The 230686-nt window shown below is 47.0% G+C and carries 224 protein-coding genes, 3 tRNA genes and 5 pseudogenes (2 of these 232 cut by a window edge); 161 read left to right on the plus strand and 71 right to left on the minus strand.

The window, feature by feature from the left end:
- Nucleotides 1-687: the final stretch of a tRNA uracil 4-sulfurtransferase ThiI gene (gene thiI / locus AC6I8U_RS03650; protein ID WP_394150736.1), read on the plus strand. The gene continues 762 nt to the left of window position 1, outside the view; only the last 687 of its 1449 coding nucleotides appear in the window; its start codon lies off the left edge, out of view; it ends in the stop codon at nt 685-687.
- 137 nt (nt 688-824) lie between these two features.
- Here thiI and AC6I8U_RS03655 read toward each other — a convergent pair whose 3' ends face one another.
- Both AC6I8U_RS03655 and gloB read right to left on the minus strand, forming a co-directional pair.
- Nucleotides 825-2396 carry a LysM peptidoglycan-binding domain-containing protein gene (locus AC6I8U_RS03655; protein WP_498017775.1) on the minus strand — a complete coding sequence of 524 codons (1572 nt, stop codon included), beginning with the start codon at nt 2394-2396 and terminating at the stop codon, nt 825-827.
- A gap of 76 nt (nt 2397-2472) precedes the next feature.
- Nucleotides 2473-3231: a hydroxyacylglutathione hydrolase gene (gene gloB, locus AC6I8U_RS03660; RefSeq protein WP_252012222.1), complete on the minus strand. Its 759-nt coding sequence runs from the start codon at nt 3229-3231 to the stop codon at nt 2473-2475.
- Nucleotides 3232-3269: 38 nt separating this feature from the next.
- On the opposite strand from gloB, the gene AC6I8U_RS03665 reads away from it, so the two are divergent.
- Nucleotides 3270-4010, plus strand: coding sequence for a methyltransferase domain-containing protein (locus AC6I8U_RS03665; RefSeq protein WP_498017776.1), 741 nt, complete (start codon nt 3270-3272; stop codon nt 4008-4010).
- Here AC6I8U_RS03665 and rnhA read toward each other — a convergent pair.
- Complete coding sequence (gene rnhA / locus AC6I8U_RS03670; protein WP_042473763.1) at nt 4007-4471, minus strand: ribonuclease HI; 465 nt, start codon at nt 4469-4471, stop codon at nt 4007-4009. The two genes, AC6I8U_RS03665 and rnhA, sit on opposite strands and share 4 nt — an antisense overlap.
- Before the next feature lie 57 nt (nt 4472-4528).
- Here rnhA and dnaQ point away from each other — a divergent pair, with 57 nt between their 5' ends.
- From dnaQ to AC6I8U_RS03685, 3 genes are all read left to right on the plus strand, one after another.
- A complete protein-coding gene (gene dnaQ / locus AC6I8U_RS03675; protein WP_252012218.1) occupies nt 4529-5272 on the plus strand; it encodes a DNA polymerase III subunit epsilon in 744 nt (247 codons plus the stop codon).
- A 9-nt stretch (nt 5273-5281) separates the two neighbouring features.
- Nucleotides 5282-6526: a TIGR03503 family protein gene (locus tag AC6I8U_RS03680; RefSeq protein WP_498017777.1), complete on the plus strand. Its 1245-nt coding sequence runs from the start codon at nt 5282-5284 to the stop codon at nt 6524-6526.
- A gap of 178 nt (nt 6527-6704) precedes the next feature.
- Nucleotides 6705-7739, plus strand: a complete 1035-nt coding sequence (locus AC6I8U_RS03685) for an IS110 family RNA-guided transposase (protein ID WP_498017721.1) — start codon at nt 6705-6707, stop codon at nt 7737-7739.
- A gap of 430 nt (nt 7740-8169) precedes the next feature.
- On the opposite strand, the gene AC6I8U_RS03690 is transcribed toward AC6I8U_RS03685, so the two are convergent.
- On the minus strand, nt 8170-9183 hold the full coding sequence (locus tag AC6I8U_RS03690) for an IS110 family RNA-guided transposase (RefSeq protein WP_498017778.1): 1014 nt from the start codon (nt 9181-9183) through the stop codon (nt 8170-8172).
- A gap of 120 nt (nt 9184-9303) precedes the next feature.
- Nucleotides 9304-11748, minus strand: a complete 2445-nt coding sequence (gene fadE, locus AC6I8U_RS03695) for an acyl-CoA dehydrogenase FadE (RefSeq protein ID WP_394150733.1) — start codon at nt 11746-11748, stop codon at nt 9304-9306.
- 332 nt (nt 11749-12080) lie between these two features.
- On the opposite strand from fadE, the gene lpcA reads away from it, so the two are divergent.
- Nucleotides 12081-12656, plus strand: a complete 576-nt coding sequence (gene lpcA / locus AC6I8U_RS03700; RefSeq protein ID WP_128648969.1) for a D-sedoheptulose 7-phosphate isomerase — start codon at nt 12081-12083, stop codon at nt 12654-12656.
- A 48-nt stretch (nt 12657-12704) separates the two neighbouring features.
- A complete protein-coding gene (locus AC6I8U_RS03705; RefSeq protein WP_498017779.1) occupies nt 12705-13547 on the plus strand; it encodes a class II glutamine amidotransferase in 843 nt (280 codons plus the stop codon).
- A 59-nt stretch (nt 13548-13606) separates the two neighbouring features.
- Here the strand turns inward: AC6I8U_RS03705 and purN are convergent, their stop codons facing one another.
- Together purN and purM are read right to left on the minus strand one after the other, a co-directional pair.
- On the minus strand, nt 13607-14245 hold the full coding sequence (purN, locus tag AC6I8U_RS03710) for a phosphoribosylglycinamide formyltransferase (protein WP_042473772.1): 639 nt from the start codon (nt 14243-14245) through the stop codon (nt 13607-13609).
- 4 nt (nt 14246-14249) lie between these two features.
- Nucleotides 14250-15290, minus strand: a complete 1041-nt coding sequence (purM, locus tag AC6I8U_RS03715) for a phosphoribosylformylglycinamidine cyclo-ligase (protein ID WP_234495327.1) — start codon at nt 15288-15290, stop codon at nt 14250-14252.
- Nucleotides 15291-15535: 245 nt separating this feature from the next.
- On the opposite strand from purM, the gene upp reads away from it, so the two are divergent.
- Complete coding sequence (upp, locus tag AC6I8U_RS03720) at nt 15536-16162, plus strand: uracil phosphoribosyltransferase (RefSeq protein WP_252012210.1); 627 nt, start codon at nt 15536-15538, stop codon at nt 16160-16162.
- 80 nt (nt 16163-16242) lie between these two features.
- Here upp and AC6I8U_RS03725 read toward each other — a convergent pair whose 3' ends face one another.
- Nucleotides 16243-17484 (minus strand): uracil-xanthine permease family protein, encoded by a 1242-nt coding sequence (locus AC6I8U_RS03725; RefSeq protein ID WP_234495329.1) that lies wholly within the window; start codon nt 17482-17484, stop codon nt 16243-16245.
- 259 nt (nt 17485-17743) lie between these two features.
- Here AC6I8U_RS03725 and AC6I8U_RS03730 point away from each other — a divergent pair, with 259 nt between their 5' ends.
- Nucleotides 17744-18931 carry a DUF8605 domain-containing protein gene (locus AC6I8U_RS03730; protein ID WP_498017780.1) on the plus strand — a complete coding sequence of 396 codons (1188 nt, stop codon included), beginning with the start codon at nt 17744-17746 and terminating at the stop codon, nt 18929-18931.
- A 54-nt stretch (nt 18932-18985) separates the two neighbouring features.
- Here the strand turns inward: AC6I8U_RS03730 and AC6I8U_RS03735 are convergent, their stop codons facing one another.
- Genes AC6I8U_RS03735 through bepA form a run of 4 tightly spaced genes read right to left on the minus strand, consistent with a single transcriptional unit; the run spans nt 18986 to nt 21827 of the window.
- Complete coding sequence (locus tag AC6I8U_RS03735) at nt 18986-19411, minus strand: DUF2069 domain-containing protein (RefSeq protein WP_128650393.1); 426 nt, start codon at nt 19409-19411, stop codon at nt 18986-18988.
- A gap of 22 nt (nt 19412-19433) precedes the next feature.
- Nucleotides 19434-20006: an NAD(P)H:quinone oxidoreductase gene (gene wrbA / locus AC6I8U_RS03740; RefSeq protein ID WP_498017781.1), complete on the minus strand. Its 573-nt coding sequence runs from the start codon at nt 20004-20006 to the stop codon at nt 19434-19436.
- A complete protein-coding gene (gene arsC, locus AC6I8U_RS03745; RefSeq protein WP_042473781.1) occupies nt 20006-20356 on the minus strand; it encodes an arsenate reductase (glutaredoxin) in 351 nt (116 codons plus the stop codon). The genes wrbA and arsC overlap by 1 nt, the downstream gene beginning before the upstream one ends.
- A gap of 19 nt (nt 20357-20375) precedes the next feature.
- Complete coding sequence (gene bepA, locus AC6I8U_RS03750; protein WP_252012198.1) at nt 20376-21827, minus strand: beta-barrel assembly-enhancing protease; 1452 nt, start codon at nt 21825-21827, stop codon at nt 20376-20378.
- A gap of 287 nt (nt 21828-22114) precedes the next feature.
- Here bepA and AC6I8U_RS03755 point away from each other — a divergent pair, with 287 nt between their 5' ends.
- Together AC6I8U_RS03755 and AC6I8U_RS03760 are read left to right on the plus strand one after the other, a co-directional pair.
- Nucleotides 22115-22351 (plus strand): sulfurtransferase TusA family protein, encoded by a 237-nt coding sequence (locus AC6I8U_RS03755; protein WP_128650399.1) that lies wholly within the window; start codon nt 22115-22117, stop codon nt 22349-22351.
- Nucleotides 22345-23415 carry an AI-2E family transporter gene (locus tag AC6I8U_RS03760; protein ID WP_234495332.1) on the plus strand — a complete coding sequence of 357 codons (1071 nt, stop codon included), beginning with the start codon at nt 22345-22347 and terminating at the stop codon, nt 23413-23415. The genes AC6I8U_RS03755 and AC6I8U_RS03760 overlap by 7 nt, the downstream gene beginning before the upstream one ends.
- An 80-nt stretch (nt 23416-23495) precedes the next feature.
- On the opposite strand, the gene bcp is transcribed toward AC6I8U_RS03760, so the two are convergent.
- Both bcp and AC6I8U_RS03770 read right to left on the minus strand, forming a co-directional pair.
- Entirely contained in the window at nt 23496-23966 is a 471-nt protein-coding gene (gene bcp / locus AC6I8U_RS03765; RefSeq protein ID WP_394150727.1) for a thioredoxin-dependent thiol peroxidase, read from the minus strand.
- A 31-nt stretch (nt 23967-23997) separates the two neighbouring features.
- A complete protein-coding gene (locus AC6I8U_RS03770; protein WP_042473808.1) occupies nt 23998-24540 on the minus strand; it encodes a glycine cleavage system transcriptional repressor in 543 nt (180 codons plus the stop codon).
- 287 nt (nt 24541-24827) lie between these two features.
- Here AC6I8U_RS03770 and dapA point away from each other — a divergent pair, with 287 nt between their 5' ends.
- A complete protein-coding gene (dapA, locus tag AC6I8U_RS03775) occupies nt 24828-25706 on the plus strand; it encodes a 4-hydroxy-tetrahydrodipicolinate synthase (RefSeq protein ID WP_128650396.1) in 879 nt (292 codons plus the stop codon).
- Between the two features lie 49 nt (nt 25707-25755).
- Entirely contained in the window at nt 25756-26778 is a 1023-nt protein-coding gene (gene bamC, locus AC6I8U_RS03780; protein ID WP_498017782.1) for an outer membrane protein assembly factor BamC, read from the plus strand.
- Between the two features lie 93 nt (nt 26779-26871).
- Here bamC and AC6I8U_RS03785 read toward each other — a convergent pair whose 3' ends face one another.
- The 4 genes from AC6I8U_RS03785 to AC6I8U_RS03800 are packed head-to-tail and all read right to left on the minus strand — an operon-like array spanning nt 26872 to nt 29321.
- Nucleotides 26872-27078 carry a DUF2897 family protein gene (locus AC6I8U_RS03785; RefSeq protein WP_498017783.1) on the minus strand — a complete coding sequence of 69 codons (207 nt, stop codon included), beginning with the start codon at nt 27076-27078 and terminating at the stop codon, nt 26872-26874.
- A 9-nt stretch (nt 27079-27087) separates the two neighbouring features.
- The gene (locus AC6I8U_RS03790) at nt 27088-27762 is read right to left on the minus strand and encodes a M15 family metallopeptidase (RefSeq protein WP_498017784.1); all 675 of its coding nucleotides are present in this window, start codon (nt 27760-27762) and stop codon (nt 27088-27090) included.
- Between the two features lie 13 nt (nt 27763-27775).
- Nucleotides 27776-28915, minus strand: a complete 1140-nt coding sequence (gene dapE, locus AC6I8U_RS03795) for a succinyl-diaminopimelate desuccinylase (RefSeq protein ID WP_498017785.1) — start codon at nt 28913-28915, stop codon at nt 27776-27778.
- A gap of 55 nt (nt 28916-28970) precedes the next feature.
- Entirely contained in the window at nt 28971-29321 is a 351-nt protein-coding gene (locus AC6I8U_RS03800; protein WP_498017786.1) for an ArsC family reductase, read from the minus strand.
- A gap of 273 nt (nt 29322-29594) precedes the next feature.
- On the opposite strand from AC6I8U_RS03800, the gene AC6I8U_RS03805 reads away from it, so the two are divergent.
- Entirely contained in the window at nt 29595-29876 is a 282-nt protein-coding gene (locus AC6I8U_RS03805) for a winged helix-turn-helix domain-containing protein (protein WP_042473827.1), read from the plus strand.
- Between the two features lie 78 nt (nt 29877-29954).
- On the opposite strand, the gene AC6I8U_RS03810 is transcribed toward AC6I8U_RS03805, so the two are convergent.
- Together AC6I8U_RS03810 and AC6I8U_RS03815 are read right to left on the minus strand one after the other, a co-directional pair.
- Entirely contained in the window at nt 29955-30320 is a 366-nt protein-coding gene (locus AC6I8U_RS03810) for a DUF4156 domain-containing protein (RefSeq protein ID WP_498017787.1), read from the minus strand.
- Complete coding sequence (locus tag AC6I8U_RS03815) at nt 30307-30648, minus strand: DUF2956 domain-containing protein (RefSeq protein WP_498017788.1); 342 nt, start codon at nt 30646-30648, stop codon at nt 30307-30309. The genes AC6I8U_RS03810 and AC6I8U_RS03815 overlap by 14 nt, the downstream gene beginning before the upstream one ends.
- Before the next feature lie 113 nt (nt 30649-30761).
- Between AC6I8U_RS03815 and AC6I8U_RS03820 the strand changes: the two genes are divergently transcribed.
- The 4 genes from AC6I8U_RS03820 (at nt 30762) to AC6I8U_RS03835 (ending at nt 34886) form a co-directional block, all read left to right on the plus strand.
- Entirely contained in the window at nt 30762-31223 is a 462-nt protein-coding gene (locus AC6I8U_RS03820; protein WP_042473835.1) for a DUF2919 domain-containing protein, read from the plus strand.
- Nucleotides 31224-31293: 70 nt separating this feature from the next.
- Nucleotides 31294-32199: a Dyp-type peroxidase gene (locus tag AC6I8U_RS03825; RefSeq protein WP_234495346.1), complete on the plus strand. Its 906-nt coding sequence runs from the start codon at nt 31294-31296 to the stop codon at nt 32197-32199.
- 114 nt (nt 32200-32313) lie between these two features.
- Nucleotides 32314-33450, plus strand: coding sequence for a flagellin (locus tag AC6I8U_RS03830; RefSeq protein WP_498017789.1), 1137 nt, complete (start codon nt 32314-32316; stop codon nt 33448-33450).
- Between the two features lie 302 nt (nt 33451-33752).
- The gene (locus AC6I8U_RS03835; RefSeq protein WP_234495348.1) at nt 33753-34886 is read left to right on the plus strand and encodes a flagellin; all 1134 of its coding nucleotides are present in this window, start codon (nt 33753-33755) and stop codon (nt 34884-34886) included.
- Nucleotides 34887-34967: 81 nt separating this feature from the next.
- Here the strand turns inward: AC6I8U_RS03835 and AC6I8U_RS03840 are convergent, their stop codons facing one another.
- The 3 genes from AC6I8U_RS03840 to AC6I8U_RS03850 form a co-directional block, all read right to left on the minus strand.
- The gene (locus AC6I8U_RS03840) at nt 34968-35261 is read right to left on the minus strand and encodes an Rdx family protein (RefSeq protein ID WP_498017790.1); all 294 of its coding nucleotides are present in this window, start codon (nt 35259-35261) and stop codon (nt 34968-34970) included.
- 76 nt (nt 35262-35337) lie between these two features.
- Entirely contained in the window at nt 35338-35856 is a 519-nt protein-coding gene (locus tag AC6I8U_RS03845; RefSeq protein WP_128650183.1) for a regulatory protein ToxS, read from the minus strand.
- 13 nt (nt 35857-35869) lie between these two features.
- The gene (locus AC6I8U_RS03850) at nt 35870-36703 is read right to left on the minus strand and encodes a winged helix-turn-helix domain-containing protein (protein ID WP_498017791.1); all 834 of its coding nucleotides are present in this window, start codon (nt 36701-36703) and stop codon (nt 35870-35872) included.
- Nucleotides 36704-36965: 262 nt separating this feature from the next.
- On the opposite strand from AC6I8U_RS03850, the gene htpG reads away from it, so the two are divergent.
- The 3 genes from htpG (at nt 36966) to hemH (ending at nt 40885) form a co-directional block, all read left to right on the plus strand.
- Complete coding sequence (gene htpG / locus AC6I8U_RS03855) at nt 36966-38870, plus strand: molecular chaperone HtpG (protein ID WP_252012176.1); 1905 nt, start codon at nt 36966-36968, stop codon at nt 38868-38870.
- 291 nt (nt 38871-39161) lie between these two features.
- Nucleotides 39162-39806 (plus strand): adenylate kinase, encoded by a 645-nt coding sequence (gene adk, locus AC6I8U_RS03860; RefSeq protein ID WP_042477529.1) that lies wholly within the window; start codon nt 39162-39164, stop codon nt 39804-39806.
- A gap of 119 nt (nt 39807-39925) precedes the next feature.
- On the plus strand, nt 39926-40885 hold the full coding sequence (gene hemH / locus AC6I8U_RS03865) for a ferrochelatase (RefSeq protein WP_498017792.1): 960 nt from the start codon (nt 39926-39928) through the stop codon (nt 40883-40885).
- A 69-nt stretch (nt 40886-40954) separates the two neighbouring features.
- Here hemH and AC6I8U_RS03870 read toward each other — a convergent pair whose 3' ends face one another.
- Nucleotides 40955-42340 carry a peptide MFS transporter gene (locus AC6I8U_RS03870; protein WP_498017793.1) on the minus strand — a complete coding sequence of 462 codons (1386 nt, stop codon included), beginning with the start codon at nt 42338-42340 and terminating at the stop codon, nt 40955-40957.
- Nucleotides 42341-42642: 302 nt separating this feature from the next.
- On the opposite strand from AC6I8U_RS03870, the gene rfaH reads away from it, so the two are divergent.
- A complete protein-coding gene (gene rfaH, locus AC6I8U_RS03875; RefSeq protein WP_498017794.1) occupies nt 42643-43137 on the plus strand; it encodes a transcription/translation regulatory transformer protein RfaH in 495 nt (164 codons plus the stop codon).
- A gap of 73 nt (nt 43138-43210) precedes the next feature.
- On the opposite strand, the gene dapD is transcribed toward rfaH, so the two are convergent.
- From dapD to AC6I8U_RS03895, 4 genes are all read right to left on the minus strand, one after another.
- Nucleotides 43211-44242 carry a 2,3,4,5-tetrahydropyridine-2,6-dicarboxylate N-succinyltransferase gene (dapD, locus tag AC6I8U_RS03880; RefSeq protein ID WP_234495354.1) on the minus strand — a complete coding sequence of 344 codons (1032 nt, stop codon included), beginning with the start codon at nt 44240-44242 and terminating at the stop codon, nt 43211-43213.
- A gap of 211 nt (nt 44243-44453) precedes the next feature.
- On the minus strand, nt 44454-45101 hold the full coding sequence (locus AC6I8U_RS03885; RefSeq protein WP_128650179.1) for a MarC family protein: 648 nt from the start codon (nt 45099-45101) through the stop codon (nt 44454-44456).
- Between the two features lie 121 nt (nt 45102-45222).
- The gene (locus tag AC6I8U_RS03890) at nt 45223-45522 is read right to left on the minus strand and encodes a YebG family protein (RefSeq protein ID WP_498017795.1); all 300 of its coding nucleotides are present in this window, start codon (nt 45520-45522) and stop codon (nt 45223-45225) included.
- Between the two features lie 106 nt (nt 45523-45628).
- Nucleotides 45629-46537, minus strand: coding sequence for a LysR family transcriptional regulator (locus AC6I8U_RS03895; RefSeq protein WP_498017796.1), 909 nt, complete (start codon nt 46535-46537; stop codon nt 45629-45631).
- 96 nt (nt 46538-46633) lie between these two features.
- Between AC6I8U_RS03895 and AC6I8U_RS03900 the strand changes: the two genes are divergently transcribed.
- From AC6I8U_RS03900 to recD, 4 genes and pseudogenes are all read left to right on the plus strand, one after another.
- Complete coding sequence (locus AC6I8U_RS03900) at nt 46634-47608, plus strand: TDT family transporter (protein ID WP_394150713.1); 975 nt, start codon at nt 46634-46636, stop codon at nt 47606-47608.
- 89 nt (nt 47609-47697) lie between these two features.
- Nucleotides 47698-51192, plus strand: a complete 3495-nt coding sequence (gene recC, locus AC6I8U_RS03905; RefSeq protein WP_498017797.1) for an exodeoxyribonuclease V subunit gamma — start codon at nt 47698-47700, stop codon at nt 51190-51192.
- A 212-nt stretch (nt 51193-51404) separates the two neighbouring features.
- Nucleotides 51405-55074: pseudogene (gene recB / locus AC6I8U_RS03910) on the plus strand (exodeoxyribonuclease V subunit beta).
- The gene (recD, locus tag AC6I8U_RS03915; protein WP_498017798.1) at nt 55074-57236 is read left to right on the plus strand and encodes an exodeoxyribonuclease V subunit alpha; all 2163 of its coding nucleotides are present in this window, start codon (nt 55074-55076) and stop codon (nt 57234-57236) included. The pseudogene recB and the gene recD overlap by 1 nt, the downstream one beginning before the upstream one ends.
- Before the next feature lie 54 nt (nt 57237-57290).
- On the opposite strand, the gene AC6I8U_RS03920 is transcribed toward recD, so the two are convergent.
- The gene (locus AC6I8U_RS03920; RefSeq protein WP_042477542.1) at nt 57291-57470 is read right to left on the minus strand and encodes a hypothetical protein; all 180 of its coding nucleotides are present in this window, start codon (nt 57468-57470) and stop codon (nt 57291-57293) included.
- Nucleotides 57471-57683: 213 nt separating this feature from the next.
- Nucleotides 57684-59021 carry an amino-acid N-acetyltransferase gene (gene argA, locus AC6I8U_RS03925; RefSeq protein ID WP_498017799.1) on the minus strand — a complete coding sequence of 446 codons (1338 nt, stop codon included), beginning with the start codon at nt 59019-59021 and terminating at the stop codon, nt 57684-57686.
- 145 nt (nt 59022-59166) lie between these two features.
- On the opposite strand from argA, the gene AC6I8U_RS03930 reads away from it, so the two are divergent.
- The 4 genes from AC6I8U_RS03930 (at nt 59167) to csdE (ending at nt 62158) form a co-directional block, all read left to right on the plus strand.
- On the plus strand, nt 59167-59622 hold the full coding sequence (locus AC6I8U_RS03930; protein WP_498017800.1) for a DUF2850 domain-containing protein: 456 nt from the start codon (nt 59167-59169) through the stop codon (nt 59620-59622).
- Nucleotides 59623-59692: 70 nt separating this feature from the next.
- Entirely contained in the window at nt 59693-60817 is a 1125-nt protein-coding gene (mltA, locus tag AC6I8U_RS03935) for a murein transglycosylase A (RefSeq protein ID WP_498017801.1), read from the plus strand.
- A 90-nt stretch (nt 60818-60907) separates the two neighbouring features.
- The gene (gene tcdA / locus AC6I8U_RS03940) at nt 60908-61720 is read left to right on the plus strand and encodes a tRNA cyclic N6-threonylcarbamoyladenosine(37) synthase TcdA (RefSeq protein ID WP_498017802.1); all 813 of its coding nucleotides are present in this window, start codon (nt 60908-60910) and stop codon (nt 61718-61720) included.
- 9 nt (nt 61721-61729) lie between these two features.
- Nucleotides 61730-62158 (plus strand): cysteine desulfurase sulfur acceptor subunit CsdE, encoded by a 429-nt coding sequence (gene csdE, locus AC6I8U_RS03945; protein WP_498017803.1) that lies wholly within the window; start codon nt 61730-61732, stop codon nt 62156-62158.
- A 75-nt stretch (nt 62159-62233) separates the two neighbouring features.
- Here csdE and csdA read toward each other — a convergent pair whose 3' ends face one another.
- The 4 genes from csdA to AC6I8U_RS03965 form a co-directional block, all read right to left on the minus strand.
- Nucleotides 62234-63433 carry a cysteine desulfurase CsdA gene (gene csdA, locus AC6I8U_RS03950; protein ID WP_498017804.1) on the minus strand — a complete coding sequence of 400 codons (1200 nt, stop codon included), beginning with the start codon at nt 63431-63433 and terminating at the stop codon, nt 62234-62236.
- Nucleotides 63426-64031, minus strand: coding sequence for a DJ-1 family glyoxalase III (locus AC6I8U_RS03955; protein WP_128649992.1), 606 nt, complete (start codon nt 64029-64031; stop codon nt 63426-63428). Before AC6I8U_RS03955 ends, csdA begins: the two co-directional genes overlap by 8 nt.
- Nucleotides 64024-64917, minus strand: a complete 894-nt coding sequence (locus AC6I8U_RS03960; protein WP_498017805.1) for a 2-dehydropantoate 2-reductase — start codon at nt 64915-64917, stop codon at nt 64024-64026. The genes AC6I8U_RS03955 and AC6I8U_RS03960 overlap by 8 nt, the downstream gene beginning before the upstream one ends.
- A 135-nt stretch (nt 64918-65052) precedes the next feature.
- The gene (locus AC6I8U_RS03965) at nt 65053-65850 is read right to left on the minus strand and encodes an outer membrane protein OmpK (protein ID WP_498017806.1); all 798 of its coding nucleotides are present in this window, start codon (nt 65848-65850) and stop codon (nt 65053-65055) included.
- A 302-nt stretch (nt 65851-66152) separates the two neighbouring features.
- Here AC6I8U_RS03965 and AC6I8U_RS03970 point away from each other — a divergent pair, with 302 nt between their 5' ends.
- The 3 genes from AC6I8U_RS03970 (at nt 66153) to AC6I8U_RS03980 (ending at nt 68099) form a co-directional block, all read left to right on the plus strand.
- On the plus strand, nt 66153-66749 hold the full coding sequence (locus AC6I8U_RS03970) for an LON peptidase substrate-binding domain-containing protein (protein WP_252012151.1): 597 nt from the start codon (nt 66153-66155) through the stop codon (nt 66747-66749).
- 89 nt (nt 66750-66838) lie between these two features.
- The gene (locus AC6I8U_RS03975; protein WP_498017807.1) at nt 66839-67417 is read left to right on the plus strand and encodes an RNA polymerase sigma factor; all 579 of its coding nucleotides are present in this window, start codon (nt 66839-66841) and stop codon (nt 67415-67417) included.
- A 1-nt stretch (nt 67418) separates the two neighbouring features.
- Nucleotides 67419-68099 carry a ChrR family anti-sigma-E factor gene (locus AC6I8U_RS03980; protein WP_498017808.1) on the plus strand — a complete coding sequence of 227 codons (681 nt, stop codon included), beginning with the start codon at nt 67419-67421 and terminating at the stop codon, nt 68097-68099.
- A gap of 39 nt (nt 68100-68138) precedes the next feature.
- On the opposite strand, the gene AC6I8U_RS03985 is transcribed toward AC6I8U_RS03980, so the two are convergent.
- From AC6I8U_RS03985 to AC6I8U_RS04000, 4 genes are all read right to left on the minus strand, one after another.
- Nucleotides 68139-69512 carry an AmpG family muropeptide MFS transporter gene (locus AC6I8U_RS03985; protein WP_498018312.1) on the minus strand — a complete coding sequence of 458 codons (1374 nt, stop codon included), beginning with the start codon at nt 69510-69512 and terminating at the stop codon, nt 68139-68141.
- A gap of 96 nt (nt 69513-69608) precedes the next feature.
- The gene (locus tag AC6I8U_RS03990; RefSeq protein ID WP_128649990.1) at nt 69609-70157 is read right to left on the minus strand and encodes a peptidylprolyl isomerase; all 549 of its coding nucleotides are present in this window, start codon (nt 70155-70157) and stop codon (nt 69609-69611) included.
- Nucleotides 70157-70726 carry a YajG family lipoprotein gene (locus AC6I8U_RS03995; protein WP_498017809.1) on the minus strand — a complete coding sequence of 190 codons (570 nt, stop codon included), beginning with the start codon at nt 70724-70726 and terminating at the stop codon, nt 70157-70159. The genes AC6I8U_RS03990 and AC6I8U_RS03995 overlap by 1 nt, the downstream gene beginning before the upstream one ends.
- A 135-nt stretch (nt 70727-70861) precedes the next feature.
- The gene (locus AC6I8U_RS04000) at nt 70862-71995 is read right to left on the minus strand and encodes a methyltransferase (RefSeq protein ID WP_498017810.1); all 1134 of its coding nucleotides are present in this window, start codon (nt 71993-71995) and stop codon (nt 70862-70864) included.
- Between the two features lie 154 nt (nt 71996-72149).
- Between AC6I8U_RS04000 and bolA the strand changes: the two genes are divergently transcribed.
- The 13 genes and pseudogenes from bolA to AC6I8U_RS04065 all read left to right on the plus strand — a co-directional run bounded on the left by bolA (nt 72150) and on the right by AC6I8U_RS04065 (nt 84539).
- Nucleotides 72150-72458: a transcriptional regulator BolA gene (gene bolA, locus AC6I8U_RS04005; RefSeq protein ID WP_042477569.1), complete on the plus strand. Its 309-nt coding sequence runs from the start codon at nt 72150-72152 to the stop codon at nt 72456-72458.
- Nucleotides 72459-72960: 502 nt separating this feature from the next.
- A pseudogene (locus tag AC6I8U_RS04010) lies at nt 72961-74300 on the plus strand (Na(+)-translocating NADH-quinone reductase subunit A).
- Between the two features lie 4 nt (nt 74301-74304).
- Nucleotides 74305-75546: an NADH:ubiquinone reductase (Na(+)-transporting) subunit B gene (locus AC6I8U_RS04015; protein ID WP_498017811.1), complete on the plus strand. Its 1242-nt coding sequence runs from the start codon at nt 74305-74307 to the stop codon at nt 75544-75546.
- On the plus strand, nt 75536-76318 hold the full coding sequence (locus tag AC6I8U_RS04020) for a Na(+)-translocating NADH-quinone reductase subunit C (protein ID WP_112478265.1): 783 nt from the start codon (nt 75536-75538) through the stop codon (nt 76316-76318). Before AC6I8U_RS04015 ends, AC6I8U_RS04020 begins: the two co-directional genes overlap by 11 nt.
- The gene (locus tag AC6I8U_RS04025) at nt 76318-76950 is read left to right on the plus strand and encodes an NADH:ubiquinone reductase (Na(+)-transporting) subunit D (RefSeq protein WP_128649987.1); all 633 of its coding nucleotides are present in this window, start codon (nt 76318-76320) and stop codon (nt 76948-76950) included. The genes AC6I8U_RS04020 and AC6I8U_RS04025 overlap by 1 nt, the downstream gene beginning before the upstream one ends.
- 7 nt (nt 76951-76957) lie before the next feature.
- On the plus strand, nt 76958-77554 hold the full coding sequence (nqrE, locus tag AC6I8U_RS04030; RefSeq protein ID WP_042477581.1) for an NADH:ubiquinone reductase (Na(+)-transporting) subunit E: 597 nt from the start codon (nt 76958-76960) through the stop codon (nt 77552-77554).
- 17 nt (nt 77555-77571) lie between these two features.
- The gene (gene nqrF, locus AC6I8U_RS04035; RefSeq protein WP_112478264.1) at nt 77572-78795 is read left to right on the plus strand and encodes an NADH:ubiquinone reductase (Na(+)-transporting) subunit F; all 1224 of its coding nucleotides are present in this window, start codon (nt 77572-77574) and stop codon (nt 78793-78795) included.
- 151 nt (nt 78796-78946) lie between these two features.
- The gene (locus AC6I8U_RS04040; RefSeq protein ID WP_128649986.1) at nt 78947-79972 is read left to right on the plus strand and encodes an FAD:protein FMN transferase; all 1026 of its coding nucleotides are present in this window, start codon (nt 78947-78949) and stop codon (nt 79970-79972) included.
- A gap of 12 nt (nt 79973-79984) precedes the next feature.
- Entirely contained in the window at nt 79985-80218 is a 234-nt protein-coding gene (gene nqrM / locus AC6I8U_RS04045; protein WP_042477741.1) for a (Na+)-NQR maturation NqrM, read from the plus strand.
- 118 nt (nt 80219-80336) lie between these two features.
- Nucleotides 80337-81405 (plus strand): annotated as a pseudogene (gene dinB, locus AC6I8U_RS04050) (DNA polymerase IV).
- 95 nt (nt 81406-81500) lie between these two features.
- A complete protein-coding gene (locus AC6I8U_RS04055) occupies nt 81501-81977 on the plus strand; it encodes a GreA/GreB family elongation factor (RefSeq protein ID WP_498017812.1) in 477 nt (158 codons plus the stop codon).
- A 17-nt stretch (nt 81978-81994) separates the two neighbouring features.
- Complete coding sequence (locus AC6I8U_RS04060; RefSeq protein ID WP_498017813.1) at nt 81995-82759, plus strand: YggN family protein; 765 nt, start codon at nt 81995-81997, stop codon at nt 82757-82759.
- A 418-nt stretch (nt 82760-83177) separates the two neighbouring features.
- Nucleotides 83178-84539: a sodium-dependent transporter gene (locus AC6I8U_RS04065; protein WP_498018313.1), complete on the plus strand. Its 1362-nt coding sequence runs from the start codon at nt 83178-83180 to the stop codon at nt 84537-84539.
- Nucleotides 84540-84617: 78 nt separating this feature from the next.
- Here the strand turns inward: AC6I8U_RS04065 and AC6I8U_RS04070 are convergent, their stop codons facing one another.
- From AC6I8U_RS04070 to AC6I8U_RS04080, 3 genes are all read right to left on the minus strand, one after another.
- Nucleotides 84618-84809 carry a DUF4250 domain-containing protein gene (locus tag AC6I8U_RS04070; protein WP_042477590.1) on the minus strand — a complete coding sequence of 64 codons (192 nt, stop codon included), beginning with the start codon at nt 84807-84809 and terminating at the stop codon, nt 84618-84620.
- Nucleotides 84810-84819: 10 nt separating this feature from the next.
- Nucleotides 84820-85026 carry a YaeP family protein gene (locus AC6I8U_RS04075; RefSeq protein WP_042477592.1) on the minus strand — a complete coding sequence of 69 codons (207 nt, stop codon included), beginning with the start codon at nt 85024-85026 and terminating at the stop codon, nt 84820-84822.
- A gap of 137 nt (nt 85027-85163) precedes the next feature.
- Complete coding sequence (locus AC6I8U_RS04080) at nt 85164-86633, minus strand: aminoacyl-histidine dipeptidase (RefSeq protein ID WP_498017814.1); 1470 nt, start codon at nt 86631-86633, stop codon at nt 85164-85166.
- A gap of 892 nt (nt 86634-87525) precedes the next feature.
- On the opposite strand from AC6I8U_RS04080, the gene AC6I8U_RS04085 reads away from it, so the two are divergent.
- The 6 genes from AC6I8U_RS04085 (at nt 87526) to AC6I8U_RS04110 (ending at nt 93863) form a co-directional block, all read left to right on the plus strand.
- Nucleotides 87526-88818, plus strand: a complete 1293-nt coding sequence (locus AC6I8U_RS04085; protein ID WP_042477594.1) for an NCS2 family permease — start codon at nt 87526-87528, stop codon at nt 88816-88818.
- Nucleotides 88819-88849: 31 nt separating this feature from the next.
- On the plus strand, nt 88850-89314 hold the full coding sequence (gpt, locus tag AC6I8U_RS04090) for a xanthine phosphoribosyltransferase (protein ID WP_042477599.1): 465 nt from the start codon (nt 88850-88852) through the stop codon (nt 89312-89314).
- A 226-nt stretch (nt 89315-89540) separates the two neighbouring features.
- Entirely contained in the window at nt 89541-90788 is a 1248-nt protein-coding gene (gene frsA / locus AC6I8U_RS04095) for an esterase FrsA (RefSeq protein ID WP_498017815.1), read from the plus strand.
- A gap of 129 nt (nt 90789-90917) precedes the next feature.
- Entirely contained in the window at nt 90918-91307 is a 390-nt protein-coding gene (crl, locus tag AC6I8U_RS04100) for a sigma factor-binding protein Crl (protein WP_498017816.1), read from the plus strand.
- A 151-nt stretch (nt 91308-91458) separates the two neighbouring features.
- On the plus strand, nt 91459-92595 hold the full coding sequence (gene proB, locus AC6I8U_RS04105; RefSeq protein WP_042477608.1) for a glutamate 5-kinase: 1137 nt from the start codon (nt 91459-91461) through the stop codon (nt 92593-92595).
- Nucleotides 92596-92612: 17 nt separating this feature from the next.
- Complete coding sequence (locus tag AC6I8U_RS04110) at nt 92613-93863, plus strand: glutamate-5-semialdehyde dehydrogenase (protein ID WP_498017817.1); 1251 nt, start codon at nt 92613-92615, stop codon at nt 93861-93863.
- Between the two features lie 80 nt (nt 93864-93943).
- On the opposite strand, the gene AC6I8U_RS04115 is transcribed toward AC6I8U_RS04110, so the two are convergent.
- Both AC6I8U_RS04115 and AC6I8U_RS04120 read right to left on the minus strand, forming a co-directional pair.
- Nucleotides 93944-94417 carry a YaiI/YqxD family protein gene (locus AC6I8U_RS04115; RefSeq protein ID WP_498017818.1) on the minus strand — a complete coding sequence of 158 codons (474 nt, stop codon included), beginning with the start codon at nt 94415-94417 and terminating at the stop codon, nt 93944-93946.
- Nucleotides 94410-94697: a hypothetical protein gene (locus AC6I8U_RS04120; protein ID WP_128649377.1), complete on the minus strand. Its 288-nt coding sequence runs from the start codon at nt 94695-94697 to the stop codon at nt 94410-94412. Before AC6I8U_RS04120 ends, AC6I8U_RS04115 begins: the two co-directional genes overlap by 8 nt.
- An 828-nt stretch (nt 94698-95525) precedes the next feature.
- Here AC6I8U_RS04120 and AC6I8U_RS04125 point away from each other — a divergent pair.
- Nucleotides 95526-96104 carry a GNAT family N-acetyltransferase gene (locus AC6I8U_RS04125; RefSeq protein ID WP_498017819.1) on the plus strand — a complete coding sequence of 193 codons (579 nt, stop codon included), beginning with the start codon at nt 95526-95528 and terminating at the stop codon, nt 96102-96104.
- On the opposite strand, the gene AC6I8U_RS04130 is transcribed toward AC6I8U_RS04125, so the two are convergent.
- Together AC6I8U_RS04130 and AC6I8U_RS04135 are read right to left on the minus strand one after the other, a co-directional pair.
- Nucleotides 95995-96294, minus strand: a complete 300-nt coding sequence (locus AC6I8U_RS04130; protein ID WP_112462101.1) for a DUF3301 domain-containing protein — start codon at nt 96292-96294, stop codon at nt 95995-95997. The genes AC6I8U_RS04125 and AC6I8U_RS04130 overlap by 110 nt on opposite strands.
- Nucleotides 96295-96303: 9 nt before the next feature.
- On the minus strand, nt 96304-97353 hold the full coding sequence (locus tag AC6I8U_RS04135; RefSeq protein WP_498017820.1) for a DUF3549 family protein: 1050 nt from the start codon (nt 97351-97353) through the stop codon (nt 96304-96306).
- A 134-nt stretch (nt 97354-97487) separates the two neighbouring features.
- Between AC6I8U_RS04135 and AC6I8U_RS04140 the strand changes: the two genes are divergently transcribed.
- The 12 genes and pseudogenes from AC6I8U_RS04140 to AC6I8U_RS04195 form a co-directional block, all read left to right on the plus strand.
- Nucleotides 97488-97784: a YqcC family protein gene (locus AC6I8U_RS04140; protein ID WP_446567965.1), complete on the plus strand. Its 297-nt coding sequence runs from the start codon at nt 97488-97490 to the stop codon at nt 97782-97784.
- Nucleotides 97781-98566, plus strand: coding sequence for a tRNA pseudouridine(65) synthase TruC (gene truC, locus AC6I8U_RS04145; protein WP_498017821.1), 786 nt, complete (start codon nt 97781-97783; stop codon nt 98564-98566). Before AC6I8U_RS04140 ends, truC begins: the two co-directional genes overlap by 4 nt.
- Before the next feature lie 82 nt (nt 98567-98648).
- Nucleotides 98649-99098, plus strand: a complete 450-nt coding sequence (gene nrdR / locus AC6I8U_RS04150) for a transcriptional regulator NrdR (protein WP_128649373.1) — start codon at nt 98649-98651, stop codon at nt 99096-99098.
- A gap of 35 nt (nt 99099-99133) precedes the next feature.
- Nucleotides 99134-100243: a bifunctional diaminohydroxyphosphoribosylaminopyrimidine deaminase/5-amino-6-(5-phosphoribosylamino)uracil reductase RibD gene (ribD, locus tag AC6I8U_RS04155; protein ID WP_498017822.1), complete on the plus strand. Its 1110-nt coding sequence runs from the start codon at nt 99134-99136 to the stop codon at nt 100241-100243.
- A 3-nt stretch (nt 100244-100246) separates the two neighbouring features.
- Entirely contained in the window at nt 100247-100900 is a 654-nt protein-coding gene (locus AC6I8U_RS04160; RefSeq protein WP_128649372.1) for a riboflavin synthase, read from the plus strand.
- A 46-nt stretch (nt 100901-100946) separates the two neighbouring features.
- Nucleotides 100947-102056: a bifunctional 3,4-dihydroxy-2-butanone-4-phosphate synthase/GTP cyclohydrolase II gene (ribBA, locus tag AC6I8U_RS04165; protein WP_498017823.1), complete on the plus strand. Its 1110-nt coding sequence runs from the start codon at nt 100947-100949 to the stop codon at nt 102054-102056.
- 175 nt (nt 102057-102231) lie between these two features.
- Nucleotides 102232-102702 carry a 6,7-dimethyl-8-ribityllumazine synthase gene (gene ribH / locus AC6I8U_RS04170; protein ID WP_004415274.1) on the plus strand — a complete coding sequence of 157 codons (471 nt, stop codon included), beginning with the start codon at nt 102232-102234 and terminating at the stop codon, nt 102700-102702.
- Nucleotides 102702-103169, plus strand: coding sequence for a transcription antitermination factor NusB (nusB, locus tag AC6I8U_RS04175; RefSeq protein WP_006069876.1), 468 nt, complete (start codon nt 102702-102704; stop codon nt 103167-103169). The genes ribH and nusB overlap by 1 nt, the downstream gene beginning before the upstream one ends.
- Nucleotides 103170-103260: 91 nt before the next feature.
- The gene (gene thiL / locus AC6I8U_RS04180; RefSeq protein WP_498017824.1) at nt 103261-104232 is read left to right on the plus strand and encodes a thiamine-phosphate kinase; all 972 of its coding nucleotides are present in this window, start codon (nt 103261-103263) and stop codon (nt 104230-104232) included.
- Nucleotides 104229-104732 carry a phosphatidylglycerophosphatase A gene (gene pgpA / locus AC6I8U_RS04185; RefSeq protein WP_498017825.1) on the plus strand — a complete coding sequence of 168 codons (504 nt, stop codon included), beginning with the start codon at nt 104229-104231 and terminating at the stop codon, nt 104730-104732. The genes thiL and pgpA overlap by 4 nt, the downstream gene beginning before the upstream one ends.
- A gap of 128 nt (nt 104733-104860) precedes the next feature.
- Nucleotides 104861-105745 carry a 1-acylglycerol-3-phosphate O-acyltransferase, YihG family gene (gene yihG / locus AC6I8U_RS04190; RefSeq protein ID WP_234495390.1) on the plus strand — a complete coding sequence of 295 codons (885 nt, stop codon included), beginning with the start codon at nt 104861-104863 and terminating at the stop codon, nt 105743-105745.
- Nucleotides 105746-105913: 168 nt separating this feature from the next.
- A pseudogene (locus AC6I8U_RS04195) lies at nt 105914-106099 on the plus strand (transposase domain-containing protein); the annotation flags it as partial.
- Nucleotides 106100-106118: 19 nt separating this feature from the next.
- Here AC6I8U_RS04195 and AC6I8U_RS04200 read toward each other — a convergent pair.
- Complete coding sequence (locus AC6I8U_RS04200; protein ID WP_498016648.1) at nt 106119-107732, minus strand: IS1634 family transposase; 1614 nt, start codon at nt 107730-107732, stop codon at nt 106119-106121.
- Nucleotides 107733-107863: 131 nt separating this feature from the next.
- Here AC6I8U_RS04200 and AC6I8U_RS04205 point away from each other — a divergent pair.
- A pseudogene (locus tag AC6I8U_RS04205) lies at nt 107864-108997 on the plus strand (IS4 family transposase); the annotation flags it as partial.
- A gap of 102 nt (nt 108998-109099) precedes the next feature.
- On the opposite strand, the gene AC6I8U_RS04210 reads toward AC6I8U_RS04205, so the two are convergent.
- Nucleotides 109100-109339, minus strand: coding sequence for a hypothetical protein (locus tag AC6I8U_RS04210; RefSeq protein ID WP_042477637.1), 240 nt, complete (start codon nt 109337-109339; stop codon nt 109100-109102).
- Between the two features lie 210 nt (nt 109340-109549).
- Complete coding sequence (locus AC6I8U_RS04215) at nt 109550-109870, minus strand: hypothetical protein (protein ID WP_498017826.1); 321 nt, start codon at nt 109868-109870, stop codon at nt 109550-109552.
- 292 nt (nt 109871-110162) lie between these two features.
- On the opposite strand from AC6I8U_RS04215, the gene AC6I8U_RS04220 reads away from it, so the two are divergent.
- A complete protein-coding gene (locus AC6I8U_RS04220; protein WP_498017827.1) occupies nt 110163-110969 on the plus strand; it encodes a crotonase/enoyl-CoA hydratase family protein in 807 nt (268 codons plus the stop codon).
- 10 nt (nt 110970-110979) lie between these two features.
- Here AC6I8U_RS04220 and AC6I8U_RS04225 read toward each other — a convergent pair whose 3' ends face one another.
- Complete coding sequence (locus AC6I8U_RS04225; protein ID WP_498017828.1) at nt 110980-111102, minus strand: hypothetical protein; 123 nt, start codon at nt 111100-111102, stop codon at nt 110980-110982.
- Between the two features lie 230 nt (nt 111103-111332).
- On the opposite strand from AC6I8U_RS04225, the gene AC6I8U_RS04230 reads away from it, so the two are divergent.
- The 3 genes from AC6I8U_RS04230 (at nt 111333) to AC6I8U_RS04240 (ending at nt 115311) form a co-directional block, all read left to right on the plus strand.
- Nucleotides 111333-113015 (plus strand): amidohydrolase, encoded by a 1683-nt coding sequence (locus AC6I8U_RS04230; protein ID WP_498017829.1) that lies wholly within the window; start codon nt 111333-111335, stop codon nt 113013-113015.
- A 124-nt stretch (nt 113016-113139) separates the two neighbouring features.
- Nucleotides 113140-114486, plus strand: coding sequence for a magnesium transporter (locus AC6I8U_RS04235; RefSeq protein WP_498017830.1), 1347 nt, complete (start codon nt 113140-113142; stop codon nt 114484-114486).
- A gap of 324 nt (nt 114487-114810) precedes the next feature.
- A complete protein-coding gene (locus AC6I8U_RS04240; protein ID WP_042477647.1) occupies nt 114811-115311 on the plus strand; it encodes a DUF3332 family protein in 501 nt (166 codons plus the stop codon).
- A gap of 199 nt (nt 115312-115510) precedes the next feature.
- Here AC6I8U_RS04240 and AC6I8U_RS04245 read toward each other — a convergent pair whose 3' ends face one another.
- The 4 genes from AC6I8U_RS04245 to AC6I8U_RS04260 all read right to left on the minus strand — a co-directional run bounded on the left by AC6I8U_RS04245 (nt 115511) and on the right by AC6I8U_RS04260 (nt 118341).
- Entirely contained in the window at nt 115511-115852 is a 342-nt protein-coding gene (locus tag AC6I8U_RS04245; RefSeq protein WP_128649367.1) for a hypothetical protein, read from the minus strand.
- A gap of 191 nt (nt 115853-116043) precedes the next feature.
- Nucleotides 116044-116883, minus strand: a complete 840-nt coding sequence (locus AC6I8U_RS04250) for a transposase (RefSeq protein WP_498017831.1) — start codon at nt 116881-116883, stop codon at nt 116044-116046.
- A gap of 269 nt (nt 116884-117152) precedes the next feature.
- Nucleotides 117153-117554, minus strand: coding sequence for a DUF2061 domain-containing protein (locus tag AC6I8U_RS04255; RefSeq protein WP_498017832.1), 402 nt, complete (start codon nt 117552-117554; stop codon nt 117153-117155).
- Nucleotides 117555-117798: 244 nt separating this feature from the next.
- Nucleotides 117799-118341, minus strand: a complete 543-nt coding sequence (locus AC6I8U_RS04260; protein ID WP_498017833.1) for a nuclear transport factor 2 family protein — start codon at nt 118339-118341, stop codon at nt 117799-117801.
- A 161-nt stretch (nt 118342-118502) separates the two neighbouring features.
- Between AC6I8U_RS04260 and AC6I8U_RS04265 the strand changes: the two genes are divergently transcribed.
- The 6 genes from AC6I8U_RS04265 (at nt 118503) to rodA (ending at nt 122678) form a co-directional block, all read left to right on the plus strand.
- The gene (locus tag AC6I8U_RS04265) at nt 118503-118871 is read left to right on the plus strand and encodes a winged helix-turn-helix transcriptional regulator (RefSeq protein WP_128649366.1); all 369 of its coding nucleotides are present in this window, start codon (nt 118503-118505) and stop codon (nt 118869-118871) included.
- A gap of 96 nt (nt 118872-118967) precedes the next feature.
- Nucleotides 118968-119891 carry a CDF family Co(II)/Ni(II) efflux transporter DmeF gene (gene dmeF / locus AC6I8U_RS04270; RefSeq protein ID WP_498017834.1) on the plus strand — a complete coding sequence of 308 codons (924 nt, stop codon included), beginning with the start codon at nt 118968-118970 and terminating at the stop codon, nt 119889-119891.
- On the plus strand, nt 119891-120307 hold the full coding sequence (locus tag AC6I8U_RS04275; RefSeq protein WP_498017835.1) for a MarR family winged helix-turn-helix transcriptional regulator: 417 nt from the start codon (nt 119891-119893) through the stop codon (nt 120305-120307). Before dmeF ends, AC6I8U_RS04275 begins: the two co-directional genes overlap by 1 nt.
- A gap of 84 nt (nt 120308-120391) precedes the next feature.
- Nucleotides 120392-120766: a hypothetical protein gene (locus AC6I8U_RS04280; protein ID WP_498017836.1), complete on the plus strand. Its 375-nt coding sequence runs from the start codon at nt 120392-120394 to the stop codon at nt 120764-120766.
- A 66-nt stretch (nt 120767-120832) separates the two neighbouring features.
- On the plus strand, nt 120833-121510 hold the full coding sequence (locus AC6I8U_RS04285) for a DedA family protein (RefSeq protein WP_498017837.1): 678 nt from the start codon (nt 120833-120835) through the stop codon (nt 121508-121510).
- A gap of 82 nt (nt 121511-121592) precedes the next feature.
- Nucleotides 121593-122678 (plus strand): rod shape-determining protein RodA, encoded by a 1086-nt coding sequence (gene rodA / locus AC6I8U_RS04290; protein WP_498017838.1) that lies wholly within the window; start codon nt 121593-121595, stop codon nt 122676-122678.
- Nucleotides 122679-122683: 5 nt separating this feature from the next.
- Here rodA and AC6I8U_RS04295 read toward each other — a convergent pair whose 3' ends face one another.
- On the minus strand, nt 122684-123064 hold the full coding sequence (locus tag AC6I8U_RS04295; RefSeq protein ID WP_042477663.1) for a hypothetical protein: 381 nt from the start codon (nt 123062-123064) through the stop codon (nt 122684-122686).
- 229 nt (nt 123065-123293) lie between these two features.
- On the opposite strand from AC6I8U_RS04295, the gene AC6I8U_RS04300 reads away from it, so the two are divergent.
- From AC6I8U_RS04300 to AC6I8U_RS04310, 3 genes are all read left to right on the plus strand, one after another.
- A complete protein-coding gene (locus tag AC6I8U_RS04300) occupies nt 123294-124475 on the plus strand; it encodes a C45 family autoproteolytic acyltransferase/hydrolase (RefSeq protein ID WP_498017839.1) in 1182 nt (393 codons plus the stop codon).
- Nucleotides 124476-124759: 284 nt separating this feature from the next.
- Nucleotides 124760-126016: a D-amino acid dehydrogenase gene (locus AC6I8U_RS04305; protein ID WP_498017840.1), complete on the plus strand. Its 1257-nt coding sequence runs from the start codon at nt 124760-124762 to the stop codon at nt 126014-126016.
- A gap of 126 nt (nt 126017-126142) precedes the next feature.
- Nucleotides 126143-126649, plus strand: coding sequence for a DUF3087 domain-containing protein (locus AC6I8U_RS04310; RefSeq protein WP_498017841.1), 507 nt, complete (start codon nt 126143-126145; stop codon nt 126647-126649).
- Nucleotides 126650-126741: 92 nt separating this feature from the next.
- On the opposite strand, the gene AC6I8U_RS04315 is transcribed toward AC6I8U_RS04310, so the two are convergent.
- Complete coding sequence (locus tag AC6I8U_RS04315; RefSeq protein ID WP_498017842.1) at nt 126742-127911, minus strand: MFS transporter; 1170 nt, start codon at nt 127909-127911, stop codon at nt 126742-126744.
- A gap of 320 nt (nt 127912-128231) precedes the next feature.
- Here AC6I8U_RS04315 and AC6I8U_RS04320 point away from each other — a divergent pair, with 320 nt between their 5' ends.
- Nucleotides 128232-131108 carry a UvrD-helicase domain-containing protein gene (locus AC6I8U_RS04320; protein WP_498017843.1) on the plus strand — a complete coding sequence of 959 codons (2877 nt, stop codon included), beginning with the start codon at nt 128232-128234 and terminating at the stop codon, nt 131106-131108.
- A 91-nt stretch (nt 131109-131199) separates the two neighbouring features.
- On the opposite strand, the gene AC6I8U_RS04325 is transcribed toward AC6I8U_RS04320, so the two are convergent.
- Together AC6I8U_RS04325 and AC6I8U_RS04330 are read right to left on the minus strand one after the other, a co-directional pair.
- Nucleotides 131200-131276: transfer RNA gene (locus AC6I8U_RS04325), tRNA-Arg, on the minus strand.
- A gap of 53 nt (nt 131277-131329) precedes the next feature.
- Nucleotides 131330-132427, minus strand: a complete 1098-nt coding sequence (locus tag AC6I8U_RS04330; protein WP_498017844.1) for a flagellar assembly protein FlgT — start codon at nt 132425-132427, stop codon at nt 131330-131332.
- 198 nt (nt 132428-132625) lie between these two features.
- Here AC6I8U_RS04330 and AC6I8U_RS04335 point away from each other — a divergent pair, with 198 nt between their 5' ends.
- On the plus strand, nt 132626-133261 hold the full coding sequence (locus AC6I8U_RS04335) for a FlgO family outer membrane protein (protein WP_042477693.1): 636 nt from the start codon (nt 132626-132628) through the stop codon (nt 133259-133261).
- A gap of 9 nt (nt 133262-133270) precedes the next feature.
- A complete protein-coding gene (locus tag AC6I8U_RS04340; RefSeq protein ID WP_042477696.1) occupies nt 133271-133699 on the plus strand; it encodes an LPP20 family lipoprotein in 429 nt (142 codons plus the stop codon).
- 74 nt (nt 133700-133773) lie between these two features.
- Here the strand turns inward: AC6I8U_RS04340 and AC6I8U_RS04345 are convergent, their stop codons facing one another.
- The 3 genes from AC6I8U_RS04345 to flgA form a co-directional block, all read right to left on the minus strand.
- A complete protein-coding gene (locus AC6I8U_RS04345) occupies nt 133774-134199 on the minus strand; it encodes a flagella synthesis protein FlgN (protein ID WP_394150608.1) in 426 nt (141 codons plus the stop codon).
- Between the two features lie 30 nt (nt 134200-134229).
- Nucleotides 134230-134547, minus strand: a complete 318-nt coding sequence (gene flgM, locus AC6I8U_RS04350) for a flagellar biosynthesis anti-sigma factor FlgM (RefSeq protein ID WP_042477702.1) — start codon at nt 134545-134547, stop codon at nt 134230-134232.
- A 123-nt stretch (nt 134548-134670) separates the two neighbouring features.
- Nucleotides 134671-135417, minus strand: coding sequence for a flagellar basal body P-ring formation chaperone FlgA (flgA, locus tag AC6I8U_RS04355; protein WP_042477704.1), 747 nt, complete (start codon nt 135415-135417; stop codon nt 134671-134673).
- A gap of 76 nt (nt 135418-135493) precedes the next feature.
- On the opposite strand from flgA, the gene AC6I8U_RS04360 reads away from it, so the two are divergent.
- The 60 genes from AC6I8U_RS04360 to AC6I8U_RS04655 all read left to right on the plus strand — a co-directional run bounded on the left by AC6I8U_RS04360 (nt 135494) and on the right by AC6I8U_RS04655 (nt 195483).
- Nucleotides 135494-136429, plus strand: a complete 936-nt coding sequence (locus AC6I8U_RS04360; RefSeq protein WP_234495416.1) for a chemotaxis protein CheV — start codon at nt 135494-135496, stop codon at nt 136427-136429.
- A gap of 78 nt (nt 136430-136507) precedes the next feature.
- The gene (locus AC6I8U_RS04365; protein WP_498017845.1) at nt 136508-137338 is read left to right on the plus strand and encodes a protein-glutamate O-methyltransferase; all 831 of its coding nucleotides are present in this window, start codon (nt 136508-136510) and stop codon (nt 137336-137338) included.
- Between the two features lie 304 nt (nt 137339-137642).
- The gene (gene flgB, locus AC6I8U_RS04370; protein WP_042477711.1) at nt 137643-138038 is read left to right on the plus strand and encodes a flagellar basal body rod protein FlgB; all 396 of its coding nucleotides are present in this window, start codon (nt 137643-137645) and stop codon (nt 138036-138038) included.
- A 5-nt stretch (nt 138039-138043) separates the two neighbouring features.
- On the plus strand, nt 138044-138460 hold the full coding sequence (flgC, locus tag AC6I8U_RS04375) for a flagellar basal body rod protein FlgC (protein ID WP_042477714.1): 417 nt from the start codon (nt 138044-138046) through the stop codon (nt 138458-138460).
- A 16-nt stretch (nt 138461-138476) separates the two neighbouring features.
- Complete coding sequence (gene flgD, locus AC6I8U_RS04380; protein ID WP_234495418.1) at nt 138477-139184, plus strand: flagellar hook assembly protein FlgD; 708 nt, start codon at nt 138477-138479, stop codon at nt 139182-139184.
- A 26-nt stretch (nt 139185-139210) separates the two neighbouring features.
- Nucleotides 139211-140509: a flagellar hook protein FlgE gene (gene flgE / locus AC6I8U_RS04385; protein ID WP_042477717.1), complete on the plus strand. Its 1299-nt coding sequence runs from the start codon at nt 139211-139213 to the stop codon at nt 140507-140509.
- A 257-nt stretch (nt 140510-140766) separates the two neighbouring features.
- On the plus strand, nt 140767-141516 hold the full coding sequence (flgF, locus tag AC6I8U_RS04390) for a flagellar basal-body rod protein FlgF (RefSeq protein WP_128650732.1): 750 nt from the start codon (nt 140767-140769) through the stop codon (nt 141514-141516).
- A 20-nt stretch (nt 141517-141536) separates the two neighbouring features.
- The gene (gene flgG, locus AC6I8U_RS04395; protein ID WP_128650731.1) at nt 141537-142325 is read left to right on the plus strand and encodes a flagellar basal-body rod protein FlgG; all 789 of its coding nucleotides are present in this window, start codon (nt 141537-141539) and stop codon (nt 142323-142325) included.
- A gap of 15 nt (nt 142326-142340) precedes the next feature.
- On the plus strand, nt 142341-143114 hold the full coding sequence (flgH, locus tag AC6I8U_RS04400; protein ID WP_234495419.1) for a flagellar basal body L-ring protein FlgH: 774 nt from the start codon (nt 142341-142343) through the stop codon (nt 143112-143114).
- A 70-nt stretch (nt 143115-143184) separates the two neighbouring features.
- A complete protein-coding gene (locus AC6I8U_RS04405) occupies nt 143185-144276 on the plus strand; it encodes a flagellar basal body P-ring protein FlgI (protein ID WP_234495420.1) in 1092 nt (363 codons plus the stop codon).
- Nucleotides 144277-144288: 12 nt separating this feature from the next.
- Nucleotides 144289-145230, plus strand: a complete 942-nt coding sequence (gene flgJ / locus AC6I8U_RS04410; RefSeq protein ID WP_394150602.1) for a flagellar assembly peptidoglycan hydrolase FlgJ — start codon at nt 144289-144291, stop codon at nt 145228-145230.
- 223 nt (nt 145231-145453) lie between these two features.
- Entirely contained in the window at nt 145454-147334 is a 1881-nt protein-coding gene (gene flgK / locus AC6I8U_RS04415) for a flagellar hook-associated protein FlgK (RefSeq protein ID WP_498017846.1), read from the plus strand.
- A 13-nt stretch (nt 147335-147347) separates the two neighbouring features.
- Complete coding sequence (flgL, locus tag AC6I8U_RS04420) at nt 147348-148541, plus strand: flagellar hook-associated protein FlgL (protein ID WP_128650685.1); 1194 nt, start codon at nt 147348-147350, stop codon at nt 148539-148541.
- A 437-nt stretch (nt 148542-148978) separates the two neighbouring features.
- A complete protein-coding gene (locus AC6I8U_RS04425) occupies nt 148979-150115 on the plus strand; it encodes a flagellin (RefSeq protein WP_498017847.1) in 1137 nt (378 codons plus the stop codon).
- A 510-nt stretch (nt 150116-150625) separates the two neighbouring features.
- Nucleotides 150626-151759: a flagellin gene (locus AC6I8U_RS04430; RefSeq protein WP_234495348.1), complete on the plus strand. Its 1134-nt coding sequence runs from the start codon at nt 150626-150628 to the stop codon at nt 151757-151759.
- A 297-nt stretch (nt 151760-152056) separates the two neighbouring features.
- Complete coding sequence (locus tag AC6I8U_RS04435; RefSeq protein WP_042478446.1) at nt 152057-153187, plus strand: flagellin; 1131 nt, start codon at nt 152057-152059, stop codon at nt 153185-153187.
- A gap of 137 nt (nt 153188-153324) precedes the next feature.
- Nucleotides 153325-153774, plus strand: a complete 450-nt coding sequence (locus AC6I8U_RS04440) for a flagellar protein FlaG (RefSeq protein WP_042478449.1) — start codon at nt 153325-153327, stop codon at nt 153772-153774.
- Nucleotides 153775-153827: 53 nt separating this feature from the next.
- A complete protein-coding gene (fliD, locus tag AC6I8U_RS04445) occupies nt 153828-155780 on the plus strand; it encodes a flagellar filament capping protein FliD (RefSeq protein ID WP_498017848.1) in 1953 nt (650 codons plus the stop codon).
- Nucleotides 155781-155803: 23 nt separating this feature from the next.
- Nucleotides 155804-156106: a flagellar protein FliT gene (locus AC6I8U_RS04450; RefSeq protein ID WP_042478451.1), complete on the plus strand. Its 303-nt coding sequence runs from the start codon at nt 155804-155806 to the stop codon at nt 156104-156106.
- A 10-nt stretch (nt 156107-156116) separates the two neighbouring features.
- Complete coding sequence (fliS, locus tag AC6I8U_RS04455; protein ID WP_042478453.1) at nt 156117-156527, plus strand: flagellar export chaperone FliS; 411 nt, start codon at nt 156117-156119, stop codon at nt 156525-156527.
- Between the two features lie 216 nt (nt 156528-156743).
- Nucleotides 156744-158207, plus strand: a complete 1464-nt coding sequence (locus tag AC6I8U_RS04460; protein ID WP_498017849.1) for a sigma-54 dependent transcriptional regulator — start codon at nt 156744-156746, stop codon at nt 158205-158207.
- A 193-nt stretch (nt 158208-158400) separates the two neighbouring features.
- Nucleotides 158401-159471, plus strand: a complete 1071-nt coding sequence (locus tag AC6I8U_RS04465; protein WP_234496052.1) for a sensor histidine kinase — start codon at nt 158401-158403, stop codon at nt 159469-159471.
- Nucleotides 159471-160886, plus strand: a complete 1416-nt coding sequence (locus AC6I8U_RS04470; RefSeq protein WP_234495424.1) for a sigma-54-dependent transcriptional regulator — start codon at nt 159471-159473, stop codon at nt 160884-160886. The genes AC6I8U_RS04465 and AC6I8U_RS04470 overlap by 1 nt, the downstream gene beginning before the upstream one ends.
- A gap of 139 nt (nt 160887-161025) precedes the next feature.
- The gene (gene fliE / locus AC6I8U_RS04475; RefSeq protein WP_042478457.1) at nt 161026-161337 is read left to right on the plus strand and encodes a flagellar hook-basal body complex protein FliE; all 312 of its coding nucleotides are present in this window, start codon (nt 161026-161028) and stop codon (nt 161335-161337) included.
- A 51-nt stretch (nt 161338-161388) separates the two neighbouring features.
- Complete coding sequence (gene fliF, locus AC6I8U_RS04480; RefSeq protein WP_394150927.1) at nt 161389-163101, plus strand: flagellar basal-body MS-ring/collar protein FliF; 1713 nt, start codon at nt 161389-161391, stop codon at nt 163099-163101.
- A complete protein-coding gene (fliG, locus tag AC6I8U_RS04485; RefSeq protein ID WP_042478459.1) occupies nt 163101-164153 on the plus strand; it encodes a flagellar motor switch protein FliG in 1053 nt (350 codons plus the stop codon). The genes fliF and fliG overlap by 1 nt, the downstream gene beginning before the upstream one ends.
- A 26-nt stretch (nt 164154-164179) precedes the next feature.
- A complete protein-coding gene (gene fliH / locus AC6I8U_RS04490) occupies nt 164180-164980 on the plus strand; it encodes a flagellar assembly protein FliH (RefSeq protein WP_042478461.1) in 801 nt (266 codons plus the stop codon).
- Entirely contained in the window at nt 164980-166305 is a 1326-nt protein-coding gene (gene fliI, locus AC6I8U_RS04495; RefSeq protein ID WP_498017850.1) for a flagellar protein export ATPase FliI, read from the plus strand. Before fliH ends, fliI begins: the two co-directional genes overlap by 1 nt.
- A gap of 4 nt (nt 166306-166309) precedes the next feature.
- Nucleotides 166310-166753: a flagellar export protein FliJ gene (gene fliJ / locus AC6I8U_RS04500; protein ID WP_042478466.1), complete on the plus strand. Its 444-nt coding sequence runs from the start codon at nt 166310-166312 to the stop codon at nt 166751-166753.
- Nucleotides 166754-166871: 118 nt separating this feature from the next.
- The gene (locus AC6I8U_RS04505) at nt 166872-168698 is read left to right on the plus strand and encodes a flagellar hook-length control protein FliK (RefSeq protein ID WP_498017851.1); all 1827 of its coding nucleotides are present in this window, start codon (nt 166872-166874) and stop codon (nt 168696-168698) included.
- Between the two features lie 28 nt (nt 168699-168726).
- Complete coding sequence (gene fliL, locus AC6I8U_RS04510; protein WP_234495429.1) at nt 168727-169230, plus strand: flagellar basal body-associated protein FliL; 504 nt, start codon at nt 168727-168729, stop codon at nt 169228-169230.
- A gap of 7 nt (nt 169231-169237) precedes the next feature.
- Complete coding sequence (gene fliM / locus AC6I8U_RS04515) at nt 169238-170287, plus strand: flagellar motor switch protein FliM (RefSeq protein ID WP_234495430.1); 1050 nt, start codon at nt 169238-169240, stop codon at nt 170285-170287.
- An 18-nt stretch (nt 170288-170305) separates the two neighbouring features.
- Complete coding sequence (gene fliN / locus AC6I8U_RS04520; RefSeq protein WP_128650255.1) at nt 170306-170716, plus strand: flagellar motor switch protein FliN; 411 nt, start codon at nt 170306-170308, stop codon at nt 170714-170716.
- 12 nt (nt 170717-170728) lie between these two features.
- Nucleotides 170729-171151, plus strand: a complete 423-nt coding sequence (gene fliO, locus AC6I8U_RS04525) for a flagellar biosynthetic protein FliO (protein ID WP_498017852.1) — start codon at nt 170729-170731, stop codon at nt 171149-171151.
- A 31-nt stretch (nt 171152-171182) separates the two neighbouring features.
- Nucleotides 171183-172007 carry a flagellar type III secretion system pore protein FliP gene (gene fliP, locus AC6I8U_RS04530; RefSeq protein ID WP_498018314.1) on the plus strand — a complete coding sequence of 275 codons (825 nt, stop codon included), beginning with the start codon at nt 171183-171185 and terminating at the stop codon, nt 172005-172007.
- A gap of 13 nt (nt 172008-172020) precedes the next feature.
- On the plus strand, nt 172021-172290 hold the full coding sequence (gene fliQ / locus AC6I8U_RS04535; RefSeq protein WP_042478472.1) for a flagellar biosynthesis protein FliQ: 270 nt from the start codon (nt 172021-172023) through the stop codon (nt 172288-172290).
- Nucleotides 172291-172295: 5 nt separating this feature from the next.
- Nucleotides 172296-173078: a flagellar biosynthetic protein FliR gene (gene fliR / locus AC6I8U_RS04540; protein WP_234495433.1), complete on the plus strand. Its 783-nt coding sequence runs from the start codon at nt 172296-172298 to the stop codon at nt 173076-173078.
- 13 nt (nt 173079-173091) lie between these two features.
- Nucleotides 173092-174222, plus strand: a complete 1131-nt coding sequence (gene flhB, locus AC6I8U_RS04545) for a flagellar biosynthesis protein FlhB (RefSeq protein ID WP_042478473.1) — start codon at nt 173092-173094, stop codon at nt 174220-174222.
- A 112-nt stretch (nt 174223-174334) separates the two neighbouring features.
- Entirely contained in the window at nt 174335-176440 is a 2106-nt protein-coding gene (gene flhA, locus AC6I8U_RS04550; protein WP_234495434.1) for a flagellar biosynthesis protein FlhA, read from the plus strand.
- Between the two features lie 78 nt (nt 176441-176518).
- Nucleotides 176519-177994, plus strand: a complete 1476-nt coding sequence (gene flhF, locus AC6I8U_RS04555; RefSeq protein WP_498018315.1) for a flagellar biosynthesis GTPase FlhF — start codon at nt 176519-176521, stop codon at nt 177992-177994.
- 12 nt (nt 177995-178006) lie between these two features.
- Nucleotides 178007-178894 carry a MinD/ParA family protein gene (locus AC6I8U_RS04560; protein WP_234496053.1) on the plus strand — a complete coding sequence of 296 codons (888 nt, stop codon included), beginning with the start codon at nt 178007-178009 and terminating at the stop codon, nt 178892-178894.
- A complete protein-coding gene (locus tag AC6I8U_RS04565) occupies nt 178887-179618 on the plus strand; it encodes an RNA polymerase sigma factor FliA (RefSeq protein WP_042478478.1) in 732 nt (243 codons plus the stop codon). The genes AC6I8U_RS04560 and AC6I8U_RS04565 overlap by 8 nt, the downstream gene beginning before the upstream one ends.
- Before the next feature lie 45 nt (nt 179619-179663).
- On the plus strand, nt 179664-180032 hold the full coding sequence (gene cheY, locus AC6I8U_RS04570; RefSeq protein ID WP_006069980.1) for a chemotaxis response regulator CheY: 369 nt from the start codon (nt 179664-179666) through the stop codon (nt 180030-180032).
- A 31-nt stretch (nt 180033-180063) separates the two neighbouring features.
- Nucleotides 180064-180780, plus strand: coding sequence for a protein phosphatase CheZ (locus tag AC6I8U_RS04575; RefSeq protein ID WP_042478481.1), 717 nt, complete (start codon nt 180064-180066; stop codon nt 180778-180780).
- Nucleotides 180781-180788: 8 nt separating this feature from the next.
- Nucleotides 180789-183050 carry a chemotaxis protein CheA gene (locus AC6I8U_RS04580; RefSeq protein WP_498017853.1) on the plus strand — a complete coding sequence of 754 codons (2262 nt, stop codon included), beginning with the start codon at nt 180789-180791 and terminating at the stop codon, nt 183048-183050.
- A gap of 11 nt (nt 183051-183061) precedes the next feature.
- Complete coding sequence (locus tag AC6I8U_RS04585) at nt 183062-184180, plus strand: protein-glutamate methylesterase/protein-glutamine glutaminase (protein ID WP_394150574.1); 1119 nt, start codon at nt 183062-183064, stop codon at nt 184178-184180.
- Nucleotide 184181: 1 nt separating this feature from the next.
- A complete protein-coding gene (locus tag AC6I8U_RS04590) occupies nt 184182-184961 on the plus strand; it encodes a ParA family protein (RefSeq protein WP_234495438.1) in 780 nt (259 codons plus the stop codon).
- A complete protein-coding gene (locus tag AC6I8U_RS04595; protein ID WP_498017854.1) occupies nt 184951-186006 on the plus strand; it encodes a chemotaxis protein CheW in 1056 nt (351 codons plus the stop codon). The genes AC6I8U_RS04590 and AC6I8U_RS04595 overlap by 11 nt, the downstream gene beginning before the upstream one ends.
- 70 nt (nt 186007-186076) lie before the next feature.
- Nucleotides 186077-186571 (plus strand): chemotaxis protein CheW, encoded by a 495-nt coding sequence (locus AC6I8U_RS04600; RefSeq protein ID WP_042478487.1) that lies wholly within the window; start codon nt 186077-186079, stop codon nt 186569-186571.
- A complete protein-coding gene (locus AC6I8U_RS04605) occupies nt 186571-187074 on the plus strand; it encodes a DUF2802 domain-containing protein (protein ID WP_394150569.1) in 504 nt (167 codons plus the stop codon). Before AC6I8U_RS04600 ends, AC6I8U_RS04605 begins: the two co-directional genes overlap by 1 nt.
- Before the next feature lie 288 nt (nt 187075-187362).
- Nucleotides 187363-187980: a cytochrome c biogenesis heme-transporting ATPase CcmA gene (gene ccmA, locus AC6I8U_RS04610; RefSeq protein WP_394150567.1), complete on the plus strand. Its 618-nt coding sequence runs from the start codon at nt 187363-187365 to the stop codon at nt 187978-187980.
- 6 nt (nt 187981-187986) lie between these two features.
- Nucleotides 187987-188655 carry a heme exporter protein CcmB gene (ccmB, locus tag AC6I8U_RS04615; RefSeq protein ID WP_042478552.1) on the plus strand — a complete coding sequence of 223 codons (669 nt, stop codon included), beginning with the start codon at nt 187987-187989 and terminating at the stop codon, nt 188653-188655.
- A 66-nt stretch (nt 188656-188721) separates the two neighbouring features.
- Nucleotides 188722-189471: a heme ABC transporter permease gene (locus AC6I8U_RS04620; protein ID WP_234495441.1), complete on the plus strand. Its 750-nt coding sequence runs from the start codon at nt 188722-188724 to the stop codon at nt 189469-189471.
- A 5-nt stretch (nt 189472-189476) separates the two neighbouring features.
- The gene (gene ccmD / locus AC6I8U_RS04625) at nt 189477-189683 is read left to right on the plus strand and encodes a heme exporter protein CcmD (protein WP_042478492.1); all 207 of its coding nucleotides are present in this window, start codon (nt 189477-189479) and stop codon (nt 189681-189683) included.
- The gene (ccmE, locus tag AC6I8U_RS04630; protein ID WP_394150565.1) at nt 189680-190165 is read left to right on the plus strand and encodes a cytochrome c maturation protein CcmE; all 486 of its coding nucleotides are present in this window, start codon (nt 189680-189682) and stop codon (nt 190163-190165) included. Before ccmD ends, ccmE begins: the two co-directional genes overlap by 4 nt.
- Nucleotides 190162-192123 (plus strand): heme lyase CcmF/NrfE family subunit, encoded by a 1962-nt coding sequence (locus AC6I8U_RS04635; RefSeq protein ID WP_252011590.1) that lies wholly within the window; start codon nt 190162-190164, stop codon nt 192121-192123. Before ccmE ends, AC6I8U_RS04635 begins: the two co-directional genes overlap by 4 nt.
- A complete protein-coding gene (locus AC6I8U_RS04640) occupies nt 192123-192677 on the plus strand; it encodes a DsbE family thiol:disulfide interchange protein (protein ID WP_394150562.1) in 555 nt (184 codons plus the stop codon). The genes AC6I8U_RS04635 and AC6I8U_RS04640 overlap by 1 nt, the downstream gene beginning before the upstream one ends.
- Nucleotides 192674-193159 carry a cytochrome c-type biogenesis protein gene (locus tag AC6I8U_RS04645; RefSeq protein ID WP_394150560.1) on the plus strand — a complete coding sequence of 162 codons (486 nt, stop codon included), beginning with the start codon at nt 192674-192676 and terminating at the stop codon, nt 193157-193159. The genes AC6I8U_RS04640 and AC6I8U_RS04645 overlap by 4 nt, the downstream gene beginning before the upstream one ends.
- Entirely contained in the window at nt 193159-194373 is a 1215-nt protein-coding gene (gene ccmI / locus AC6I8U_RS04650; protein WP_394150558.1) for a c-type cytochrome biogenesis protein CcmI, read from the plus strand. Before AC6I8U_RS04645 ends, ccmI begins: the two co-directional genes overlap by 1 nt.
- 189 nt (nt 194374-194562) lie before the next feature.
- Complete coding sequence (locus AC6I8U_RS04655; RefSeq protein ID WP_394150556.1) at nt 194563-195483, plus strand: MlaA family lipoprotein; 921 nt, start codon at nt 194563-194565, stop codon at nt 195481-195483.
- 183 nt (nt 195484-195666) lie between these two features.
- Here AC6I8U_RS04655 and AC6I8U_RS04660 read toward each other — a convergent pair whose 3' ends face one another.
- From AC6I8U_RS04660 to AC6I8U_RS04675, 4 genes are all read right to left on the minus strand, one after another.
- Complete coding sequence (locus AC6I8U_RS04660; protein ID WP_498018316.1) at nt 195667-196941, minus strand: outer membrane protein transport protein; 1275 nt, start codon at nt 196939-196941, stop codon at nt 195667-195669.
- A gap of 274 nt (nt 196942-197215) precedes the next feature.
- The gene (locus AC6I8U_RS04665) at nt 197216-198487 is read right to left on the minus strand and encodes an outer membrane protein transport protein (RefSeq protein ID WP_498017855.1); all 1272 of its coding nucleotides are present in this window, start codon (nt 198485-198487) and stop codon (nt 197216-197218) included.
- Nucleotides 198488-198756: 269 nt separating this feature from the next.
- Nucleotides 198757-199476, minus strand: a complete 720-nt coding sequence (locus AC6I8U_RS04670; protein WP_498017856.1) for a DUF3379 family protein — start codon at nt 199474-199476, stop codon at nt 198757-198759.
- Nucleotides 199469-199975 carry a sigma-70 family RNA polymerase sigma factor gene (locus AC6I8U_RS04675; RefSeq protein ID WP_234495448.1) on the minus strand — a complete coding sequence of 169 codons (507 nt, stop codon included), beginning with the start codon at nt 199973-199975 and terminating at the stop codon, nt 199469-199471. The genes AC6I8U_RS04670 and AC6I8U_RS04675 overlap by 8 nt, the downstream gene beginning before the upstream one ends.
- Before the next feature lie 530 nt (nt 199976-200505).
- Between AC6I8U_RS04675 and fadI the strand changes: the two genes are divergently transcribed.
- Together fadI and fadJ are read left to right on the plus strand one after the other, a co-directional pair.
- The gene (gene fadI / locus AC6I8U_RS04680) at nt 200506-201828 is read left to right on the plus strand and encodes an acetyl-CoA C-acyltransferase FadI (protein ID WP_498017857.1); all 1323 of its coding nucleotides are present in this window, start codon (nt 200506-200508) and stop codon (nt 201826-201828) included.
- On the plus strand, nt 201828-203945 hold the full coding sequence (gene fadJ / locus AC6I8U_RS04685) for a fatty acid oxidation complex subunit alpha FadJ (RefSeq protein WP_498017858.1): 2118 nt from the start codon (nt 201828-201830) through the stop codon (nt 203943-203945). The genes fadI and fadJ overlap by 1 nt, the downstream gene beginning before the upstream one ends.
- Before the next feature lie 57 nt (nt 203946-204002).
- Here fadJ and AC6I8U_RS04690 read toward each other — a convergent pair whose 3' ends face one another.
- Entirely contained in the window at nt 204003-206786 is a 2784-nt protein-coding gene (locus AC6I8U_RS04690) for an insulinase family protein (protein ID WP_498017859.1), read from the minus strand.
- Nucleotides 206787-207153: 367 nt separating this feature from the next.
- Between AC6I8U_RS04690 and sixA the strand changes: the two genes are divergently transcribed.
- A complete protein-coding gene (sixA, locus tag AC6I8U_RS04695) occupies nt 207154-207618 on the plus strand; it encodes a phosphohistidine phosphatase SixA (protein WP_498017860.1) in 465 nt (154 codons plus the stop codon).
- Nucleotides 207619-207698: 80 nt separating this feature from the next.
- Here the strand turns inward: sixA and smrB are convergent, their stop codons facing one another.
- Nucleotides 207699-208229, minus strand: a complete 531-nt coding sequence (gene smrB / locus AC6I8U_RS04700) for an endonuclease SmrB (RefSeq protein WP_042478558.1) — start codon at nt 208227-208229, stop codon at nt 207699-207701.
- Between the two features lie 62 nt (nt 208230-208291).
- On the opposite strand from smrB, the gene prmB reads away from it, so the two are divergent.
- The 4 genes from prmB to fusA all read left to right on the plus strand — a co-directional run bounded on the left by prmB (nt 208292) and on the right by fusA (nt 214522).
- On the plus strand, nt 208292-209224 hold the full coding sequence (gene prmB / locus AC6I8U_RS04705; protein WP_498017861.1) for a 50S ribosomal protein L3 N(5)-glutamine methyltransferase: 933 nt from the start codon (nt 208292-208294) through the stop codon (nt 209222-209224).
- 216 nt (nt 209225-209440) lie between these two features.
- Complete coding sequence (gene aroC, locus AC6I8U_RS04710; protein ID WP_042478517.1) at nt 209441-210526, plus strand: chorismate synthase; 1086 nt, start codon at nt 209441-209443, stop codon at nt 210524-210526.
- A 286-nt stretch (nt 210527-210812) separates the two neighbouring features.
- On the plus strand, nt 210813-211946 hold the full coding sequence (locus AC6I8U_RS04715; protein WP_394151372.1) for an integrase core domain-containing protein: 1134 nt from the start codon (nt 210813-210815) through the stop codon (nt 211944-211946).
- 560 nt (nt 211947-212506) lie between these two features.
- Nucleotides 212507-214522 carry an elongation factor G gene (gene fusA / locus AC6I8U_RS04720; protein ID WP_498017862.1) on the plus strand — a complete coding sequence of 672 codons (2016 nt, stop codon included), beginning with the start codon at nt 212507-212509 and terminating at the stop codon, nt 214520-214522.
- A 74-nt stretch (nt 214523-214596) separates the two neighbouring features.
- On the opposite strand, the gene AC6I8U_RS04725 is transcribed toward fusA, so the two are convergent.
- Together AC6I8U_RS04725 and AC6I8U_RS04730 are read right to left on the minus strand one after the other, a co-directional pair.
- Nucleotides 214597-215037, minus strand: a complete 441-nt coding sequence (locus AC6I8U_RS04725) for a glycine zipper family protein (RefSeq protein WP_498018317.1) — start codon at nt 215035-215037, stop codon at nt 214597-214599.
- Nucleotides 215038-215244: 207 nt separating this feature from the next.
- Complete coding sequence (locus tag AC6I8U_RS04730) at nt 215245-215868, minus strand: trimeric intracellular cation channel family protein (protein WP_128649468.1); 624 nt, start codon at nt 215866-215868, stop codon at nt 215245-215247.
- Between the two features lie 234 nt (nt 215869-216102).
- Between AC6I8U_RS04730 and AC6I8U_RS04735 the strand changes: the two genes are divergently transcribed.
- The 4 genes from AC6I8U_RS04735 (at nt 216103) to AC6I8U_RS04750 (ending at nt 218757) form a co-directional block, all read left to right on the plus strand.
- Nucleotides 216103-216633, plus strand: a complete 531-nt coding sequence (locus AC6I8U_RS04735) for an elongation factor P hydroxylase (RefSeq protein WP_498017863.1) — start codon at nt 216103-216105, stop codon at nt 216631-216633.
- Between the two features lie 41 nt (nt 216634-216674).
- A complete protein-coding gene (locus AC6I8U_RS04740; protein WP_234495455.1) occupies nt 216675-216938 on the plus strand; it encodes a YfcL family protein in 264 nt (87 codons plus the stop codon).
- A 146-nt stretch (nt 216939-217084) separates the two neighbouring features.
- Entirely contained in the window at nt 217085-217606 is a 522-nt protein-coding gene (locus AC6I8U_RS04745; protein ID WP_252011601.1) for an NADPH-dependent FMN reductase, read from the plus strand.
- 170 nt (nt 217607-217776) lie between these two features.
- Entirely contained in the window at nt 217777-218757 is a 981-nt protein-coding gene (locus AC6I8U_RS04750) for a Gfo/Idh/MocA family protein (RefSeq protein ID WP_498017864.1), read from the plus strand.
- Nucleotides 218758-218811: 54 nt separating this feature from the next.
- On the opposite strand, the gene AC6I8U_RS04755 is transcribed toward AC6I8U_RS04750, so the two are convergent.
- Nucleotides 218812-220038 (minus strand): MFS transporter, encoded by a 1227-nt coding sequence (locus AC6I8U_RS04755; protein WP_498017865.1) that lies wholly within the window; start codon nt 220036-220038, stop codon nt 218812-218814.
- A 458-nt stretch (nt 220039-220496) separates the two neighbouring features.
- On the opposite strand from AC6I8U_RS04755, the gene AC6I8U_RS04760 reads away from it, so the two are divergent.
- The 7 genes from AC6I8U_RS04760 (at nt 220497) to AC6I8U_RS04790 (ending at nt 228774) form a co-directional block, all read left to right on the plus strand.
- A complete protein-coding gene (locus AC6I8U_RS04760) occupies nt 220497-221351 on the plus strand; it encodes a helix-turn-helix transcriptional regulator (protein WP_234495459.1) in 855 nt (284 codons plus the stop codon).
- A gap of 647 nt (nt 221352-221998) precedes the next feature.
- A complete protein-coding gene (locus AC6I8U_RS04765) occupies nt 221999-223630 on the plus strand; it encodes an ABC transporter substrate-binding protein (protein WP_252011604.1) in 1632 nt (543 codons plus the stop codon).
- Between the two features lie 98 nt (nt 223631-223728).
- Nucleotides 223729-224649 carry an oligopeptide ABC transporter permease OppB gene (gene oppB / locus AC6I8U_RS04770; protein WP_042478541.1) on the plus strand — a complete coding sequence of 307 codons (921 nt, stop codon included), beginning with the start codon at nt 223729-223731 and terminating at the stop codon, nt 224647-224649.
- Nucleotides 224650-224664: 15 nt separating this feature from the next.
- Complete coding sequence (gene oppC, locus AC6I8U_RS04775) at nt 224665-225567, plus strand: oligopeptide ABC transporter permease OppC (RefSeq protein ID WP_498018318.1); 903 nt, start codon at nt 224665-224667, stop codon at nt 225565-225567.
- A gap of 19 nt (nt 225568-225586) precedes the next feature.
- Entirely contained in the window at nt 225587-226558 is a 972-nt protein-coding gene (locus tag AC6I8U_RS04780; protein ID WP_128649477.1) for an ABC transporter ATP-binding protein, read from the plus strand.
- A 5-nt stretch (nt 226559-226563) separates the two neighbouring features.
- The gene (gene oppF / locus AC6I8U_RS04785; protein WP_042478566.1) at nt 226564-227556 is read left to right on the plus strand and encodes a murein tripeptide/oligopeptide ABC transporter ATP binding protein OppF; all 993 of its coding nucleotides are present in this window, start codon (nt 226564-226566) and stop codon (nt 227554-227556) included.
- Between the two features lie 267 nt (nt 227557-227823).
- Nucleotides 227824-228774, plus strand: a complete 951-nt coding sequence (locus tag AC6I8U_RS04790; protein WP_234495461.1) for a glutathione S-transferase family protein — start codon at nt 227824-227826, stop codon at nt 228772-228774.
- 97 nt (nt 228775-228871) lie between these two features.
- Here the strand turns inward: AC6I8U_RS04790 and AC6I8U_RS04795 are convergent.
- Nucleotides 228872-228956: transfer RNA gene (locus AC6I8U_RS04795), tRNA-Tyr, on the minus strand.
- A 567-nt stretch (nt 228957-229523) separates the two neighbouring features.
- Nucleotides 229524-229607, minus strand: a tRNA-Tyr gene (locus tag AC6I8U_RS04800).
- Between the two features lie 320 nt (nt 229608-229927).
- Here AC6I8U_RS04800 and AC6I8U_RS04805 point away from each other — a divergent pair.
- Nucleotides 229928-230686: the 5' portion of an efflux RND transporter periplasmic adaptor subunit gene (locus tag AC6I8U_RS04805; RefSeq protein WP_498017866.1), read on the plus strand. The gene runs 333 nt beyond the window's last position; 759 of the gene's 1092 nt are visible here — the first part of the coding sequence; its start codon is at nt 229928-229930; its stop codon lies off the right edge, out of view.

A 230686-nucleotide genomic window follows, 5' to 3' on the forward strand; every position in this document is an offset into this window, starting at 1 on the left:
GTAGAAGACGGCCAAATGGGCGTCATCCTCAAGCGTATGTTTATGCGTGCTGGTGGTATGCTTGCTGAGAAATTTGGTATTGAAGCACTCGTGACAGGTGAAGCACTGGGTCAGGTATCTAGTCAAACACTGACTAACCTGCGCCATATCGATGGCGTAACAGATACTCTGATTCTTCGTCCTCTTATCAACTGGGATAAAGAAGACATCATCGACCTAGCGCGTGAAATCGGCACCGAAGATTTTGCTAAAACTATGCCAGAATACTGTGGCGTGATTTCTCGCAAGCCGACGGTTAAAGCGGTGAAATCTAAGTTAGAAGCGGAAGAAGAGAAATTTGATTTCTCTGTGCTTGAACAAGTGGTGCGTGACGCTCGTATGATCGATATCCGTGATATCGAGAAAGAGAGCCAAGAGCAGGCACCGGAGGTAGAGCAAGTGGAAGCAGTTGAAAATGATGCTATCGTACTCGACATTCGCAGCGCGGAAGAAGAAGACGAAAACCCATTGGAGTTGGATGGCGTTGAAGTTAAACACCTGCCATTCTTCAAGCTTGGCACTAAGTTTGGTGATCTTGACCAGTCTAAGACTTACCTACTTTATTGTGACCGCGGTGTGATGAGTCGACTGCAAGCGCTTTATCTTCAAGAGCAAGGCTACAGCAACGTTAAGGTTTACCGCCCGTAACGTAACATACTTAGAGAAACGCCAAGCTTTAATGCTTGGCGTTTTTTATTGTCTGCCCGATGGGAATTGTTATCGGTGCTAGATTCCAGCGATAACAAAAACAGTCTCAAGACTGGTTTTTATTACTGTGAAAGTCACTATGCACTGGTCTTAGTGACATCCACATACAACTTCAACTTCTGACCCGGCTTCAGATACTTGCTCTTCTGCAGGCTATTCCACTTCACGACGTCGTTAGTACGAACCTTGAACTTCTGTGCGATACCACTAATGGTGTCGCCACTGCGAACCGAATAGAAAACCGTGCGAATGATCTGTCCGTCGCTGGCATTCTTCCAAATGACCAACTCTTGCCCCACACGCAAGGTATCGCGAGGACCCATACCGTTCCATTTCGCTAGTGACTGATGAGAGACCTTGTTCGCTTTCGCGATAGACCACAGGCTGTCACCACTTTTCACCTGATGAGTGACTTTGTAGTTACCACGAGATGTTGACTGCGTTTTCGCTAAACGGTTTGAGGCGCTTAAGCTATAGGTTGAGTCATCTTTTGTCGAGGTAGGTACAAGCAGGTACTGACCAGCACGGATGTTGTTGTTCTTCAGGCCGTTCGCATTGCGAACTACGTTTGTCGTGGTTTGGTGGCGCTGCGCGATGACACTCAGTGAATCGCCTGACTTGACCTTATAGCGCACTAAACGCATGCCCTTACCACGGTTTTTCTCAAGTTCAGTATTAAACTGCTCGACGCTATCGATTGGTAGCAACAGAGTTTGAGGACCGTCAGGCGCAGTTGCCCATTGGTTGTAAGCTGGGTTATAGCTTTGTAGTTCCTTGACCGAGATACCCGCGTATTTCGCTGCGATCGCAAGATCAAGTTGCTCGTTCGGGTCGATCAGCTCCAACACTGGCTTGTTCGGAATAGGTGGGATCTCTACGCCGTACTTCTCAGCATTCGCTAGAATGTCGGCGAGCGCTAGCAGTTTTGGTACGTAGCCACTGGTCTCTTTTGGAAGATCCAATGAGAAGAAGTCGATCGGTTTGCCAGCATTGCGGTTTTTACGGATAGCACTAGAAACACGGCCGCCGCCACTGTTATAAGCAGCGATAGCATGGTTCCAGTTACCATCAAAGCGATTGTTTAGCTGGGTTAAGTAATCGAGCGCCGCGTTGGTCGATAGAGTCACGTCACGGCGTCCGTCAAACCAATAAGTTTGGTCCAAACCAAACGCTTTGCCGGTTGCAGGCACAAATTGCCATAAACCAGCGGCACTGCCGTGCGAGTAGGCAAAGGCATCAAATGAGCTTTCTACAATCGGAAGCAGCGCAAGCTCGAGCGGTAGATCGCGAGCCTCGATTTCTTCCGTGATCAGATATAAAAACGGCTGTGCACGTTGCGACACCGTCTTTAAATGATTTGGATGTTTGATGTACCACTTGCGATAGTAGTCGACTTTCGCATTGTTTGGGATCTCCATCTCCAGCTGCATCGCGATACGCTTCCATACATCCTCTTGTTGTTGAGGCGTCAGCGCTTTCGGTGCTTGTTTTACATCTGGAGTGGTTACTGAAACGGGCTTTGTTGTTGTAGTTGTCGCTGTTTCTGCAGGAGAGTTGGTAGGCTCTGTTGTGGTACTGCTTGAATCTGGCTGAGTCATTTGACAACCAGCCAGCAACAGGGCGAATGCCCAACTGTATTTCTTATGCATTGTGTTTGCTACAACCTCTTACTTGAACGGTTGAGCATAATACTAATAGGCGTTGGGTCAAACAAGCAGCAAAACGTTAAAATTCGTTCTTCCACTCACGAAGCGCGGTAAAAGTGGCGAGTGGATCATTATTCACACTGCGATTTGCAACCGAGCTCACAACTTCAGTTTGGGTTGTTCTTAGGAAAGGGTTGATCCTTTTCTCTACGGCGATTGAGGTAGGTAGCGTAGGAATTCCCTGTGCTCGTTTTTGGTTGGCTTGATCGCGATACTGATGCAAAAACTCATTATGTGGCTCGACGGCGAGGGCGAATGCCAGATTGCTGAGTGTGTATTCGTGGGTGCAGTACACTTCCGTTTCTTCGGGAAGCAGGGTGAGTTTTTGTAGCGAGTTGTACATTTGCTCTGGTGTGCCTTCAAAGATGCGTCCGCAACCTGCTGAAAAGAGCACGTCACCACAAAAAAGCTTACCATCACCGACATAGCCAATGTGGTCGAGCGTGTGCCCTGGTAAATTTAGAACCAAAAACTCTTCTTGGAACAGGTTGATGCGATGGCCTTCCGATACTCGGTGAGTCAGATGTTCGGTTGAAGAATGTTCAGGACCAATAACACTGATCGAAGGATACTTCTCTACTAACTTCTCAATTCCGCCCGTATGGTCCCAGTGGTGATGAGTCACGAGGATAGTGACCAGCTCAAGATCGTGGCGTTCTAGATAGTCGATAACTGGCTCTGCATCCCCTGGATCGACGACAGCACACAAGTTTTGGTTATTTTGAATAAGCCAGATGTAATTGTCATTAAATGCAGGTATGCTTTTGATATGTAACATTGTTGTTTCTCCAGTTCGGTTTGGGAGATCGCCCGAATATGAAGCCAGCTCGCAGCAAGAAAAAAGTCGACCATCCTCATTCATGGGATGAACTCGCTAATGGGCAATGGGTATCCGAGTCGATTCAAACTCGCCTCGATGAATGGTGCCCTAAGCTATTTGGCTACCACCTACTAAAGCTTGGTGGATTGAGCTGCGAGTTAACGAGCTGCAATTGCAATATTCAGCATCAAGTCAATCTTGATGTTAAAAACCCTCTTCACAATGTTATCGCTGACCGCTACGAATTGCCATTTTTAGAAAAGAGTTTTGATGCGATTATCCTTTCTCATCAGCTAGAGTATGCCGAAGACCCTCATCGAATGCTGCGCGAAGTCGATCGCGTAATGATGGACGATGGTTACTTAGTTCTTACCGGCTTTAATCCCATGAGTTTTACTGGCTTAGCGAGTCTGATGCCTTGGCGAAAAAATAACTTTCCGTGGAGCGGGCGAATGTTTACCCCTGGTCGTATTAAAGACTGGCTAGGGGTACTTAACTATCAGGTGGTTTACGCGGATACCTACGCGCTGTTTCCGATGAAGCGCTACAGGACGATGTGGACCTGGCTTGAGAGCAGTATTGGTGATTGGGCATCACCGATGGGGAGCTTGTACTTTATTGTTGCTAGAAAGCGTACCTATCCGCTAAAACCAATTAAGCCGCACTGGCGTCTTAAAAAGAAACTGACGCCCGCAAGCGTCAGTTATCGAACGGCGGATAAAAAACAGTCGAGCTAGCTCGGCTGGTAACCCGTATCTTCTTCGGTCGGATTTTCTGCGGCTGCACGTGCGAGTTCATCACACATCTCATTCTCGCGGTGCCCTGCGTGACCTTTTACCCAGCGCCAATCAATAGAGTGTCTTGCTGTTTCTGCATCAAGCGCTTTCCATAGGTCGGCGTTTTTTACTGGCTTCTTGTCAGCTGTTTTCCAGCCACGTTTTTTCCAGTTATGGATCCATTGTGTGATGCCTTGGCGAACGTATTGGCTATCTGTGGTCAATATGACCTCACAAGGCTCTTTAAGTGCCTGAAGCGCAACGATAGTAGCCAACATCTCCATTCGATTGTTGGTGGTTAGCGTGTAGCCCTTTGCTAGGGTCTTTTCGTTTTGCTTATAACGCAGAACGATACCGTAGCCACCAGGGCCTGGGTTTCCTAAACAGGAACCATCAGTGAAAATTTCAACCTGCTTCGTCATGATTTGATACTATAGAGTCTTGAGAGTTTATCTTTATAGTCTGACATACAAAACGCCATGAATACCAGTCACAATCCAGAACAGCGCCGAATCGTCGTACTCGATACCGAAACAACCGGTATGAACCGAGAAGGTGGTCCGCATTACCAAGGGCATCGAATCATTGAAATCGGTGCGGTTGAGATCATTAACCGAAAACTGACTGGTCGACATTTCCATGTCTATATCAAACCGGACATGGCGATCCAGCCTGACGCGATTGACGTTCACGGTATTACTGATGAGTTCTTGTTAGATAAGCCACTCTACAAACAGATACATGAAGAGTTCCTCGAGTTTATCAAAGGTGCCGAGCTGGTTGCCCATAACGCGCCCTTCGACGTGGGCTTTATGGACCACGAGTTTGGTATGCTGGATGCGTCGATAGGTAAGACCGAGCAGTACTGCAAGATCACCGATACCCTAGCCATGGCAAAACGCATGGCGAACATGCCGGCTAGGAAAAACCTAGACTCGTTGGCGAAACACTACACTATCGATACCTCTGCTCGTATTCTCCACGGGGCATTGCTCGATGCGGAGATCTTGGCCGATGTTTACCTAGCAATGACTGGTGGACAGACGTCGATGCAGTTCAACGCTGGTCAATCTGATGGCGATGCTGGTGGCGAATCCATTAAGCGTCTTACATCCTCGCGAAAATCATTAAAGGTTTTGGTCGCTTCTGCCGATGAAATAGATGCGCATAATGCGCGTTTAGATATCGTTGAAAAAGGCGGCAGTTGTCTCTGGCGTCAGTAGGAGAGAAACATGCAGAGGATAATGCTAGCGATAGCGGTGTGGCTATCGCTGACGGTCGGTGCAATCGCGAGTGAGTCCTCTATGCCATTTCTCGATAATCGGTTTCGTGTGGATGAAACCGTCGACCGAATTACCTTTTTGGTTTATCGAGAAGACCGTTCTAAGCCAGTAACCTTAGTCAGACCTGACGGCAAAAAATATTACGCGTGGCGCCACCCATCGCATGTTCATTGGATAGAAGAACCGACGGTAGACGTGATTACCATCGAGCGCCCTATGCCAGGACCCTGGCAAGCAATTGGCAAGGTGACGCCAAAGAATAATATTCAGATTATCTCCCAGTTGACGTTACAAGCAGAAACCCTACCGCAGCGCATTTATCAGGGTGAGAAGCTAAAGTTTACCGCTCGCTTGATGACGGATAATGAACCACTCATCGTTGAAAATATCCTAGACCGAGTGAACCTTCGCGTTGTTATGACTCGCTATCTAGAGGAGCAAGCGCAAGCAACGGCGAAAGTCGCGCCAGTTCCTATTGTTATTGGTGAGTTCCTCGATAATGGCGAGGGTCTGGATGAGCGTGCAGGAGATGGCATCTTCACGGTTGAGCTGCCGATAACTATCGAACCTGGTAAGTACAATGTTCGAATTACCACCGGAAACGGGGTTTTCTTGCGAGCACTTGAGCAAGAAGTGTTTGTTTATCCCACTCCGTTCGTCACTCGTTTTTTACAAGGTGAGGGTGATGTCCCGCACCGCGTGCAGGTGAGAGGGGAAGCGGCCACCATTGAAACTGGGTCACTTGCTGCCTCGATTGAGCTTCAAGAGCCAGATGAAACAGAGAGCATCGTTCAGCACCAAGCAGGTCGTGATGAAAACGAGATGCTGATTCAGTTTAACGATCGCCATCAGATCGGCACGTATCATTGGTCAGGGCATGTCTACGCAAATGAAGCCGCATCTGGAAGAGCCCTAGTGTTTGATTTGCCAGATAGAACTTTCAGTGTGGTTGGGGCCATTGATCTGGCAAAGGCGGAGCAGATGCAGCAAGCCGCGCGAGAAGCTCGTAAGAAGGCTGAGCAGGAAGCACAAATACTGGCGCATAGGCAAGAAGTACGTAAGAAGGCGATAATTGCGATTGCTGCTGGTAACCTCATACTCTTGATTATCGGTGGTCTCACCTGGTGGCTATTGAGGCGTCGAAAGGCAGTGAAAGCCTCGTTACCTGAGATGCAATTAAAAATGCCCGGTTAATTAAGTTCATATCTTATTAAGCACAAAAATGTATGGTCCGCCCCGTTATTGCAACTACAATTTAGTAATAACGGAGTTGGTTTGCGCTAATGATGAAATGGTCTCCCCCTCCCACTAACGGCGTCATATTGCGCCAAAATAGAACTAGTTCTATTTTATCAGAAATAAGGGGAAGACCATGATTAAGCGTAAAACAATAGGCCTCGATTTAGCAAAAAATAGTTTCTTCTTTGTGGTTTTGAACGAGCATGGAAAGCGGGTAACCCGAAAGAAGTTAAGCAGAAACCAGGTACTACCATACTTGGCAAACCTAGATCTGTCAGTCGTTGCTATGGAAGCTTGCTCCTCAGCCCATTACTGGGGGCGTGAGATTAGAAAACTTGGTCATGATGTTCAACTTTTGCCGCCTCAGCATGTTAAAGGTTATTTACGTGGTCAAAAAAATGATTACAACGATGCTCAAGCGATAGCTGAAGCCTCGCAACACGGAGCTATGCGAACGGTCGCGATAAAATCAATTGAACAACAGGATCAGCAAAGCATCCTTCATATGCGCCGACTTTTAAATGTCGAACGAACCAGGCTAATTAACCATATCCGTGGGCTTTTGAGTGAATACGGTATCGTCATAGCCCAGCGAGCCTCTACGGTTAAAAAAGAAGTCCCCAGAATACTAGAAGATGCTGAAAATGAGTTGACTAATGTGTTTCGCCAATTTCTTAACCGTCAATATTTGCGATTGCTTGATATCGAGAAAGAACTGAGTGCGTATCAGGATTATATAGAAGCCACTGTTAAATCGAATGATACTTGTCAGCGTTTAATTACAATGCCTGGTGTCGGTTCTATCGTAAGTATTTCCTTAACCTCTTGGATGGGAGATGGGTATCAGTTTAAGCGCGGCAGAGATGCTGCGGCAGCTTTAGGATTAATCCCCCGTCAAAACAGCACTGGAGGAAAAAATGTCTTACTGGGTATTAGTAAAAGGGGTGACTCCCACCTCCGCTCTTTAGTTGTTAACGGTGCAAGAGCTGTAGTTGCTCATGCTAAGAAGAAGACCGATAAGCTTAGTATCTGGATTAACCGCTTGGTTGAGCAAAGAGGCTTTAATCGAGCTGTTATTGCGTTCGCGAACAAAATGTTACGGATGGCGTGGGTAATTGTGACTAAGAAACAGGAGTATAAACCAATCGAAAAGTTAGCAGGTTGCTAACTCTTTAATCTGAAATTTTTAATATCACCAAATTTGTGTGATTAGCATTTAAGATGAGACACAGGTCAAACCGACGTACCCAAAACCTGACGAATACATCGGATATTAAGTCCGAGCTAATGATTAGTAGGATGGTACGTGCGAATGATTCATCAAGGTCCGAAGTTATAGCTTCAATATGAGAGACCGAATATATGACCGCTAACCTGTCCCTATCATCGAAATGCTGCTTGCGCAAATGGGGGAGACCATATATGTATTCGGAGTCCACGTTGGGAACACTAACTTCCCCGCTCCACGATGATATCCGCGCCAGATTATCCTTAAAAAAGCCGAAAGCATTAAATGCTATTTTTTGTGACAGGTTACTAATCTGGCCGATTGACCGTTTTTGTCATCACGTTCATTGGCGTTGCAAACTTGGTTATGGCTATGCAGCCTGAAAAGCTTGGCGGTGATACAACACCGCCCAAGCTATTCTCGCCAGCTTGTTGGCAAGTGCTACTAAAACCACATTAAAAGGTTTCGTTGCTCGAAGATTCACTAACCAATCTCCAAACACCTTTCCTGTTGTTTCTATCCTAGAAAGTACGGCCCGAGCGCCATGAATAAATAGAGTCCTTAGGTGTTTATTCCCTCGTTTACTCATGCCTAACAGCTTAGACTTTCCCCCTGTTGAGAATTGTCTAGGAACTAACCCAAGCCATGCTGCCATCTCTCGCCCTCCATCGAAATTAGAAGCGGAACTGATGTTCGCTACGCACAACGTTGCCGTTAAATCACCGACCCCTGGGATGGTCTTCAGCAACTCTGCGCTTTCATTACTTATAGCGATGCTTTTCAACTTTTGGTCTTGCTCAGAGACTCGGTCATTTAAGTACTTGTAGTGTTCATGAATCGAGAGAAGTTCAGCAATAAGACTTTGTGGCAATTCAACATCTTGTTCCGCTAACCATTGAAACAGTGTTTTCATCTTCGCATGCCCTCTAGGGAAGCTGAGTCCAAATTCGAGTAGCAATGCACCAATACGACTCATACATGCGGTTCGTTCTTTCACATAGCCTTCTCGTACACGATGAATAGCAGAAATAACTTGAGCTTCTTCTGATTTAACCGAGACAAATCTCATGGTTGGTCGACTGGCGGCTTCGGCTATCGCAGCTGCGTCGATGAAGTCATTCTTATTGCCTTTGACGTAAGGCTTTACATATTGAGGTGGGATGAGACGAACTCGATGCCCAAAGGCTTGGCACTTTCTTGCGAGCCAGTGAGCACCACCGCAGGCTTCGAAAGCAATCGTTGTGTGTTCGAGTGAGGATAAGAAACGCAGGAGTTGGCTTCGATTAAACTTACGGCGAATAACTTCCTTGCCAGAATAATTATTACCTACTGCATGAAAGCAGTGCTTACCTAAATCGATACCTAAAATGTGGATGGTAGACATATGGTTCACCTCGTTCTGAGAGCCTACTCTAAGCGTAGGGGCTTAAGAGTGAGGCGGACCATATAATTAAGCCAGCAAGATGAACTCTTGCTGGCTTTTTGCATTAATGGTTTGAAGGTGTTAAGCCACTTCTTCCATCGCAGGGTAAACTGGCTTTGCGGCGAGTTCCTCAGGAGAGAAGTCATCCACATTAATCGTGTACAGACGATGCGCCTCTGCCGTAGTGAGTAAGTTTGCCTCTTCTTGAGTAATGATGCCTTTCTCTAGACCTAACGTGGCGACTTTGTCCAATTGAGTGAAAGGACGACGCTGTTCTAGTGCTTTACATACCTTAGTAAAGACTGGCTCAGCGCGAAGAATGATATCAAGCGCTTGTTCGATTCGTCCTACAGCGTTGTGCTCAGTTGGCTCGAGGTATTGACCATAGCCAAGGCGAGTTCGAGCTGCACTCGGCGTTTGTAGGATGCGAGCGACTTGGCTATCTAACTTGTCTGAAGGGGCTTTACGCACCGTGCCAAATGGCAGAACAATGAATCGCATCAAGCGACCAATCGCTTTGTTTGGGAAGTTCGCCAAGAAGTCATCAAGAGCCTGCTCCGTTTGTAGCAAGCTATCTTGCATACCCCAATGCAGTAGTGGTAAATCTTCGCTGTTGCGTCCTTCTGCATCATAGCGTTTTAGCGTTGCGCTGCTCAGGTATAGCTGACTTAGGATATCACCAAGACGTGCCGACAGACGCTCTTTACGCTTCAGTGACCCACCTAGAACGGCCATGGATACATCAGAAAGAAGAGCTAAGTTAGCGCTGTAGCGGTTAAGCTGCTGGTAATAACGCGTTGTTGCATCTTTATGTGGCGCTGCTGAGCCGCGACCATCAGTGAGTCCAAGCCAAAAACTGCGAACCAAGTTACTGATAGTAAAGGCAACGTGACCTGCTAATGCCTTATCAAACTTGTCCACCGCATCTGAAGCAGATGAGTGAGCAGCTTCCATCTCATCAAGGACGTATGGATGGCAACGAATCGCCCCTTGTCCATAGATGATCATGGAACGAGTCAAAATGTTTGCGCCTTCTACGGTAATCGCAACCGGCGCACCTTGATAGCCACGACCTAGGAAGTTCGATGGACCCAAGCAGATACCTTTACCACCAACAATATCCATCGCATCAATGACGCTGCGTTGGCCACGGTGTGTACAGTGGTACTTAACAATTGCCGAGATAACCGATGGCTTCTCACCCAAATCAATACCAGTTACGGTTAGGCGGCTCGCGGCATCCATTACATAAGCGTTACCGCCAAGGCGCGCTAATGGCTCCTCGATGCCTTCCATGTGGCCGATGGGTTGTTTAAATTGACGGCGGATACGAGCGTATGCGCCAGTCGCCAGAGCGGCTGTCTTGATGCCACCCGTTGAGCTTGAAGGCAAGGTAATACCACGACCTACTGACAAACACTCAACGAGCATGCGCCACCCTTGGCCAGCCATCTTTTGCCCACCGATGATGAAATCAATCGGGACAAACAGCTCGTTTGCTCGGGTAGGACCATTTTGGAACGGTACATTAAGTGGGAAGTGACGGTTACCAATCTCAACGCCTTTAAGATGAGTTGGAATAAGTGCACAGGTAATGCCAAGATCTTCAACATCGCCTAATAGACCGTCGGGATCTCTCAGTTTGAAAGCAAGACCAAGCACAGTCGCGACAGGTGCAAGCGTGATATAACGCTTGTTCCAAGTCAGCTTCATGCCCAATACTTCTTTACCTTCCCATTGGCCCTTGCAGACGATGCCAAAATCAGGAATGGAGCCTGCATCTGAGCCAGCCTCAGGGCTTGTTAGTGCGAAACATGGGATCTCTTTGCCTACCGCAAGTCTCGGTAAATAGTAATCTTTTTGCTCTTCGGTACCATAATGCTGCAGCAGCTCACCTGGACCAAGGGAGTTCGGTACACCCACCGTTGAAGACAAGACTGTTGAGACCGCGCAAAGTTTTTGCAGTACACAAGACTGAGCGTACGCAGAGAACTCAAGCCCGCCATACTGCTTCTTGATGATCATGGCGAAGAATTTGTTGTCTTTTAGATACTGCCAAATTTCAGGTGGTAAATCGGCAAGCTCATGGGTGATCTGGAAGTCATTGACCATTGCACACACTTCGTTGACTGGACCATCTAGAAACGCTTGCTCTTCTTCTGTCAGCTTTGAAGGCGTGATGTTTTGCAGCTTCTGCCAGTCGGGTTTGCCTTTAAATAGCTCTGCTTCCCACCATACGGTGCCGGCATCCAATGCCTCTTTTTCCGTCTGAGACATAGCAGGAAGCACTTTTCTAAATAGTGTTAGTGCTTTTGCTGACACCAGTGATTGTCGGATTGCAGGGACACACAACATAGCAATAGTTGCGACATATAACGCCCACATAATCGCACCAAACACGCCTAGTAGCGTGCCTAGCACCATAGCTGCGGTGATAAACAGAAGGGATTTTGCCAATGACGCTCGTTGATAAAAACTAATACCAATAGCGCCAAGTAAGGCGACGAGTGAGAGCAAGATGTCCATGATGGTTCCTTTATCTGGGTACTTATTGTTGTTTTACGCAATGGTTGTTTTGGTTCGACTCATATTGTTGTATGTAAGGTAAGAGGTCGTACCAGTGATAATTGTAACTCAAATATTGCACAAATGTAAAATCTGAAAAGTAATTACTCTAATTGGTGCTAAATTGAGCAAGCGGAAACGCAGTCCATGTGCATATTTGTGCGTTGATTGACAATATTTCTCAATTCGATGAACAGGTAGGGTTACGTCTATCGACAGAGTTACGGGTTTATAGGTAAACTCAAAGAGAACAGACATCAGGTGTATGTCGCAAAAACAAAGAGAATAAACCTATGTACCAAGACTTGATTAGAAATGAGCTTAACGAAGCTGCTGAAGTACTAAACAAATTCCTTAGTGACGATCACAACATCGCTCAGATTGAAGCTGCAGCAAAGATGATTGCTGACTCGTTTAAACAAGAAGGTAAAGTATTGTCTTGTGGTAACGGCGGCTCTCACTGTGATGCTATGCACTTTGCAGAAGAGTTAACTGGCCGTTATCGTGAAAACCGTCCAGGTTACGCAGGTATCGCAATTTCTGATCCTAGCCACCTTTCTTGTGTGAGTAACGACTTCGGTTACGACTTTGTGTTCTCTCGCTACGTAGAAGCCGTAGGGCGCTCAGGTGACGTGCTATTTGGCTTGTCAACATCGGGCAACTCAGGGAATATCCTTAAAGCGATTGAAGCTGCTCAAGCGAAAGGCATGAAAACCATCGCTCTAACGGGTAAAGATGGTGGTAAAATGGCGGGTGCAGCTGACATTGAAATTCGTGTACCGCACTTTGGCTACGCAGATCGTATCCAAGAAGTACACATTAAAATCATCCACATCATTATTCAGCTTGTTGAAAAAGAAATGGAATAACAACGCACTGTTATTCTCAATGATCGGAACCAAAGAGTAGGAAACTCAATGTGTGAATTGCTTGGCATGAGCGCCAATGTGCCAACAGATATTTGTTTTAGCTTTACTGGCTTGATTCAGCGTGGGGGCAATACGGGTCCGCACAAGGATGGCTGGGGCATAACGTTTTATGAAGGTAAAGGTTTTCGCACCTTTAAAGATCCACAACCAAGCTGTGATTCCGAGATTGCAGAGTTGGTACAAAACTATCCCATTAAAAGTAAGGCGGTAGTGAGTCATATTCGCCAAGCGAATCGTGGCAAAGTGAATCTTGAAAATACCCATCCCTTCACGCGCGAGTTGTGGGGGCGTTATTGGACCTTCGCACATAATGGCCAGCTAAGTGATTATCAGCACCTCGAAACGGGTCATTTTCGCCCAGTCGGGGAGACGGACAGCGAGCTGTCGTTTTGTTGGTTGTTAAAAAAGCTGGAGCAACGCTTCCCAGAGCCACCTCAAGATCTGATGGCAATGTTTGCCTATGTGGCCGAGTGTTGTGACGAGTTGAGAGAGCTGGGCGTGTACAACATGCTGCTGAGTGATGGTGAGTTTGTTATGACTTACTGTACCAACCATCTCTACTGGATTACGCGCAAAGCGCCTTTCGGCAAAGCGACCTTGTTAGACGAAGATGTCACAATCAACTTTCAAGAAGAGACGACGCCAAATGATGTTGTATCGGTCGTCGCGACTCAGCCACTAACCGGCAATGAGACGTGGCATCGCATGAAACCAGGAGAGTACAACTTGTTCCACTTTGGTGAGCTGGTTGCATCGAATGTCGATGATCTGGTCGATGTTCCATTTGCCGAGGCGAAACCGAAAAGCCAGGCACCGACTGAGCCTCTCTAAAACAGAAAAAGCGAGTGACAAGTCACTCGCTTTTTTAATTCATTCACAGGTCAATGCGCTTACTTGTCAGCGTAACCTTGTGGTCCAAGGGCAATGCCGTCAAGTAGGGCTCTACTGCCATCCATTTGCAAACGATCTTCTACAAACCATTTAACGACAAGAGGGTAGATCTTATGCTCTTGGCTCTGAACACGTTGCTCTAGTGTTTCAACGGTATCGTCATCGAATACAGGTACTTTCGCCTGAAGCACGATAGGACCACCGTCAAGTTTCTCAGTCACAAAGTGAATGCTGGTGCCGTGGTGCTCATCGCAGTTCTCGATAGCACGTTGGTGCGTATTCAGACCAGGGTACTTAGGCAGTAGCGAAGGGTGAATGTTAATCATTCGACCCATGTAGTGACGAACGAACTCACCACTCAAGATTCGCATGTAGCCAGCCAGCACCAAAAGATCTGGATTGTGTACATCAATACGGCGCATCAACTCAGCATCAAATGCCTCGCGTGTTTCACTTAGCTTAGGGTCAAGGAACTCTGCCTCGGCGCCAGCTTTGCGAGCACGTTCTAGTGCAAATGCGGATTCTTTATTAGAGAAAACAGCACGGACTTTAGCATTTGTGATAGTCGACTCGCAGGCATCAATAATTGCCTGCAAGTTAGTACCATTCCCTGAAACTAAAACAACGATATTCTTCATGAAATTAATTGATCTCTACTTGCTCTTCACCAGCTTCTGCAGTCGCGATCTCACCAATTACCCAAGCGTTCTCGCCTTCAGCTTTTAGAAGCTCAACCGCTGCGTCAGCTTGCGCTTTAGGTAGAGCAACGATTAGACCTACACCACAGTTGAAAGTACGGTACATTTCGAATGTATCAACGTTGCCTTTCTCTTGTAGCCAGTTGAAGATAGCAGGCCATTCCCAGCTGTTACCGTCGATAACTGCTTTTGTGCCCTCTGGCAGTACGCGTGGGATGTTTTCCCAGAAACCGCCGCCAGTGATGTGAGAGATAGCGTGGATATCGTGCTCAGCGATCATTTTCAGAGCTGATTTGATATAAATTTTTGTTGGTTCTAGTAGGTGTTCACCGATGGTGCGCTCACCTAGCTTTTCGTTCTTATCTGCGCCAGAAACTTCAAGAATCTTACGGATAAGCGAGTAGCCGTTTGAGTGTGGACCGCTTGAGCCAACAGCGATAAGTGCATCACCTGCGGCTACTTTTGTGCCATCGATAACTTCAGATTTCTCAACGACACCAACACAGAAGCCAGCGACGTCGTAATCTTCGCCTTCGTACATGCCTGGCATTTCTGCTGTTTCGCCACCAATTAGTGAACAACCAGCTTGTACACAGCCTTCAGCAATACCAGAAACTACGTCTGCAGCGGTATCAACATCTAGTTTGCCAGTTGCGTAGTAATCTAGGAAAAATAGTGGCTCTGCACCTTGAACGATAAGATCGTTCACACACATAGCAACAAGGTCGATACCGATAGTGTCGTGCTTGTTCATGTCTAGTGCTAGGCGTAGTTTTGTGCCAACACCGTCTGTACCAGAAACAAGTACCGGCTCTTTGTATTTTGTTGGCAACTCACATAAAGCACCAAATCCACCGATGCCTCCCATTACTTCAGGGCGACGAGTGCGCTTAACCGCGCCTTTAATACGGTCAACTAATGCGTTACCTGCATCAATATCTACACCAGCGTCTTTATAGCTTAGGGAAGTGTTGTTTCCGCTCACGGGACAGTCCTCGATAAATAAATGGATGTGAAAAGCGGCGCTATTCTAACAGGGGTTTAAACAAAAAGGAAAACGTTTGCGTAAGAAAATACAAACTATTTTCCGAGAAAGCTAATCTATTGATTTGACGTTGCTAGATCGACTTTTAGTGCTAACAAAGGGCATTTTAGCCACATTGCTGACTGAAATAGTGAAAGAAACCATGTATAATTTGCAGGTTTTGTAAAATTTAGCCGGAGTTGGACATGAAAGTTGTTGAAGTTAAACACCCTCTAGTAAAACACAAATTGGGTTTGATGCGTGAAGGGGACATCAGCACAAAGCGTTTCCGTGAACTAGCCACTGAAGTTGGTAGCCTGTTGACGTATGAAGCGACTGCAGACTTTGAAACTGAGAAAGTGACGATCGAAGGTTGGAATGGTCCTGTAGAAATTGACCAAATCAAAGGTAAGAAAGTGACTGTAGTGCCAATCCTACGTGCTGGTCTTGGCATGATGGACGGTGTACTTGAGCACATGCCAAGCGCGCGTATCAGTGTGGTTGGTATCTACCGTGATGAGGAAACACTTGAGCCTGTGCCTTACTTCAACAAGCTAGCGTCTAACATCGACGAGCGTATTGCTCTAGTTGTTGACCCTATGCTGGCAACAGGTGGTTCAATGATTGCAACGATTGACCTACTAAAAGAAAAAGGCTGTAAGCACATTAAAGTATTGGTTCTTGTTGCTGCGCCAGAGGGTATCGAAGCGCTTGAGAAGGCACACCCAGACGTTGAGATGTACACAGCAGCTATCGATGAGTGCCTAAACGACAAAGGCTACATCGTACCTGGTCTAGGTGATGCAGGCGATAAGATCTTCGGTACTCAATAATTACCGATTAGCTAGCGCATATAGACTAGCGCATATAGAAAAGGCTGACAGTGTGTCAGCCTTTTTTTGTGCACGAGGAATTAATCTTCCATCTGCGCATTATCCACCACTTTGTTCTCACCTAGGTCATCTGGCAAGATTTGGTTAAGAATAATTGCCACAATACCACATAGGCTCACACCTTGAAGGCTGAAGTCACCGATGCCAAATGCCATGCCGCCGATACCAAATACAAGCGTGATAGCAACAATCACTAGATTACGCGACTTGTGAAGATCGACGTTGTTCTTGATAAGTGTGTTAAGACCGACTGTCGCGATAGAACCAAACAGCAGAATCATGATGCCGCCCATCACCGGGACAGGGATCGTCTGCAAAATAGCACCTAGCTTGCCAACAAGTGCCAGTACGATTGCCGTCACCGCTGCCCAAGTCATGATCACTGGGTTAAAGGCTTTAGTCAGCATAACAGCGCCGGTTACCTCACTGTACGTAGTATTCGGCGGCGCGCCAACCATTGATGCTGCGATCGTTGCCACACCGTCACCTGTAATCGTGCGGTGAAGGCCAGGCTTCTTCAAGTAGTCTTTGCCCGTTACGTTTGAGATGGCGAGCATATCACCCACGTGCTCAACCGCAGGAGCGATAGCCACAGGAAGCATAAACAGAATCGCATTGATATTAAATTCTGGTGCAGTGAAGTTGGGTAGTGATAGCCAAGACGCTTGAACGACAGGTGTAAAGTCTACAACACCAAAGAACAAGCTTGTCACGTAACCAGCCAAGATACCACTTACGATAGGTAGTAGCTTGAGGAAGCCTTTGGCGAACACACTCACACTGATAGTGACCAGAAGTGAAATCGCAGAGATCCAAAGCGCGGCATTACCATCGATAAGTTGTACTGCACCATCGCCTGTTTTACCTAGCGCCATGTTTACCGCAACAGGTGCAAGACCCAAACCGATAACCATAATCACAGGGCCAACAACAACAGGTGGCAGCAATTTGTGAATAACTTCAACGCCTTTCGCTTTGATCACAGCGCCCATGAGTACATAGACGATACCAGCAGCCATCAAGCCACCCATGGTCGCGCCGACACCCCAAGTTTGCACACCAAACATAATAGGTGCAATGAAGGCGAACGAAGACGCTAGGAAGATAGGCACACTGCGACGAGTCACCAATTGGAACAATAGCGTGCCGACACCGGCACCAAACAGTGCAACGTTAGGATCAAGTCCAGTTAGAAGAGGTACGAGTACCAAGGAGCCAAATGCGACGAACAGCATTTGCGAGCCTTGTAAGATCGTTTTCATAATGTTTTTCCAAGCAAGTCAAAAAAGAGTAAGCAAAACGTGCAGGATTCTAACACTTCGCAATCGTTTACTTAATGATCTATTTAAATATTGCTGGATTTTTGTTGGATAAATCTCAATAGCTTGGCGCTATTAGTATTGGATCCGCCAATGGTTTTGAGTAAAAACACATATTGACCAAACCTTGAAGCAGTGAGCTTGCTCCAAATCCCATACTTGCTTATCATTTCGGCTTATCTGTTTGTAATTTAGGATGCTTATGCGTTATTTAGCTTTGTTGTTGGCTGCTGCGTGTGCTTTGCCAGCGTATGCGTTGACAAAAGTCGATATCTATTCGACCGAGGTCGTTGTGGACTCAGAGCAGCCGAATGCTGATGAACTCGCTCGCCAGCAAGGTATGTTGGATGTGTTGGTGAAAGCAAGCGGTGACTCAAGTGCGGCAACAAACCCAGTAGTCAAGAAGGCACTAGGCAAAAGCTCACAATACATTACTCAACTTGGCTATACCCAGGTTGATGGGCAGCAAGCAATGCGCCTGACCTTTAATAGTCAGCAAATCAATACACTGCTCACTCAGGCTGATTTGTCATCGTGGCCGGTAGAGCGTAAAAACGTGATGGTATGGCTTGTAGAAGATAACGGTTATGACCGCTCTATCGTATGGGAGCACACCAACTCCGCGAACGCCAATCAGCTGAAAAAGGAAGCCAACCGCCGTGGTTTACCACTGACTTTTCCAATCGGTGACTTCGACGACATTACTGGCGTTCAAACGACCGACCTTTGGGGCGGCTTTGTAGAACCTATTGCACAGGCTAGTTTACGTTATCCTGTTGATGCAGTTGCCGTGATTCGTCTTCAGGGCAACAGCCTTCGTTATACTCTGTATGACCAAACGCCGGATAAATTGGGTAAAAACACCTTGGCACCAATTACTGGTTCAAGCTCTGGCGAGCTGGCTGTTGCGACAGCAATAGACGAAATCAGTGACTACTACGCAGCTCAAAACGCGTCAACCGTGTTGGGCGAAAGTGCTGGTATGGTTACCGTGTCTTTCTCGCGTATTAGCAGCGCCGATGCTTTCTTTACGCTGGAACGTGCACTAGGTCGTTTAGCGTCTACAGCTAAAGTTGATATTGCTGAGATCAATGGTGATGAAGTAACAGTACGAGTATCTTTGCTTGGCTCGCTTGAGTCGTTTGAGGAAGAGGTACTCAGATTGGGTTTAGTGAAGAAATCAGAACAAATCGAGATTGAAGATAACCAAGCTGTAGCACCAGAAACAGAGGTGATTGAGACCCCGAATGGTTCACTGCCACAAGATTATGCGCTAGATGCGAGCGGTGAGGTGAGTACTGAGACCCCTGTATCTGAAAGCGTGCAAGCACCTTCAGTTGACGTTGCTCAGCCTGTGGGTCCAGCATTACGATTTGAATGGTTGTACTAGAAATACCTAGCAAAAAGGAGGCGTCAGCCTCCTTTTTTAATCTCAAATTTTCGCTTATTTGCCAAACCGTTCGCGCTCTTTCTTTTCCACGGAAGAGAGCCTTGGCAACTTGAGACCCATCTCCTTACCTTTGAGGCGCGCGTAGACGGTATTACCGACAAATGCCAAGCTGGTCAATACAAGTTCAACGGCTGCTAACCAACGTTCCCCTTCGTCTGCATAGAGCAAAGTCAGTGCGTGCAAAAAGTAGAGCATTAAAACAAAATTAGCCCAAGCATGAGTGTATGGCTTACCCGCCAAAATACCAGGCAGTGGTAGTAATAGCGGAATCATCCAAGCTACGGTGAGAGCAATAGGGTTGATGTGTGGGTGTGGCGACAAAAAGCCATGCCAAAGCCCAACCCAACATAACAAGGCAAAGTTTGCCGACAGGGCGAAAGCGCGCATGTTAGCGGTGTTGATTAAAGTATTGCTGGTCATTGTTGTACCTAATCCCTGATACCTAGTTGTGCTTGAGCTTGTATGCTGTAGAAGCTAATCGTTGCCCTAGCGCAGAGGCGAGTGCAAGTTCATCATCACTGAGCTGAACACTTGAGTTGGCAACATGAGATGCACCATAGGGGGTGCCTCCTGTTGTGGTCGAGTGCAACTGTGGTTCACTGTATGGGATACCCATAATCATCATACCGTGATGAAGCAGCGGTAACATCATGCTCATTGCCGTACTTTCTTGTCCACCATGCATTGATGAGGAAGAAGTAAATACGCAAGCTGGCTTATCAATAAGATCGCCACTTAACCACAAGCTGGTGGTTTGATCCCAAAAGTGTTTGAGAGGTGCTGCCATGTTGCCAAACCATACAGGGCTGCCCATGGCGAGACCATCACATGCTTTAAGCTCGGAGATAGTGACATTGATATCGCCCGACTCTTCTCGGCTAGTGTCAAGCTCGGGTACTGTACGCAGGATAGCTTCACAGCCATCAACAGACTCAACGCCACGAGCGATGGCTCTAGCCAAACGCTGAGTGCTGCCATGACGGCTGTAGTACAACACCAGAATCTGGCAAGCCATTACAGGATCTCTAGCACTTGCTCTGGTGGGCGGCCATGGCGGGCTTTGCCGTTACTGATCACGATAGGGCGCTCAATCAGCTTTGGATTCTCAAACATAGCTTGGAATAGTTGATCGTCTGTAAGCGCTGGGTCGGCTAGGTTAAGCTGCTTATAGATATCTTCCTTGGTGCGCATCATAGCTCGTACGCTTTCTAGTTCGAGCTGCTCAAAAATCTCTTTGAGCTTCTCAACCGTCGGTGGTGTATCGAGGTATTTCACAACGTCAGGTTGAACACCTTTTTCCTCTAGTAGAGAGAGAGTTTGTCGGCTTTTTGAGCAACGTGGATTGTGAAAGATGGTGACTGACATATCGTTTCCTTTGTGTTTTTTATTGTAGAGCCATGAAGCGCTCTCGTTGAACCAATAATTGGTCAATACGAGCGTCATAGCGCGCTTGTTTTAAGCTTCCAAGTTCCGCAAGCTGACTCGCTTGTGAGTACATCTGAATCGACTTATCCCACTGAGCGTTTAATGCCATGATCTCAGCGCGCGCTGCTAAGTCTTCAGCGCTGTTGCCTTTTTTGATATTCGCATCGGACAGCAAGTGCCAACCATTGGTGTCATTCGGTCTGTCGTGAGTATATCGCTGTAGTACTTTGATCGCTTCGTCAAGCTTGTCGCTTTCTATCAGTGCATTGGCGTAGTTGATGGAAATCACCGCATTGTTGGGTTTCACTAGCAGTGCACTTTTCATCATTTCGGCTGCTTTTTCAGGTTGCTTCTTGGCGATATACAGATCCGATGCGGCATCTAAATAGAAATTGTTGTTTGGGTCATAGTCGAGCAACTTAGTCAGTATCTCTTCGGCCTTGTCGAGCTTATTGGTATCGAGATACACCAAGGCTTTACCGTACTCAAATGAGTTTTGTATTTTTGGCGATGCTTTTCGCGCTGTGCGCTCAAACCAATCCAAAGCGGCATCGGATTTAATACCAGCCTGGCGTGCTACGATGCGCGCTCTAGCCAAATGGTAATTGATCGATGGTTGTACGCGCAGCGGCGGATAGGCCTGTGCACGTTCGCGAGTATCGGTAATACGGTCTTCTGGTAATGGGTGAGTCAGCAGCATTGGTGGTGGCTTGCTGGCGTATCGATACTCATCGGCGAGTCGACCGAAAAAGCGTGGCATGTCATTGACATCAAATTGAGCGCGCGCCAGTGTTGCGATACCAAAGCGATCGGCTTCTTTCTCGTTACTACGTGTGTAGTTGATGGATGCCTGCATTGAGCCTGCTGTTGTTGCCGTCAACGCAGCCATACCTGCTTGCGGTGCAGCGATAGCGAGTAGCAATGAGCCTACTAGAGCGGCAACCGTGGCAGGAGAGCGACGAGCTTCATCTTCCATGCGACGTGCGAGATGTCGCTGGGTGACGTGTGCGATTTCGTGCGCCATTACCGAAGCGAGTTCACTTTCTGTATGAGCATGTAGGAATAGACCTGAGTGCAGTGCGACGTAGCCACCGAAGAAGGCAAACGCGTTAATATTGCGGTCGCGAATCATGAAGAATGTGAATGGCGTTTTCACGTCATTCGCACTGGATACCAAGCGATGACCAACTGAGTCAATGTACTCGTTCAACACAGGGTCGTTGACGATGGGTGAGCTTGCTCTGATCATCCTCATGTAGGCATCACCATAGATAAGTTCTTGATCTATGGTTAGCGTGGCGCCAGCAGCAGTGCCAATGTCAGGTAAGTCCATTTCGGCGTATGAGACTTGGGGTGTCGATATCGCGGCAGCAATACATAAGCAAACCAACGAGCGGGTACGTTTCAACATGCTAGTGAGGTAACTCCTTTGTAGTTGGTAGTTTGGACCACGAAACTGTCCTTCGGTTTCCTACCATAGCCTCTAACGCAACATTTTTGCATACGGACTCAGGTTAGGAAAGGACTAATAGTGTATTAAGATAACAGCAGGTTATCGTTTTTAGTGACACATTGTTGTGGTAATTGGTGATCTGTAACACATACGGGTTGGGGATACCTCAAAAAGCCTTTACAATAGATCCATTGAAGGTGAACCATGCACTCTTGGCTGCGATAATCGTGAGCGAAAACATAGTGATGACAGATATCCAATTAGATCTGGAAAACGAACGCTGCCCCATGTCGCTGCTGCTGGTAAAGCGCGCATACAAGCAACTTGAAACCCAACAAGTGCTGCGTGTCCGTATAGTGGATACGCAATCTATTCGAGACTGTCGACACTACCTCATTAAGCAAAATGCGATGATCGATTGTACCCAAGAGCATCATGTCACCGTGATGACCATATCAAAAAGGAAGGATAGCGAATGCTAGACATGGTTCGTCGCTGGTATAAGCGACGTTTTTCAGACCCAGACGCAGTAAGTCTGGTGGTAATTTTGCTATTTGGTTTTATTACCATCTACTTCTTTGGCAACCTGATCGCCCCATTGTTGGTGGCGATTGTATTAGCCTACCTTCTTGAATGGCCAGTGAGCAAATTGCACTCGCTTGGACTTCCTCGAACGTTTGCTGTTATGACGGTCATCTTAGTCTTCATTGGGCTGATGCTCATGGCCATCTTTGGCTTAGTACCAACGATTTGGAATCAGGTTGGTAATCTGCTCAATGATATTCCTAATATGTACACTGGATTGCAGCAATTCGTGGCCTCTCTTCCTGAGCGCTACCCAGACCTTGCAGAAGTACATCTAGTCGAATCCATCATTATCAATATGAGAGATAAGGTTCTCGTATTGGGTGAGAACGTGGTCAAAGGCTCACTTGCATCGCTTGTCAGTCTGGCTGCACTCGCCGTCTATCTGATTTTGGTCCCGCTATTAGTGTTCTTCTTGCTAAAAGACAAAGAAGAAATGGTTGGCATGGCTAGTGGTGTACTACCGCAAAACCGCCGCCTAGCGAACAAAGTCTGGGTTGAGATGAACCAACAGATTTCTAATTATATTCGCGGTAAGGTACTGGAAATTCTAATCGTTGGTACGGTGAGTTACATTACATTTGCGGTACTGGATCTTCGCTATTCTGTACTTCTTGCAGTACTTGTCGGTTTCTCCGTACTGATTCCTTACATTGGTGCTGCCGCCGTGACTGTGCCGGTTGCCATTGTTGGTTTGTTCCAGTGGGGGCTAACGCCTCAGTTCTATTGGCTTCTGTTAGCTTACGGCATCATTCAAGCGCTTGATGGTAACGTATTAGTGCCAATCCTATTCTCAGAAGCTGTAAACCTGCACCCAGTGGCGATAATTGTTGCGGTGTTAGTATTCGGTGGTTTGTGGGGATTTTGGGGCGTCTTCTTCGCGATACCGCTCGCAACCCTAGTGAAAGCCGTATGGAATGCGCTGCCTAGTAACGATGAACCCATACAACCCGCCACATAAATATTAAAAAAGCCTCGCTAAGCGAGGCTTTTTTAATATCCGTTGGTTGCCTGTCGATGAGCCTACAGGCTGCCAAGTTATTAGTCGTTACCGTTTAGGTAATCAAGCACCACTTCATGGTGAGTCTTGGTTTTAAACTTATTAAACACGTGCTCGATAACACCTTCTTCGTTTATCAGAAAGCTAATACGGTGCAGGCCGTCGTATACTTTGCCCATGAACTTCTTCTCGCCCCAAACGCCAAACTGGTCGGCAACCGCGTGGTCTTCGTCTGATAGAAGGGTGAAGTTTAGAGAGTCGCGTTCAATGAACTTACCAAGGCGCTTAACAGGATCGATGCTAACGCCTAATACCACAACGTTGTGCGCGTCGAGTTCTGCTTTGGTGTCACGTAAACCTTGTGCTTGAACCGTACAACCTGGTGTCATCGCTTTAGGGTAGAAGTAGAACAGTACCTTCTTGCCTTTAAAGTCTTGCAGCGTCACCGTGTTGCCATCTTGGTCGAGCAGTGAGAAATTTGGGGCTGGAGTACCCGCCGTCAATGTGTTCATTGAGATTCCTTTGAAGTCTATATTTTTATTATTAATGGGTTCCGCTAATGAAGTTTAGCGACCCTTTTACTGAAAGCTGGTTGCACAGGGCATCGAACTCTTCTTGAAGTTGCATCAGATTGCAATCCTCGTCGACATTGGCACTGAGTGCGATCTGAAACTGGTCAGTATCGGTACCTGCTCGCTCTTTCACTATGGTCTGTGCGCTTAATGACGCCAGTCCAATGTGCTTGTCGGCGAAGAATTGAGTGAATTCTTCAGTGAGTCCCACACGGTCTTCAGACTCGATGAATACCTCAACCGTATATTGGTTGGGAATGGAGTCGTGCTTGGAGGTACGTTTCATCATGGTGATCAGATCATGTTCTTGACCCAATAGTGGCAGAGTGGTCTCAACGCGAGTGATGTAACTAGGCGTGCCAGAAATTAACATGATGAGGGTGAATTCATTGCCGAACATGGCAATGCGACTGTCAATGATGTTGCAGCCCGCATTGGCGACGAGATGAACAACTTCATTGCATATCCCTGGTCGGTCTGTGCCAACTGCGGTAATCACTAAATACTGATTCATAGTGTCACTCTAAATTCCTTGTTGGCTATATGTTAGCATAGCTAGGCCCAAAGCTCTTGTGATAGATGTAACCGATTATCGACAAAGTGCCGTTGAGTGGTCGCGGATTGAGCATAGAATTAACTCCAGATTGACACCTGTTTTACAGAAAAGCGCATCTTATACGTGCCTCATATCCGAAATCTGAAATTATTCATTCACTTCTTGGTGGGATCTGTTTTTAAGCTCTTGTGTTTATCAATAGCATTACAGTACCATGCAGTAAGTATCAATTTAGGGAGATCACCATGTTTTCAGGAAGTATTGTTGCGCTATTAACCCCACTCACCACAGACGGCGAAGTTGATTTTGTTAGTCTACGAAAACTGGTTGAGCATCACATCGAAGCCGGTACCGATGGTATCGTTGCGGTAGGTACGACAGGGGAGTCTGCAACTCTAACCGTTGAAGAACATGTCAAAGTTGTCGCCAAAACGGTAGAGTTTGCCGATGGCCGTTTGCCTATCATCGCGGGCACAGGTGCTAATGCAACACACGAAGCGATCACGTTTAGCCGTTTGTTCAACAATGTGGGCATTGCAGGTTGCTTGAGTGTGACTCCTTACTACAACAAGCCTACTCAAGAAGGCATGTACCAACACTACAAAGCGATCTCTGAGGAAACTGATATCCCACAGATCCTTTACAACGTTCCTGGCCGCACAGGTGTTGACCTAAAACCAGAAACGGTTGCTCGTCTAGCAGAGCTTCCAAACATCGTTGCACTTAAAGATGCGACGGGTGATTTGTCTCGAGTGCAAACTCACCGTGAACTTTGTGGCGAAGATTTTATCTTACTAAGTGGAGATGACGCGACTGGCCTTGATTTCATCAAGGAAGGCGGTAAAGGCGTTATCTCTGTGACCAACAACATCGCGGCTGCAGACATGGCGAAAATGATGCATCTAGCGCTGGAAGGTAAGTTTGAAGAAGCTGAGATCATCAACCAACGTTTGATGACTCTGCATAAAAACTTGTTTGTTGAGTCGAGCCCAATTCCTGTTAAATGGGCTGCGCACAGAATGGGTCTTATCGCGAACGGCGATCTAAGACTGCCGCTCACTGAACTATCAGAAGAAGCGAAACCGATTGTTGCTCAAGCTCTAACAGAAGCCTGCATTTACTAATTAGAACGGTAAGAGGAGCGCCAAGCTCCTCTTATATAAGGGAGTATCAATGAAATTTTCACGTCAGCTAGCGGTTTCTACGTTAGCTGTTATTGTTTTAGCCGCGTGCTCAAGTGACCCTAAGACGCGTCGCGAGGCGAAAGATGACTTCAACTACCTCGAAGCGCCAGGGCTAAAAGAGTGGACCTTACCAGAAGGTGCCACCCCTCAGTTTTATCCAAATTATGAAATTCCTACGGGTGACTTCTCTGGTGGCATCGGTCGTGAGGTCGATATTCGTCCACCGCAGCAAGTGTTAGAGCTTATTCCAGGCGCTCGTGTAGAGCGACAAGGCTCAGAAGTAACACTTTGGCTGCTTCAAGAAGAAGAGATGGACAAGGTATGGGCGACGGTGAAAACGATGCTCTCCGAGATCGGCGTTGAGTCTGTGAATGAAACAGACGACATGATCGAAACGGGCTGGGTGACTTGGGTCTCGGAAGATGAAGACGTAGAGATTGGTAGCCGCTACGAGATCACGCGTTACGAAGCAAACAATCGCCACGGCTTTAAGATGAAGCTTATCGATTGGCGTGAAGGTGGAACGGTAAAACCGGTTACTCGTGTTAATGAAGAGCGCTACAACACGCTGATGACTAACCTAGTGACAGCGCGTTATGACCGTGATCTTCGTGAAGAAGCGGCGCTTCGTGCTCAAGAGCTAGTGAAGTCTATTCCAATTAGTATGGGGACTGACCGTAGTGGTCTGCCAGTCATCATTGCGCGTACTCCTTACAACGTGTTGTGGCAAGAACTGCCTGAGCTGCTGCCTAAGATGGGCTTTACGATTGAAGAGCGTAACCAGTCTCAAGGTACTGCTAAAGCCAAGTATGCCAGCCCAGATGATGAGTTCTGGAATCAAGTGGGCCTTAAGCCGATTGATCTAGAGCCAGGTGATTACACCTTCTTGTTCGGTGATCTGGGTAACCGTACCTCTATCAACGTGACGGATAAAGATGGTAAACCGGTATCTGAGAATCTACTACGCTCGCTAGAACCATTGATTGCGACTGTGATTAAGAAAGAGCAGTAATAGCAATAATTTAGTCATTAAAAAGGACCCAATCGGGTCCTTTTTTCTATCCGTAGGCTCTGCACGCTGAGTGCCTGTCTTAATGTGTGGCGGCTATTTTTCTGAATCGTCGTTCGCCTTGTCACCGTACTTCTGTTTATCCAACTCATTGAGTCTATCTAGCTGCTGTTTACGCGACATGACTTTATCACTTTGCTGGAACTTCATATTAGCCGTGTACTTCAAAGCCGCGATGTTGCCGATGACAACCGCGAGTACCACGAGAATGATTACCCAAGGGTTAAACAGCCACTCAATCATAGTCTACTCTCAGCGATTAATGTTGGTTACATACTGATTGTAGATGGAATCGAGTTTAGAAAGTATCGGCTCTTGTCCCAAAATGTCTGATTGCTTCAAAACTTTACCAAGTTTTTCACATGAAAAACTGTCTAAACAGTCACTTGCACTCGCTCGGTGGCTAATGTGCCACGGTTCCATGGCGACCCCACCATTATCTTTCGCATAAGGAAAGAAAAAGCCATAGCTGTCCGCATGTTGTTTGAGCCAGTGATAGAAAGGGTGCTGATGCCCATCAAGGTACTCCCATGGCTCGAGCTGAAGGGTTGTGTCAGCAGGGAGTAGATTACCCGCATAGACATCAAAGTCAGTGCCCCAATGGTGACGACTTGCGCCTGGGAGTGCGCTCCATTTGAGGATGGCCGTCACTTTTTCTGCTTCGCTTAACGAGTCGACATCCATTGGAACACTATCGGCATCCAAAATGGGTTTTGCTCCCGACATTTTGGCATTCCAAATGGCAAGCTGACGCTCAAAAGAGCGATAGCCACTGGCAAGATAGAGATCAAAGCCCGCCGATTTCGCCGCGTTAACTAGCTCACCGAGATCGCGACTTGCGTCAGGATGAACGAGAAACGTGCGATTACCGATCGTGATATCGACCAGTGAGTCAGAAGACTGTCCTACTAGATGAGCTATCTCCATCTTGCGCCTCACGTTATTTTTGAGCGAATAAGTTCACCAAGGTGTTTTCGTACATATCCGTCAGTTTTTCTAAGTCTGCAACATTCACGCACTCATTTACTTTGTGAATCGTGGCGTTGACTGGACCCAACTCTACGACCTGAGCACCCATGCGAGCGATGAAGCGTCCGTCTGAGGTTCCACCTGTGGTCAGAAGCTCAGGACGAGTGTGATTGACTTCTTCCACTGCGCTGACAACGGCATCAAGTAGGCTGCCTTTATCAGTAAGGAATGGGTGTCCGCTGAGTGTCCATTTCAGGTCGTAGTCAAGACCATGCAAATCAAGCGTTGAGTGGACGCGACTCTTGATGGTTTCATCGGTCAGTTCAGTACTGAAACGGAAGTTAAACTGTACGTTAAACTCGCCTGGGATGACATTGCTTGCGCCAGTACCTGCTTCAAGGTTCGGGATCTGGAAGCTGGTTGGTGGGAAGTAGTCGTTACCTTCATCCCATTTAGTTGCAGCAAGCTCCGCTAGAGCTGGGAGCGCTTGATGCACCGGGTTATTTGCTAGGTGGGGGTAGGCAACGTGACCTTGTGTCCCTTTGACCTTAAGGTCTCCAGTGATGGAGCCGCGGCGGCCGTTTTTAATAACATCACCAACAGTGTTAGTACTCGATGGTTCGCCAACAATGCACATGTCGATGTTCTCATCACGAGCCATAAGCGTATCGACAACACGTGTCGTACCGTTGATGAACGGACCCTCTTCATCAGAGGTGATAAGAAACGCAATTGAGCCTGTGTGGTCTGGGTGTTTCTCGATAAATCGCTCCACCGCAACAATCATACACGCCAGTGAGCCCTTCATATCTGCCGCACCGCGTCCATGAAGGTGACCATCGATGATGGTTGGTTCAAATGGTGGTGTATGCCATTGGTCTAGGTTGCCAGCTGGGACTACGTCGGTGTGACCAGCAAAAGCAAACAGTGGTGCCTGTGTGCCGCGTCGCGCCCAAAAGTTAGTTGTATCCTCAAATACCATGACTTCGATTTCAAAGCCGAGCTTCTCTAGTCTTTCGATCATGACTTTTTGGCAGTCGGCGTCTTCTGGTGTCACTGATTGGCGGCTGATTAGGTCTTTTGCGAGTGCCAAAACGGGGCTGTCGTTCATCCTTGAGGATCCTTGTTCTTGTCGTGTTCTAATGTTGTGTTTGCGTATCTGGCTATTATGCGCCAAACAGTTGTTGATATTGTTCAGCTTTAAAGCCCACGTATTGTTTACCGTCTAAGTCGATAATTGGGCGCTTGATCATGGCAGAGTGCTCGACGAGTAATGCAATGACATTCTCTTCATTTAGGCTGTCTTTTTGCTCTTGCGTCAGTTGGCGGTACGTTGTGCCACGTTTATTGATGACTTGCTCCCAACCGAGCTGCTCGCAAAAAGCGCGGACCATCTCTTCATTGATACCGTCTTTGCGATAGTTATGGAATGAATAGTCGAGCTCGTTTGCTTCCAACCATTTCTTAGCTTTTTTGATGGTGTCACAGTTGGGAATTCCAAACATTGTAATAGCCATGATGACTTCCTTATGGGCGTTAAATTCTGACTTTTGTTTATTCTGCTCTGAATCGTCGGACGCAAAGCATTTCATTGTGTTTAGCATCCTATCAAGAAGTGTCGCGTTAAACAAAAGGTTGTAAGCGATCACAGTTTTCTGCCCCGTTTTCGGCATCAACAGTTACAAAATCTCAAATTTCGAAATCACAGCGATCAGCGAGAAATTGATCAAGCGCAACACGGGCGCTCGTAAATGCAATATATTGGAAATGCACATAAATAGGAGGTGTCAATGGAACTGAGTCCTGTTTTTGCACGTCGTCTCTATCTCGCGTTGCTCGTTGAAAGCATCGAAAGACCGAATGTGCCAAAACTAATCGAGAAAACGGGTTGGCCTCGCCGAACCATTCAAGATGTCATCAAAGCGCTACCGGGAATCGGCATTGAGTTGATGTTTGTTCAAGATGGGCGTAGACACAACGATGGTTATTACCAGTTGTCAGACTGGGGACCTTTTGACAGTCAATGGGTGATTGATCGCCAAGGTGATATCGAAACGACATTGGGTGTATAGCTTAGGTGCTGCAAAAGGGTTTGAGTGACCGTCGCGTGCATTGGAATGAAAAAATAAAGCCGAAGCTAAGCTTCGGCTTTATTTTTTACAGCGATAGGCGGTGCCAAATAGGGTCACAGACGTCTCAAAATCAACAGGTGTGAGCAGCAGTACGGTGTCGCCACCCAACGCCGCCGTTTGATTTTTTATCTCGTTGACAGCCCCTTCCGTAAGCGAAGCGTTACTGAAGAATAGATAGGTGTACCAATGACCTTCAGAGCCTCTTACATCCCCTTTCCATTGGCATTGAGACACATCCATATTGGCATCGGCTCGCACCTCAACGATCTGCGCTTGCTCAGATTGCAGTTGATTAAAAGGCTGCGAGCAACCGGCTAGCAAAATGGTGCTCACCAACGCCACTCCAAATGCTACTTTTTCTGTGGTGCGCTTAAATCGTGACATAGCTGATAAATCCGATCCAACTTACGATAAGCAGCGCCCATGGCAGCATATCTTGACGTGGTTTGCTTTCTTCTGTCGAGGTAGTCTGCTGATCGACAGCGGTTTCTTGCTGTGCTTGTTGTTTGGTCCGCTTTTGTTTCTTCAGCGCTTTATCAGCTTGACGCTTTCGCTCTTTTTGCTGCTTCTTATACTGAGCAATGCCTTTTTCGATGCCTTGAGCGATTAATTTGGTCTGCTCTTTGGTTTGCCCCGGCTTTTGCGTGGCTTTGGCAATTTTCATTGCTTCTTGCTGTGTTTCCACTGAAGGGGTAATTTTGTCGTTCTTCATGCTAATTCCGCGTGAGAGTTTTCGAGCATCTTAGCACAATGATGGTGTGGATCTTGAATGATTCGAGGGTTAGCACCATATACTTTGATATGAGTTAAAAATAGAGACGTACAATGCGCTATGGCATCGAACAATATGATCAGCACGGTCTGTTGAAAACACCAGTTTTACTCTGGGTGGGGTGGGCGTTCCTGATCCGTGCGTGGGTGGTGTTTGTCGTCGCAGGGGCGAGTCGTCAAGAGGGTAGTACGATATTACAGTATGTTTACCCAAACCATACTATGCTGTATCTCGGACTCGCGATGGGCTTGCCTATTGTTGTGGGAATGTGGCTGGTTGGACTAAGAAAAAGCGACTCAACCAAAACCAACTTCATTGTTAGCCAGCTAAAACCCGTCACCTTACTCATTGTGATACTTCAGCTTGCCCATACTGTTTATTTGGTTGATTTGCAGCACTGGCAATTTACCTGGACCAATGCCGTGACTTTGGTGTCATTGATTTGGTTTGCTATTTATTTGCTGAACAGCCGCCGCGTAGCCGATAGCTTAGCGCTTCCAGCGAAAATCACCTAAGTTCCTGATCAAGGTCATACAATCAACAACTGTTAAAAAATACACTGAGCGAAAAAACAGAGGAAAGATAATGTCATTACCACAAAGTGCGATTACGCCAGAGGCAGAGCCTTTTGCGCTATATACCCAATTAAAAGTCAATCAGAATGCTCAACAGGTACTAGAAGCCCTTCAAAAGCTACCTGCGCTGGTGGAAGAGCTAAATGAAACTCAACCAGGTGCTCAGTTGACGCTCTCTGTGGCTTTCTCTCACGCTTTTTGGTCTCAGCTAGAACAATCTATGCCATCTGAGCTAAAGCCATTCCCAGAGCTTGGTGAGGGCGATATTTTCGCACCATCATCAGATGTTGATGTATTGGTTCACTGTCACTCGAATCGCCACGACTTGCATTTCTATTTGCTGCGCAAGCTGATGGGGCAGATTGCTGAAGATGTCACCATCGTGGATGAGACACAGGGCTTCCGCTTTATGGACTCTCGCGATATGACGGATTTCGTCGATGGCACTGAAAACCCGAAAGGTGAGCAGCGTGCAGAGGTGGCATTGGTTGCTGATGGTGAGTTCGCCGGTGGCAGTTATGTGATGGTTCAGCGCTTTGAACACAACCTTCCAGCGTGGAATCGTCTGAATGTGTCCGCTCAGGAAAAAGTGGTAGGTCGTACTAAGCCAGACAGTATTGAGCTTGAGGATGTGCCGGCTGCGTCTCACGTTGGTCGTGTAGACATTAAAGAGGAAGGCAAAGGGCTAAAAATCGTTCGTCACAGCTTGCCTTATGGCACAGTAAGTGGCCCTCATGGTTTGCTGTTTATCGCATACTGTCATACGGTACATAACTTCGACGCGATGCTTGAAAGCATGTATGGCGTTACCGATGGCAAAACCGATCAACTATTGCGCTTCACTAAAGCCGTCACTGGTGGTTACTTCTTTGCGCCTTCGCAGGCAATGTTTGCGACCCTAAACGTCAAAGCTTAATTGCCTCTCAGTTCCTAGGGGATAACACCTCCCCTAGGTGCTTACCATATTTTCCTCAAGTTTCCTTTCTAATGGACGATATCTAGGCTATTCATCACGCCTTTTGGAAGCCAAATGTCGATCACCGTCAATACCAATGTCAGTGCTATGGTTGCTCAAAATCACCTGGGTAGTGCAAGTAAAGCACTGAGCCAGTCGTTGGAGCGCCTGTCATCAGGGCATCGCATCAATAGTGCCAAGGACGACGCGGCAGGCTTGCGGATCTCGAATCGCCTCAATGCTCAAATAAGTGGCTTAGGTGTCGCTCAGCGCAATGCCAATGATGGCATCTCGATTATGCAGACGGCGGAGGGGGCGATGAATGAGGCGACTCACATCCTACAACGCATGCGCGATTTGTCCCTGCAAAGCTCTAACGGTTCTAATTCGGCTCAAGATAGACAAGCATTAGAAGAAGAGTTTGTTGCCTTGAATGATGAGCTGAATCGAATTGCTGAAACCACAAGTTTTGGTGGACGAATACTTCTCAATGGCACCTTCGGGACGTCATCGTTCCAGATAGGGGCTCAATCTGGCGAAGCCTTGCAAGTGGGACTTGGTAACTTGCGTACTGATCAACTTTCTATGGGGGGCGCTGTATATCAGGCGAGTCGAGCGGCTACGCCGAATTGGCAAGTCACAGACAGTAATCGTGAGCTGACATTCAGTTACCTTGATGCTGCTGGCGAAAGTCAAACCAAGACGATAGAACTTAAAGCTGGCGATGACATTGAACAGGTCGCGACCTATATCAATGGTCAAACGGATATCCTGTCGGCGTCGGTGGATGAAAACGGTCAGTTGCAGGTTTTTGCGGACTCCGAGAAAGTAAAAGGGGCTGCCGACTTTTCTGGCAGCTTTGCGAGTGAGGTTGGGCTGCAAAACGGTGAAATTGTCACGGTAAATGACCTGTCTATTCGCTCAGTTGGAGGCGCTCAGCTCTCTGTTTCTGTATTAGATAAAGCGATGCAGTTTGTGGATAGTCATCGAGCGGCTCTGGGGGCGAACCAGAACCGCCTCAATCACACCATTAATAATCTTGCCAACATGGAAGAGAATCTATCCGCATCGCAAAGCCGTATTCGCGATACTGATTATGCAAAAGAAACCACGGAGATGCTCAAGCAGCAGATTTTGCAGCAAGTGAGCACCTCGATATTGGCGCAAGCTAAGCAAACGCCAAACCTCGCTCTGACCTTATTGCAAGGCTAGCGCTAGCCCAAATCCAAGCATAAGCAGAGTTGTCTAAGTGTACTTGTCTATTAGCACTTGTTTATGAGCAACAGCACCCTTCGACATCTTGTTCATCAACTTTAGTCTTTTTTTGATAAAACTTTTCTTTTTACCATTCTTGTCACAACTTCCTACGCTAACAGCCAAAATACTCAATTTAATTTCATTTTTTTCTCAAGTCTTTGGTTTCGAAGACGATAAAGAAAGTAACTTTGAGAGAACTACTTGGTTTTCCGAGACGTCGGAAACCGCTACACCGGAAAATCAATTGGAGAAACAACATGGCAGTGAATGTAAACACAAACGTATCAGCGATGACTGCGCAGCGTTACCTAAACAACGCGAACCAGGCTCAACAAACGTCAATGGAGCGTTTGTCTTCTGGTCATAAAATTAACAGCGCAAAAGACGACGCAGCGGGTCTTCAAATCTCTAACCGTTTGAACGTACAAAGCCGTGGTCTAGACGTCGCAGTACGTAATGCCAACGACGGTATCTCAATCGCACAGACAGCAGAAGGTGCGATGAACGAGACAACAAACATCCTACAACGTATGCGTGACCTATCGCTTCAATCCGCGAACGGCTCAAACTCAAAAGCAGAGCGTGTAGCGATTCAAGAAGAAGTGACGGCACTGAACAACGAACTAAACCGTATTGCAGAAACCACATCATTTGGTGGTAACCGTCTTCTAAACGGCACGTACGGCACTCAGTCATTCCAAATTGGTGCTGACAACGGTGAAGCTGTGATGCTAAGCCTACGCGACATGCGTTCAGACAACGAGATGATGGGTGGTTCAAGCTACCAAGCAGCAAACGCGAAAGACAAAGACTGGAGCGTAGCGGCGGATGCAAACGAGCTAACCATCACGCTAAAAGACAGCTTTGGTCAAGACCAAGCACTGACCATCAATGCGAAAGCAGGCGATGACATCGAGCAGCTAGCGACATACATCAATGGTCAAACAGACCTAGTAAAAGCGTCAGTAAACGAAGACGGTCAGCTACAAGTATTTGCAGGTAACAACAAAGTAGACGGTGACGTGAGCTTTGGTGGCAGCCTAGCGGGTGAGCTTGGTATGCAAGACGCGCAAGCAGTTACGGTTGATACTATCGATGTCACCACAGTAGGCGGCGCTCAAGAGTCAGTCGCGATTCTCGATTCAGCGTTGAAGTATGTAGACAGCCACCGTGCGGAGCTGGGTGCATTCCAAAACCGTTTCAACCACGCAATCAACAACTTGGATAACATCAACGAGAACGTGAATGCGTCGAAGAGCCGTATCAAAGATACCGATTTTGCGAAAGAGACGACAGCGATGACGAAGAACCAAATCCTATCGCAAGCATCAAGCTCAATCTTGGCACAAGCGAAACAAGCGCCAAACGCGGCACTAAGCCTACTAGGCTAATCGCCCACGTTGATTTAAGCGTTCAAAACGACAAAACCAGAGCCTCGGCTCTGGTTTTTTGTATTTAGCAGTTTTGTGACTTTATTGAGCTTTATTATTCACACTATCAACATGTCCTAAATCCCTATCGGGGGCGATAATATCGCGAACGCGCTGTTTTAATATCTTGGCTTCAGGGAAGCCTCCGTCTTTCTTACGTTCCCAGATCAGTACACCATTGCAATGTATTTCAAATCGACCCCCCGTATCTGGGTGTAAGCTAATGACTTCCACCTCTTCGCTGAAGGTGTGCAGCAGTTCTTGAGTCATCCAGGTTGCACGTAGCATCCAGTTGCATTGGCGACAGTAGTAGATGTCTATCTTGGCTTTAATCATGGTCATCCTTGTGCGGGTAGGTGGCAGACAAAAAAGGGAAGCTTTCGCCTCCCTTTTAAATAAACAGTGCGTTCAATTAGTTTGAAAACAGGATAGAAGAGCCTTGATTCAAACTGGTTAGTAGCAGCGTTTTTTCGTTTACGATGTCGATACGACGACTTTGCTGAGCTTCCATTTTTAGAAACTGTTTGATCATCGCAAGCTGCTCATGAGTGAACTCGTCAGATTGTGCTGTTGCTGTGTCTTTAAACTCACGTGGCGAAATCAACAAGTAGTTGTCGCTAATGGTCCAAGTGCCCATCTCCGAAATTTTAATCAGAGTGTGGGTTTCAGGGTCATCACCAAATAAACGCATTGATGATTCACGGATGTATTCACCACCTGGTAGATACTTGACGTTGGCAGACATTTCAAGTCGGCTCAAAGGACCAATGTCTGTATCCGGGTAATCTCGCGCTGCGATAATGCCAACCATGTTCGATTGCCACTCTTTCGCTGTCAAAACTTGCTCAAGTTTGAGGTCGCTGCCCCAATAAAGCCAGGCACTAAGCGCCGTAGATAGCGCAAGAAGAATAGCGGCGTATTTCATTTTCATTATTCAATACTCCTTACTGGCAAACTTTATCTAGGTCAGATTGCTCAGTGAAAATGCGCATTGTGCTGTTTTCGCCTGAGTGCTCTACGGTGTGCACGAAGTTAAGTGCAATCTGATCGCTTTGGTCACCAGTAACAATAACCTCAACCGGTAGCATGTCACCAGTATGCGTCTCTACATATTTCGCGACACACTGTTCAATCTTTGGCTGCCAGCTGGAGACATCAGGGTGGCTTTCCGGTGTGACGATTTTGACGTTTTCAACAACACTTAGCTCTCTAAACGTAGACTGAGCTGGATTGGTGACCATCAACACTAAAATCGGCAGCAAAATAGCCGCAACAACCATTGCCCAAACGGCCGGAGGCGTTTTTTCTTTAGGAGCGGCAACAGGTGCTGGAGCTGGTTGAGCGGCTGCAGGCGCAGTGGCTGCAGCTTCGAGCTTGTCGGCAGGTAGTTCTGCAACCGGCGCTTCGTTGATGGCTTCTGAAGATGCCATCGGTACTGAGCGTTCAACCGTTGAGATCAATTGATAACCGCGTTTCGGCACCGTTTTCACAAACTGGGGTGATTTCGTTGGGTCTTTCAGCATTTTACGCAAGGTAGAGATAGCTTGCGTCAAGCTTGAATCATCAACCTCAAAGCCTTGATCACGCCATACAAACTCATGCAGTTCATTACGAGTGACAACTTCATTAGGTCTTTCAGCAAGCAGAAGTAGGATGCGACTTTCATTACTACCGAGACGTACTACTTCATCGTTATTAGTTTGATCGACCAACGAATTGCTGTTTGGGTCAAAAATGTACTTCTGGCCGAGTATAAACTTAGTGCCTATGTTACTCATTGCATTCTTCTTTTTAGTGCCGCAACGCGACGGGAACTGGTATTTTGGCGCTGAATGGATGCAGAGCCAATTATAGGATTTTAGGATTTTTTTATAGTCAGGGGCAGTAGGATAATAAAAACAAATCAAAAAAACAGCATTTTTATTTTTTTTGACCTTGAATTTACAATGTTCAGCCTCATTTCTTTAGTCGATGAATCATAGCGATACCGAGTGCAAATTTATGTCGAAACTCGGTATTAAACGTGTAAATGGAGATAGCATGAGCACCGTTGAAACTAAGAACAAAGAAACCCGTGGCTTCCAGTCTGAAGTAAAACAACTGCTTCACCTTATGATCCACTCTCTGTATTCAAACAAAGAAATATTTCTAAGAGAGTTGATTTCAAACGCGTCTGACGCAGCTGACAAACTGCGTTTTCAAGCCCTATCTAACTCAGAGCTTTATCAAGGCGATGCTGACCTAGGCGTAAAGCTGTCATTTGACGAGAAGAACAACACATTAACGGTATCAGATAATGGTATCGGTATGACTCGTGATGACGTGATTGAACATCTTGGCACCATTGCCAAGTCTGGTACAAAAGAATTCTTTGCCAAACTATCTGAAGAACAGAGCAAAGATTCACAACTTATCGGTCAATTTGGTGTTGGTTTCTACTCTGCGTTTATCGTCGCTGATGCCGTGACAGTGCGCACTCGAGCGGCAGGTGTGGCTTCTGACCAAGCTGTACAGTGGCACTCTGCAGGTGAGGGTGATTACACCATTGAAGACATCACTAAGGAAACGCGTGGTACTGATATCGTGCTTCACATGCGTGAAGAGGGTAAAGAGTTTTTATCTGAGTGGCGCTTGCGTGATGTGATCAGCAAGTACTCTGATCACATTGGTATTCCGGTTTCTATCTGGACACTTGAGCGTGACGAGGAAGGCAAAGAAACGGACCAAGGTAAATGGGAGCAAATCAACAAGGCTCAAGCCCTTTGGACCCGTAACAAGTCAGATATCAAAGACGAAGAATATCAAGAGTTCTACAAGCATGTTTCTCACGATTTCGCCGATCCACTGGTTTGGAGTCATAACCGTGTAGAAGGCAAAAACGACTACACCAGTCTTTTGTACATCCCAGCAAAAGCCCCGTGGGATATGATGAACCGCGACCATAAGAGTGGTCTAAAACTGTATGTTCAGCGCGTATTCATCATGGATGACGCTGAGCAGTTTATGCCTTCTTACCTGCGTTTTGTGCGTGGCTTGATAGATTCAAATGACCTTCCGCTAAACGTATCGCGTGAAATCCTTCAAGACAACAAGGTAACGCAATCACTTCGCGGCGCGTGTACTAAGCGTGTACTTACTATGCTAGAGCGCATGGCGAAAAATGACGAAGAGAAATACCAATCGTTCTGGAAAGAGTTTGGTCTTGTGTTGAAAGAAGGCCCTGCTGAGGATATGTCGAACAAAGAGAAGGTGGCCGGGCTACTGCGCTTTGCTTCGACAGAAGTTGATTCTTCAGAGCAGACGATTTCATTGGCGTCTTATGTCGAGCGCATGAAAGAAGGTCAAGATAAGATCTACTACCTAACCGCAGACAGCTACGCAGCCGCGAAGAACAGCCCACACCTAGAGCAGTTCAAAGCCAAGGGTATTGAAGTTGTCTTGATGTATGACCGCATCGACGAATGGCTAATGAATTACCTAACAGAATTTGATGGTAAGCAGTTCCAGTCAATCACTAAAGCGGGGCTGGATCTGAGCAAGTTTGAAGGCGAAGAAGAGAAAGAGAAGCAAAAAGAGACGGAAGAAGAGTTCAAGTCAGTGGTCGAGCGCACGCAAACCTACCTAGGTGATCGCGTTAAAGAAGTTCGCACCACGTTCAAACTCGCAAACACCCCTGCGGTTGTTGTGACTGATGACTTCGAAATGGGTACCCAAATGGCGAAGCTTCTGGAAGCGGCAGGTCAGGAAGTACCAGAAGTGAAGTACATCTTCGAGATTAACCCAGAGCACGAACTGGTTAAACGCATGGCTGATGAAGCTGACGAGCAAGCCTTTGGCCGTTGGGTTGAGGTACTTCTTGGTCAAGCAATGCTCGCCGAGCGTGGCTCGATGACCGATCCTTCTCAATTCTTGGGTGCGATCAACAAGCTTTTGGCTAAAGTCTAATTCCCTTGCGGACTTTGACACCCTAGTCTAATTCAAGAGCTCGATGTTTCGAGCTCTTGTTTTCTCAGGGGTAAACGCACACTTTTAGGTAACTTTAGAGTGCATTGAAGCATCTTTAGACACTTTTGGCGTCAAGCAAGCGATTTCTATGATAGAATGCGCGCCAAGTTAAAGATTCAACTATTTTTGAATAAACCGTTTATACCGAAACGTATCGCAGCAAGCATGCCTTAATGGCATTAAAAGTAGTGGGCTTCGGTATAAATCTTTTTTTATATAAGAGGACAAGTCATGCGCATCATTCTTTTAGGTGCTCCAGGTGCAGGTAAAGGCACACAAGCTCAATTCATCATGGAAAAATACGGTATTCCACAAATTTCTACTGGTGACATGCTACGTGCAGCAATCAAAGCAGGCACAGAGCTTGGTAAGAAAGCGAAAGCAGTTATCGATGCAGGTCAACTTGTATCTGACGACATCATTCTTGGTCTGATCAAAGAGCGTATCGCTCAAGACGACTGTGAGAAAGGTTTCCTACTAGACGGTTTCCCACGCACTATCCCTCAGGCTGATGGCCTAAAAGAGATGGGCGTAGAAGTTGATTACGTAATCGAGTTCGACGTAGCTGATGACGTTATCGTTGAGCGTATGGCAGGTCGTCGTGCTCACCTAGCTTCTGGTCGTACTTACCACGTTGTTTACAACCCACCTAAAGTGGAAGGTAAAGATGACGTGACTGGTGAAGACCTAGTAGTTCGTGATGACGACAAAGAAGAGACAGTACGTGCACGTCTAGGCGTATACCACGACCAAACTGCACCTCTGATTGCTTACTACGGTAAGGAAGCAGAAGCTGGCAACACTAAGTACCTAAAATTCGATGGTACTAAGCAAGTTGCAGACGTAAGTGCTGATATCGAAAAAGCACTGTCTTAATTCACTTTTGTGAATCTGTTAAAAGAAAACGACCTTTATAGGTCGTTTTTTTTGATCCAAGGAAAGCGAGCATCGGTATATAATCCGCTTAGCAATTATATGAAAAACAAAGGAAGTCTATGAGCGAATCGTCAAAAACAGGTGTGCTACTGGTCAATCTCGGTACTCCTGACGAGCCGACAGCGAAAGGCGTGAAACGCTTTCTAGAGGAGTTTTTGCATGACCATCGTGTCGTTGATATGACCCGTTGGATTTGGTGTCCTGTGTTACATGGCATCATTCTTCCAGTTCGCTCGCCTAAGGTAGCGAAAGCTTATCAGTCCGTGTGGATGGATGAAGGCTCTCCGCTAATGGTTTACTCAAAGCGTCAGGCTGCGAAGCTGGAGCAAGAGCTTGGACTTCCGGTTGCGCTTGGTATGAGTTATGGCAACCCGTCGCTTAAAGCCGGTATTGAGCAACTTCTCGAACAAGGTGTTGAGAAAGTCGTGGTGCTGCCTTTGTACCCGCAATACTCAGGTACGACTACCGCTGCCGCGTTCGACGGTATTGCCAAAGCATGCAAGTCTATTTCTACTATCCCAGCGATGACTTTGATACGTGATTATCATGATCACCCTTTGTATATCAAAGCGCTTGCTGACAACGTGCGAGCACATTGGGAGAAAAATGGCCGTGCAGACTATCTGTTATGCTCTTACCATGGCATACCAAAGCGTTACGCGGATAACGGCGATGTGTATCCGCAGCACTGCCAAGCCACGACAGAGTTGCTAAGAGCAGAGTTAGGGCTTGATGAGTCACAGATGGGAATGAGCTACCAGTCTATTTTTGGTCGTGAGGAGTGGCTTAAGCCATACACCGACAAAACCTTAGAGCACATGCCAAGTCAGGGTATCAAGTCGATTGATGTTATGACCCCTGCCTTTTCAGTGGACTGCCTAGAAACGCTGGAAGAGATAGCGATTGAAGCGAAAGAGACGTTTCTAGAAGCTGGGGGCGAGCAGTATCGTTATATCCCATGTCTGAACGATTCAGATGAGCATATCGCGATGATGGCTCAATTGATTCAAAGCGCCTAGTCAATCTATACCGATACAAAAAGGCCCGTCACTTAAGTGACGGGCCTTTCCATTTAACTCAATCAAAGCTTAGACAAGCTGAGCTTGCTGCTCTTCTACTTGCTCGGCGTTACTAGGCGCGCCTTGCTCAGCACCGTGCATCCACTTAACGAGCGTGTTCGCAAACATCAGCAGGATAACACCACAGATGACAGCCGTTACTGCGATGCCACCAAAGATAGCCATAGCACCTAGTTCACCAACGTGAGAACCAATTAGACCTGCAACATAGTTTGCGATTGCATTGAAACCAAACCATGCACCCATCATGAGAGAGGCTAAGCGTAGTGGGGCAAGTTTAGTCACCAAAGATAGACCAATTGGCGATAGACAAAGTTCACCTAACGTATGGAAGAAAAACGCACCGACAAGCCATAGCATTGACGTTTTAACGCTGGTATCGCCACCTTGCTCTAGTACTGCACCAACCATGCATAGGAAACCTGCTGCTAGGAAAAATAGCGCTAGCGCGAATTTCACAGGCGAGTTTGGTTCACGTTTGCCAAGCTTCACCCAAATAGCCGCTAGCACAGGTGCTAGGGTAATGATGAAGAATGGGTTCAGTGACTGGAACCAAGCTGCAGGAACTTCAAAGTCACCAATCATACGGTCGGTATACTGCTGGGTATAGATGTTCATCAGGCCACCCGCTTGCTCAAAGCCAGCCCAGAAAACGATAACAAACAGACCCATGATAAGGATGACCTTCAGGCGGTCGATCTCTTCACGAGTAAGAGGGGCTTTGGTCTCAGATTTATTCAGTGCTTTTGCGCGTGCAGCTGCTGGCACGTTACCAATTTCACCTAACCAAGAGTTTGCCATGGTCAACTGCATGATAAGGCTAAATACCATACCAACGCCGGCAACGACGAAACCTGCAGACCAGCCAAATGAGTCTGTCGCAGAACCTACGACGATACCCGCTAGCAGTGCACCAAGGTTGATGCCCATGTAGAAAATAGTGAACGCGCCATCACGACGGTTATCGCCTTCTTCGTAAAGATCGCCAACCATAGTTGAGATGTTTGGCTTAAACATACCGTTACCGGCAATTAGTAGCGCCAGACCACCGTAGAACAGATGTGCACTTGGCTCACCAGATGCCGCTGCAGCTAGGGTAAACTGACCTGCGGCCATAAGGACGCCACCGATAATGATAGACTTACGCTGACCCAAGTAGTTATCGGCAATGTAACCGCCAATAAGTGGCGTAATGTAAACTAGTCCAGTATAGATACCATAGAGATCTAGAGCATCTTTAGTCGACCAGCCCATACCACCGTTGATTGTTGTATCGGTCAGGAAAAGAACCAGAATTGCGCGCATGGCGTAATAGGAGAAGCGCTCCCACAGTTCGGTTCCGAACAGTAGAAACAGGCCGCGAGGGTGACCTAAGATGTTGCGTTGTGCTGTCATAAGTTTTACTAATTTTAGTTATCAAAGAATATAATGTGCTAACTGGTATACATGACAAAATTAATTACTGCAATGATGTAAAAATATAGATTTTGTGAATAAAATGTTTAACGGGATGAAATGTAAGGAAATTTTTCAGGGTGGGTACGTAAAAGATGTGCTGCAAACTAATATTTCATTTTTATTTTACCGTCATCCATTAGGAAATTTCATCGGTAAGGTCGCAGACCTCTATAGGTTAGTCGCGCATACGGTTCTGTTTAGTGGTAGGATGCAAAAAACAAAATTTTCGAATAGCTAAAATGAAACGTTGGTATTTGCTTTATTGCAAGCGCGGTGAACAAGCCCGCGCGAAAATGCATCTCGAGAATCAAGGCTTAGAGTGCTATTACCCTGAAGTGGAAATAGAGAAGATTCTTCGAGGAAAGAGACAGAAGGTAAAAGAGCCTCTTTTCCCTTCTTATGTGTTTGTTCACTTTGATTATGAACAAGGGCCTTCTTTTACTACCGTCCGCTCGACTCGTGGTGTTGTGGACTTCATTCGCTTTGGTGCTCACCCTCAAGAGGTTGATCCGGCTTTAATCGACGAGCTTGAGAAGTTGGCGACACGTCCAGAAGAACCAGAAACGGATGCGCTGCCTAAACAAGGTGAAGCAATTCGAGTGACGGGTGGCCAGTTCGCGGGCATCGACGCTATCTTCCAAGAGGCGGATGGTGAAGCTCGTTCCATCATGTTGGTGAAGATGATTAATCGACCGGTGCAGGTGAGTATCGACAACAAAGATCTCGATATTTAATCTTCTGAACGCGAAAAACAAAAAACCTCAGCGGTATTGGCTGAGGTTTTTTTGTTTTAATCAAGCTAGCTGATTAGTTGTTGCTGTGTAGTTCGCTGTTTAGCTCTACTGCTGTCTTGTTGGTTAGGCACTCAATCTGACCTGTTACCGAGTTACGACGGAACAGTAGATCTGGCTTACCTGCAAGATCACGGGCTTTAACAATTTCAACTTCAGCGCCAGATGCATCAAGCATACGTACCTTTGAACCAGCCGTTACATACAGACCAGATTCAACCGTACAACGGTCACCTAGAGGGAAGCCTAGACCTGCGTTCGCGCCTAGTAGTGAGTTCTCACCGATAGATACAACCACTGTACCACCGCCAGATAGCGTACCCATGATAGAAGCACCACCACCGATGTCAGAACCATTACCCACAACAACACCGGCAGAAATACGACCTTCAACCATGCTTACGCCCGTTGTACCTGCGTTGAAGTTAATGAAGCCTTCATGCATAACGGTTGTGCCTTCGCCAACGTGAGCACCAAGACGTACACGAGAGGTATCAGCAATACGAACGCCTGTTGGTACCACGTAATCAACCATTTTAGGGAACTTATCGACACAATCGACCGTCAGCGTTTCGCCTGCTAGACGTGCTTCGATTTGACGCTCTGCCAGTTCTGGTAGGTCGATTGGACCTTGGCTAGTCCAAGCGATGTTGTGCAGTAGGCCAAAGATGCCATCCAGTACCGTACCATGAGGCTGAACTAGGCGGTTTGAGATAAGCTGCAGCTTAAGGAAGCCTTCGGCAACAGATTGTGGTTTCTCATCAGTCGCCAGAACGACAAGAACCAGTGGCTGTGAAGAGCTTGCTGCTTTTTCAGCAAATGCTGCATTTTCTGCATCACCGTTTGCTGAGAATGCACCCGCTAGAGCTGCACTTTGTGCTGGAGTAATTTCGATAGCTTGGTTGCCTTCCGCATAACCTGAAACCTCAGCAACAGCTGCGATTAGGGCGTCAGATGGGTTTAGACGTGGGTTTGGAAAGAACGCTTCGATGATTTTACCGTCGCGGTTTTTGGTTGCAGTACCAAAAGCAATTGAGAACGCTGCCATGACTCTATTTCTCCATGTATAGATTTGTCTTAAAGCCGCCGCGATTGGCAGCGACTTTAGGTAATTTGTTGGTAATCATCTTAAAGAGTGGTTTCGGCAGATGAAAGGGCAAAAGCGACAAAAGTCTGTAAAACGATACCCTTTGTCTTTTTAGCGATGTTTTTTCCTATTAAGAAATTGAGTGGACGCTATGCGCTAACAATTAAACGCATTATGTCACTTTTCCCAAGATAGAAATCGCCTCATGAATGCCCTCAATGAGCATCTGTGTGCCAATCACAGCAAGAATGAGCCCCATCATTTTGGTGATAACAGACAACACACTAGGGCCGAGTGCCTTCACGAGTCGCTCACCTGAAATAAATAAGAAATAGGTAATGGCACAAAGCACACCGAAACTGATAATGGTGATAATCACCTCTGAGATACCGCCCGTTGTAGCGAAGTTCATGGCGGTGGCGATAGTGCCTGGCCCAGCTAAAATTGGCATAGCCAGTGGGGAGACCGCAATACTCAATGAGGCGTTTTGTTGAGCATCAGAAGTGGCGGCTTTTTTAGTGGAGTCATGATTGTTCGAGCCTTGCAACATGTTGAAGCCTATCAGGAACACTAGGATACCGCCCGTGATTCTCAACGCGTATAAGGTGATACCAAACAGGTCAAAGATAAGCTTCCCGCTGACGGCAAAAATCGTAATAAGTAAGAATGCCAGCGAGACTGAGCGTAGTGCGATTGCTTTGGTGGTGGCTCGATCTTCGTCACCGGTAAGGCCCAAGAAAATAGGCGTATTAGCGATAGGGTTCATGATGGCAAAAAAGCCCATAAACACGGTGACAATATGAATAATCAGCTCTTTCATATAATTGAAATTCCTAGAGTTGCTATGCCAAGCGAGACAGTTCAATCATAGGAGCTTAAAACAAAATAGCCAGTAAAAAACCTTGCGGCTTACTGGCTATTTTTATAATCATCTTAGGTGCTTAAGCAGCGTCTTCTTCGTCGCTTGGCTCGTCGACAGCTTTAACCACTTTTGGCTTTTTGGGTGTCGGTTTGCGTTTCGCACCTAGTGCATACAGCACTTCTTCTTTACGCTGTGCAAGATACAAAGAAAGCTCTTCTTGTTTTTCTTCGTCTTCGATAAGGTTGCTTTCACCTAGCAGAGAAAACAGCTCATCCGCCATATCCAACATTTTGTCATAAGCGTCAGCTTCTGCTTTAGAGGTAAAAGTCATCTTTTCTTCTCCGTTGCGTTCCACCACGTACTTGACGATTACAGCCATGGTTAATCCTCTAGATAGTTCAATTTTGAAAAGTATAATACTGTCTGTTTATACAGATACCAGATCCTAATGTCCAGTCGCGGGCGCAAAAGTGAGACCTGTTTGCCTAAATCCTATCCGAGTTGTTGTCGTCCCAACCTTGGCAGAAATCAATAAAACGTTTAAGGAGTGGGCTCTGGTACTTTTCTTTGTGAACCAATAGCCAAAAACGGCGCTTCATATCCAATGAAATAGGCACCTCATGAAGTCTTCCATCGTCGATAGCGGTTTGCGCCGCAAGTTTCGACAAGCAAGCTAAGCCTAGGTTAGCGGACACGCTGTTGATAATGGCTTCAGTGGTGTTGAGTTCGAAGGCTTCATGCCAGACTTCGATCCTTGGCGCGACGGTACGTAGGAAAAATTCGCGAGTACCGGAACCTGGCTCACGCAGAATCCAATCACTGTTCTCAAGGTCACTCAAAGTAACTTGTTGCTGCTGGGCAAGGGGGTGCTTTGGTGATGTCACGATGCACATTTCATCTTCACTGAACGGGCGGCTATCTAGCTCTGGGTGCAACGTTTTCCCCTCGACTAGACCAATATCCAACTCATAATCGATAAGCTTTTGGCAAATCAACGCCGTATTTGAGATGAACAGCTGCTGAGATTTGTGATGATGAGCTTCGCGAAAGTCACTCAAAAGGAAGGGCGCCATTTGGTTGCCAACCGTATCACTGGCTCCGATGCGAAGTATGCCTCGATGACTTTGCTCATCACTGTAAAGCGACTCAATATCGCGACTGCGGCATAAAAGCTCGTCGGCGAGAGGCAGAAGTTTCTGCCCTTCTTGATTGATAACCAAGCGGTTGTTAACGCGGTCAAACAGGGCATGACCTATCTGTTTTTCTAGCTCACTCAAGGACATACTGACGGCTGCTTTCGACAGAAACAGGGTCTCGGAGGCAGCGGTGAGAGTCTGGTGTTGAGTGACAGCCACAAAGACTTTGAGCTGCTTTAAGGAGATATGCGGCTTCATGTTCAGTTTAACTTAACGTTCGCTTTGAATAATTAGATGTATATAAACATAAGCTGGGTTTACACTTAGCGCAACTGATTATTTGAGGTGATTAAAATGATTGCTACCGTAAGAAGAGCACACAACAAAGTGAAGGGCGCGCCTACTCCAATGGCAGGTCTAGCTCTTGGTATCGCAAGTTTAGGATGGTGTTGGGAGAATGCATTGCCATTCCACCACATTGCTCAATGGACGGGGGCTGCAATTGCGACAGTGCTGTTAAGTATCCTTGCGTACAAGTATTTGTTCCACAATCACTTGCTACGCCAAGATCTTGCTCATCCAGTTGTAGGAAGCGTGGCGCCAACTTTTGCGATGGGAACAATGGTAGTCTCTAATTCGGTTGTTCAATTCTTTCCACTTCTAGGTGATGGCATCTGGCTAGGTGCTGTGGGGCTGCACATTGTGTTCTTAGCAAGCTTTGTCTATCACAGAGTCCGTAACTTTGAGCTCCACCACATGGTACCAAGCTGGTTTGTCCCACCAGTGGGTCTTGTGGTCGCGGACGTATCTTTTTCTGGTAACCCAAGTCTTCAGTGGGTCGCCGATGCAACTCTTTATTTTGGCTTGGCAACCTACGCTGTGATGCTTCCAACGATGATTTATCGTTTGATTTTCACTCATGAGATCCCGGATGCAGCGAAACCAACGATTGCTATCATGGCAGCGCCAGCAAGTCTTTCTCTTGCAGGCTATTTAACGGTGGCTGCAGAGCCTTCACCAGTGATCATTGCACTATTATTTGGTATTGGTGTGTTGATGACCATGATTATCTATTTAGCGTTTGTAAAACTGCTTCGCCTGCCATTTAGCCCAGGCTATGCCGCATTCACATTCCCTACGGTTATTAGTGCAACGGCGCAATACAAATTGGCGGCGTGGATGGGGACACAAGGAGCAGCTGCAGAGATGATTAACCAGGTGAGAACCATTGCGAACATCGAACTTGGTATCGCGACTGTCGTGGTCAGTTATGTTGCGCTTCGCTACCTTGGCGCTTATTTACCCAAAGGGGTAAGTAACCCAGCGTAAAGTAGTAAATAAGGCGTCTAAATGGACATGAATTCACAGGGACTGTGTTAATCTTGTGGTAAGGCAATTAGCGAAAGGCGCGACGTCAGGTGTTCACCGTTTACCACTCAAATCAAATAGATGTGCTCAAGTCTTTATTGGTTCAGCTCATCAAGTTGGACCCACTTCAAAACCCATTTGAGAAAGAACAGATTCTGGTACAAAGCCCAGGCATGTCTCAGTGGCTTAAAATGGCGCTGGCACAAGAGTTTGGTATTGCTGCCAACATTGACTTCCCATTACCCGCGACTTTTATTTGGGATAGGTTTGTTCAAGTGCTCGATGATGTGCCGAAGCGCAGCGCCTTTAATAAAGAGGCGATGACGTGGAAGATCATGCATCTATTGCCAAAGCATCTCGATGACCCAGATTTCGCACCGCTAGCCCAATATCTCAGTGATGATAGTGACGCCTCCAAACGCTATCAGCTTGCTGAAAAAATCGCCGATATTTATGATGGTTATCTGGTGTATCGCCCAGAGTGGATTGCGACTTGGGAAGCAGGACAAAGTGTTGTTGAGCTAGAGGGCGAGCAGCCTTGGCAACCCAAACTGTGGCAAGCCCTTTATGACCATACCGTGGCACTCGAGCAATCGCCTTATCATCGCGCCAACCTTTATGAACATTTCATTGATGAGCTAGAAAGCAATAAAGACGTCAAGACGCATGGTTTAAGCCAGTTGCCCAAACGACTTTTTGTGTTCGGCATCTCCTCGCTGCCACCCCGTTACCTTGATGCGTTAAAAGCGCTAGGGGAACACATCGATGTTCACCTAATGTTTACTAACCCTTGTCGTTTCTATTGGGGAGAAGTTCGCGACCGAAAATACCTTGCTCGATTAGCCGCGGCGAAACGCAAGCAACTGAGCGACCTCGATAGCTTTGCCTCTAGCCAAGACTGGCAAGAGGGGGATTGGGCGTTTGCGCAGCAGCTCAAAGGTGACATCGAGGCGAACGTTGACGATGAGTTGCACCTGTCTGAGGTCGGCAATAGTTTGCTGGCATCGATGGGTAAGTTAGGTCGCGATAATTTATATCTATTGTCTCAGCTTGAATCGAATGAGATAGAAGCGTTTGTAGAAGTTGAGCGCAATACTCTACTGCAAAATATTCAAGCGGATATTCTTAACCTCGACGAGCATCAAGATGACACCTTGCTGTTGTCTTCTGAGCATAAACCCTGCATCGAAGCATCGGACAACTCGCTCTCTGTGCATGTCTGCCACAGCCCAATGCGTGAAGTGGAGGTGCTCCACGATAATCTGCTCGCGATGTTTGACCGTAATCCTGAGCTAAAACCGCGCGACATTATTGTGATGGTGGCGGATATTAACGCCTACAGTCCGGCTATCCAGGCGGTATTTGGTAATGCATCCGGTGAGCGTTATATTCCGTTTTCGATCTCTGACCGTACGGCGGATAAAGAAAGTCCGTTGCTGAATGCGTTCAATCAACTTTTGCAGTTGCCAGAGCTGCGCTGCACCAGCAGTGAAGTGTTGGAACTGCTTGAAGTGCCGGCCATTATGGCTCGTTTCGATATTAATGAGCATGAATTTTCAACCTTGCGCGCGTGGGTCGAAGAGGCTCAAATCCGTTGGGGGATCGATGCTCATACTGCCAGTGAGTTTGACCTGCCAGAATTTGGGCAAAACTCGTGGATGTTTGGTATCTCACGCATGCTAGCTGGCTATGCAATCAGCGAGCAAGCAGGACTCTTAATGGTGGGCGGTGAAGGTATTTCACCTTATGAGCAGACTCAAGGCATGCAGGCGGAAACCGCAGGCAAACTGGCGCAGTTCATTGACAAGTTGGCACACTATCGCAGCGCACTCACTCAAACTATGTCGATATCAAGCTGGCAGCAACACATTAATCAGCTGGTGGATGACTTTTTTGCCGTCGATATTGAAGGCGAGGTCGTCGTGAAGTCGATTCGCGATACCCTGTCTGGGCTCAGTGAGCAGCTTGCAGACGCCCGCTATGATGAGCCGCTATCGCCGAGGATTATTCGCCAGTATTTTCTAGATAAGCTCTCGGGCTCTCGAGTCAGTCAACGATTCTTGGCGGGGCAGGTAAACTTCTGCACACTCATGCCAATGCGCTCGATTCCGTTTAACACGGTATGCCTGTTAGGTATGAATGATGGCGTTTATCCGAGAAGTGTACCGCCAGAGAGTTTTGACTTAATGACGGGACGCACCAAGCCAGGTGACCGTTCTAGACGCGATGACGACCGATACCTCTTTTTAGAGGCGATGTTGTCCGCTCAGCAAACCCTATATATCAGCTATGTAGGACGCTCAATTCAAGACAATACCGAACGTGTTCCCTCTGTTTTGGTCTCAGAGTTATTAGAATACTGCGAGCAAAACTATTGTTTGGTGGGTGATGAGGCGCTTGATGTGGATACATCAGGAGCAAAACTCACTAAGTCACTTTGTCATGAATACCCTATGGTGCCCTTTAGTGCTGCACACTTTGATTCTACGTACGGTATTCAAAGCTACGCAGCGGAGTGGCTGCCTTCGGCATGGCAAACCACACAAGTCGCTGCACAACAAACCAGTGTGCCATTCCATCTAGATCCTATTGATCGGGTTGAAGGTGAGAGAATCGAACTCGATCTCTCTGAGTTGCAGCGTTTTTGGCGTTTGCCCGTGCAGTATCTGTTCAACCGACGCCTACAGGTCAATTTTGATGAAAGCTTACTGGGTATCGAAGATGAAGAGCCGTTTGCATTAAATGGACTAGAGAGCTTTGGCTTACGCAAATCGCTGCTGGATGTCTTGATTGAGCCGGAAGATCAAGCGAACAAGCTGGCTCAATTCAAAGCGCAGCAGAAAGCACAGGGCTACCTACCTGTGAACCAGTTCGGAGAGCTTGAGTTTGCCTCCAACGTGGCTCAGACCCAAGATCTTGCTGAGGCGATAGTTCCGTTAACAGCCAATGAACTCGACGGTATCGAAATCGATATCTCAATTCCTTTGAAAAAAGTGTCAGTGACCCTACAAGGTTGGGTGACCAACTGCTATCAGAGCGGACTGGTGCGCTATCGAAGCGGAAGATTGCGCGCCAGTGACTACCTGGCAGCCTGGATCGATCATCTGCTGGTCTCGGTATCCGGTCACCAGACGCGTACCCACATGCTGGCATACGACAAAAAAGAGGGCGTGGTGCACCGCATCTACCCTGTTATGTCCGCAGATGAAGCGATGAACTACTTAACACAGTTAGTCAGCCTGTTTGTTGATGGTTTAGATAGCCCGTTGAGCTATTTCCCAGAAACCGCATTAGCAGGTATCGAAGCCAACTACAGTCGCGGTCAATGGAGCCCTAGCGATGACAAAATGCTCAGCAAGATGCAGGCGCGTTTTGTAGGGGGCTACATGCAGACAGGTGAAGGGGAAAATGCGTACATTTCTCGCGTATGGAGTGAGTGGAGCGATGCGCTAGCGAACGATGCCAAGCAGTTGGCCCATTTGGTGTTAGAGGCGCCGAGAACAAAGAGTGTGAGTGCTGAAGAATATTACTCGCAGAGTACCTGACAAAGAGGGAGTGGCCGCCAGTCTTTATAATAGTGTGTAGGGAGAGTGCTGGGCGGCCGATGAGGGTCAGAGGGACCCGTATTTCTGCGAAGAATAGTAGGCGTAGCGGGTGATTAAATCCGTGAATAAGATCGCAACTTACATACTAATTAATTATATCTATTTGTTTTGAATTGGATTTTAAGCGTTGGATCACACAGTTGAGTTTGAACATGCAGCCAGAGAATAAAAAGCCAACAGCCCTAGACACCATGACCTTTCCTTTGCATGGTGCTCGTTTGATTGAAGCATCAGCGGGAACAGGCAAAACCTTCACCATAGCGGGTCTTTACTTGAGGCTGCTACTTGGTCACGGTAATGATGGCAGTCAGCATCGTCAGCCACTCACGGTCGATCAGATTCTCGTGGTGACCTTTACTGAGGCGGCGACTGCTGAACTTCGTGATCGCATTCGTGCACGCATACATCAAGCACGTATTGCCTTTGCCCGTGGAGAAAGCAGTGATCCTGTCATCCAGCCGCTGCTGCAAGAGGTGACTGACCACAGATACGCCACTGAGACCTTGCTTCAAGCCGAGAGGCAAATGGATGAAGCCGCGGTGTATACGATTCACGGCTTTTGTCAGCGAATGTTGACACAAAACGCCTTTGAGTCCGGTGCTCGATTCAATAATGAGTTTGTGACAGACGAAAGCCGGCTAAAAGCTCAAGTGGCTGCCGATTTTTGGCGAAGTCAGTTTTATCCATTGAACCTAGAGATGGCATCAGAGGTTCGCAAACTGTGGGCGACACCGAGTGCACTGCTTAGTGATATTAGCCGTTACTTAACTGGTCCTGCGATTACCATGCAGGGCGTTGAGGGTAGCGTCGATATTGCCGCTTTGCACCAAGCCAATCTAGACCGAATCAAGACGTTAAAAGCGAACTGGTTGGCGGTATCCGATGATGTCGTGCCTTGTATCTCGCAATCCGATGTGAATAAACGCAGCTACACCAAAAAATCGCTTCCTAGTTGGGTTGAAGGTATTACTCATTGGGCTCAGCAAGAGACTCTCGATTATGGTTTGCCAAGTGCATTAGAGAAGTTTTCTCAATCGGTACTGATTGAAAAGACACCAAAAAGGTGAAGCGCCTTCGATGAGCGTTTTTGCAGAGATAGAAGCGTTCTTGGCAGCGCCTCCTGAGCTAAAAACACCTCTGTTGGCAATGGCGATCCATCAGTGCCGAACGCGTCTTGCGCTGGCGAAAGAGCAGAAGCAATGGCTGTCGTTTGATGACCTACTGACTCAGCTTTCAGCCGCGCTGGATCTGGAGTCTGGTGACATGCTAGCTGAGAAAATTCGCACTCAATTTCCAGTTGCGATGATTGATGAGTTTCAAGATACCGACCCGCTTCAGTATCAGATTTTTAGCTCAGTCTACTTAAGCCATCCAGAGTGTGGTTGGTTTATGATCGGTGACCCAAAGCAGGCGATTTATGGCTTCCGTGGGGCGGATATTTTCACCTATATTCAAGCCAGAAATCAGGTGGTTGATCACTACACTTTAGGGACCAACTGGCGCTCCAGTGAGCGTATGGTTAATAGCGTTAATACGCTTTTTGATCGCGCGGATTCGCCGTTCCTTTATGACAGCGATATCCCATTTTATCCTGTGAATGCGAGCCCGAAAGCGGGTGGTCGCCAATGGCAAAAAAGTGGCGAAGCGCAGCCAGCACTGCAGTTTTGGCTCCAAGAAGCGGAAGCGCCACTACCAAAAGGTGACTACCAGCAGCACATGGCTGCTGCAACAGCGCAACACATCAAAATGGTGCTTACCGAATCGCAAACCAGCGATGTGGTGTTGGCGGATGGCGATAAGCAGCATCCAGTCGAGGCGGGTGATATTGCCGTGCTGGTAAGAACTGGTAGCGAAGGGCAACTTATCAAACAAGCTCTGGCGGAGCGAGGCATTGCCAGCGTCTATTTATCCAATCGCGATAGTGTGTTTAGCAGCTCAGTTGCTGAAGATATGCTGCGCTTAATGCAGGCGATATGGTATCAAGACGATGAGCGCCTGTTAAAAGGGGCATTAGCATCTGAGCTATTTGCTTTGCCCGCAAATGAGCTAGACGGCCTCAACAATGATGAAAACCTGTGGGAGCAGGTTGTTGGCGAATTTCGCGATTACCGACAGCTGTGGCAATTGAGGGGCGTATTGCCGATGCTGCGCTCAGTGCTGTTTAAGCGTGAGATGTCGAATCGATTATTGTCCACGGTGGGGGGCGAGCGCCTACTGACCGACTATTTGCACCTCGGTGAGCTGCTGCAAGCGGCGCGACAAGATGTAGAGAGTGATACAGCCTTGCTGCGTTGGTTCGCTCAATCCATTGAAGATGCCAAGCAAGGGCTTGGTGGGGGCGATGACCACATTCAGCGCCTCGAGTCAGAGCGAAATCTCGTTCAAATCATCACCATACATAAATCTAAAGGGTTGGAATACGACCTCGTCTATTTGCCGTTTGCTGTCAGTTATCGTGAGGCGATGGAGGCGAAGTACTATGATGAGCAGGCTAAGCAATCCATTCTCGATCTAAGAAAGTCAAAAGAGGCACTGGCTCAGGCAGACAAAGAGCGCTTAGCGGAAGACCTACGACTCATCTATGTGGCCCTTACCCGCGCCGTTTACGCTTGCTTTATCGGTATCGCACCGCTTAGAAATGGACGTTCAACCAAAGAGCCAACCGGCGTTCATCACAGTGCGCTGGGTTATCTGGTTCAAAATGGTCAAGAGCTCGGTGTCAGTGAGCTAGGCGCCATGCTTGCTGAGCTGGCGAACCATTCCGGTGATATTGCGGTGACAGCGCCGCCAGAGCCTGATGACTCACGCTATCAAGCGCCTCAAGCTGAGCTTTCAGAGCTAAGCGCGAAAGAGCAAACGCAAGACATTGACCGCGATTGGCGTCTCACCAGTTACTCGGCCCTAGTGAAGCAGAGCAGTCACGGCAGTAGCGATGAAGTCTTTATAGAAGAGTCGGGCTTGGATATTGACTCTTCCGATGATGAGCAGCTTGACCCACTGCTAGAGCCAGAGAAAACCATCTTCCATTTCCCGAAGGGAGCGAGGCCCGGTACCTTCCTCCACACGGTGTTTGAAGAGATTGAGTTTACTGAACCTGCTGGCTCTGAAGGCAACTCGCAAATCATGGCTGAGCTACTTGAAAAAGAACAGTATGACCCTGAGTGGCTGCCTGTACTGATTGAGCTGGTGGATCAAGTGATGAACACGGCCTTGGATGGTGATGCACTGTTTTTAAGAGATAAGGGCATTGATAAGCGTTTGGTTGAGATGGAGTTTTTGCTGCCCATTGATGTTTTGGATGCGCCATCCCTCAACCGAGTCATCCAAAGGCATGATAGCCTGTCAGCAAGAGCTCATGAGCTTGGCTTCTACACCGTAAAAGGCATGCTTAAAGGCTTTATCGATTTGGTGTTTGAGCATCAAGGTAAGTACTTTGTACTCGATTGGAAGTCGAACTATCTGGGCGATGATGTGAGCTGTTATCAACGCTCACAGCTTGAGCATGCCATGGTCGATCATCGCTACGACTTACAGTATCAAATTTACGCTTTAGCTCTGCATCGCTTTTTGAAAACACGTATTCCAAATTATGACTACGACACGCATGTTGGCGGGGTTTATTATCTATTCTTGCGAGGTATCGAGCCTAATTCAGATTCGGGGATATTCAGTGCTCGCCCAACAAAAGCCATGATTGAGGCGTTAGATGGTTTGTTTTTCGGAGCACAACCCTCTCACAATCAAGGTATTGAATGCGCAGAGAGTAATGAAACTGATGCTACTACCGATGGAGAAAATCAACAAATGGGGCTTGGATTTTGATGACGACTAGCCGAACGTTCGCACAGTGGATTGAGGGTTTAGTTGCGAAGAAGTGCCTAAGACCACTCGATTATCAATTTGCAAAGTTTGTTGCCTCGATAGAGACCCAATACCCTGATGAAGTCATGTGGTTGGCAGCATTGGTGAGCGCTCAATTAGGTCAGGGCCACATATGTGTCAATTTAGACAGTGACCTCACTGAGCAGGCGTTGATGCCTTCACCGGATTTGATAGGTCTCTACGGCGCGGCGGCAGCCCCTCTAGAGGATAAAGTTGCCAAGGTTGATTGGTCAGCAGTCATTGATAAGGCATCAACCATTAGCCTGCTTGAGGCAGAGAATGCACAATTGGCGACAGTGACGCCTTTAGTTTGGCAGCATCATCGTCTTTATTTGCAGCGCTATTTTGCCTACGAACAGACCATTGCCGAGCGTTTGCTCGCCATGGCCACCCCTATTGAGCTTTCAGCTTCGCAGATTCAATCTGCGGCGACCATGCTTGATCAGCTATTCGCGCGCGAGTATCACTACCTTTATTCTGCGCTAGCCAATCAATCGAAAGGGTCGAGTAATCAGGTCTCACGCCAGCAGATCGTGTGTGACTTTCTCGATGTGATAGATGAGCAAGCAATAGATTGGGAGCGAGTAGAAAGTACTTTAAGTGATGCGCGCTCCGCATCCGACTTACAGCCTCTAGACAACGTGATACCTCTAACGGCTTGCCTCAACTGGCAGAAAGTGGCAGCGGCCGTGGCTCTGACTAGGCGCTTTGCGGTGATTTCTGGTGGGCCTGGAACGGGTAAAACCACTACAGTCACCAAATTGCTTGCCGCTATGGTCAATCAGGAGAATCAACAGGGAGAGTCACCGACGATTAAGCTGGTGGCGCCAACGGGTAAGGCAGCCGCGCGATTGACGGAGTCCATTGGTAAGGCCGTTGACTTATTGGCTTTAGACCCTAATCTCAAGGCGAGTATTCCGACCGAATCAAGTACGCTGCATCGCTTATTAGGTGCTATCCCTGGGCGAGTTGAATTTAGACACAATCAATCCAATCCACTGCATTTAGATGTGTTGGTACTCGATGAAGCCTCCATGGTCGATCTGCCGATGATGCATCGACTGCTGGATGCTCTGCCTGCTCATGCGCGGCTGATCTTGCTAGGTGACAAAGATCAGCTCGCGTCAGTAGAGGCTGGGGCCGTGCTGTCTGATATTTGTGATTTTTCATCGCATGGCTACAGTGCAAAACAGAATGAGCGTATCCGTGCCCTTACTCAGTTTGACTGTCAGCGTGGCGAGGTGGAAAAAACGTCGGTTTCGCCATTGGCAGATAGCTTATGTGTGCTGCAAAAAAGCTATCGCTTCGATGCGCGCTCTGGCATTGGACAACTTGCTAAGCAGGTGAATGCTGCGAGCAGCAGAGGCTTTGAGCAAGTCTGGCAAAAAGGGTTCGATGATATTGAGTGGATGGCGCTAAGCGGAGATAGTTATCAAAAGCTCATCGATCGTTTGGTGCGCGCCTACCAGCCTTACTTGATGGATGCGAGAAATGCTTCGCCCGCGAGTGAGTCATTAGAGAGCCACGAGGCGTTAGTGAATTGGCAGCAATCATTGGCTCGTTCGGTTTTGGATGCCTTTGCAAAAGCCAGATTGCTCTGCGCGGTTCGTGATGGTGATTTTGGGGTGACAGGACTAAACCAGCGCACCGAATCTCGCTTGAAACAGCGCGGATTGATCCCCCGCGGTGAGGAACTTTGGTATGTTGGCCGACCACTAATGGTGACAAAAAACGACCATGGTCTTGGGCTTTATAACGGTGATATTGGTATTTGTTTATGGGACTTTAGTGCTGATACACCAAGGCTTAAAGTGTTCTTTGAACTGTCTGATGGAAGTATCAAGTCAGTACTGCCAAGCCGAATGCCAGAGCACGAAACGGCCTATGCAATGACCATCCATAAATCTCAGGGCAGTGAGTTTGCCCATACCTTTATGATTTTGCCGGCTGATTTTAGTCCGTTGTTGACCAAAGAGCTGATTTATACTGGTATTACGAGGGCTAAATCGCGTTTTACCTTAGTCGCAGATGGCAAAGTCGTTGGTAAAGGTATTCGTCATAAGACGTTAAGGCACAGTGGGTTAGCGCTGAGGTTGGGGTAGTTTAGGTAAGGCGAGAAACAATGCCTACCTTCCATGGCAGTGCATTCTCGATGTCTAGTTAAAGACTTCGGAATAGGTGATGTCGTTGATCCGATACTGCTCTTGGTAAACCTTCATTAGTGATTTGACCTTTTCGGATACAGGGAAGACACAATGGACATTGTGTCCTTCTAGGAAGTGGTTTTCTGCCATGTCCCAGAAGCTTTGAATAGAATTGCAAATAACTGTTCGCATAGATGTCACTCTTAGGGTTTTGGTGTTCACCTAGCAATCCTTGCACTGCCCGCCAGCTTGTTGCTTTTTGGGAGTCCTGTCACACTTACTGCTGTAACTTGGGCGAATTTTAGACAGTTATTGGCGAGTTGTAAAACAATTTGTGCCAATTAATGACGGCAATCGATTTCATACAACCAATTGTCGTCATCAATGGAATCTGAGCGCAATTTACTAGACGGTGACGGAGAGTATTTTCGAACGACGCTGTAAATTGTATAAGTCCTGTTTGGCCATCGGCAGCGACTCCACACCCACTTCAAAGAAGCCTTGTTCCCTAAACCAGTGCAGACTATGGGTGGTGAGCACGAAGATATGCTCTATCCCCTTCATTTTTGACTGCTGCTTCATATGATTAAGTAATAATACGCCTCGGTTACCATCACGATAGTCGGGGTGAATGGCAACGCAGGCCATCTCTGCCATTTTCTCTTGCAGATAAGGGTAGAGGGCGGCGCAGCCAATCACTAAGCCATCTTTTTCTATGATGGTGAATTGGTGTATCTCTTGCTCGAGTTGTTCTCTAGAGCGGCGGACCAGTATCCCTTTTTCCTCGAGCGGCCTAATGAGTTCAAAGATGCCGCCGATATCATCAATATCGGCTTGTCTGACTTGCTCAGCGCTCGCCATGACGATTTGAGTACCGATACCATCGATAGAGAACAGTTCTTGGATAAGGGCACCGTCAATTTTGTAACTGATCAGGTGGCAACGTGGAATACCCGCTCGGCACGCAGACTGCGCACCGCGCAGAAAGCGCAGCGTGCCACTGCTTTGACCTTCGTCAGCAAGTTCATTGGCTTCAAATTTCTCAATAAGCTCATTGACTTCGCTTGGAAACAGCTCAGCAATGGCATTGCCTGCTTCATCAAGTACACCTTGCTCAGAGCAAAAGCCAATCAGTTTATCGGCATTTAATTTGATCGCGACTTGGGTCGCCACTTCTTCAGAGAGAAGGTTAAAGGTTTCTCCGGTCACGGAGCCAGCCACAGGCCCTAGCAGCACAATAGAGCCCTGGTCGAGAACTTGGTTAATGCCTTGAATATCGATACGGCGAACACGACCGCTGTGGCAATAGTCGATGCCGTCATCTACGCCCAGCGGTTGAGCAATAACGAAGTTGCCGCTGACCACATTAAGTTGGTTGCCCGCCATTGGGGTGTTATTGAGGCTCATAGAGAGGCGTGCGGTGATATCAAGTTGAAGACGCCCCGTGGCCTGCATAACGTAGTCGAGACACTTCTCCGTCGTGACTCGAACCCCTTTGTGATAAGGGCAATGACAATCGTTATTCTCGAGTAGCTGATTAATTTGAGGGCGAGCGCCGTGGACCAATATCAGTTTGACACCAAGGCTGTGCAGCAATGCAATATCGCTCACAATATTCGTGAAGTTTTTGTCAGTGAATGCTTCACCGCCCAGCATGATAACCATGGTTTTGTTGCGGTGTGCATTAACGTATGGAGTGGACTGCCGAAATCCTTTTACTAAGGCGGTACTACGGATCTTCACAATAATTACTCTGAGATTATTTATGTTGAAATAATGACTTTTTATTCAAGGGCGCGCAAGGAAAATTTTGATTAAGCGTTGAGATGAGGTTGCTCATGCAAACCATAGGTGACAATATGAGTAAGGAAGCACAAAAAGGCAGATTATGAGTGACGGCAAAGAGAGTAGTATTGTCAGCGGCGTGAGCGTGAATGTGGCTCAAAAGAGCGCGGTCAAACCTAATAAATGGCTGGAGCGAACATTAATCTTGCTCGCGCTGGTGGGCACCTTTGCGGTGGTTGGTCTGTATCAGGATCTATTTGGTCGCGTTCATCAACAGATTAACCCTAAAGCGGCGGTGTATGGCTTGTGGCAGGAGAAAGATGTCGCTCCGTTTGCCAGAGAGTCGTTTGAGCTCGGAGAAAACCGGGTAGTGATCAATAACAGAGTTGTGGCGACGTCATTTGAGATGTCTTCATCAGAACTTTGGTTTAACGTTGGCGTCACTGAATATCGTTATCAGTTTCTTGATAGAAACAAGACAGAAATTCGCCAGCTGTCACCAGCGCACTACAAGCCCACGTTCGTTTTGTCAGGAAAACACAAAAAAGACCTGAGATAACCCTCGGTTTTATTGCGATTTATTATAGAGTTTGCCATTCTGAAAGCACGATACATAAGGAATGACTAACTTGATCAAACGTATTTTGCCTCTAGCTTCCGTTTTACTGGTTTTTGGTTGTGCGCAAACAGAACGAGCGCAGCAATATCAGGACGGAGAGTTCACTAGCCTTCTCAATAAAACCGAGCAGATTGAATCCAACAAGCCTCGTAGTTTTCAAACCTTTGCTGCGCAAGCCGATGAGGTGGTCAAAGCCTCTCCTTCGATGGCGGAAACCTATCAGACACTCTATGAACAGCTTGAAGCCTGGGCGGTTCAAAGCGGCGATCCCAAGCAACTTGCTAACTATGGTGTACAAGCTGCTCAATTAGGCGGTGGTGATAATAAAGGCAATGTGCTGTTTACCGGTTATTTTTCACCGGTTATGGAGCTTAGACACAAACCTGATGAAACCTTCAAGTACCCAGTTTATTCACTTCCAGATTGCCAACAAGAGTGTCCAACGCGCGCTGAAATCTATGGTGGTGCGCTCAATGGCCAAGGGCTAGAACTTGGCTATGCAGACAATCTTATCGACCCTTTCATTATGGAGGTGCAAGGGAGTGGCTTTGTACACTTCGGTGATGACGACACGCTGGAGTATTTCGCTTACGCAGGTAAGAACAATAAAGCTTATGTGAGCATTGGCCGAGTACTTATCGAACGTGGAGAAGTGCCAAGAGAGCAGATGTCACTCAAAGCGATCAAAGATTGGGTGATGAAGCAAGATGAAAAAACGGTACAAGCACTACTAGAAGAAAACTCGTCGTTTGTGTTCTTTAAGTCATTAGACGCAGCCCCAGTGCGCGGTACTGCAGGCATTCCTTTATTGCCGATGGCGTCGGTCGCGGGCGATCGCTCTGCGTTCCCAATGGGGACGCCAATCCTAGCTGAGGTTCCTCTGTTAAATGCAGATGGAACATGGAGCGGTGCACATGAACTGAGGTTGCTGATTGTTCTCGATACCGGTGGTGCCGTTAAAGGCAATCACTTTGACCTTTACCACGGTATAGGCGATTTTGCTGGTACTCAGGCGGGACACTACAAACACTTTGGCAGAGTATGGAAGTTAGGGCTTGAGAACTCAGCAACGGAAAATCCGTGGGGCGAGTCAGAAGAAACCCAAACACCACAGGCTGACCCTGCGACGAATTAGCGCTTGGAGTCTCTGCCGTAGTTGATCTTTTCTAAAAGAGTGCGTATAAATCGCACTCTTCTTTTTTACTCGGAAAATGCAAGGTAACCCATGCGCGAACTGAACCAACCAGCCTCTGATAGCTATAACCAACGCTTTGGTGGCACTCGTCGACTTTATGGTCACAGCGAGGTCGATATCTTACGAGCGGCACATGTCTGTGTTGTCGGTATTGGCGGGGTTGGATCGTGGGCGGTAGAAGCATTGGCGCGCACGGGGATTGGAGAGCTAACACTCATCGATATGGATGACGTTTGCGTCACCAATATTAACCGTCAGATCCATGCGATGTCGGGTACGGTGGGTCAAAGCAAGATTGAAGTGATGGCTGAGCGAGTCAAACTTATCAATTCTGAATGCAAAGTGAATCTGATCGATGACTTTATCACGCCGGATAACGTTGCTGAGTATATCTCTAAAGATTTCGACTATGTGTTGGATGCGATTGACAGCATCAAACCCAAGGCGGCTTTGCTGGCGTACTGCCGCAGTAATAAGATCAAGGTGATCACCACAGGTGGTGCTGGTGGACAGGTTGATCCGACTCAGATCATGGTCGCGGATTTAACCAAGACGATTCAAGACCCATTAGCGAAAAAGCTCAAAGATACCCTGCGACGTCATCATAATTTCAGCAAGAACCCCGCTCGAAAGTTTGGCATTGATTGCGTATTTTCAACTGAGCAGCTGAAATACCCACAAGCGGATGGCAGCGTGTGTGGCGTGAAATCAACCGCTGAAGGACCTAAGCGTATGGATTGTGCGAGTGGGTTCGGTGCGGCAACCGTTGTAACGGCGACCTTTGGCTTTGTCGCGGTATCTCGCATCGTAGAAAAAATTCTTCAAAAATACGCAGCGAAGTAGGGGCTGATTATGGCAAGCAATCCGTTTGGTACTGAAATTCACGCAGAAGATGTTGTTGCTGTAATGGCAGAGCTGAAAGGCTGGGAAGATCGCTATCGTCAGGTTATCCAGTGGGGTAAGAAGCTTCCTGTGATGGAAGAGGCTTTAAAGCAAGAAAAGGTGCTGGTATCGGGGTGTGAAAGCTCAGTATGGTTGGTGCTTAACTGTGACAATGGGCACTGGGACATTCAAGCAGACTCTGACGCGCGTATCGTTCGTGGTTTGATTGCGATTGTACTTGCCGCCTTTAATGGTAAAACGTCACAGCAAATTACCGAATTTGATTTGCCACACTACTTCGAGCAGCTAAACCTTATCAATCATCTCAGCCCATCTCGAGGCAATGGTCTGCAAGCCATCGTGGCAACCATTCGCGAGCGAGCAATGAGCGAACTCTAGCGCATACAATACCAATAAAAAAACGGTGAACGCCTCGAGTGCTCACCGTTTTTTATGTCCCGCTAAGTGATATATCTAGAGCATATCGACGGCTTTCTTTACTGCCGCGATAAATCTTTCAACGTCTTCCACCGAGTTGTAGATAGCAAAGGAGGCGCGAACGGTACCTTTTACCCCAAGCGCATCCATCAACGGGTGGGCACAGTGGTGACCTGCGCGCACGGCAATGTTTTGTTGATCCAATAGCGTCGCCAAGTCTTGGTGATGAACACCATCCATGACAAAGGTGATGACACTCGCACCGGGTTGAAAACCGATGATCTCTATGTCGTCGAGTTGACTTAATCCATCGAAGGCAAGCTGTTGAAGGTGATGAATGTGCTGCTCGAGCTCACTATTAGAATATTGACCAAGCCATTCTATGGAACAAGCCAGCGCTAGTGCTCCGGCAACATTTGGTGTGCCCGCTTCAAACTTCCCAGGTAGTTGACTGAATGTTGTGCCTTCAAACGAGACTTTTTCAACCATCTTGCCGCCGCCATGCCAGGGCGGCATCGCTTCGAGGATGGCGAGTTTTCCGTAAAGGACGCCAATACCCGCAGGTGCGTAGAGCTTGTGTCCGGAGAAAACGTAAAAATCCGCATCGAGATCTTGAACATCTGTTGGCTGGTGGACAATACCTTGAGCGCCATCGACGATCACAATCGCTTCACTCTTTGCACGCGTTATGGCGACGATATCTTTGATTGGCAGAGCAGTACCGGTTACGTTGGTCACCTGTGCGACAGCGACAATTTTGGTATTGCTATTGATAAGCGAGTCAAATGCGGTTAAGTCAAACTGGCACTGCTCGCCGATAGGCACTTTTACTACTTTCGCACCTGTCTGCTCAGCCACAATCTGCCAAGGGACGATGTTCGCGTGATGCTCCATTTCAGACACCAGAATCTCATCACCCGGCTTTAGTGTGCTGCGCGCATACGTTTGAGCGATGAGGTTCAGGGCTTCGGTTGCGCCACGCGTCCAGATGATCTCTTTAGCACTGTCAGCGTTGATAAAGCGAGCCACTGCCTCGCGAGCATTCTCAAATCGTGTTGTCGCCATCGCTGTTAGTGAGTGAGAGCCTCGATGGACATTGGCATTTTGATTGCGATAGTAGTCAGTGATGCAATCAATGACTACTTGTGGCTTTTGAGTGGTGGCTGCGCTATCTAGATAGACAGTTTCTCCGTCGATAGCCGGAAACTGAGCGCGGATAGACTGCATATCAAGCATCGTTTTTTCCCATCTTGTGGTAATGCAGGGTTGGGTTAGTCACCATAGGCTCAGCCACTTCCCAGGCTTTTTCTTTGCCGCAAAGGGCGATAATGATTTCGACGGCGAACTCAAGTGCCGTACCCGGACCCTGACTGGTAATCAGGTTGTGATTGATGTCCATGGTGACGCGCTTGTCACGCCAACGGTTTTCAGGGACATGGGATTTGAAACTTGGGTGGCAAGTCATCAAGGCATCTGGGTAAAGCTTATGGTGCTGCAGAACCAGAGCAGGCGCGGCGCAAATAGCCGCCATGAGCTTGCCATCGTACTTGTGCTGGCGAACCATCTCGACCAGTAGTGTGCTGTCACGAAACACTTCAGAACCGCCGACGCCGCCAGGCAATGCGATAACGTCGAACTCGTCGTCGGCCACATCAACTAATTTACAGTCAGCAGTGAGGGTCACTCCTCGAGAGGCTTTCATCGTTAATGCGCCATCAAAGTCGGCGCTAGCTACGGTAACCTCAAAACCAGCGCGCACCATAATATCGATAATGGTAATGGCTTCCATTTCTTCTGTGCCTGGGGCGATAGGGACAAGTACCTTTTTAGTCATGATGACTCCAGCTCGCTTCTATTTGCTTAATTTTTTGATACAGAGATAAGTTATTCGGTACATCGATTTTGTTTTTTGCAGCAATATTGACCACATAACCGTTGATAAAATCGATTTCACTTTGTCTTTTATTATAAATGTCTTGGTGCATCGACGAGTAGTTTTGTGCCGTAGATTGTGCCACATTCACAACGGTGTCGAGCATCGTAGATGCCTCTAACTTGACCCCATCAAAGTTCGCGCAAAAAACGGCTTCTTCAACGATACCAGCTAGCTGCGCTCGATACTTTTCGTTTGTTAGTTGGCCATTGCGACAGTCAAGTATTGCGGTCAATGGATTGATGGCACAGTTGATGACCAGTTTAGTCCATAGCGCTTGCTGGATATTGCTATGCCAATGCGTCGGTGCAAAAGCGTGGTCAAATACCTCAGCGACAAACTGGCACTGCTGACCCTTTTCGTTCCAAGCGCCAATGAGTGTTTGCCCGCTTCCTGTGTGGTGAACGGTATTAGCATTCACCTTGAGCGAACCGTGTGTACTGGTAGCCAGTAGTACAGGCCGTTCGGTCAGTTCATCTGCTAGTGTATCGACAGTACCCATTCCATTGTGCAAAAACAGGATAATGGCGTCATTATCGAGATGAGTCAGTAACGGCAGTAGCGCGCTTTGTACCTGCCAAGCTTTTAAGGTAACAATCAAAAGATCACAGTGTTTTAGATCTTCAAGGCTCTGATTATTGAACGCTATGTTTTCCCCATCATCGAGAGTTATATCGATTTTTCGAGACGGTGTCCGTCCCCACAGAGAAACAGCATGGCCAGCGAGATGAAGTTTGTACGCGTACAAGGAACCAACGGCACCAGGACCTAGAATGGTAATGTTCACAATTATCTACGGGTAATGAGTGAAGCGAGAAGGATAGCAAAGTTAGCTAGGTTGGTCGAAAGCTTAGTAGGTGATTTTTAGGTACAAAAAATGGCGCCTGAGCGCCATTTTTTCGAACATCTAATACGAAGAGAATTAGAAGTTGTATTGTAGACGGTAGATGATTGCATCACCGTAGTGCTGTTCGTAACCAGTAGACCCGTAAACGCCTAGCTTGTTTTGGAAGTAACGGTATTGAATAGCAGCAGTTAGGTGCTCAGTCGCGTGCCAGTTGAATAGCAATGCACCGTTAAGACCGGTTTTGCCACCTTGCGCACGAGCATATTCATCATTGCGGTCGAACTCGATTTCGTTCCAGTTTACAAACGAGAAGTTTTGACCAAATGCTTCGAAACCATAACGTGCAGTCCAACCAGCCATGTAGCCATTGCGACCGTTGATGTTTTGGCTCATGCCATCATCTACGTTGTTGAATGAGTCCCAAGATGTGATGTCGTGAACACCAATCCAAGGCTTGAAGAACCAGTTGTCGCCTGAAAGCGCAGTGTAACCAAGACCTAGAACGCGGTTAGTTTCACTCTGGAATGGGTTGTCGTGGTGGTAAACCTGGCCGTATAGAGAAACGCCAGTGTCACCTAGATAAACGTGAGCAGAACCTTTAAAAGAGTTCTTCTGCTCAGAAGAGTTTTTCTCTACGCTCTCACGATCGTAAAAACCGTATAGCTCACCCCAAGTGAAACCTGCACCACCTTCGATACCTAGAACGAATTGGTTACGACCTTTACCGTCTTGGCCATCTTGGATAGCGTTAGGACCGTGGTTCCAGCTCTGGTGATCAAGATAAACACCACCAAAACCGTATAGATATTCTGCTGAAGCTGGCACTGCAGATACTGCTGCAACAACGCCAAGAGCTAAAAGTGATTTGCGCATAGTGAGAACTACTCTTCAAGTTGTACTGTAAATTGATCGCTTTCCGTGCGAATTCATCCGATGGGTGGGCATGATAGCGATTTGTGTCGCAAAGTAAATGTGCAACATCGCAAACGTTTACTAAAGTTTGTGACTGGCATCACAAATAAGGAAGGTTCAAGGGAACTTCTATAAAACGTACACAAAACAGTCAATTTTATATTGTGAATGGTTAACAACTGATCTATCTAGTTAACAAAGTCCTGCTGATCGGTTTGTTTTCGATGGGCGTAGAAGCATCTGTAGTTAAAAAGGGAATGAAAATGAAACAGATAATGCTTTTTCCACTGCGTTCGGTGGTGCTGCCAGAAGGGAAGATGCGTTTGAGGATATTCGAGCCACGCTACAAACGCATGGTCACTGAATGTCTGAAACGAGAATCTGGGTTTGGTGTCTGTCTAATCAGTAGCGATGCAGGGGCGGTGCCTAAAAACGTGTCCGCTGTCGGAACGTTCGTGAGTATCGTCGATTTCGAGACCTTAGATGACGGCATGTTGGGAATAACCGTTTCAGGCATCAAGAAGTTTCGAGTAAAGCACGTTGAAGCCGATGACGATGGGTTGAGGCAAGCGACGGTAGATTGGTTAGAAGGTTGGGATACTGCAGAGCTTAGTGATGAAAATCAGTTCCTAGGTGAGCGTTTGCAAGATGTCTACAAGAAATTTCCGCAGATTGGTGAGCTTTACCTACATCGCTTTTTCGACGACGCAGCTTGGGTCAGTCAACGCTGGCTAGAGGTGCTACCTTTAGATTGTAACCACTTTGAGCACTTAGTGACACAACCTGACTGCTCTGTAGCGGTCGATTTTTTGACTCAAGCGTTTAAAGCAGGTGACATTGAAGAAGAAACGCGACACTAAGCGCAATGAGCGGTGATCGCTAACCAACTTTATGGCGTAGAATGGAAGGTTATGGAGCAATACGGCATATCAACCCAAGGGACGTAAGCATGATAGTAGAGAGTCCAGAAGCGCTCACCAAACAAGAGTGGGCAGAGTGTATGGAGAAGATAAAGCAGCGTGACAAACGCGCCTTCGCCACTGTGTTCAGTTACTTTTCCCCTAGGTTAAAGCAATTCACTTTTAAGCACATGGGGAATGAGCAAGTCGCCATCGAGATGGTTCAAGAGACCATGGCGACGGTTTGGCAAAAAGCGCATTTGTTCGACGGGTCAAAGAGCTCTCTTTCGACTTGGATTTACACAGTCGCTAGGAACCTCTGTTTTGATATGCTCAGAAAGCAAAAAGGTAAAGAGTTGCACGTACACGCCGACGATATCTGGCCAACAGATTATTGTCCGCCTGATTTTGTCGAGCATTACTCTCCAGAGACTGATCGACTCAAGGAGCAGATATTGAAGTTCATGGAAGAGTTACCCAAGGCGCAGCGGGAAGTCGTACGGGCTGTCTATTTAGAAGAGCTACCGCATCAGCAGGTCGCCGACATGTTCGATATACCACTGGGGACCGTGAAGTCCCGTCTCAGACTCGCAGTAGAAAAATTAAGACATTCAATGGAGGCGGAATAGTATGAGCTACCACCCAGAACAAGACTTACTCAAGCGATTTGCAACCGGTGATATAGATTCAGCTCACGCTACCGCCGTTGCGACGCATTTAGAGACATGCTCTCACTGCCGTCAACTTGTGGCCAAGTTTGAGGAAGAGGCTGCCGAAGATTTGGTTGCTACCGGTACTGAGGGCGCCATTTCCGACAATGAGCTAGCTCTGGTGTTCGAGAATATGATGAACGACATCACAACGCTCGATGCGGATTACAGCCAACCGAGAGCGCGTACCGCCGCTTCGATTGAGGTGAACGGCAAGACATTCAAAGTGCCCGCAACACTCAAACCCTTCGTGGAGCGAATGGGCGAGTGGAAGAGTTACGGCGGCAAAGTGTTTACATCCAATATAGACCTGGATGAAGACTGCAAGGTGAGCCTACTTTATATCAGTGAGGGCGTACAGGTGCCTCAACATACTCACAAAGGTCTTGAATCGACTCTTGTCCTTCATGGCAGCTTTAGCGATGAAAATGGCTTTTACGCAGCGGGTGATTTCATTCGAGAAGACGGCGAGACGAAGCATGCGCCGCAAACATCGGCTTCACAAGATTGCTTGTGTTTATCGATTCTGACCGAGCCAATGATATTCACCCAGGGTGTGGCACGTATCTTTAACCGATTCGGTAAAGGTATGTACCCGTAAGGTTCGCAGTTTAGAAAAGGCCGCAGTTGCGGGCTTTTCTTAGTTGGAGCTTTCCGTTTTAGTTTCTGGTGCTACAGATTCGTCGCTGTGTTTAGCTTTGTCGAGTAGGTCGCTGAAATAGTGACGCAGTGAGTAGAGCATAAGTAAGCTTGGTATCACCATCAGAGATGTGATGATGAAGAACAAACTCCAATCATTGAGCGCGTCCACCATTTCTCCACTAAATGACGCTAGGGTTGTCCGACCGAAGTTACCCAAGGAAGCCAATAACGCATACTGAGTGGCAGAGAAGGCTTGCCCCGTCAAAACAGTGAGGAAGGAAACAAATGCCACAGTTGAGAATGCGGTTGTGAAGTTATCAACGATGATAGTTGCTAAGAACAATTGCTCACTCGGGCCGACTTTCGCGATCCAAGCAAACATAAGGTTACTCGCACTCATCGCGATACCACCTATCATTAAGCCCTTAACGATACCGAACCTGACGTTAACCATACTACCCAGGAGTGTGAAGGCGATGGTCGCACCCCAACCGATGAGTTTGGAGTAGTAGCCAATCTGCTCGTTACTGAAACCGATCTCTTTGTAGAAGGTAATCGACATGCGCCCAAGAAAGGCTTCGCCAATCTTAAACAAGAAAACAAATAACAATAACGTGATTGCGACTTGTACACCGTTGCGGCGGAAGAAGTCCAAGAAAGGCTCCACGACGGTTACTGATAACCAGCTCGTCACTCGATTTGACACCACTTTGCTGTGGCGCGCTTCTGCGGCAGCTTGCAGAGCTTCACGATCAGTTTTTGGCTCGCCCACGAGCAGAGTGAACAGCATCAAAATGACGACGATACCCGCCATACCATAGTAAACGCCATTCCAACCCATTGAGTCCGCGTTGATAAACGCTAAGTAGCCGGGCAGCGAATAACCAGTCCACCATCCAATCACTGCCATTGCAGAGGCTTGAGGTAGTTTGTTTGACTCTGATTTTGGGAAGGTATCAATACGAAATGCGTCAATCGCGATGTCTTGCGTAGCGGAAGAAATCGCAATACATAACGCCAGCATCGATGTGAACATCAAATTTTCGGCTGGGTTGACGCCAGCAATAAACAGAGTGCCAAGTAAAATAAAGCTTTGGCATAAGAATATCCAACTTCTGCGCTGTCCAAGAGAGCGGTGAAGTAGCGGAAGTTTAACCCTGTCGACTAAGGGAGCCCAAAGGAAGTTAATTGCGTAGACCGCAAATACGGAGCCAAAATAGCCGATAGCTGCACGAGTGAGCCCAGCGTCTTTGAGCCAGCCAGACATGTTGGAGCCAATCAGCACCCATGGGAAGCCGCTTGAGCAGCCCATCATAAAGACCCAAAGCAGTCTTTTGTCCCAGTAGCTTTTGACTGTGTCCAGCCAGGTCATTTTTTGTTCCACGTACGGGCTCCTTGTGAGTTTGGCAGGTGGGGAAAGCAGGTAAGAAACAAACGAGAGAGGCATGCCTCTCTCGTTTGTTAGGGATTAATCTGCTAGTCGTTCTACTTTAGTGATAATGATAGGGTCCAAAGGGACATCGCTCATGCCACGCGTGCTGCGAGTTGGTTTTTGTCCCATTTTCTGAACCACATCGAACCCTTCAACAACCTTACCAAACACCGCGTATCCTGGGTTGGTCACGCTGTAGTTAAGAAAGTCGTTATCGACAAAGTTGATAAAGAACTGGCGAGTAGCCGAGTTTGGATCGCGTGTGCGTGCCATTGCAATTGTTGCCGTGTCGTTATCTAGGCCATTTGAAGCTTCATTCTCAATTGGTGAGTAAGTTGGTAGGCGCTTGAACTCTTTGTCAAAGCCACCGCCTTGTGCCATAAAGCCCGGAATAACTCGGTGAAATTGGCTGTTCACGTAGCTGCCATCATCCACGTACTTCAAAAAGTTCTCAACACTAATCGGTGCTTGCTCTTGATTGAGTTCGATAACAAAGCTACCAAGGTTGGTTTCGACTTCGACCTTAGGTCCAGCAAACACGCTGGTGGCGACTAGAGCTAGGGTTGCGACAATAGATCTCAGCATTAGAAACGCTCCTTCATGTAATCTTGAAGTTCTTTATCATTGGCAATCTCTTTGAGTACCAAGTTGACGGTGTCGTTCAGTACCGTTTCGATGTCATCATTAGATGCGCTCATCAAACCAGAACGACTCGCTGTTCCAGTATAGGTCTTCACTAACTTACCTTTTGCATTTTCTGCCGTCAGTTCCAGAACAACGTTCGCGGTCATGTCATTTTCCATAACGGTGTGCTTTACAGACACCAGCGCTTCTTGCACTTCTACGTTCAGTGCGTTTTCACTGTTGACAGTCACTTGGAAACCTTGAGATGAGAATTGATTCACGAGCGCATTCTCAATACCGATACGAAGATTTTGACGAGTGTGGACTGGTGTGATGTTAGAGCGACCGTTATCAAGTAGAGCAACATATTGCGCTGTACGGACATCTTTGCTCGATAAAGACATCGACTTGTTTTCTACGACCTTAGCGGCGCTTGTTGTCGCTTTTGGAGCAAAATTCACTTGTTCTTGTTGAGGGCTTGCACATGCGGCAAGCAAAACGACGGAAGCCGCTAAAACGAGCTTTTTCATTAATGATTCCTTTTCACACTCTAAATTTTCTTAAGCTTTTATCTTTGCTGCGGTCGACGCGAAACGTGCCTGCACCGCATCATATCTAATTCTTATTTCGTGCACGATTTGTATAAGGCAACTATGACCCAAACTTTACTTAGTTGCCTGTAAAATAACAAATTTGGCGTTGGAAGCTACACGCTTGACGTTATGCTTGCCAAATAGACGTGCCAATTTTTTATCGTAGCCCAGGTGGCGATTACCGATAACCATTAATTCCCCTTGAGAGCGAAGAACATGCTTTGCATCACAGAACATCTGCCAAGCGATATGGTCGGTTACCGCTTGCTGCTGATGAAAAGGAGGGTTGCAGACTACGAGGTCTTGAGATTCAGCATCGAACCCATCAAGGCAGTTGTTGGTGACAAATTGGCAATCAGAATCTGGCAGCTGGTTGATCTCAAAATTGTTTTTCGCTGAAGCCGTTGCCATGTAGCTTTCATCTACAGCGGTGATTCGTGCTTGCGGAAACGTCTTCTTTAACTTCAAAGAAAGCACGCCATTACCACAGCCAAGGTCGACAACATCCTTGTCATTAGCGTCGAGCGCAGAGAGATGCTCTAGGATAAAGCGAGCGCCCAAGTCGAGACTTTCTCCAGAATAGACATTAGGTAGGTTGGCTAGGGTTAACCCATGTTCGGGTACTTGCCAACTTGTATATTCGTCTACAGCACTTTCACTTTTTTTAGATAGCGCAGTAAACACTAGACGATGCTTTTTCCATGCCAGCGATGTCGTGGTGGTGCCACCAAACTTTTCGAATAGCTTAAGTGTCGAGGTATGGATCTCTTTTGCTTTGTTGACTGCGATGAGCTGACAACGGTCTCCGTACGTTAGTGCTAACTGGTTTAGCTGCCATGTGAGATAGCGGTTGTTGCGAGGTATCTGCATCAAAACAATATTGATGTCTTCCGGTAAGGCATCGGTAGAGCGTAATAGCTTTACACCATCAACTTGGTTATTCGCGAGGTTACTTAGGATTCCTTGTGTAGAGATAAAGGAGTCGGTCACCGTTGTCACATTGTGTTTATCAGAAAGCCAGCAACTTAAGGCTCCAAAACTGTCATTGAGGATCAATATGTTGGATGAGCTAGGTAACGCGAGGTCTTCGACGTGCTGAATTAAGTATTCGTCGCCAGCGTCCCACGCTTGCAGTTGCTCATTAGCAAGCTTTGGGTAGCGAAAAAGTGAGTAGCTGCGTTCCAAGAGGTTAAGTTCTGTTTTCATAATTTCTTGATTTGGTGACAATGGTTGTATTTTGACAAAATCCCAGTGGTTCCGCCAAGCAGAAAGTCATTTAAGGGGAGATTATTGATTAAGTAAAGTATATACTTTACCGACTATATAAAAATAAAAGTCGGTAAATACCCAAGGAAGTAAGATGATTCAACAAGCCATCGAGCAAAAGCTCCATCAAGCTTTCCATCCAACACATCTTGATGTTCGCAATGAAAGTAATATGCATAACGTACCACCGGGCTCAGAGAGTCACTTTAAGGTGATTGTCGTCAGTGACGTATTTGCTAATGAGCGTCTGATATCGCGACATCGTAAGGTCAATACGGTTCTAGCCGACGAGCTAGCAGGACCTGTTCATGCGTTAGCGATCCACACCTATACACCCGAAGAGTGGACACAAGAAAATCAATTAGCACCAGCCAGCCCGAATTGCGCTGGTGGTGGCAAGTAACAAAGAAACAGTTTTACGAGTGCGGCTAACACACCTTTGAGTAACAAAGTCAGGAAAGACTGATAAACGCTGTCTATCCTTGTAGGAATGGCTAATAAATGCATACCTCTTTAGGGGTAAATTATTAACAGCGTGTCAACATATAATGTTATGTGTTTTTGTTAACAGAGAATGTGTCAGGATGTGAATGAGCTAATCGCTTATTTTTAATAGCGTTAATAGTGCTTTGTGCGATCGGTCAAAGTTATACATATTCACAACCCCAGATGTAGCAAAAGTTTCGAAATAATGACGCTATAGCTGGGATTCGTCATGGCATCCCCTTTGTAAAAGATGCTAAACTACCGCACCAGAAAAATCTCGCATCGATTCTATGACGAGATTGTTAAAGTGATGTTGCTGCTTTGGTCTCTGAAAAGCCAAAGCCAGACACTCAATGTCGTGTCTAAATGTTACGCAAATTAAAAGAATCTTTTTCCCGATAAAAGTAGTGCAAGTGCGTATGATTACAATAAAGAAGGGCTTGGATCTTCCTATCGCAGGAACTCCTTCCCAGGTGATTAATGATGGTAAGTCCATCACTAAAGTCGCCTTGCTTGGCGAAGAGTACGTGGGTATGCGTCCAACAATGCATGTTCGCGTGGGTGATGAAGTGAAAAAGGTCAGGTTGTTTTTGAAGACAAAAAGAACCCTGGCGTTAAGTTTACTTCTCCAGCAAGCGGTAAGGTTATTGAAGTTAACCGTGGCGCGAAGCGTGTCCTACAATCCGTTGTGATTGAAGTGGCAGGCGACGAGCAAGTTACTTTCGATAGCTACACAGCTGACCAACTAGCGGGTCTTGATCGCGATGTGATCAAAACTCAACTGGTTGAGTCTGGTATGTGGACTGCATTGCGTACTCGTCCGTTCAGCAAGGTTCCGGCGATCGATTCTACGACTCAAGCGATTTTCGTGAATGCTATGGATACTAATCCACTAGCAGCAGAGCCTGAATTGATTATCAACGAGCAAAAAGACGCGTTTGTTGCAGGTCTTGACCTACTGTCGAAACTGACAGACGGTAAAGTGTATGTCTGCAAAACAGGCACTAGTCTTCCTCGCTCAACTCAATCCAATGTCGAAGAGCATGTCTTCAACGGTCCGCACCCAGCGGGTCTTGTGGGCACTCACATGCATTTCCTATATCCAGTTAACGCGAACAGCGTTGCTTGGAGCATCAATTATCAAGATGTGATTGCATTCGGTAAGCTTTTCACCACGGGTGAATTGTACACGGATCGTGTTGTGTCTCTTGCAGGCCCAGTTGTGAATAACCCTCGCTTGGTTAGAACACAGCTTGGCGCTAGCCTAGAAGACGTAACGGATAACGAGTTGATGCCTGGTGAAGTTCGAATCATTTCTGGTTCTGTTCTTTCTGGTACACATGCTACTGGTCCACACGCCTACCTAGGTCGTTATCACCAGCAAGTTTCTGTACTTCGTGAAGGTCGTGACAAAGAGCTGTTTGGCTGGGCGATGCCTGGTAAGAACAAGTTCTCAATCACTAAATCATTCCTTGGTCACCTATTCAAAGGTCAGTTGTTCAACATGACAACCACAACCAATGGTAGTGATCGTGCAATGGTTCCAATCGGCAACTACGAAAAAGTAATGCCACTTGATATGGAGCCAACGCTATTACTTCGTGATCTATGTGCAGGCGATCAAGACAGCGCTCAGCGTCTTGGTGCTCTTGAGCTAGATGAAGAAGACTTGGCGCTATGCACCTTTGTTTGTCCAGGTAAGTACGAATACGGTCAACTCCTACGTGAGTGCCTAGACAAGATTGAGAAGGAAGGGTAATCCCATGCTTAAGAAATTCATTGAGGATATCGAGCATCATTTCGAGCCAGGCGGCAAACATGAAAGATGGTTTGCACTGTACGAAGCAGCGGCAACGCTATTCTACACGCCAGGTCTTGTAACGAAGCGTAGCTCGCATGTCCGTGATAGCGTTGACCTAAAACGCATCATGATCATGGTTTGGTTCGCAGTATTCCCAGCAATGTTCTGGGGTATGTACAACGCGGGTAACCAAGCGGTTATGGCACTTAACCATCTTTACACTGGCGCAGAGCTAGCGGGTGTTATCGATGGCAACTGGCACTACTGGCTAACTCAGGGTCTTGGCGGCACGCTAGGCACCGACGCGGGTTGGGGCAGTAAGATGATCTTGGGTGCAACTTACTTCCTACCTATCTACGCAACAGTGTTTATTGTTGGTGGTTTCTGGGAAGTGTTGTTCTGTATGGTGCGTAAGCACGAAGTTAACGAAGGTTTCTTTGTTACTTCTATTCTTTTCGCATTGATCGTTCCGCCAACACTTCCACTTTGGCAAGCAGCACTAGGTATTACCTTTGGTGTTGTTGTTGCTAAAGAAATCTTTGGTGGTACTGGTCGTAACTTCCTTAACCCAGCGCTTGCTGGCCGTGCTTTCCTATTCTTCGCTTACCCAGCGCAAATCTCGGGTGACTTAGTATGGGTTGCAGCTGACGGCTACTCAGGTGCTACGGCTCTTAGCCAATGGGCGCAAGGTGGCGAAGGCGCACTAATCAACAACATCACTGGCCAAACGATCTCTTGGATGGACGCATTCATCGGTAACATCCCTGGTTCGATTGGTGAAGTTTCAACGCTAGCACTTATGATTGGTGCGGCAATGATCGTTTACATGGGTATTGCGTCTTGGCGCATCATCGCCGGTGTAATGATCGGCATGGTTGCAGTAGCAACTCTGTTTAATGTTGTTGGTTCTGACACAAATGCTCTGTTTGCTATGCCTTGGCACTGGCACCTAGTACTAGGTGGTTTTGCATTCGGTATGTTCTTTATGGCAACAGACCCAGTATCGGCATCGTTTACTAATAATGGTAAATGGGCATACGGCATTTTGATTGGCGCAATGTGTGTCATGATCCGTGTAGTCAACCCGGCTTACCCAGAGGGTATGATGCTAGCAATTCTATTTGCTAACCTGTTCGCACCTCTATTCGACCACTTCGTGATCGAGAAGAACATCAAACGGAGAGAAGCTCGCTATGGCAAGTAATAACGATAGCATTAAAAAGACGCTGTTTGTTGTTATCGCGTTGAGCTTAGTGTGCTCAATCGTTGTATCGCTTGCAGCAGTAGGTCTGCGTGACAAGCAACGCGCGAACGCGGTTCTAGATAAACAGTCGAAAATCATTGAAGTAGCGGGTATTGAAGCCGAAGGCACAGTTGCTGAGCTTTACAGCCAGTACATTGAGCCTCGTCTTGTTGACTTCAACACCGGTGAGTTTGTTGATACGGCTCCAGATGGCAGCGACGCAAACAGCTACGATCAACGTAAAGCGGCAAAAGACCCATCTGAGTCTATCCGTCTTACAGCTGACCAAGATTTTGCTAAGATTCTTCGTCGTGCAAACGTAGGTACTGTGTACCTAGTTAAGCAAGACGGTGAAGTGAGCAGCATTATCCTACCAGTACACGGTACAGGTCTATGGTCTATGATGTACGCGTTTGTTGCAGTTCAAACAGACGGTAATACTGTGAACGGTATTACATACTACGAGCAAGGTGAAACTCCTGGATTGGGTGGCGAAATCGAAAACCCATCTTGGCGTGCACAGTTTGTTGGCAAGAAACTGTTTGATGAAAACTTCAAGCCAGCGATTGCAATCGTGAAAGGTGGCGCACCTGAAGGTTCTGAGCACGGTGTTGACGGTCTATCTGGTGCAACACTGACAGGTAACGGCGTTCAAGGTACGTTTGACTTCTGGTTGGGTGACATGGGCTTTGGTCCATTCCTGGCTAAAGTTCGTGACGGAGGTCTGAACTAATGGCTGATGCTAAAGAAATGAAGAAGAGCCTGATGGCACCGGTGTTGGATAACAACCCGATCGCTCTTCAAGTTCTTGGTGTGTGTTCTGCTCTTGCGGTAACCACAAAACTAGAGACAGCATTTGTTATGACGCTGGCGGTAATTTTCGTTACTGCACTGTCTAACTTCTTCGTATCTCTAATTCGTAACCATATCCCAAATAGCGTTCGTATCATCGTACAGATGGCGATCATTGCATCTTTGGTAATCGTGGTAGACCAAATCCTGAAAGCGTATCTTTACGATATCTCTAAGCAGCTTTCGGTATTCGTTGGTCTGATCATTACTAACTGTATCGTAATGGGTCGTGCTGAAGCATTCGCTATGAAGTCTGCGCCACTACCATCGCTAATCGACGGTATTGGTAACGGTCTAGGTTATGGCTTCGTTCTTATTACTGTTGGCTTCTTCCGTGAACTGTTTGGTTCAGGCAAGCTATTCGGTCTGGAAGTACTTCCGCTAGTAAGTAACGGTGGTTGGTATCAGCCAAACGGCATGATGCTGCTAGCGCCTTCTGCGTTCTTCCTAATCGGCTTCCTGATCTGGGCAATTCGTACAATTAGGCCAGAACAAGTAGAAGCGAAGGAGTAAGGCTGTCATGGAACATTATATTAGCTTAATGGTTAAGTCGATTTTCATCGAAAACCTTGCGCTTTCTTTCTTCCTAGGTATGTGTACATTCCTAGCGGTATCGAAAAAGGTTAAGACCTCTTTCGGTCTAGGTGTTGCGGTTATCGTTGTACTGACAGTGGCAGTACCGGTGAATAACCTGCTTTACAACCTAGTTCTTAAAGAAAATGCATTGGTGGCAGGTGTCGACCTTAGCTTTCTAAACTTTATTACCTTTATCGGTGTAATCGCAGCACTAGTACAGATCCTTGAGATGGTACTAGACCGCTTCTTCCCACCTTTGTATAACGCACTGGGTATCTTCCTACCGCTAATCACGGTGAACTGTGCGATCTTTGGTGGCGTATCATTCATGGTACAGCGTGATTACAACTTTGCAGAATCTGTCGTATACGGCTTTGGTTCTGGTGTGGGTTGGATGCTAGCTATCGTTGCGCTAGCAGGTATCCGTGAGAAGATGAAGTACTCTGACGTTCCTCCTGGTCTTCGTGGTCTTGGTATCACGTTCATCACGGTAGGTCTGATGGCACTGGGCTTCATGTCATTCTCTGGTGTTCAACTGTAAGGTATAAGGAATAGTCAATGGACATTATTCTAGGTGTAGTGATGTTTACGCTGATTGTTCTAGCCCTAGTTTTGGTGATTTTATTCGCCAAATCTAAGCTAGTACCAACAGGCGACATCACGATCTCTGTAAACGAAAACCCTGATCTCGCGATCACCACACAACCAGGTGGTAAACTGTTGAATGCACTAGCTGGCGCTGGCGTATTCGTATCATCTGCTTGTGGTGGCGGTGGCTCTTGTGGTCAGTGTCGAGTAAAAGTGAAATCTGGCGGTGGTGACATTCTACCAACCGAGCTTGACCATATCTCTAAAGGTGAAGCACGTGAAGGTGAGCGTCTAGCGTGTCAGGTAGCAATGAAGACTGACATGGACATCGAGCTTCCAGAAGAGATCTTCGGCGTTAAGAAGTGGGAATGTACCGTTATCTCTAACGATAACAAAGCGACATTCATCAAAGAGCTTAAGCTACAAATCCCAGATGGCGAATCAGTACCTTTCCGTGCTGGTGGTTACATCCAGATTGAAGCACCAGCTCACCACGTTAAATACTCTGACTTCGACGTACCAGAAGAGTACCGTGAAGATTGGGACAAGTTTAACCTGTTCCGCTACGAGTCTGTCGTTAACGAAGAGTGCATTCGTGCATACTCAATGGCTAACTACCCAGAAGAAGAAGGCATTATTATGCTGAACGTGCGTATCGCTACGCCGCCGCCTAATAATCCTGATGTACCACCTGGTATCATGTCTTCGTTCATCTGGTCACTGAAAGAAGGTGACAAGTGTACGATCTCTGGTCCATTTGGTGAGTTCTTCGCGAAAGATACTGACAACGAGATGGTCTTCATCGGTGGTGGTGCTGGTATGGCACCAATGCGTTCGCACATCTTTGACCAACTTAAGCGTCTGAAGTCTAAGCGTAAGATGTCATTCTGGTATGGTGCTCGTTCTCGTCGCGAAATGTTCTACGTGGAAGATTTCGATGGCCTACAAGCAGAAAACGATAACTTCCAGTGGCACGTTGCACTGTCTGACCCAATGCCAGAAGATAACTGGGATGGTTACACAGGCTTCATCCATAACGTAATCTATGAGAACTACCTCAAAGATCACGAAGCGCCAGAAGATTGTGAATACTACATGTGTGGTCCACCAATGATGAACGCGGCTGTCATCGGCATGCTGAAAGATCTTGGTGTAGAGGATGAAAACATCCTTCTAGATGACTTCGGTGGTTAATCTTCCTTGAAGTAATGAACATGGCTGGCTCATGTGAGCTGGCCATTTGTTTTTAGAAATTGAGCAAAATAAAGAGTGCTTTCTTTTACAGGAACATCATTCAAGATGTTGTAAACGTGAGTATTTTTAAATTCATTAGGTGAGTAAAGGCATGTTTCATCTAACCAAACAGTTAAAGGTTATCGTTGTCAGCTTGTTCGCAGCTTTTGTGCTGACGGCTTGCGGCAACAGTCGTGAACAAGTGCACTTGAGCGGCCCGACGATGGGCACCATATACAACGTGAAGTACATTACGGTTGATAATGGTCCAAAACCTGAGAAAATTCAGGCGGAAATTAATCGCTTGCTTGAACAAGTCAATGACCAGATGTCGACCTATCGACAAGATTCAGAGCTGAGCCGCTTTAACCGCTTTTTCGGCACAGAATCGTTTCCTGTGTCTAAGCAAACGGCGATTGTGGTAAAAGAAGCCATCAGACTGAATGAAGTGACGTTAGGCGCGCTCGATGTGACGGTTGGTCCTTTGGTCAACTTATGGGGTTTTGGCCCTGAAGCTCGCCCCGAAGTCGTGCCTTCTGACGAGGAATTAGCCAAGCGTAAAGCGCAGACAGGTATTCAACACCTATCAGCGACGGACACAACATTGAAGAAAGATCTGCATGGTCTTTATGTTGATTTGTCGACGATTGCGAAAGGCTGGGGTGTGGATGTTCTCGCTGATTACCTTGATCGCGTAGGTATTGAAGATTACATGGTTGAGGTAGGCGGTGAGATGCGCCTTAAAGGCCTCAATCGTGAAGGTGTAAAATGGCGTATCGCCATTGAGAAACCATCTATCGACGAGCGCAGTGTTCAAGAAATCATTGAGCCTGGCGATATGGCGATTGCCACATCAGGTGATTATCGCAATTACTTCGAAAAAGAAGGTGTGCGCTACTCACACATCATCGATCCTTCAACGGGTAAGCCAATCAATAATAAGGTGGTTTCAGTCACGGTATTGGATAAGTCGTCAATGACGGCAGACGGTCTCGCGACGGGTTTGATGGTGTTGGGTGAAGAGAAAGCATTGCAAGTTGCAGAGCAACATAGCATTCCTGCACTTATTATTGTAAAAACAGAAGATGGCTTTAACGAGATTGCTTCAGAAGCATTTAAGCCTTACCTAAACAAATAACGGGTGACCAATATGAGTACATTTCTAATTACCTTCGGAATTTTTCTAGCCGTTATTGTTGCAATGTCGGTTGGCTACATCTTCCAAAAGAAAGTCGTAAAAGGCAGCTGTGGTGGCCTAGGTGCGCTAAGCATCGATAAAGTGTGTAACTGCCCAGAGCCGTGTGATGCACGTAAAAAGCGTGAAGCGCGTGAGCAAGCTCGTGCCGAGAAGCTTGCTGCTTGGGAAAAAGATCGCATCGCGTAATCCCGCTTTCAGCATAGAATTAATAGCAAAGACCAGAGTAACCCTCTGGTCTTTTTTGTTGGTCTGATGAACAAAACGGCGTATACTTTAACTGTATAAATAAACAGTTCAATAAGCCGTGTCCGACTCCATTCGAAAATTTATTCATGTAGATATGGATTGCTTTTACGCAGCCGTAGAGATGCGTGACAATCCACATTATCGTGGCAAACCACTGGCTGTAGGCGGCAGTGAGCGCCAGCGAGGCGTGATCAGTACCTGCAATTACGAAGCGCGTAAATTTGGCGTTCGCTCTGCGATGCCGACAGCGCAAGCACTCAAATTGTGTCCGAACTTGCTGTTGGTGCCAGGAAGAATGGAGGTTTACAAAGAGACCTCTAAACACATTCGAGAGATCTTCTCTCGTTATACTTCGCTTATTGAACCGCTTTCCCTTGATGAAGCCTACTTGGATGTCACCGAGTCTCCACACTGCCAAAATTCAGCAACACGTATCGCACAGAGTATTCGCAATGATATTTGGAATGAACTCCAGCTAACAGCTTCGGCGGGTGTAGCACCGCTTAAGTTTCTCGCCAAAATCGCATCGGATATGAATAAGCCAAATGGTCAGTGCGTTATTCCTCCAGACAAGGTACAAGAGGTCGTCGATAGTCTTGATCTCGGCAAGATACCTGGTGTGGGAAAAGTGAGCCTAGAGAAGCTTAATAACGCTGGGCTTTTTACCTGCCACGATGTACGTACCAGTGATTATCGAGAGTTAATCATGAAGTTTGGTCGTATGGGGGCCTCGCTGTGGAAAAAAAGCCACGGAATAGATGAGCGCGAGGTTGTAGTAGAACGAGAGCGTAAATCGATAGGTGTCGAAAGAACCTTTTCTCAAAACATCAGCCAGTACGATGAGTGCTGGCAAGTGATTGAAAATAAGCTTTTCCCAGAGTTAAAACAGCGTCTAGAGAGAGCACAGCCGAAACGTAACGTAATTAAACAAGGCATCAAAGTGAAGTTCGCTGACTTCAAACTGACCACTATTGAGCATGTCCATAATCAGCTCGATCTCGAGTACTTTAAAGATCTGTTACGTGAAGTTCTTGAACGGCAAAATGGGCGTGAAATTCGCCTTTTTGGGGTTAAGCGTCATGTTAGAGCCTCTCGAAAATGCGCGACAGTTGACGATGTTTGAGTAATTGCCAGTGACTAACCATCGATTGTTTGCGTGGCAACCCACGGATCGATATAGTGAGCGAGTTCAATTTGTCTCGATATGCCGAGTAGGAGAAACATGAACAAGAGGGTACTCATTGATGAACTCATTGCACAGCTCGAGCAGCAAATCACGACCTTAAACTCTGCGATGGAGCAGACAGTAGATGCGGCGACGAACGAAGAAACGGTGCCTGAGCATAAATACGACACGCTGGCATTGGAGGCGTCTTATCTTGCCCACGGACAGGCGATGCGACTAGAAGAAATTAGGCGTGACATCTCAACGCTAAAGGCGTTTTCGCTGAATGATTTTGCCAGTGATAGTTCAATATCCTTGGGGGCATTGGTCGAGTTAGAAGACGTCAATGAAGAACACAGCTACTATTTTCTGTTGCCTACAGCAGGTGGCGCTAAGCTAGCTAACGAAAGCGTGGTGGTAGTGACTCCGCACTCACCTCTGGGTAAAGCACTTAAAGGCGGTGTTTTAGACGATGAGGTTAGTGTCCTCATCGGAGACCAGCGCCGCGTCTATGATATTATCTCAATTTGCTAGTAGGGAAGGGACATCAAATGAACATTAAAACCCGTTTTGCTATTGTTGCTACGAGCCTATTTTTCACCGTTCCCAATGCCTATGCGTTAGGGCAGTGTGGAGTCGATATAAAGAATGAAGTTCATTTAAATGGTGAACAAGTCGAAGTGGTTAACGATGCTGCCTCGTCTCGCGTGCTGATTGATGAAAACAACAACCTGTTTATCAATGGTGAGCAAGTTACCCTAGATTCAGCTCAGCAAAAAGCGCTCGATAGCTATCGAGAGAACATGAATACCTATGTACCTAAAGCAAAAGAGCTAGCGGCAAGTGGTTTAGCCATTACCAACGATCTTATCGATGATGTTGCCGCAAGTTTTGATGACTCCGAAGCGTTCAATAATGTTAAGACCGCACTCGCTGAGTTTTTTGCCGATGTTCAATCTCGTTACCAGCAAGGTGATGAGTTTGTTTTACAGTCAGATGCGTTTAGCTCGTTTATGGACAATTGGGAGCAGGACCTAGCGAAAGCAAAAGAAGTGTTTAACAAAGAATTTATGAGTAGCGCATTCACTGCACTTCAAGAAAAGATGCAGCAAGAAGGTAGCCTAAATCTGACAGAGCTATCCAAGCAGTACAGTGAACTCAAAGAACGTATGTCAGGCACGCTTGAGCAGCAATCAGAGTCACTTCAAAAACAAGCTAAGGACTATTGCGACTCACTTAATGATGTTGCTGAGGAAGAGCAACAGCTTCACAAAAAGATTCCTGAGTTGAAGGATTATCAGGTTTTTACTATATAGCCTTGAAGTCTGTACCACGCCTCGAGTAGATTCCTGCCTGCGCAGGAATGACGAATTTCTAGAATGAATGCACTCAAAATGGCCGTCACTCCAAAAACTGCCGTCACCCCTGCGCAGGCAGGGGTCTTCTCAACGCGATCTCCAAGTCTCAAATAGATTCCTGTCTGCACAGGAATGACACGAGCTGTCCACTGATGGTCACATAGGTAACACTTTAAACCGAGCACATAGGTAACAGTGTGACCCAAAAAATAGCGATAAAAAGTGAATCTAACTAATCCTACCCAGTGCTCGTAAATTAATACTTACGGTCGCCAATGTCTTTAAAAGTGGTTTATCCAACCAAATAAATTGCCATACCCCGACTTTTATCTTATCGTACCAGTAAACTAGTACGTAAGAATAAATTGCAGTGGATATTTCAAACTCAACGACAGCTCCAAGAGAGCATTTTGGATCTCGACTAGGCTTTATTCTGGCTGCTGCGGGTGCAGCGGTTGGTTTGGGGAATATTTGGGGATTTCCTACCCAGGCAGCGAGCAATGGCGGCGGCGCATTCCTGCTTGTCTATTTAGTCATGATATTGGTGGTTGCATTTCCGATGCTGGTGGTCGAAATGGCGATAGGTCGTCATGGTCAAGCGAACCCAGTAGACAGTATGAAATCACTGACTAATCATCCGCTAGGCAAACGACTGGGCGGTTTAGTCGGTTGGATTGGCTTGATGGTGCCTTGCGCGGTATTAGCATTCTATTCAATCGTTGGCGGTTGGTTAATTTGCTTTCTTTTTGGTGCGCTGGCTGAGATCGTTGGTGCCAATGGACTTGCGGATTGGTTCAAAGGCTTTAGCGTCGAGCGTAATGTATTTGGTACTGTCCTTTTCTATCTTCTGACGGTATTGATTGTCCAAGGTGGCGTGAAAAAGGGCATTGAAAAGTGGTCGACTCGCTTAATGCCATCGCTATTCATTCTTTTCGCTTTGCTGTTCGTCTACATCATGATGCAGCAAGGTGCGATGGAAGGTTTGAAGCACTACCTTATCCCTGATTTTGAGAAGGTATGGGATAGAAAGCTAATCCTTGCAGCGATGGGGCAGGGTTTCTTTTCACTGACAATCGGTGGCTGCTCGATGCTTATCTACGGGTCTTACTTATCTAAGAAAGAGAATCTTCCGAAGATGGCGATGAATGTGACCCTAGTAGATACCTCTGTCGCCTTTATTGCCGGACTTGTCGTTATGCCTGCGATGTTTGTGGCGATGCAAAAAGGCGTTCAGATTTATGCTGAAGATGGTGCTTTACTGAGCTCAAATACGCTCGTGTTTACGGTATTGCCTCGAATGTTTGAGTCCTTAGGCCTGCTTGGTCTTGTATTCTCAGTTGTGTTTTTCCTTCTTCTAACGATCGCAGCACTTACGTCTTCTATCTCTATGCTTGAGTGCCCAGTAGCACTGGTGGATGAGCGTTTTAACACAGGACGTAAGAAGACCAGTTGGGTGTTAGGCGCTGCTATTGCGTTGTTTAGTATCTATATCGTGTTGAACTTCGGTGACCTATTTGGTTTGGTTGCAATGATTGCGACACAGTACCTGCAGCCGATAGCGGCATTGTTGTTCTGCTTATTTGGCGGCTGGGTTTGGAGCCGAGCTGGCAAAGTCAAAGAGCTAGAGCAAGGTTGTCCAGACTTTCAGTTAGGTTGGTTTGGAAAGGTTTGGCCTTTCTACGTAAAATTTATCTGTCCGGTATTAGTGGTAACCGTTATTTGGGCATCGTTTGGCTAGACGCTAATGAACCCTTAGACCAAAAGAAAAACCGCCAAGCATAACTTGGCGGTTTTTGTATTCTATGAATTAGGAGCTCTAGCGGAACTGACCCGCTTCAGGTAAGAAATCAAAACCAGCGCTTGCCAGTTTCTCTACCAAGGCTGATTTACTGATATCGAAGTAATTCACCAGTTTATCTAAATCGCCACCAAAGTCGTCTCTCAACTTCATGTTGACAATGCTCATCAGCATAACCGGATCCATCGTTTCAAAATTGGCTAGATTCATGGTGAGTTCTCTATTTGTCTTCGAAGTCTGAAATCAGAAGGTTAGCGGCAGCAAAGGCGGCTTTTTCACGAACGTCTTTCGGTAGATTTTCATCTGCTGCAACATCATTAAGCGCACGAACCGCACAAGAGATCGCTTGAGGGATGTAAGCCTGATCGCCACTGCCAATCTGAGCATAAATTTCACGAACCAATTCGCAACAACCGTAAACTTGCATAGTGTCTTTCTCTATAAATGATAACTGGTCTCAATATACACAGGCTGTATTCGAAACACAAAACTGGCGTTTGATATGAAACAAAAAAGCCGATGTTTTGGTTAAACATCGGCTTTATATTGGCTTAACTGATTGGATTACGCTTTTGCTGGAATCGCTTCAAGCAGTGCAACCATTTGGTTCCAGAACAGCTCAACCGTATCGATCTTCACCTTCTCGTCAGGAGAGTGTGGGAACTTGATAGTTGGACCGAAAGATACCATGTCCATGTTTGGATAAGGTTCTTTAAACAGACCACATTCTAGACCAGCGTGGATCACCATGATGTTTGGTTTATGACCGTAGATACCTTCGTACATATCGCGGAAGATAGCCATGATCTCTGACTCAGGATCGGGTTTCCAACCTGGGTAAGCTCCAGAGCACTCAATCGTTGCGCCTGCAAGCTCAGCGACAGACGCCAGCATGCCTTCAACTTGAGAGCGACCAGAGTCGATAAGTGAACGGATCAAGCAAAGCACTTCAACTTTGTCTGTTTGGGTCGTGATGACACCAACATTAAGAGATGTTTCTGCAACACCTTCGATGTCATCGCTCATGCGGATAACGCCATTTGGACATGCGTTAAGTGCTGCGATGAAGCGCGTTTGAGATTCAGAGGCAAACACATCAGCGAGATCCGCAGCTTCGTTGAATGACACGATGTCAGTCTCAATAGCACCAAGCTCAGATTTTAATAGCTCAGTGTAGAAGCTGTATAGTTCATCTAGCTTAGCTAGGTTCTCTTCTGGTAGCGCCAGAGTAACGAAACCTTCGCGTGGGATTGCGTTGCGAAGGCTGCCGCCGCGGAACTCGATAAGACGAGCGTCAAGCTCTTTCGCATGACCCGCTAGGAAGCGACCTAGTAGTTTGTTTGCGTTACCGCGACCGGTGTGGATATCACAGCCAGAGTGACCGCCTTTTAGGCCTTTTAGTGTTAGTTGGCGAGCAACATAACCTTGCGGTGCAGATTCACGTGCGATGTCAAAGGTAAGCGCTGCGTCGATACCACCAGCACAGCCCATGTAGACTTCGCCTTCTTGCTCTGAGTCAGTGTTTAAAAGGATATCGCCTTCAAGCCAACCCGCCTCAAGACCAAACGCACCCGTCATGCCTGCTTCTTCGTCGATGGTTAGTAGCACTTCCAGTGGGCCGTGTTTGATATCGTTAGACGCAAGAACAGCTAGGCATGTAGCCATACCGATACCGTTATCAGCACCCAAAGTCGTGCCCTTTGCCGTTACCCACTCGCCATCAATGTATGGCTGGATAGCATCAACAGTGAAGTCGTGATCGGTATCTTCGTTTTTCTGAGGAACCATATCGATGTGGGCTTGTAGAACCACACCTTTCTTGTTTTCCATACCAGCTGTTGCTGGCTTTTTGATGAATACGTTACCCGTTGTGTCACGCTTAACATCAAGACCTTGCTCTTTTGCCCAGCCAATAATGTACTGTGCTAGTGCTTCTTCATGTTTTGATGGATGAGGGATTGAGCAGATTTTGTCGAAAAATTGCCATACTGGGGCTGGTGACAACTTACTGATTTCAGAGTGGAATTCAGACACAGAACTCTCCTTTATTCGGGCTTTGCTAGGTTGTTCTTCGTCAGATGTTTAAATTCACGGTGTGAACATCTGGATTTCTAGCTTATTAAAGACAAAGCAAAGGATACCACTAGTTGTAAACATCTAGTAGTGAAACCGAAGAGATAATGTAATGGGTCATGTCAATTTTCGTGACTAGCATAGTGTGCGCCAATGCATACTAATGATATTAATATCCGTAATAAAATTACAGAAATTGCAGTTTTTGGTAGGTTAAAAGAAATATTTGTGACTTTGATCGTCTTTATTGTTGTAATTTTAATCCGATATGGTATTCTTTTCACCAGTTGAAAGAATCAACACAATGCTCACGGACAGAGCCCGATTTATCGCCTCCAAGGAACCGAGACTCAAAGCAACGTTTTTCCACTATTTGTTTTGTTAGAAGGTGATGTTATGAAAGGTTTAGCAAGCGCGATGTTTTGGACGAATCAAAACGTATATACAAAAGACTTCGCGTACAACGTCTACTACGGTAGATAAGCGATACGTTTTCCCCCTATTTTGAAGAATTTATAGTTGGTTACATACCCCAATTGATGACCAAATTATTCTACCGCCACTCATATGAGTGGCGTTTTTTTTGCCTTTTTTCCGTGAAATGCCGTCTTTATCTCAAAAAGTGTGGCTACTTTTTGCGCAGTTGTCTTGGTTAGTCGCTATGATGGAAAGGGGCGCTTTCTCGGTAACTATTTCAAATTGTTAGTGATCGTTACCATATAAGTTTCATATCAAGAGGATAATTCGCTGTTTAGAGTGAAAATTCTAGCTGGAATTTGCGTTTTGATAACCTTATAATTCGCGCCAATCGTTTACGCAACCGTTTACTTTTTACACTTTTAGGGATTCGATTATGCTCGAAAGGCTGTTCAAGCTCAGTGAAAACGGCACAACAGTGCGCACTGAGATTATCGCAGGTATCACTACGTTCCTGACGATGGCTTACATTATTTTTGTTAACCCAGCAATTCTTGCTGACGCAGGCATGGATCGCGGCGCAGTATTTGTTGCAACCTGTTTGGCAGCTGCTATCGGCTGTTTCATTATGGGTTTTGTAGCAAACTACCCAATCGCACAAGCACCAGGCATGGGCCTGAATGCTTTCTTTACCTACGCAGTAGTACTGGGTATGGGTTACACATGGCAAGTGGCACTGGCAGCAGTATTCTGCTCTGGTATCTTGTTCATTCTTTTGAGCGTGTTTAAGATCCGTGAGTGGATCATTAACTCGATTCCAATGTCGCTTCGAACGGGTATCTCAGCAGGTATCGGTTTGTTCCTAGCGCTTATCGCGCTGAAAAACGCCGGTATTGTGGTTGATAACCCAGCGACACTTGTGTCTCTAGGTCACATCACTTCTCTTCCTGCAACACTAGCGGCTGTTGGCTTCTTCATTACTATTGCTCTTGTTCACCGTGGCGTGAAAGGTGCGGTAATGATTGCGATTCTAGCAGTAACGGGTCTTGGTCTGATTTTTGGTGACGTTCAGTGGGGCGGCATCATGTCTACACCACCAAGCATCGCGCCAACGTTCATGCAGCTTGATTTCTCGGCAGTGTTCGAGATCGGTATGATTTCTGTTGTGTTTGCTTTCCTGTTTGTTGACTTGTTCGACACGGCGGGCACGCTAGTTGGTGTAGCGCAAAAAGCTGACCTTATCGGTAAAGATGGCAAAATTCCACGTCTAAATAAAGCACTACTGGCTGACTCAACAGCAACATCAGTAGGTGCGCTACTAGGTACATCAAACACTACTTCTTATGTAGAAAGTACTGCTGGTGTTGCAGCAGGTGGTCGTACTGGTCTGACTGCAGTCGTTGTTGGCATTTTGTTTGTACTTGCATTATTCTTCTCGCCTTTGGCGGGTATGATCCCAGCTTACGCAACTGCGGGTGCGCTATTCTATGTAGCAATTCTAATGATGTCAGGTCTAGTCGGTATTGACTGGAGAGACATTACTGAAGCGGCGCCGGTTGTTGTGACTTGTTTGCTGATGCCTTTCACATTCTCAATTGCAGAAGGTATCTCACTTGGCTTCATCGCTTATGCTGCTATTAAAGCACTGAGTGGTAAAGGTCGCGACGTATCCATGAGTGTTTGGGTAATGTCTGCAATCTTTGTCATCAAGTACATTGTGGCTGCTTAAGTCTCGAATACGGTTTAATTAGGTTATTATTATGGCTAACAAATTCATCATCACTTGGGACAATATGCACGCATATTGCCGTCAACTCGCTGAGCGTCAAATGCCAGCGGAACAGTGGAAAGGCATTATCGGTGTAAGTCGTGGCGGTCTAGTGCCAGCAGCGATTCTAGCTCGTGAGCTAGGTATTCGTTATGTAGATACAGTATGTATCTCAAGTTACGACCACGATCACCAACGTGATATGACTGTACTTAAAGCTCCAGAGCACGACGGTGAAGGTTACCTAATCGTTGATGATCTTGTGGACAGCGGCGACACAGCACGTAAAATTCGTGAAATGTACCCGAAAGCTAAGCTAGTAACCGTGTGCGCTAAGCCAGCTGGTGTAGAGCTAGTTGACGAGTACATTGTTGATATCGACCAAGATTGTTGGATCGAGCAGCCATGGGATATGGCGCTGTCTTACGTTGAGCCAATTAACCGTAAGCAAAAGTAAACAGTGATGTTTAAAAAAACCGCAACTTTTCCAAGTTGCGGTTTTTTTTGCTCGAAATCCAGCATATTTGCAATCAACCGTCGTCAACCCTGAAACATGGATTTCAGATATTTAACAAACCAAGTCACTAACAGCGATAGAACCACGTTAAAATGTCGATAAAACCCCTGAATAATGATGATTATTCGATTATATTGATGCTGTAATCGTAATAGTTGGTGCGCGTATGTCTGAAGAAGTCAGTAAAAATATCTCCGAAACCTTGTTTGAAAAGAACAAACAAGCAAAGGAAACCTCCCATCTCATTCGATATATGCCAAGTAGCATGGAAATTCTTGAGCGCCGCCGCGCTGAGAACCCGAGTTCTTGGTACCGAAACCTGTTGCGTCTGCAATGGGCATGGCAAGGTATTGACCCTATCGAGTTGGAAGAGACACTTGCCAAAATTGCGTCTTCTGATCACTCAAGAACGATAGATGAGTGGCTCGATACGGTTATGGGCTACCACCGCGGTAACTGGAACTATGAGTGGACCAAGCTTGGGATGCTTCACCAGAAGCGAGCCAATGACCTTACAGGTGATGCTGCAGCAGAGGAGCTATTTAAGGCCTCATTGAGCTTTAGTATTGCTGGCTACCCACACCTCAAAAATGACAACCTAGCCTTGCAGGCTCAAGTGTTGGCGAATAACGCTTACAACGAAGCGGCCAAACACACCAGTCATATTATCAAGCAGGTAGAGATACCATACAAAAACAAGCGGATTACCGCCAACCTCCACTTGGTGAGCACTGAAAAACCCCAACCTGTTGTGATCGTGAGCGCAGGCCTTGATTCTCTGCAAACAGATATGTGGCGTTTGTTCCGAGATTATCTTGCGCCGGCGGGTATCGCTATGCTGACTGTCGATATGCCATCAATAGGGCACAGCTCTCATTGGCCGCTGACCGAGGATACGTCATGTCTGCACCAGGCTGTGTTAAATGAGCTTCCTAATATTCCTTGGGTCGACCATTTTAAAGTCGGGGTGCTGGGTTTTCGATTCGGTGGTAATGCGATGGCTCGTCTCTCATTTCTAGAGCCAGAAAAAATCAAAGCCTGCGTCACACTGGGAGCGCCAATCCATCACTGTTTGGCTTCTCCGCAAATCATCCAATCTATGCCAAAGATGTACCTAGATATGCTGGCATCTCGCATTGGTAAAGATGCTGTGGATATTAATAGTCTGGCAGGGCAACTCACGGCGTGGTCACTGAAAGTGCAAGGGTTCTTGTCGTCACGTCGCACTAAAGTTCCTATCTTGGCGATGAGTATGGAAGGCGATATTGTCTCGCCGATATCAGACAACCGCCTGCTTGCTATGTTTAGCCAGTATGGAAAGTCGAAACAGATTCCGTCGAAGGGCATTGCAAAAGGGTATGCGCAATCCCTCGAAATGGCGATTAAGTGGTTGGAGGACGAACTTTTAAGGTGACATTTGTGTGGAATTAGTTAAATATGAAATCAGTATGTAATCAAGCATATGATAAAACTATAATTATCCTATAAGAATTATCGCTATTTCATCTTTACAACTATTTTCATATAGAAACGGAGTTTCACTATGTCAGAAGCGGCGAAAACCCCTACACACTATCGCTTAGTTGCAGCCTTAAAGGCTATTGGCCCTTACTTGAGAGAAACCTTATGCAAGGACGGCGCGTATCACTTTGACTGCCTGTCTGTGTGCGTTGATGACACCAAGTCTCCAGAAGATCGAGAGTTTTGGGGTTGGTGGTTAGACTTAACCTTAGTTGAAGACCAGTTTGAAGCTACGTACCAGATCGGTCGTTATAATCAGACGGGTGAATGGGTTTTAGAATCTGCACCAAAATCGGCAGTTAGTGAGATAAATCGAACGCAAGAAGTGTTTCATGAAAAATTGGTGAAGACACTCAGTGAGAAGTTCGAGCTTAGTGTGTCAATTCACGATGATTCAGTAGAGTTCGTCTAGTACTAGAAATCCGGTCTCAATGCTTATCAAATCAGCATTGAGACCTTTTTTGCGCCTCTTTTCCCTTCCTACCGCTTTTTTACTTGTACAAATGATGTTTGATTGCTAAAACATCACTCCCTATTAAACTTTTCACGTCAAACAAGCAGAGATGACAACGGATAATACTCGTCAATCTACCGACAAAAAAACGGTAGTGGTGAAGTTAGGTACCAGTGTCCTAACAGGTGGTTCCCTAGCGCTTAACAAAGCGCATATGGTTGAACTCGTCAGACAATGTGCTGAGCTTAAAAAGCTTGGCCACTCAGTAGTGATGGTATCGTCAGGTGCTATTGCGGCTGGTCGCGAGCACCTAGGCTACCCCGAACTTCCCAAAACGATGGCGAGCAAACAGCTATTAGCAGCCGTTGGTCAAAGCCAACTTATTCAGGTTTGGGAGTCTTTGTTTGCTATCTACGGGCTTAAAATCGGACAAATGCTGCTAACGCGCGCCGATCTTGAGGACCGTGAACGCTTTCTCAATGCACGCGATACGATCAACGCTTTGGTTGAAAATGACATCATCCCTGTCGTCAACGAAAACGACGCGGTAGCGACCAGTGAGATCAAGGTTGGCGATAACGATAATCTATCGGCATTGGTCGGCATCTTGTGTGGCGCAGATAAGCTGTTGTTGCTTACTGACCAGCGTGGTTTGTTTACTGCCGATCCTCGCAAAGACCCAAATGCAGAACTGATTCGCGAAGTGACGACCATTGATGAGACGCTTCGCAAAATAGCGGGCGGCAGCGGTACGACGCTTGGTACAGGTGGTATGGCAACGAAGCTGCAAGCAGCAGATATTGCGCGTCGAGCGGGTATCGAAGTTATCATTGCAGCAGGTAGCGCAGAAAACGTGGTATTTGATTCGTTATCTAATGAACCTCAAGGTACTCGTTTCTTACCCTTGCCAGAGGCATTAGAAAATCGTAAGCGTTGGATACTCGCAGGTCCTGCCGCAACCGGTAACATTGTTATCGACTCAGGTGCGGTGAATGCAGTGATTGGCAAAGGCAGCAGCTTACTTGCCAAAGGGGTAATAAAAGTTTCAGGCCGCTTCGCTCGTGGAGAAGTGGTACGTGTGACGACTAATGACGGGGCTTTAGTGGCAAAAGGAATTTGTGGCTACTCCGACGCAGACTTGTCCAAAATAGCGGGCAAGCACAGTAAAGAAATCGCGGATACGCTCGGCTATGATTATGGTGCAGAAGTGATTCATCGCGACGATATGGTCGTCATTCAAGATTAAGAATAAAGGGAACCGTTATGGATATGATTAAACTAGGCCAAAATGCGAAGCAAGCTAGCTTTGCTCTGGCGACTGCGTCAACGGCGCAAAAGAATCGCGCACTGCAAATCATCGCCGATGAACTTGAAGCGAACGCAGACGTCATTTTGGCAGCTAACGCGAAAGATATCGACCTAGGCCGTGAAGCCGGTCTGACAGAAGCACTACTTGATCGCCTACTGCTGAACGAACAGCGATTGAAAGGTATCGCGGATGACGTTCGTAACGTTATCACCCTGTCTGATCCAGTAGGCAGTGAGATTGACAGTAAAGTGCTTGAGAATGGCATGAGCCTGTCGCGTCGCCGTGTACCACTCGGTGTGGTTGGCGTGATTTACGAAGCGCGTCCAAACGTGACTATCGACATTGCAGCACTATGTTTGAAGACGGGTAATGCTAGCATCCTACGTGGTGGCAAAGAGACTTTCTTCTCTAACATGGAACTGGTTAAAGTGATTCAGTCTGCGCTTGATAAAGCGGGTCTACCTGCAGCATCAGTACAGTACATCGAAAAACCGGATCGTGAACTTGTCTCGCAGCTGCTTAAACTGGATGACTACGTGGATATGATCATCCCGCGTGGTGGTGCGGGTCTACACAAAATGTGTAAAGAGAACAGCAACATCCCAGTTATCATCGGTGGCTTTGGCATCAGTCATATCTTCGTGGATGACAGCGCTGACCTCGCTCGCTCGTTGGATGTGGTTGAGAACTCAAAAGTACAGCGTCCATCGGCATGTAACTCTTTAGACACCCTTTTGGTTCACGAGAAGGTCGCAGGTGAGTTCTTACCTATGATCGCTGAGCGTCTTAAAGGCAAGGTATCTTTAGTGGCAGAGCCAAAGGCGAAAGCGCTCTTGGCAGGCACTGAAGATCTGCGCGATGCGGGCGAAGGTGACTTCGATACCGAATGGCTAAGTTTCACTTTAGGCGTGAAAGTCGTAGCAGATGTTGAAGAAGCCATTGATCACATGCGCGTTCATAACGCTAGCCACTCAGACGCTATCATGACCAACAGCCTGGTGAACTCAGAGAAGTTCATTAATTCTGTTGGTTCAGCCGCTGTGTACGTGAATGCCTCTACACGCTTTACTGATGGTGCTCAATTTGGTCTTGGTGCCGAAGTTGCGGTATCGACGCAAAAACTGCATGCTCGCGGCCCTATGGGGCTTGAAGAGCTAACCAGCTACAAGTGGGTGGGTAAAGCGGATTACTTGCCGCGTCCATAAGGCTTGAATATGTCCAAATATAAAAAGAGTCAGTCGAATATCGACTGACTCTTTTTTTGTCTGGAGATAGTAAACTCAACCTAGCGAGTAGCTCTTGCCAGAAACCTATCCAAATGATTAGCAAACTCGCGGCGCTCTGTTTGCCCAAGTGGCGCAGGACCGCCAGTTTGAACGCCACTAGAGCGCATGGTATCCATAAAGTCACGGATATTGAGGCGGGCCTTGATCGTATCTTTGGTGTAAAGCTCACCGCGTGGGCTGAGCGCCACGGCGTTTTTGGTGATGACTTCATCTGCCAAAGGAATATCAGAGGTAATAACTAAATCACCGGCGTTGACTCTTTTCACGATTTCATTGTCCGCGATGTCAAAGCCAGTCGGTACGGTCAGCGAGTGGATGTTGTCTCGCTTCGGTACGGGCACGTTATGGTTAGCGACAAAGGTGCAGGTTAAGCCAGTACGCTCTGCTGCGCGGCACAGTGTTTCTCGAATCACTTTTGGGCAAGCATCAGCATCGACCCAGATCTTAACGGCTTGTTTTAACGGTTCAGTCACGAGATTGCTCCAATGTAGCTAATCGCTGAGTCAGCGCGGCAACTTGCTGTTCTAACTCTTTCACTCTTAGCTCGAGAGGTTGCTCGGCCTTTTCAGCCGCGATTTCTACTTTAGGTACGTGCTGACTGCTCTTCCAAGATTTGATCACGGTGATCAGCGCAGGCATTGGTACTTTGGTCTTCAATCGCGCCTTTACGAGTGCAACGGTTGGCTCTTTTCCCTCGGCGTGCAATGAGCTGATTGCAGCTTCAATCTCAGCGGAGACGTCTTTGGTAATCATGGTGGTCATTCCATTAAATAGGCTTTCCATTAATAGTACCTTCGAATCTAATGGAGGTACAGGCGGAGCTTATGTGACGGGCATCACCAGTGACTTTAAGCGAGTAAACCTAAGACATTAGCCAATTTGGAAACGCACTGTGCGAGATCTCTCACACGAGCTGTGAGATAAAGAGAAAAGATCGCCAGAAATTTGGAAGAAAAAATACTTAAGCATATGTTTAATATGGTAATTAACCTTATTTTAACAGTGTCAATGCAAAAAAAATTGTATTGGGTAGATTGTCCAGAATCGCCATTAGGGTAAATTAGAACCTGTCGGAAGGATGCTGACACGGAACAGGAATGACATTGGAAGGTCATCTTCAGGAAGAAGATTTGGTTACCAAGGGAAACGTAACCAGCAAGGAAGTTAGGATAGCGCGGGAAGCGAACAATCATCAGGACGGTGATTTTTAAGGAAATGGACCCGCTCAGGAAGAGTGCAGGAACCCCATCAGGATGATGGTCAAGGACACCGCTCAAGGAACAAGTGAAGCGAGCTGACTGGGATGGTTAGCGTCATTGGATGAGATGGACACCGCTAGGACGGCGACGAATGGATATAGCTGAAGGATTCAGCCACTATTACGGATGATGCATGGAGCATTTTTAGTAGCCGGACTGCTGCGAGTAAGACTATAGCCCCAATACGCAAGTGTTGGGGCTTTTCTTATTTATAAACCCTAACTTTCATACTTCTCATGCAAGTGTCGCACTTAATCTAAAGAACACAGAGTCTAAAGCCTATATCAGGTTACTTGGGTATTTAGTTACGAAAAGGAAGTCAATGACAATAGTTACTCGCAGAACCATTCTCGTCCCCTATACCGACTATTTAGAGTCGGATTTTCTGATGCTTAACGTGTGCGCGAAAAATCGTAAACACATGAATGGTCCTCATACCCTAGCCACTGCGCGCCGATTGTTTCAATCCATACTGAGCGATTCAAAGTTCTATGCGATGGCGGCACTGGATCTGCGTACGCGCGATTATATGGGGCATATTTTCATTGAGCGTGGAGCAGAAGGTGAAGGAGAGATAGGGTATATCTTTGATAAGCAATACTGGAACAAAGGGATTGCAACAGAGGTATTAAGAGCGTTTATTCCCGATGCTGTTCATACATTAGGACTTAAGAAGCTTGAAGCGAACGTCGATACTGACCACGCTTCTTCGATTCGATTGCTGAGTAAACTCGGGTTTGAGCAGTACGGACAAGCGGAAGATGAGCATGGTCCGTACTATCAGTTCCAATCTACATTCGGTGTGCCGGAAAGTGAAAATTCAGCACATGGAAGCCTTTCATCACCAGCTTACCTTGATAATAGTCATCACCAAGCGCTGAAAACTCAAACTCATAAATAGTATGCCAACCGAATCGGCCGTTGGCATCTCTTAGCCTGTGCGCGCCAAACGAGACGCTCAACATTTGCAGATCTAACTCTTTACAGCGACGTGTTACCGCTGCTTTAGCAATCTCAGATTGACGCCGCTGCTGCCAAAATACAAAGCAGAACATGCTCAGCGCCAATATCATCAAAAGATTATCTATCATTTCACCTTCCTAGTGAGTTTTTCCTTGTGTTGCCGCTTGTTGCAGTGCGACCAATGCGCTGGCGAGCTCTGGTGATGGGCTAGAGTGCAGCAATGGCAAAAGCACCAAACGCAGGCTCGGCATCATCACGAGGTCGGCGAATAACTGATTAAACAAGCCTTGGTTACCCGTTTGTGCTAGACGTACCAAGAACTTCTCGGCTAAGGCTGGAGTAGTCAGAGGCTGCCACGCACGACCTGCAATGGCTATCAGCACTTCTTGATGACTCAAACGCGCACTTGCCAAAATTTCTGACACCAAAGACTCTAGCTGTTCAGGCTTGCCTCCCGAAAGCGCGCGGGCATAGGCCGCTAATAAGAACAGATCTGGTTCATCGGACTCACATTCAAATTGAGCAAGTTCGCGCAGCGTTGTAGAGAGCTTTTCTGGCAACGCCACATGTTCAAGTGCGCCAAGTAGAGCATAGCGGGGCTCGCTTGCAAGGTGACGTAAACTAGTGCGGATCAAGCGGCCATTTTCTTCTTGCCCAAGCCTCGCTGCCATATCCGTGATGCCTTGCAGTCCAACCGTTTGCCAGTTATCCCAGCCAAGGTCGCCACGGAAGTAGTCACGTGCATGCTGATAGTATTGGCTGGTGGTCAGCTCCAATTCTGCTCTCAATAGGCTATGGAAGACAGCTAACTTGTCGTCTGTTGGCTTAAACGTAAATGGGTTGTTTGAGAGCTTTTGTTGTTGCTCTTCGCTCATCTCTTTACCAAGACGCGTCCCCATTGCTTCCAGAACGTATTTTAGAAACTGGCCGACATCGCCTTGGCTTAGCAAACCACGTTCATCAAGTTGGAATTTAAGGAACCAAATCCAAGGCTGTTTCTCTTCATTCCAGTAAGCGATAGCAAACTGAGCTTGCCTTTGAATCGGATACGGGTAGGGCTGACTGGCACGCTCAACGGCGGCGAACTGTTCATTATCAATCAGTTGTACGCGTCGAGAGATATCGTAAATATGATATTGGCAGCCACTGTTGACCAACAGATCCGTCAAAGTATGAATGGTTTCCATGGAGGGGTTCCTAGTACGGTTTGGGTATAGAACAATAAATGGTATTCTATCGCCAATTTTCAAGTCATTAACGAGCATTTTCAATATCGATGAGTGAAAGTCGTGAATCTGTTCGTCTCGATCCCCATAGAATTATGAAGTTATTACTTATTGAGTTGAAACAGCTGCTTAAAAAGCACTCACTGTGGCAACAGCAATCCCCAGATGTGACAGCACTGAGCAGCCAGCAACCGTTTGCTGTAGACACATTGGAGCCTCACGAGTGGCTGCAATGGATTTTTATTGAACGAATGGAAGTGCTGCTCCAATCGGGAAGTGACTTGCCCAAGGGTTTTGAGATAACCCCTTATTTTGAAGAAGTTTGGAAGCAGCGCAGTGAACTGAATGAGATCTTATTGGTGTTAAAGCAGATAGATGAGGCAGCAAAATGAGTGAATCCATTGAATCGGTTCAAGAAGAAACTCAAATCGAGCCTCTTGAAATCGTGTATCGCGATGACTATCTGATTGCCGTCAATAAGCCTGCTGGTATGTTAGTGCATCGCTCATGGCTAGATAAAAATGAAACTCGATTTGTGATGCAGACCTTACGCGATCAGATAGGGCAGCACGTTTTTCCTTTGCACCGTTTAGATAGGCCAACGTCAGGCGTGTTGCTGTTCGCTTTATCGAGTGAAATCGCCTCAAAGGCAATGCCAATGTTCGCTGAGCACAATATTCAGAAGACCTATCATGCGATTGTCCGTGGCTGGATTGAGGAAGGGGATGTATTGGATTACGCACTCAAGGTTGAGCTGGATAAGATCGCCGATAAATTTGCTGATAAAGACAAAGAAGCACAGCCAGCCGTTACCGCTTATGAGCCACTTGCCAAGGTTGAGGTTCCTCACTCAACAGGGCGCTTCCCAACCAGTCGCTACTGTCTGATGGAGATGAAGCCAAAAACAGGTCGAAAGCACCAGTTGCGTCGCCATATGCACCACTTGAGTCATCCTATTATCGGTGACACTACTCATGGTGATGGCAGACACAATCGTTTGTTCCGCGACCACTATGACGCGCGTCGATTGCTCTTGCATGCTTCTTGCCTTGAGTTCGAACACCCAATTACCCAGGAGTCAGTAGTCATCAAAGCGAGTTTCGATTCCGTGTGGCGCAGCTTGGTTCACGAATTTGATTGGCAAGAGTGTGACGCCATCCAAGATTACACCTAATTGCGTTACTTGACTGGTCAAATAGTAGATTTCTTAATAGGTTAAATTTCGCTAAACTGTGGTCTAAACCATAGGAGGTGTTATGCATTGTCCATTTTGTTCTGAAAATGACACAAAGGTCATCGATTCCAGACTGGTCGCTGATGGCCATCAGGTGCGTCGTCGCCGCCAGTGCTTGGCGTGTAATGAACGTTTCACCACCTTTGAGAGTGCTGAACTCGTGATGCCAAAAGTGATCAAATCCAATGGTAACCGAGAGCCTTTTAACAAAGATAAAATGGTAGGTGGCATTCAGCGTGCTCTAGAGAAACGCCCCGTGAGTGCAGACTCTATTGAACTGGCCATCAGCCACATTGAATCTCAGCTTCGTGCCACGGGTGAGCGTGAAGTGCCGAGTGAGATGATTGGTAACTTAGTGATGACTCAACTGAAAGAGTTAGACAAGGTCGCCTATATTCGCTTTGCATCCGTATACCGTAGTTTTGAAGACATTCGCGAGTTCGGTGAAGAGATCGCTCGCTTAGAAGATTAACGGTTTACACCACTCAACGATAGGTATGGATCACTATGAGTCAGTTTAGCGCTATCGACCATCAAATGATGAGTTTAGCGATAGACCTTGCGAGAAAAGGACGCTTTACCACAGCGCCAAATCCTAACGTGGGCTGCGTGATTACGCTCGGCGATGAGATTGTCGGTCACGGCTACCATAAAAAAGCCGGTGAGCCACATGCCGAAGTGCATGCGATGCGTATGGCTGGTGACAAAGCCAAAGGTGCAACGGCCTACGTGACCTTAGAGCCTTGCTCACACTATGGTCGCACACCACCTTGTGCCGAAGGTTTGATTAAAGCGGGCGTCGCGAAAGTGGTGTGCGCGATGTCTGATCCTAACCCACAAGTTGCGGGTCGCGGTTTTGCCATGCTTGAAGAGGCAGGTATTGAGGTGCACGTTGGCTTGCTTGAGCAAGATGCTCGTGCGCTCAACCCGGGTTTTCTCAAGAAGATGGAAACCCAGCGTCCCTTCGTTCAGCTAAAAATGGCAGCCAGCCTCGATGGTCAGACTGCACTTGCGAATGGCAAAAGTCAGTGGATTACAGGGCCAGAAGCAAGAAAAGATGTGCAAGCGTATCGAGCGCAAGCTGGCGCTATCCTATCAACGAGCAAAACCGTCATTGACGATAATGCGTCGCTAAACGTTCGCTGGGATGAACTACCAAGTCAGGTACAAGAGACTATAGAGCGAGAGGAGCTTCGCCAACCAACTCGCGTGATTCTGGATCGACATCATCAGCTCACCGAAGATCTGAAACTGTTTCAATCGCCAGGTCCTATCATCCGAGTCGCCAACAAGGAGGGGGAGCTTGATATCCCACTGACTAGCGATGAGCAGCTTGATCTCGCTAAAACGCTAGACGCCTTGGCAGCGGAGCATCAGATTAATCATGTTTGGGTCGAAGCTGGTGCAACGCTTGCTAGCTCAATGATGCAAGCGCAACTTGTCGACGAGCTTATTGTTTATTTAGCGCCTAAGCTTATGGGTGCAGATGGTCGAGGACTGATCGGTGCGCTCGGGCTTGAAGAGATGCAAGACGTTATCGACCTCAATATTAAAGATATTCGTATGGTGGGCAAGGATATCCGTATCGTTGCTACGCCACAGCAAACAAAGAATTAGAAGATGTTTACAGGAATTATAGAAGCCGTTGGCACGTTAAAAGCCATTACACCGAAAGGTGAAGATATCAGCGTGACTGTCGAAGTCGGCAAGCTGGACATGGGCGATGTAAAGCTCGGTGATAGTATTGCCACCAATGGCGTTTGTCTAACGGTTACCGATTACTCAGAGACGAGCTATCAAGCTGATTTGTCGGTAGAAACACTCAATAAAACCGGTTTTGCTGACTATCGCGTAGGCGATAAAGTAAACCTTGAGAAGGCGATGCTACCAACAACTCGATTTGGTGGTCATATTGTATCGGGACACGTCGATGGTGTCGGTGAGATTGTTGACCGACAACACGTGGGTCGAGCTATTGAGTTTTGGGTTCAAATGCCTTCTGAGCTGAGTAAATATGTTGCGGAAAAAGGCTCCATTACTGTCGATGGTATTAGCCTGACCGTGAACGATTTGCGCAAAGATGCTTTTAAGCTCACCATAGTGCCGCACACCACTGAAGAGACGACGATCGACCACTTCCAGGTAGGAAGAAAAGTCAATCTAGAGGTCGACGTTCTAGCGCGCTATATGGAGCGTTTACTCAATGCTCAGGCGCAAAGTGAGCCTGAATCTCGACTCACTATGGAATTCTTACAACAAAACGGTTTTGCGTAATATTGCCAAACCAATATAACAACGAGCGCAACAACAGGAACGTGAAATGCCAATTAGTACGCCGCAAGAAATCATCGAAGATATTCGTTTAGGAAAAATGGTCATCCTTATGGATGATGAAGACCGTGAAAACGAAGGCGACCTTATTATGGCCGCTGAGCAGATTACCCCTGAAGCCATTAACTTTATGGCGACACACGGTCGTGGTCTCATCTGTTTAACTATGACCAAAGCGCGTTGTGAATCACTTAGTCTGCCACCTATGGTGCAAGACAACAACGCTCAATACACTACTAACTTCACTGTGTCTATTGAGGCAGCCGAGGGCGTGACGACAGGTATCTCTGCCGCGGACCGTGCTCGCACTGTGCAAGCTGCTGTTGCTAAAGATGCAAAGGCCGCAGACCTTGTTCAGCCAGGTCATATCTTCCCACTTGCTGCGCAAGATGGTGGCGTTCTGACTCGTGCAGGTCACACTGAAGCGGGTTGTGACCTTGCGAAGCTTGCGGGCTTTGAACCAGCATCGGTGATCGTTGAGATCCTAAATGATGATGGCACCATGGCACGTCGCCCGGACCTTGAAGTGTTTGCTGAAAAACATGACATCAAGCTTGGCACGATTGCGGATCTAATCGAATACCGTAACAACAACGAGACCACCATTGAACGCGTTGCAGCATGTCATTTACCAACAGAGTTTGGTGAGTTCGAGCTTGTTACTTATCGTGATACGATCGATAACCAAATCCACTATGCGATGTGTGCAGGAGATTTGACAGCGAAAACGCCGTTAGTACGTGTTCACTTGCAAGACACATTTACTGATATTCTGCGTTCAAACCGTAACTCCGACCGCAGCTGGACGCTAGATAAAGCGATGAAGCGTATTGGTGATGAAGGTGGTGTGCTGGTTATTCTTGGTAACGAAGAGAGTACTGATCTCCTGGTTCATAAAATCAAGATGTTTGAGCAGCAAGACAGTGGCACTGCGCCAACGATGGCGAAAAAGCAGGGCACATCACGTCGCGTAGGGGTTGGTTCGCAAATTCTGGCTGATCTCGGCGTCCACGAAATGAAGCTATTGTCATCGGCTGATAAAAAATACCACGCATTGGGTGGCTTCGGTCTGACAGTAACGGAATACGTAACCGAGTAATTTATTAAGCCTTTGCTTCTGATAAGCAAAGGCTTTTTCTCATTGAGTCCGCGCCTCGTTTTTAAACGCTTTGCTAAAGCCTTGTTTGAGCAAAGTTAGCGGTAGATATTAATAAATGACTTGTGCTAGAATCCGTCGATTCTCGCGCGATGAACATAGTTTATAAGGAAAGCATATGAAAGTTATCGAGGGTGGCTTCCCAGCACCGAACGCAAAGATTGCTATTGTTATTTCTCGTTTCAATAGTTTTATCAATGAAAGCCTATTATCTGGTGCTATCGATACTTTGAAACGTCACGGTCAAGTGAGCGAAGACAACATCACGGTTGTACGCTGCCCAGGTGCAGTTGAGCTACCTCTTGTTGCTCAACGTGTTGCAAAAACTGGCAAGTTTGATGCAATCGTATCGCTAGGTACAGTCATTCGTGGCGGTACACCACATTTCGACTATGTTTGTAGTGAGTGTAATAAAGGTCTTGCACAAGTGTCTCTGGAATATAGCCTACCAGTAGCATTTGGTGTATTGACTGTTGATACCATCGATCAAGCTATCGAGCGTGCAGGAACCAAGGCTGGTAATAAAGGTGCAGAGGCTGCACTAAGCGCGCTTGAAATGATCAACGTTCTTTCTGAAATCGATTCCTAATGGGGGCCAGTGTGAAACCAGCCGCACGTCGTAATGCACGTCAATTTGCTCTGCAAGCAATTTATTCTTGGCAAATTACTAAAGAAAATGTTGCCACTGTTGAAGAACAGTTCTTATCAGGTGGTAAGTATGATGAAGAAGAGCATCATGCTGCTGAGCCTGCATTGACTGCGCCAGAGACTGACGTTGTATATTTCCGTGACCTACTCACGGGTGTCGCGTTGAATCACACGGAACTAGACAGCAAGCTACGTCCATTTGTTTCTCGTCCAATGCAAGATCTAGATATGATGGAACTTGCGCTACTTCGCCTAGCGATGTACGAGATGACAAGCCGTGAAGACGTACCTTACAAAGTGGTTATTAACGAAGCCATCGAACTTGCAAAAGTATTCGCAGCTGAAGACAGCCACAAATTCGTTAACGGTGTGCTAGATAAAGCCGCACCGCACGTTCGTAAGAAGTAACGAAACAAAGTTTGTCTATTCGTAAAAAGGTCAGCAATTTGCTGGCCTTTTTTATATACTCTTTCCACCTTTTTAGTACGAAATCGACACGATGTCTGGTGAATTTAGCTTAATCGACAAGTACTTTGCTCATAAGCAGCAAAGCCGAAAGGACGTTGTCCTGGCTCAAGGCGACGACTGCGCCATCGTTGCACCCTCAAACGGCTCCCACATTGCCATTAGCACTGATACTCTAGTTTCGGGTACTCACTTTCTAGCTGATGCGGATCCGGCACATATCGCCCATAAAGCGCTCGCTTCTAATATTAGCGACCTCGTCGCAATGGGCGCTTCTCCGGCTTGGGTATCCATGGGCATCTCGCTTCCTGAGATGAACGCGTCTTGGCTAGAGCGTTTCTCTTCTGCCTTCTTCAAGCTTGCGGATTACTACGGAATTCAATTAATCGGCGGGGATACCACGAGAGGACCATTGACGATTACACTGACAGTCCAAGGGTTATTGCCAGAAGGTAAAGCACTAACGAGGCACGGTGCCGAGTCTGGTGATTGGATATACGTAACCGGAAAGCTTGGCGATGCGAAAGCGGGTCTGGATGTGATTCTAGAGAAGAACATCAGCGGTGACCGAGAGCTTAATAGCGAACTGCAAAGACGCCATTTTGAAGCGACCCCTCGTGTGCTCGCGGGTCTAGCGCTGCGCGATATTGCCTCATCCGCTATCGACATTTCAGATGGCCTTGTTTCTGACTTGGGGCATATCCTTAAGCGTTCAAACGTCGGTGCAAGATTGAATGTTGCTGAATTGCCGTTCTCAGATGAATTGGTGCGATTCGTCGGTGGAACGGAAGAGGCACAGCAATACGCATTAACCAGCGGTGAAGAGTACGAGCTATGCTTTACAGTGCCTGAGGCAAACCGTGGGCAGTTAGAAGTCGCGCTGAGTACCACGCCATTCACCTGTATTGGGCAGGTCACAGGGACTGGTCAGTTAGAGCTGCATAATAATGACGCGCCAGTGAGCTGGCAACTTGATGGCTTCGATCATTTTAAGGGAAATCAATGAGCAATCCTCTCGACCTAATCTCACTTAAAAATCCATGGCACTTGCTGGCAACTGGCTTTGGCAGTGGTTTGTCACCAATTATTCCAGGCACCATGGGAACCCTTGCCGCGATTCCGCTGTATTTGCTGCTAGTTCAACTGCCTCTTAGTGTTTATCTCATTGCGGTCGTACTGTCATGCATCATAGGTATCAAGATCTGCGATGTGACATCTCAAGATATGGGCGTGCATGATCACGGCTCCATCGTGTGGGATGAGTTTGCTGGCTTTTGGATTACCATGGCAATCGTCCCTGCGCTAAAGCTGCCCGTCGACGATTGGAAATGGCTGGTTACTGGCTTCGTATTATTCCGCTTTTTTGACATGGTAAAACCGTGGCCGATAGGGTGGTTAGATAAGCGCGTGCATGGTGGTCTCGGCATTATGATCGATGACATTGTGGCGGGTGTAATGGCTGCAGTTGCGCTCTACCTGGTCGGACATCTCGCGGGATGGTTTTAGTAACTTACTGTTATAAAATGAATTATTCGTGGAGCTTGTCCAAGCTCCACGCAAGTGACAAAGCATTACTATACGTTTGACAAAAAGTTGCTATTATTGCCCTTCCTTTTTCAGATGTAACTAAATGTATGCTTGGTAATCTACGACTGGTCATTTCCTCTCTTTTGGTAATCCTCAACACAGCGGTGACTGCGGTTGTTGTGTGTACATTTTCCATTATCAAACTTGTCTTACCTTTGAAGCCGATCCAAACCTTGATGACGAGTTTGTCAAACAAACAGATGTGGTTATGGGCGACGCTCAACCTTTGGCTTCTCAACATCAACAATAATATTGATTGGCAAGTTGAGGGTGGGGAAGAGTTATCTCCAGAGCAGTGGTATATGCTGCTGTCTAATCATTTGAGCTGGACGGACATCGTGATCATTACCTCGGTGATGAAAAACAAAATCCCGATGTGTAAGTTTCTTTTGAAGCAAAGCCTGCTTTACGTACCGTTTGTAGGGTTAGCGTGCTGGGGGCTAGATATGCCGTTTATGAAGCGTCATTCTCAAGCCTATTTGGTCAAACACCCTGAGCGTCGTAATGATGACTTCAACGCCATACGTAAAGCGTGCCGAAAGTTTGAACACGTCCCAACCACAATGATCAGCTTTGTTGAGGGTACTCGTGCAAACGCAGACAAGCTAGCGACTGTAAAGACGCCTTATCGCCATCTCCTTAAGCCGAAAACAGGCGGTGTAGCCTTTACGCTGAATGCGATGAATCACTTGCTCGACGGTGTTGTTGACATCACTTTGGCGTACCCAGAAAACCGTGAAAAGCCGTTTGAAGATATGCTAAAAGGAAAACTCACCAAAGTAGTGGTGAAGATAGACGTGTATGAAATGGATGAGAACCTGACCGGCGACTATTTCAATGACAAAGTATTTAAGCGCCGTTTCCATCACTGGCTAAACGATGTATGGAAGCGCAAAGACGAAACGCTCGAAGGTATCTATTCACAAGGCTAGCGAGTTGTCACAAGGCTAGCTATTTGTGAGATTAGGTCGTCACGTCGAAAGACACAAAAAAAGGTCTACCCTAGGGTTAATGCCGATCAGTTAACAACTAAATGATCGGTTGAACGATCCATTCAAAGTGTCAAAATCCGAGTGTATTCAATGCACTCGGATTTTTTTATGTTTTTAAGACAGGCTCTTAACCAAGTTCATCAATTCTCTGCAGAGCAACTTTCGGGTTTATCTGATCTGCTTTCGCCAGAACTCATTTCCCAATGTTTGGAAGATACAGGGATTACGACTATTCGTAGACGAAGATTGCCAATGGAAATGATGGTTTGGAGTGTTGTTGGGATGTCTTTGTATCCGATATTCCGCAGCCAATTTAGGAATAAACCGCTTCATACAGTGCGCCAAGAAGCTTGAGCAGCCGAATCTGATGCTCTTGAATGCCCGTGATGAAGTTTTGACCGCCAAACTCGAGTGTGTCGATACCTTCGAATTTTAAGAATACCCAACGAGCCGTCGGTTTGGTTGTCGTTTTGTTCTTCACCATGCTAGGAAAGAACTCTTCGGTCTTAGTGAGACTCTCTCGGATTTTGTGCTCTAAGCTTGCGTAAACGAGTAGGCTAAGCGTCATGATCATCAACAGTGCCTCAATTCGCTGAGGTTTCTTCAGGAAAATTGATGATGTTAGGAACTCAGGGCTTTTCAAGAAGCGAAATCCGCGCTCTACCTTTTGCTGTGACTTGTAATGCTCAAGCAACTCAGCCATTGTTAGATCGGCGCAGTCAGTATCGTTGGTTGCGAGAATAAACATACCTGCTTTAAGCTTGGCCAGCTTCACTCTTTCTAGATCGGTATAAGGCGTAGCATCTATAACATAATGGTAACCCGCTGGCTTTGCGCCTTTCTTCGGCCGACCGCGACCTGAATAGATTGGCTCTTTAACGATGGTTGGTTGCGCAAAGCCAAGCAAATGACACTGGCTGACGAAGTCGCTCATTGCTTGCTCGGCATCCACTGCGCAAGCAAACTTCTTTTTCATTAGTTGTCCCAGTACTTTCAGCTCTTTGGTGATATTTTTATCTAAGTTCTTATAGAACGTTGCCTCTTCTCGTTTGGTTGCTTGTTCACTATGAACCAACAGCCATTTCTGAGATACTGAGCCATAGTCAGCGTCAATCCAACAACCCGAGTAACCATTACCGATAGGACTCAACTGCTTTAGTTCAAGGTTCATTAAGGCTTCTTTGGCCGACTTAATGGTCATTGGAACACGCGTAATAAACTTCTGTTGTTGCTCATCCAGTGAACGAATGCTTTCCTCGGTGTATAGAGCGGCATCGGCGATGAAGTAGCGACTGTTTTGAGCAGCCTTAAGGCAATGAATATGCCGTTTAGTGACCTCTGAAAATGCCTTAGCGTCATTGGTGTTGCCACTGAGCGCTTGCATGTAAACAGGTAGGCCTGCTTGATTTTCACAAATCAGTTCAAGAACCACTTGATTTAGCTCTGGACGGTGGTCTCGGCTGTAGCCTTTTACCAGTTTGATGGCATTAAGATCTTCGTTTTGGGCGTATTCACCATCGACATGAAAACTCGTGATATCGAGGTGGACAGAGTCTGTTTTAAGTCCAAGCTTATCAACGACATGCTCTGCAATCGCTTGATAAACTGCGGACACATCTGCTTCATATAAAGCATCTAACGTGCGTCCGAGTACATCGTCAGTTAAATGGTGCGCTTCAATGTCTTTAGCGAGTAACTTGGCAACAGGCTTCGTCTCGAAGAAGTCAGAGAACATATGCAGCGTTCTACTGTGAAAGCCAAGACCATTCAGAATCATAGCTAAGACTGCATCGCCATGTGAGACGTTGTGATCCGAGTACTTGGGAATGATGCGATCAATAATGCCTGGTAAACCGACTTCATGACAGAAAGCAGCGATTAGCCCTAAGTGGTCCAGGCGTTTAATGACAGGTTGAACAGCAGACATAATAAGTGACCGTTAAATAACAGTAATAGATCAAAACTGGGGATCGCGGTCAAGAGGCCTATCGCACTAACCGTTGTAAATGATCACTGGATCACATTATTTTAATTCTGAAATTGGCTGCGGAATGACGGTTGTATCGCCATTTGTCCATGGAGAAAGTCGTCTCGAAGCTGGATATTCTTCTCCCAGGTAAGAAGCCATTTGTTGCTCCGAGTGCAGTAATCCAAGCAAGACAAAGGCTGGGCTCCGATGTCATGAAATCGGTTTTTACTCAAACGCAGAAGCTCTGGAATGACAAAACGCCCCATCCAGACTGGCATGGTTTAACACTGCATGCGGTCGACGGTGTAGTCTGGCGAACTCCTGATACTAAAGACAATGACGAACGCTTCAGTCGAACTCGGAATCAAAAATGCTCGTCCGAATACCCTCAGGTTCGAATGGTCTGCCATATGGAACTGACAAGTCATCTTCTGAATAGTGCATCTTTCGACTCCACATCAAAGAGCGAAGTGGACTTAACTACGGAGCTCATCGATCACTCTCCCGACCATAGCCTAACTATCTTCGATAGAGGTTTTTATGCTCTAGGTCTATTACACCGCTGGCAAACAACAGGGGTAGACAGACATTGGCTTATTCCAATGCGTAAAGGGGCCCAATACACAATGCTCCGCAAATTAGGGCGTGGGCAAGAGTTGGTCGAATTAAAGCTATCCCCTCAAGCTAGGAAAAAGTGGCACGACGCACCGGAAACACTGGAAGCTCGATTGATAACTAAGACTATTAAGGGTAAAGAGGTACGGTTGTTGACCTCGATGACTGACCCTTTACGCTACCCAGGAAAAGACATCTCGGAGCTATATAGCCATCGATGGGAGATAGAGTTGGGCTATCGAGAAATGAAACAATATATGCTCCAAAACAACCTGACCCTAAGAAGTAAAAAGCCCGAGTTAATAGAACAAGAACTGTGGGGTATGCTGTTGGCCTATAACCTACTGCGGTTCTTGATGTGCCAAATGGCCTACGACCAAAATAAGGTAATGCCTTACCAGATAGGCTTTAAACAAGCCTCGTTGTTCTTAATAGGACAGTTACAACTCCTTCCTGCCGTCGCACCCGGAAGAATCCCGGAGGTGATGAACTATATCCTAGATATGGCTGAGAGTTTTACGTTGCCAGAAAGGCGGGATAGAAGCTATCCAAGAGCAGTAAAAAGAAGGCCCAGTCGCTATGCGACTAGACCTTCTAAAAGGTGTTAGATGCTTCTTAACTTACAAGCATTATACCCTAGGGTAGACCTTTTTAATGAGACTAAGACAGTTGTTGATACAAACTGAAAACTATAAGCAAACTAAAAGCTATTAGGCTAACTGTCTTGGTATGACTCTGCAGCACTTTTCTGCTTCGTTAATAAGCACGGATACTGCATGAGTATGGTAATCATCGCCGCTCTTCCAAACGGTTTCTCCGAATATCTGACACAACTCAAAATCAGAAATAGTTCCCTTCATTTCCTTGTAGGCGACGGCTGAGATGATCTTTTGCTCTAAAGCTTCAGGACAAGATTCAACACGCCAACGACTCACTTGAATATTCGGCAAAGCACACTCCTTGTGGTCACATTTTCGTCATCCAAACCACGATAACACTATGAAAATGTACGATCAAGGTGATCTCACTCACGTTTTTAGTGGGGAAAAAGTGTGCTAGAGCTAACTGTCTGTAAATCAATAAAGTTCTGAAGTGAAGCTAGAAAAATAAAGTTTTACCGACAAGCGTCTTGCTGATGCCTATAAATGATCACTCAACGGCTACGCTGGTGTCACTTTAGTTTGACGAAGCTGTTTTAGTTTGTTGAATATTGTAGGCGTAAACCATATCAACGAGATGGGTATAGCCAACCGGCTGATCGAGTCGATTAGCGCTAATGTGTCACGGTCACCACCGGCTAATTGAGTCGGTAAAACGAAGACCAGCAGCAGGTAGGTAAACGTGGCCATAATCGCATTAAACCACCAAGGCTCCTGAGGTTTATATTCGATGACATGTATTGAATCGGCACTCTGATGGGCATTAGGTGCGGGTTGAGTGTCATTGTTTGACACTTGCGAGTTTTGATTTTCCGTAATCATGGATTGTACTTCCTATTCATCCAATGGAGCACCTCCATTCAAGCACTCAAATGATATAAAACAAGCACTATAACTTTAGAACGTAACCGACCTCTTAAAATTAGTAGTGAAGTCGCTACTTGATCAGCAGTATCTCACACAATGCGTAACCCTGCTGTAAATAGGTGAGATCTCTCATTATTGAGTAAATATTCTAACGTCGACGCGAACCCTCACTAAACTGATTAAAAAGTCAGCATGTAACTTCAGAAAATAACTACATCCAGAAAACAGCTATAGGGAAATCACAAAGATGACATATCAAAGGATTGAAGTAAGTCGTTCAGACGATATTGTGACCGTAACACTCAATCGACCAGACAAACTTAATGGCGTCGATATGGCCATGTTTGATGAGTTAATTGATGTCAGTCGTTTGCTCAGAAGAGATCGTCAACTACGAGCGGTGATTTTGACAGGATCTGGAGGCAACTTTAGTTCGGGTTTAGATTTCAAATCTATGATGACGCAAAAGAGCAATGCCGTGAGGCTGCTTTTCAAATGGCTTCCCGGCCAATCTAATCGTGCGCAACAAGTCAGTAGTAATTGGCGCAAACTCTCTGTTCCTGTGATTGCAGCGATTGATGGTTATTGCTGGGGAGCGGGCATGCAGATCGCGCTAGGTGCCGACTTTCGTATTTGCTCACCAGAAGCCAACTTGTCGATCATGGAATCTAAGATGGGGTTAACTTCGGATATGGCAGGCTCGATAGCGCTTAGAGAAGTGATGCCAAAAGACAAAGCCTTGTTGATCTCTATCTGTGGGACTGAGCTTACTGCGCAACAAGCGCTTGAGTATGGACTAGTGACAAAGGTGTGTGAGCAACCATTAGAGGAAGCGTTATCACTCGCTTCCGAAATCACGAAAATGTCGCCTGATGTGAATGCTGCCATGAAGCATATGTACACCAGATACTGGACTGCACCAGCGTGGAAGCTACTCGCCTATGAAACCTACAGTCAAATACGCATTATGCTGGGTCGAAACTTCGGTCGAATGCAAAGTGCATTAAGAAAAAAAACGCCACCTAAGTTTCAACCTAGGCAGCGTTATTGGTAAATCAGTATCGTTAGCGAACGATGGTTTTATCTCCACACTCTCGGCATCGATAAACCTCTTTGATGCCAGAGAGTTTCTGCCAGACGCTGCGTCGGACTCTAACTAGTGATACTGCTTGTTTACACTTGCACATGAATGATTCCCAAACGTTGTTATTTTGTGATATTGGTTCAGTTTTTATAAGCCGGTACATATCATTACACTCATATACATAGAAGTGAATAGTCTTATGTACTTTTATTAATATCAATTTGGTGGATATAACCAATTGATTTAAAAAGTTAATATCGCATTTATATTCCATACACCTAGCTGATGGATTTTGAGGCTTTTATCAAAATGGTGACCCATATATTTCCGGCTATGCTAAAAAAATCGATGCGTTTTGCGATGGTTATGTCAGGCCTTTTTAGCCCTTTAATAGCTTTTGCCGCACCAGATATCGTTTTAGTCAATGGCTCGATCTATAACAATCAAGACGCACGTGCGCTGGCCATTCAAAACGGTGTAATAACCGCGATTGGCGGGTCAGAGGAGCTGCTTGCATCGATTGATGATAAGACACGAGTGATAGACCTGAATGGACAGTTGTTGATGCCGGGCTTTATTGACAACCATAACCATGTGTTCGAAGCGGCATCTGAGGCGGGAGGTAACTGTGAGTTAAGCGCTTCAGCGACGCTACAGAAACTAAAGCCTTATCTTGAGTATTGCCAACAGCAATCACAATCGAAAGCTTGGTTAATGGGCTATGGCTTTTCACTTGAGATGCTTTTAGCGCATGACACTGACCAGTCACCGCTCGATATGTTGGACAGCATATTCCCTGATCGTCCTGTGATCTTAATGGAGCAAACTTCTCATTCCATGTGGGTGAACTCAACTGCCCTAGAGTTAGCTCAGATCTCTGAAGACACACCTAACCCTCAAGGCGGCGTCATTCTGCGTGATGAAGCCTCTGGCAAGCTTAATGGCATATTGCTAGATAGTGCTGGGGATGCGGTTATGGAGGTTGCTTGGAATAGTCTGAATAATCAATTTGAACAGAGTTATCAGGGCTTGCTTGTAGGGCTTGAAACAGCAGCAGAGCACGGTATTACAACCATTGGTGATGGACGGCTGTATTGGAAGCGAGGCTGGTATGAGGTATGGCGTCATGCTGAGGATCAGCAGACCTTAACCGCGCGCGTCGCGCTGCGACCTTGGGTATACCCCAACGAAGAAATGACGGCGCAGCTTAAGTACCTTGAATCTATCTATTCCACCGATCCGACGATGAGCGATCGCCTAATTATCAACCAAGTGAAGATGTACAGTGACGGTATTATCATTAATGGTACGGCGAAGCTGTTGGCTCCCTATCTCGATACTTACTTAGTGAACAAGCCCTATGGCATCAACTATATTCCGCCCCAAAAGATGACCAACTGGCTCAAGGCATTGAATGATATCGGCTATAGTGCTCACATACACGCTATCGGTGATGGTGCTGTTCGAGAATCTTTGGATGCTATTGAGCAGGTGCGCCAGCAAGGAAGTAACAAGCCGTATACCCTGACCCATGTTGAGCTCGTCGATAAAAACGATGAGTCTCGGTTCAACAAGCTCGGCGTCAGCGCAGACTTCCAAGTGGGTTCAGACTACGTTGCCTATAACGATCATGCATGGGCAGAAGCCTTTATAGGAGCAATGCGAGCTCACCGATTGATGAACCTTAAGGCGATATTTGATACGGGTGCTAATGTCACGTTAAGCAGCGATTGGAATGTGCATGACATCAATCCGCTAGTAGGTATCAGCAACAGCTTGATAATGGAACGCAGCGGATTACCAACATTGGAAGCTGCGATTGATTCTTACACCGTCAATGCTGCTAAAAGCCTAGGTATCGACCACTTAACAGGCTCCATCGCGATAGGGAAATCAGCTGACTTGGTCTTGCTAGATAAAGATATCCGTGAACTTGATCCGGAAGACATCGCGAAAGCTCGTGTGGTAATGACCATGCTCCAAGGAGAGATCGTGTTTAGTCATGGGGAAAATTAAAGTCGAAGTGACGCTAAACGATTAAGATTTATTCAGCTTTATCAATATTCTGAATGTGGCTTGGTGACCTATTCGCTATGATAGAAGGTATTCTAATTACGCGCACGGTTACAGGGAGCCCGCAGTGAGCGAATTCCAAGATCTGTCAGTTCAAATTGAGCAAATCTCACAGGCAGAAGAGGCACAGCAGCCGCACATTCTCAATCGCTTTATAGAACAAGGTCTCGACGCATCGTCGATCGCTCTGATCCTTGAGGCCTTCCCAATTGAACAAAGGGTGCGGTTATGGCGTGAACTGCCTCTTGAGAGTCATATCGAGGTATTGACCGAGTCGCGCGGCGAAGTAAGGGTGTCGATTCTTGATGCTTTGTCAGAGACAGAGCTAAGACTCACGCTCGCAAAGCTGGATAACCTATCGCTTATAGAATGGGCAGACTCTCTACCAGAAGATATCATTGAAGAAGCGATATCGCTGCTTGAACCAGGTGAACTCGAGCTTTATGACCAAGCCAATGAATACGAAGAAGAAGAGCTAGGTCGCTGGGCGGAGCGTAAGGTTATCGCTATCCCATTCAACATATCCGTAGAGCGTGCTCGAGTTTTAGTTGCTAAATACAATGTCGAATCGGCAAGCCACATCTATCTTATCGACAAGCAGCAACGCTTTCGAGGCATGGTGGACTACATCGATTTACTAAGCGCTGACCCAAAAGCGCGTATCAAACAGTTAGTGCTTGAGCATGTGAACACTCTAAGTGCCAATATGGCGTTAACCGAAGCGGTAGACGCAATGGAACGCTCAGCGTTTGCCGCGTTGCCAGTACTCGATGAGCGCAAACGTCTGGTCGGAGAAATCGATTGGAAGTTTGCATTAAGTACCCAGCGGGAAATCTATGAAACGCGCCTTATGGCTGGTACGGGTATGGATGAGGGCGATGATCTATTTGCTCCGATTCTTAAAAGCTCGCAAAAGCGTGGTGTGTGGTTGGGTATTAATCTGTTAACTGCCATTCTTGCTTCAGTGACGATTGGTTTGTTTGAAGATGTCATCGCCCAAGTTGTCGCACTCGCAGTTCTCATGCCGATCGTGGCTTCTATGGGGGGAATTGCTGGTAGCCAAACCCTAACGCTGATGGTTCGCTCTATGGCTTTAAACCAGATCACCTCAGGTAACCGATTTGCCTTGATCAAAAATGAGCTGGGGATCGGTGCCATCAATGGTTTGCTATGGGCGGCTATCATTGGCGCAGTTGCCGGGCTGTGGTTCCAGTCTCCTTTACTTGGCGGCACCATCGCATTGGCGATCATTGTTAATATCATTACCGCGGCATTGTTTGGGGTACTTATCCCATTAATACTCGATAAGCTAAAGCTTGATCCTGCACTTGCTGGTTCGGTTATCTTGACCACAGTGACAGACGTGGTGGGTTTCTTCGCCTTCTTGGGAACGGCAAGTTTGGTGCTGTTGTAGGACATGACTGTCACAGGTTGAAATTTTGTGATTTTTTCGTGGCGATGTGAACAGATGAATGATAAAGAAACCAAGTATAACGTTATGAATTAAAACACTTTAATTGCTTTGTTGTGAGTAGTTATTGAGAAAGTGGATCTTGGATGTTAATACGCAGATAGCGCAGCAAAAATGCGCCTAGAACCGATTTTGATTGGAGTTATAATCCCGCGCCCTTTATTGGTGGCGGGAATGAAAAACCAGCACTGATTGCTGGCTTTTTCTAATAATTTCAATCAACTTGCTTGCGCTGTGTTGGCAGTGTGAGTGAGAGGTTTTTAAGCAATGAAACTGATCAAAACAACGATTACTGCAGCACTAATGTCGACAATGTTGACTGGCTGTATCGGTCAAATGGCAACAACGGGTGCACTTATGTATGAAGTAAACCTAAAAGGGGTCGACAACCGTTACGCCCGTGCTGGTCTTTATACTCTAATGTCACCGGTTTACGCGATCACGGCTGCGGCTGACTTGTTTGTGGTTAACTCGATCGAGTTTTGGACGGGCACGAACCCTATTACTAAGAAAAAGGCCGTGGCAGATACGCCAGCTGAGGCGTACATCAAAGTAAACCACAAAGTTGGTAAGCAGTTCTCTACCGCACCAGTGAAGCTTTCAAAGCTTGATAACAACACCATGCAAATGGAGTTTATCGACGAGGAAGGTAAAGCTCGTACCTTAGTAGGCGTAAGTGGTGAAGAGTCAGTTGATTTCTATCTAGATGGTCAGTACATCACGACCGCAACGCATCAAGAATTGGAGCAGTACGCCGCTGCATCGTAATCGCTTGTCTGCCTTAGCAACAAACAAGGCCTACTGGGTGCTGATACCGGTAGGCCTTATTACCAATAAATAGGATGTAAAAAAGGAGATTATTGGATTGAGATGATCCTACCACGCATCAACAGAAGCGCTATGACTAGAGCGTGGCAAAATGTAAAAATCGGTATGCAATCTTCTCGATTGAAATACACTGAGACGATTAAGAAGTACGAATCCGCTTTGCCGTTACAATAAGGCCTTGTGTATAGCTAAAACCATAGCCATAACCGTATCCACCATAGCCATTCTCACCACGACCACCTGCCTCTAATAACGCCTTGTAGTCATAGTCACCACTTGTAATGGGCGTGATAGCCACGACCTCATAGCCATCGTGGTTGAGTGTTTCCACGGCTTTTTGCAGATCTTCTGCCAAACGGACACTATCAACTACGGATTTCGAATACCCTGTTTTTCGCCAAACGGGAGAATCACTATAGTCGACAGTCTCATGCTTGCCCACCTCGCAAAACTGAGCGGGAACATGAACAATTCGATTCATCTGATTACCTTACTGCTATTGTTACTCTGATATGCCACATTTGGGTTAGTCTTTGCGCTAACACTCTTAATAGTGGATTGGCGATTCTACCGCACTCTTTTATAAAGTCGTAACAAAATGTCTAATCATTCATAGAGTTAAAAGCAGTAAGTGAGTGATAACGCACAGTTGACGATTAACACAGCTCTCAGTTAGAGCGTCGATTTAGAAACAATACGACTAACTCGTGAGTAATGCAGACCAAAATGTGCACCAATTTGCTTTTGCGTGTAACCGCCACTTCGAAATGCCAAACAAATCGCTTCGTCGCGGCTTTGTGCTTGCTGTTCGTATGCCTCTAGCGTCAAAGGAGCTGAGCGTCGCTGCGCCGTGGGGATTTCACTGAGCTCAATATCGTTACCATCTAGGTTAGAAAGATGACGCTGGATGAACGCTTCATCGCCTAAGAAAATCTGTCGTTTCACGTTTTGCCATGGATTTTCATCTTTGCCATCCAAGACAAACTGTTTGTATTTCTTTAGCGCGGTGGATGGACTGCTGTCGAATGACTCTAACGTAGTTTTACTATCAAACCAGGTTGGTGATGGTTTGCTACCGTTTAGATAACACCAACTGCTCCATGGGTAACTTTCTGGATCGACGACCATTTTTGCGTGTACTGGGTTTAACAAAATATCTCGGCTAACAGATAAGAAGTAAGGTTCTCGGTCGATCAAGATCGATTTAAAACGACCTTGGAATAGGTGTCCGCTGCGACCACGTTTGTGATTAAACCTCTGCGTGTACACACCATTTAGCTGGCGCATACCAATACTCAGATTGCCATCCGGCGTTTCTAACATCACATGATATTGATTCGACATTAAGCAGTAGCTATGGACCTGCCAGTTGTATCGCACGGCAGCATGCTCGAGTACCTGTAAGAACAGTTCGAAATCGCCTCTATCTTGGAAAATAGGTTGTCCGTCGTTGCCTTTACAAGTGACATAATACAAGGCGCCAGGGTATTCGATTCGTAGTGGTCTGCTCATTGCGGTATCGGTCATCGTCATGGTTGGAGGTAGGTCTTACTATAGAGGAATCAGATAGAAAGGCAAAAGGCAAAACTTGGCCCCTATTAGGTTTTTGATGTGATTCATTGACTAATATGTCAGCACTATTCATAGGAGGTTGTTAGCTATTACTATTTCCGAGTTAGAATTTACTGCCCGCCTAATGGATAGATGTAAAAAGGGGCATGTCGATGACATGCCCCTGGGTTTTCGAATAGATTATTCTGAATGTATTGCGCTGGTGGTCGTTACGCGGCAACCGATTTGTTGAAGTTAACATCGATGCTCTCGCGAGATTTGCGCTGCCATACTTTCTCGTGGAAGAAGTAGGCGACTGAGTTAATGGCTGGTTCGATTGTTGCCATCAAGCCACCGATAAATGCATCCCCAGTTAGCAAGTAAGTCACAGTGAAGGCAACGCTAAAGTGAATAACGGCAAAGCTAGCGGTTTTCACTTGAGTCAAAGACTGTCGACGTTTTAAAAAGGCGACTTTTTGCCACGCTTTTTCGTGAAGGTAGAAAGCACCCGTGTTGATGGTTGGTTCAATCATGGCGACAAGACTACCTAACAAAAAGTCACCAGTAAGAGCAAAAGCTACCATGGTTGCAATCGTGAAGTGGATGCCTGCAAAAGTTATAGTCTTGATCATGACGTTACCCTCATTGAACGCTAATCTGTGTTGATGTGAATATTATTGATAATTATTCTCAGTAACAGAAGTAATTTACCCCTATTATTTTGATAGTTAATTTCTATCAATATTGAGTTATGAATAGTTTTGAGGATGATGCGTAGAGTGAGTGGTAAATGCTGCCCCCATAGCATTGCGCGGATTGGAGGCAGTCATCGTTACGTCGTGAGTAGGCGAGCGCTTGTTTGGTAGTGGTCGGCTATTAGAACACGCCGTTCTCGTTGGCAATATCGCCACCACTGATTAGGGAGTAGACTCTCATCGAAAAGTCGAGTGCTTGAATGGAGTCCCAATGCTCGACAATGCGACCATCTTCGATGCGCCAAGTATCGATAATGTTCATTCCTTTTTCATCGTCCCCTCGGTCTTCTTTATTTAGTGTCGCGTGGGAATGAAAAATCACATAGTCTCCGTCGACATAGATGTGCTTAACATCATAGCTGTAGTCTGGATATTCCTCGACAAACTCAGTTAGAAACCCAACGAGCCCCGTCACTTTATCTGGTAGGTTTCTATTGTGCTGCACATAGGCGCTGTCGTTGTAATGCTTCATCACATAATCAAAGTCATGGTCGTTCATCAGGTGCTGCACAAAGTCAGTGATCAGAGCAGCATTTTTGGCTTCTTGCTCAGTCCAGTTTTCCTTCTTCAATGACGCAAGATCTATCGTAACAGAGTCGTTAGACTGCGCAAAAACGGTGGTTGTTGCGACGAGAAGCATAAGTGAAGTAAGTCGTTTAATCATGGTGATCTCCCTTTCTAATGTTGCTTGTTTGGTATAGATTGATAACCATAGTAATTAATAGTAACCTACACTACAAGAAGGCACCGAAAGCTGCGCTGGTTACCTTTTGGTAACTGTTGGAGCGAAATAGACAAACAAATGATCAGAGGTTGAAGGTTGAAATGGCGAATACAGAGAGACGAGTGTTTTATAACAACAGCGACTGCCCAGTAAGAAATGTGGTTGCACAAATAGGCGATAAATGGTCATTGCTGATCTTATTTGCGCTGGTGGATGGGTCTGATCGATTTAATGCATTGAAGTCGAGAATCGAAGGGATCTCGCAACGCATGTTGACTCAGACATTGCGTGATTTAGAGCGAGAAGGGTATGTGAATCGAACGGTATACCCAGAGGTGCCGGTGCGCGTTGAGTATGCTTTGACAGATTTGGGCCGAGATCTCGTGAAGCCACTCTATAACCTGGTTCAGTGGGCAGAAAGTCATCAAGATGAGATTAATCGTTCTCGCGAGGCGTACGACAACCAATAAATCTTATTGGGTGTTAGGTACTTACGGTTGACTTTGTTTGATAGTCAAACTAAATTGATAATCAAGTATTTTGATTATCAAACAAAGTGTGCCCCCATGTCTTTTGAATCTGCGCCTCACTCACACAATTTTTCTAGCCATAATCACCAAGGTGAGAAACGAACTTTTTATGTGCTGCTGCTCACTGTCACCACTATGGTGGTTGAGATCGTGGCGGGAACCATCTACGGCTCCATGGCACTGTTGGCTGATGGTTGGCACATGGGCACACACGCTGCCGCTTTTTGTATCACCTTGTTTGCTTATCGCTATGCGAAGAAGCATGAGAACAACGATAGATTCTCCTTTGGCACGGGCAAGGTTAGCGTACTTGGGGGCTATACCAGTGCGATTGCGCTGGGTATTGTGGCGATTATGATGATCGTCGAATCGGTGCACCGATTGTTCAATCCACAGCCGATTCATTTCAATGAAGCTATTATCGTCGCCTTTATTGGCCTGGCCGTGAATGTCGCGAGTATGTTTTTGCTGGGGGATCACCACCATCACGACCACCACCATCATGACCATGGGCATTCACATGATCACGGACATGCACACCATCATCACGACCACAATCTAAGAGCTGCTTACCTGCACATTTTAGCGGACGCGTTGACCTCTGTACTTGCCATTGGTGCTTTGATTCTGGGTAAGCTCTATGGATGGAATTGGCTAGATGCATTTATGGGGATCGTTGGCGCCCTGGTTATTGGTAAATGGACGCTAAATCTCCTAAAACAAACCAGCCCTATTTTGCTTGACGAAAGCATAGAGGAGTCGTATCGAGAAGAAATTCGTGAAGAGCTTACGCCCCTTGCTGATGTAGTTGATTTGCATATCTGGAGAGTGAGTGGTCATCATTATGCAGCGGCGATTACTTTGGTGTCTAAGGACTCGCTTTCTTTGCTGGCGTACAAACAAAAGATGAGTAAGTTTGATAAGATAAGTCATCTCACATTAGAAGTACGTTCGACTTAATGCAGAATCTAGAAACGTTAAACCAGTTACTGACCGAGTTTTACGACAAGATGTCGTCTTGGGAGCAGTCTGTCGTCAAAGAGACCGGCTATTCATTGGCTCAAGTACACACCATAGAGGTTTTGGGTGTTCATGGAGCCATGCGAATGAAAGAGCTCGCCGATAAGCTGGGGATCACCACTGGTACCTTGACGGTGCAGGTCGACAAGCTAGTGGCTGCAAAATTGATGGAACGTTTCCCTCATCCGAACGATCGCCGTGCGATTGTGGTTGGGTTGACAGAGGCGGGGCAAGCAATTCACCGTCACCACAACCAATTACACCTCGACTTAGTTAAAGACATCACTCGCCATTTTGATAAGGGGCAAGAAGCTTTACTTATCTCATGTCTATCGAAGATGAATCGCGAGTTCTAATCGGATTTAGAGCCGTTAAATTCTCATTGCTTTTTTAGGCGCTTGGCAGTACATATAGGCAGATCCCACTACTAGGCTTTGTGTGTGAAGCGACCGATAAAGTTCGTCCCATTCTTGCTGACTTTGCTAACGATGCTGCTATTGAGCAGCATCGCTGAGTCTATTGGTGAGACTCCACACTTTTACCAGGCTTCAGTGGTGAATCCAGAGCGGGTTCCTGACCTTGCCAATGACCATCAACTACTGCGTCTGTCGACGTGGCGATTGCCACCACAAAAACCTCAGGCTCGACCTCAAGACCCTCTGCCTTGGCTGATGTTGGTGCTCTCCTTGACCTCATGGTTTGTGTTTGCGCTTTCAAGAAGGGCGATCCCGAGAAGTTACCTGGCTTTCGCTCATCCTCGACTCGGTGGCTGGCACGACTCCAACCTTAAGTTTCGCTTTATTCACTCTCGATAGTTCTCAACCTAAACGTTTCATCGATTCATCTCGTTTCGTTTTTTAGTAACTATGTTGGGAGTAGCTATGCTTGATGCGACCCAAGACGTCTTGATTGCCATTTGGAATCAAGACTTTGACGCGTTGCTGTCGCCTGGTAGCGCGGTGCTGATTTATATCTTAGTGACCCTATTTATTGGTCTTGAAAGCAGTTTTTTGCCAGCTGCACCATTGCCTTGTGACAGTATCGTTGTGTTGGTAGGAACCTTATCTGCCGTCGGGGTTCTTAACCCGTTTCTCGCGTTCGCGCTGCTCATCATCGCTGCCTCCGTGGGCAGTTGGCTTGCCTATTTGCAGGGACGTTGGCTCAACAAACTTCCCGTTGTTAGAGGCTGGCTGACGAAAGTGCCTGAGAGCAATATGCGCCTGGTCGATAACCTTTTGGGTCGCCATGGGCTAATTGCGCTATTCGTTGCCAGGTTTGTCCCGGGAGTTCGCTCACTGGTACCTATGGTAATGGGGATTCGTCTACACCAAGTTCAGCGCTTTCACTACTTCGCTTGGTGTAGTGCAATGTTATGGATTGCATTGCTAGCGGGCGTAGGATTCGTCTTACCTTCACTGCCAGATACCGTGAGTAGAGTCGCGACGATGGTACTGATGGCAGCACCTATTGTGACCCTGTGCGCCGCTATCATCTCCTTTGTTACTTGGCGTCTGCGCCGCGTTATTTCGGGTTATCGAGATAGCCTGAAAAAATCCTAATCAGACGCGCCTTTCGGCGCTGTTTACCCATAATATTTGTAGAGATGAGCAACGTCTTAATGGCGTTGCTCGTTAGATTCGTATGCTGAAAGCTCTTAATACTCCAAAAATCGACGTCCTCATCTTGTTGGCGATCGTCTCAATCATGTTGCTTGGTTCACTGACTATCTGGAGTGCCAGCGGTTATAGCGAAGCCACCATGACCAACCATCTCATGCGCTGTGGGATATCCATCTTGTGTGTTGTGATTATGGCGTCGATTCCGGCAAGGCAGTATCGCCGAGTGTCTCCTTATCTTTATCTGCTAACCATCCTACTTTTGATTGGTGTTATCCTTGCTGGAGACAGTAGTAACGGCTCTCAGCGCTGGTTGAGTATTGCAGGATTTCGCTTTCAACCATCAGAGTTGGTGAAACTGGCCATTCCCATGATGGTGGCTTGGTTTATTCAGAGAGAAGGGACGCGACCAACCGGGGTTAGGCTACTCGTCGCTATTTTGATGACCGCCATACCAGCGGGCTTGATATTTGTTCAGCCTGATCTCGATGGCGCTATCTTCGGCATTATATATATGCTGTTTGTGCTCTATTTCGCTGGCATGAGCTGGAAGATCATTGGTGGCTTTGTTGCCCTTGTTGCCACCTCGATACCGCTGCTGTGGTTTTTTGTGATTGAGGCTTATCAGAAGAAGCGCATCGTACAGTTTCTGAATCCGCAAAGTGACCCGCTGGGCTCTGGTTATCAGATCATTCAGTCACATATTGCGATTGGATCTGGGGGGGTGACAGGGAAAGGCTGGATGAACGCTACTCAAAGCTCGCTCGGCTTTATTCCAGAGAGTCATACTGACTTTATCTTCTCTGCTTATGCGGAAGTGTGGGGGTTTCTTGGCTGTGTATTGCTGCTATCGCTCTATCTATTTATCACCTTGAGAGCACTTTGGCTCGCCTGTCATTGTCATCACGCCTATAGCCGACTGGTGTGTGGTTCACTGGCACTGAGTTTCTTTTTATATGCCTTTATCAACACTGGGATGGTTAGCGGATTGCTGCCAGTCATGGGAAGTCCATTGCCATTTTTCAGCTATGGTGGCACCGCGATGATCACGCAAGGTGTCTGCTTTGGCATCATTATGTCATTGTGCCGAGCGTCGTCTCGTTATGAGTAGTTGGCTTAGTCGTAAGCACCCTTACCATATTGCTCGATGAAGAACTGGTAGTCTAAGTAAGCTTTTCGTACCCGTTCTGGAATGGTTTTCTCATAGACACGGGCGTTGTCGATTTTGGCCATGGACCATCCTTGAAACATGGGCTCTTCGTAGCAGTTCATGGCTTCGTCACGGGGTTTGGCTAGAAGAATTCGACGGATGTTTTGTACATGATACCAAGGTGAGCTTTTGCCTCGGAAGTGATTGAGGATTGGGTACTGGATGAGAAAAACCTCACAAGAGACAAGCTGAGCCAGCAAGCATTCAGCGCTGTCTCTTTCCTCTTCAGGGTAATACTTTACGACCTTATTAAGTTCTCGATTACATTGTTCGATCAAGTTGCTCAAATAGTACCTCTAACATCAAGACATTAAGCCCGTTTTAAACGGAAAATTCGCACGCTTATACAATACACATTAAGACATGGTCAGGCTTATCGCCAGTTCTGTTCCTTTCCGTTTTCATTGAAAAGTAATATTGGAGGACTTAACCCATCACTGTGCATTGGTTGATTTTGCACAAGATTCATACAATCCACCTCGACTTCACAATACTGTTTTATCGAGGTAACTAACGATGACAACTTCAACACTAACACTACTTAATCAATTTGAAGACGGCAAAATTTTTGAAACCAACGAAGAGATGCTTTACGTCCTTCAACTGCAAGGCAGTTGGTTCGAGATGGGCCGTCAATATGGTGCGCTAGCGAAAGATCATCTGGAGGCGATGTACCAAAAAATCGTTCAACCAGAAATCAATCGTGGCTTGATCACCCAAGCTGACGCATTTGAGCTGTTTGGTACTCGCATCTTTAACGCACTGTCACTGCGTCGTAAACAATACTTCCAAGGTGTAGCCGACGGTGCTGGCTGGCCCGTTGAGAAAGTGGTAGTGCTAGACCAAAGCGGTCCGATGGCTATCTACTTGGGTAAACTGCACTCTTTCTCAGGTTGTTCATCGTTGGCGACTTGGGGTGAAAACACCAAAGATGGCCATGCTCTTGTCGGACGCAATATGGACTGGGCTGAGTTATTCTTGGATTTCCCAATATACACGACTGTTTATAACCCAACGGATGGCTCAAACGGCATCGTGAACGTGAGCTGGCCAGGTTGGCAGTGGCTAGTAACAGGTTTCAATGACAAAGGCGTTTACACCGACCTGCATGATGGTACGTCAATGGGCGGTAACATTGTCTCTATCGAAAAACCTTCATTCTTGAACTCTGTGTTCGACTATATGGCTGAGTCTGACTCAATCGAAGCTCTGAGCGCTCGTTTCCAGGCCTCTCGTACTGATGTGGCCGCTATCTGGATGCTTGCTGATCAGCAAGGCAAAGCATGCGCCTACGAGAACACTATCCAAGAGAACCGTCTACGCACTGCAGACAAAGGCGCAAGCTCGTTCGTGACAGTGAACACGTTCTTGAACCCGGATTGGGGGCTAGGTAAACGTGAAACACAAAGTTTCTCACTAAAGCGTTTTGATAACCTGAATGCGCGTCACGATGAAAAAGCAGGTCAACTGGATACACAACAAATGCGTGATATCTTCGACCTAGCGCTATACAACGAAGACGGCAGCTTTAAGGAAAACGGTGGTGTAACCAAACCAACTAACCAAGATGTGGATCTCACCAACTACCAAATCGTAGCAGACCTAAACGAGCTTCAACTGTGGGTCAAACTACCAGCGCTAGGTGCAGAGAGTGATTGGGCACATGTTGATGTTAAGTCACTGTTTAACAATAAGTAACTAGCATAGATAGCTGTTTAATCTCTATCTATCGGTAGTAATTGTAGATCTGCCTTGGTCGGTTTCGGCCAAGGCGGTTTCGTATATCTAGCCGTTGCCACTTTTCCTCTTTTTCATACTTAAATGCGATTTCGACGCATTGATCACTGCGTTACGCTTCTCAGATGCTTAATATCAGCCTTTCAAGGAAGAAGACTTTTTAAGCAATTTTCATGGCTCATATTAGTGGACTCTCCTAACTATGTTTAGTTTGGCAGGGTTTAGTACGGATATAAGGATGTATTGTGGACGTTATTGTAATTGGTAGTGGTGTCATTGGATTAACCAGCGCATGGTATTTAGCAAAAGAGGGGCACTCTGTTACCGTGATAGAGCGTCAAAGCTCGAGTGGTAAAGAGACCAGCTTTGCCAACGCTGGGCAGATTTCTTATGGTTACTCCTCACCTTGGGCTGCACCAGGGGTCCCTCTTAAGGCGATGAAATGGCTGACACAAGAGCATGCTCCTCTAAAGGTGAAGCCTTCACTATCGCCTGAGCTGGTTTCATGGGCGACAAAAATGCTCGCCAACTGCAACGAAGAGAGGTACGCCCAGAACAAGTCCCGCATGTTGCGAATAGCGAACTTTAGCCGCGACTGTTTGACTCATTTGAGAGAAAGCGAAAACCTCGCTTATGAAGGGCGACAAAAAGGCACGCTGCAGATATTCAGAGATGAAAAGCAGTTAGATGCTGTTCAAAAAGATATGGCGCTTTTGAAAGAGAGTGGCATTGCGCATAGCTTACTAAACGTAGAGCAATGCCTAGAAGTCGAAGCGGGACTTGCTGATGTTAAAGACAAGCTGGTGGGTGGTCTTTATCTGCCAGGTGACGAAACTGGAGATTGCTATCAGTTCTGCGTCGCACTCACTGAAAAAGCGCGGCAATTGGGTGTGAGCTTTGTCTTTGATACTGAGGTGCATAGCCTTAATCAAAACAACGGCGCAATTACCAGTATCAGTACCAGTAAGGGTGATTTCAAAGCTGACGCTTACGTGGTTGCCTGCGGCAGTTACTCAAGGGATTTGCTTAAGCAAGTTGAGCTGTCGCTACCTGTTTATCCCGTTAAAGGATACTCGCTGACAATACCGATTATTAATGCTGATAAAGCGCCTACGTCAACGGTAATGGATGAGACCTACAAGGTTGCCATGACCCGTTTTGATGATCGCATACGCGTTGCTGGTACAGCGGAGCTTGCTGGCTTCAACACCCTGATTCCAGAGAAACGAAAAGCCACCATAGACATGGTCATAAAAGATCTGTTTCCGTTTGGTGGCGATTTCTCAAAAGCAGAGTATTGGACTGGGCTAAGGCCTATGACGCCAGATGGCACGCCAATTATTGGTAAGACACCGATTACCAATCTGTTTACCAATACAGGGCATGGTACGCTCGGCTGGACGATGGCGTGTGGTTCGGGGAAGATATTATCTGAAGTGGTCAGCAAGGGTGATACGACGATTGAATCCAGTGATCTCAATGTTTATCGCTATTTGTCGTAGCAACTGTGGATACATTGCCGGATGCTTGGTAATGTTTGCCCTAGCTACTGACTTTCTGGCCTTTATAAGAGCAGTCCTTCTAAAGGCTAGACAAGCGTAATCATCTTATTAGCCATTGGATTTAGAATGCAATTACAATCAATCGACAAGCAGCTATATCGCTCACGTCTAAATATCGTCATCGTTGCATGTATTGTGAGCTTAAGTGTCTCTAGCTTAGCGATATCTCAAAGCTTGATACTCTTTTTCCCATCCGAAACGGGCTCGCATTTTCATTGGAATCTTCTTGGTGTCGTGGTGAGTGCATTGGGTCTGGGTTTTACCCTGTTAAAACTAAAAACTCACCCGAAAATGAAAGAAGTCGTGTATGTGTGGCAGCTAAAGAAAGAGCTTAACCTCATTTACCGAAAGAATAGAAAGTTGCTGGCTGCGGCTGAGCAAGGCAATGCTGATGCTATGTTAGCGCTTCAGTTTAGTTACGAAGGATCGCGTCAGTTATGGCAACTTGATGATAATACGATCGTAATGACGAGCCTAAATGCAGCGCAGTCAAAGCTGGATGGATTGACCGAAGAGTATAATTTGCAGCTTGATATATCGAACTATCAGTCAGGGCTACTTCTCCAGTTTTGACAATCACAGCTAAAGCCTAGAGAAGGGACACGTACTCCACGCCTCATGGGGTAACATGTCCTTTCTGTCTCTTCGCCACTATTTCTTCACCACTATTTCTTTACTACCCAATTGAGCAGAAGCAATAGTCCAATCGGGAAAAGCGAAGCAACTAACATCCAGGTCCAGCCTTGGGTAAACAATACGATTCCAGCCCCCAATGATCCCGACGCCTGGAAAGCCGTAATTGAAAAATCATTGACCGCCTGAACCTTAAAGCGCTCGCTTGGCTTATACGTCTGAGGCAACAACGATGTTCCACCAATAAACAGGAAGTTCCATCCTATTCCAAGTGCAACTAACGCCCACCAGTAGTGATGCACAGAATGCCCAAGTAATGCGACAGCAATACAAATGAGGAATATCACGCAGCCAAGAGTGATGAGCTTGTAAATACCAATACGCTTTATGATCATAGGCGTAATGAGAGAGGGCAGGTACATCGCCATCACATGGCTTTGAATGACCCATTTAGCGCTTTGAATATCGTGTCCGTGCCCAGACATTGCTAGCGGCGTTGCTGTCATGAGAAAAGCCATCACTGCATACGCCGTTAAGCCTGACCCAATGGCGAGCCACAACATAGGCTGCTTAAACAAAATGGATAGATCTCTCGCTTCACCATCGTCAGTGTCGTTCTCTTGCACTGTCAGAGGCCTCATCGCAACCGCCAACACAGCCGCGCCTATGAGCTCAAGAAAGCCAAGCGCCGCATACGCTCTAGCATACTCAGAATCGAACCATGAAATCGCCAGACCAATATTGAGGAGCTCTGGACCAACCCAAGCTGCGGCAATTCCGCCCACCAACACTAAGCTAATAACCTGTGGGTGTTGAGCGGCACTCTTGCAGCTTTCAATGGCGGCAAAACGGTACTGCCCAACATAAGCAAGCTGACTGCCAAGTAGAAAAGCGCAAACACAGAACCCCCAAAAGCTGCCACTATCTATCGACCAAGCCGCGCCAAAAGCACTCACGCTGCTGACCAATGCCGCCAAAACAAACGCCTGCTTTCTACCTAGCGCCTTTTGAATTCTCGCCGCAGGGAAGATGTTCAGCGACACCCCGACAATGAGTGCGGTAACAGGCAGGGTAGCCAGTGTCGGGTCCGAATGAAGCTGAGCTCCAACAATGCCGCCTAGAAACACATTCAGCGCTCCAACAGACAAAACAAAAGGTTGCACCGCAGCCAGCAACCAGGCATTCCATGGCAATGATTTCATTGGTTCTTTTTTGTGGGGTTAGGTTGGGGTTAATGGTGACGGAATTGGGGAGAAAAGCAATGATCATATCATCTGGATCCAAGACCGAATTTCGGTACTAATTGATCCAGCTTTTACCTGAACGATCTCTTGATGAGAATATTCCATCCATATTCAACGAACGTCCAAGTATTGATATCTTCGTTTGGTTATATCCTGTCTTCTTTTAGTTCGCTATTGATTAAATGTAAAAATCAGCAACGTCCGAGTACTAGTACCTGTCCGATAAGTTAAACTATGCCTCTTTACGAGGCATATCACACTTTAGGCGGTGGCGTACGATGACGCAGTGGACACTTACCACAAACTCTTTCGGTCGAATTTTCAACAATCGGCTTGTCGTTGAAATTAGCGAAACAGGTATACGAGCTGATTCAGATGGAGAGGTGAGTTTCTTCAAATGGGAAGATTTGGATAGTGCCCCAAGTCTAAAAACTTCAATCACTGGTGGTTGTTTGAGTTTTAGCGTAAAAGGTAAGCCATATCGCTTTACCACGCTGAGCTATTTCCTCCCCTTTAAGTATCCGCACCGTTTCTTTCCTCAATGGGCTAACCAGAACGCACAGCATTTAGCTAAGTTCTTAGGTTCGGTGGAAAATAAATGCCAATCCCGATTTCTTCGTGATTCATCCATACGGGACATCCAGAGCTTTGCCAAAACAGAATACAAGCGCTGGCGGGGTTGGAACAAGGCTTCGGGACTGTCCGACTTGGCAAAAAACACTGCATCTCAGCTAAGTCGCATTGCTAGTTGGAAACAAGCCGATATTGAGAATATCAGACGTGAGTATGTAGAGCGTGAGCTTAACGCCTTTGATTCATTCTTCAGCAACGTGGAATCTAACCCGCTGACTGCTAAACAAAGAGTTGCGTGCATCACTGACAACGACAATAACCTTCTTTTAGCGGGAGCTGGTACGGGAAAAACCAGTGTTATGGTTGGCAAAACTGGCTATCTAGTGAAAAGTGGGCAAGCGCAACCAAACGATATTTTGATGCTGGCGTATGGCAGAATCGCTGCGGAAGAGATGGATGAACGTATTAAGGAAAAACTTGGATTTGAAGATGTTAAGGCGAGTACGTTTCATAGTCTTGGCGTGAAGATCATCTCACAAGTTGAAGGGAAAGCTCCAAGCTTATCGCCCTTGGAAGGTGACATGCGAGCAAAAGTGAAATGGATGAATGAGGCTATTGCCTCTTTGATGCAAAATACCGGCTACAAGAAAGCGTTGCTCGACTATTTTAGTGCTTACTATTTCGTAGACAAAGACCCGTTCGAATTCAAAACCCAAGGCGAGTACTTAAAATATCTCAACGATAACGATATCCGCACGTTGAAAGGTGAGCAGGTAAAGAGCTTTGGTGAGATGGTGATTGCTAACTGGCTTTATAGAAAAGGCATCAACTACCAGTATGAAGCTAAATATCGAATCGATGTTGCAACAGAGCAGTACCGACAATACGAACCTGACTTCTATCTGCCAGATTATGATATCTACATTGAGTATTACGGTACAGATGAGGACGGAAATCCTCCTCCATATATTGATAAAGAAAGATACCAACAAGGCATAGAGTGGAAGAGAAAGACGCATGCCAAGCATTGTACAGGGTATGTCGAGCTGTATTACCATCAACACCGCAATCGCTCGATGTTGGGAGTGTTGGAGCGTGAGTTGGTAGCTCGTGAAGTAAATACGAATCCGCTGCCTGATAATGAGTTATTGAATAACTTAGAGCAAACTGGACAAGTCACGGAGCTAGCGCGCCTTTTAGGGTCGCTAGTTGATCTTTATAAAGCCGCTTGTCTTGATGATGCAGGTATTCAAAAAATCATAAAAAACTCTCTTGATCCAAAGCAGACTACCAAGGCTTTGGAACTGTTGATGCCGCTGTATCAGCGCTACCAAGATTATCTGATGGAAGAGAGAGTGATTGATTTCAATGATATGATTTCAAAAGCTTTATCGTATGTTGAAACAGGCCAGTTCCAATCCCCTTGGAGTTACATACTCGTCGATGAGTTCCAAGATATCTCAGAGCCTCGGGCGAGGCTTGTTAAGGCTCTTCGAGACAATAAAGAAAATTCTTCGCTGTTCTGTGTGGGTGATGATTGGCAGGCAATCTATCGTTTTAGTGGCGCAGATGTTCGTCTAACGACAGACTTTGAAAAATACTTCGGTGCAACGTCTAAAACGACGCTTGATATGACGTTCAGGTTTAATAGTTCTATTGGAGACGTGGCAACGCGCTTTGTTACGCAGAACCCTGTTCAGCTCAAAAAAGAGATAAAGTCTCTCGTACAGGTTAGCAAACCAGCTGTAAGCATCATTAGACAAGGAGCTGAAGAGCAAGGGATGACACCACTGGATAAAGCGTTAACGTCCATTGCTAACAGCGTTGTTGAATCTAGTTCGTCAAACAAAAACAAAGTCTATTTGCTGGCAAGGTTTTGGTATCAAATGCCAGACGCCAATTATCTGCAGTGGCTAAGACAGCGTTATCACATGTTAGACATTGAAAACCAGTCGTTCCACGCATCCAAAGGTAAAGAAGCGGACTACGTTGTGGTTATGGGGTTGACGACAGGCAAACATGGTTTCCCCTCTGAGAAGCAAACTCCTACGCTTATTAATGCGTTGTTACCTCAAGGCGACACGTTTGAACATGCAGAGGAACGTCGATTATTCTATGTAGCTCTGACCCGCGCCAAACACAGAGCATATCTTCTCGCGGACATGACTGATGCAAGCGACTTTATTACTGAGCTAATCAAAGGCGACTATCCAGTTGAGACCAATGAGTTTGATGTTTCCTTAACGCAACTTAAGGCTGACAAAACTGTTTGCCACTCTTGTAAAGTGGGAGTCCTTAAGCCTCGCGTTGGTCAATACGGGAAGTTCATGTCTTGTACGCTGTTCCCGCGTTGTAAGCACAAGGAAACGCCGTGCGATAAGTGCGGTAGTCCTATGACTCACGACATCAAAGAAGGCTATCAAGTTTGCATTAACTCTAGTTGTGAACATGAGCGTCCAGTGTGTTTACACTGCGGTAGTGAGATGAAGTTGAGGCGCGGTAAGTATGGTGCGTTTTGGGGGTGTTCGACTTATCGTAGGAACATTGAAAATAATTGTTCCTATAAGATCAACGCTGCTTAGGTAGCAAAATCTAATCTGCTACATATTTGCTATACAGAAAGCCAAAAACAACAAAGGGCTAGCAGTCACTAACTTGCTAGCCCTTTTTATATGGCGCTCCCGACAGGATTCGAACCTGTGACCTGCCCCTTAGGAGGGGGCCGCGCTATCCAGCTGTGCCACGGGAGCTCAAGACTTATATTACTCAATTATATGAATAAGTTAAGCCCGTGGCGGCAGATTTAGTTCTGTTTGTGCATTACGTCGCCAATCTGGATGCTGTTGGCGAGAGCGGGTTGATCAACGGTGGCTTCTGCATCACGTTCGTAGACGCGAGAAACGGTTAGGGTAATGTCGCTGCGGCTGACTTTGTTACGTGGTAAACCGTTTTGGTCGATGAACGAGCCTGTGTGCCATAGTCGCAGTTTGTCGCCAGCTTGAACGCCGTGGACGCGACCGAGGTCGATGGTCACCTTGTTGCCGTATGAGGCGACAACCTCTGGCAGTGTCATTTTACAGGAAATCTCAGACTCAAGGTCGAGCATAATATTCCGGCTAACGCGCTGCATCATCTCGCCATAAGGCGAGGTCCAGAAACGCGCACTCTTGGTATCCACTTTACTGGTTTTCGCAAACGGCCACTCCGCGATCTCACGATACGTATGCTGGAAGATTTCATGACCTGTCTTACCGTCGAAGATTGCCATGTCCATAGCGAACTGGCGGTTAATCTTGTCGTCTCTTAGCAGACCACCTTGCTCAATGGTGGCAGTAAGATCTTTAATCTCGCCGGTCACAAGATACTGTGCACCGAGATCGTCAGCGATCATTTTAATACGCTCAGGCTGTCGCTTGTTGATTTCATAGCGGGTAGTACCGACGGAAACGAAACTGTACGAACGTGCTCCGAGCTGCTTGTCGATAACCGCGCTGTAGTCTTCACCTAACTTGTAGATCTGACCCATTACCGCTTGCTGAGGATCAACAATGTCAAACATGGCGACGCCAATGGTCTTTTTATACTGCTCTTTATGGCAAGCCTTTGCCGTTGGGTAGATGTCGATGCGAGCTTTTACCACCATCTGGTTGCCGCTTACGTACTTGTCGTCAATGACGATGTGGCGCACTTCGGAATCGATGAATTGGTATTGATCTCTGTCGTCTTCTAGCATTGGTGCTAGTGTTGCGAGCCCACCGATGTCAGCGCCAGAGAAGTCTACCGCCTTGTAAACAGCGTCTTCTAGCGCGTAGATCCTTGCCGCCTTCTCAGAGGAGACAATGGTTGAGGTGCCCGTCACTTCGTACCATTCTGCATAGGCACTGCTGGCAGTCATTGTCATTAATGCCGTTGAAATTAAAGAAGAAACAATTTTTTCATACTACCTTTCCAAATGCGGAACAATATTTGCTTAGTAATTCTCAGCGAATATTGGAGCGGGCTTTCTTATTTAGGACAGAATGAGAATAGCAAAGATTGTTCCAACCTTTGTAAGAGGGTGTTGCAATCGACCCAATTAATAACTTTTGGAGAGTGTGTAATGAAAAAGTGGCTACTGATGGCATCAGTGTTAACACTGACCGCTTGTGCCTACTCACCAATCTATAACGGTAAAGAGTCGTACTCTGGCAGCAAATTTATGCTGATGGAGAGTCCGCGTCATACCATGGATTACTTTGTAGAAAGTCTTACCGAAGAGCTAGTGAACTCGAACACAAGCGTGTCTTCGCGCACCCCTATTGCTGTGGCATCTTTTGTGGATCTGCAGAACATGGACGCAACTAACTGGCTCGGTAACTCGGTTTCGGAAGGCTTTATTCACCAATTGCAGCGTCGTGGCTTTAAGGTCGTGGACTTTAAAACGACCGGTTCGATTCAGGTGACGCGTCAAGGCGATTTCGCACTCAGCCGTGATTGGAAAGATCTCGCTCAAGAGCAACAGATTCAATTTGTTCTCACTGGTACTATGTTACGTCAAGAAGGCGGTGTGCTAGTGAATGCACGTGTGGTTGGTATGCAGTCACGTATTGTTGTCGCATCGGCGCAAGGCTTCTTGCCGGCTGACCGTATTGGTCGCGACCTCGATACGTTGAACCATATTCGTACCGAAGATGGTGTGCTGATTCGTTCAGACCCAACAATGACAACACCAACGACCGTGATTTTACGCCCATAGGAAATGAAGATGAGAGTAATATTTGCCGCCTTGCTTGCCATGGTAATGATTGGTTGTACACCAATTGGCGCTATGGATCAGAACACACTTACTGCTGTAGGCTATGCCAGCATCAGTGAGCAGACTGGTCGAAACGATGAAGAGAAGCAAGTTCGTGCTATGCGCGCGTCGAAGATTGATGCCTACCGTGAACTCGCTGAACAGGTTTATGGCCTGCGTGTGTCTGCAAGAGCGGATCTACAAGATCAGCGATTAGGCGTGGAGTCGACCACAGGTGCGGTAGATGGCGTTATTCGCGGTGCTGAGGTGGTTCGAAGCTACAAAGTGGGCGACAGCTACGTCACTGAGCTGGTACTAGACATTGAAAAGATGGACAGACTTCGCGACTACGGCGAGATTCGCCGCGTACCAGAGAAGAAGCGTGAGACTCTGTTCTAGAAACGAACGTCATTAAAAAAGCGGCAATGTGGTGACACATTGCCGCTTCTTTGTATTGGGTGTGTAAAGACAGTTTAAGCTTTTAGGTTGGTGCCCAGCGTCGATAGCGTGTGCGTTTGACCGCCCGCGTTATAGGTCATGCCAATTTTTCCGTGGCTTTGCTGCATTAGGTTATTGAGCTTGTTAAAGCTCAATTGTGCACGCTGTAAGCTCTGTCCGTTAATCTCGTTCAGCTGCTGGCAATCAAGAATAATGGATTTAACGTCGGCGACCTTTTGTGCCAAAGGTGCCTCATCGGTCAGACGATGGACGTCTTGGTGTTCGCTTAAGCGTTTGTCTGTTTGCTGCAGCTGTCCGATGAGCGTCATCTTTTCTTTGGCGATGCGCTCGATATCGGACGATTCTCGCCCAGCAATGGCTTTCGTCTCCTCCGATAGCAGAAGAGACAGTGCTTTTGCGTTTTTGAGTTGATAGTCAATCAAATCGACAAGTGCTGCCATTACCTTTACCTAAATCTTAAATGAACGCGGTTATCGTAGTCCGCCAAGTTCGTCTTCAAACTTCATCATGTTGTCCGCTAGCTTCTCTGCGTCTACGGTGTACGAACCGTTAGCAATAGCGTCTTTAATTGCCGCTACTTTAGCAGAGTCAAAGCTTGGCTGACTCGCCATCTGCTGGTGCATTTGACCAATGGCTTTACCGCCTTGGCTCAGCGTCACCGCATCTTGCTTTGTTGAAGATTGACCAACTGGAGTTGATGCGCTCTCTTTGCTGGCGTCCGAACGAGCAGGAGCGCGACTCGTGGTCGTTAGCGTCTGTCCAGATCGAATGTTATCAATGCCTGCCATAGTTTCGCCTTATAGTTGCTCAATATTGCGTTTTCATGCACCGAAATTCGGTCATGAGTGTCACACATAATATGCGTGTATACCGTCCATATCGACGGGCAACTGAAAACCTTTAGAAAAAAATCAAAAATTAACAGTGATTTCTGCAACGCCGGTGACTATTCCCTCAATTATACGCTGAGACTTGTCATTTTTCACTCTTACTTGATCGCCGTTGGAACCATCAGAGAGTGCAGTACCTCGCGTCGAGATAACCATTTCGTTTTTCACTGCGCGAATTACGACTTTTTCATTTCTACAGACCACACAAACATCGTTACGTTCAACGACATCGCCAAGTTTGACGTTGCGCTTGAGCTTGGCGCCAACAACGTGTGTCATGTCGCTAAACCCTTGTCGTCTTGCTCGATTTCTATCGACCATGGTCATGGTGACATCTTGTGCTTCGATGAGGCTGCCACGTGCAAGCGGTCTGGTCGCTGTCACCATGGGTAATGAGATAGACATTCTTACTGGCACATAGACTCGCCAGTTGTCTTCTGGACACTCTACTAACACCGTGACATTACTGCTGGTATTACGCGTCGTCGAGGAAGAGGTCTGCAGCGGTGCTGGGCAATCAGTTGCATGGATGCGAGAGTCGATATTGCCTGGGTTTGCAATAATTTCTCCGCCCGGAGGTTGCTCAATCGTATCTAAAACATGAGCTTGGGCAGCCTTTTGAATGTTTTCTATTTGCTCAGGCGTTGCTGCGTGCGTTAATACGCTAAAGAATATCGCGTGCCAGACGATATAGAGGCAAAGCCAGTTACACCCTTGCCTCATTTTGTGACTGGATGTATGCAAAAAAGATGTCTTAAAATACAGCATTCTGTTTCTCGGGTTCTAAGAAGCCCAGATAGACTATCACTTTTTTAGCTTTAAAGTTTGAGATGGAGATGAACTTATGACCGGTATCTTGGATTCGGTGAATCAACGAACGCAGCTAGTAGGTCAAAACCGACTAGAATTGTTGACTTTTCGTTTGATGGGCCGCCAGCGCTACGGCATTAACGTGTTCAAAGTTAAAGAAGTGCTTCAATGCCCAAAACTAACGCGCATGCCTAACCTTCACCACTTAGTGAAGGGCGTGGCGCACATTCGTGGACAGACTATTTCTGTCATCGACCTGAGCTTAGCAGTGGGTGGACGCCCAACGACTGATATTGAAAACTGTTTTGTGGTCATTTCAGAATTCAACCGCAGTGTTCAAGGTTTCTTGGTTAGCTCAGTAGAGCGCATTATCAACATGCACTGGGAATCTATCTTGCCGCCACCAGAAGGCGCAGGTAAAGCCAACTACCTGACAGCGGTAACTAATATCGACAACGAATTGGTTGAGATCCTCGACGTTGAGAAGATCTTGGCAGAAATCTCGCCAGTGGTTGAGACCATGGACAGCAACATTGCGACAGAGATTGCCGAAGCTGAGCAGAAAAAACAGAAGCAAGTTGTTAAGCGCATTATGATTGCTGACGACTCAGCGGTAGCAAGAAAACAGGTCCAACGAGCTATTGAATCTATTGGCTTTGAGTCGATTTTGGTGAAAGATGGCAAAGATGCTTACAACAAGCTTGTAGAAATGGCTGGTGAGGGTAATATTCACGACCAGATTTCACTGCTCATCTCGGATATTGAGATGCCTGAGATGGATGGATATACGCTAACGGCAGAGGTTCGCCGCCATCCAGATCTAAAAGATCTTCATATTATTCTGCACACCTCTCTAAGTGGTGTCTTTAACCAAGCGATGGTTGAGCGAGTTGGTGCTAACGAGTTTATTGCTAAGTTCAACCCTGAAGAATTAGGGGGCGCTGTTAAAGCCGCAGTCATCGCTGACTAAATAAATGAATAAGAACGAGAGCTTGTCACCGCTTCGTCGGTAGAAAGCAAGCCTTAGTAAAGTAGTATAGAGAATTGAATGACAGCGATAACCATTAGCGATCAAGAGTATCGCGATTTTAGCCGCTTTTTGGAATCCCAATGCGGCATTGTGCTTGGCGATAGCAAGCAGTATTTGGTAAGAAGCCGATTAAGTCCACTTGTATCAAAGTTTGGTCTTGGCTCGTTGTCCCAGTTGCTTAAAGATGTCGTGATCGGACGTAATCGTGAGCTGCGTATTGCTACTGTTGATGCGATGACGACCAATGAGACCCTTTGGTTTCGTGATGGCTACCCGTTTACGGTGTTAGCGGATAAACTGCTGCCAGAGATGGCGGCGAATAAGCGTCCGATCAAGATCTGGTCAGCGGCGAGCTCTTCTGGTCAAGAGCCTTACTCGATGGCAATGACGGTCCTTGAGACACAAACCAAGAAACCGGGTATGTTGCCGAGCGTATCGATCACTGCGACGGACATCTCTAGCACTATGTTGGATATGTGCCGAGTAGGGGAGTATGACAACCTTGCTCTAGGTCGTGGTTTGTCACCTGAGCGTCGTCGTGTCTTCTTCGAAGATTCCGGCAATGGCAAGATGAAGGTGAAAGACAACGTTAAGCGTTTAGTGAACTTTAGACCACAGAACCTAATGGACTCTTATGCGCTGCTCGGAAAGTTTGACATCATTTTTTGTCGCAACGTGTTGATTTACTTCTCGCCTGACATGAAAGCTAAGGTACTCAACCAGATGGCACGAAGTCTAAACCCTGGTGGTTATCTATTGCTTGGTGCATCCGAATCTTTGACAGGTTTGACGGATCAATTTGAGATGGTGCGCTGCAATCCGGGTATCATCTACAAGCTGAAATCTTAGTGCGGCACATCTCAAACATTTATCTCTCAAAGCCTTGGTCTTCGCCAAGGCTTTTTTGTTTGCTATTCTGATGGTAGGCAAAAGCTTGGATGACTTTTGTCACGACATTCCTAATGACATCCACCATCTTGTTTGGTCTGCTTTTTGCAAAACAGTTCTCTGCCAGGGTTGCGATAGCGTAAATCAGATAAGAATCGAGTGCGCCTGAGTCGACAAATTTACTTTTTTTGTCGTCTTGTAACTTTTGGCGCGGATATTGCTTTGTATATTACACAGGCACGTATTTTTGAACGATGAGGTTTCAATGGCCATTTCTTTTAACAATGCACTAGGCATTCATCAGCATACCGTTGGGGTGCGCGAGAAGAATGCTGAAGTCATCTCTACCAATATCGCACAGGCAAATACGCCTGGATATAAGGCTAAGGGTATGGACTTCGACCGTGCGTTAAGAGCGGCAACCTCAGGGGCAAGTATTGGTCTTAGCCGCACAGATGGACGGCATATTTCTGCCTCTACGAATGTTTCTGGCGAGGTGCTTTACCGCACTCCAACTCAGCCAGATACAGGAGACGGCAATACCGTTGATGTGGATCTAGAACGTAACTTGTTCATGCAAAACCAACTAAGACATCAGGCATCTGTCGATTTCTTAGGTAGCAAATTCAAAAATATGACCAAAGCGATCAAAGGGGAGTAATCTAGATGAGCTTATTTAATGTCTTCAATGTAACAGGCAGCGCTATGAGCGCAGAATCGGTTCGTCTTAATACGACCTCAAGTAACCTCGCTAATGCCGACAGTATTAGTAGCTCAGCCAAAGACACCTATAAGGCGCGTCATGCCGTATTTGGTGCTGAGCTTAGCAAAGCGAAATACAACCGTGATCATACTGTGCCAGTCAAAGTGATGGGCATTGTAGAGAGCGACAAGCCCCTAAACGCAGAGTACAACCCAGATCACCCACTCGCGAACGACGAAGGTTTTATCTATAAGCCGAACGTTAACGTGATGGAAGAGATGGCAAACATGATCTCAGCGTCGCGTTCATACCAGACAAATGTTCAGGTAGCGGACTCGAGCAAGCAGATGCTGTTAAGCACTTTGCGCATGGGTCAATAGAGATAGGAGATAGCAAATGGCTGGAATCAACAATGTTGGTCAAGGCAGTTTATCCTACCTTGACCAACTAAAAAATCTGCAAGAACAAAACAAAGCTGCAGAGACCACAGGTAAGCAGGATCTTAAGCAAGAAGATTTCCTATCACTACTTACCAAGCAGTTGTCTCAGCAGGACCCGTTCAAGCCTGTCAGCAATGACCAAATGATCGCTCAAATGGCGTCGTTTGCCACAGTTGATGGTATCGGCAAGATGAATACTCAGTTTGAAAACTTGAATTCATCTATGACGTCTAACCAAGCGCTTCAAGCGTCCTCGTTAGTAGGTCGCGATGTGTTGGTACCAGGCGCTGCCGGTATTAAGCAAGCGGATGCGGGCATGGCGGCGATGGTGAAGTTACCACAGTCCATGGATAACCTGTTTGTTCGTGTAGAAAATGAAATGGGTCAATTAGTCCGTACCTTTGATGTGGGAGCTCAGCCAGGTGGCGACGCTCGCGTTGAATGGGACGGTAAAGATGATCAAGGTAATCCAATGCCTGCTGGTAAATACAATGTGAAAGCATCTGGCTTACTAGAAGGGGAAAGCCGAGAGTTTGAAGTGTCGACGTACGCTAACGTCAACAGCGTTCTTCTTGGCAAAGGCGATGGAAATGTACTGCTCAATCTAGCTGGTTTTGAGAATCCAGTTCGACTCGCAGAAGTACTGGAAGTCGGCAAAGCATAACCGCTGGTTAGATTAGGAGATTAGGAATGTCATATGTATCTTTAAGCGGTCTATCTGCGGCACAGCTAGATCTGAACACCACCAGTAACAACATTGCCAACGCCAACACGTATGGCTTTAAAGAGTCTCGTGCCGAGTTTGGTGACGTGTACTCTACCTCATTGTTCACGAATGCAAAGACCACTCCGGGTGGCGGTGCTCAAGCGAGCAAAATTGCTCAGCAATTCCACGAAGGCTCGAGCATCTCAACCAATAACCCAATGGACTTGCGCATTAGTGGTACAGGCTTCTTTGCTGTATCTAAAGATCGCCTAATTCCACAGCAAAATGAGCTGACTCGTAACGGTGCTTTCCACCTAAATAAAGACAGCTACATGGTGACGTCTAACGATGAGTTCTTGCTTGGTTACGAGGTGAACAAAGATACCAATGAAGTGGTTTCTTATGAACCTAAGCCTATCAACATCCCGCCAGAGTTTGGTAAGCCAAAGCAAACAGCAAACATCGAAATTGGTGTGAACCTTCCAGCGAATGGCGATCTAAAAGATCCTGCGCTGTTTGATCATACCGATCCAGAAACGTACAACCGTTCGACTTCTTCGACTATGTATGACTCAATGGGTCAGTCTTACAAGATGACGACTTACTATGTCAAAGATCAAACTCAGCCAAACACGTGGCAGAGTTACTACACGGTGACCGATGGTGGCGGTGAGCGTCCGGTGAATATCGCTGGTGGTGATGCAACGAGCCCGACAGGTCACGTTGGTCATACTATGCGTTTTAACAATGACGGTACCCTGGCAAGTTTGAACAATGGTCAGCCGATTGTTACGACCCCACTGGGTGAAAACGGCGTTGAAATGAACGGTGCTGATCCAGCACAGACGCTTTCTTTCTCTCTAGACAGCGCGACTCAGTTCGCTGCTCCATTTGAGCTAACCAAGTTCCAAGAAGATGGTGCAACGACAGGCTTCTTGACCAAAGTTGACTTCGATGAGCAAGGTAACGTACTTGGTACTTACTCAAACGGCGAAAACGTCACTCTAGGCCGCGTTGCTATGGTTCGTGTTGCGAACGAGCAGGGTCTAGATAAGAAAGGTGGTACTCAGTGGGATTCAACCACAGCTTCAGGTGCGAAAATCTGGGGTGAATCGAACAAAGGTTCGTTTGGTACCATCAACAACGGTACTCTGGAGCAGTCGAACATCGATATGACTCAAGAGCTGGTGGACCTTATTTCTGCGCAGCGTAACTTCCAAGCGAACTCTCGTGCGCTGGACGTTCATAACCAACTGCAACAAAACATCCTACAGATCCGCTAACCTTAGCGCTGTCATCAAGACGACTCTATCCCGTGTGCTAGATGTGAATCTACCGCACGGGTTGTTTCTTTTTTCATTCGACCTTGCCGCTTACCTTGCCTCCTTGCCGTTTTTCTTTGCCATTGCCGCACCTGCCACGTTTGCCATGATCGTTAGAAATAGCCCATTTCAATCATATGCTACTGATAAATAAAGAATAAATTATTTGGCACAGAGATTGCTTTATAGCTCTCGTACTTTGAATATTGGAGCTATCAATGGATCGTGCCCTGTATCTCGCGATGAGTGGTGCAAAGCAAAATATGCACGCTTTGCAGTTAAGAGCTAACAACCTTGCTAACGCAAGCACACCAGGCTTTCGTGCCGACCTTGCCCAAGCGCGCTCAATGCAAGCGTATGGGGAAGGTATGCCAAGTCGTGTTTTCAGCATGACAGAGCGTCCTGGGCACAACTTTGAGCAAGGCAGTGTCGTGACTACCGGTCGTGATTTAGATGTCACTATCGAGGGGCAAGGCTGGATCTCTGTACTGGATAAAACGGGTAAAGAAGGTCTAACTCGAAACGGTGCACTGCGTGTTGACCAAAACGGTCTGCTGTCGAACAGCAACGGTCACCTAGTCTTAGGTGAGCAAGGTACGCCTATCACTGTGCCTATTCCATTGAGAAAAATTGAAATTGGCCGCGATGGTACTGTGTCGGTCATTCCTCAAGATGCTCCAGCGGATGAAATGGAAATCGTCGATCGTATCAAGCTTACGAACACCGACAACCGCTCACTATTCAAAGACACCAATGGTTTGTTTCGCAGCAAAGACCCTGAGCTGGGTTTTGAGGCTTCCGCGAACGTTCAGCTTATGACAGGTGCTGTCGAAGGCAGTAACGTGAATGCCGTTGGTGAAATGACAAGTTTAATTGATCTGCAGCGTCAGTTTGAGATGCAGGTGAAACTCATGAGCACAGCAGAAGACATGGACAAAGCGTCTAATTCACTGCTTCGCATGGGTTAATAAGGACATAGGGGAAGAATATGCATCCGGCACTTTGGGTAAGTAAGACTGGCTTAGACGCCCAGCAAACCAATATTTCAACAATCTCAAACAACTTGGCGAACGCATCGACTGTCGGCTACAAAAAGAGCCGCGCTGTCTTTGAAGATCTGTTTTATCAGAACATTAACCAGCCTGGTGGTCAGTCATCTCAGAACACGGAGCTTCCGAGTGGCTTGATGCTAGGTGCAGGTTCAAAGGTGGTGGCTACACAAAAAATCCACACACCGGGCAACGCTCAAACCACCACCAACAGCCTAGATATGATGATTGAAGGCGATGGTTTCTTCCAAGTGCTAATGCCAGATGGCAACATCGGTTATAGCCGCAATGGTCAGTTTACCCTTAACGATGAAGGCATCATCGTGACGTCTGGTGCGGGCTATGCGCTAGAGCCAGAGATTGCCATCCCAGAAGATGCAATTTCAATCACCATAGGTACCGACGGTGAAGTCTCAGTACGTGTTCGTGGGCAGCAAGATAACCAGGTAGTGGGTAACATTACGACGGTTGATTTTATTAACCCTGGTGGTCTAGAGCCAATTGGTCAGAACCTCTACCTACCAACAGGTGCGAGTGGTGATCCAAACGAGGGTGTACCTGGATTGGATGGCTTTGGTCAGATTCGTCAGTCGACGCTTGAAAGCTCAAACGTTAACGTGACAGAAGAACTGGTTAATATGATCGAAGCACAGCGCGTGTATGAAATGAACTCGAAAGTGATCTCGTCTGTCGACAAGATGATGAGTTTCGCGAACCAGCAGCTATAACAGGAGAGATGACAAATGAGAAAACTACTTTGTATTTCATTGTTGGCTGTTTTATCTGGTTGTGCACAGTTTGGGCAGGAAGAATCCGTAGACGAAGTGGCGGACAGCACCACAGCCGTTGATGCGGTTGAGGGCGATCGTAGCCAATCTTCGGGTATTGTTGATACGTTGCGTGGTCGTACCGACCCGATAGCTGACGACCCAGCATGGGCACCGATTCATCCAAAAAACAAGCCTGAGCATTACGCAGCGGCAACGGGTTCACTGTTTAACACCCACTATGCTCGTGATTGGTATGACGACTCTAAACCGCGCGGTATTGGTGACATCATTACCGTGGAATTGAATGAAGCGACTAAAGCGGCAAAAAGTGCCGATGCAGATTTGTCTAAAGCCAACGATTCATCAATGGACCCATTGTTTGTTGGCGGACGACCAGTCACCGTTAACGACTATGACTTCTCCTATGAGCTAAAAAATGACAACAGCTTTAAAGGGAATGCATCTGCGAACCAGAGCAACAGTCTTTCTGGCTCGATTACCGTTGAGGTCATTGAAGTATTAGCCAATGGAAACCTAGTGATCCGTGGGGAGAAGTGGCTAACGCTCAACACGGGTGATGAGTATATTCGCTTGAGTGGTACTATCCGCCCAGATGATATTGAGTTTGATAACACGATTGCTTCAAACCGTATCTCTAACGCGCGAATTCAATATTCTGGCACCGGAAACCAACAAGATATGCAAGAACCTGGATTCTTGGCACGATTTTTTAATGTATCCCTATAGGATAGGATTAATCGAATCGTAAGCGGCAAACCCTCTCCTAAGAGGGTTTGTTTGTTTTTAAGGTAACATCATGAAAAAGTTTACGTTTTTACTGTTAGGTTTGTGTTTTGCCGCGGCAAGTGTGCAAGCGGCACGCATCAAGGATGTGTCAGAGGTTGCCGGCGTTCGTAGCAACCAATTGGTGGGTTATGGCTTGGTAACGGGTCTACCTGGTACGGGTGAGAAGACGCCATTTACTGAGCAGAGCTTCCGCTCAATGCTGGAGAAGTTTGGTATTCAAATGCCAATTGGCTTCAAACCAAAATTTAAAAACGTTGCGGCAGTTATCGTGACGGCTGACCTACCAGCCTTCTCTAAGCCGGGTCAAAAAATCGATGTTACCGTGTCTTCCATCGGTGCGGCAAAAAGCCTCCGTGGCGGCACACTGATGCAAACCTTCCTGCAAGGTCTTGATGGCGAAGTATATGCTGTTGCTCAAGGCAACCTAGTGGTCAGTGGCTTCAGTGCAGAAGGTCTAGATGGCTCTAAGATCGTGGGCAATAACCCGGTTGTGGGCATGATTTCTAGCGGCGCGACAGTAGAGCGTGAAGTGCCAAGTCCGTTCTCTCGCGGAGACTACATCACGTTTAACTTGCTGGAGTCTGATTTTACCACTGCACAAAACATGGCGAATGCCATCAACGACTTCCTAGGTCCACAAATGGCGAATGCATTGGATGCGACCTCGGTTCGCGTGCGTGCGCCTCGTGACCTGAGCCAGCGTGTTGCTTTCCTTTCTGCAGTTGAAAACGTTGAGTTTGACACTGCGGACAGTGGCGCAAAAATCATCGTTAACTCGCGCACTGGTACCATTGTTGTCGGCAAACATGTGAAGCTGAAACCCGCAGCGGTTACTCACGGCGGCATGACAGTTGCTATTAAAGAAAACTTGCGTGTGAGCCAGCCGAATGCCTTTAGTGAAGGTGATACGGTTGTGGTTCCTAATTCTGATATTCAAGTATCTGAAGGCTCTGGCAAGATGTTTAACTTCCAGCCAGGCCTCACACTCGATGATTTGGTTCGAGCAGTCAACGAAGTGGGAGCGGCACCTTCTGACCTTATGGCCATACTTCAGGCACTTAAGCATGCTGGTGCCATCGAAGGTCAGCTGATTGTTATCTAAGGTGCCAGCAACATGATGAAAAACCCGAACGACATTGGTTTCATTCACGATATCGCTAGCCTTGACTCGCTTCGTCAGAAAGCCGTTAGCGGTAAAGAGGGTGACGACGAAGCGGCATTGAATGCGGCGGCTCGTCAGTTTGAATCGATTTTTACCTCGATGATGCTGAAATCCATGCGTGATGCCAATACGCATTTTGAGTCGGACTTAACCAATAACGGCAACGGTCAATTCTATCGTCAAATGCTCGATGACCAGATGGCGAGCGAACTGAGCTCCTCAGGTTCGCTTGGTCTTGCTGACATGATCGTAGCGCAGCTTGGTAGCGCTCGTGCTCCTGAAGCGCAGGCGGCGGCAAACACTGAGCTAAGAGTTCGCAGTCAAGCCTTCGATTTGCCAGAGCGCCAGCCATATGATGAAGCGAAAGCACGCCAAACGGCTGCAGCACTGGGACTTGATGGACCAAGAACGAAAGCCAAGGCAGTAGATTTTGATACACCAGAGAACTTTGTGTCTTCGCTTAAACCTTATGCGGATCGCGCAGCGCGCTCCCTTGGCGTTGATTCTTCTTTGCTATTGGCGCAAGCCGCTCTCGAAACAGGGTGGGGGCAGAAAGTGGTCAACAATAGCCAGGGTAGTAGTAACAACCTATTTAATATCAAGGCTGATCGCAGTTGGCATGGCGATAAAGTGGCAACGCAAACCCTTGAGTATCATCAAAACGTACCTGTTCAAGAGCGCGCAGCATTCCGCTCTTATCGTAGCTATGAAGACAGCTTCAATGACTATGTGAAGTTCTTGAATGAAAACCCGAGATACCAAACCGCACTGACTCGTAACCAAGGCTCTGAGTCGTTTATTCGTGACATTCACAAGGCGGGCTATGCAACAGACCCAAGTTACGCCGATAAGGTATTAAGAGTGAAGAAGCAGATTGATGACATGTCGATGTAGCTTACGTTCTATTTATACTTCTTCTTGCTCGGCTCCTATGTCGAGCGAGTTTGTTTTTAACGTCACCTAATCCATCTAACAGCGCTAGATTCTGTCGCTTTTCTTCTTAAAAACCGCGTATTTATAATTACTTACATCATGTGGCATGTACTTTGCATTTACTAAGATAAGCACGGGCAAATCATACTGATTTTTGCCCGATTTTGAGGTTTTTGGGGGCGATATGGCGTCAGATCTTCTGAATGTAGGTACACAAAGTGTCCTCACAGCTCAGAGACAGTTAACTACGACTGGTCATAACATTTCTAATGCAAATACAGAGGGTTACAGCCGTCAATCTGTCATCCAGGGTACCAACGACCCTAGGCAGTTTGGGGGGCAAACCTACGGTATGGGCGTGCATGTGGAAAATGTTCGCCGCTCGTGGGATCAGTTTGCCGTTAAAGAGCTAAACATGGCAACCACACAGATGAACTATCGCAACGAGAATCTGGCAAACCTAGATTTGCTCTCGGGTATGTTGTCTTCTGTGGCATCCAAGAAAATCCCAGAAAACCTCAACGACTGGTTCGATTCTGTTAAGACACTCGCCGACACCCCAAATGATGTGGGTGCTCGTAAAGTGGTGCTTGAGAAAGCAGATCTGATTCGCCAAACCATGAACAACTTTCACGAGTCTGTTCGCCAACAAGCGGACACAGCGAACAAAAAGCTCGACATGGGCATTGAGCGTGTTAACCAGCTTGCGGTTGAAATTCGAGATATTCACCGTTTGATGATGCGAACACCAGGGCCTCATAACGATCTCATGGATAAGCATGAGCTGTTAGTCAAAGAGTTATCAGAATACACCAAAGTCACGGTGACTCCTCGTGCAAATGCTGAAGGTTTTAACGTTCATATCGGTAATGGTCATACCCTAGTTTCTGGTACTGAAGCCAGCCAGTTGAAGATGATCGACGGCGTGCCCGACGTTCACCAACGACGCTTGGCAATGGTCGAGAGCAAAGGAATAAAAGCCATTAAATCCGATGATATTGGCGGCAAAATTGAAGGTATGCTCGACCTACGCGACAAAGAAATTCCATACATCATGGATGAACTTGGGCGTTTATCTACCGCCTTTGCCTTTGAAGTGAACAAGCTGCAGGGGCAGGGTCTAGACCTTAATGGTCAAGTCGGTGCGGACATCTTTGTGGACGTAAATACCGAGGTAATAGCCAAGTCGCGAGTGGTGGCGTCTCCGAATTCGAAATCGGATGTAGCGGTATATATCGCTGATACCAGTGAGCTACAAGGCGGCGAATACGCGCTTAAATACGATGGTGCTAACTATGTGGTGACTAAGCCTAATGGTGAGAATCAAATCGTTGAGCTTAATGCGGGCGCGAGTGCTTTCTATCTAGATGGCATGGTGGTTAACATCAAAAATGCACCAGAGTCTGGTGAGAAGCTATTGCTTCGCCCAACCCGAAATGGCGCCGCTACGTTGCAAATGGCAACCACAGATCCGAAAACCATTGCCGCTCACAGCTTCGAGGCTTCAACGACTCATGCACAAGGTAGCGCGAAGTTTACGATTACTGGCGCAGGGCAACTTCGTGAGTTCGAGGTTCATGTATCGCCGACAGGCAAAGAGTTTGCTGTTACCGATACCAAAGGCAACGTGCTATTAACGCCGCAGCTTTATCCGCCAACAGAACCTGTCACTGTTTTGGGGACGACGTTTGAACTTACCGACGGCGCACTGCCAGGCGACAAGTTCACCGCGAACCTAAACCCTGCTGAAGGTGACAACGGCAACCTGCGTAAAATGCTGAACATTCAAACCAATAAGACCATGAATGGTGGTGAATCGACGCTAATCGATGTTTACCACAACCTGAACACAGACGTTGGTCTTAAAGCCTCGACGGCGACACGCTTACAAGAAGTGGCAAATCTAGAGCATGAATCAGCAAAAAGCCGTATTGCATCGATATCTGGGGTCAACCTGGATGAAGAAGCGGCAAACATGATGAAGTTTCAGCAAGCTTACATGGCCTCTTCGCGAGTGATGCAAGCCGCGAATGAAACCTTCGATACCATTTTGGCACTGCGATAGGAGGTGATGGAACATGATGAATCGTATTTCTAGCTTTCACAGCTATCAGACAGTTCAAAATGATTTGCGCAGGCAAGAGAACAAGATTCACCACAACCAGGCGCAGCTAGCGTCTGGCAAACAGTTGCAAAAGCCGGCAGACGATCCGCTGGCGATTCACTATCTTCAGAAAGTCGGTCAGCAAACCGAGCAGCTTAAGCAGCACACAGATTCTATTGTTTTGTCTCGTAACCGTCTAGAGCATCAAGAGGTGATGCTACGTGAGACAGAGCAGTTCACCGATCACGCCAAGCGTTTGACGATGGAGTCAATCAACGGCGCGTTATCACCACAAGATAGAGAAGCGAAAGCGCGTCAAATTGAAGAGCTTGCTGCCAACTTTTTAGCGCTGGCCAACAATCAAGACGAGTCAGGCAATTATACCTTTGCGGGTACTAAGCCAAAGACACAGCCGTTCTTTGTCGACAGCAACGGCAAAATGTCGTACGCAGGTGATGATTATCAGCGCAAGATGCGCATCTCTAACAGCATGGAAATCCCGACGAGTGATCCTGGCAGTAAGTTGTTTATGGAAGTCGATAATCCGTTTGGTGACTATGCGGCCAAATACCAGCTACAAAACGCTTCGGAACTGCTTCTCGACAAAGCGACGAACACCAACTCGAATGACAACAATCGCTATAAAGTGACGTTTGTCGATATGGGTAACGATCGTTTTGGTTACCAGCTTGAGCAGAATGGCTCAGTGGTCAAAGCTGGCGACTTCGACCCTAAAACGGGGGTCGAATACGAAGGCTTGAACATTCGCATTAAAGGTCAAATTACGCCTGGTGATGCGATAGAGCTAGAGCCTCGCCAGACCTTTAGCGTATTCGATAGCTTTAGAGACGCAATCTATTGGATGGACTACGACGTATCGGATGCGAGCTCTAATGCGCAGCTTCACCAGGTGACGGAAGAGTTTAACGCTGCGTTTTTGCATCTAACAAAGTCCAGAACGGACGTAGGTGCGAGGCTAAACACCCTAGATATTCAAGAGCAGCAGCATGAAGACTTTAAGATCTCGCTGGCTCGCTCAAAAAGTAATTTTGAAGATCTTGATTATTCAAAAGCGGTTATCGAATTTGAAGAGAACTCAAGAGCTTTGCAGGCGTCACAGCTTGCCTTTGGTAAAACCAAGGACTTAACACTGTTTAACTATCTATAGGATTGATTACCTCTCTGGTTATCGGTTGCCCTATGAGCTCAGCCTTAGGTGCAGATAACGAAAGCGGTAGTGTTGAAACGACAGCGGTAAAGCTGAAACGACGAAGCGGCAAGCTAGTAGACTAGAGCCTTGCCACTTGCATCAATAGATAGAACTTAATTCATTTGCTGATCAAATGTGATTTAGTTAAGTTATTGAAATAAAACATTATAAATATAATTCACGATTAACTTTAAAACTTGGCACGTGATTTGTATTAATAAGATTTGAACAACCAAGACTTTGCCGTTTTAGCAAAGCTTGATTACGTGAAAATGATTAGATACTCCATCTGATACGGGGTATCAGGTGGATGTAGACGGCCGGTTTTAGCCAAAGACTGGTGGTTTGATCGCAATCCAACTTGAAACGCTTGCGAACTCATTTAGGAGAGCAACATGGCAATTACAGTAAGTACTAACGTTTCGGCGATGACCGCACAGCGTTATCTCAACAAGTCCTCGAACGACCTTAATACGTCGATGGAACGTTTGTCTTCGGGTCACAAGATCAACAGCGCGAAAGATGACGCGGCGGGTTTGCAAATCTCCAACCGTCTTACAGCGCAGTCTCGTGGTCTTGATGTTGCGATGAGAAACGCAAACGACGGTATTTCGATTGCCCAAACCGCTGAAGGTGCGATGAACGAGTCGACCAATATCCTGCAGCGTATGCGTGACCTTGCGATTCAATCATCGAACGGCACAAACTCTCCGTCAGAGCGCCAAGCAATCAACGAAGAATCAATGGCACTGCAAGCGGAGCTTAACCGTATTGCAGAGACGACATCATTTGGTGGTCGCCGCCTGTTGAATGGATCGTTTGGCGATGCGTCATTCCAAATTGGCGCAAACTCAGGTGAAGCGATGATTATGGGTTTGACGAGTGTTCGTGCTGACGACTTCCGTATGGGGGGTACCACCTTTACAGCGGAGAACGCTAAAGATGCGAACTGGTCAGTTGCACCGGACGCCAATAACCTTAAGTTCGAGTTTACCACCAAAGCGGGTGAGGAGATTTCTATCGACCTGTTTGCAAAAGCGGGCGACGATATTGAGCAGCTAGCGACTTACATTAACGGTCAGTCAGACCTTGTGAGCGCATCCGTTGGTGATAATGGTGAGTTACAGATCTTTGTAGCAGAGCCTGCGCTTGAAGGAGACATGACCATCTCTGGAAACCTAGCATCCGAGCTTGGTTTATCGAGTGAAGGCACGCTAACTACGGTTCAAGACATCGATATGACTACCGTTGCCGGCTCTCAGAATGCCATCTCGGTTATCGACTCTGCGCTTAAGTATGTAGACTCACAGCGCGCTGATTTGGGTGCCAAACAAAATCGTTTGAGCCACAGTATTAATAACCTAGCGAACGTCCAAGAAAACGTTGATGCGTCGAACAGCCGCATTAAGGATACCGATTTCGCCAAGGAAACAACCGCAATGACCAAGAACCAGATCCTGCAGCAAGCGGGTACCTCGATTCTTGCTCAAGCGAAACAGTTGCCGAACTCTGCGATGTCTCTACTACAATAGTAAGGACATCCAGACAAAGCAGAGGGTAACTAGCCAGACGTGGCGTACCTACCCAACTGCTTGGCAAGCATACTTAGTGAAAGTGTTGGGGCTCTCTCTCTCAACCTGCCCTGATACGGCCATTAGGTATGTCGGATAGCCAGATTGTGTTCATTTCTCTTGATCTCCACACAGGCCATGGCTTCCATCCAGCCCCAGTTCTCTCAAAGGAATAGGGGCTTTTTCTTTTTTTAGCCCCCTCAACTTTTACCTTCAGCTCCTCGCTTTTCAACGGCAAATACAAACGAAAATCTGACTGTTTCGGCACTGCTAAACGGATCTTTAGCGCTTTTTTGTTATTTTGTTGTCGTTTGCTCAATTCCTAACCAAACGGATGTTTTATCGATTTTTTTCTCGTTTTTTCCTAAAGGTTTTATTTGCCGTGTCGTTAAAAGATTAACTTTGAGAGAACTACTTGGTTTTCCGAGACGTCGGAAACCGCTACACCGGAAAATCAATTGGAGAAACAACATGGCAGTGAATGTAAACACAAACGTATCAGCGATGACTGCGCAGCGTTACCTAAACAACGCAAACCAGGCTCAACAAACGTCAATGGAGCGTTTGTCTTCTGGTCACAAAATTAACAGCGCAAAAGACGACGCAGCGGGTCTTCAAATCTCTAACCGTTTGAACGTACAAAGCCGTGGTCTAGACGTCGCAGTACGTAATGCCAACGACGGTATCTCAATCGCACAAACAGCAGAAGGTGCGATGAACGAGACAACGAACATCCTACAACGTATGCGTGACCTATCGCTTCAATCCGCGAACGGCTCAAACTCAAAAGCAGAGCGTGTAGCGATTCAAGAAGAAGTGACGGCACTGAACAACGAGCTAAACCGTATTGCAGAAACCACATCATTTGGTGGTAACCGTCTTCTAAACGGCACGTACGGTACTCAGTCATTCCAAATTGGTGCTGACAATGGTGAAGCTGTGATGCTAAGCCTACGCGACATGCGTTCAGACAACGAAATGATGGGTGGTTCAAGCTACCAAGCAGCGAACGCGAAAGACAAAGACTGGAGCGTAGCGGCGGATGCAAACGAGCTAACCATCACGCTAAAAGACAGCTTTGGTCAAGACCAAGCACTGACCATCAATGCGAAAGCGGGCGATGACATCGAGCAGCTAGCGACATACATCAATGGTCAAACAGACCTAGTGAAAGCGTCAGTAAACGAAGATGGTCAGTTACAAGTATTTGCAGGTAACAACAAAGTAGACGGTGACGTGAGCTTTGGTGGCAGCCTAGCGGGTGAGCTTGGTATGCAAGACGCGCAAGCAGTTACGGTTGATACTATCGATGTCACTACAGTAGGCGGCGCTCAAGAGTCAGTCGCGATTCTCGATTCAGCGTTGAAGTATGTAGACAGCCACCGTGCGGAGCTGGGTGCATTCCAAAACCGTTTCAACCACGCAATCAACAACTTGGATAACATCAACGAGAACGTGAATGCGTCGAAGAGCCGTATCAAAGATACCGACTTTGCGAAAGAGACGACAGCGATGACGAAGAACCAGATCCTATCGCAAGCATCAAGCTCAATCTTGGCACAAGCGAAACAAGCGCCAAACGCGGCACTAAGTCTACTAGGCTAATCGCTCGCGCTGATTTAAGCGTTCAAGAACGACAAAACCAGAGCCTCGGCTCTGGTTTTTTGCATTAAATGATTGCTCCTTTCCAATCAGGGATTTCTTACCTTCATCCAGCCGAATTATTTAGATCAAGCTCACATTTATTCAATCAATTGAATTTACTCCAAAAAAAATCACTTTTTTTTCTAAAGCTTCTAAATGAATCGCCGTTACAGGGATTGAGAGAAATGAAATCAGATGTGCCAACGTGAGGTGAGAGACACAGAGGCCATCTACCCCTAAATGCCTAAGGAGATCAATATGGCAATTAATGTAAACACTAACGTGTCTGCAATGACCGCCCAGCGTTACCTGAACAACGCTGCGGAAGGTACACAAAAATCAATGGAGCGTTTGTCTTCGGGCTATAAAATCAACAGCGCGAAAGATGACGCTGCGGGTCTACAGATTTCTAACCGCTTGAACGCGCAAAGCCGCGGTCTTGATATGGCGGTGAAAAACGCAAACGACGGTATCTCTATTGCACAAACCGCTGAAGGTGCAATGAACGAGACTACAAATATCCTGCAACGTATGCGTGACCTATCACTACAATCTGCAAACGGTTCTAACTCAAGAGACGAGCGTGTTGCGATTCAAGAAGAAGTGACTGCGCTTAACGACGAACTTAACCGTATCGCAGAAACAACGTCATTCGGTGGTAACCGTCTTCTAAACGGTACTTACGGTACTCAGTCTTTCCAAATCGGTGCTGACTCTGGTGAAGCAGTAATGCTTACTATGGGTAACCTACGTTCTGATACAGCAGAAATGGGTGGTAAGAGCTACGCAGCGAACACAGGCAAAGATGCTAACTGGACGGTTGGTACTGATACTGAAATCACTATGAGCTACACCAACAAGCAAGGTGATGACGTTAATCTTACTATCAACGCTAAACAAGGCGATGATATCGAACAGCTAGCGACTTACATCAACGGTCAGAGCGATGACGTTAAAGCATCGGTTGGCGAAGACGGCAAAATTCAGCTGTTCGCTTCTACTCAAAAAGTAGACGGTGAAGTGACGTTTGGTGGTGCTCTAGCTTCTGAACTCGATCTAGGTGACGCGAAAGACGTGACTGTTAAAGACGTAGATGTAACGTCAGTAGCGGGTGCTCAAGAAGCGGTGGCTATTCTTGATGGCGCATTGAAGAGCGTTGACTCTCAACGTGCAGAACTGGGTGCATTCCAAAACCGTTTCAACCACGCTATCAACAACCTAAGCAACATTAACGAAAACGTAAATGCATCAAATAGCCGTATCAAAGATACAGACTATGCTAAAGAGACAACTGAGATGACTAAGAATCAAATCTTGCAACAAGCAAGTACTTCGATTCTTGCTCAAGCGAAACAGTCTCCATCGGCGGCGCTTAGCCTACTAGGCTAATTTCGTCGTAGACCTTAGGCAAGGTTGGTTGGCGGTAACGTCCCTTTACCGCCAACTCCCAATTTCAATGTTATTGCTCAACGAGAAGTACCTCAGTTGGAGTTGGACAATACAAGGTTAGAACAGGGAGAGCGAGAATGGACATTTCATCCTACGCATCGAACATTCAGCCTTTTGCCTCATCGAATGGCACAGAACTTGCTTCAAAGAATACTAACAATGCCGCCTCTCAACAGGTAACGACAGAGAAAAAAGAGAAATCTCAGTCGGTTGAAGGGGTCAATAAAACTGAGACGCCAGAGCTTTCTAATAAGAAGGCGACGGAGATGATTCAACGCATCGCCAATGAACGACAGCAACTGAATGATGCTGAGCGCGAAAAGATGGTAGAGCGACTGGATAAGTTCTTAAGTGACATGAATACGGGTTTGTCGTTTCGTGTTGATGAAGATACAGGTCGCAATATTGTCACAGTGTATGCGAAAGAAAGTGGTGACGTCATTCGCCAGTTTCCTGATGAAGAACTACTCGAAGTTTTAAAGCGCATTGAACAGCATGGCTCGTTAACCATAGACATGCTGGTTTAATGTCTGACCTGACTGGGTCAGGTTGGTATAGATTTGCAGTAGTTTGGTGAGTAATGGGTCCGATAGGGATGTCATCTGGCATGGATATCAATTCCATGGTGAGCAAGATAGTCGATGCTGAGCGTATTCCAAAGCAGCAACGTATCGACTTCGAGCGCGCAAAAATTGATACCAGTATCAGTGCCTATGGACGACTCAGAGAGTCACTCGATACGATGAAAAATCTGATGGCAAACTTTCGCCAGGAAAAGGCGTTTGCACTTCGAAGTGTGAACACCACTGAAGAAAGTGTTGTCACAGCAACAGCGACGACTGATGCGATCGCTGGCAAATATGCTGTCGATGTATTGCAGCTTGCACAGAGCCATAAAATCGCTTCTGATGTTATTCCAGAAGACACACGATTTGGCCCAGGTAAGCTGCAAATTTCTCTTGGCGACGAGCAGTTCGACTTTTCCCTTCGCAAGAATTCCAAACTCACCGATGTCGTGAGAGCGATTAACGGTGCCAGCGACAATCCCGGCGTACGAGCCTCCATTATTAAAGACCGTAATGGCCCGAGACTTATCGTTGCCTCCAACCAATCTGGCGCTGAAAAAGCCATCAGCATCAATGTTGATGCAGAAGTTGGTAACGATCTCTATCGATTTGAATACAAGACGATTGAGCAGCGAGTTCGCGATCTTGAAAAAGCGCAAGCTGAAGCCCTAAGCGTGCTAGGTATGCCAACGGGCGAAGATGCGGTAGACGGTGAGCTGAACCCGGAGGAATCGGCGAAAGTCGGTGAAAATGCGAAAACGGATGAAGAATTAAATTCTGCTGAGCAAACCAAGGTAGAAGAGGCTGTCAAAGAAGGCGAAGAAAACGCCGCACAGACTCAAGAGGCAAAATCTGGCCGCCCTGAAGATAGTATTCCTGGCTGGACAGAAACCGCGTCGGGCACCCTTATGGATTCTTATCAAGCACCGAAGCCTGAGCTTGATGAGAAAGCCATCGAAAAATCAAAAGATGTGCCGGGTTGGTCGAACACCGCATCAGGCACGCTGACGGATTCTTATGTCACGCCAGCAGAAGCCCAAGCCAAGCTAGAAGAGGAACTTGCGGCTGAGAAAGCGGCCATCGCCAAGGCCGTTGCCGATGGCGATATGACGGAAGAGGAAGCGAAAAAGCTTGAGCGTGAAAAACTCTCTCCAGAAGAGCGAGAGCGTTTAGAGAAAGTGGAAGCAATTCAAGCTGAACTAGCTGAAGCGCAGCGCTCAATGCAGGTTTATATGGGGATGTCTGAAGTTCAATCTGCCCAAGATTCTGTCGTGTTACTTGATGGAGTCGCTGAGCTTTCCAGTCACAACAATGTGATTGAGGACGCGATTGAAGGTGTCGATCTGACGCTCAAAGGCACCACCAAACCGGGCGAGCGCGCTGCAGAAATTGGTGTCGAGTACGATAGAGAAAGTGTTCGTGCCGACATCGAGCAGTTTGTTGCCGCCTATAACCAATTTTTCCAAGTGTCACAGGATCTAGCCAAAGTTGATCCAGCGACAGGAATGGCAGGGCCACTTGCCGGTGATAGCATCGTGCGTAGCGCAGACTCTCGTTTAAAAAGCGTGTTTTCGGCCAGCATTGAGAATGCACCTGAGGATCTGAAGACACTGACAGAGTTCGGTATCACCACCACTCGTGCGGGTAATCTCGAAATCAATTATCAGCTTTTGGATAAGCAGCTCAACAACAACTTCAATAAGCTAGAAGACTTCTTTGGTGGCAATAACGGCTTTGCTAAAAAGGTCGAAGATGCGATCCACAGTATGACGGGCATGACAGGTTCAATTCGTACCCGTGAAAAGAGTCTCACAGAACAGAACTATCGACTTAACGATGACCAGGTCGCGCTCGATCGGCGCATGCAAGGCATTGAGAAGCGAACTCAAGACAAGTTCGCGGCGATGCAAGACGCCACGGGTAAGATGCAAGCTCAATTAGCAGGCATGATGAATGCACTGTCGTAATCGTGTTGGGGAAGGGCATTTAAATGCATATTTTCAATGAGTTAAGTGATTTGGATCACCGTTTATTATCATTGATAGAAAATATTGACCCAGAGACTGAAGAAATTCATCAACTGGTCGATAAAAGAGAACAAATAGTCAAAACCATCATTGATGTCTGCAAAAGGAATCCGAACCTGCAGCAAAGTGCCCAATGGAAACAAGTCGTCGAGTCGACGCGCCATATCACGGTACTTATGGAATCGAAAACGGAACAGCTGGGACAGTCGTTAAGAAAATACCGACATGGTAAACGTTCCTTACAGCAGTACAAAAATTATATTTGAGAGGATAGTGATGCGTGGTTCATTGCAAGCATATAAGAAAGTTTCAGTAGACAGCCAATTGACGGCTGCCTCGCCGCACAAAGTTATCCAAATGCTGATGGGTGGAGCGATAGAGCGTTTGATCCAAGCAAAAGCGGCGATGGAACAAGGCAATATTCCAGTGAAGGGTGAGCGTATCGGTAAAGCGCTGGACATCATTATCGCGCTGCGTAGCTGCCTATCGATGGACGATGGCGGTGATATTGCGAAGAACTTAGACCAACTGTATGAGTTCATGATCACGCAAATTTCAGCGGCTAATCATGAAAACAATCCGCAACCAATTGATGATGTTATAGAAATTATCCGCGAGATAAAATCTGCTTGGGATCAAATTCCAACTGATTATCACAACCTAACTGCTCAAGAAGTAGGTATTTAAGCGGAATAAACCTCTTAAAGTGACTGTCAGTCAGTTGCCTTATGAAAATAATGCCAATAGAATAGACGCCATTCTTAGCCAATGGCGCTTTTTTTGTACCTAACCAATTGTTTTATAAAATACATAGTGATTTTATAAAGGCTAGTTGTTATGTGAGCTTCATCACCTAAAGAGAAGCCACATATGGTTGACTTATCAAGGCATTATTCCTGACACATGCAAGACTTAGCTAAACTTCTTGTTATCGCTGATGACTCGCAGGTGCGAAATAACCTACAAACCATTCTCGAGTTTGTAGGTGAGCACTGCGTCGCAATTTCATCAAACGACATCAATCAGATTGATTGGACTCGGACCTGGTCTGGGTGCATCGTTGGTGCATTGCAAAGCCCTACGCTTTCTAAAGCGTTGCTGTCGCAGCTTTCTGTGTCAAATCATATCCCTTTACTCGTCACAAGCGAGTTTACTGGTGCGGTAGAGTCGCTGACAAACTTTGTCGGTGAACTCGAATTCCCTCTAAACTACCGTCAGCTTAGCGATGCATTGCGTCACTGTGGCGAATTTCTTGGCCGCAAAGGCGTTCAAGTACCTTCTGCGGCACGCAAAAACACTTTATTTCGCAGCCTAGTTGGGCAGAGTCCGGGTATTCAAGAGGTTCGCCATCTAATCGAGCAGGTATCAGGCTCTGAAGCCAACGTACTAATCTTAGGTGAATCGGGCACGGGCAAAGAAGTGGTGGCGCGAAATATCCACTACCATTCAACTCGCCGTAAAGGCCCTTTCGTGCCAGTTAACTGTGGTGCGATCCCACCAGATTTGCTAGAAAGTGAGCTGTTCGGTCACGAGAAAGGGGCATTTACTGGCGCTATTACCGCACGTAAAGGTCGTTTTGAGCTCGCAGAAGGCGGCACTCTGTTTTTGGATGAAATTGGCGATATGCCAATGCCAATGCAGGTGAAACTGCTTCGCGTGCTGCAAGAACGAGTGTTCGAGCGTGTGGGTGGAACGGCTGTCATTAAGGCCAATGTTCGTATTGTCGCTGCGACACACCGCAATCTTGAATCAATGATCTCTCAAGGGCAGTTCCGTGAAGACCTATTCTATCGTCTGAACGTATTCCCGATCGAGATGCCTTCGCTTCGTGAGCGCAAAGAAGATATTCCTCTGTTACTGCAAGAACTCTTAGCTCGTATGGAAGCAGAAGGTGGCCAACCAATCTGCTTTGCACCACGATCTATTAATTCTCTAATGGAGCATGACTGGCCAGGTAACGTACGTGAGCTCGCGAACCTAGTTGAGCGTATGGTTATCCTGTACCCAAATAGCTTGGTGGATGTGAATCACCTACCGGTTAAATACCGCTACAGTGATATTCCCGAGTTCCAACCAGAAATGAATGCGTTCAAAACCATTGAAGAGCAAGAGCGTGACGCGTTAGACAGCATTTTCTCTGATGACTTCTCGTTCAGCGATGAGCCAGAGTTTGATGAGCAACTCTCTCCTCAGTCACTGCCTCCAGAAGGAGTCAACCTTAAAGAGATGTTGGCGGATCTTGAGGTGAATATGATCAATCAAGCGCTTGATGCTCAAGACGGTATTGTGGCACGTGCTGCCGATATGCTGGGGATGCGCCGAACCACCTTGGTGGAAAAGATGCGCAAGTACAGCATCAATCGCTAGTTTCCCTCTTCGACTAAAATTTGACTCTGGTCACGATAAAAAATTGACGACAAAAAATTGACGCAATTAAGTGTCTGATTTTGAAAGAATATAGCTCGGCATGCCTTTTGCATTGTCGGGCTATAGTCTTTTTTGGGCTTACGTATTTCTACGAGCGGTAATGAGAGAAAGGAAAGCCTCGTAAATGAATCAGATGGTCAATGAAACATCGCAACCTGAACCAGAGTCGAGCTCACATCTTGACTCCCTAGAGGCGCAAGTTGAACGCTACCAACAGGTTATCGAAGCCATGCCTGCGGGCGTTATCCTATTGGATTCCCAAGGCGTTGTAAGAGAAGCCAACCCTGAAGCGCATCGAATCTTAGAGATCCCACTTGTTGGTCAAAAATGGTTCCACCTTATCCAAGTCGTGTTTGACCCAAGAGAAGATGACGGCCATGAGGTATCGCTGCGTAATGGGCGTAAGGTGCGCCTTGCTATTTCAGCGTCAAAAACCGGTCAGCTGATTCTAATTACCGACCTTACCGAAACACGTTTGCTCCAGTCTCGCGTCAGCGACCTGCAACGATTGTCATCATTGGGACGTATGGTGGCGTCATTGGCACACCAAGTGAGAACGCCATTGTCGAGCGCAATGCTTTACGCGTCGAATCTTGGAGCGCCAAACTTGCCGCAAGCGACACGTGAGCGTTTTCAAGTCAAGCTTGTCGATCGACTGCATGACCTAGAAAAGCAGGTGAATGATATGCTGCTGTTTGCCAAAGGCGGTGATAACAAGGTGATTAAGCCGTTTACCATCGCTGATTTAGTCGCAGAATATCAACCTATGGTAGAGACCACGCTGAAGAGCAATCAAATTGATTACTGCTTAGAAGTCGAGCAAGAGGAAACTCAGCTCCTTGGCAACGCCAATGCGTTGGCGTCAGCGCTAAGTAACCTCGTGCTCAATGCAGTCCAAATTGCGGGTAAGGGCTCCCAGGTCGATGTGTTCTTTAGACCCGTAAATAATGAACTCAAGATCTCGGTTCAAGATAGCGGACCGGGCGTTCCAAAAGAGCTACAACAAAAAATCATGGAGCCATTTTTCACGACACGTTCACAAGGCACGGGCCTTGGTCTCGCAGTAGTGCAAATGGTATGTCGTGCCCACGAGGGACGATTGGAATTAATATCAGAAGACGATGATGGCGCATGCTTTACCATGTGTCTGCCACTAGCAGAAACCACATCGAATCAAGAAGTAACAGATGAAGGATTAAACTGATGGCTCAGAGCAAAGTACTGATCGTAGAGGATGATGAAGGTCTACGCGAAGCATTAGTCGATACTCTTGCGCTTGCAGGTTACGAGTGGGTCGAAGCGGACTGTGCGGAAGACGCGCTGGTGAAGCTGAAAACTCAACCCGTAGATATTGTGGTTTCTGATGTGCAGATGGCAGGCATGGGCGGTCTAGCCCTGCTACGTAACATCAAGCAGCACTGGCCGAACTTACCTGTTCTGCTAATGACGGCTTACGCCAATATTGAAGACGCTGTAGCGGCGATGAAAGAGGGCGCCATTGATTATATGGCGAAGCCTTTTGCGCCTGAAGTCTTGCTCAATATGGTGAGTCGCTATGCGCCAGTTAAGTCGGACGATAATGGTGATGCGGTTGTTGCTGATCCGAAGAGTATTCAGCTCCTTGCGCTTGCAGAGAAGGTCGCTAAGACCGATGCGAGTGTTATGGTTCTTGGTCCAAGTGGCTCTGGTAAAGAAGTCATGTCGCGCTACATTCATAACAAATCACTGCGTGCTGACGGCCCTTTTGTAGCCATTAACTGTGCGGCGATTCCAGATAACATGCTCGAAGCGACGTTGTTTGGCTACGAGAAAGGCGCATTTACCGGCGCGATTCAGGCATGTCCTGGTAAGTTTGAACAAGCTCAAGGCGGGACCATTTTGCTGGATGAAATCAGCGAGATGGATCTAAACCTTCAAGCAAAATTGCTGCGTGTATTGCAAGAGCGTGAGGTTGAGCGTCTTGGTAGCCGTAAGAGTATCTCATTGGATGTTCGTGTACTTGCGACCAGTAACCGCGACCTTAAGCAATATGTGCAAGAGGGTAACTTCCGAGAAGACCTGTATTACCGACTCAATGTGTTCCCAATCGCTTGGCCAGCGCTTCGTGAGCGTACCGGCGATATTGCGCCGCTAGCACGTCACCTGACGGAGCGTCACTGTAAGAAATTGGGTATGCCTATGCCGGAGTTTACTGAGCAAGCACTAGCCAAACTTCAATCCTATCCGTGGCCAGGTAACGTTCGTGAACTTGATAACGTGGTTCAGCGAGCCCTGATCCTGTGCGAGAAAAACCGAGTCTCAGCCGAACATATTTTGTTGGAAGGCGTGGATTGGCAAGACGCATCCAGCCTGCAAATGGCAGTAGCAGAACCACAATCGGTGGCAGTACCAACGGTTGCGCCTGTTGCTGAAGCTGTGTCTGAACTGGCTCGCCCAGTGGCAACCAGCGAAGGTCTTGGTGGTGAACTACGTGACCAAGAGTTTGCCATCATTTTGGAGACGCTCAAAGAGTGTGAGGGTCGCCGAAAAGAAATGGCAGAGAAGTTAGGTATCAGCCCAAGAACGCTGCGCTATAAGCTTGCCAAAATGCGCGATGCTGGAATTGAGATCCCTAGCTAATCGTCACAAATTAATTTGCCCCGATGCTAGTCAGTATCGGGGTAGGCGTGGCATAATTTTTGCTGAATATTATCAATTAACGCCCAGTATCAGAATTGTGAAAGGAAACTGTCAATTTATTGGCAGTGGATGGTAAAGCATGAAAGTTGACGGATTACACAGTGAAATGCAAGCGATGATGTTTGAAGCGTCAAACACTAAGCCTGCAGCCAATGCCCATCAAGTAGGGGCGAATTTTGGAGACATGCTTTCCCAAGCAGTAAATAACGTAAATGGCCTACAAAAAACATCGGGCGATTTGCAGATGCGTTTTGACCGTGGCGATGCCGATGTGTCGTTATCTGACGTGATGATTGCTCGTAACAAATCAAGCGTCGCGTTTGAAGCAACCATACAAGTGAGAAATAAGCTCGTCGAAGCCTATAAAGAACTCATGAACATGCCCGTGTAATCTAGGTAGTATAAAGTGGCTCAAGAAAATCAGTCGACGGATGTCGCGCTAATGGACAGTGGTACCGATACTGCAATGGTAGCGAGCTCAGACATAGCGTCCGACAGTCAAAACCCTGACATCAATGAAAAAAGCAGTTCTAAGTTTGATCTGGCAGTCGGTGATCTCGATCTGCTAAGACAGATTGTACTGGTGCTGTCGATCTCTATCTGTGTCGCTTTGATTGTGATGCTGTTCTTCTGGGTGAAAGAACCTGAAATGCGCCCGCTTGGCGTTTATGAAACCGAAGAGCTTATTCCCGTTCTGGATTACCTAGACCAGAAAAAAGTTGCCTACAAGCTCGAAGGTAACGCTTTAAGCGTTCCTGCTAGTGAATACAACAATCTGAAGCTTGATATGGTTCGTGCGGGCCTGAACCGTCAGTCGAACGCGGGCGATGATATCTTAATGCAAGATATGGGCTTTGGCGTATCTCAACGCCTTGAACAAGAGCGTCTCAAGCTGAGCCGTGAAAGACAGCTTGCCAAAGCCATAGAGCAAATGAAGCAGGTACGTTCTGCTCGTATCTTATTGGCGTTGCCAAAGCAAAGTGTGTTTGTTCGCCACAACCAAGAAGCATCCGCATCGGTATTTTTAACGTTGGCGACGGGCTCGCTACTCAGACAGCAAGAGATCGATTCCGTGGTCGATATGGTGGCAAGTGCTGTTCCAGGTATGAAACCGTCGCGCATTACTGTTACCGACCAACACGGTCGCCTGCTCAACTCTGGCTCACAAGACGCGACGTCTATGGCGAGACGCAAAGAGCAGGAGTTAGAGCGTAACCAAGAGCAAGCACTTCGCGAGAAAATTGACTCGGTACTGATTCCAATCTTAGGTCTTGGCAACTATACCGCTCAGGTTGATATCGAGTTGGACTTTAGCGCTGTTGAGCAAACGCGCAAGCGCTTCGACCCAAATACCCCGGCGACACGAAGTGAATACACACTTGAAGATTACAATAACGGCAGCGTAGTTGCTGGCGTTCCTGGAGCGCTGAGTAACCAGCCTCCAGCAGACGCCTCTATTCCGACCGATGTGGCGCAGATGAAAGATGGCTCGGTGATGGGACAAGGCTCAGTGCACAAAGAGGCGACTCGCAACTTTGAGCTCGATACCACCATTAGTCACGAGCGTAAACAAACGGGTGTAGTGAATCGTCAAACCGTTGCCGTTGCTATCAAAAACCGTGCGAAAGTGAATCCAGATACGGGCGAAGTGACCTATGAGCCACGCTCAGAGAGTGAACTTGCCGCTTTGCGTCAGATATTAGTCGGTGCTGTTGGCTTTAATGAAAACCGCGGTGACCTTCTGAATGTGCTTAGTATGACGTTCGAAGAGCCTGCTGCTGAGCTATTACCAGATGTGCCTATTTGGGAACATCCAAACTTTAACGATTGGATTCGTTGGTTTGCAAGTGCACTCGTTATCATCGTAGTCGTACTTGTATTGATTCGCCCTGCGATGAAGAAACTGCTTAATCCTGCCGCTCAGGATGAAGATGAGCAACTATACGGACCAGACGGCTTGCCGTTGGGTGCGGATGGCGAAACCAGCCTAATTGGTACTGATATAGATGGTAGTGAGCTGTTCGAATTTAGCTCTGGTATTGATTTGCCGAACCTACATAAAGATGAAGATGTGCTGAAAGCAGTACGAGCTCTTGTTGCGAATGAACCTGAACTTGCGGCGCAAGTTGTGAAGAATTGGATGGCTGAAAACTAATGGCGAATGAAATTGTAGCGGCCAACGGCGGTCAACTAGCGGAAACTAGCGTAGACATTGCAACAATTAGCGGCGAAGACAAAGCGGCGATCTTGTTGTTGAGTCTTAATGAATCGGATGCGGCGAGTATTATTCGTCATTTAGAGCCTAAGCAAGTACAACGCGTCGGTAGTGCGATGGCAAAGGCCAGTGACCTTAGCCAGGACAAAGTCGGAGCGGTGCACCGTGCCTTCTTAGAAGATATTCAGAAGTACACCAATATTGGTATGGGCAGCGAAGACTTCATGCGTAATGCGCTTGTGGCTGCACTTGGTGAAGATAAGGCGAATAACCTTGTTGACCAGATCCTGTTGGGTACTGGCTCGAAAGGTCTCGATTCATTGAAATGGATGGACCCTCGTCAAGTGGCGAGCATCATCATCAACGAGCACCCTCAGATCCAAACTATCGTTTTGTCATACCTTGAGGCCGATCAGTCGGCAGAAATCTTGTCGCAGTTCCCAGAACGTGTTCGTCTTGATTTGATGATGCGTATTGCCAACCTAGAAGAGGTTCAGCCTTCTGCGCTTGCAGAGCTTAACGAAATCATGGAGAAGCAGTTCGCAGGCCAAGCGGGTGCACAAGCAGCCAAGATTGGCGGCCTGAAGGCAGCAGCGGAGATCATGAACTACCTAGACAACAATGTCGAAGGTCTACTCATGGATCAAATTCGCGACCAAGACGAAGATATGGCGACGCAAATTCAAGACCTTATGTTTGTATTCGAGAACCTTATCGAGGTCGACGACCAAGGTATTCAGAAGCTGCTTAGAGATGTACCACAAGATGTCCTTCAACGTGCGCTTAAAGGTGCTGACGAAGGACTTAAAGAGAAGATCTTCAACAACATGTCTAAACGTGCTGCCGATATGATGCGCGAAGATATTGAAGCAATGCCACCTGTGCGCGTTGCTGATGTAGAAGCGGCTCAGAAAGAAGTTCTGACGATTGCTCGTCGCATGGCGGATAACGGAGAGCTAATGCTCTCTGGTGGCGCGGACGAATTCTTGTAAGCGAAGCGTGAAGGAAGATTAACTTAATGTCTAATGATAGAAAACGCGGCTTTTTACGCCCGTCAGAAGACAATACCGTTGAAGAAGCCCACTCGTGGGGACTGCCTGACTACACCTCGCAAGTAAGCCAAGAAGCGCGCGAGACGGCATTCAATTACGACCCGAGTTGGACGCCACGCGAAGAAACGCCAGCGGAAGAAGAGCCGCTGATGCTGACCGAAGAGCAGATTGAACAGATCAAACAAGGCGCTTATCAAGAAGGCTTGTTTCAAGGTCAAGAAGCAGGCTTCAAGCAAGGCTATGATAAAGGCAAAGAGGAAGGTTTAGCTGCCGGTCATCAAGAAGGGTTAGACCTAGGTAAGGCCGAGGGTGTGGCCGCTGGTGAAGAGTACATCAAGCAGCAAGTAGACACCTTCATGAATCTTGCCAATCAATTTTCTAATCCGCTTGAGCTAATGACTAGCCAAGTGGAGAAACAGCTGGTGGACATGGTTTTAGCTTTGACGAAAGAAGTGGTTCATGTCGAAGTGCAAACCAATCCACAAATTATTCTCGATACAGTAAAACAATCGGTAGAGGCGCTGCCGATTGTAGGTCATGCCATTACCCTCAAGCTCAACCCGATTGATATCGACATCATTCGTGCCGCCTATGGCGACGAAGAGCTGAATATCCGTAACTGGACCTTAGCAGTAGAGCCGTCGCTCAACCGAGGTGATGTGTATATTGAAGCGGGTGACTCCAGCGTGAGTTACAAGCTAGAAGACAGAGTCAAAAACGTATTGCAGAGCTTTTGCGGCACGAACCGCCATCAAGGGGGCGAGTAATGCAATCGCTGGCGCAGCGACTGGCAAACTACAAAGTAGAAGGCCATAAATCCAGAGCAACGGCATCCGGCAAGCTAGTGCGTGTGGTAGGGCTAACGCTAGAAGCGATTGGCTGCAAAGCACCTATCGGTAGCTTGTGTAAAGTTGAAACTATGCACGGCGATATGGACGCTGAAGTGGTCGGATTCTCTGGCGAACATCTTTATCTTATGCCCAGTGAGCAAATCACGGGTGTACTTCCCGGTGCGAAAGTCACCCCTATGGCCTCAGAGACCGGGTTGCCTGTTGGTATGGAGTTACTTGGCCGTGTTATTGACGGTGTAGGTAATCCTCTAGACGGGTTAGGCGATATCTATACAGACAAGCGTGCCTCCTTTAACGCCGAGCCTATTAACCCACTGGCGAGAAAACCTATTACTGAGCCTCTCGATGTTGGCCTTAAAGCCATCAATGGCTTATTAACGGTCGGCAAGGGACAGCGTATTGGTCTCTTTGCTGGTTCGGGTGTGGGTAAGTCGGTGACGCTTGGGATGATGACTAGAGGTACCACCGCGCAAGTCGTTGTTGTTGGCCTTATTGGTGAGCGTGGTCGTGAAGTCAAGGAATTTATTGAAGAAATTCTCGGTACTGCGGGGCGCGAGCGCTCTGTGGTCGTCGCAGCTCCAGCCGATGCTTCACCCTTAATGAGACTTAAAGGTTGTCAAACGGCATTAACCATCGCTGAATACTTCCGCGATCAAGGGTTAGATGTCTTGCTATTGATGGACTCACTGACGCGATTTGCACAAGCTCAGCGTGAAATCGCGCTATCTGTTGGTGAACCGCCGGCAACGAAAGGCTATCCACCATCTGTGTTTGCTAAGCTACCCGCTTTGGTGGAACGTGCTGGTAATGGTGACGCAAACCAAGGGTCGATAACGGCGTTCTTCACGGTGCTTACCGAAGGTGATGACTTGCAAGACCCTATCGCAGATGCTGCCCGTGCAATCTTAGATGGTCACATTGTACTCTCGCGTGAGATGGCTGATGCTGGTCACTATCCAGCGATAGACGTTGAGAAATCGGTCAGCCGTGTCATGCCACAAATAACCGATGATCAGCATGTTCTGATGTCCAAAGCAGTTCGACAAGTTCTATCAGTATGTCGTAAAAACCAAGACTTGGTATCGATCGGCGCTTATAAGCCAGGAACGGATCCTGCAATTGATAGTGCGTTTACCCTTAAGCCAAAACTGGATCAGTACCTGCAGCAGAGCATGAAAGAAACGGTGCCATACGACATGTGTCTTGGCATGTTAAAACAGCTGTTGCAAGTAGAGTCGTAGCGTCATGGATAACGCGTTAGAGTTCTTGCTTGAACAGGCTAAGGATAACGAGCAGCAGGCGGTGCTCGCCTTAAACAAGGCTCGTGCCGAACTCGAGGATTACTACCATCAGGTTAGGCAGATCGAACAGTACCGCTTAGATTACTGCAATCAACTGGTATCGCGAGGACAGGCTGGTCTTACGGCAAGCCAATACGGTCACTTAAATCGATTTTTGACACAGTTAGATGAGACGTTAACCAAACAAAAATCTGCTGAAAGCCACTTCCAACAACAAGTCGGTGACTGCGAAGAGTTCTGGCACAATACGAGAAAACAGCGTCAGTCGTATGAGTGGCTCATCGAGAAAAAAGCGAAAGAGAAAGCGCAACTTGAAGCTAAGCGAGAGCAGAAACAGATGGATGAATTCTCTAACTTGTTGTTTTCCCGTCGTCGTCAAACTCGCTAATTTCCTACCTTAGAGCTAAATCGTTATCGGTACAAAAATTGCATCGAACATGCCTAGATAATATAGGCGGCAAGATCCCGCCGAATACGTAACCTTCTATCAAACGGGCCTAAATGGAATGAGTCTGTCGATTTCAAATAACAATGTATCGAATACAGTACTGCCTAAAGGAGACGGAAAATCTTCTGTCACTGAGGGCGAGACTGGTGAGAATTCAGGCTTTTGGGATAAGTTCAAAGACGCGTTGTCTTCTGAAAAGTCTGAATCTGATCAAAAGGTTGATGGTGCATCCACCTCGGCAGGCAGTAAGTCTAAATCGACAGATGCCATGCTCGATGATGTGAAATCATCGGTTTCTGAGGCCGACTCGGAGACAGAGGAAACTAACGCTGTAGCTAAAAAAGACGCTGAAGCTGCATCTAAGTCTGCTCAAGTGGAAGGCGAAGATGGCACTGCTCTCGCTGATTCGAAAGTAACAGGCAAGGATAAATCAGCGGCAGTCGGTTCTGCTGATTCAGACGAGTCAGAGCAGGCTGTCAAAAAAATGACAGCGAGCGGTGTGGCTGCAGAAGCTGGTGTTAGCAAAGCTCAAAGTTTAGAAGATACAGCGAAATCTAGCGTCAATGCTCAGCCTGATGCGAAGCAAACGGTCTCAGAAAATGCTGAGTTGCTGTCTCGATTAGATAACTCAAATAAAGCGCTGCAAACTCAAGCGGGAGCTGGCTCAGCGGCTGTCGCGGCCCAAGACGCTGAAGCGTCATCAGAGATCAAATCCCAAGGTGCGGATGTCGCTAGCGGTGAGCAGAAAGTATCGAAGGGCAATCTTAGCCAAGATGAGGCGATGGTTGCATCGGCGATGATGGCTGCTGGCTCAACTCAAGTCGCTACCAAGCCTAATGGTGAACCCGTAGCCATGAGCACGAACTCCGCGGTATCCGTTGACTCCGCTGCTGCGTCAAATAAAGGCCAGTTGCTAGCAGCAACCGGTGGCGCTGCTGTCATTCAAGGCAGTGACGGTAAATTGACACCTGCAAACGAATCAGATGCAAAGGCGGCGACAAATAATATCGCGTGGAGCAAATCTGATGCAGATCCATCAGTAAAGCCAGACGCGAAAGCAGCACTCGCGGGTATGGCCGTGACGACAGATAAGACTGCACTGACTCAATCGCAGATGATGCAGGGACAAACTCCACAAGCTCTGGCGGCACAGAATAGCACTAACCCAAGTGTAGCGGCTGCAGGGGCTAGCCAAGGTCAGCCGATCGGAGATATGGCCGCCGCCGCGTCTATGAGTGCAATGATGGCGAGTGGTCAAGCAAAAAGTAGCGCGCCACTCAGTACCCAAGCTTCTGGACTTCAAATTGGCGCAGCCAAAGGCACAAACAAAGCCCTGAACCAGCCTGGTGTGGGTTCTGAAGGTGCGTTGCAAGTCGCTGGTGCTGGAGCGCTGACGGCTACCCAAGTACGTGGTGAGCAATCGGCTCAAGCAACTGGGGCGGTGCAATCACCACTTATGCTGACGAAAGAAAACGCCGGAGAGCAGGTGGCCGAACGGGTTCAAATGATGATGTCGAAGAACCTTAAGCATGTGGATATTCGCCTTGATCCGCCTGACTTAGGTCGTATGCAGATTCGAATGAGCCTAAATAACGATTCCGCGACGGTGCACTTTACCGTGCAAAACCAACAAACCCGAGACATGGTGGATCAAGCCATGCCTAGGCTCAGAGAGATGTTGTCGCAACAAGGCATTCAGTTAGCGGACACCTCTGTTCAGCAGCAAGGTCAGCAACAGCGCCATGCGTCTCATGGCTCAGGCAACGGTGGTCCATCTTCCGGTGGCACCAATGGTTCAGCAGAATCTGACGCGAATGTTGAGGGTGGCGTCACAGTCGATGTCGCCGTGAATAAAAATAAAGATGGCATCAGTTATTATGCCTAAATCTAGATAACTCAGTAGTTGAAAAAATATGGCAGAAGAAAGCTTAGAACCCGCTAAAACTAACAGCAAAAAGCTGCTAATTATCATCGTTGCTGCAATTGTCGTATTGCTAGCTGCTGGTGGCGGTGCGTATTGGTTTTTAAGTTCCGATGACAGTGTCGACACGCAGCCGATGACAGCAAGCGGTAGTGCAGCTCCGGCGGTGCCAGTCGATCCTATTTCATACGTTAATTTAGCGCAGCCGTTTGTGTTCAATGCAGCGGGCAATCAACGCGATCGCATGGTCCAGATTAAAGTACAGCTGATGGTGAGAGGTCTTGATAATGAGAGTCAAGCTCGCTATCACTCGCCGTTGATTGAAAGTACTCTGCTGTCGACGTTTGCTTCAGCAACGGTAGAGCAGCTTCGTAGTACCAATGGTCGCGTAGAGTTACGTGATCAAGCCACTCAAGATGTGCAAGCGAGCCTAAGCCAAGTGGTAGGTAAGCCTGTGATTGAGCGTGTGCTGTTTACCGATTTTGTAATCCAGTAGGTGCATTGTGACTGATTTATTAAGCCAAGACGAGATTGATGCGCTACTGCATGGGGTCGATGACGTCGATGAGGTAGAGGACGAACTGGATCAAGATCCCGCAGATGTGGTCCATTTTGACTTCTCGTCACAAGACCGCATCGTCCGTGGTCGTATGCCAACGCTCGAACTTATCAACGAGCGCTTTGCCCGCCACATGCGTATCAGCCTGTTCAACATGCTGAGAAAAACTGCCGAAGTATCGATCAACGGCGTTCAGATGATGAAGTTTGGTGAATACCAAAACACCTTGTACGTGCCAACAAGTCTTAACATGGTGAGGTTTCGTCCATTGAAAGGGACGGCGCTTATCACTATGGAAGCGCGCTTGGTGTTTATCTTAGTGGAGAACTTCTTCGGTGGTGACGGACGTTTCCATGCCAAGATTGAGGGCCGCGAGTTTACGCCAACCGAGCGACGTATCATTCAGCTACTGATGAAGACGGTGTTTGAAGACTACAAAGAAGCCTGGTCTCCAGTGATGGGGGTTGAATTCGAGTATCTAGATTCAGAAGTTAACCCAAGCATGGCAAACATTGTTAGCCCAACCGAAGTGATCGTAGTCAGCTCATTCCATATCGAAGTGGATGGCGGTGGTGGTGACTTCCACGTTGTGATGCCGTACTCCATGGTCGAACCTATTCGTGAGCTTCTTGATGCGGGTGTTCAATCGGACAAGATGGAAACGGACGTTCGTTGGAGTAGTGCGCTTCGCGAAGAGATCATGGACGTGCCGGTTAACTTTCGCGTCAACTTACTTGAAAAAGACGTGTCACTGCGTGATTTGATGGAGCTGCAAGCGGGCGACATCATTCCTATCGAAATGCCAGAGAATGCCACTATGTTCGTTGAGGACCTTCCTACCTTCCGAGTGAAGATGGGACGTTCAGGCGAGAAGATGGCAGTACAAGTATCAGAAAAAATTAGACGTCCAGATGTAGTGAAAACCGACCTGGCCTTCTTAGGGAAGGACATTATGGCGGAGCTAGAGCATGTGGAAGAAGTCGACGAAGAATAACAGAAGTAGAGATAAGCAATGACTATCAGTGATGACCAAAAACTAGCGGACGAATGGGCAGCAGCACTGGGTGAAGACCCAATGGCTCCAGAGATTGATGTCGACGAAGTGCTTGCGGCACCTCTCGATGAGCTAGAAGATTCGCCAGCACCAATCACCGACGATGAGCGACGTAAACTGGATACCATCATGGATATCCCAGTGACCATTTCTATGGAAGTAGGTCGCTCGCAGATTAGTATTCGTAACCTGCTACAGCTTAACCAAGGCTCTGTTGTTGAGCTTGATCGTATCGCAGGTGAATCTCTTGATGTGATGGTCAACGGTACCTTGATTGCGCACGGCGAAGTGGTTGTGGTCAACGATAAGTTTGGTATTCGTCTCACCGACGTGATTAGCCAGACTGAACGTATTAAAAAACTTCGTTAATAGAATACAAGCATGAAACTGAATCGATGTTTGCCGCTCGTCATGGCGGCTGCTCTCTACACAATACCAAGCGCGGTCTACGCTGCGGCTGAAGTTACGCCGCAGGGTGGGTCTCCTTTCGATCTCGCTGCGACATTGGGTTCATTGGTACTGGTGATTGTCATTATTCTGGGCTTAGCCTGGGTATTGAAACGCATGAAGGTGCCATCTTTGGTTAACCAGCAAGGGCTTAAGATTGTTCGCCAAATTCCAGTGGGCACCAAAGAGCGTATTGCGATTGTTCAAGCCGGTGAAGAGCAGTTTTTAGTCGGCATTACAGCGCAGTCGATTCAACTGATTTCGAAACTAGAACAGCCTCTTGACGAAAATGAGGTTTCGCAGCCAGCGTTCGCGAGCCAACTATCTAAAATCATGAAGAAGCAACAAAATGACTAACTGGATTCGACTGCTACTGGTCTGCCTATTCATGGTGGTTGCGCCGCTGAGCAGCGCTGCAGAAGAACTCTCTAGTTCAGTTCCAACCAATGCTGCGCCAAGCAGTAGCGTTACTGTGTCCGAAATGCGCAATGACCAGGGTGCCGCTGGCGTTAGTACATCAAGCGCATTCGGTACTGGTCCGGGCATTCCGGCGTTTACCATGACGACCAACCCTGATGGTAGTGAAGACTATTCAGTCAACCTGCAGATTCTTGCGTTAATGACTATGCTGGGTTTTTTGCCCGCAATGGTCATTTTGATGACGTCGTTCACTCGTATCGTGGTGGTGATGTCGATTTTGCGTCAGGCAATGGGTCTGCAGCAGACACCTTCTAATCAGGTGATCATTGGTATTGCTATTTTCCTGACCTTTTTCATTATGTCTCCAGTTCTTAATCAGGTGAATGAGCAAGCGATTCAGCCTTACCTAAACGAGCAGATCAGTGCGAAGCAAGCGTTCGATCAAGCCCAAGGGCCGATGAAAGACTTCATGCTGAAGCAAACTCGCGTCAAAGATCTCGAAACCTTTGTCGAGATGTCGGGTTCGACGGCTCAGAATCCTGAAGATGTATCGATGGCGGTGTTGATCCCTGCGTTTATCACGTCAGAGCTGAAAACCGCATTCCAGATCGGTTTTATGCTGTTCTTGCCGTTTTTGATTATCGACTTGGTCGTCGCGTCGATATTGATGGCCATGGGTATGATGATGCTTTCACCGATGATCGTATCGCTACCCTTTAAACTCATGCTGTTTGTGTTAGTTGATGGATGGAACTTGATTTTGTCCACGCTGGCCGGCAGTTTCGCCTTGTAGCTGGAGAAGCGTTATGACTCCAGAGATGTTCGTCGAGTTGTTTAGGGACGCGTTATGGATGGTACTGCTTTTGGTTTGTGCCATCGTAGTGCCAAGTCTACTTGTCGGCTTAATCGTTGCGGTATTCCAAGCGGCAACATCGATCAACGAGCAGACATTGAGCTTCTTACCTAGGCTTATTGTCACTATTTTGGCATTGATGGCTTTTGCCCATTGGGGAACGCAGATGATGATGGAATTCTTCTATGAGATCATCGAAAGACTTCCTCAGGTGCTCTGGTAACGAGCATGGAATATCCAGCGAGTGATGTACTCGATTGGCTAGCCAACTTCTTTTGGCCATACGTGCGTATCTCCGCCATGCTCATGGTGATGTCGGTCACTGGGGCTAACTTTGTTTCACCAAGAATTCGTTTGTTCTTGGGGCTCGCGCTCACCCTTGCAGTATCACCTTCTATCCCTGCTATCCCACAAACTATCGAGCTTCTCTCTTTCGAAGGCTTTCTGACGGTTGCTGAGCAAATCTTGATTGGCACGGCAATGGGGATGGTGACCGTTTTTATGGTTCAGACTTTTGTTATGCTCGGTCAGATCTTGGGTATGCAGTCGAGTTTGGGTTTTGCGTCCATGGTAGACCCAGCTAATGGACAAAACACACCGGTACTCGGTCAGTTATTTTTGTTTCTTACGACCATGTTCTTTTTGGCGACGGATGGTCACTTAAAAATGATTCAGTTGGTGGTGATGAGCTTCAAAACCTTGCCCGTTGGCACCGGGCATCTATCAGCGACAGATTTTCGAGAGATGGCAGGCTGGCTAGGAATCATGTTTCAAACCGCGCTTAGTATGGCATTGGCAGGAATCATTGCGCTGCTAACGGTTAACCTATCGTTTGGTGTGATGACGCGTGCAGCGCCGCAACTTAACATCTTCTCGCTCGGTTTTGCGTTTGCACTTCTCATTGGTTTGATGATCTGTTGGTACATCATTGCGGGTCTATACAGTCATTACCAGTTGTATTGGCTGGAAGTGGAAGGTCAGGTGTGTCGCTTGATCGACCTAGTGTGTTAAGGGAGGTCTGACGATGGCAGAATCAGACGGCCAAGAACGTACCGAAGACGCCACCCCCCAGCGGCTTAAACAAGCTCGCGAAAAGGGGCAGGTGGCGCGCTCTAAAGAACTGGCTTCCGTATCGGTACTGATTGTCGGGGCATTATCACTCATGATGTTTGGTGAGGGGCTTGCACGTGCTCTGTTTGGCTCTATGTCTCGCTTGTTTACCCTGACGCGGGAAGAAATCTATGACCCCACCAAGTTGTTTGACGTCGTGCTAGGAGCACTGTCGAGTTTGCTGTTGCCACTCGCTATTATTTTGTTTGTGCTATTCGTGGCCGCTCTTATCGGTGCCGCTGGTGTTGGTGGCATCAGTTTTTCTGCTGAAGCGGCGATGCCAAAGATGTCTAAGATGAATCCGCTCAGTGGCTTAAAGCGTATGCTCGGCATGCAAAGCTGGGTTGAGCTGATTAAGTCAATACTTAAGGTAGCGTTAGTGGCAGGCATGGCTTTCTATTTGGTGAATGCCTCAAGAGCGGATTTATTTCAATTGAGTATGGAGGTGTTCCCACAGAACATCTTCCACGCGCTCGATATCTTGTTGAACTTCATACTGCTTATCAGCACCACTCTACTCATTGTAGTGGCCATCGATATTCCATTTCAGATCTGGCAGCACGCCAACCAGCTAAAAATGACCAAGCAAGAGGTCAAAGACGAGTTTAAAGACACCGAGGGTAAGCCCGAGGTGAAAGGCCGCATTCGTATGTTGCAGCGCGAGGCAGCACAGCGCCGAATGATGGCAGAGGTACCGCAAGCCGACGTTATTATTACCAACCCAGAGCATTTCTCCGTAGCACTGCGATATAAACAAGGACAGGACAAAGCACCGGTCGTGGTTGCCAAAGGTGTCGACCATATGGCGCTGAAAATCCGAGAAGTAGCGCGTGAACACAACATCTATGTCATTCCTTCGCCGCCGCTTGCTCGTTCGCTATACCATACGACTGAGCTTGAACAAGAGATCCCAGACGGTCTGTTTGCCGCCGTGGCACAGATTCTGGCGTATGTGTTCCAGCTCAAGCAATACCGTAAAAAGGGCGGTCAAAGGCCAACGTTGCAAAACGAGCAGATCACTATCCCGAAAGATATGCGTTACTAGTGGTGTCAAAAAATTGGCATGTTTTAGTGGCGTAAATCTTGCAGTATGTGTCTATTAGAGAAATAACCCGCGTCTCGAAGGATTGACCGAGACCAGCAGTGATGTAGTAGTAATGAAATTGACGTTACCTTTTGCCGATAAGTTGCCGACAATTCCTCGTCGTGCCTTGCCTGCTATCGGCGCACCAGTCATGGTCCTTGCCGCGCTTGCGATGATCGTCTTGCCGATCCCAGCGATTCTACTTGACCTATTCTTTACCTTTAACATCGCGTTAGCGATGGTGGTACTGCTGGTGTCTGTCTACACCCGTCGTCCACTCGACTTTGCTGCATTCCCGACGGTACTCCTTATCGCAACACTATTGCGCCTTGCGCTAAACGTCGCTTCTACTCGTGTGGTTTTACTTTATGGTCACGAAGGGGGAAGCGCAGCTGGTAACGTGATTGAAGCGTTTGGTAACGTCGTGATTGGCGGCAACTATGCGGTCGGTCTGGTAGTGTTTATGATCTTGATGATCATTAACTTTATGGTCGTAACCAAAGGTGCGGGGCGTATTTCCGAAGTTAGTGCTCGCTTTACCCTAGACGCATTGCCAGGCAAACAGATGGCGATTGATGCCGACTTGAACGCCGGTTTGATTGACCAAGACCAAGCAAGGTTGCGCCGTTTTGAAGTGACGAAAGAAGCCGATTTCTACGGTTCAATGGATGGTGCTTCTAAATTCGTAAAGGGCGATGCCATTGCCGGTATCCTAATCCTGTTCCTCAACATTGTGGGCGGATTAAGCATTGGTATGATGCAATACGGATTGGGCTTTTCTGAAGCGCTACAAATCTATACGCTCCTGACCATTGGTGATGGTCTGGTTGCTCAAATACCATCGCTACTGCTTTCTATCGCGGCAGCGATTATGGTAACCCGTCAAAATACTGACGAGGATATGGGGCAGCAGGTGGTATTCCAGCTCTTTGACAACCCTAAAGCGCTCACTATCACTGCAGGTATCCTATTTGTCATGGGTATTGTCCCTGGCATGCCACACTTCGCTTTCTTATTACTGGCGGCGCTTGCAGGAGGCGGTGCTTACTGGATGCACCGCAAGCAGAAAGTCAAAGAAGAAACCAAGAACCTACCTGCTGAAGCTGGCGGTAACAGTAATGACCCTGCTGCGCCACCGAAAGAGTTATCTTGGGATGACGTACATCCGGTTGACGTCATCGGCTTAGAGGTTGGCTATCGGTTGATCCCGCTGGTCGACAAAGACCAAGGTGGCGAATTGCTAGAGCGCGTTAAAGGCGTACGTAAGAAACTGTCTCAGGACTTTGGTTTCCTTATCCCAGCCGTCCATATTCGCGACAACCTTGAGCTTACGCCTAACTCCTACCGCATTACCTTGATGGGAGTGGCCGTGGGAGAGGCAGAAATACGCCCAGATCAAGAATTAGCGATAAACCCTGGTCAGGTCTACGGTTTGATAGACGGGGAGCAAACCATTGACCCTGCATTCGGACTCGAGGCGGTGTGGATTCAAGAAGCGCAGCGTGAGCACGCACAAGCGCTCGGGTATACCGTTGTAGACTCTTCGACTGTACTCGCTACGCATTTAAGCCAATTGCTGACCAACAACGCTGCACAGCTACTAGGACACGAAGAAGTCCAGAACCTTCTGGAAATGCTGGGACGCAGCGCTCCGAAGCTGGTGGAAGATTTTGTCCCAGAGCAGTTGCCATTGGGTACGGTTGTGAAAGTGCTGCAGAACCTGCTGCATGAGGCAATTCCGATCCGTGATGTGCGTACTATCGTCCAAACTTTGGCGGAATACTCAGGCAAGAGTCAAGAACCTGACGTATTGACGGCAGCGGTTCGAATCGCGCTGAAACGCTTGATTGTTCAGGAAATCAACGGCATAGAACCAGAACTGCCGGTGATTACGTTGATACCTGAACTGGAACAAATATTGCATCAAACAATGCAAGCATCTGGCGGGGAATCCGCTGGGATTGAACCTGGATTAGCCGAACGACTTCAAGCTTCGCTGACTCAAGCGACTCAAGAGCAAGAGCTAAAAGGAGAGGCAGCCGTGCTGCTGACATCAGGGGTTCTGCGTTCGACACTGGCTAAGTTTGTGAAAAACACCATTCCGAACTTGCGAGTCTTGTCTTACCAAGAAATCCCTGATGAGAAACAGATTAGAATCGTACAGGCGGTAGGCAACTAACCATTAAGGTTGTCATAATAACGTTTGTACATTGAATGGATGTAACACTTGAAAATTAAACGATTTTTCGCCAGAGACATGAGGCAAGCTCTGCTCCAAGTTAAAGAAGAACTTGGCGCAGATGCGGTGATTATGTCGAACAAAAAAGTGGCGGGCGGCGTAGAAATCGTTGCTGCTATTGATGGTGATACTGCGCAGCCAGAACATCGTCAAATGGGCAGTAATGCACTGGCTGCGCCAAGTCGCACAGCTACGTCGGGTTATGGACGTGATCTCAAAGAAGACGTGGTAAACCTGCAGCAAAAAAGCGCAGCCTCTACCCCTTCGATGACCGATCGTTTTGCCAATATGCTAAAAAGCTACCGTGGCAACGAACCCGCGGAGCAAGGTAAGCCTAAAGCAACCCCACCGGATTCACTTTCCGCGCTTTTGGAGCGTCAGTCCGAACGTGCTAAAGCGGTGAGCGATGGTTATCAAAACAGTGACCGCCTGCAATACTCTCAGCAGAACAGAACCGAGCAGCCTTTTCGTGACCGCCAAGACAATGGACGCCCATCTTACCGTTCAGACGAGTCGTACGTGGATAATGCGAGAGAAGTGCGTCGTCCCTCGGGGCAGCGCGATGGTAAGTTTGGTGAAGAGTTAGAAGCGATGAAAGAGGATATGTCCTCAATTCGTCGCTTGTTGGAGCATCAAGTCTCGGGGCTTATGTGGCAAGAAGTAGAGCGTCGTGAGCCACTGCGTGCCATGTTGATTAAGCGCCTCGAACGAATGGGTATTTCACCAGAGCTTTCAGACCAGCTGGCCTGCTATATTCCAGAGGACACACCGCCACAAAAGGCGTGGAAAGCACTGCTATCTCTGGTCTCTGACCAAATCGTTATTAGTAAGCAAGACATTTTGCGTCAAGGAGGCATTGTCGCTCTACTTGGCCCGACTGGTGTGGGCAAAACCACGACAGTCGCTAAATTAGCGGCTCGTGCGGCAATGGAGTATGGCTCTGATAACGTCGCACTGGTCACTACCGACACCTATCGTATAGGTGCTCACGAGCAACTTTCGATTTATGGCCGAATTATGGGCTGCCCTGTGAGAGTGGCTAAAGATTCTGAAGAACTTGCCGATGTACTATATCAGTTGAGAAATCGACGTTTGGTTTTGATCGATACAGCCGGCATGGGACAACGTGATGTCCGTCTTTCAGAGCAACTTGATACTCTCATGCAGGAAAGTGGCGAAATTATCCATAGTTATCTTGTTCTCCCAGCTACGGCTCAGAGGCAAGTATTACAAGAGACCTTGGATCATTTCAGAAGAATTCCGCTTTCAGGTTGCATAATGACCAAGTTGGATGAGTCGCTCAGCCTAGGTGAGTTTATTAGCGTCGTTGTACAAAATGCACTGCCGGTTACCTACATCGCAAATGGTCAGCGTGTACCGGAAGACATAGTGATCGCGCAGCCAAAATATATGGTCGCGAAAGCCAACGAATTATTAGAGAAGTCGACAGAGAATGAACCTCACTTCTGGAACAGTGATATGGAGGGGGTTTAGATGCAAGCGAAAATGACAAATAACATGATACATGATCAGGCCAGTGGCCTTAGACGTTTGACTAAACCTACTTTGACTAAAGTCATTTCTGTCACTGGTGGTAAAGGCGGTGTTGGTAAATCCAATGTCACGCTTGGTCTCGCAATTTGTATGGCTCGCCAAGGTAAAAAAGTCATGGTACTTGATGCTGACCTTGGTCTTGCTAACGTTGACGTTATGCTCGGTATTCGACCGAAGAAAAACCTAGGCCATGTCCTAGCTGGAGAGTGTGAGCTTAAAGACGCCATTGTGGAAGGTCCTCATGGTATTAAGATCATCCCGGCAACCTCTGGTACTCAAAGCATGACTGAACTGAGTCATGCCCAGCACATGGGACTCATTCGCGCCTTTGGCAGCCTTGAAGAAGAGATGGACGTTCTGTTGGTTGATACCGCAGCGGGCATTTCTGACATGGTGGTGAGTTTTTCTCGCGCCGCGCAAGATGTTGTTGTGGTGGTGTGTGATGAACCAACGTCGATTACTGATGCCTATGCATTGATTAAACTCTTGAGTCGTGAGCACCAAGTTCAACGCTTTAAAGTCGTTGCAAACATGGTACGCAGCTATCGCGAAGGTCGAGAATTGTTTACAAAATTGACATTAGTCACAGAACGATTCTTGAATGTGAGTCTTGAGTTAGTCGCTTGCATTCCATTAGATGATAAAGTGCGACAAGCAGTGAAAAGACAGAAGATTGTGGTTGATGCATTCCCACGCTCTCCAGCGGCACTGGCACTAAGTTCATTGGCGAATAAAGCCCTGATGTGGCCGATTCCAAAAGTGCCGAGTGGTCACTTGGAGTTTTTCGTCGAGAGACTTCTCAACAGAACAGAAGCACTAGAGGAACCGTTTGGTGAATAAAGCTTTGACCTATGACCAGCATGCCAATTTGAGTGGTCAGCAAGCTTTCTTGGAGAAATACTCAGTATTGGTGAAACGTATCGCTCACCATTTAATTGGGCGTTTGCCACCAAACGTGTTGGTTGAAGACCTGATTCAAGCTGGAATGATCGGCTTGATTGAGGCTCAGAAAAATTATGACGGTAGCAAAGGTGCAAGCTTTGAGACCTACGCTGGTATTCGCATTCGAGGTGCGATGCTGGATGATATTCGTCGCGGCGACTGGGTACCTCGTTCGGTGCACAAACACAGTCGTGATATTTCGCAGGCTATTTCGGCGTTAGAGGTAGAACTCAATCGAGACCCTACTGATGTAGAGGTAGCTAACCATTTGGGAATGGGGTTAGCTCAATACCACAAAGCACTTGCAGACATTAACTGCTCTAGACTGGTTGGTATTGAAGACCTTGGCGTTTCTGAAGACTCTGTATCTGTAGCAGATGAAGAGGACAATTCGCCATTCCAGGGTGTCGCAGATGATGCGTTCCGCGAAGCGTTAATAGAATCAATAAAATCGCTCCCAGAGCGTGAAGCATTAACGTTATCCCTGTATTATGACGAAGAGTTAAATTTGAAGGAGATAGGCGAAGTTTTGGGCGTCAGCGAATCGCGCGTTAGCCAAATTCTGAGTCAATCTATGCAGCGTCTTCGAACCAAGCTTAGCGCTTGGACAGATAATAATTAATAAACACTGATCTTGCTTTCAGTGGAGGCAATTTTGAATAAAAACATGAAAATCTTGATTGTTGACGACTTTTCAACAATGCGACGTATCGTCAAAAACCTATTGCGCGACTTGGGCTTTAGCAACACGCTGGAAGCCGATGATGGTTTGACGGCACTACCTATGCTCAAGAAAGGCGATTTTGACTTTGTAGTAACTGACTGGAACATGCCAGGTATGCAAGGTATCGACCTTCTGCGCCATATTCGTGCGGATGAAGAGCTCAAGCACCTTCCAGTGCTGATGATCACTGCTGAAGCAAAGCGTGAGCAGATCATTGAAGCGGCGCAAGCTGGTGTAAACGGTTATATCGTTAAGCCATTTACCGCTGCAACATTAAAAGAAAAACTAGATAAAATTTTTGAGCGTTTATAAGACGCCATAAATAGCAGACGGCTATATCAGAATGATTTCATTGGAACAAGCTAAGCAGCTTGTTGACTTGTTGGAACAAGACAAGCAGCAGGAAGCAAATGAGCTAGTCATGATGATCCAAGGTGGCAGCGAGAGTAAAGTGCTGCAAGAGGTCGGTGCGTTAACACGAGACCTCCATGATGCTTTAACGGAATTTAGCTACGACACGCGTCTTAACGAGATAGCGAACGACGAAATCCCAGAAGCACGTGACCGCCTTGAGTATGTCATCAACAAAACCGAAGTATCAGCGAATACCACTATGGATGCGGTAGAACGCTGTTTGCCTATGGCAGACAGCCTGCATGAGTGCCTTACTCAAGTGCGCCCACAGTGGAATGAGTTGATGCATGGCAGGCTCGAGCTACAGCAATTTAAAGACCTGTGTCATCGCATTGATGACTTGCTAAGTCAGGTGGAAGGCGACAGTACCGAACTGCGCACTCAGCTCACCAATATCCTTATGGCACAGGACTTTCAAGACCTTACTGGACAAATCATTCGTCGCGTTATCACCTTGGTAAGCGAAGTGGAAACGAGACTTGTGGAAATCTTGAAAGTGTTCAGTGACGAACAACAACCAACAACTACAAAACCAAAGCAAACGATCTCTGGCGTTGAAGGACCAATCATCAATCCTCATGAGCGTGATGATGCCGTTGCTTCGCAAGATGAAGTGGATGACTTACTCTCCAGTCTTGGGTTTTAGGGGTGACTATGAGCTACGAATTAGATGAAGAGATCCTTCAGGACTTCCTTGTGGAAGCGGGTGAAATTCTAGAGCTGCTTTCAGAGCAACTTGTTGAGCTTGAGAACAATCCGGAAGACAAAGATCTCTTAAATGCAATATTTAGAGGTTTTCACACGGTCAAAGGTGGCGCAGGTTTCCTTGCGTTAACTGAACTTGTAGACACTTGTCATGGTGCAGAAAACGTCTTTGACATTCTGCGTAATGGCCAGCGCTCAGTCAATGCGAGCTTGATGGACACCATGCTTAAAGCATTGGATACGGTTAACCACCAGTTCCAATCCGTTCAAAACATGGAATCCATTGAACCGGCTGACCCTGCATTGTTGGATGAACTGCATCGCCTTAGCAGTCCAGAGTCAGCAGATGAGTCTGCACCAGTAGCCGCTGCGCCAACACCACCTCCAGTTGTAGATATTCCAGAGCCTGTCGTTGAAGCACCTGCGCCTGTATTAGAAACACCTGCGACAACGTCAGAAGTGTCCGCCGGTGGTTCTATCGACGATATTACCCAAGATGAGTTTGAGCGTCTGTTAGATGAACTGCACGGTAAGGGCGGCAGTCCAACGAAAGCCAGTTCAGCTCCAAAAATGACAGTCGTAGAGGCACCTGCAACCACAGCAAGCGATTTGGCTTCATCTGATATCACTGATGACGAATTCGAAAAACTGCTTGATGAGCTTCATGGCGTGGGTAAAGGACCGTCTGCGGGCGATGCTCAACCAGCACCTGCTGCTCCAGCCGAGCCTGTGAAACCAGCAGCAAGCGCAACACCTTCTGTCAACGAAGGTGGTGATTTGATGACGGATGAAGAATTCGAAAAGCTGCTTGATGAGCTGCACGGTGTAGGCAAAGGTCCTTCGCCTGATGAGCTAGAGGCAGCAACCAAGCCAGTATCAATGAACACGGCGCCAGCGCCAGTTGAGCCAGCACCCGTTGTTGAAACTCCCGCTCCAGCACCTGCGGCAGCACCAGCAGCACCGTTAGCAAACAGCGAAAAATCGCTACCTGCTGAGAAAAAAGCCACTGCTGTCGCGCCGAAAAAACCGCAAGCAGAAGCGAGCGTGCGCGTTGATACTTCGACGCTTGATACCATCATGAACATGGTCGGTGAGCTTGTATTGGTTCGTAACCGTTTGGTTAGCTTAGGTTTGAACAGCAATGACGAAGAAATGTCCAAGGCCGTTTCTAATCTAGATGTGGTCACTGCCGACCTTCAAGGTGCGGTAATGAAAACCCGCATGCAGCCTATCAAGAAAGTCTTCGGTCGTTTCCCGCGCGTGGTTCGCGACTTGGCGCGCAGCCTGAATAAAGACATCGTGCTAGAAATGCAGGGTGAAGATACCGATCTTGATAAAAACCTCGTTGAAGCACTAGCGGATCCATTGATCCACTTGGTGCGTAACTCGGTCGACCACGGTATCGAGATGCCTGACGCTCGTGAAGAGTCAGGTAAGTCTCGCACGGGAAAGATCACTCTGTCTGCATCTCAAGAAGGCGACCATATCGAGCTCGCTATCATTGATGATGGCGGTGGTATGGACCCAGATAAGCTACGTGGCATTGCTGTTAAGCGTGGCATGATGGATGAAGACGCCGCTTCACGTCTTACAGATAAAGAGTGTTTCAACCTCATCTTTATGCCTGGCTTCTCAAGTAAAGAGAAGATTTCGGATATTTCCGGTCGTGGCGTAGGTATGGACGTGGTTAAAACGGCGATCAACACCTTGAATGGTTCGATTGATATCGATTCGGAGCTGGGTAAAGGCACTAAGATTACTATCAAGGTACCGCTAACGCTGGCGATTCTACCGACATTGATGGTTGGCGTAGGTAAGAATCCATTCGCATTGCCGCTTGCGAGCGTGAATGAGATCTTCCATCTTGATTTGAGCCGTACCAATGTGGTTGATGGTCAGCTTACGATTATTGTTCGAGATAAATCCATTCCGCTGTTCTATCTCCAAGATTGGCTCGCACCTCACACGGCTCGAGCGCAGCAGCGTACTGGTCATGGACACGTAGTGATCGTTCAGATTGGCAGCCAACGCGTTGGCTTTGTCGTCGATACCTTGATTGGTCAAGAAGAGGTGGTTATCAAACCTCTAGATAGTTTGTTGCAAGGTACGCCAGGTATGGCGGGCGCAACTATCACCAGTGATGGACATATTGCATTGATTCTAGACGTGCCTGACTTGCTTAAGCAGTACGCAGCAGCATCGCGTATCTGATAAGGAAGGTTATGTCGTTAAAAGTTTTAGTTGTCGATGACTCGAGCTTCTTCCGTCGTCGAGTCAGTGACATTATCAATGCGGCGCCACGTCTGGAAGTGATTGATGTGGCGGTCAACGGTAAAGAAGCGGTCGAAAAAGCGTTGGCACTAAAGCCTGATGTGATCACTATGGATATTGAGATGCCCGTTATGGATGGCATCTCAGCGGTCCGTGAGATCATGAGTGCTCAGCCAACACCTATCTTGATGTTCTCTTCGCTAACGCATGAAGGCGCAAAGGCGACTCTTGATGCGTTAGAGGCTGGTGCATTAGATTTTCTACCGAAGAAATTTGAAGACATCGCTCGTAATAAAGACGAAGCGGTGACCTTGTTGCAACAGCGAGTTCAGCAGATCGCAAGTCGTCGTGCGTTAATGAGACGCACGGCTGTTCGTCGCCCAGTTACACCAACGGCGGCGCGCGTATCAACCACTCGTGCGACGGAATCTGCGTCTTCGGTTGGTAGACCTGCTATCGCAGCACCTGCATCTCGATTTAGAAGCAGTGGCAAGAGCTATCAGCTAACCGCAATTGGCACCTCAACCGGTGGTCCAGTTGCGCTACAGAAGATACTGACTAAGCTGCCATCGAACTACCCACATCCTATTCTGCTGATTCAGCATATGCCAGCGACGTTTACCGCGGCTTTTGCTGCGCGCTTGAACTCACTGTGTCAAATCACGGTGAAAGAAGCGGCCGATGGCGATGTGCTCCAGCCTGGCGTTGCTTATTTGGCGCCTGGTGGCATGCAGATGATGCTGGAGGGTCGTGCGGGAAGTGCGAAGATCCGCATCTTGGACGGTGGCGAGCGCATGAATTACAAACCATGTGTCGACGTGACATTTGGCTCTGCAGCAAAAATCTACCAAGACAAGGTGCTTTCAATGGTGCTGACCGGTATGGGTGCAGATGGTCGCGAAGGTGCTCGGATGCTCAAGAGTGCAGGCTCCACTGTTTGGGCTCAAGATGAAGAATCTTGCGTGGTTTATGGTATGCCGCAAGCGGTAGCCAAAGCCGGCATCTCAACTGAAGATTTGCCGCTAGACCGAATTGCTGAGCGCATTTTGGTCGAGCTAAAGAGACAGTAATATGATCGTATGGAGCGTTGCTAACCAAAAAGGGGGCGTGGGTAAAACCACGACCACAGTGACATTAGCGGGATTGCTGAGTCAAAAAGGGCACCGTGTTCTTCTGATCGATACCGACCCTCATGCTTCACTTACCACATATCTTGGGATGGATTCAGATCAGCTGTCGCACAGCTTGTTCGATCTGTTTCAGCTAAAGGAGTTTAGTGATAGCCGAGTGAAGCCGCTCATCCACAATACCCATATCGATAATATCGATATCATGCCAGCGCATATGTCGCTGGCGACGCTTGATCGCGTAATGGGCAACCGCAGTGGAATGGGGCTTATCTTAAAGCGTGCTTTGATGGCTATTCGTGACGAATACGATTATGTCCTTATCGATTGTCCACCGATTCTTGGTGTGATGATGGTCAATGCGCTAGCGGCAAGTGACCGAATCCTGATTCCTGTTCAGACTGAGTTTTTGGCGATGAAAGGCCTTGAGCGCATGGTTCGTACATTGGCGATTATGCAGAAGTCACGTCAGCGTCCATTCAAGGTGACGATTGTGCCAACCATGTATGATAAGCGCACGCGTGCATCTTTGCAGACCTTGACTCAGTTGAAACACGATTACCCATCTCAGGTATGGAGTTCGGCGGTGCCGATTGATACTAAGTTTCGTGATGCGAGCTTAAAGCATATGCCGGCTTCTCATTTTGCAGCTGGCAGTCGCGGTGTGTTTGCATACAAACAACTACTGATTTACTTGGAGAGGCTCGCGCAAGATGAAAGCTGATACTGCGCCACTCTCAAGTGAACAAGCGCTGGATGATTATTTTTCTGCACTGCTTGGTCTCGAGCAAGACGAAGAACTCTTGGTTGACTTTGGTGAACCATTGCAGGAAATCTCTGTAGAGCCAGAGCCAGAGCCAGAGCCAGAGCCAGAGCCAGAGCCAGAGCCAGAGCCATATCAGCCGAGCATGCAGGCGGCAACTCAACGTGTCACGGTCAATGATTATGACCGGGCGTTTGACGAGTTTGCTGAAGAACCCGATCTTAAAAATCTCGAAAAGCTGTTTAGTGGCTTGCAGCAGCAAGTCGATATCGAAGTCGACACCGAAATCGAAGTAAAAACAGAGGTTCAACCAGAAATCGTTGTACCTGAAGTGGAAGTGCCCGTTGAAGAAGAAATTCAGAGCTGGGACGTCACGAGTATTGAGCCAGAGCATCCTGTAAGTGAAATAGAAACCGCTGCGGAGTCGTTCGAACCAGTACAGATTTCAATGGGTGCTCAAGAGCTAGAGCAAGCTGCCGATAGTATAGAAGCAACCGCAAGTTCTTTAGATTCTAGCAATGGTGGTGGGGCCGAGGTTGTTTGGCAAAACGGCGAACGCACTGAAGGATTTCAGGTTCTCTACTTTGATGTGAACGGCATGACGTTTGCTGTCCCCTTAGATGAACTAGGAGGCATACATCAAATTGCCGAACTCAGCCATCTAATTGGTCGCCCAGCTTGGTATCTCGGCTTGCAGTCAAGCCGTGAGAATAAGCTCGATGTCGTCGACACCGCAATGTGGGTAATGTCTGATGTGCTCCAAGATGATAGCCACAAAGAAGACTACCAATACATTGTGATGTTGGGCGAGAGCAACTGGGGACTTGCAGCCACAGAACTAAAGGGCACCGAACAGCTGGCGCCTGAAGCGGTTCGCTGGCGTGAGAAAGCAGGTAAGCGTCCTTGGCTCGCTGGCATGGTTAAACAGCAAATGTGTGCGCTGGTTCATGTGTCTGAACTAATAGATATGCTTAATGCTGGTTTAGATGTTAAATCAGTACAGTAATTAACAATATTGATGCTAAACACCCGATGCTCATGATGTCGGTGTTGAAGATGAAATTGAGAGGAAGACTATGTCTCAAACGATGGATGTTGAACTAAGAAAAGAACAATCGAACGATGAAGTTCTTCAATGGGTGACTTTTCAACTAGAAGAGGAAACTTACGGCATCAACGTAATGCAGGTACGTGAAGTTCTGCGTTACACAGAAATTGCACCCGTACCAGGTGCTCCAGATTATGTACTAGGTATTATCAACCTGCGTGGTAACGTGGTTACTGTTATTGATACCCGTTCACGCTTCGGTCTTATGCAGGGCGAAATCACGGACAACACTCGCATCATCGTGATTGAATCAGAGCGCCAAGTGATTGGTATTTTGGTTGATAGCGTTGCAGAAGTTGTTTACCTACGTTCTTCAGAAATCGACACGACACCAAGTGTGGGCACTGATGAAAGTGCCAAGTTTATCCAGGGTGTTAGCAACCGTGATGGCAAACTTCTTATCCTTGTTGACCTAAATAAACTACTCTCTGAAGATGAGTGGGATGAGATGGCTTACCTATAATGCTTGATGCTGTGTCTTTGACGTCACCTCTTCTTTGGGGAGGGGTGGCGGTTGTCGTTGTCCTTTTCGTTTGGTTGGTGAAAGTGCATCGTGGATTAAACATGCACAAGACACACGCACGTCAGCAAAAGCGTGCACTCGAGAAAGAAGTGGAGAAGTGCAACAAGCAACTGCTTGAAGTACGTTCTGTTTTGGTTGGCCTTGGACAGAAGGTCTCTGAGCAAGAAGAGATCATCGTTCACCTAACCGAGCGTATCATTGAGCTAGAAAACGTCGACAATGATGGTCGCCTTTATACTCGTGCCAATAAAATGGTTCGTTTGGGTGCCGATATCAACGAGCTTATAGAAGAGTGTGAACTGCCAAAAGCGGAGGCTGAGTTGATGCTCTCTTTGCAAAAGAAAATCGCAGGTAAGGAGAAGGTTCCGCCTCTCCACAAAGACCGTGCTCAACCTCAGCGTCGACCTGCGTCGCAATATTCTCCTCAAAAACGATCTCGCTAACTTTACAGGGCATTAATGAATTATTGATGTCCTGTACATATCAAAATAACAGTCGTAACAATCTTTTACGCTTTCTAATTCGCCCAACGAATGCAGTTTGGTATTCTATGTCGCATCGAAATGTGAAGGATTATGTCAGCATGTACCACTTTATGGTTAGATATTTCAGTTAAAGAACAGTAATTTATTGTTTCTTACTAAGTTTCGTGAAGCGTATTTGATCATAATCGTTTCACGCTAGGGTAGCTATGGTAAGATGGACGCCCAGTCGAACCAGTGTTTAATTGAATGTTAGAAGTAACAAATTTAACCGCGATTCGTGATGAGCGCGTACTCTTCGAGAATTTATCATTTTCGTTACAATCCGGAGACCTCGTACAGATCGAAGGTCGCAATGGAACAGGCAAAACAACGTTGATGCGTATCGTTGCCGGACTGGGTGATAAAGAAGAAGGGGAAATCAAGTGGAATGGTGAAACCATCGAGTCGAATCGAGAAGATTTCCACCAAGCACTGTTATTTCTCGGACATCAAACCGGTGTTAAGCGCGATCTTACTGCTCTAGAAAATCTTAGGTTCTACCAATCTATCCATGCTCCTCACACTACCGATGAACAAATTTTTGCCGCGCTAACTCAAGTAGGTTTAGCGGGCCGTGAAGATGTACCGGTTGCTCAGTTGTCTGCAGGTCAGCAACGACGCGTCGCATTGGCGCGCCTTTGGTTAAGCGAACAGATGCTTTGGATCCTTGATGAGCCGCTGACTGCGATTGATAAGCAAGGCGTAAAAGTGCTGGAGAACTTGTTCCTAGAGCATGCTAACAAAGGTGGGATTGTGTTACTGACGACTCACCAAGATATGTTTAGCGATAACCCTAAACTAAGAAAAATTGTGTTAGGAGTGTGATCGATGATGCTTAATTCCATGATGAAAATCATCCGTCGTGAACTGTTGATCGCATTTCGCCGCCAAGCGGATATTTTCAATCCACTGTGGTTCTTTATTATCGTTATCACGCTGTTTCCATTGAGCATTGGTCCGGAGCCAAATTTACTTGCTCGTATTTCAGCGGGCATCGTATGGGTAGCGGCATTGCTTTCGGCGCTGTTATCGTTGGAGCGTCTGTTTAAAGACGACTTTCAAGACGGTTCACTTGAGCAGATGATGCTGATGCCAATACCGCTTCAGCTTGTGGTAATGGCAAAAATCATAGCGCATTGGCTGCTGACTGGTTTGCCACTGATTATTATTAGCCCGCTGTTGGCTATCTTGCTGTCACTAGATAGCAATACATGGATTGCGGTGGTACTGACCCTGTTGGTCGGTACACCCACGTTAAGTTTTATTGGTGCGATTGGTGTCGCGCTAACGGTGGGGTTACAAAAAGGCGGCGTACTACTGAGTTTGCTTGTTCTGCCGCTCTATATCCCAATTCTAATATTTGCTACTTCTGCTATTGATGCTGCTTCCTTGGGGGTTGCGTATAATGGTCAGTTAGCTTTATTGGCTGCGATGCTTGCGGGTGCAATGACTCTAACCCCGTTTGCCATCAGCGCAGCCCTAAGAGTCAGCGTAAACTAAAACAATAGCGCCAATATCATTGCGAAAACGCAATGTTAAGAATGTCGTCAAAGAGTGAGAAACACTATGTGGAAATGGCTTCATCCCTATGCCAAACCCGAAACCACTTACAATCTGTGTGGCACGCTACTTCCGTGGTTTGCAACGCTTGCATTAGCCTGTCTATCGATTGGTACTGTGTGGGGGCTAGCTTATGCGCCTGCCGATTACCAACAAGGTGATAGTTTCAGAATCATCTACATACACGTGCCATCTGCCATTTGGTCGATGGGTGTTTACATGTCGATGGCCATCGCTGCTTTTGTTGGCTTGGTGTGGCAAGTGAAGCTTTCAAGTATGGCCGCATTGGCTATGGCTCCGATCGGTGCAGTGTTCACCTTTATCGCTCTTTTAACTGGTGCCGTATGGGGTAAACCTATGTGGGGCGCATGGTGGGTATGGGATGCTCGTCTGACTTCAGAATTGATCTTGCTATTCCTTTACCTTGGCGTTATCGCGCTTTACCACGCATTCGATGACCAAAAAACGGCAGCCAAGGCGGCCGGCATTCTAGCCATTGTTGGTGTTATCAACCTGCCAATCATTCACTTCTCAGTAGAGTGGTGGAACACGCTTCACCAAGGCGCGACCATCACTAAGTTTGCGAAGCCTTCTATCTCAAATGACATGTTGTGGCCACTTCTGCTCAACATTTTTGGTTTCGCATTTTTCTTCGGTGCTCTGACGCTCATTCGTCTGCGTAACGAAATTATTAGTAAAGAAGGCCACAGGCCTTGGGTGATTGCGTTAGCAACGCGATCGAATCAGAAGGGGTAATCACTATGCATTTTGAATCCTTGAGTGACTTTTTCGCGATGGGTGGTTACGCCTCCTATGTTTGGAGCGCGTTTGGCATCACCTTTTTAGCAATGATTATTCTTCTGGTGACCAGCGTGTCACGTGGTAAAAAACTTCTTAAAGACGTACAAGCCAAAGTTGATCGTCAAGCTCGTATCGACGCGGCTAAGAATATGGAGAACACACTATGACCCCAAGACGTAAGAAAAGGCTCGGCATCATTTTGGCCATTTTCATTGGTATCAGCGCCACTGTGGGTTTGATTCTCTATGCACTTAATCAAAATATGGACTTGTTTTATACGCCAACGGAGTTGGTAAACGGTAAGAAGGATGGTGCTAAGCCAGAGATCGGTCAGCGTTTACGTATTGGTGGCATGGTTGTCGAAGGGTCGGTCAGCCGCGATTCAGAGTCACTTCGCGTGAGCTTTGATCTTGCGGATGTCGGCCCTAAAGTGACAGTGGTTTACGATGGTATCCTGCCTGATTTGTTCCGTGAGGGACAAGGTATCGTGGCTCAGGGTGTTCTCGTTGAACCAACCAAAATCGAGGCATTCGAAGTACTTGCTAAGCACGACGAAGAATACATGCCACCTGAAATTGCTGAAGCGATGAAGAAAACACATGAACCGCTTCAGTACTCTGCAGAACAAAAACAAGGAAGCGGTCAATGATTGCTGAAATTGGTCACTTTGCACTGATACTCTCTCTGAGTTTATCAGTGCTTCTGAGTATTTTGCCGCTCTTCGGCGCGTCACGAAATAATACCATGCTGATGAACACTGCAAGACCTTTGTCTTGGGGTATGTTCATCATGCTATTGATCTCATTCCTTATTTTGGAATGGGCGTTTTATGTTAACGACTTTACTATTCAGTACGTCGCGAACAACTCGAATACCCAACTGCCCTGGTACTATCGCCTAACTGCGGTTTGGGGTGCGCACGAAGGTTCGCTACTGTTATGGGTACTGATCCAAGCTGCATGGACCGTTGCGGTTGCGATGTTCAGTCGCGGTATGCCTCAAGAATCTGTGGCTCGCGTTCTCGCAGTCATGGGTATGATCACGGTCGGCTTCTTGCTGTTCATCATCGTAACTTCTAACCCATTCTTACGGACTCTACCTTTCTTCCCCGTAGATGGACGTGACCTCAACCCACTATTGCAAGACCCGGGCTTAATCATTCACCCGCCAATGCTCTATATGGGTTACGTAGGTTTCTCTGTTGCCTTCTCTTTCGCGATTGCCTCTCTGATGTCAGGTCGTTTGGATACGGCATGGGCACGCTGGTCTCGTCCTTGGACAACGGCGGCGTGGGTTTTCCTAACGCTGGGTATCGCACTAGGCTCTTGGTGGGCGTACTACGAACTTGGCTGGGGCGGCTGGTGGTTCTGGGATCCAGTAGAAAACGCATCGTTTATGCCGTGGCTCGCAGGTACCGCTCTGATGCACTCGCTTGCGGTGACTGAGAAGCGCGGTACATTCAAAGCGTGGACAGTATTATTAGCAATCTCGGCATTCTCACTAAGTTTGCTTGGTACGTTCTTAGTTCGTTCAGGTATTTTGGTATCAGTGCACGCGTTTGCCTCTGACCCATCACGCGGTATGTTTATCTTAGGCTTCCTCGTGTTTGTTATCGGTGGCTCGCTACTATTGTTTGCACTAAAAGGTGCGTCAGTACGTGCCCGAGGCAACTTTGACCTTCTATCTCGTGAGAACGCGTTACTTGGTAACAACGTTCTCCTTATGGCAGCACTCGTGGTTGTTCTGGTAGGTACCTTGTTGCCGCTAGTTCACAAGCAAATCGGTTTGGGCTCTGTCTCTATAGGTGCACCATTCTTCGATATGCTATTTGCGTGGTTGATGATTCCATTCTCTTTCCTACTTGGTATTGGTCCTCTGATCCGTTGGAAGCGCGACAAGCTATCGACGCTTGCTAAGCCAATGCTGATTTCGGGCATTATCTCAGTGGCGTTCTCTGCGCTCATGATGGTGGTGCTTGCTGAGTACTTTACCGGAATGGCATTCCTAGGTTGGTTGATGGCATCTTGGATTATCACGATGCACGGCTTTGAACTATACCAACGTGCTACGCACCGTCATACGTTTGCTGAAGGTGTGAAGAAGCTACCGCGCAGTCACTGGGCAATGATTTTTGGTCACTTAGGTCTAGCGGTAAGCATCATTGGTATTGCCATGGTTCAGATTTACAGCATCGAGCGCGATGTTCGTCTAGCGCCAGGTGAACACTACCAAGTCTACGACTATGACTTCTATTTCAAAGGCGTACGTGACAAAGACGGTCCGAACTACGATGGTTACATTGCCGACTTTGAAATAACGAAAGATGGTAAGTACATCAATACACTACACGCAGAAAAACGCTTCTATCGCACCGCTAAGTCTATGATGACAGAAGCAGCGATTGATCGCGGCGTGACTCGAGACCTCTACATTGCGATGGGTGAGCGCCTGGACGATGGTAAATCGTGGGCAGTTCGTATCTACCACAAACCATTTGTACGTTGGATCTGGCTTGGTGCGATTCTGATGTCGATTGGTGGTGGTCTAGCTATCAGCGATAAACGTTACCGTTTCAGGAAAGGTAGTAAAGCAGAGGGAGAGGCGTAATGAATAAGAAGATTCTATTTATCCCGTTGGTTGCGTTTCTCATTCTCGTCACTGTGTTCGCTATCCAGCTTGGTCGCAACCAAGCTGGTGATGACCCAACCAAGCTAGAGTCTGTATTGGTCGGCAAAGAAGTCCCTGAGTTTCACTTAGAGGATCTAGCAGAACCGGGCAAAATATACGACCAAGCGATTTTCAAGGGTGAGCCACTGCTGCTTAACGTATGGGCGACGTGGTGTCCAACATGTTACGCCGAGCACCAGTACCTAAACGAACTGGCTGCTGATGGCGTTAAGATCATCGGCCTTAACTACAAAGATGAGCGCAATAAAGCGGTACAGTGGCTAAATGAGCTTGGCAACCCTTATCTAATCAGCCTGTTTGATGGTAATGGCATGTTAGGTTTGGACCTAGGTGTGTACGGTGCACCTGAGACCTTTCTTATTGATGCGAACGGTGTGATTCGCTACCGCCATGTAGGTGATGTGAATGCACGAAACTGGGCTGAGAAGCTTCAGCCTATGTATCAACAGATGCTAGAGGAGGCGACACAATGAAAAAGTGGCTAATCGCACTGGCATCAAGCTTGATGTTGGCGTTTGCTGTAAACGCGACGATTGAGATTCATGAGTTTGATAACTTAGAGCAAGAAAACCAGTTCAAAGAGCTGAGCCATACGCTTCGCTGTCCTAAGTGTCAGAACAACACCATTGGCGATTCTAATGCAGAGCTTGCGCAGGACCTTCGCCAAAAAGTGTATGAGATGACTAAAGAGGGCAAATCTAAAGACGAGATTGTCGATTACATGATTGCTCGCTACGGTAACTTCGTTACTTACAACCCACCACTGACGCTTGCGACTTCTATTCTGTGGCTTGGTCCGCTGTTTGTGATTGTACTTGGTTTCGGTCTTATCATTGTCCGCAGTCGCAACAACCGCGCGCAAAAAGTGGTTGAAGCAGAAAAGTGGAATGAAGAAAAAGAAGCCAAACTAAAAGCTTTGCTCGAAGAAGAAAAAGAGACTGGAGATAAGCAGTAATGACACTATTTTGGATATCCACAGTCGGATTGGTCATTGTCGCTGTCGTACTGTTGGCGATGACGCTTAACAGTAAAAAAGCGAATAAAGACGAGCAGCTTCGTGATGAGCTCAACAAAGCGTTCTACAAAGACCGTTTAACAGAGCTTGAAGAAGAAGCCAATGAAGGTTTGGTGGAAAACCAAGAGGATCTGATTGATGACCTAAAACAATCACTCCTTGATGATATTCCACAGCAGGACAAGGTTGAAAAAACCTCACTGTCACCTATGACCGTACTGATCCCGTCAGTTGCGCTGATTGTGGTAATGACATACGGCATGTACATGCATTTTGGCGGTGCGTCTAAGGTGAAAGACTGGCAAGAAGTGTCAGGTCGTCTACCCGAGCTGTCTAAAAAGTTGATGGCAGGATCGGCTGAACCAATGACAGAAGACGAAATGCAAGATTTGACGCTAGCGCTTCGTACTCGTCTTCACTATCAGAGCAACGACTCAACAGGTTGGTTGCTACTGGGTCGAATCGCACTAGCTAATCGTGATGTCACCACCGCGACAGATGCGATGGAAAATGCCTATCGCCTTGAGCCTGAAGACGCTGATGTGAAGCTTGGCTACGCGCAGGCGCTGATGATGTCTCAAGATGAGATGGATCAGAACCGTGCACGTGGATTGCTAAACAGTTTACTTAAGTCTGAGTACGTTGACCTTCGAGTGCTATCGCTACTGGCATTTGATGCGTTCGAGCGTCAAGATTACCCAGCAGCGGTGCGTTACTGGTCTGTGATGCAGCGAATGATCGGTCCTGAAGATAGCCGCTATGAGATGCTAACTCGTAGTATCGAAAATGCACAAGCTAAGATGGGTGAGCCTATCGTTCAAGGCAAGTCGGTCGCGGTGAATATCAGCGTATCACCAAATGCGCGTCTACCGCAGGATGCGGCCTTAATCGTCTCTGTGCATCCGGCAGATGGTTCGCCAATGCCAGTTGCTGCAGCTCGATACCCACTCGGAACTTTCCCACGCACTGTTGTTCTCGATGATAACAACAGCATGATGGAAGGACGTAAGCTTTCAAGCCTTGAAGGTTTGATTGTTCGAGCACGTGTTGATAGCGACGGTAACGTAGCGACTCGCGATGGCGACTGGTATGGTGAAAGTCAACCAGCGGAGCTTGGCGATACAGTGGAGTTGGTTATTGACCAACAATACTAATCAAAATCGGTAGGCATGCGATTAATTTAAATGTAGCCAAGTTGTTGCTTTAGCTAGCTTGACTGCGCGCATGCCGCTATACTCATCCATAGTGGTTATTAATACAGTCTGACGTTTATTCCTTATTTATCAGACAAATAGGGAGCCATAAAAACCAAACGCAGAATGTACTGGCTTATGGATGAGGTTATGCAATCAGCATTAACCGGCAAGAAGCACACGCTTTTTGCCGTTTTTGTTTCTAGCGTATTTCTGTTTGGCTGTGCATCGGCCCCCGATGAAGAGCAGGCGGTAGAGACTCAGCAATCAGTATCGAGTCAAACGGAGCCGCTGGCATCAGCGCCTGAAGAAAGCGTGCCTGACGTAAATGTGGCTTCCGAGTCGAGCGATGCTCCTTCTGATGGTTCTGCAGCAACGGAGCTTGAAGCTAGTGCCAGTGTGGGTGCTGATGTTTACGACCCATTTGAAGGCTTCAACCGTGCCATGTGGGCACTCAACTACGACTACCTTGACCCTTATTTCGTCAGACCTGTTTCCCTCGCTTATGTTAATTACACACCAGTGCCTGTGCGCTCGGGTGTTCGAAACTTCCTCGCTAACCTCGATGAACCTTTTAGTGCCGTGAACAATGTTGTGATGGGTAACGGCGGTAAGGCGCTCGACCATTTCAACCGATTCTGGATTAACAGTACCTTTGGTCTTCTGGGCTTTATCGACATCGCCTCTGCAGCCGGTATTGAAAAACACGACAAGAAAGAGTTCGGTGATGCAATAGGCCATTACGGCGTAGGCGAGGGACCTTATATTATGGTACCTGGCTACGGTCCGATTATCTTACGTGAGGGTGCGGACGTCGTCGATGGTTTATATCCACCGGCATCGCTACTTAACTTCTGGGCAAGCTTTGGTAAGTGGGCACTAGAGGGGATGGAGAAGAGGGCGCTAGTCGTATCGCAAGAAGCGACACTGGAGCAGTCTCCCGATCCATACGCTCTGACTCGTGATATTTATATTCAACGTCAAAACTACAACGCAGAGATCGTAGATGACACGGTCGATGAGGAACAAGAAGCGTATATTGATGACTACTTGGATAGCTTTGATGAGTAGTTTCTAGTGATGGGTTTCCGAACAATCGGTATCACACTTCTCGTCATCTTCACGGAAGTGAAGATCTCCCAAAGCGCGTAGTAAACTATAAGTAATTGATTAACCGTACCAATTAACTCTACTACGTAACGTGAAAGATCCCCTTTCTCAAGGGGATGATGGTAATTGACAGTTTTTAGAGATTTAGAAGCGATAGTTCGCTTGGATACCAGCGATCCATACATCGCCAGAGATTTCGCCAACGAATTCACCAAACAAATCTGCCGCATCTTGGTCCGATTCATCACGAGGCTCACTAATAGAAGCCTTGCGCGCCATAATGTAGGTCAGACCGCCATCAAGGGTAAACTGTTTAGTAAATGCATAAGATAGACCTGCACTTAACCAAGTACGGTCAGTTTCTGGAATGGTTGTTGTACGGTATTTGTCGTCAACTGCTGACATATCGTAGGCGATACCACCGCGCAGAGCGAGCTTACTATTGAGCTGATATGTAGTGCCCACTGCGAAGCGATAACTATCTTTCCAGTTTTCAGTTTTGATAGGAACGGTTACACCGTCTACGAAATTAGCTTCGAGTTTGTCGAAGCTACTCCACTGAGTCCAGTTAATGCTCGTGTGCATTGCCCATTTGTTTGACAATTGGTGGAATGATGCGAGTTCAGCGGTAGCTGGGAGTGCTACACTAAGTTTTCCATCGCGACGTCCCTGGAAGTGTAAAGCTTTGCCTTCGCCATAACCATTGAAGTCCATCATTACCTCTGATTTATATGCAAAGCCGAGGCGATGGTCACCATTTATTTGCCATGCAGCGCCTAGCACATAACCCCATGAAGAGTCTGTACCCTCCACATATTTCAGGTAGTCACCTTTCGAAATAGGTCCAAAGTTATTTGGTGCTGTCGCACCAATTTTTCCTTCGCCAGTCACATAGCGAATACCGCCACCTACACTGAATGCATCATTGATTCGGTAACCTACATTTGCTACCGCCTCTATGGTCATGACTTTTGCTTCATTTCCGTATTGTGTTGCTTTGAAATCACTGCTGAGTTCGGTCTCCATTCCATAGTTGGAGCTTAGAGCCAGACCTGTATACCAATCATCATTGATCTGGTGTGAAACATACAAGTTGGGTACTGGGGCACTATGGGCAATGTCTTTCGCTTCGGTGTAAGAAGACTGCCCTAACACGTTGGTCGCAGTACCTTTCACATCAATATTCGGCTCAACATAAAGAACACCACCAGAAATTTGTGTACCTTCCAAATAAGTCAGCATCGCAGGGTTACGCCATTGTGCACCCGCGTTATCAGCCATTGCGGCTTCACCAGCGTACGCTCGACCTAGACCGGTCGCTGAGTATTCAGCGAGTTGAAAGCCTGCCGCAGACGCTTGTGCAGACGCTAAGGTGCCCATTACCACTGCAATAGCAAAGGGAGAGTATTTTGAATTTATCATTATTGTTCGCTCAAATTAATTGCGTTTAGAGCGAAGATTCTATTTTTAGAGTAAAGACTTTAAAACTAATTTGTGACAAAAAGTGTATTTTTGAAATTTTATATGGGAAGAAATTATTTGACAGGTGAATGTGCTGGTTGTTATCAGAATGTTGTGGTAATTCAGCGTACAGATGTAAAGGTTTGAAAGGGTAAGGTTGGACCAGTTGTTGTTAAGGAGACGACAAAAAGGGTCGATAAATCGACCCTTAAGTTATGATGCACTAATCAGCTTAGAAGCTGTAGCTGTATTGAAGACCAGCTAGGATAGCGTCTGCACGAGTAGTCGCTGTTAAAGCACCACCACCTTCTGTAACGCTAACGTCTGCACCCATTAAGTAAGTGAAGCCGAAGTCAACAGTGTGGTGTTGTTTGAAGTTGTAGCCAAAACCAGCCGAGAACCAGTTACGATCTGAATCTGGTACTGAAATAGAAGTGATGTCGTTTTGAGCGGCTGTGTCGTGCATATAACCAGCACGTAGCGTCCAAGCATCGTTTAGGTAATATGTACCGCCAACTGCGACATGGTACCCATCTTTCCACTCATAGCTACCTAGTTGCGTGCCTTTGTTTGTTTCCAATTGGTCAAATACGCTCCAACCGATCCACTGAAGGCTATAGTGGACAGCAAACTTAGTATTGTCTATGCGGTGGTAACCAGAAAACTCAGCCATACTCGGAAGAGATAACATCAAGTTTTCACCAGGAATAGCGTTAGTACCAATACCTGCAGGGTTACCGGAAGCTAGACCAGCATCGACATATAGGTCGCCATCAGCTTCGATCTCTGGAGAATAGTGGTAAGCGAAACCAAAGCGGTTATTTTCGTTAAGCTCAAAAACAGCGCCTAGATTAAAGCCTAGACCTATACCATCAGCTTCAATATCAACTGCTCTTACGCCTTGGTAGGCATTGCGCTTTAGCTTACCGCTGCCCTGCACAATATCGATACCACCACCAACACTCCACTGTTCGTTAATTCGGTATGCTGCGTTAATTGTGTAGTTGATGCTAGATATCTCAGTTTCTCCACCGAATACACTTGCATCAGGAATACCAGCAATAATGCTTCCTGAGCCTGCACCCCATGAAGAATCGAAGTTGTTCTTAGTACCGAAGTTGGAATAGATACCAGCACCTACAGCCCACTTGTCATTGATTTTGTGGATGTAGTAGATATTAGGAACTGGTGTACCGCTGCTGTTTGTCGTATCTGCAACAGGGTTGCCGCCATATGAGACATCGGTAATTTTGATATCAGTATCAATGTAGTTCACACCACCAGAAAATTGGTGCGAATCAAACAGTGTCATCGCTGCCGCGTTACGGGCCATTACAGACGCGTTATCTGCAATAACCGCATCACCAGCAAATGCACGACCTAGGCCTGTTGCTGATTGGGAGTTGAGCTGGAAACCGGCTGCTGTTGCTTGAGTGGAGGCTAATGTGAGTGACGAAACTGCCACTGCTAATAGTGTTTTTTTATACAGACGCGAAGTAGTCATTTAGTATACATCCTTTTTTTGTCATCGCCTCTTATGGGCGTTAATTGGTTAAAATTGAGTTAAAACTCAATTTTGGGGCTGATCCTAATCGCTAGTATAGACATTAGAAATCAGACCAGTAATCAAAATGACGCAAAAAGTATATAAATGCCGACTAACTGACAGTAAAAGCATCGATTATGCATATATTTAGAGTGGTTACTCTAAAAACTGCTTCGGAAAACAAAAAAGGGCCAGCTCGCGGGAGTTGGCCCTTTTGTTATAGGTTTTTATGCAGGATTAAGGATTTTATTAATCTTTTCGCCGATCTTATCTAGGTTTTCACCTTCTTCGCCCACTAGGACAAAACTGGCATCTCCCATTGGCTTAACCATGCCTGACATACCATCTTTGTCGAAGTTTTCCACCTGTCCGGTTGGAATTCTTGTCAGAAACATGGTGACTTTGCCTTTCTCGCCTTCAAATACAATGTGCATCGCATTTGAGTCACCAAATCCACAGTGATTAATGTAGAAAACGTGGTACGGAAAGCTTTGTCCCAACTGGTAAGCAAACGGCAATAGCTTGGCATTGATCTGTTCTTTAGACGGATTTTCATCTAAAGATTCGATAAAGCTTTTCTCAGCGTTGAAATGCTCCATGGCCATCTCTGGAAGTGATGCTTGTGCGTCAGACACAACAATATTCCCCCAGTTAACTTGACCGACAAGCAAACCAAACGCGAACGCCACAGAAGCAGCCAATGATAATGCTCTTTTAGTAAAGTTTACCTTGACGACATTATTCTCAGGCGGCTGGTTGAACAAGATACGATCCGCAAGATCGTCAGGCACGTCAACTTTCATTGCCTGTTCGATACGTGCATCCAATCCCAAAATATCATCGAGATACTTGGCATTAGCTTCACTATTTTTTGTCGCCTCCAACAGCTCCGGATCTCTTGCCTTAGGATCGGACATAACGCGACGACGGAATTCTAACTCATCCATTTTGTTGCCCCCTATGTGCATCCTCAGACTCAAGCATCTCTTTAAGCTGGTTTCGAGCTCTAAATAATCGAGTCATAACGGTATTCTTGTTTAAGTCGAGTATATTACCGATCTCCTCACCACTAAATCCACCAACGACTTGTAAGAAAAGTGGTTCTCGATACTCGACATCGAGTTTCATAATTTGTGCTTGAAGCCATTCCTGTTGGTGGTGCGGATCATCAGAAACCTTGGCATCATTGCCATAGTCATCGATATCCACCAGATCAAACTGCTTACGCTCAAAGCGTCTTGCGTTTTCTCTGCGAAGGATAGTGATGAGCCACGACTTCGCTGCCTTTTCGTCTTGCAGGCTGTCTAACGACTTCCATGCACGAAGGCAAGTTTCTTGAACCAAATCCTCAGCCACTGGCTTGTCTTTACACAGCCAATAGGCGTACCGATATAGGTCGCGATGATAAGCACGTACCAGTGCTTCGTACTTTCTTTGTTTGTCCATATCCGAGTTGACCGGACGTTTGGAGAATTTATTTCCAAAATTTTTAATTAATGACACAGGAGCCCCCGTTTTCGCTCTGTGAACTCTATTTTTTGTTCCGCGGTGTCAGTAAAGTCACACAAAATTGATCTAGTTCAAAATTCCGACCTGTGGAGAAGTTATATTAGACCCTGTCATCTCGTTGGTCTTTCGGGACTAACATGTTGAGCAAGATGACACTTCCTTTTGAAGGCTGACTTTACTTTCTCCTAATCAGGAAACTGATTATTTTCAATTGGCGCAAGTTAATTGCTTTAGAGATTCCAACCACACAATTATCTGTGTGGTTTTTTTTTGCCTGAAATCCTACCGATATCTTATTGTTTTCTCACACCATATTGTTGCCGACTTTACGCAAATCTCATATTCCATTTTGGTCGACCCTATCACGTTATTCAATAAAACCACCAATATTTATCAAACGGCTGTTTTAAATCATTAACAATCTCGTTACAATGCGCGTGGTCAGACCTCTTTAGTAAGGAGAAACTATGAGCAGTAAGGAAGTGGGGAAAATCGATCTCACCACTCGAAACGGTGAGCGAATTGCTGTTGTGGCGGGGCTTCGTACCCCTTTTGCCCGTCAAAGTACCGAGTTTAGTCAAGTACCAGCAGTAGATTTAGGAAAAATGGTTGTGGCCGAAATGATGGCACGCACCGACATCGATCCTAAGTTGATCGACCAAGTGGTATTTGGTCAGGTAGTACAGATGCCTGAAGCGCCAAACATCGCTCGTGAAATCGTGCTTGGAACGGGTATGAACATCCATACTGATGCTTACAGTGTGACGCGCGCTTGTGCAACCAGCTTCCAAGCTGCGGCCAATGTTTGCGAAAGCATTATGGCTGGCACTATCGATGCGGGTATCGCTGGTGGTGCAGATTCTTCTTCAGTACTGCCAATTGGCGTCTCTAAAAAACTTGCTGCGAACCTACTTGCGCTAAGTAAAACAAAAACTGTAGGTCAAAAGCTCAACATTCTTAAAAAGCTATCGTTTAAAGATCTAATGCCAGTACCGCCAGCGGTGGCTGAGTATTCAACGGGTCTGTCTATGGGGCAGACCGCTGAGCAGATGGCAAAATCTCACGGTATCAGTCGCTTAGAACAAGACGAACTGGCGCACCGCTCACACACTCTTGCGTCTCAAGCATGGAAGGAAGGTAAAGTGCGTGATGAGGTGATGTCGGCATTTCCTGAGCCATACAAAAAGAGCTTGGATGAAGACAACAACATCCGCCATGACTCAGAGCTATCGAGCTATAGCAAACTACGCCCAGCGTTCGATAGACAATACGGTAGTGTGACTGCTGCCAACAGTACACCACTCACCGATGGTGCTGCCGCGATTATGCTCATGCGAGAAGGCCGTGCCAAAGAGCTGGGACTAGAAATCAGAGGCTACATCCGCTCGTACGCATTTTCGGCAATTGGTGTGCGTGAAGACATGCTGATGGGCCCTTCTTATGCGACGCCAATGGCATTGGATCGTGCGGGTATCTCTCTATCTGACTTAACTCTAATTGATATGCACGAGGCGTTTGCCGCTCAAGCGCTGTCAAACGTGAAGATGTTTGCGAGTGAGAAGTTCGCGAAAGAGAAACTGGGTCGCTCGCAAGCTATCGGCGAAATCGATATGGACAAGTTCAACGTACTCGGTGGCTCGCTTGCTTACGGTCACCCATTTGCCGCAACAGGTGCGCGAATGATTACACAAACATTGAATGAGCTGAAACGACGCGGCGGTGGGCTAGCCCTTAATACGGCATGTGCAGCAGGTGGTCTGGGTGCAGCAATGGTTCTGGAGGTAGAATAATGAGTGAACAAAAAGCCTTTCATCTTTCGGTTGATGAACAGAACATCGCTTGGCTTGGTATTGATGTACCCGGCGAGAAAATGAATACCTTGCAAGCGGCTTTTGCAGAAGAAATGTCGCAGCTGTTTGCAGAACTAGAAGAAAAAAAATCTGACCTTAAAGGGTTAATTGTTCATTCACTTAAGCCTGATAATTTTATCGCTGGCGCAGACGTAAGAATGTTAGATGCGTGTACTTCAGCAGAAGAGGCACAAGCACTAGCGGCCAAGGGCCAAGAGATGTTCCAGCAGCTCTCAGATTTGCCTTTCCCTGTGGTTTCTGCGATTCATGGCCCTTGTTTGGGCGGCGGTCTAGAGCTCGCGTTAGCGTGTGACTACCGTGTATGTAGTGATGCGGACATTACTAAATTAGGTCTGCCAGAAGTTCAGCTTGGTTTGTTGCCAGGCTCTGGTGGTACTCAACGTTTGCCTAGATTGATTGGTTTGCTGCCATCACTGGATCTTATCCTAACCGGCAAACAGCTTCGCGCTAAAAAAGCCAAGAAGCTAGGTGTGGTTGATGCCAGTGTTCCAAAGACGATTCTACTTGATGTGGCGAAGCAGTTTTTGGAGAAAGGCAAAAAGCGTAAAGCAAAGAAGCTAACCAAAAAAGAAGTACTTATGTCGGGTACTGGGTTGGGTCGAAAAGTCATTTTTGACCAAGCAGCGAAAAAGACTAACGAGAAGACTCGTGGCAACTATCCAGCCGCCGATGCCATTCTAGACGTGATTCGCTTTGGTCTTGAAAAGGGCATGACGAAGGGTCTTGAGAACGAAGCCAAGCGCTTTGGTGAGCTTGTCATGACCTCAGAGTCTAAAGCACTTCGCTCTATCTTTTTCGCTACCACAGAGATGAAGAAAGAGTTTGGTAGTGATGCTCAGCCAAACACTGTAAGTAATGCGGTTGTTCTGGGTGGTGGCTTAATGGGAGCGGGTATTACCCACGTTACCGTGAGCAAAGCGAAAGTCCCTGTGCGCATTAAAGATGTTTCCAATGACGGTATCGTCAACGCACTTGGTTACAACTTCAAATTGCTAGAGAAGAAGCGCAAACGCCGCATCATCTCTAAAGCAGATCTTCAGGCTCAGATGCTTCAAATGGCAGGTGGTACTGACTTTACCGGTTTCAATAAAGCGGACGTGGTGGTCGAAGCGGTATTTGAAGATTTAGGTCTTAAGCAGCAAATGGTCAATGATGTAGAGACGCATGCTAAGCCAACGACCATTTTTGCCACTAACACATCATCGATCCCAATTGCACAAATTGCTGAAAAGGCAGAGCGACCAGAAAATGTTGTCGGCCTGCATTACTTCAGCCCAGCGGACAAGATGCCACTGGTTGAGGTTATTCCACATGAGACGACGTCCGAAGAGACCATTGCGACTATGGTGCAGTTTGCCAGAAAGCAGGGTAAGACGCCGATTGTGGTAAAAGACCAGGCTGGTTTCTACGTAAACCGTATTCTTGCACCTTACATGAATGAGTCAGCGAATGTGCTGTTGGCTAACGAGCCGATTGAGTCACTGGACAGAGCGTTGCTTGATTTCGGATTCCCGGTCGGTCCAATCACACTACTCGATGAAGTCGGTGTCGATATCGGCGCGAAGATCATGCCTATCTTGGTCAACGAGCTCGGTGAGCGATTCCAAGGCCCTGACGTGTTCGACAAGCTTCTCAACGATGGGCGTAAAGGTCGTAAATCGGGTAAAGGCTTCTACACCTACAAGGGCAAGAAGAAGACGGTCGATAGCTCAGTCTACAGCGTTCTAGGTCTAAAGCCTGAGGCCTCAATGGCAGAAAAAGAGATTGCGATTCGCTGCGTACTGCCAATGCTCAACGAGGCGGTCCGCTGTTTGGATGAAGGCATTATTCGTAGTCCGAGAGACGGAGACATTGGTGCGATTTTCGGTATCGGCTTCCCGCCATTCCTAGGTGGCCCATTCCGTTACATGGACTCATTGGGCATCAAGAAAGTGGTTGAGTTGATGAATGAACACGCTCAGAAGTACGGTGACCGATTTGCACCATGTGATGGGCTGGTTACTCGAGCGGGCTTAGACGAAAGCTTCTACAAGTAACTTATAATAAATTTAGGGTCTACAAACATTCACCCCCTCGAAAGAGGGGGTGTTTTTTTATCCTAGGTCAGTATCTTTCGGTCGGAGCTGAAACTCTTCGATAGAGCCAATCTCGCGTCCTAGTTCGAGCTTAGCGGCATCCACATGCGCTTTGCCTTGGCTGTGCATAATGAGTCGGTTTGCCGTGCGAGGTTTGAGCTCGTTGACAACGAAGCGGATCATATCGGCACGCGTCAGTGACTTAAGCTCTTCAAGCACTTTCTCACGCTGGCTAAAGCTGGTGTCCTTATTGCCTATTGCTACCCATAAGCGTTGAGCACGCCCTCGTAGTGTCGTGTCAGGGGTGGAAATTTGGTTCCACAGTCCTTTTTTGCTGCTGTGCCATTGATAATCGTTGAGTTCAAGCAAGACCATATACACCGCATTTAAAAACTCATCTATGGAGCGAATCAGATCGGCAGGTGCCGCTTTAGGTGATTGCACATAGAGTACAATACCCGGGTGACGGTTGAGTGGCATATTGCCAGTCCCTACCATGTAGCCAAGCTGCTGTTTGGTACGGATCTCGTGGAAGAAGGTCGCTGACATCAAATGGTTGGCGAGTGAATACAAGGCAATACTTCTCGGGTTGATGTCTTCACACTGGTAGTAAACCACAATCGCCGAATCGTCTTGGTCGCAATCCACTTCTTTCTGGAAGCTGCCACTGCGCCCAAGCATCACAAGAGGTCTTAGACTCTCTTCGTATTTTTGATTGTGAATACGAAGGGCATCTTTAAGCGTAGTGGCGATATCATGCGCACCTTGTTTGTGCCAATCCCCATAGACAAACATATCTATATGTAGCTCTGACAAAATCGCCTGGACGAAACTCGGCAACTCGTCGACCGATATGGTTTCTAGTGCCTCAAGCAAAACAGGGTTTGGTGGATTGTTAGGCTGTAGAATGCCCGTCATCGCGTTAAAGAGCTGCGAAATCGGACGATCTTTTGCTGAGTTTCGCCAGCCTCTCATCATCTGAGCTTTGATGCTTTCAAAGCGCGCAGGGTTAAATTCACGCGAAGCAAATCGTTTAAGAATCATCTCAAGCAATTGAGGCTGCTTCTTACTAAATCCAGAGATTGATAAGGTAACGCCACCTTGGTGGGCGTACATATCGTAGCTTAGACCCGCGACTTCAGCCGGATAGGTCTCTTCAGACAATGAGTCGAGGAACATCTCAACACACAAGCGAGTCATGACGATATTGCGAGGCGAAGCAACGGAATGTGGGCTATCGATAGCAATAAACACAACGCCTTTTGGTACCTTGAATTGGCTATCTTGAAGGTGCCATAGCCTAAATCCATCGAGGTCTTCGATAAGCTGCGGATGCTCTTCACTGCCCTCTAAAGGATAGGTCGACAAGTCGTAGTTGATGAATGGGTTTTTCTCAGGCAGCTCAAAAGGTAGTTCGCCGTTATCGGGCTGCTGGTTGAAAAACGCAATCTCTTGCTCGGTAAACTTGGTGACAGAGTAGGGCGTAAAGTACCAGTCCGCCTCACGATCATACGCTTGATCTTTCGCCACTAGGGTAACTTTTAGATTGTCAGTGCTAAAGAAAGTGCCGTACTCGGCAAGCATAGCTTCATCGAAGCCTGCCATTTTGTAGTCGCCATAGATGACATCATCCGCTTCATAGTGCTGCATGTTCATCACTAAGTGACTAACCATCTCGAGTTGTCTTGCTGGCTCTTGGAACTGGAAGGCAGATTCCATCACTGCTCGTTTCTCAAGATAACGCCACTCCTGCATTCCATGAGTTTTAATGAGCTCTATGTACTGAAATACCGACTGAATCATTTCATCAACATGTTCAAGCCCAACAGGCGTTAGAGTCATGCTGATACTGAATTCGCGGTAGTTACTGCCAGACGCTCCGCCACCTGCCGAGAGGGATGTAATCCAACCCAGTTCTTTGAGGTAGAGCATTAAGCTTCCTTTGCCTTCATAACCGAGTAGGTTGGCAAAATAGGAGAGCGGCTTTTGATGGTAATGCTGATGCGTTGCCGGGAAGGGGAACGACAAGATAAGCTTGCGGATCTCTTTAACAGGCTCAACGCGCACCATGACTTTGGTATGTTCTTCGGTGACAAAAGGAACGTCGACCGACTTAGTAATGCGGTGATTGTTAGTGATGTCGGAGAATTTGTCCTGAGCCCACTGTTCCAGCTCATCGAGCTCATGCGGTCCAATCATAGCCAATGTCATAATATCGGCTGAATACTGATCGCGGTGAAAGGCGAGGATCTCGTCGCGAATGGTTTTACCATTACGGTCAGCGAGTGTTTCTACATTCCCTACCGAGAACTTAGAAAACGGGTGCGCAGGATTGATGGTCTCTTTTTGCACTTGATAGAGTCTGCGGCCATCCTCATTGAGTTTGAGTTTGTACTCGGAGTCTACGGCTTGGCGCTCTTTGTCTAGTGCTTCTTCATTAAACAGGGGCGCAGTGAAAAACTGACTGAAACGATCGAGTCCCTTTTCAAACGCATTCGGGTAGATGTCAAAGAAGTAGCAGGTGTGCTCGGTACCTGTCCAAGCGTTATTGCTGCCACCATGTTGGCTGATAAAAGACTGAAACTCGCCAACTTTTGGGTATTTTTCTGTGCCCAAAAACAACATGTGTTCTAGGTAATGCGCAAGGCCTTCGCGATCAGAGGGATCGTCGAAATGGCCAACGTTAACGGCGAGCGCAGCCGCGGATTTTTGGGCTTGCTCATCTTGAATGAGCAGCACGCGTAACTCATTGTTTAGCGTGAGGTAGCGATATGAGCGATTATCATTTGGACTTATATGCACGTATCTTCTCCAGAATAAGCGATGGCTTGTCCAGATTAAGCGATGGTTTGGACTGCTTAACCAAGCGTCTGGCTACTAAGGCGATGTCTCACTATTGGTACTAACAGAATGCACCAATACTTAATTACAATCATTCAATAAGAGACTGGCAAACTAAGTTACAAACTTTTTTAGTGTGACATTGTAAATTGTTAAGAAAGTCGAAGCCTTTAGCAAGTGAATTGATATAATTAATTTTTTTAAATAAGTATATACCCTAGTTAATAATTAAGGCAGGTAACCTTTTGAGGTAATTTGCGTATAAACAATAGGGTCGTAACGCTAGAGATGGCGGCTCAGAAATGCCATCGAACAGGCGGGTATTCATATGAAAGTGTTTATAATGCGTCACGGGGAAGCGGTTCATTACGCTCCAACAGACGAACAACGAGCATTAACGTCTCACGGCAAAGAGAACTCAGTCGTGGTCGCGAGAGCTTGCAAACAGCAAGGCTATGGTCGTTTTGATAAAGTATTAGTTAGCCCTTACCTACGCGCTCAACAAACGTGGGCTGCCGTTAGCAGCGAGTTTAGCAGTGATGATGTGGTCACATCCGATGACATAACGCCGTACGGACAAGCAGAAGATGTGGTGGAGTTTGTCTCTGCAATCGCTGAGGTTGAAAACCTAGAATCTATCTTGCTTGTCTCTCACTTACCTTTGGTCGGCTATTTGACTGCTGAGTTTGTGGGTGACATCAGTGCACCAATGTTCCCGACGTCGGGTATGGTCTGCATTGACTATGATGTGGAAAGAAGACAAGGCGAAGTGCTTTGGCACATTCACCCATAGTCTAATTTTTCTGCGTTGCTTATTGTGATCAGCATACTAAATAAGGCGACGCCCTTTGCTGGTGTCGCCCTAGGTGCTGATTATTTCTCTGGAATGGATAACAAGACCAAGAGAGCGCCATCGCCACCGAATTCCAGCGGAGCTTGGTGGAACGCCATCACGTCTGGGTGCTGAGCTAGCCAAAGCGGCGCTTTCTGCTTAAGTATGTGCTTGCCGATGCCGTGCATGACGCAGGCACAGTGAATGTTTTCCTTTACGCAGTGCGCGATCATCGCACCTAGTTCACGCTTCGCTTCTTGCTGCGTCATCCCGTGCATATCTAAAAACACGTCCGGTACATACACACCACGACGCAAGCGCTTCACTTCATAAGTCGACACGTCATCGCGAGCGTATCGGGTTGGCCCCTCGTCGCTTAGATGCGGAACAAACTCATCCGAGAAGTAAAACTCTGCATCTTTGGCTTCTCGGTTGGTTCTTTTCTGTTCTTTTTGTTTCTTATTTCTGTTTGGCTGCTGGACTATGGTATCCTGTTGCAACTTTTTTACGCCTTGTACTGCATCCCTAAATAGGGCGAAATCGTCATCAGCGTTGGTGTCTTTTTTGCTCATAGACTGGGACAACTCAATAAACATCTAGATTGGCAGTATTGTAGCGCTTTTTGGAGGCAATTTTGGATAAGATTTTTGTGGAAGAAGCCGTTTCTGAGCTTCACACACTTCAAGACTTGATTCGTTGGACCGTTAGTCGATTCAATGCAGCAGGTCTTTTTTACGGCCACGGCACTGATAATGCTTGGGATGAAGCGGTTCAGCTCATCCTGCCAACGCTGTACTTACCGATTGACGTGCCACCACATGTTTTAAACTCGCGCTTGACCAGCAGCGAGCGTTTGCGTGTTGTTGAACGTGTAATTAAACGTATCAACGACCGCACCCCAACAGCTTACCTAACTAACAAAGCATGGTTCTGCGGTCTTGAGTTCTTTGTTGATGAGCGCGTGTTGGTGCCACGTTCACCAATCGGAGAGCTTATTGAAGCTCAGTTCCAACCTTGGTTGGCTGAAGAGCCAGTTCGCATTATGGACCTATGTACGGGCAGTGGCTGTATTGCAATTGCTTGCGCGCATGCCTTCCCTGATGCTGAGGTTGATGCGATTGACATTTCAACGGATGCGCTAGAGGTTGCTGAGCAGAACGTTCAAGACCACGGTCTAGAGCAGCAAGTGTTCCCGATTCGCTCTGATCTCTTCCGCGATCTGCCGAAAGAAAAATACAACCTGATTGTTTCTAACCCACCTTACGTTGACGAAGAAGACATGAACTCACTCCCAGAAGAGTTCACGCACGAGCCAGAATTGGGCCTTGCAGCAGGTACTGACGGTCTTAAGCTGGTACGCCGTATCCTCTCTAACGCTCCTGACTATCTAACAGATGACGGTATTCTTATCTGTGAAGTGGGTAACTCGATGGTGCATATGATGGAACAGTATCCGCATATCCCATTCACTTGGATTGAGTTCGCAAACGGCGGTCACGGTGTGTTTATGTTGACCCGTGAACAGCTTGTTGGGCACGCAGAAGAGTTTTCGATTTACAAAGACTAATTCTGAGATGACTCTGAGATTGAAAAACGCTGCAATGAGAATTGCAGCGTTTTTTTGTTTGGGGGTTTACATCGCCTGCCTTTGTCGTCACTATGAATCCACGAAGAATAGACAAGCAAAGGACAAGCGCTCACACTCAATCTTTGCGTCACTTAGCATAATTTGTTGAGAGATTCGCAATAGACATCGCGCTTGTTCGGACAGACAGAGGAAGTAATGGCAGGAAATAGCATCGGACAACATTTTCGTGTAACCACATTTGGTGAGAGTCACGGCATCGCACTGGGTTGTGTGGTGGATGGTTGCCCTCCTGGATTGGAAATCACGGAAGCCGATCTGCAAGTTGACTTAGATCGTCGTCGTCCAGGTACATCGAAATACACGACTCAACGACGTGAACCAGATGAAGTGAAGATTCTTTCTGGTGTGTTTGAAGGACAAACGACAGGTACATCCATTGGCCTGTTGATTGAGAACACAGACCAACGTTCAAAAGACTACTCAGAGATCAAAGATAAGTTCCGCCCGGGTCATGCGGATTACACCTATCATCAAAAGTATGGTGTTCGTGACTATCGCGGTGGCGGTCGTTCATCGGCACGCGAAACGGCGATGCGTGTTGCCGCAGGTGCGATTGCTAAGAAGTACCTTAAGCAAGAGTTCGGTGTTGAAATCCGCGCTTACCTATCGCAAATGGGTGATGTATCTATCGACAAGGTAGATTGGGATGAAATCGAAAATAACGCATTTTTCTGTCCAGATGTCGACAAAGTAGAAGCATTTGACCAGCTTATTCGTGATCTTAAGAAGCAAGGCGATTCAATCGGCGCTAAGCTGCAAGTTGTCGCTACCAACGTACCTGTTGGTCTTGGCGAGCCAATCTTCGACCGCCTAGATGCAGACATTGCTCACGCACTAATGAGTATCAACGCGGTAAAAGGTGTTGAGATTGGTGATGGCTTTGATGTTGTTAATCAAAAGGGCAGCGAACATCGTGACCCACTGACGCCTGAAGGTTTCACGAGCAATCACGCTGGTGGTATTTTAGGTGGTATCTCAACCGGTCAAGATATTGTTGCCAATATCGCGCTAAAACCGACGTCGAGCATCACGGTACCGGGTGAGACGATTACTAAAACTGGCGAGCCAACACAATTGATCACTAAAGGTCGCCACGATCCATGTGTAGGCATTCGCGCAGTACCAATTGCAGAAGCTATGCTGGCGATTGTACTGCTTGATCATCTGTTGCGTCATCGTGGTCAAAACCACGGCGTGCAGACAGAAACACCAGTGATTTAACAGCTCAACATACCATACCCAATATACCGTTACCCCTGCGCAGGCAGGGGTCTTCTCAAAGCGGGCAGCAAGCCTCAAATAGATTCCTGCCTACGCAGACGCACGGCCAGTGGAATGACGAATCCGCAGTAGTGGGTTCATTGTCACCCCTGCGCAGGCAGGGGTCTTCTCAAAGCGGTATTGACCGGGCTCATAGGTAACAGTTCTAACCGGGCACATGGGTAACAAGTGCTAATGTGTAAGCTTCGAAGAGGAGAAGCTTATGCCATGGGAAGAGACTTGTATCATGAGCCAAAGAGAACTTTTCATTGAAGATTGGCTTAGCCATCGATTTTCTATTAGCGAGCTGTGCCAGCGTTATGGCATAGCTCGTAAAACAGGCTACAAATGGATCAACCGTTTCCGTGAGCAAGGAATGACTGGTTTAGCTGACTTGAGTCGAGCTAGACATACCCATTCCAATCAAACGCCGGACTGGGTTGTGAAACGGATACTTGATTTAAAGGTTCGTTATCCAAACTGGGGGCCTGTCAAAATCCACTCCGCCCTCTATCGTTCTAACCATTCTCAGCATTGGCCTGCGCCAAGTACCATTGGTGAAATCCTTAAGCGCCACAACCTTGTCAGACCCAAGAGAAGAAGACTGACGACGCCACCTCAAACTCAGCCTCTTGCTCATGCGATGGAGCCAAATGATGTTTGGAGTGCAGACTTTAAAGGTCAGTTTAAAATGGGGAACGATAGGTGGTGTTACCCACTCACTCTCACTGACAATTGCAGTCGTATGCTCCTGGTGTGTAAAGGACTCTACAACACCAAACTGCCCGCTGTACAAAGTGCCTATGAAGCGGCTTTTCGGGAGTATGGCTTACCTAGAATGATTCGAACGGACAATGGCTGGCCATTTGCGTGTGTAACCTTAGGAGGGCTTACTCCGCTATCAATCTGGCTAGTTCGTCTTGGTATCTATCCTGAGAGAATTAAGGCGGGGTGCCCACAACAGAATGGCCGGCATGAAAGGATGCATAGAACCTTGAAGGCTGAGGTAGCCAAACCACCGAAGGGCAATTTATCGGCTCAGCAACGGGCTCTTAATCGCTTCAAATTGCAATACAATGAAGAGCGTCCTCATCAATCTCTTGGATTAGGGAAGTGTCCTGCAGACGTTTATAGAAAGTCTCCTCGACCATTCCCCAATCAATTACCACCGCTGGAATATCCTAGCGAACATGAAGTCAGAAAGGTGAAATGTGGCGGCTATATTAAACTTAACGGGCAAGCCATTTATGTCACTAGAAGACTATTAGGCGAGTACGTCAGTTTGGAATATATCGACAATCGATGTTGGTTGCTTCGATTTGGAGAAATGAGATTAGGGATTGTCGATGAAGTTGTTGGAAAAGTAATTCGGCCAACATAGGGTGTTACCTATGTGGCCGGTTTAAAGTGTTACCTATGTGACCATCAGTACAAGCGGGCACCAAGCCTCAAGTAGATTCCTGCCTTCGCAGGAATGACGGTGTTTTAGAGTTTGTCGTTATCCTACGCATTGTTACCTCCACGGACCCAATATATCGTCACCCCTGCGCAGGCAGGGGTCTTCTCAAAGCGGGCAGCAAGCCTCAAATAGATTCCTGCCTACGCAGGCGCACGGCCAGTGGAATGACGGAGTGATTGGGTATGGGTGGCAATACTAAAGACAGCTGTTTCAACTAAAAACTACCTAAAGCTCTGCTCATTAACAGCAGGGCTTTTTTTGTCCCAAATCACGTCTTGAGCAATAAATACCCCAAAATCCAGACGTTATGAAATTAGTCACAATATTTGTGTGGGTATAGGTTCAAACTAAACACTCAACCATTGCTGGGGAGTGCATTTATTTGGACAGAAGGATCCGAAAAATGACTTGGAAGACGAGTAGGCGGGTAACCGCCGACTCAATGTAACTGTGCTTGTTTCCAATCATTTAAGGAGCTCTTTATGTCTCAACATGAAATTAGAAATATTGCCTTTGTCGGTCAAACAGGAACTGGCAAAACCAGCTTGATTGAACGTCTGCTTTACGAGTCCCACGCGATTAATAACTTAGGTCACGTCGAAGATGGCGATACCATTACCGACTTTGATGACCAGTCTATTCACTATCAACATAGCGTTGAAGCGACCCCCGTTACTCTCTCTTGGCATAAACACCAGATGAACATCATCGACACCCCGGGGCAAGCGGAACTGCTTGGGCGTACCTTGAGCATATTCCCTGCGGTTGAAGCGACAGCATTGGTGCTCGATGCAGGACTAGCAATCAACCAAGTGTCGGAACGCTTGTTCCAGTTCGCCCAGCAACAGAAAAAATGCCAGATGGTGATCGTCAACAAGATCGATCAAAATCCAGATAAAATCTTAGCGCTACTAGAAGAGATAGAGAAAAGGTTTGGCGCACAATGTCTACCTATCAACCTACCGTCGGACAAGCCAGCAGACGTTGTCGATTGTTATTTCGAGCCTAATCCAGAGCAAAGTACCCTGTTCAGTGGTGTCGATGAGGCGCATGAGTTACTTGTCGACCAAGTTGTAGAAATGGATGAGTCTTTGATGGAGCTGTACTTAGAACAAGGCTCTGAACTGACTCCAGAGCAGCTGCACGATCCGTTTGAAAAAGCATTGCGCACAGGTCATGTGGTACCGGTGTGTTTTGTCTCTTCAGATACAGGCGCAGGTTGTGATCTATTGCTTCGTACGTTAGCTGAAATCATGCCAATGCCCGATGAGGGTAATCCTCCGATGCTTGAGAAAAACGGCGAGCAGGTCTCTATCGACTGTGATAAGCGTGACCATACCGTTGCGCATGTGTACAAGGTTAATGTCGACCCATATATGGGTAAACTGGCTTATGTTCGCGTGTTCCAAGGCGAGATCACCGCAGGCAGTCAGCTGTTCATTGGTGACAGCAGCAAAGCCTTCAAGGTTGGACACCTATACAATCTGCAAGGTAAGAAGCGTCAAGAGATTACCAGTGCAAAAGCAGGTGATCTGTGTGTCTTGGTTAAGGTGGATGACTTGGCGTTTGATTCGGTCATTCATGACTCCCATGATGAAGATGGTGTTGAGTTTAAAACGCTTAATTTCCCAGAATCTATGTACAGTCTTACACTCAAACCCAAAAAACGGGGTGACGAGCAAAAACTGTCAGATGTATTGACTAAGATTGCCGCAGAAGACCCATCGCTTAAAATCGAACACCGCACGCGCACTAATGAGACGGTGCTGAGTGGACAGGGTGAATTCCATCTTAAGATTGCCTTAGAGAAGATGCAGCAAGTGTTCAAGCTTGATGTCGAAACCAGTCAGCCGAGTGTTGAGTACTTTGAAACCATTACTAAGCCAGCTGAAGCTCAATACCGTCATAAAAAACAGAGTGGTGGCGCAGGGCAGTTTGGTGAAGTGCAGCTTAAAGTGCGTCCATTAGAAAGGGGAGCTGGCTTTAAGTTTGTGAACAAAGTTGTAGGCGGTGCGATTCCAACCGCATTAATTCCGGCGGTCGAGAAAGGGATCATTCAGGCGTTGGAAGAAGGGGCGATATCGGGTAACCCAATCAAGGATATTGAAGTCACGGTATTTGATGGCAAGTATCACTCGGTCGATTCTAAAGAAATCGCGTTTGTTATCGCGGGTAAAAAAGCCTTCTTGCAAGCCGTAGAGGCGGCGGGACCTATCGTGCTTGAGCCTATTGTTGACCTGTCACTTGAGATCCCAACTCAGTGTGTTGGTGATGTTTCAGGAGACTTATCTGCCAACCGTGGTTTGATTGTGGGAAGTGAGCAAGGAACCTATGGAAGCACCATACTGGTGGCTAAGTCACCCATCAATGAACTGCAAGATTATTCTCGCAGACTCAAAGCGCTAACCGGTGGAGAAGGGCGTTTCAGTATGACGTTGAGTCATTATGAGCCTGCACCACCAACTATTCAGAGCCGTGTTTGTGAGGCACAAGACTGATAAAATTAGCCCCAACTCATTGTGAGTTGGGGCTAGTTCTTTTACGCCTCTATTTTTTACTAGCCATGGACGTGTTAGGACTTGTTATCTTCTTCAGGCTGAGATGCTGACGTTGATGTCGTCGTTGAGTTCGCCTCTTGCTCTTCCATCTCGGCTTCTTGTTTTTCCATCTCTGCGATCTGCTTCTCTAGCTCTTTAACTCGAATCTCTGCTTCTAGCTCAGCGACACGTTTTTCTGAGTCTGAACGAGTGTCTTTTTGTAGGCTCTCGGCTAAGATCTCGGTTCGTTCTGTTTCACGTGCTTCGGCCGTGTCTTTCATTGAGCCTGATACACCACCCGCAACGGCACCTGCGGTACCCGCTTTAACCGCAACCTCTGGGCTGCCGGTTAGGACACCTGCGGTCACACCAATGAGAGCGCCACCAATGGCACCACGGTTACGAGCTTCGTTACGGTTTGCTGTTTCATCATCCGTGGCTTTATTCGATGCACATCCTGTTGCGAACAGTGCCATAACTAGGGCAAACGCTTTAAGTGTTTTCGATGTAAACAGTTTTGATGAAAGCATGTTCTTTACCTGTATGTTAGTGCGCTTAGTGATTTGAGCGCTTTGTTGTGATTGCCTTGGATGACAAACACTATAACCACAGGAGAAATATTGAACGATAGGGGGGACAAGAAAGCTGATATTTAAGTTATAAATATCAGCTTGAGAATAGAATTAGTGTAACGCTTCTTCACTGTCCAGCTGGAAAGAAGGCAAACGCCACTTAAAGCGCACGGCAGCCATACGTAAACTGTATCCGACAACCAGGGTGATGATGGTCGTGGACAACGTTGACAAGCCGTATTCCAGAAGCCCTAAATACAAGCAGGCAGCAACAACGGAGATCGAAGCGTATAGCTCTTGATGCAGAACTAAAGGTGTTTGACGACAGATCAAATCACGTAGCAAACCACCAAACACGCCCGTGACTAGGCCTGAAACGACACAAATAAAAGGGTGTAGCCCCATGCTCAGACCAACATTGGTCCCGATAATGGTGAACACAATCAGACCCAAGGCATCCAGTCTTAAGAATACACCTTTAAATTTTATAATCCATTTGGCAAGTCCAGTAGTGAGTACACCTGCAAGACAAGTGATGGCAAGAAACTCGGGGTGCTTGACCCAACCGAGCGGATAATGACCCAACAAAATATCACGAACGGTACCGCCACCAATCGCCGTTGCACTGGCAACAAGCATAACTCCAAACCAATCCATATTGCGGCGACCAGCGCTTAGGGCGCCTGTCATCGCTTCTGCTGTGATGCCAATGATATATAAGACGGTAAGCAACATAACACAATACTCGAAAATTTAAGATGCGACAGTGTAGTGATTAGGTCGAATTTTGACGAATGAAATGTTTTGTAGCGCAAACGTTTTTAGGATTAGTTTAACTAATGTTTTTAGTGAAAAAATAGCAATGGGATTTCCTCGAGCTTGGCTTTTTTAACACTCCAGTAGTTTGCGCTTTACCTTAAGGTCGAATCCATACACAATATCGGCAATCGTTATTGACTCAACACTGATATGCACCACCAGTACCAAGACCTGATTTCCATTTTCAATCGCACCTTTTTTGATGACTACCGAACCAAGTTGGAGCTCGGTGGTGATGAGCCTATTTATCTGCCAGCTGATGATAAGGTGGACTTTCATCGCATTATTTTTGCTAGAGGCTTCTATGCGTCAGCGTTGCATGAAATTGCTCATTGGTGTGTCGCGGGACCGGAGAGAAGACTTCTAGAAGACTTTGGCTATTGGTATCATCCTGATGGCCGTACCCAAGAGGTCCAAAGCGAATTTGAGAAGGTCGAAATTCGTCCTCAAGCTTATGAGTGGATACTCTCAGCAAGTGCCGGTTTTCCGTTTACGGTGAGCTGTGACAACTTAAGTGGTGATTTTGAACCCGACCGCGTTGGCTTCATGCAAAAAGTGCACGCTGAGGTATTGAGTATCTTAGAAGCGGGTATTCCGCTTCGCGTGAAAATGCTATCTGAGGCGTTACGAGCCTTTTACAAAACACCAGAGCTTTCTCACAATACATTCGTGGTTCGCTAACGGCGGACGACTTAAATCAAAAAACAAATCTGAGCCTCAACATGATTATTGAATACGAAGAAAAACTACTTGAAACCATCGACTCGCGCATCCAGGACGCATCCGACGATGAACTGTTTGCTGGTGGCTATTTACGCGGGCACATTTCACTGTCAGCCGCGTCTTGTGAAGAAGAAGGCGTATCAGATCTCGGTGAATTTAAAACACGTATCCAAGCAAGCCTTGATGACGCTAAATCTGAACTGACACCAGCTGACCGTATCATTGTTAATGATCTTTGGACAGAATTGCAGTCGGCTATCTAGTCGTTTTATATCGCGTTAACCAGTGCTTGTTCGAAAAATTTGATGAACTAGATTAGATCGCCGCTCTTGTTGTAATGTGGAGATAGATTAACCTTTAAGCATCAAAACGAAACGCATAACGCGTTGTGATGAAAAAGGAATCTGTTATGAAAGTTATCGCATTTGGCGCAAGCACCAGCAGCACTTCTATCAACAAAGCTCTAGCAACGTATGCTGCCGGATTAATTGAAGGCGCTGACGTCGAGGTTCTCGACCTTGCTCAGTTTGACGTGCCACTTTTTTCGGAAGACAAAGAGAAAGAGATTGGTCAGGCTGAGGGTGCGAAAGCATTTCTAGAAGCGATTCAACAAGCAGATGCCTTGGTCATTTCTTTCGCCGAGCATAACGGTCACCATCCAGCGGCCTACAAGAACTTGTTCGATTGGGCGACCCGAATTGACCGCGAGGTGTTCAAAGGAATTCCTGCAGTGTATCTCGCGACATCACCAGGACCAGGTGGCGCGTCGAATGTTCTTGCGGCAGCGACGAATTCTGCCCCGTATTTTGGTGGCAATGTTAAAGCGAGTGTTTCTGTACCAAGCTTTTATGATGTGTTCGACCTAGAAGCAGGCAAACTAATCGACAGCGTACTGATAGACAAGATAGAGTCAGCGATAAAACAGCTGTAATAGTAATTGAAACAAAGGCGCCTCGATGGGCGCCTTTGTTTTAGGTTAAGCCCTTCAATTGATTCTGTATCAAAACTCTGTGAGAAGATTTGCGCTCGATATTGGCATTCCTAGATTCAGAGAGTACTCTAGCCAGAGCAAAAAATAGAATGATAAACAAAGGAATATCTATGCTCCAGCTAGCAATTATTGGCACAAACTGGATAAGTGAAAAGTTTGCTCAGGCTGCCTTACAATCGGAAAAATACGTTATCCGCGGCGTCTATTCACGTTCCTTAGCTAAAGCGCAAGAGTTTGGTGCCCCTTTGGGCGCAAACTTGTTCTTCGATTCAATACAATCGCTAGGACAAAGTGAAGAGATTGACGCAGTCTACATTGCATCGCCAAACAGCCTTCATTGCGTTCAAGCGATTGAGTTAATGTCAGCCGGTAAACACATCATTTGTGAAAAGCCGATGGCATCAAACTTAGCCGAGGTTGAGCGAATGTTTGAGGTAGCCAAAGCAAACAATGTGGTGTTGATGGAGGCGTTTAAAACCGCTTATCTACCTAACTTTATTGAAGCCAAGAAATCGTTACTGAGTTTGGGTAAGCTGCATAAAGCGCACTTAACCTACTGCCAATACTCCTCTCGCTATCAAAAGTACTTAGATGGTGAGAATCCAAATACCTTTAATCCAGAGTTCTCGAACGGCTCGATTATGGATATCGGTTTCTACTCGGTGGCTGCTGCGGTGGAGTTGTTTGGAGCGCCAAGCCAGGTGCAAGCCAGTGCGCATTTGTTAGAGTCCGGTGTCGATGCCCACGGTAGCGTTCTTCTACGTTACCCTGATTTTGATGTGACATTAAGCCACTCTAAAGTAAGCAACAGTTACTCAACGAGTGAAGTACAAGGTGAAGAGGGGAGTCTGATACTGCCAGATTTCTCAGAATGTAATGGCTTTGAACTGCAAGTGCGAAATGGTGAACGTCAATCAGTCAGTGTTGAGCAAGTTGATAACAGCATGATGTATGAGGCTTTAGCTTTTGCTTCAGCAGTGGAAAAGGGTGAAATGGATGCTGATGCAACACAGCGCTCACTCACCATAGCTAAAATTATTACCGAAGTTCGCCGTCAGACTGGCGTTGTGTTTCCTGCGGACAGCCAATAAAAAAAGCAAAGAGTCGGGCAGTGGGTCCGACTCTTTGCTTGATTAACGTCAGAGCTAAGCTTTCTGATGTCCTGAGCGGTCTCGTGTTGCCACGCCGTTCTCAATAATCTTTGACTTACCCAATCCGATAAACACCATCACGGTCGCCACTACGATACACACCGCACCCACGCCAACTTGTCCCTGGAAGTCACCCGTTGCTGTTGCCGCTTGTGCCACAATTGGACCTGCTGCAAGACCAACGGTACCGATCTCCGGACCATAAGAGCTGAAGTAGCCCGATTTGTCTGTGGTTGCCAGTGCTGTGTAGTAACGGGCGTACATCATATTCCACAGCATAATGTAGAAGGCAGAGAAGCCTAAAAACGAGGTGGTGTCGTTTGTGCTTGCCATTCCAAAACAGACAGCGGCATTAATTACACTCAGAGATACAATAATGGTGGTATGGCTGTATTTTTTATCTACGACAGCCGTTAGGATGCCACCAATGACTGCCATTACTGAACCGACCGCCAACACTAGACCAACATCTTCTGTGGAAGCTTGCATGTCTGCGCCAATAATTTCGATGTAAGGGTAGATGATGCCAAGACTCAAGCTATACACCAAGAACGCACCGCCAACCCAAATCATAGGCACAACGTACTTCTTCTTGTCGACTGTGTCGCCATGTGCGGTCGAAATCTGCTTGTCTTTCTCGACGCGTCCGTTGTCTGGGTAAAACCAAAAGGCCACCAAGCAAAGTGCTGACGCAAACATAAAGAATTGGTACAGCGCATTAAGACCGAACTCTGCCATCAACTCTGGAATAAGAATGAACCAAGTGATGAGCCAAACGTTCAGCGCGGCAATCATGTAACCAAAGTTACGTCCTGGATGTTTAGTGACACTCATACCAACAAGACCGAGTGAGTAGCCGATGCCTTGTCCACTACCAGCAAGTAGGCGACTTGCGATAAAGCTATCGAAATCTTGTGCGGTCATGCTCATGTAGTTACCGGCAATAAGTGCGATGGCCGCGAGATAACCGATGTATCGCCAATTTACGCGACGAATAAGAAGTAAAGAGAAGAGTAGAGAAGAGAGTGCAGTGGCGAGGAGTTCATACATGGCGATGCTTTCTATCTGAGCATCATCTAGTGCCATGGCTTCAGCGGCGCCACCGAGCATAAAGGGTAAAAAGTTAAACGCGTTGGGGGCAAACATCACCAGCATCATGGCGGCGATGATGAGCGCCTTTGAGTCGATCGTCCGTGTTGGGCTAACAAGGTTTTTTAGCATACTAAGCTCCTATCCATCCTAGAACAGCTTTGTTATAGATATGTTAATAGTGAGCATTTTTTAGCAATGACTGAAGTACCCATTTGGGTTACAGAAATGTTAATTAGTGTAATTGTTGTGTTTCATGTCAAAAGCCTTGTGATGATGAGCAAAAGTTCGCTGCTTTAGCGTGTCACCCATTCGGGTTACAAGCTGATCGAATATTTGAAGCCGTGAGCACATTGTGACGAGAAACTTGAAGGTATCCCTTTAAATCGGGGGTAATTTACTTTTTATCAGCAACTATTTTTGTCAGGATGTTAGAAATAATATACTCAATTATGCATTCCAATCGATGATTCGAATAGATCTAATGCTGACGCGTTTAATCCTCTGGAGGGTCAAGGATCGCTCACTTGAGCTGACATTGAGAAGCATGGTAATTGAATAGGCATGTGAAGTTAAGATAAGGAGTGTCTATGTCTGAGACCAAAACACAGTCCGAGAGCGTAGAGGCTTGGTCGGAGTTCAATCAATACTATCCTCCCTTGATTGCCTCTATCGGAGAGAGCGATTTTCTAGACCGTTTATCTGAACTTGCTACCGCACTCGTCGACTACGATAGCTTGGTGGTGATGAGCTTCAGTACCGACAAGGCGCCTGTGGTGCTTCATAACGACTCGAGTTACTTCAAAGACCAAGTCATCGACAAAGACTTTATGGGAGCGATGGTTCTCGATCCTTTCTATCAGTTAATTAGAAGGGGAGTCCGTCAAGGGATATTTCGCTTAGAAGATATTGCTCCCGATGAGTTTTACAGCAGTGACTACTACAACAAGATCTACAAGCAGACAGGCTTGCAAAAAGAAATAGGGATTATCTCTAGCTGCAACGATGAGTTTTGCTTGGTGCTCTCGATTGGGCTGAGGAACAAAGCAGATGTTGAAGTCGATGAGCTCAAACGTTTAAACACGTTTTATCGTCTGATTCAGTGCGCCATCTGCAAGCACTTTGAGGTTGGCCACCCTGAGCAGCGCACCATTGGGCATCAATTGAATGATATTTTTAGTAACTTTGGTAAAGACTTCTTGAGCGAGAGGGAGTGTCAGGTAACGCAACTGGTGTTGCAAGGATACTCTACCAAGGCTATTGCGCCTCTATTAGAGGTGAGCACTGAGACGGTCAAGGTGTATCGAAAGCGTATTCACAATAAGTTAAAAATATCTTCCCAATCAGAGCTGTTTTCGTTGTTCTTAGAGGCGGCATCGACGGTGCCTGCAGATAGCAATATCGATCCACTTACGGTTTACTTTGGTGGTAAGAGCGTTCACTAGTGAATCGTCCCCTATAAGGGTTATTGGGTTAAATGTTAAATATATTTAACATAGTGGGTGTTGGAACCAGTAACCGCCTTCGAACAGCGCTTGCTAGTGACACATCTCCTTATCTGAGCGCACGCTTGAGCCGCGTGGCGCCACAAGTTTACCCGATCTCTTGGTAGTCAGAGATCGGGTTTTTTTTGTGATCTCAATCCTAGGATGAACTCAACGTGTCAGTTCGAATGTGACTTTGTTCACGTTTGGATTTTTTGTGGTGTTTGATAATTCTGGCGGGTCGGTAAAATGAAAACGAATTGTTAAATATGTCGTTCCTTTTATGGAGGATTGTGCTGTTTAATGATTTGATTTTAGAACTATCAATATATATTTCTGGTGATAATTTTCTAAATAGAAGGAAAATATCGCCTTTGGACTATGTTGCAGAGCTTTTACCTAATTTTTATTAGGCTCAGGAGAATTATGCCATTTTTGCTACAAAAATATGGCAAATTCCTTTGAAGATTGGTAATGTGGTCCGCAATCTTTGTATGGATTTAGAATTTTGTGCTCATTTTTTAAGCTAAATAATTCTAAAATGCTGGCCGTTCTAGCAATCCTACAAAGAAGTCATGGATGCAATAATAAAACTTGGAGTTAAATACATGTACAAGAATAAGATCACGCAAGCCCTTCTTCTAGGTGCTGGCATGGCAGTGGCTGCCACTTCTTTTTCTACTCTTGCCGCAGATGTTCCAGCTGGCACGAAACTAGCAGAAAAACAAGAGCTTGTTCGTGGTAACGGTACCGAGGTAGCAACACTCGATCCGCACAAATCTCAAGGTGTTCCTGAGTCTCACGTAATTCGTGACCTTCTAGAAGGCCTAGTAAACCAAGATGCAAACGGCAAGACCATCCCTGGTGTTGCGACTTCTTGGGAAACCGAAGACAACCAAACCTTCACTTTCCACCTACGCAAAGACGCAAAATGGTCTAACGGCGACCCTGTAACTGCAAACGACTTCGTTTACAGCTTCCAGCGCGCGGTTGATCCAGCGACAGCTTCTCCATACGCTTGGTACATGGAATACACCAAGATGGCGAACGCAAAAGACATCGTTGCTGGTAAAAAAGACAAGAGCGAGCTAGGTGTTAAAGCGGTTGACGACTACACACTAGAAGTAACGCTAGACACAGCTGTTCCTTACTTCGTAATGATGATGGGTCACACAACGGTTAAGCCTGTTCACAAAGCGACGGTAGAGAAGTTCGGTGATCAGTGGACTAAACCAGAAAACTTCGTTGGTAACGGTGCATTCGTTCCTAACAAGTGGGTAGTGAACGAGCGTCTAGAGCTAGTTCGTAACGCAAACTACTGGGATAACGACTCAACAGTTCTTAACAAGGTAACTTTCCTACCTATCGAGAACCAAGTTGCAGAAATGAACCGTTTCCTTTCTGGCGAGCTAGACTTCACATACGAAGTTCCTAACGAGCACTTCCGTCGTCTACAGAAAGATTACGCTGAAGATGTAAACATCAAGGGTAACCTGTGTACGTACTACTACCAGTTCAACGCACAGAAAGCACCTTTCAACGATGTTCGCGTTCGTAAAGCAATGTCTTACGCAATGGACCGTGATATCGTAACTAAAGCGATTCTAGGTCAAGGCCAGAAGCCAGCTTACTTCCTAACTCCAGAGATCACTGCAGGCTTCGACCCTGTAACTCCAGAGTACGGTCAAATGTCTCAAAAAGAGCGTATCGCTGAAGCGAAACGTCTTCTTGAAGAAGCAGGTTACACGAAGAGCAACCCTCTAGAATTCGACCTACTTTACAACACATCTGAAAACCACAAGAAGATTGCTGTAGCAATCGCGTCTATGTGGAAGAAAGAGCTAGGCATCAATGCGAAGCTTGAAAACCAAGAGTGGAAATCTTACCTAGACAGCAAAGACAGCGGCGATTTTGACGTTGCACGTGCTGGCTGGTGTGGTGACTACAACGAAGCGTCTTCATTCCTAACATTGATGGTAAGTCAGAACACGACTGCGGGTCAGCACTATAAGAGCGCTGAGTACGACAAAGTTATCGATAAAGCACTGCACTCTACTTCAGAAGAAGAGCGTACAGCACTTTACATCGAAGCTGAGAAAATCCTAGCGAAAGATATGCCAATCGCGCCTATCTATCAGTACGTTACAACACGTCTTGTATCTCCACAGCTTGGTGGTTACCCAGAAGGTAACGCAGAAGATAAGATCTACTCAAAAGATCTCTACATCAAAGCTAAGTAATTCTATATAAAAAAATAACGAACTAAGACACTGTGTGTGCATCTAGCACACGCAGCGTCTTCTTATTATTAATTGTCACAGACTGGATGGATGAGTTTATGATTAAATTCATACTTAAACGGATATTTGAAGCAATACCGACACTGTTGGTATTGATTACTGTCTCATTTTTCTTGATGCGTTTCGCACCAGGTAACCCTTTTTCAAGTGAGCGCCCACTTCCACCGGAAGTTATGGCGAACATCGAAGCAAAATATGGCTTAGATAAGCCAGTGTTTGAGCAGTACACCACGTACCTCACAAACATCATTCAAGGCGACTTCGGGCCTTCATTTAAATATCAAGATTACACGGTAAACGAGCTTATTTCTGTAGCATTACCGGTATCAGCTAAAGTAGGTCTCATCGCCTTTATCTTTACCGTCATTATGGGTGTCACGGTCGGTACGATTGCCGCCTTACGGCAGAATACATGGCTCGACTATACGATTATGTCGACCGCCATGCTCGGGGTCGTTATGCCCTCGTTTGTACTGGCACCCGCTCTAATTTATCTGTTCTCTTTGCATTGGAATCTCTTCCCTGCTGGTGGTTGGCATGACGGCGGCTTCCAATACATCGTATTGCCAGTGATCGCTATGTCATTGCTGTATGTCGCAACATTTGCGCGTATCACTCGCGGTAGCATGATTGAGACATTGAACAGTAACTTTATCCGTACTGCCCGAGCGAAAGGCTTGAGCTACAGATACATTGTTCTGAAACATGCGTTGAAGCCTGCGTTGCTGCCGGTTGTTTCATACATGGGGCCAGCGTTTGTGGGTATCATTACTGGTTCGGTGGTTGTTGAAACTATCTTCGGTCTACCAGGTATCGGTAAGCTGTTCGTGAATGCGGCATTTAACCGTGACTATTCGTTAGTAATGGGTGTGACCATTCTTATTGGTTTCCTATTCATTCTATTTAACGCCATCGTAGATATTCTACTTGCGATGATCGACCCGAAAATTCGTTACTAAGGGAGAGTGGTAATGATGCTAACGAAAAAAGAAAACTTAGAAGCGGTAGAGAAGTTTTCAGAGAACCTAGAAATTGAAGGTCGTAGTTTGTGGCAAGACGCGCGCATCCGCTTTATGCGCAACAAAGCTGCGATGGTCAGTTTATTTATCCTGTTTGTTATGACGATGGCGGTTATCTTTCTGCCAATGATCGCACCCTACACCTACGATGATACGGATTGGTACGCGATGCACGCCGCGCCAAGTGCTGAGCACTGGTTCGGTACAGATAGCTTGGGACGTGACCTGTATGTTCGTACCCTTATCGGTGGTCGAATCTCGCTAATGGTGGGTGTACTTGGTGCCTTTGTTGCAGTACTGATTGGTACGCTTTACGGCGCGGCATCAGGCTTTATTGGCGGTAAAGTTGACCGAGTTATGATGCGTATCCTAGAGATCCTGTACGCAGTACCATTCATGTTCCTAGTCATCGTACTAGTGACCTTCTTTGGTCGTAACATTGTACTTATCTTTGTGGCTATCGGTGCGATTGCATGGCTGGACATGGCGCGTATTGTTCGTGGTCAAACCCTAAGCTTGCGCAGCAAAGAGTTTATTGAAGCGGCACACGTATCGGGCGTAAGCACATGGCGCATTATTACGCGTCACATTGTTCCTAACGTTCTAGGTATCGTAGCGGTTTACTCAACGCTTCTGATTCCAAGCATGATCCTAACGGAATCATTCTTGTCATTCCTTGGTCTTGGTGTTCAAGAGCCAATGACGAGCTGGGGCGCACTTCTTCAAGAAGGCTCACAAACAATGGAAGTTGCCATTTGGCAGCTAACATTCCCAGCAATCTTCATGGTGGTAACACTATTCTGCTTTAACTATGTGGGCGACGGTCTTCGTGACGCGTTAGATCCAAAAGACAGATAATAACGATTAAGGAAGTACTATGAGCTTATTAGATGTAAAAGATCTGCGTGTCGAATTTAAAACGCAGGATGGTATGGTAACCGCAGTTAACGACCTAAACTTCTCTCTGAACCAAGGCGAGACACTTGGTATCGTAGGTGAGTCAGGTTCCGGTAAATCTCAGACTGTATTCTCAATCATGGGTTTGCTAGCGAAAAACGGTATTGTATCGGGCAGCGCTCAGTTTGAAGGTCGTGAGATCCTTAACCTACCTGAGAAAGAGCTAAACAAAGTTCGTGCTGAGCAGATTGCGATGATCTTCCAGGATCCAATGACCTCACTTAACCCTTACATGAAGGTGAGTGATCAGCTAATGGAAGTACTGATGCTGCATAAAGGCATGGGCAAAGCGGAAGCATTCGAAGAATCTGTTCGCATGCTAGAAGCGGTTAAGATTCCTGAAGCACGTAAGCGTATTACCATGTATCCGCATGAGTTTTCAGGCGGTATGCGTCAGCGTGTAATGATTGCGATGGCACTACTTTGTCGTCCAAAACTTCTGATTGCCGATGAGCCGACAACGGCACTCGACGTAACCGTTCAGGCACAGATCATGGATCTTCTGAACGAACTAAAAACCGAGTTCAATACAGCAATCATTATGATTACCCACGATTTGGGCGTGGTGGCTGGTTCTTGTGACAAAGTACTTGTGATGTATGCTGGTCGTACTATGGAGTACGGTACCGTTGACGAGATCTTCTACAACCCAAGTCACCCGTATGCAGAGGGTCTGCTAAAGGCAATCCCTCGTTTGGATACCGAAGGTGAAATCCTGCCTACGATTCCAGGCAACCCACCTAACTTGCTACGTCTGCCACCAGGCTGTCCTTACCAAGAGCGTTGCCACCGTGCAACACCTCAGTGCAGCGTGGAAGCACCAAAGCTAGAGAACTTTGGTCAAGGTCGTCAACGTGCGTGTTTTTCTGATTGGGAGGCTTGGGCCAAATGAATGCAATGACAAATAACAAAGAACTTCTTTTAGACGTTAAAGACCTTAAGGTTCACTTTAGCATTGCTTCTAAGTCCGCATGGCCTTGGAGCAAGCCTTCTAACCTAAAAGCTGTCGACGGTGTTAATGTACGTTTATACGAAGGCGAGACACTGGGCGTTGTAGGTGAGTCTGGTTGTGGTAAATCTACGTTTGCTCGTGCCATCATTGGCCTTGTAGAAGCGACGGACGGCGAAGTAATGTGGCTTGGTCAAGATCTGACTAAGATGCAAGCGGTTCAGCGTCGTAATACGCGTAAAGAAATCCAAATGATTTTCCAGGATCCTTTGGCGTCGCTTAACCCGCGTATGACAGTGGGCGACATCATCGCAGAGCCTCTAGAGACCTTCTATCCAGAACTTTCTAAGCAAGAAGTGAAGGATCGCGTTAAGGAAATGATGGCTAAGGTAGGTCTACTACCAAACGTTATCAACCGTTACCCTCACGAGTTCTCGGGTGGTCAGTGTCAGCGTATCGGTATCGCTCGTGCACTTATCCTAAAGCCTAAGATGATCATCTGTGATGAACCAGTATCAGCACTAGACGTATCGATTCAGGCTCAGGTTGTTAACCTTCTTAAAGAGTTACAAAAAGAGTTAGGTTTGAGCTTGGTTTTCATTGCCCACGATTTGTCGGTAGTAAAACACATCTCTGATCGCGTATTGGTTATGTACCTAGGTAACGCCGTTGAACTTGGTGAAGCTGAGGCACTGTTTGCTGACCCGAAACACCCGTATACACGAGCGTTGATGTCTGCAGTACCAATCCCAGATCCAAAGATTGAGCGCTCAAAGACGATTCAAATGCTTGAGGGTGATTTGCCTTCACCAATTAACCCACCATCGGGTTGTGTGTTCCGCACGCGCTGTCCACAAGCGACAGAGCAGTGCGCACAACAAAAACCAACAATACAGGGAACGGACGTACACGCAGTGTCGTGCCTAAACGTTAGCGTTTAGTGTATCCCAGTAATCGAATAGCAAGGAAAGCCCTAACGGTATGTGTGAGCTGTTAGGGCCGCTATTTTCAGCCTGTGACGGGCCTAAGCGCGACGAGTAAGTTTAGTCGCGCTTTTTTTGTATCTGTCATCCCGCAAGTTATTTATTTTCTTGTCACACTGGCTGTTATTCAAAGATTTTGAACGACATAGTTAAAGGCACCCACTGAAGTTTGTATCCTTTCCGCTCTATACTTTTTTCATCAAAATCATAACGAGGAAGAAAGTCATGGGTAAATTAGTGGATGGTGTTTGGCATGATGTTTGGTATGACACCAAATCCTCTGGTGGTAAGTTCGTGCGCGAAGACGCAGGATTTCGCAACTGGGTTGAGAACCGAGCAGACGCGGAGTTCCAACCAGAGTCGGGCCGTTACCACCTATATGTATCCCTCGCTTGCCCTTGGGCACACAGAACCTTGATATTCCGATCGCTAAAAGGATTGGAGGAACACATTGATGTGACTGTCGTATGCCCAGATATGCTATCTGAAGGTTGGACTTTTGGTTTGCCAGAGCCGCTTTTTGGTTTTACCAAGCTTCATCAGATTTACACTCAAGCTAAATCGGACTACACCGGCCGTGTGACTGTTCCGGTGCTTTGGGATAAGAAAACCAATACGATCGTTAGCAACGAATCGTCTGAAATTATTCGCATGTTTAATACGGCGTTTAATGACCTTACTGGAAATCATGACGACTATTACCCAGACTCACTTCGCGCTGGGATTGACCAGTGGAATGAGTTCGTTTATCCAAACATTAATAATGGTGTCTATCGCTGCGGCTTTGCTACCACTCAAGAAGCCTATGAAGACGCGTTCCACGGTTTGTTTGACGCCTTGGACAAGGTCGAGGCACACCTAGCTACATCACGCTATCTGGTGGGTGATACCCTGACAGAAGCTGATTGGCGCCTATTTACCACGCTAGTGAGATTTGATGCGGTTTACGTAGGGCATTTCAAATGCAATAAAAAACGCATTGCCGATTACCCAAATATTCAAGGGTATCTGAAGGAGCTGTATCAAGTAGAAGGTGTCAGCGCAACGACGGATCTTTATCACATCAAGAGACACTACTACTTTAGTCATACGGGTATAAATCCAACACAAGTCGTGCCATTAGGACCTGAACTTGACCTTGATTCACCTCATGGACGTGAATCGATTGGTGGCTGAGAAGTGATTGAGAGACAATCATGAGAGACAGTAACTAACGACTACTGATAGCCAGAAACGAAAAAACCGACTCAGATGAGTCGGTTTTCCTTTTGTATGGTGGGGGGGGACGGATTCGAACCATCGAAGGCAGTGCCGGCAGATTTACAGTCTGCTCCCTTTGGCCACTCGGGAACCCCCCCAGGGGTTTTTATACTTGGTCGATGTTTTCCCAACGCGTCGATTCAAGTTAGTTAGCTGATAATCGTCAACTAACAAAATGTGGTGGGGGGGGACGGATTCGAACCATCGAAGGCAGTGCCGGCAGATTTACAGTCTGCTCCCTTTGGCCACTCGGGAACCCCCCAGGGGTTTTTATACTTGGTCGATGTTTTCCCAACGCGTCGATTCAAGTTGGTTAGTTGGTATCGTCAACTAACAAAATATGGTGGGGGGGGACGGATTCGAACCATCGAAGGCAGTGCCGGCAGATTTACAGTCTGCTCCCTTTGGCCACTCGGGAACCCCCCAGGGTTTTTATACTTGGTCGATGTTTTCCCAACGCGTCGATTCAAGTTGGTTAGCTGACATCATCAACTAACAAAATGTGGTGGGGGGGGACGGATTCGAACCATCGAAGGCAGTGCCGGCAGATTTACAGTCTGCTCCCTTTGGCCACTCGGGAACCCCCGGGGGTTTTTATACTTGGTCGATGTTTTCCCAACGCGTCGATTCAAGTTGGTTAGCTGACATCGTCAACTAACAAAATGTGGTGGGGGGGACGGATTCGAACCATCGAAGGCAGTGCCGGCAGATTTACAGTCTGCTCCCTTTGGCCACTCGGGAACCCCCCCAGGGTTTTATACTTGTTTGATGTTTTCCCAACGCATCACTCAAGTTCGGAGCGCATCATAACAAACTGCGTATGGCTGTAAACCCTTTTTTGCTGATTTTGAACTGAATGGTGCCTTTTTGGGCAGAGACGGCTAAAAAGCGTGTTTTTAGTCATTATTATTTATACAGCAGCGAGTTATATTGGTTCTACGTCAACACGGGTACAAAAGATTAGCCACAATTGTAAATAGATTAGCGCGTTAAGATTTACACTTCTTGACGTTATTGGGCGTATAACTCGCTAGAATAACCATAGTTTTTACACTAAAAGACACACACAATGAAAAATAAAACCATAATGGGTTTGCTGGCACTGTCTATTCTCTGTGTTTCACCAGTAACCCTAGCCAAAGGAAAGGCTGGCGCGAGGGCAGTCTCTGTCGTGACCGAGCAAGTCGCCATTCATCAAGTTTCCCAGTCACTGTCTCTTGTTGGCAAATTAGAAGCTGACGAATCCGTGATTATCTCTTCTGAAGTCAATGGCATTGTCGACCGCATTCAAGTTAGCGCAAACCAAACCGTTGAAAAGGGACAACTCCTGGTCCAATTGAACGACGACAAAGCGCTCGCGGCAGTTGCAGAAGCAAAAGCTTACGTCCGCGACCAAAAGCGTATCCTTGCAGAGTTCCAACGCCTAGTTGACCGCAACGCGATTACCAAAACAGAAATCGACGCTCAAAAAGCTGCTGTTGATATTGGTAACGCACGTCTAGACGCAGCTAATGCCAACCTTAACGACTTATATATAGAAGCCCCTTTTGCTGGCACTGTGGGTCTTATTGATTTCAGCCGCGGTAAGCTAGTGAATGTAGGTACTGAATTACTGACACTCGATGATCTATCAACGATGCAGCTCGATCTGCAAGTCCCTGAAAGTTATCTTCCAATGCTCGAAAGGGGCATGGATGTTACCGCGCTTACTGCGGCATGGGGCTCCCGAGTATTCTCAGGTAAGGTCGTAGCGATAGATACTCGCGTGAATCAAGAAACCCTTAACCTGCGTGTTCGTATTCATTTTGAAAACGAAGACCGTCGCTTA

Source organism: Vibrio sp. KUL80, assembly GCF_059725495.1.

What these genes read in the sequence shown, in the direction of transcription:
- AC6I8U_RS04735 (WP_498017863.1), top strand. Translation starts at nt 216,103, where the DNA reads ATGCACCACCAGTACCAAGACCTGATTTCCATTTTCAATCGCACCTTT.
- ribH (WP_004415274.1), top strand. Translation starts at nt 102,232, where the DNA reads ATGAAAGTTATCGAGGGTGGCTTCCCAGCACCGAACGCAAAGATTGCT.
- nqrE (WP_042477581.1), top strand. Translation starts at nt 76,958, where the DNA reads ATGGAACATTATATTAGCTTAATGGTTAAGTCGATTTTCATCGAAAAC.
- AC6I8U_RS04330 (WP_498017844.1), bottom strand. Translation starts at nt 132,427, where the DNA reads ATGACAATGACTGCCAGCAGTGCCTATGCAGAATGGTACGAAGTGACG.
- AC6I8U_RS03920 (WP_042477542.1), bottom strand. Translation starts at nt 57,470, where the DNA reads ATGCGAACAGTTATTTGCAATTCTATTCAAAGCTTCTGGGACATGGCA.
- AC6I8U_RS04740 (WP_234495455.1), top strand. Translation starts at nt 216,675, where the DNA reads ATGATTATTGAATACGAAGAAAAACTACTTGAAACCATCGACTCGCGC.
- AC6I8U_RS03790 (WP_498017784.1), bottom strand. Translation starts at nt 27,762, where the DNA reads ATGGAGATAGCTCATCTAGTAGGACAGTCTTCTGACTCACTGGTCGAT.
- flgK (WP_498017846.1), top strand. Translation starts at nt 145,454, where the DNA reads ATGGCGTCAGATCTTCTGAATGTAGGTACACAAAGTGTCCTCACAGCT.
- AC6I8U_RS03965 (WP_498017806.1), bottom strand. Translation starts at nt 65,850, where the DNA reads ATGCGCAAATCACTTTTAGCTCTTGGCGTTGTTGCAGCAGTATCTGCA.
- AC6I8U_RS03685 (WP_498017721.1), top strand. Translation starts at nt 6,705, where the DNA reads ATGATTAAGCGTAAAACAATAGGCCTCGATTTAGCAAAAAATAGTTTC.
- nqrF (WP_112478264.1), top strand. Translation starts at nt 77,572, where the DNA reads ATGGACATTATTCTAGGTGTAGTGATGTTTACGCTGATTGTTCTAGCC.
- purN (WP_042473772.1), bottom strand. Translation starts at nt 14,245, where the DNA reads ATGAAGAATATCGTTGTTTTAGTTTCAGGGAATGGTACTAACTTGCAG.
- AC6I8U_RS03970 (WP_252012151.1), top strand. Translation starts at nt 66,153, where the DNA reads ATGAAACAGATAATGCTTTTTCCACTGCGTTCGGTGGTGCTGCCAGAA.
- AC6I8U_RS03835 (WP_234495348.1), top strand. Translation starts at nt 33,753, where the DNA reads ATGGCAGTGAATGTAAACACAAACGTATCAGCGATGACTGCGCAGCGT.
- AC6I8U_RS04665 (WP_498017855.1), bottom strand. Translation starts at nt 198,487, where the DNA reads ATGACTACTTCGCGTCTGTATAAAAAAACACTATTAGCAGTGGCAGTT.
- rnhA (WP_042473763.1), bottom strand. Translation starts at nt 4,471, where the DNA reads ATGACGAAGCAGGTTGAAATTTTCACTGATGGTTCCTGTTTAGGAAAC.
- flgC (WP_042477714.1), top strand. Translation starts at nt 138,044, where the DNA reads ATGAGCTTATTTAATGTCTTCAATGTAACAGGCAGCGCTATGAGCGCA.
- AC6I8U_RS04605 (WP_394150569.1), top strand. Translation starts at nt 186,571, where the DNA reads ATGCTTGATGCTGTGTCTTTGACGTCACCTCTTCTTTGGGGAGGGGTG.
- AC6I8U_RS03680 (WP_498017777.1), top strand. Translation starts at nt 5,282, where the DNA reads ATGCAGAGGATAATGCTAGCGATAGCGGTGTGGCTATCGCTGACGGTC.
- truC (WP_498017821.1), top strand. Translation starts at nt 97,781, where the DNA reads ATGAGTGAATCCATTGAATCGGTTCAAGAAGAAACTCAAATCGAGCCT.
- AC6I8U_RS04365 (WP_498017845.1), top strand. Translation starts at nt 136,508, where the DNA reads ATGACAGCGATAACCATTAGCGATCAAGAGTATCGCGATTTTAGCCGC.
- AC6I8U_RS04215 (WP_498017826.1), bottom strand. Translation starts at nt 109,870, where the DNA reads ATGATTACGGAAAATCAAAACTCGCAAGTGTCAAACAATGACACTCAA.
- dnaQ (WP_252012218.1), top strand. Translation starts at nt 4,529, where the DNA reads ATGAATACCAGTCACAATCCAGAACAGCGCCGAATCGTCGTACTCGAT.
- AC6I8U_RS04110 (WP_498017817.1), top strand. Translation starts at nt 92,613, where the DNA reads ATGGATATGATTAAACTAGGCCAAAATGCGAAGCAAGCTAGCTTTGCT.
- AC6I8U_RS03900 (WP_394150713.1), top strand. Translation starts at nt 46,634, where the DNA reads ATGATTGCTACCGTAAGAAGAGCACACAACAAAGTGAAGGGCGCGCCT.
- AC6I8U_RS04345 (WP_394150608.1), bottom strand. Translation starts at nt 134,199, where the DNA reads ATGGCAGCACTTGTCGATTTGATTGACTATCAACTCAAAAACGCAAAA.
- AC6I8U_RS04260 (WP_498017833.1), bottom strand. Translation starts at nt 118,341, where the DNA reads ATGATTAAACGACTTACTTCACTTATGCTTCTCGTCGCAACAACCACC.
- AC6I8U_RS04745 (WP_252011601.1), top strand. Translation starts at nt 217,085, where the DNA reads ATGAAAGTTATCGCATTTGGCGCAAGCACCAGCAGCACTTCTATCAAC.
- flhF (WP_498018315.1), top strand. Translation starts at nt 176,519, where the DNA reads ATGAGGCAAGCTCTGCTCCAAGTTAAAGAAGAACTTGGCGCAGATGCG.
- AC6I8U_RS04275 (WP_498017835.1), top strand. Translation starts at nt 119,891, where the DNA reads ATGCAGAATCTAGAAACGTTAAACCAGTTACTGACCGAGTTTTACGAC.
- fliG (WP_042478459.1), top strand. Translation starts at nt 163,101, where the DNA reads ATGGCGAATGAAATTGTAGCGGCCAACGGCGGTCAACTAGCGGAAACT.
- AC6I8U_RS04320 (WP_498017843.1), top strand. Translation starts at nt 128,232, where the DNA reads ATGACGCAGTGGACACTTACCACAAACTCTTTCGGTCGAATTTTCAAC.
- AC6I8U_RS04640 (WP_394150562.1), top strand. Translation starts at nt 192,123, where the DNA reads ATGAATAAGAAGATTCTATTTATCCCGTTGGTTGCGTTTCTCATTCTC.
- fliP (WP_498018314.1), top strand. Translation starts at nt 171,183, where the DNA reads ATGGTGGTTGCGCCGCTGAGCAGCGCTGCAGAAGAACTCTCTAGTTCA.
- AC6I8U_RS03830 (WP_498017789.1), top strand. Translation starts at nt 32,314, where the DNA reads ATGTCGATCACCGTCAATACCAATGTCAGTGCTATGGTTGCTCAAAAT.
- AC6I8U_RS04015 (WP_498017811.1), top strand. Translation starts at nt 74,305, where the DNA reads ATGCTTAAGAAATTCATTGAGGATATCGAGCATCATTTCGAGCCAGGC.
- ccmE (WP_394150565.1), top strand. Translation starts at nt 189,680, where the DNA reads ATGACCCCAAGACGTAAGAAAAGGCTCGGCATCATTTTGGCCATTTTC.
- AC6I8U_RS04265 (WP_128649366.1), top strand. Translation starts at nt 118,503, where the DNA reads ATGGCGAATACAGAGAGACGAGTGTTTTATAACAACAGCGACTGCCCA.
- oppC (WP_498018318.1), top strand. Translation starts at nt 224,665, where the DNA reads ATGCTAACGAAAAAAGAAAACTTAGAAGCGGTAGAGAAGTTTTCAGAG.
- flgA (WP_042477704.1), bottom strand. Translation starts at nt 135,417, where the DNA reads ATGCTGTATTTTAAGACATCTTTTTTGCATACATCCAGTCACAAAATG.
- AC6I8U_RS04460 (WP_498017849.1), top strand. Translation starts at nt 156,744, where the DNA reads ATGCAAGACTTAGCTAAACTTCTTGTTATCGCTGATGACTCGCAGGTG.
- lpcA (WP_128648969.1), top strand. Translation starts at nt 12,081, where the DNA reads ATGTACCAAGACTTGATTAGAAATGAGCTTAACGAAGCTGCTGAAGTA.
- AC6I8U_RS04725 (WP_498018317.1), bottom strand. Translation starts at nt 215,037, where the DNA reads ATGGCACTGTTCGCAACAGGATGTGCATCGAATAAAGCCACGGATGAT.
- AC6I8U_RS03870 (WP_498017793.1), bottom strand. Translation starts at nt 42,340, where the DNA reads ATGACAGCACAACGCAACATCTTAGGTCACCCTCGCGGCCTGTTTCTA.
- AC6I8U_RS04300 (WP_498017839.1), top strand. Translation starts at nt 123,294, where the DNA reads ATGACAACTTCAACACTAACACTACTTAATCAATTTGAAGACGGCAAA.
- AC6I8U_RS04655 (WP_394150556.1), top strand. Translation starts at nt 194,563, where the DNA reads ATGCAATCAGCATTAACCGGCAAGAAGCACACGCTTTTTGCCGTTTTT.
- csdA (WP_498017804.1), bottom strand. Translation starts at nt 63,433, where the DNA reads ATGCTTGATATGCAGTCTATCCGCGCTCAGTTTCCGGCTATCGACGGA.
- fliD (WP_498017848.1), top strand. Translation starts at nt 153,828, where the DNA reads ATGGGTCCGATAGGGATGTCATCTGGCATGGATATCAATTCCATGGTG.
- smrB (WP_042478558.1), bottom strand. Translation starts at nt 208,229, where the DNA reads ATGAGCAAAAAAGACACCAACGCTGATGACGATTTCGCCCTATTTAGG.
- fliF (WP_394150927.1), top strand. Translation starts at nt 161,389, where the DNA reads ATGGACAGTGGTACCGATACTGCAATGGTAGCGAGCTCAGACATAGCG.
- recD (WP_498017798.1), top strand. Translation starts at nt 55,074, where the DNA reads ATGACGACTAGCCGAACGTTCGCACAGTGGATTGAGGGTTTAGTTGCG.
- bcp (WP_394150727.1), bottom strand. Translation starts at nt 23,966, where the DNA reads ATGAACACATTGACGGCGGGTACTCCAGCCCCAAATTTCTCACTGCTC.
- AC6I8U_RS03805 (WP_042473827.1), top strand. Translation starts at nt 29,595, where the DNA reads ATGGAACTGAGTCCTGTTTTTGCACGTCGTCTCTATCTCGCGTTGCTC.
- AC6I8U_RS04230 (WP_498017829.1), top strand. Translation starts at nt 111,333, where the DNA reads ATGCTAAAAAAATCGATGCGTTTTGCGATGGTTATGTCAGGCCTTTTT.
- AC6I8U_RS04730 (WP_128649468.1), bottom strand. Translation starts at nt 215,868, where the DNA reads ATGTTGCTTACCGTCTTATATATCATTGGCATCACAGCAGAAGCGATG.
- AC6I8U_RS04470 (WP_234495424.1), top strand. Translation starts at nt 159,471, where the DNA reads ATGGCTCAGAGCAAAGTACTGATCGTAGAGGATGATGAAGGTCTACGC.
- ccmB (WP_042478552.1), top strand. Translation starts at nt 187,987, where the DNA reads ATGCTTAATTCCATGATGAAAATCATCCGTCGTGAACTGTTGATCGCA.
- AC6I8U_RS03845 (WP_128650183.1), bottom strand. Translation starts at nt 35,856, where the DNA reads ATGAAAATGAAATACGCCGCTATTCTTCTTGCGCTATCTACGGCGCTT.
- AC6I8U_RS04025 (WP_128649987.1), top strand. Translation starts at nt 76,318, where the DNA reads ATGGCTGATGCTAAAGAAATGAAGAAGAGCCTGATGGCACCGGTGTTG.
- thiL (WP_498017824.1), top strand. Translation starts at nt 103,261, where the DNA reads ATGTCTGGTGAATTTAGCTTAATCGACAAGTACTTTGCTCATAAGCAG.
- AC6I8U_RS03730 (WP_498017780.1), top strand. Translation starts at nt 17,744, where the DNA reads ATGCGTTATTTAGCTTTGTTGTTGGCTGCTGCGTGTGCTTTGCCAGCG.
- htpG (WP_252012176.1), top strand. Translation starts at nt 36,966, where the DNA reads ATGAGCACCGTTGAAACTAAGAACAAAGAAACCCGTGGCTTCCAGTCT.
- flgF (WP_128650732.1), top strand. Translation starts at nt 140,767, where the DNA reads ATGGATCGTGCCCTGTATCTCGCGATGAGTGGTGCAAAGCAAAATATG.
- arsC (WP_042473781.1), bottom strand. Translation starts at nt 20,356, where the DNA reads ATGTCAGTCACCATCTTTCACAATCCACGTTGCTCAAAAAGCCGACAA.
- AC6I8U_RS03760 (WP_234495332.1), top strand. Translation starts at nt 22,345, where the DNA reads ATGCTAGACATGGTTCGTCGCTGGTATAAGCGACGTTTTTCAGACCCA.
- AC6I8U_RS03770 (WP_042473808.1), bottom strand. Translation starts at nt 24,540, where the DNA reads ATGAATCAGTATTTAGTGATTACCGCAGTTGGCACAGACCGACCAGGG.
- fadJ (WP_498017858.1), top strand. Translation starts at nt 201,828, where the DNA reads ATGAGTGAACAAAAAGCCTTTCATCTTTCGGTTGATGAACAGAACATC.
- AC6I8U_RS04040 (WP_128649986.1), top strand. Translation starts at nt 78,947, where the DNA reads ATGTTTCATCTAACCAAACAGTTAAAGGTTATCGTTGTCAGCTTGTTC.
- AC6I8U_RS04135 (WP_498017820.1), bottom strand. Translation starts at nt 97,353, where the DNA reads ATGGAAACCATTCATACTTTGACGGATCTGTTGGTCAACAGTGGCTGC.
- aroC (WP_042478517.1), top strand. Translation starts at nt 209,441, where the DNA reads ATGGCAGGAAATAGCATCGGACAACATTTTCGTGTAACCACATTTGGT.
- fliL (WP_234495429.1), top strand. Translation starts at nt 168,727, where the DNA reads ATGGCAGAAGAAAGCTTAGAACCCGCTAAAACTAACAGCAAAAAGCTG.
- AC6I8U_RS04715 (WP_394151372.1), top strand. Translation starts at nt 210,813, where the DNA reads ATGAGCCAAAGAGAACTTTTCATTGAAGATTGGCTTAGCCATCGATTT.
- AC6I8U_RS04225 (WP_498017828.1), bottom strand. Translation starts at nt 111,102, where the DNA reads ATGTGCAAGTGTAAACAAGCAGTATCACTAGTTAGAGTCCGACGCAGC.
- flhB (WP_042478473.1), top strand. Translation starts at nt 173,092, where the DNA reads ATGGCAGAATCAGACGGCCAAGAACGTACCGAAGACGCCACCCCCCAG.
- sixA (WP_498017860.1), top strand. Translation starts at nt 207,154, where the DNA reads ATGAAAGTGTTTATAATGCGTCACGGGGAAGCGGTTCATTACGCTCCA.
- AC6I8U_RS03800 (WP_498017786.1), bottom strand. Translation starts at nt 29,321, where the DNA reads ATGGCTATTACAATGTTTGGAATTCCCAACTGTGACACCATCAAAAAA.
- frsA (WP_498017815.1), top strand. Translation starts at nt 89,541, where the DNA reads ATGTCTGAAGAAGTCAGTAAAAATATCTCCGAAACCTTGTTTGAAAAG.
- AC6I8U_RS03850 (WP_498017791.1), bottom strand. Translation starts at nt 36,703, where the DNA reads ATGAGTAACATAGGCACTAAGTTTATACTCGGCCAGAAGTACATTTTT.
- AC6I8U_RS04120 (WP_128649377.1), bottom strand. Translation starts at nt 94,697, where the DNA reads ATGATTACCAAAGACGTCTCCGCTGAGATTGAAGCTGCAATCAGCTCA.
- AC6I8U_RS03985 (WP_498018312.1), bottom strand. Translation starts at nt 69,512, where the DNA reads ATGACCTGGCTGGACACAGTCAAAAGCTACTGGGACAAAAGACTGCTT.
- AC6I8U_RS03705 (WP_498017779.1), top strand. Translation starts at nt 12,705, where the DNA reads ATGTGTGAATTGCTTGGCATGAGCGCCAATGTGCCAACAGATATTTGT.
- AC6I8U_RS04285 (WP_498017837.1), top strand. Translation starts at nt 120,833, where the DNA reads ATGCTTGATGCGACCCAAGACGTCTTGATTGCCATTTGGAATCAAGAC.
- AC6I8U_RS04315 (WP_498017842.1), bottom strand. Translation starts at nt 127,911, where the DNA reads ATGAAATCATTGCCATGGAATGCCTGGTTGCTGGCTGCGGTGCAACCT.
- fliN (WP_128650255.1), top strand. Translation starts at nt 170,306, where the DNA reads ATGACTATCAGTGATGACCAAAAACTAGCGGACGAATGGGCAGCAGCA.
- fliH (WP_042478461.1), top strand. Translation starts at nt 164,180, where the DNA reads ATGTCTAATGATAGAAAACGCGGCTTTTTACGCCCGTCAGAAGACAAT.
- AC6I8U_RS04670 (WP_498017856.1), bottom strand. Translation starts at nt 199,476, where the DNA reads ATGGATGAGTTAGAATTCCGTCGTCGCGTTATGTCCGATCCTAAGGCA.
- hemH (WP_498017792.1), top strand. Translation starts at nt 39,926, where the DNA reads ATGAGCGAATCGTCAAAAACAGGTGTGCTACTGGTCAATCTCGGTACT.
- AC6I8U_RS04600 (WP_042478487.1), top strand. Translation starts at nt 186,077, where the DNA reads ATGTCTCAAACGATGGATGTTGAACTAAGAAAAGAACAATCGAACGAT.
- AC6I8U_RS04340 (WP_042477696.1), top strand. Translation starts at nt 133,271, where the DNA reads ATGAGAGTAATATTTGCCGCCTTGCTTGCCATGGTAATGATTGGTTGT.
- AC6I8U_RS04250 (WP_498017831.1), bottom strand. Translation starts at nt 116,883, where the DNA reads ATGAGCAGACCACTACGAATCGAATACCCTGGCGCCTTGTATTATGTC.
- gpt (WP_042477599.1), top strand. Translation starts at nt 88,850, where the DNA reads ATGGCTAACAAATTCATCATCACTTGGGACAATATGCACGCATATTGC.
- AC6I8U_RS04360 (WP_234495416.1), top strand. Translation starts at nt 135,494, where the DNA reads ATGACCGGTATCTTGGATTCGGTGAATCAACGAACGCAGCTAGTAGGT.
- AC6I8U_RS04255 (WP_498017832.1), bottom strand. Translation starts at nt 117,554, where the DNA reads ATGATCAAGACTATAACTTTTGCAGGCATCCACTTCACGATTGCAACC.
- AC6I8U_RS04125 (WP_498017819.1), top strand. Translation starts at nt 95,526, where the DNA reads ATGACAATAGTTACTCGCAGAACCATTCTCGTCCCCTATACCGACTAT.
- AC6I8U_RS04085 (WP_042477594.1), top strand. Translation starts at nt 87,526, where the DNA reads ATGCTCGAAAGGCTGTTCAAGCTCAGTGAAAACGGCACAACAGTGCGC.
- AC6I8U_RS03825 (WP_234495346.1), top strand. Translation starts at nt 31,294, where the DNA reads ATGTCATTACCACAAAGTGCGATTACGCCAGAGGCAGAGCCTTTTGCG.
- AC6I8U_RS03810 (WP_498017787.1), bottom strand. Translation starts at nt 30,320, where the DNA reads ATGTCACGATTTAAGCGCACCACAGAAAAAGTAGCATTTGGAGTGGCG.
- AC6I8U_RS04590 (WP_234495438.1), top strand. Translation starts at nt 184,182, where the DNA reads ATGATCGTATGGAGCGTTGCTAACCAAAAAGGGGGCGTGGGTAAAACC.
- AC6I8U_RS03665 (WP_498017776.1), top strand. Translation starts at nt 3,270, where the DNA reads ATGAAGCCAGCTCGCAGCAAGAAAAAAGTCGACCATCCTCATTCATGG.
- AC6I8U_RS03690 (WP_498017778.1), bottom strand. Translation starts at nt 9,183, where the DNA reads ATGTCTACCATCCACATTTTAGGTATCGATTTAGGTAAGCACTGCTTT.
- AC6I8U_RS04405 (WP_234495420.1), top strand. Translation starts at nt 143,185, where the DNA reads ATGAAAAAGTTTACGTTTTTACTGTTAGGTTTGTGTTTTGCCGCGGCA.
- rfaH (WP_498017794.1), top strand. Translation starts at nt 42,643, where the DNA reads ATGAAACGTTGGTATTTGCTTTATTGCAAGCGCGGTGAACAAGCCCGC.
- nusB (WP_006069876.1), top strand. Translation starts at nt 102,702, where the DNA reads ATGGGGGCCAGTGTGAAACCAGCCGCACGTCGTAATGCACGTCAATTT.
- fliI (WP_498017850.1), top strand. Translation starts at nt 164,980, where the DNA reads ATGCAATCGCTGGCGCAGCGACTGGCAAACTACAAAGTAGAAGGCCAT.
- dapD (WP_234495354.1), bottom strand. Translation starts at nt 44,242, where the DNA reads ATGGCAGCGTTCTCAATTGCTTTTGGTACTGCAACCAAAAACCGCGAC.
- AC6I8U_RS03955 (WP_128649992.1), bottom strand. Translation starts at nt 64,031, where the DNA reads ATGACTAAAAAGGTACTTGTCCCTATCGCCCCAGGCACAGAAGAAATG.
- oppF (WP_042478566.1), top strand. Translation starts at nt 226,564, where the DNA reads ATGACAAATAACAAAGAACTTCTTTTAGACGTTAAAGACCTTAAGGTT.
- oppB (WP_042478541.1), top strand. Translation starts at nt 223,729, where the DNA reads ATGATTAAATTCATACTTAAACGGATATTTGAAGCAATACCGACACTG.
- flgJ (WP_394150602.1), top strand. Translation starts at nt 144,289, where the DNA reads ATGATGAAAAACCCGAACGACATTGGTTTCATTCACGATATCGCTAGC.
- AC6I8U_RS04430 (WP_234495348.1), top strand. Translation starts at nt 150,626, where the DNA reads ATGGCAGTGAATGTAAACACAAACGTATCAGCGATGACTGCGCAGCGT.
- AC6I8U_RS04435 (WP_042478446.1), top strand. Translation starts at nt 152,057, where the DNA reads ATGGCAATTAATGTAAACACTAACGTGTCTGCAATGACCGCCCAGCGT.
- AC6I8U_RS04440 (WP_042478449.1), top strand. Translation starts at nt 153,325, where the DNA reads ATGGACATTTCATCCTACGCATCGAACATTCAGCCTTTTGCCTCATCG.
- bolA (WP_042477569.1), top strand. Translation starts at nt 72,150, where the DNA reads ATGATTCAACAAGCCATCGAGCAAAAGCTCCATCAAGCTTTCCATCCA.
- flgM (WP_042477702.1), bottom strand. Translation starts at nt 134,547, where the DNA reads ATGGCAGGCATTGATAACATTCGATCTGGACAGACGCTAACGACCACG.
- AC6I8U_RS04425 (WP_498017847.1), top strand. Translation starts at nt 148,979, where the DNA reads ATGGCAATTACAGTAAGTACTAACGTTTCGGCGATGACCGCACAGCGT.
- AC6I8U_RS04130 (WP_112462101.1), bottom strand. Translation starts at nt 96,294, where the DNA reads ATGATAGATAATCTTTTGATGATATTGGCGCTGAGCATGTTCTGCTTT.
- ccmA (WP_394150567.1), top strand. Translation starts at nt 187,363, where the DNA reads ATGTTAGAAGTAACAAATTTAACCGCGATTCGTGATGAGCGCGTACTC.
- AC6I8U_RS03975 (WP_498017807.1), top strand. Translation starts at nt 66,839, where the DNA reads ATGATAGTAGAGAGTCCAGAAGCGCTCACCAAACAAGAGTGGGCAGAG.
- fliE (WP_042478457.1), top strand. Translation starts at nt 161,026, where the DNA reads ATGAAAGTTGACGGATTACACAGTGAAATGCAAGCGATGATGTTTGAA.
- AC6I8U_RS04620 (WP_234495441.1), top strand. Translation starts at nt 188,722, where the DNA reads ATGTGGAAATGGCTTCATCCCTATGCCAAACCCGAAACCACTTACAAT.
- fusA (WP_498017862.1), top strand. Translation starts at nt 212,507, where the DNA reads ATGTCTCAACATGAAATTAGAAATATTGCCTTTGTCGGTCAAACAGGA.
- cheY (WP_006069980.1), top strand. Translation starts at nt 179,664, where the DNA reads ATGAAAATCTTGATTGTTGACGACTTTTCAACAATGCGACGTATCGTC.
- AC6I8U_RS03890 (WP_498017795.1), bottom strand. Translation starts at nt 45,522, where the DNA reads ATGGCTGTAATCGTCAAGTACGTGGTGGAACGCAACGGAGAAGAAAAG.
- flgB (WP_042477711.1), top strand. Translation starts at nt 137,643, where the DNA reads ATGGCCATTTCTTTTAACAATGCACTAGGCATTCATCAGCATACCGTT.
- fadE (WP_394150733.1), bottom strand. Translation starts at nt 11,748, where the DNA reads ATGGACATCTTGCTCTCACTCGTCGCCTTACTTGGCGCTATTGGTATT.
- flgE (WP_042477717.1), top strand. Translation starts at nt 139,211, where the DNA reads ATGTCATATGTATCTTTAAGCGGTCTATCTGCGGCACAGCTAGATCTG.
- fadI (WP_498017857.1), top strand. Translation starts at nt 200,506, where the DNA reads ATGAGCAGTAAGGAAGTGGGGAAAATCGATCTCACCACTCGAAACGGT.
- AC6I8U_RS04310 (WP_498017841.1), top strand. Translation starts at nt 126,143, where the DNA reads ATGCAATTACAATCAATCGACAAGCAGCTATATCGCTCACGTCTAAAT.
- nqrM (WP_042477741.1), top strand. Translation starts at nt 79,985, where the DNA reads ATGAGTACATTTCTAATTACCTTCGGAATTTTTCTAGCCGTTATTGTT.
- AC6I8U_RS04140 (WP_446567965.1), top strand. Translation starts at nt 97,488, where the DNA reads ATGAAGTTATTACTTATTGAGTTGAAACAGCTGCTTAAAAAGCACTCA.
- AC6I8U_RS03785 (WP_498017783.1), bottom strand. Translation starts at nt 27,078, where the DNA reads ATGATTGAGTGGCTGTTTAACCCTTGGGTAATCATTCTCGTGGTACTC.
- bepA (WP_252012198.1), bottom strand. Translation starts at nt 21,827, where the DNA reads ATGTTGAAACGTACCCGCTCGTTGGTTTGCTTATGTATTGCTGCCGCG.
- fliR (WP_234495433.1), top strand. Translation starts at nt 172,296, where the DNA reads ATGGAATATCCAGCGAGTGATGTACTCGATTGGCTAGCCAACTTCTTT.
- AC6I8U_RS03755 (WP_128650399.1), top strand. Translation starts at nt 22,115, where the DNA reads ATGACAGATATCCAATTAGATCTGGAAAACGAACGCTGCCCCATGTCG.
- AC6I8U_RS04220 (WP_498017827.1), top strand. Translation starts at nt 110,163, where the DNA reads ATGACATATCAAAGGATTGAAGTAAGTCGTTCAGACGATATTGTGACC.
- AC6I8U_RS04505 (WP_498017851.1), top strand. Translation starts at nt 166,872, where the DNA reads ATGAGTCTGTCGATTTCAAATAACAATGTATCGAATACAGTACTGCCT.
- adk (WP_042477529.1), top strand. Translation starts at nt 39,162, where the DNA reads ATGCGCATCATTCTTTTAGGTGCTCCAGGTGCAGGTAAAGGCACACAA.
- AC6I8U_RS03885 (WP_128650179.1), bottom strand. Translation starts at nt 45,101, where the DNA reads ATGAAAGAGCTGATTATTCATATTGTCACCGTGTTTATGGGCTTTTTT.
- bamC (WP_498017782.1), top strand. Translation starts at nt 25,756, where the DNA reads ATGAAATTTTCACGTCAGCTAGCGGTTTCTACGTTAGCTGTTATTGTT.
- fliJ (WP_042478466.1), top strand. Translation starts at nt 166,310, where the DNA reads ATGGATAACGCGTTAGAGTTCTTGCTTGAACAGGCTAAGGATAACGAG.
- AC6I8U_RS03815 (WP_498017788.1), bottom strand. Translation starts at nt 30,648, where the DNA reads ATGAAGAACGACAAAATTACCCCTTCAGTGGAAACACAGCAAGAAGCA.
- AC6I8U_RS04780 (WP_128649477.1), top strand. Translation starts at nt 225,587, where the DNA reads ATGAGCTTATTAGATGTAAAAGATCTGCGTGTCGAATTTAAAACGCAG.
- AC6I8U_RS03735 (WP_128650393.1), bottom strand. Translation starts at nt 19,411, where the DNA reads ATGACCAGCAATACTTTAATCAACACCGCTAACATGCGCGCTTTCGCC.
- AC6I8U_RS03655 (WP_498017775.1), bottom strand. Translation starts at nt 2,396, where the DNA reads ATGCATAAGAAATACAGTTGGGCATTCGCCCTGTTGCTGGCTGGTTGT.
- AC6I8U_RS04580 (WP_498017853.1), top strand. Translation starts at nt 180,789, where the DNA reads ATGAGCTACGAATTAGATGAAGAGATCCTTCAGGACTTCCTTGTGGAA.
- upp (WP_252012210.1), top strand. Translation starts at nt 15,536, where the DNA reads ATGAAAGTTGTTGAAGTTAAACACCCTCTAGTAAAACACAAATTGGGT.
- AC6I8U_RS04575 (WP_042478481.1), top strand. Translation starts at nt 180,064, where the DNA reads ATGATTTCATTGGAACAAGCTAAGCAGCTTGTTGACTTGTTGGAACAA.
- AC6I8U_RS03930 (WP_498017800.1), top strand. Translation starts at nt 59,167, where the DNA reads ATGAGTGACGGCAAAGAGAGTAGTATTGTCAGCGGCGTGAGCGTGAAT.
- AC6I8U_RS04245 (WP_128649367.1), bottom strand. Translation starts at nt 115,852, where the DNA reads ATGAATCGAATTGTTCATGTTCCCGCTCAGTTTTGCGAGGTGGGCAAG.
- dapE (WP_498017785.1), bottom strand. Translation starts at nt 28,915, where the DNA reads ATGAACGACAGCCCCGTTTTGGCACTCGCAAAAGACCTAATCAGCCGC.
- AC6I8U_RS04765 (WP_252011604.1), top strand. Translation starts at nt 221,999, where the DNA reads ATGTACAAGAATAAGATCACGCAAGCCCTTCTTCTAGGTGCTGGCATG.
- AC6I8U_RS04760 (WP_234495459.1), top strand. Translation starts at nt 220,497, where the DNA reads ATGTCTGAGACCAAAACACAGTCCGAGAGCGTAGAGGCTTGGTCGGAG.
- fliQ (WP_042478472.1), top strand. Translation starts at nt 172,021, where the DNA reads ATGACTCCAGAGATGTTCGTCGAGTTGTTTAGGGACGCGTTATGGATG.
- AC6I8U_RS03895 (WP_498017796.1), bottom strand. Translation starts at nt 46,537, where the DNA reads ATGAAGCCGCATATCTCCTTAAAGCAGCTCAAAGTCTTTGTGGCTGTC.
- AC6I8U_RS04750 (WP_498017864.1), top strand. Translation starts at nt 217,777, where the DNA reads ATGCTCCAGCTAGCAATTATTGGCACAAACTGGATAAGTGAAAAGTTT.
- dmeF (WP_498017834.1), top strand. Translation starts at nt 118,968, where the DNA reads ATGTCTTTTGAATCTGCGCCTCACTCACACAATTTTTCTAGCCATAAT.
- AC6I8U_RS03820 (WP_042473835.1), top strand. Translation starts at nt 30,762, where the DNA reads ATGCGCTATGGCATCGAACAATATGATCAGCACGGTCTGTTGAAAACA.
- AC6I8U_RS03995 (WP_498017809.1), bottom strand. Translation starts at nt 70,726, where the DNA reads ATGAAAAAGCTCGTTTTAGCGGCTTCCGTCGTTTTGCTTGCCGCATGT.
- AC6I8U_RS04055 (WP_498017812.1), top strand. Translation starts at nt 81,501, where the DNA reads ATGAACAAGAGGGTACTCATTGATGAACTCATTGCACAGCTCGAGCAG.
- proB (WP_042477608.1), top strand. Translation starts at nt 91,459, where the DNA reads ATGACAACGGATAATACTCGTCAATCTACCGACAAAAAAACGGTAGTG.
- AC6I8U_RS04645 (WP_394150560.1), top strand. Translation starts at nt 192,674, where the DNA reads ATGAAAAAGTGGCTAATCGCACTGGCATCAAGCTTGATGTTGGCGTTT.
- fliO (WP_498017852.1), top strand. Translation starts at nt 170,729, where the DNA reads ATGAAACTGAATCGATGTTTGCCGCTCGTCATGGCGGCTGCTCTCTAC.
- tcdA (WP_498017802.1), top strand. Translation starts at nt 60,908, where the DNA reads ATGCGCGAACTGAACCAACCAGCCTCTGATAGCTATAACCAACGCTTT.
- AC6I8U_RS03980 (WP_498017808.1), top strand. Translation starts at nt 67,419, where the DNA reads ATGAGCTACCACCCAGAACAAGACTTACTCAAGCGATTTGCAACCGGT.
- ccmD (WP_042478492.1), top strand. Translation starts at nt 189,477, where the DNA reads ATGCATTTTGAATCCTTGAGTGACTTTTTCGCGATGGGTGGTTACGCC.
- AC6I8U_RS04075 (WP_042477592.1), bottom strand. Translation starts at nt 85,026, where the DNA reads ATGCAAGTTTACGGTTGTTGCGAATTGGTTCGTGAAATTTATGCTCAG.
- AC6I8U_RS04335 (WP_042477693.1), top strand. Translation starts at nt 132,626, where the DNA reads ATGAAAAAGTGGCTACTGATGGCATCAGTGTTAACACTGACCGCTTGT.
- ribBA (WP_498017823.1), top strand. Translation starts at nt 100,947, where the DNA reads ATGCCAATTAGTACGCCGCAAGAAATCATCGAAGATATTCGTTTAGGA.
- AC6I8U_RS04755 (WP_498017865.1), bottom strand. Translation starts at nt 220,038, where the DNA reads ATGCTAAAAAACCTTGTTAGCCCAACACGGACGATCGACTCAAAGGCG.
- AC6I8U_RS04070 (WP_042477590.1), bottom strand. Translation starts at nt 84,809, where the DNA reads ATGAATCTAGCCAATTTTGAAACGATGGATCCGGTTATGCTGATGAGC.
- AC6I8U_RS04560 (WP_234496053.1), top strand. Translation starts at nt 178,007, where the DNA reads ATGACAAATAACATGATACATGATCAGGCCAGTGGCCTTAGACGTTTG.
- wrbA (WP_498017781.1), bottom strand. Translation starts at nt 20,006, where the DNA reads ATGGCTTGCCAGATTCTGGTGTTGTACTACAGCCGTCATGGCAGCACT.
- AC6I8U_RS04675 (WP_234495448.1), bottom strand. Translation starts at nt 199,975, where the DNA reads ATGGACAAACAAAGAAAGTACGAAGCACTGGTACGTGCTTATCATCGC.
- flgH (WP_234495419.1), top strand. Translation starts at nt 142,341, where the DNA reads ATGAGAAAACTACTTTGTATTTCATTGTTGGCTGTTTTATCTGGTTGT.
- flhA (WP_234495434.1), top strand. Translation starts at nt 174,335, where the DNA reads ATGAAATTGACGTTACCTTTTGCCGATAAGTTGCCGACAATTCCTCGT.
- AC6I8U_RS04240 (WP_042477647.1), top strand. Translation starts at nt 114,811, where the DNA reads ATGAAACTGATCAAAACAACGATTACTGCAGCACTAATGTCGACAATG.
- nrdR (WP_128649373.1), top strand. Translation starts at nt 98,649, where the DNA reads ATGCATTGTCCATTTTGTTCTGAAAATGACACAAAGGTCATCGATTCC.
- flgL (WP_128650685.1), top strand. Translation starts at nt 147,348, where the DNA reads ATGATGAATCGTATTTCTAGCTTTCACAGCTATCAGACAGTTCAAAAT.
- AC6I8U_RS04060 (WP_498017813.1), top strand. Translation starts at nt 81,995, where the DNA reads ATGAACATTAAAACCCGTTTTGCTATTGTTGCTACGAGCCTATTTTTC.
- crl (WP_498017816.1), top strand. Translation starts at nt 90,918, where the DNA reads ATGTCAGAAGCGGCGAAAACCCCTACACACTATCGCTTAGTTGCAGCC.
- AC6I8U_RS04450 (WP_042478451.1), top strand. Translation starts at nt 155,804, where the DNA reads ATGCATATTTTCAATGAGTTAAGTGATTTGGATCACCGTTTATTATCA.
- ribD (WP_498017822.1), top strand. Translation starts at nt 99,134, where the DNA reads ATGAGTCAGTTTAGCGCTATCGACCATCAAATGATGAGTTTAGCGATA.
- fliS (WP_042478453.1), top strand. Translation starts at nt 156,117, where the DNA reads ATGCGTGGTTCATTGCAAGCATATAAGAAAGTTTCAGTAGACAGCCAA.
- flgD (WP_234495418.1), top strand. Translation starts at nt 138,477, where the DNA reads ATGGCTGGAATCAACAATGTTGGTCAAGGCAGTTTATCCTACCTTGAC.
- pgpA (WP_498017825.1), top strand. Translation starts at nt 104,229, where the DNA reads ATGAGCAATCCTCTCGACCTAATCTCACTTAAAAATCCATGGCACTTG.
- AC6I8U_RS04790 (WP_234495461.1), top strand. Translation starts at nt 227,824, where the DNA reads ATGGGTAAATTAGTGGATGGTGTTTGGCATGATGTTTGGTATGACACC.
- AC6I8U_RS03840 (WP_498017790.1), bottom strand. Translation starts at nt 35,261, where the DNA reads ATGATTAAAGCCAAGATAGACATCTACTACTGTCGCCAATGCAACTGG.
- AC6I8U_RS03990 (WP_128649990.1), bottom strand. Translation starts at nt 70,157, where the DNA reads ATGCTGAGATCTATTGTCGCAACCCTAGCTCTAGTCGCCACCAGCGTG.
- rodA (WP_498017838.1), top strand. Translation starts at nt 121,593, where the DNA reads ATGCTGAAAGCTCTTAATACTCCAAAAATCGACGTCCTCATCTTGTTG.
- AC6I8U_RS04200 (WP_498016648.1), bottom strand. Translation starts at nt 107,732, where the DNA reads ATGTCTGCTGTTCAACCTGTCATTAAACGCCTGGACCACTTAGGGCTA.
- AC6I8U_RS04020 (WP_112478265.1), top strand. Translation starts at nt 75,536, where the DNA reads ATGGCAAGTAATAACGATAGCATTAAAAAGACGCTGTTTGTTGTTATC.
- dapA (WP_128650396.1), top strand. Translation starts at nt 24,828, where the DNA reads ATGTTTTCAGGAAGTATTGTTGCGCTATTAACCCCACTCACCACAGAC.
- AC6I8U_RS04000 (WP_498017810.1), bottom strand. Translation starts at nt 71,995, where the DNA reads ATGAAAACAGAACTTAACCTCTTGGAACGCAGCTACTCACTTTTTCGC.
- AC6I8U_RS04160 (WP_128649372.1), top strand. Translation starts at nt 100,247, where the DNA reads ATGTTTACAGGAATTATAGAAGCCGTTGGCACGTTAAAAGCCATTACA.
- AC6I8U_RS04635 (WP_252011590.1), top strand. Translation starts at nt 190,162, where the DNA reads ATGATTGCTGAAATTGGTCACTTTGCACTGATACTCTCTCTGAGTTTA.
- AC6I8U_RS04585 (WP_394150574.1), top strand. Translation starts at nt 183,062, where the DNA reads ATGTCGTTAAAAGTTTTAGTTGTCGATGACTCGAGCTTCTTCCGTCGT.
- csdE (WP_498017803.1), top strand. Translation starts at nt 61,730, where the DNA reads ATGGCAAGCAATCCGTTTGGTACTGAAATTCACGCAGAAGATGTTGTT.
- AC6I8U_RS04465 (WP_234496052.1), top strand. Translation starts at nt 158,401, where the DNA reads ATGGTCAATGAAACATCGCAACCTGAACCAGAGTCGAGCTCACATCTT.
- yihG (WP_234495390.1), top strand. Translation starts at nt 104,861, where the DNA reads ATGCTTGGTAATCTACGACTGGTCATTTCCTCTCTTTTGGTAATCCTC.
- ccmI (WP_394150558.1), top strand. Translation starts at nt 193,159, where the DNA reads ATGACACTATTTTGGATATCCACAGTCGGATTGGTCATTGTCGCTGTC.
- AC6I8U_RS03725 (WP_234495329.1), bottom strand. Translation starts at nt 17,484, where the DNA reads ATGAAAACGATCTTACAAGGCTCGCAAATGCTGTTCGTCGCATTTGGC.
- gloB (WP_252012222.1), bottom strand. Translation starts at nt 3,231, where the DNA reads ATGTTACATATCAAAAGCATACCTGCATTTAATGACAATTACATCTGG.
- AC6I8U_RS04595 (WP_498017854.1), top strand. Translation starts at nt 184,951, where the DNA reads ATGAAAGCTGATACTGCGCCACTCTCAAGTGAACAAGCGCTGGATGAT.
- flgG (WP_128650731.1), top strand. Translation starts at nt 141,537, where the DNA reads ATGCATCCGGCACTTTGGGTAAGTAAGACTGGCTTAGACGCCCAGCAA.